At 65.6% G+C, this 225,675-nt stretch carries 222 protein-coding genes and 2 pseudogenes (2 of these 224 only partly in view); 122 read left to right on the top strand and 102 right to left on the bottom strand.

The features are described 5' to 3' along the window. Nucleotides 1-384, top strand: the 3' portion of a protein-coding gene (locus G6N36_RS04975) for an IS481 family transposase (protein WP_163685455.1). 609 nt of this gene lie to the left of the window's left edge; the window shows 384 of its 993 coding nt (coding positions 610-993); its start codon lies off the left edge, out of view; its stop codon occupies nucleotides 382-384. Nucleotides 385-394: 10 nt separating this feature from the next. Here the strand turns inward: G6N36_RS04975 and G6N36_RS04970 are convergent, their stop codons facing one another. After that, a complete protein-coding gene (locus G6N36_RS04970; RefSeq protein WP_163685453.1) occupies nucleotides 395-730 on the bottom strand; it encodes an RNA polymerase-binding protein RbpA in 336 nt (111 codons plus the stop codon). A gap of 138 nt (nucleotides 731-868) precedes the next feature. On the opposite strand from G6N36_RS04970, the gene G6N36_RS04965 reads away from it, so the two are divergent. The 10 genes from G6N36_RS04965 to G6N36_RS04920 all read left to right on the top strand — a co-directional run bounded on the left by G6N36_RS04965 (nucleotide 869) and on the right by G6N36_RS04920 (nucleotide 9,138). After that, nucleotides 869-1,198, top strand: coding sequence for a hypothetical protein (locus G6N36_RS04965; protein WP_163690435.1), 330 nt, complete (start codon nucleotides 869-871; stop codon nucleotides 1,196-1,198). A 54-nt stretch (nucleotides 1,199-1,252) separates the two neighbouring features. Beyond that, nucleotides 1,253-2,515 carry an alpha/beta hydrolase gene (locus G6N36_RS04960; RefSeq protein ID WP_163685450.1) on the top strand — a complete coding sequence of 421 codons (1,263 nt, stop codon included), beginning with the start codon at nucleotides 1,253-1,255 and terminating at the stop codon, nucleotides 2,513-2,515. Nucleotides 2,516-2,594: 79 nt separating this feature from the next. Continuing rightward, a complete protein-coding gene (locus G6N36_RS04955; RefSeq protein ID WP_163685449.1) occupies nucleotides 2,595-3,308 on the top strand; it encodes a hypothetical protein in 714 nt (237 codons plus the stop codon). A 128-nt stretch (nucleotides 3,309-3,436) separates the two neighbouring features. Continuing rightward, nucleotides 3,437-4,249 carry an ABC transporter permease gene (locus G6N36_RS04950; protein WP_372512385.1) on the top strand — a complete coding sequence of 271 codons (813 nt, stop codon included), beginning with the start codon at nucleotides 3,437-3,439 and terminating at the stop codon, nucleotides 4,247-4,249. After that, nucleotides 4,246-4,968: an ABC transporter ATP-binding protein gene (locus G6N36_RS04945; protein ID WP_163685446.1), complete on the top strand. Its 723-nt coding sequence runs from the start codon at nucleotides 4,246-4,248 to the stop codon at nucleotides 4,966-4,968. The genes G6N36_RS04950 and G6N36_RS04945 overlap by 4 nt, the downstream gene beginning before the upstream one ends. Nucleotides 4,969-4,985: 17 nt before the next feature. Then, the gene (locus G6N36_RS04940) at nucleotides 4,986-5,999 is read left to right on the top strand and encodes an ABC transporter substrate-binding protein (RefSeq protein ID WP_163685445.1); all 1,014 of its coding nucleotides are present in this window, start codon (nucleotides 4,986-4,988) and stop codon (nucleotides 5,997-5,999) included. Nucleotides 6,000-6,006: 7 nt separating this feature from the next. After that, nucleotides 6,007-7,170 carry an LLM class flavin-dependent oxidoreductase gene (locus G6N36_RS04935; protein WP_235689973.1) on the top strand — a complete coding sequence of 388 codons (1,164 nt, stop codon included), beginning with the start codon at nucleotides 6,007-6,009 and terminating at the stop codon, nucleotides 7,168-7,170. Nucleotides 7,171-7,227: 57 nt separating this feature from the next. Further along, nucleotides 7,228-7,803 (top strand): hypothetical protein, encoded by a 576-nt coding sequence (locus G6N36_RS04930; RefSeq protein ID WP_163685442.1) that lies wholly within the window; start codon nucleotides 7,228-7,230, stop codon nucleotides 7,801-7,803. 22 nt (nucleotides 7,804-7,825) lie between these two features. Further along, nucleotides 7,826-8,212: an ArsR/SmtB family transcription factor gene (locus G6N36_RS04925; protein ID WP_163685440.1), complete on the top strand. Its 387-nt coding sequence runs from the start codon at nucleotides 7,826-7,828 to the stop codon at nucleotides 8,210-8,212. Beyond that, entirely contained in the window at nucleotides 8,212-9,138 is a 927-nt protein-coding gene (locus G6N36_RS04920) for a cation diffusion facilitator family transporter (protein WP_163685438.1), read from the top strand. The genes G6N36_RS04925 and G6N36_RS04920 overlap by 1 nt, the downstream gene beginning before the upstream one ends. Here G6N36_RS04920 and G6N36_RS04915 read toward each other — a convergent pair. Then, nucleotides 9,128-9,805 (bottom strand): hypothetical protein, encoded by a 678-nt coding sequence (locus G6N36_RS04915; RefSeq protein ID WP_163685437.1) that lies wholly within the window; start codon nucleotides 9,803-9,805, stop codon nucleotides 9,128-9,130. The two genes, G6N36_RS04920 and G6N36_RS04915, sit on opposite strands and share 11 nt — an antisense overlap. Before the next feature lie 75 nt (nucleotides 9,806-9,880). Here G6N36_RS04915 and G6N36_RS04910 point away from each other — a divergent pair, with 75 nt between their 5' ends. The 3 genes from G6N36_RS04910 to G6N36_RS04900 are packed head-to-tail and all read left to right on the top strand — an operon-like array spanning nucleotide 9,881 to nucleotide 15,374. Further along, complete coding sequence (locus tag G6N36_RS04910) at nucleotides 9,881-11,389, top strand: carboxylesterase/lipase family protein (RefSeq protein ID WP_163685435.1); 1,509 nt, start codon at nucleotides 9,881-9,883, stop codon at nucleotides 11,387-11,389. Nucleotides 11,390-11,449: 60 nt separating this feature from the next. Beyond that, a complete protein-coding gene (locus tag G6N36_RS04905; RefSeq protein ID WP_163690428.1) occupies nucleotides 11,450-13,414 on the top strand; it encodes a primary-amine oxidase in 1,965 nt (654 codons plus the stop codon). 4 nt (nucleotides 13,415-13,418) lie between these two features. After that, on the top strand, nucleotides 13,419-15,374 hold the full coding sequence (locus G6N36_RS04900) for a DUF7064 domain-containing protein (RefSeq protein WP_235690234.1): 1,956 nt from the start codon (nucleotides 13,419-13,421) through the stop codon (nucleotides 15,372-15,374). Between the two features lie 85 nt (nucleotides 15,375-15,459). Here the strand turns inward: G6N36_RS04900 and G6N36_RS04895 are convergent, their stop codons facing one another. The 3 genes from G6N36_RS04895 to G6N36_RS04885 form a co-directional block, all read right to left on the bottom strand. Beyond that, entirely contained in the window at nucleotides 15,460-15,786 is a 327-nt protein-coding gene (locus G6N36_RS04895; protein WP_163690425.1) for a YnfA family protein, read from the bottom strand. An 87-nt stretch (nucleotides 15,787-15,873) separates the two neighbouring features. Beyond that, the gene (locus tag G6N36_RS04890) at nucleotides 15,874-16,764 is read right to left on the bottom strand and encodes an SCO6745 family protein (RefSeq protein WP_163685431.1); all 891 of its coding nucleotides are present in this window, start codon (nucleotides 16,762-16,764) and stop codon (nucleotides 15,874-15,876) included. A gap of 15 nt (nucleotides 16,765-16,779) precedes the next feature. Continuing rightward, nucleotides 16,780-17,508, bottom strand: coding sequence for a FadR/GntR family transcriptional regulator (locus G6N36_RS04885; RefSeq protein ID WP_163685428.1), 729 nt, complete (start codon nucleotides 17,506-17,508; stop codon nucleotides 16,780-16,782). A gap of 124 nt (nucleotides 17,509-17,632) precedes the next feature. Between G6N36_RS04885 and G6N36_RS04880 the strand changes: the two genes are divergently transcribed. Beyond that, nucleotides 17,633-18,148 (top strand): gluconokinase, encoded by a 516-nt coding sequence (locus G6N36_RS04880; RefSeq protein WP_163685426.1) that lies wholly within the window; start codon nucleotides 17,633-17,635, stop codon nucleotides 18,146-18,148. Then, nucleotides 18,148-19,608, top strand: a complete 1,461-nt coding sequence (locus G6N36_RS04875) for a GntP family permease (protein WP_163685424.1) — start codon at nucleotides 18,148-18,150, stop codon at nucleotides 19,606-19,608. Before G6N36_RS04880 ends, G6N36_RS04875 begins: the two co-directional genes overlap by 1 nt. 9 nt (nucleotides 19,609-19,617) lie before the next feature. On the opposite strand, the gene G6N36_RS04870 is transcribed toward G6N36_RS04875, so the two are convergent. From G6N36_RS04870 to G6N36_RS04860, 3 genes are all read right to left on the bottom strand, one after another. Beyond that, on the bottom strand, nucleotides 19,618-20,124 hold the full coding sequence (locus tag G6N36_RS04870) for an RDD family protein (RefSeq protein WP_163685422.1): 507 nt from the start codon (nucleotides 20,122-20,124) through the stop codon (nucleotides 19,618-19,620). Between the two features lie 106 nt (nucleotides 20,125-20,230). Beyond that, nucleotides 20,231-21,187, bottom strand: a complete 957-nt coding sequence (locus G6N36_RS04865) for a DoxX family membrane protein (protein WP_163685419.1) — start codon at nucleotides 21,185-21,187, stop codon at nucleotides 20,231-20,233. Nucleotides 21,188-21,223: 36 nt separating this feature from the next. Next, the gene (locus tag G6N36_RS04860; protein ID WP_163685417.1) at nucleotides 21,224-21,733 is read right to left on the bottom strand and encodes a DUF6328 family protein; all 510 of its coding nucleotides are present in this window, start codon (nucleotides 21,731-21,733) and stop codon (nucleotides 21,224-21,226) included. Between the two features lie 110 nt (nucleotides 21,734-21,843). Here G6N36_RS04860 and G6N36_RS04855 point away from each other — a divergent pair, with 110 nt between their 5' ends. From G6N36_RS04855 to G6N36_RS04845, 3 genes are all read left to right on the top strand, one after another. Further along, on the top strand, nucleotides 21,844-23,238 hold the full coding sequence (locus G6N36_RS04855) for a xylulokinase (protein ID WP_163685415.1): 1,395 nt from the start codon (nucleotides 21,844-21,846) through the stop codon (nucleotides 23,236-23,238). Next, the gene (locus G6N36_RS04850) at nucleotides 23,235-23,951 is read left to right on the top strand and encodes an MBL fold metallo-hydrolase (protein ID WP_163685413.1); all 717 of its coding nucleotides are present in this window, start codon (nucleotides 23,235-23,237) and stop codon (nucleotides 23,949-23,951) included. Before G6N36_RS04855 ends, G6N36_RS04850 begins: the two co-directional genes overlap by 4 nt. Before the next feature lie 75 nt (nucleotides 23,952-24,026). Further along, on the top strand, nucleotides 24,027-24,260 hold the full coding sequence (locus tag G6N36_RS04845; RefSeq protein WP_163685411.1) for a DUF6400 family protein: 234 nt from the start codon (nucleotides 24,027-24,029) through the stop codon (nucleotides 24,258-24,260). A 220-nt stretch (nucleotides 24,261-24,480) separates the two neighbouring features. On the opposite strand, the gene G6N36_RS04840 is transcribed toward G6N36_RS04845, so the two are convergent. Next, entirely contained in the window at nucleotides 24,481-25,401 is a 921-nt protein-coding gene (locus G6N36_RS04840) for a LysR family transcriptional regulator (RefSeq protein ID WP_163685409.1), read from the bottom strand. A gap of 83 nt (nucleotides 25,402-25,484) precedes the next feature. Between G6N36_RS04840 and G6N36_RS04835 the strand changes: the two genes are divergently transcribed. Together G6N36_RS04835 and G6N36_RS04830 are read left to right on the top strand one after the other, a co-directional pair. Then, the gene (locus G6N36_RS04835; RefSeq protein WP_163685407.1) at nucleotides 25,485-26,357 is read left to right on the top strand and encodes an EamA family transporter; all 873 of its coding nucleotides are present in this window, start codon (nucleotides 25,485-25,487) and stop codon (nucleotides 26,355-26,357) included. A 13-nt stretch (nucleotides 26,358-26,370) separates the two neighbouring features. Next, nucleotides 26,371-26,718 (top strand): hypothetical protein, encoded by a 348-nt coding sequence (locus tag G6N36_RS04830; protein WP_163685404.1) that lies wholly within the window; start codon nucleotides 26,371-26,373, stop codon nucleotides 26,716-26,718. On the opposite strand, the gene G6N36_RS04825 is transcribed toward G6N36_RS04830, so the two are convergent. The 4 genes from G6N36_RS04825 to G6N36_RS04810 are packed head-to-tail and all read right to left on the bottom strand — an operon-like array spanning nucleotide 26,719 to nucleotide 30,815. After that, nucleotides 26,719-27,564, bottom strand: a complete 846-nt coding sequence (locus G6N36_RS04825) for an ABC transporter permease (RefSeq protein ID WP_163685402.1) — start codon at nucleotides 27,562-27,564, stop codon at nucleotides 26,719-26,721. Further along, nucleotides 27,561-28,436, bottom strand: a complete 876-nt coding sequence (locus G6N36_RS04820) for an ABC transporter permease (protein WP_083123222.1) — start codon at nucleotides 28,434-28,436, stop codon at nucleotides 27,561-27,563. Before G6N36_RS04820 ends, G6N36_RS04825 begins: the two co-directional genes overlap by 4 nt. A gap of 4 nt (nucleotides 28,437-28,440) precedes the next feature. After that, on the bottom strand, nucleotides 28,441-29,628 hold the full coding sequence (locus G6N36_RS04815; protein WP_163685401.1) for a polyamine ABC transporter substrate-binding protein: 1,188 nt from the start codon (nucleotides 29,626-29,628) through the stop codon (nucleotides 28,441-28,443). Nucleotides 29,629-29,684: 56 nt separating this feature from the next. Beyond that, nucleotides 29,685-30,815 carry an ABC transporter ATP-binding protein gene (locus G6N36_RS04810; protein ID WP_163690424.1) on the bottom strand — a complete coding sequence of 377 codons (1,131 nt, stop codon included), beginning with the start codon at nucleotides 30,813-30,815 and terminating at the stop codon, nucleotides 29,685-29,687. Nucleotides 30,816-31,190: 375 nt separating this feature from the next. Here G6N36_RS04810 and G6N36_RS04805 point away from each other — a divergent pair, with 375 nt between their 5' ends. Continuing rightward, entirely contained in the window at nucleotides 31,191-31,640 is a 450-nt protein-coding gene (locus tag G6N36_RS04805) for a type II toxin-antitoxin system Rv0910 family toxin (RefSeq protein WP_163685399.1), read from the top strand. Between the two features lie 3 nt (nucleotides 31,641-31,643). Here G6N36_RS04805 and G6N36_RS04800 read toward each other — a convergent pair whose 3' ends face one another. After that, complete coding sequence (locus G6N36_RS04800) at nucleotides 31,644-33,113, bottom strand: MFS transporter (RefSeq protein WP_163685397.1); 1,470 nt, start codon at nucleotides 33,111-33,113, stop codon at nucleotides 31,644-31,646. Nucleotides 33,114-33,206: 93 nt separating this feature from the next. Here G6N36_RS04800 and G6N36_RS04795 point away from each other — a divergent pair, with 93 nt between their 5' ends. After that, the gene (locus G6N36_RS04795) at nucleotides 33,207-34,604 is read left to right on the top strand and encodes a purine-cytosine permease family protein (protein ID WP_163685394.1); all 1,398 of its coding nucleotides are present in this window, start codon (nucleotides 33,207-33,209) and stop codon (nucleotides 34,602-34,604) included. Here G6N36_RS04795 and G6N36_RS04790 read toward each other — a convergent pair. Beyond that, nucleotides 34,565-35,434 (bottom strand): alpha/beta fold hydrolase, encoded by an 870-nt coding sequence (locus G6N36_RS04790; protein ID WP_179964717.1) that lies wholly within the window; start codon nucleotides 35,432-35,434, stop codon nucleotides 34,565-34,567. The genes G6N36_RS04795 and G6N36_RS04790 overlap by 40 nt on opposite strands. A gap of 68 nt (nucleotides 35,435-35,502) precedes the next feature. On the opposite strand from G6N36_RS04790, the gene G6N36_RS04785 reads away from it, so the two are divergent. After that, nucleotides 35,503-36,240, top strand: coding sequence for a YwaF family protein (locus G6N36_RS04785; protein ID WP_276068019.1), 738 nt, complete (start codon nucleotides 35,503-35,505; stop codon nucleotides 36,238-36,240). On the opposite strand, the gene G6N36_RS04780 is transcribed toward G6N36_RS04785, so the two are convergent. Next, complete coding sequence (locus G6N36_RS04780; RefSeq protein ID WP_163685390.1) at nucleotides 36,204-36,638, bottom strand: MerR family transcriptional regulator; 435 nt, start codon at nucleotides 36,636-36,638, stop codon at nucleotides 36,204-36,206. The genes G6N36_RS04785 and G6N36_RS04780 overlap by 37 nt on opposite strands. A gap of 47 nt (nucleotides 36,639-36,685) precedes the next feature. Between G6N36_RS04780 and G6N36_RS04775 the strand changes: the two genes are divergently transcribed. The 3 genes from G6N36_RS04775 (at nucleotide 36,686) to G6N36_RS04765 (ending at nucleotide 38,752) form a co-directional block, all read left to right on the top strand. After that, nucleotides 36,686-37,300 carry a class I SAM-dependent methyltransferase gene (locus G6N36_RS04775; RefSeq protein ID WP_163685388.1) on the top strand — a complete coding sequence of 205 codons (615 nt, stop codon included), beginning with the start codon at nucleotides 36,686-36,688 and terminating at the stop codon, nucleotides 37,298-37,300. 70 nt (nucleotides 37,301-37,370) lie between these two features. Continuing rightward, on the top strand, nucleotides 37,371-37,898 hold the full coding sequence (locus G6N36_RS04770; RefSeq protein ID WP_163685386.1) for a phosphate-starvation-inducible PsiE family protein: 528 nt from the start codon (nucleotides 37,371-37,373) through the stop codon (nucleotides 37,896-37,898). Nucleotides 37,899-37,930: 32 nt separating this feature from the next. Further along, a complete protein-coding gene (locus tag G6N36_RS04765; RefSeq protein ID WP_163685384.1) occupies nucleotides 37,931-38,752 on the top strand; it encodes an acyl-CoA thioesterase domain-containing protein in 822 nt (273 codons plus the stop codon). 14 nt (nucleotides 38,753-38,766) lie between these two features. On the opposite strand, the gene G6N36_RS04760 is transcribed toward G6N36_RS04765, so the two are convergent. Beyond that, the gene (locus tag G6N36_RS04760) at nucleotides 38,767-39,480 is read right to left on the bottom strand and encodes a hypothetical protein (RefSeq protein WP_163685382.1); all 714 of its coding nucleotides are present in this window, start codon (nucleotides 39,478-39,480) and stop codon (nucleotides 38,767-38,769) included. Between the two features lie 139 nt (nucleotides 39,481-39,619). Here G6N36_RS04760 and G6N36_RS04755 point away from each other — a divergent pair, with 139 nt between their 5' ends. The 5 genes from G6N36_RS04755 to G6N36_RS04735 are packed head-to-tail and all read left to right on the top strand — an operon-like array spanning nucleotide 39,620 to nucleotide 46,135. Beyond that, entirely contained in the window at nucleotides 39,620-40,069 is a 450-nt protein-coding gene (locus tag G6N36_RS04755; protein ID WP_163685380.1) for a helix-turn-helix transcriptional regulator, read from the top strand. Nucleotides 40,070-40,074: 5 nt separating this feature from the next. Then, complete coding sequence (locus tag G6N36_RS04750) at nucleotides 40,075-40,485, top strand: VOC family protein (RefSeq protein WP_179964716.1); 411 nt, start codon at nucleotides 40,075-40,077, stop codon at nucleotides 40,483-40,485. Beyond that, complete coding sequence (locus G6N36_RS04745; protein WP_163685375.1) at nucleotides 40,486-42,840, top strand: ATP-binding cassette domain-containing protein; 2,355 nt, start codon at nucleotides 40,486-40,488, stop codon at nucleotides 42,838-42,840. A 17-nt stretch (nucleotides 42,841-42,857) separates the two neighbouring features. Next, a complete protein-coding gene (locus tag G6N36_RS04740) occupies nucleotides 42,858-44,645 on the top strand; it encodes a flavin-containing monooxygenase (protein WP_163685373.1) in 1,788 nt (595 codons plus the stop codon). Then, complete coding sequence (locus tag G6N36_RS04735) at nucleotides 44,642-46,135, top strand: flavin-containing monooxygenase (RefSeq protein WP_163685370.1); 1,494 nt, start codon at nucleotides 44,642-44,644, stop codon at nucleotides 46,133-46,135. The genes G6N36_RS04740 and G6N36_RS04735 overlap by 4 nt, the downstream gene beginning before the upstream one ends. 5 nt (nucleotides 46,136-46,140) lie before the next feature. On the opposite strand, the gene G6N36_RS04730 is transcribed toward G6N36_RS04735, so the two are convergent. Further along, nucleotides 46,141-46,575, bottom strand: a complete 435-nt coding sequence (locus tag G6N36_RS04730; RefSeq protein WP_179964715.1) for a hypothetical protein — start codon at nucleotides 46,573-46,575, stop codon at nucleotides 46,141-46,143. A gap of 213 nt (nucleotides 46,576-46,788) precedes the next feature. Here G6N36_RS04730 and G6N36_RS04725 point away from each other — a divergent pair, with 213 nt between their 5' ends. Continuing rightward, nucleotides 46,789-48,411, top strand: coding sequence for a cation:proton antiporter domain-containing protein (locus tag G6N36_RS04725; RefSeq protein WP_163685368.1), 1,623 nt, complete (start codon nucleotides 46,789-46,791; stop codon nucleotides 48,409-48,411). Between the two features lie 812 nt (nucleotides 48,412-49,223). Here the strand turns inward: G6N36_RS04725 and G6N36_RS04720 are convergent. The 4 genes from G6N36_RS04720 to G6N36_RS04705 form a co-directional block, all read right to left on the bottom strand. Continuing rightward, nucleotides 49,224-50,642 carry a pyridoxal phosphate-dependent decarboxylase family protein gene (locus G6N36_RS04720; protein WP_235689972.1) on the bottom strand — a complete coding sequence of 473 codons (1,419 nt, stop codon included), beginning with the start codon at nucleotides 50,640-50,642 and terminating at the stop codon, nucleotides 49,224-49,226. 289 nt (nucleotides 50,643-50,931) lie between these two features. Further along, the gene (locus tag G6N36_RS04715) at nucleotides 50,932-51,744 is read right to left on the bottom strand and encodes an ATP-binding protein (protein WP_163685366.1); all 813 of its coding nucleotides are present in this window, start codon (nucleotides 51,742-51,744) and stop codon (nucleotides 50,932-50,934) included. Then, a complete protein-coding gene (istA, locus tag G6N36_RS04710; RefSeq protein ID WP_163685364.1) occupies nucleotides 51,741-53,294 on the bottom strand; it encodes an IS21 family transposase in 1,554 nt (517 codons plus the stop codon). Before istA ends, G6N36_RS04715 begins: the two co-directional genes overlap by 4 nt. 551 nt (nucleotides 53,295-53,845) lie before the next feature. Beyond that, nucleotides 53,846-54,280, bottom strand: coding sequence for a pyridoxamine 5'-phosphate oxidase family protein (locus G6N36_RS04705; RefSeq protein ID WP_179964714.1), 435 nt, complete (start codon nucleotides 54,278-54,280; stop codon nucleotides 53,846-53,848). A 130-nt stretch (nucleotides 54,281-54,410) separates the two neighbouring features. Between G6N36_RS04705 and G6N36_RS29370 the strand changes: the two genes are divergently transcribed. Continuing rightward, entirely contained in the window at nucleotides 54,411-54,569 is a 159-nt protein-coding gene (locus G6N36_RS29370; RefSeq protein WP_170311106.1) for a hypothetical protein, read from the top strand. Between the two features lie 21 nt (nucleotides 54,570-54,590). On the opposite strand, the gene G6N36_RS04700 is transcribed toward G6N36_RS29370, so the two are convergent. Continuing rightward, nucleotides 54,591-55,352, bottom strand: coding sequence for a dienelactone hydrolase family protein (locus tag G6N36_RS04700; protein WP_163685360.1), 762 nt, complete (start codon nucleotides 55,350-55,352; stop codon nucleotides 54,591-54,593). A gap of 165 nt (nucleotides 55,353-55,517) precedes the next feature. Then, nucleotides 55,518-55,601, bottom strand: a pseudogene (locus tag G6N36_RS29745) (3-oxoacyl-ACP reductase); the annotation flags it as partial. 171 nt (nucleotides 55,602-55,772) lie between these two features. Here G6N36_RS29745 and G6N36_RS04690 point away from each other — a divergent pair. Beyond that, a complete protein-coding gene (locus G6N36_RS04690) occupies nucleotides 55,773-57,488 on the top strand; it encodes a GMC family oxidoreductase (RefSeq protein WP_163685358.1) in 1,716 nt (571 codons plus the stop codon). 118 nt (nucleotides 57,489-57,606) lie between these two features. Beyond that, complete coding sequence (locus tag G6N36_RS04685) at nucleotides 57,607-58,416, top strand: LLM class F420-dependent oxidoreductase (RefSeq protein WP_163685357.1); 810 nt, start codon at nucleotides 57,607-57,609, stop codon at nucleotides 58,414-58,416. A gap of 9 nt (nucleotides 58,417-58,425) precedes the next feature. On the opposite strand, the gene G6N36_RS04680 is transcribed toward G6N36_RS04685, so the two are convergent. From G6N36_RS04680 to G6N36_RS04665, 4 genes are all read right to left on the bottom strand, one after another. After that, nucleotides 58,426-59,118 (bottom strand): helix-turn-helix transcriptional regulator, encoded by a 693-nt coding sequence (locus G6N36_RS04680; RefSeq protein ID WP_163685355.1) that lies wholly within the window; start codon nucleotides 59,116-59,118, stop codon nucleotides 58,426-58,428. A 21-nt stretch (nucleotides 59,119-59,139) separates the two neighbouring features. After that, a complete protein-coding gene (locus tag G6N36_RS04675) occupies nucleotides 59,140-59,544 on the bottom strand; it encodes a nuclear transport factor 2 family protein (RefSeq protein ID WP_163685353.1) in 405 nt (134 codons plus the stop codon). 94 nt (nucleotides 59,545-59,638) lie between these two features. Beyond that, nucleotides 59,639-60,100 carry an SRPBCC family protein gene (locus G6N36_RS04670; protein ID WP_163685351.1) on the bottom strand — a complete coding sequence of 154 codons (462 nt, stop codon included), beginning with the start codon at nucleotides 60,098-60,100 and terminating at the stop codon, nucleotides 59,639-59,641. A 51-nt stretch (nucleotides 60,101-60,151) separates the two neighbouring features. After that, complete coding sequence (locus G6N36_RS04665; RefSeq protein WP_308205907.1) at nucleotides 60,152-61,228, bottom strand: GGDEF domain-containing protein; 1,077 nt, start codon at nucleotides 61,226-61,228, stop codon at nucleotides 60,152-60,154. A 498-nt stretch (nucleotides 61,229-61,726) separates the two neighbouring features. On the opposite strand from G6N36_RS04665, the gene G6N36_RS04660 reads away from it, so the two are divergent. Further along, nucleotides 61,727-62,638 carry an MBL fold metallo-hydrolase gene (locus G6N36_RS04660; protein ID WP_163685347.1) on the top strand — a complete coding sequence of 304 codons (912 nt, stop codon included), beginning with the start codon at nucleotides 61,727-61,729 and terminating at the stop codon, nucleotides 62,636-62,638. Here the strand turns inward: G6N36_RS04660 and G6N36_RS04655 are convergent. After that, complete coding sequence (locus G6N36_RS04655; RefSeq protein ID WP_163685345.1) at nucleotides 62,632-63,186, bottom strand: hypothetical protein; 555 nt, start codon at nucleotides 63,184-63,186, stop codon at nucleotides 62,632-62,634. The genes G6N36_RS04660 and G6N36_RS04655 overlap by 7 nt on opposite strands. A gap of 32 nt (nucleotides 63,187-63,218) precedes the next feature. Then, complete coding sequence (locus G6N36_RS04650) at nucleotides 63,219-64,061, bottom strand: alpha/beta fold hydrolase (protein ID WP_163685343.1); 843 nt, start codon at nucleotides 64,059-64,061, stop codon at nucleotides 63,219-63,221. Nucleotides 64,062-64,179: 118 nt separating this feature from the next. On the opposite strand from G6N36_RS04650, the gene G6N36_RS04645 reads away from it, so the two are divergent. Together G6N36_RS04645 and G6N36_RS04640 are read left to right on the top strand one after the other, a co-directional pair. Further along, nucleotides 64,180-64,512, top strand: a complete 333-nt coding sequence (locus G6N36_RS04645) for a hypothetical protein (RefSeq protein ID WP_163685342.1) — start codon at nucleotides 64,180-64,182, stop codon at nucleotides 64,510-64,512. A gap of 60 nt (nucleotides 64,513-64,572) precedes the next feature. Then, a complete protein-coding gene (locus tag G6N36_RS04640; RefSeq protein WP_372512228.1) occupies nucleotides 64,573-65,223 on the top strand; it encodes an FKBP-type peptidyl-prolyl cis-trans isomerase in 651 nt (216 codons plus the stop codon). A gap of 7 nt (nucleotides 65,224-65,230) precedes the next feature. Here G6N36_RS04640 and G6N36_RS04635 read toward each other — a convergent pair whose 3' ends face one another. After that, on the bottom strand, nucleotides 65,231-65,713 hold the full coding sequence (locus tag G6N36_RS04635) for a DinB family protein (protein ID WP_163685339.1): 483 nt from the start codon (nucleotides 65,711-65,713) through the stop codon (nucleotides 65,231-65,233). A gap of 48 nt (nucleotides 65,714-65,761) precedes the next feature. On the opposite strand from G6N36_RS04635, the gene G6N36_RS04630 reads away from it, so the two are divergent. From G6N36_RS04630 to G6N36_RS04615, 4 genes are all read left to right on the top strand, one after another. Beyond that, nucleotides 65,762-67,720 carry a serine/threonine-protein kinase gene (locus G6N36_RS04630; protein WP_163685336.1) on the top strand — a complete coding sequence of 653 codons (1,959 nt, stop codon included), beginning with the start codon at nucleotides 65,762-65,764 and terminating at the stop codon, nucleotides 67,718-67,720. A 215-nt stretch (nucleotides 67,721-67,935) separates the two neighbouring features. Further along, nucleotides 67,936-68,217, top strand: a complete 282-nt coding sequence (locus tag G6N36_RS04625) for a DUF732 domain-containing protein (RefSeq protein WP_163685334.1) — start codon at nucleotides 67,936-67,938, stop codon at nucleotides 68,215-68,217. A gap of 590 nt (nucleotides 68,218-68,807) precedes the next feature. Then, on the top strand, nucleotides 68,808-69,209 hold the full coding sequence (locus G6N36_RS04620; protein ID WP_163685332.1) for a hypothetical protein: 402 nt from the start codon (nucleotides 68,808-68,810) through the stop codon (nucleotides 69,207-69,209). 38 nt (nucleotides 69,210-69,247) lie between these two features. Further along, nucleotides 69,248-69,940 carry an MOSC domain-containing protein gene (locus G6N36_RS04615; protein ID WP_163685330.1) on the top strand — a complete coding sequence of 231 codons (693 nt, stop codon included), beginning with the start codon at nucleotides 69,248-69,250 and terminating at the stop codon, nucleotides 69,938-69,940. A 14-nt stretch (nucleotides 69,941-69,954) separates the two neighbouring features. On the opposite strand, the gene G6N36_RS04610 is transcribed toward G6N36_RS04615, so the two are convergent. Continuing rightward, nucleotides 69,955-70,344 (bottom strand): DUF4267 domain-containing protein, encoded by a 390-nt coding sequence (locus tag G6N36_RS04610; RefSeq protein ID WP_163685328.1) that lies wholly within the window; start codon nucleotides 70,342-70,344, stop codon nucleotides 69,955-69,957. 34 nt (nucleotides 70,345-70,378) lie between these two features. Here G6N36_RS04610 and G6N36_RS04605 point away from each other — a divergent pair, with 34 nt between their 5' ends. Further along, the gene (locus tag G6N36_RS04605) at nucleotides 70,379-70,990 is read left to right on the top strand and encodes a DJ-1/PfpI family protein (protein WP_163685326.1); all 612 of its coding nucleotides are present in this window, start codon (nucleotides 70,379-70,381) and stop codon (nucleotides 70,988-70,990) included. Here G6N36_RS04605 and G6N36_RS04600 read toward each other — a convergent pair. After that, nucleotides 70,975-72,159, bottom strand: coding sequence for an acyl-CoA dehydrogenase family protein (locus G6N36_RS04600; RefSeq protein WP_163685324.1), 1,185 nt, complete (start codon nucleotides 72,157-72,159; stop codon nucleotides 70,975-70,977). The two genes, G6N36_RS04605 and G6N36_RS04600, sit on opposite strands and share 16 nt — an antisense overlap. A 76-nt stretch (nucleotides 72,160-72,235) precedes the next feature. Between G6N36_RS04600 and G6N36_RS04595 the strand changes: the two genes are divergently transcribed. Then, nucleotides 72,236-73,786, top strand: coding sequence for a class I adenylate-forming enzyme family protein (locus tag G6N36_RS04595; protein WP_163685322.1), 1,551 nt, complete (start codon nucleotides 72,236-72,238; stop codon nucleotides 73,784-73,786). On the opposite strand, the gene proS is transcribed toward G6N36_RS04595, so the two are convergent. Together proS and ripD are read right to left on the bottom strand one after the other, a co-directional pair. Then, nucleotides 73,780-75,186, bottom strand: coding sequence for a proline--tRNA ligase (gene proS / locus G6N36_RS04590; RefSeq protein WP_163685320.1), 1,407 nt, complete (start codon nucleotides 75,184-75,186; stop codon nucleotides 73,780-73,782). The genes G6N36_RS04595 and proS overlap by 7 nt on opposite strands. A gap of 53 nt (nucleotides 75,187-75,239) precedes the next feature. Next, a complete protein-coding gene (ripD, locus tag G6N36_RS04585) occupies nucleotides 75,240-75,779 on the bottom strand; it encodes an NlpC/P60 family peptidoglycan-binding protein RipD (protein ID WP_163690414.1) in 540 nt (179 codons plus the stop codon). Between the two features lie 439 nt (nucleotides 75,780-76,218). Between ripD and lhgO the strand changes: the two genes are divergently transcribed. Genes lhgO through G6N36_RS04565 form a run of 3 tightly spaced genes read left to right on the top strand, consistent with a single transcriptional unit; the run spans nucleotide 76,219 to nucleotide 79,116 of the window. Then, complete coding sequence (lhgO, locus tag G6N36_RS04575; protein ID WP_163685318.1) at nucleotides 76,219-77,439, top strand: L-2-hydroxyglutarate dehydrogenase; 1,221 nt, start codon at nucleotides 76,219-76,221, stop codon at nucleotides 77,437-77,439. Between the two features lie 43 nt (nucleotides 77,440-77,482). After that, the gene (locus G6N36_RS04570) at nucleotides 77,483-78,271 is read left to right on the top strand and encodes an SDR family oxidoreductase (RefSeq protein WP_163685316.1); all 789 of its coding nucleotides are present in this window, start codon (nucleotides 77,483-77,485) and stop codon (nucleotides 78,269-78,271) included. Further along, nucleotides 78,271-79,116, top strand: a complete 846-nt coding sequence (locus G6N36_RS04565) for a fumarylacetoacetate hydrolase family protein (RefSeq protein WP_163685314.1) — start codon at nucleotides 78,271-78,273, stop codon at nucleotides 79,114-79,116. The genes G6N36_RS04570 and G6N36_RS04565 overlap by 1 nt, the downstream gene beginning before the upstream one ends. A 3-nt stretch (nucleotides 79,117-79,119) precedes the next feature. Here the strand turns inward: G6N36_RS04565 and G6N36_RS04560 are convergent, their stop codons facing one another. Continuing rightward, nucleotides 79,120-79,800, bottom strand: coding sequence for a class I SAM-dependent methyltransferase (locus G6N36_RS04560; RefSeq protein ID WP_163685312.1), 681 nt, complete (start codon nucleotides 79,798-79,800; stop codon nucleotides 79,120-79,122). Between the two features lie 74 nt (nucleotides 79,801-79,874). On the opposite strand from G6N36_RS04560, the gene G6N36_RS04555 reads away from it, so the two are divergent. From G6N36_RS04555 to G6N36_RS04545, 3 genes are read left to right on the top strand one after another with little or no spacing between them, the layout of a single operon-like run. Further along, nucleotides 79,875-80,726: a helix-turn-helix transcriptional regulator gene (locus G6N36_RS04555; RefSeq protein ID WP_163685310.1), complete on the top strand. Its 852-nt coding sequence runs from the start codon at nucleotides 79,875-79,877 to the stop codon at nucleotides 80,724-80,726. Nucleotides 80,727-80,770: 44 nt separating this feature from the next. Further along, complete coding sequence (gene aceA, locus G6N36_RS04550; RefSeq protein ID WP_163685308.1) at nucleotides 80,771-83,059, top strand: isocitrate lyase ICL2; 2,289 nt, start codon at nucleotides 80,771-80,773, stop codon at nucleotides 83,057-83,059. Nucleotides 83,060-83,079: 20 nt separating this feature from the next. After that, nucleotides 83,080-84,039: a haloalkane dehalogenase gene (locus tag G6N36_RS04545; protein ID WP_163685306.1), complete on the top strand. Its 960-nt coding sequence runs from the start codon at nucleotides 83,080-83,082 to the stop codon at nucleotides 84,037-84,039. Here the strand turns inward: G6N36_RS04545 and G6N36_RS04540 are convergent. From G6N36_RS04540 to G6N36_RS04530, 3 genes are read right to left on the bottom strand one after another with little or no spacing between them, the layout of a single operon-like run. Then, nucleotides 84,036-85,388, bottom strand: coding sequence for a sensor histidine kinase (locus G6N36_RS04540; RefSeq protein WP_163685305.1), 1,353 nt, complete (start codon nucleotides 85,386-85,388; stop codon nucleotides 84,036-84,038). The two genes, G6N36_RS04545 and G6N36_RS04540, sit on opposite strands and share 4 nt — an antisense overlap. Beyond that, a complete protein-coding gene (locus tag G6N36_RS04535) occupies nucleotides 85,385-86,086 on the bottom strand; it encodes an Rv0518 family GDSL lipase (RefSeq protein WP_163685303.1) in 702 nt (233 codons plus the stop codon). Before G6N36_RS04535 ends, G6N36_RS04540 begins: the two co-directional genes overlap by 4 nt. A gap of 51 nt (nucleotides 86,087-86,137) precedes the next feature. Beyond that, nucleotides 86,138-87,361: an acyltransferase family protein gene (locus G6N36_RS04530; protein ID WP_163685301.1), complete on the bottom strand. Its 1,224-nt coding sequence runs from the start codon at nucleotides 87,359-87,361 to the stop codon at nucleotides 86,138-86,140. 268 nt (nucleotides 87,362-87,629) lie between these two features. Between G6N36_RS04530 and G6N36_RS04525 the strand changes: the two genes are divergently transcribed. From G6N36_RS04525 to G6N36_RS04510, 4 genes are read left to right on the top strand one after another with little or no spacing between them, the layout of a single operon-like run. Continuing rightward, on the top strand, nucleotides 87,630-88,094 hold the full coding sequence (locus tag G6N36_RS04525) for a Fur family transcriptional regulator (protein WP_276067177.1): 465 nt from the start codon (nucleotides 87,630-87,632) through the stop codon (nucleotides 88,092-88,094). Nucleotides 88,095-88,127: 33 nt separating this feature from the next. After that, nucleotides 88,128-90,350, top strand: a complete 2,223-nt coding sequence (katG, locus tag G6N36_RS04520; RefSeq protein ID WP_163685299.1) for a catalase/peroxidase HPI — start codon at nucleotides 88,128-88,130, stop codon at nucleotides 90,348-90,350. A gap of 8 nt (nucleotides 90,351-90,358) precedes the next feature. Beyond that, the gene (locus G6N36_RS04515) at nucleotides 90,359-91,132 is read left to right on the top strand and encodes a glutamine amidotransferase (protein WP_163685297.1); all 774 of its coding nucleotides are present in this window, start codon (nucleotides 90,359-90,361) and stop codon (nucleotides 91,130-91,132) included. Between the two features lie 28 nt (nucleotides 91,133-91,160). After that, nucleotides 91,161-91,838 carry an alpha/beta hydrolase gene (locus G6N36_RS04510; protein WP_163685295.1) on the top strand — a complete coding sequence of 226 codons (678 nt, stop codon included), beginning with the start codon at nucleotides 91,161-91,163 and terminating at the stop codon, nucleotides 91,836-91,838. Here G6N36_RS04510 and G6N36_RS04505 read toward each other — a convergent pair. Then, complete coding sequence (locus G6N36_RS04505) at nucleotides 91,780-93,105, bottom strand: glycosyltransferase (protein ID WP_235689970.1); 1,326 nt, start codon at nucleotides 93,103-93,105, stop codon at nucleotides 91,780-91,782. The genes G6N36_RS04510 and G6N36_RS04505 overlap by 59 nt on opposite strands. Before the next feature lie 141 nt (nucleotides 93,106-93,246). Here G6N36_RS04505 and G6N36_RS04500 point away from each other — a divergent pair, with 141 nt between their 5' ends. After that, nucleotides 93,247-93,894: an MBL fold metallo-hydrolase gene (locus G6N36_RS04500; RefSeq protein WP_163685293.1), complete on the top strand. Its 648-nt coding sequence runs from the start codon at nucleotides 93,247-93,249 to the stop codon at nucleotides 93,892-93,894. Here the strand turns inward: G6N36_RS04500 and G6N36_RS04495 are convergent. From G6N36_RS04495 to G6N36_RS04485, 3 genes are read right to left on the bottom strand one after another with little or no spacing between them, the layout of a single operon-like run. Next, a complete protein-coding gene (locus tag G6N36_RS04495) occupies nucleotides 93,891-94,613 on the bottom strand; it encodes a DUF899 domain-containing protein (RefSeq protein ID WP_163685291.1) in 723 nt (240 codons plus the stop codon). The genes G6N36_RS04500 and G6N36_RS04495 overlap by 4 nt on opposite strands. Before the next feature lie 16 nt (nucleotides 94,614-94,629). Continuing rightward, a complete protein-coding gene (locus G6N36_RS04490) occupies nucleotides 94,630-95,349 on the bottom strand; it encodes a DUF899 family protein (protein ID WP_197746601.1) in 720 nt (239 codons plus the stop codon). Next, nucleotides 95,346-96,122 carry an ArsR/SmtB family transcription factor gene (locus tag G6N36_RS04485; protein ID WP_163690406.1) on the bottom strand — a complete coding sequence of 259 codons (777 nt, stop codon included), beginning with the start codon at nucleotides 96,120-96,122 and terminating at the stop codon, nucleotides 95,346-95,348. Before G6N36_RS04485 ends, G6N36_RS04490 begins: the two co-directional genes overlap by 4 nt. 111 nt (nucleotides 96,123-96,233) lie before the next feature. Between G6N36_RS04485 and G6N36_RS04480 the strand changes: the two genes are divergently transcribed. Then, the gene (locus G6N36_RS04480) at nucleotides 96,234-97,514 is read left to right on the top strand and encodes an HNH endonuclease signature motif containing protein (protein WP_163685289.1); all 1,281 of its coding nucleotides are present in this window, start codon (nucleotides 96,234-96,236) and stop codon (nucleotides 97,512-97,514) included. Here G6N36_RS04480 and G6N36_RS04475 read toward each other — a convergent pair. Then, nucleotides 97,511-109,054, bottom strand: a complete 11,544-nt coding sequence (locus G6N36_RS04475; protein ID WP_268951183.1) for an ATP-binding protein — start codon at nucleotides 109,052-109,054, stop codon at nucleotides 97,511-97,513. The genes G6N36_RS04480 and G6N36_RS04475 overlap by 4 nt on opposite strands. Before the next feature lie 98 nt (nucleotides 109,055-109,152). On the opposite strand from G6N36_RS04475, the gene G6N36_RS04470 reads away from it, so the two are divergent. The 3 genes from G6N36_RS04470 (at nucleotide 109,153) to yaaA (ending at nucleotide 111,979) form a co-directional block, all read left to right on the top strand. Then, complete coding sequence (locus G6N36_RS04470) at nucleotides 109,153-110,286, top strand: alkaline phosphatase family protein (protein WP_179964712.1); 1,134 nt, start codon at nucleotides 109,153-109,155, stop codon at nucleotides 110,284-110,286. 293 nt (nucleotides 110,287-110,579) lie between these two features. Beyond that, complete coding sequence (locus tag G6N36_RS04465) at nucleotides 110,580-111,206, top strand: NlpC/P60 family protein (RefSeq protein ID WP_163685283.1); 627 nt, start codon at nucleotides 110,580-110,582, stop codon at nucleotides 111,204-111,206. A 26-nt stretch (nucleotides 111,207-111,232) separates the two neighbouring features. Then, nucleotides 111,233-111,979, top strand: coding sequence for a peroxide stress protein YaaA (gene yaaA, locus G6N36_RS04460; RefSeq protein WP_163685280.1), 747 nt, complete (start codon nucleotides 111,233-111,235; stop codon nucleotides 111,977-111,979). Nucleotides 111,980-112,018: 39 nt separating this feature from the next. Here yaaA and G6N36_RS04455 read toward each other — a convergent pair whose 3' ends face one another. Further along, a complete protein-coding gene (locus G6N36_RS04455; protein ID WP_163685279.1) occupies nucleotides 112,019-112,528 on the bottom strand; it encodes a hypothetical protein in 510 nt (169 codons plus the stop codon). Nucleotides 112,529-112,625: 97 nt separating this feature from the next. Here G6N36_RS04455 and G6N36_RS04450 point away from each other — a divergent pair, with 97 nt between their 5' ends. Then, nucleotides 112,626-113,486, top strand: coding sequence for an oxygenase MpaB family protein (locus G6N36_RS04450; RefSeq protein ID WP_163685277.1), 861 nt, complete (start codon nucleotides 112,626-112,628; stop codon nucleotides 113,484-113,486). A gap of 1 nt (nucleotide 113,487) precedes the next feature. Here G6N36_RS04450 and G6N36_RS04445 read toward each other — a convergent pair whose 3' ends face one another. Beyond that, complete coding sequence (locus tag G6N36_RS04445) at nucleotides 113,488-115,119, bottom strand: fatty acid--CoA ligase (protein WP_163685275.1); 1,632 nt, start codon at nucleotides 115,117-115,119, stop codon at nucleotides 113,488-113,490. A 98-nt stretch (nucleotides 115,120-115,217) separates the two neighbouring features. Between G6N36_RS04445 and G6N36_RS04440 the strand changes: the two genes are divergently transcribed. The 4 genes from G6N36_RS04440 (at nucleotide 115,218) to G6N36_RS04425 (ending at nucleotide 117,764) form a co-directional block, all read left to right on the top strand. Beyond that, entirely contained in the window at nucleotides 115,218-115,583 is a 366-nt protein-coding gene (locus tag G6N36_RS04440; RefSeq protein ID WP_163685273.1) for a hypothetical protein, read from the top strand. A gap of 66 nt (nucleotides 115,584-115,649) precedes the next feature. Next, nucleotides 115,650-115,901, top strand: coding sequence for a hypothetical protein (locus G6N36_RS04435; protein ID WP_179964711.1), 252 nt, complete (start codon nucleotides 115,650-115,652; stop codon nucleotides 115,899-115,901). Between the two features lie 62 nt (nucleotides 115,902-115,963). Further along, nucleotides 115,964-116,812, top strand: coding sequence for a hypothetical protein (locus G6N36_RS04430; RefSeq protein WP_163685271.1), 849 nt, complete (start codon nucleotides 115,964-115,966; stop codon nucleotides 116,810-116,812). Between the two features lie 37 nt (nucleotides 116,813-116,849). Beyond that, on the top strand, nucleotides 116,850-117,764 hold the full coding sequence (locus tag G6N36_RS04425; RefSeq protein WP_163685269.1) for an alpha/beta fold hydrolase: 915 nt from the start codon (nucleotides 116,850-116,852) through the stop codon (nucleotides 117,762-117,764). A gap of 41 nt (nucleotides 117,765-117,805) precedes the next feature. Here G6N36_RS04425 and G6N36_RS04420 read toward each other — a convergent pair whose 3' ends face one another. Next, nucleotides 117,806-118,030, bottom strand: a complete 225-nt coding sequence (locus tag G6N36_RS04420) for a hypothetical protein (protein ID WP_163685268.1) — start codon at nucleotides 118,028-118,030, stop codon at nucleotides 117,806-117,808. A gap of 50 nt (nucleotides 118,031-118,080) precedes the next feature. Further along, nucleotides 118,081-119,340, bottom strand: a complete 1,260-nt coding sequence (locus tag G6N36_RS04415) for a competence/damage-inducible protein A (protein ID WP_163685267.1) — start codon at nucleotides 119,338-119,340, stop codon at nucleotides 118,081-118,083. Between the two features lie 58 nt (nucleotides 119,341-119,398). Between G6N36_RS04415 and G6N36_RS04410 the strand changes: the two genes are divergently transcribed. After that, nucleotides 119,399-119,785, top strand: a complete 387-nt coding sequence (locus G6N36_RS04410) for a PaaI family thioesterase (protein WP_163685266.1) — start codon at nucleotides 119,399-119,401, stop codon at nucleotides 119,783-119,785. Between the two features lie 7 nt (nucleotides 119,786-119,792). On the opposite strand, the gene G6N36_RS04405 is transcribed toward G6N36_RS04410, so the two are convergent. Next, nucleotides 119,793-121,136 carry a pyridoxal phosphate-dependent decarboxylase family protein gene (locus tag G6N36_RS04405; RefSeq protein ID WP_163685265.1) on the bottom strand — a complete coding sequence of 448 codons (1,344 nt, stop codon included), beginning with the start codon at nucleotides 121,134-121,136 and terminating at the stop codon, nucleotides 119,793-119,795. A gap of 39 nt (nucleotides 121,137-121,175) precedes the next feature. After that, nucleotides 121,176-121,925, bottom strand: coding sequence for a glucose 1-dehydrogenase (locus tag G6N36_RS04400; RefSeq protein ID WP_163685264.1), 750 nt, complete (start codon nucleotides 121,923-121,925; stop codon nucleotides 121,176-121,178). Between the two features lie 78 nt (nucleotides 121,926-122,003). Here G6N36_RS04400 and G6N36_RS04395 point away from each other — a divergent pair, with 78 nt between their 5' ends. From G6N36_RS04395 to G6N36_RS04365, 7 genes are all read left to right on the top strand, one after another. Then, complete coding sequence (locus tag G6N36_RS04395; RefSeq protein WP_163685263.1) at nucleotides 122,004-123,080, top strand: NAD(P)H-dependent amine dehydrogenase family protein; 1,077 nt, start codon at nucleotides 122,004-122,006, stop codon at nucleotides 123,078-123,080. Nucleotides 123,081-123,091: 11 nt separating this feature from the next. Then, a complete protein-coding gene (locus G6N36_RS04390; protein ID WP_163685262.1) occupies nucleotides 123,092-123,859 on the top strand; it encodes an HAD family hydrolase in 768 nt (255 codons plus the stop codon). Between the two features lie 11 nt (nucleotides 123,860-123,870). After that, nucleotides 123,871-124,227 (top strand): VOC family protein, encoded by a 357-nt coding sequence (locus G6N36_RS04385; protein WP_235689969.1) that lies wholly within the window; start codon nucleotides 123,871-123,873, stop codon nucleotides 124,225-124,227. Between the two features lie 103 nt (nucleotides 124,228-124,330). Next, nucleotides 124,331-125,464, top strand: a complete 1,134-nt coding sequence (locus G6N36_RS04380; protein WP_163685260.1) for a nitronate monooxygenase — start codon at nucleotides 124,331-124,333, stop codon at nucleotides 125,462-125,464. Next, nucleotides 125,461-125,910: a hypothetical protein gene (locus G6N36_RS04375; RefSeq protein ID WP_235689968.1), complete on the top strand. Its 450-nt coding sequence runs from the start codon at nucleotides 125,461-125,463 to the stop codon at nucleotides 125,908-125,910. The genes G6N36_RS04380 and G6N36_RS04375 overlap by 4 nt, the downstream gene beginning before the upstream one ends. Nucleotides 125,911-125,992: 82 nt before the next feature. Continuing rightward, entirely contained in the window at nucleotides 125,993-126,586 is a 594-nt protein-coding gene (locus tag G6N36_RS04370; RefSeq protein WP_163685258.1) for a TetR/AcrR family transcriptional regulator, read from the top strand. After that, nucleotides 126,579-128,852: a molybdopterin-dependent oxidoreductase gene (locus G6N36_RS04365; RefSeq protein ID WP_163685256.1), complete on the top strand. Its 2,274-nt coding sequence runs from the start codon at nucleotides 126,579-126,581 to the stop codon at nucleotides 128,850-128,852. The genes G6N36_RS04370 and G6N36_RS04365 overlap by 8 nt, the downstream gene beginning before the upstream one ends. 8 nt (nucleotides 128,853-128,860) lie before the next feature. On the opposite strand, the gene G6N36_RS04360 is transcribed toward G6N36_RS04365, so the two are convergent. Next, entirely contained in the window at nucleotides 128,861-129,484 is a 624-nt protein-coding gene (locus G6N36_RS04360; RefSeq protein ID WP_163685254.1) for a hypothetical protein, read from the bottom strand. A 231-nt stretch (nucleotides 129,485-129,715) separates the two neighbouring features. Here G6N36_RS04360 and G6N36_RS04355 point away from each other — a divergent pair, with 231 nt between their 5' ends. Continuing rightward, nucleotides 129,716-130,960, top strand: a complete 1,245-nt coding sequence (locus tag G6N36_RS04355; RefSeq protein WP_163690400.1) for a cytochrome P450 — start codon at nucleotides 129,716-129,718, stop codon at nucleotides 130,958-130,960. Here G6N36_RS04355 and G6N36_RS04350 read toward each other — a convergent pair. Further along, on the bottom strand, nucleotides 130,953-131,252 hold the full coding sequence (locus tag G6N36_RS04350) for a hypothetical protein (protein WP_163685252.1): 300 nt from the start codon (nucleotides 131,250-131,252) through the stop codon (nucleotides 130,953-130,955). The two genes, G6N36_RS04355 and G6N36_RS04350, sit on opposite strands and share 8 nt — an antisense overlap. A gap of 111 nt (nucleotides 131,253-131,363) precedes the next feature. On the opposite strand from G6N36_RS04350, the gene G6N36_RS04345 reads away from it, so the two are divergent. From G6N36_RS04345 to G6N36_RS04325, 5 genes are all read left to right on the top strand, one after another. Beyond that, nucleotides 131,364-132,152, top strand: coding sequence for a helix-turn-helix domain-containing protein (locus tag G6N36_RS04345; protein ID WP_163685250.1), 789 nt, complete (start codon nucleotides 131,364-131,366; stop codon nucleotides 132,150-132,152). Between the two features lie 31 nt (nucleotides 132,153-132,183). Next, complete coding sequence (locus G6N36_RS04340; RefSeq protein ID WP_163685248.1) at nucleotides 132,184-132,606, top strand: lipoprotein LpqH; 423 nt, start codon at nucleotides 132,184-132,186, stop codon at nucleotides 132,604-132,606. Nucleotides 132,607-132,608: 2 nt separating this feature from the next. Continuing rightward, the gene (locus G6N36_RS04335) at nucleotides 132,609-132,983 is read left to right on the top strand and encodes a nuclear transport factor 2 family protein (protein WP_163685247.1); all 375 of its coding nucleotides are present in this window, start codon (nucleotides 132,609-132,611) and stop codon (nucleotides 132,981-132,983) included. Between the two features lie 65 nt (nucleotides 132,984-133,048). After that, nucleotides 133,049-133,771 (top strand): FadR/GntR family transcriptional regulator, encoded by a 723-nt coding sequence (locus G6N36_RS04330; protein WP_163685245.1) that lies wholly within the window; start codon nucleotides 133,049-133,051, stop codon nucleotides 133,769-133,771. Beyond that, entirely contained in the window at nucleotides 133,768-134,442 is a 675-nt protein-coding gene (locus G6N36_RS04325) for a sterol desaturase family protein (protein WP_163685243.1), read from the top strand. Before G6N36_RS04330 ends, G6N36_RS04325 begins: the two co-directional genes overlap by 4 nt. 8 nt (nucleotides 134,443-134,450) lie before the next feature. Here the strand turns inward: G6N36_RS04325 and G6N36_RS04320 are convergent, their stop codons facing one another. The 3 genes from G6N36_RS04320 to G6N36_RS04310 form a co-directional block, all read right to left on the bottom strand. Beyond that, nucleotides 134,451-135,188 carry a L,D-transpeptidase gene (locus G6N36_RS04320; RefSeq protein WP_308205906.1) on the bottom strand — a complete coding sequence of 246 codons (738 nt, stop codon included), beginning with the start codon at nucleotides 135,186-135,188 and terminating at the stop codon, nucleotides 134,451-134,453. Between the two features lie 123 nt (nucleotides 135,189-135,311). Continuing rightward, entirely contained in the window at nucleotides 135,312-135,929 is a 618-nt protein-coding gene (locus G6N36_RS04315; protein WP_163685241.1) for a Pr6Pr family membrane protein, read from the bottom strand. Then, nucleotides 135,926-137,338, bottom strand: coding sequence for a DUF7159 family protein (locus tag G6N36_RS04310; RefSeq protein WP_179964709.1), 1,413 nt, complete (start codon nucleotides 137,336-137,338; stop codon nucleotides 135,926-135,928). The genes G6N36_RS04315 and G6N36_RS04310 overlap by 4 nt, the downstream gene beginning before the upstream one ends. A 203-nt stretch (nucleotides 137,339-137,541) precedes the next feature. Between G6N36_RS04310 and G6N36_RS04305 the strand changes: the two genes are divergently transcribed. Next, entirely contained in the window at nucleotides 137,542-139,008 is a 1,467-nt protein-coding gene (locus G6N36_RS04305) for a peptide MFS transporter (RefSeq protein ID WP_163685239.1), read from the top strand. 10 nt (nucleotides 139,009-139,018) lie between these two features. Here G6N36_RS04305 and G6N36_RS04300 read toward each other — a convergent pair whose 3' ends face one another. Continuing rightward, on the bottom strand, nucleotides 139,019-139,960 hold the full coding sequence (locus G6N36_RS04300) for a threonine ammonia-lyase (RefSeq protein WP_163690395.1): 942 nt from the start codon (nucleotides 139,958-139,960) through the stop codon (nucleotides 139,019-139,021). 77 nt (nucleotides 139,961-140,037) lie between these two features. Here G6N36_RS04300 and G6N36_RS04295 point away from each other — a divergent pair, with 77 nt between their 5' ends. Genes G6N36_RS04295 through G6N36_RS04280 form a run of 4 tightly spaced genes read left to right on the top strand, consistent with a single transcriptional unit; the run spans nucleotide 140,038 to nucleotide 142,495 of the window. Continuing rightward, nucleotides 140,038-140,487 (top strand): acyl-CoA thioesterase, encoded by a 450-nt coding sequence (locus G6N36_RS04295; RefSeq protein ID WP_163685237.1) that lies wholly within the window; start codon nucleotides 140,038-140,040, stop codon nucleotides 140,485-140,487. 25 nt (nucleotides 140,488-140,512) lie between these two features. Beyond that, nucleotides 140,513-141,550 (top strand): agmatinase, encoded by a 1,038-nt coding sequence (speB, locus tag G6N36_RS04290; protein WP_372512227.1) that lies wholly within the window; start codon nucleotides 140,513-140,515, stop codon nucleotides 141,548-141,550. 35 nt (nucleotides 141,551-141,585) lie between these two features. Then, complete coding sequence (locus G6N36_RS04285; protein WP_163685235.1) at nucleotides 141,586-141,963, top strand: thiol-disulfide oxidoreductase DCC family protein; 378 nt, start codon at nucleotides 141,586-141,588, stop codon at nucleotides 141,961-141,963. Between the two features lie 7 nt (nucleotides 141,964-141,970). Next, a complete protein-coding gene (locus G6N36_RS04280) occupies nucleotides 141,971-142,495 on the top strand; it encodes a GNAT family N-acetyltransferase (RefSeq protein WP_163685233.1) in 525 nt (174 codons plus the stop codon). On the opposite strand, the gene G6N36_RS04275 is transcribed toward G6N36_RS04280, so the two are convergent. Then, the gene (locus G6N36_RS04275; RefSeq protein WP_163685231.1) at nucleotides 142,485-143,027 is read right to left on the bottom strand and encodes a lipoprotein LppJ family protein; all 543 of its coding nucleotides are present in this window, start codon (nucleotides 143,025-143,027) and stop codon (nucleotides 142,485-142,487) included. The two genes, G6N36_RS04280 and G6N36_RS04275, sit on opposite strands and share 11 nt — an antisense overlap. Further along, on the bottom strand, nucleotides 143,024-143,671 hold the full coding sequence (locus G6N36_RS04270) for a TetR/AcrR family transcriptional regulator (protein ID WP_163685229.1): 648 nt from the start codon (nucleotides 143,669-143,671) through the stop codon (nucleotides 143,024-143,026). The genes G6N36_RS04275 and G6N36_RS04270 overlap by 4 nt, the downstream gene beginning before the upstream one ends. Nucleotides 143,672-143,729: 58 nt before the next feature. On the opposite strand from G6N36_RS04270, the gene G6N36_RS04265 reads away from it, so the two are divergent. Then, nucleotides 143,730-144,575 carry an alpha/beta fold hydrolase gene (locus tag G6N36_RS04265; protein WP_163685227.1) on the top strand — a complete coding sequence of 282 codons (846 nt, stop codon included), beginning with the start codon at nucleotides 143,730-143,732 and terminating at the stop codon, nucleotides 144,573-144,575. On the opposite strand, the gene G6N36_RS04260 is transcribed toward G6N36_RS04265, so the two are convergent. Then, nucleotides 144,572-145,456 (bottom strand): cyclopropane mycolic acid synthase family methyltransferase, encoded by an 885-nt coding sequence (locus G6N36_RS04260; RefSeq protein ID WP_163685226.1) that lies wholly within the window; start codon nucleotides 145,454-145,456, stop codon nucleotides 144,572-144,574. The genes G6N36_RS04265 and G6N36_RS04260 overlap by 4 nt on opposite strands. Nucleotides 145,457-145,844: 388 nt before the next feature. Beyond that, nucleotides 145,845-146,144, bottom strand: a complete 300-nt coding sequence (locus G6N36_RS04255) for a putative quinol monooxygenase (protein WP_235689967.1) — start codon at nucleotides 146,142-146,144, stop codon at nucleotides 145,845-145,847. A 102-nt stretch (nucleotides 146,145-146,246) separates the two neighbouring features. Between G6N36_RS04255 and G6N36_RS04250 the strand changes: the two genes are divergently transcribed. After that, nucleotides 146,247-146,552: a hypothetical protein gene (locus G6N36_RS04250; protein ID WP_163685224.1), complete on the top strand. Its 306-nt coding sequence runs from the start codon at nucleotides 146,247-146,249 to the stop codon at nucleotides 146,550-146,552. On the opposite strand, the gene G6N36_RS04245 is transcribed toward G6N36_RS04250, so the two are convergent. The 3 genes from G6N36_RS04245 to G6N36_RS04235 all read right to left on the bottom strand — a co-directional run bounded on the left by G6N36_RS04245 (nucleotide 146,494) and on the right by G6N36_RS04235 (nucleotide 148,889). Then, nucleotides 146,494-147,393, bottom strand: a complete 900-nt coding sequence (locus tag G6N36_RS04245; protein ID WP_163685223.1) for a cytochrome c biogenesis CcdA family protein — start codon at nucleotides 147,391-147,393, stop codon at nucleotides 146,494-146,496. The genes G6N36_RS04250 and G6N36_RS04245 overlap by 59 nt on opposite strands. 12 nt (nucleotides 147,394-147,405) lie before the next feature. Beyond that, a complete protein-coding gene (locus G6N36_RS04240) occupies nucleotides 147,406-147,909 on the bottom strand; it encodes a disulfide bond-forming protein DsbE (RefSeq protein WP_163685222.1) in 504 nt (167 codons plus the stop codon). A 98-nt stretch (nucleotides 147,910-148,007) separates the two neighbouring features. Next, nucleotides 148,008-148,889 (bottom strand): TIGR03854 family LLM class F420-dependent oxidoreductase, encoded by an 882-nt coding sequence (locus G6N36_RS04235; protein ID WP_163690393.1) that lies wholly within the window; start codon nucleotides 148,887-148,889, stop codon nucleotides 148,008-148,010. 107 nt (nucleotides 148,890-148,996) lie between these two features. Here G6N36_RS04235 and G6N36_RS04230 point away from each other — a divergent pair, with 107 nt between their 5' ends. Next, nucleotides 148,997-149,461 (top strand): SRPBCC family protein, encoded by a 465-nt coding sequence (locus G6N36_RS04230; RefSeq protein ID WP_163685221.1) that lies wholly within the window; start codon nucleotides 148,997-148,999, stop codon nucleotides 149,459-149,461. Nucleotides 149,462-149,471: 10 nt separating this feature from the next. Here the strand turns inward: G6N36_RS04230 and G6N36_RS04225 are convergent, their stop codons facing one another. After that, nucleotides 149,472-150,434 (bottom strand): alpha/beta hydrolase, encoded by a 963-nt coding sequence (locus G6N36_RS04225; protein WP_163685219.1) that lies wholly within the window; start codon nucleotides 150,432-150,434, stop codon nucleotides 149,472-149,474. Between the two features lie 225 nt (nucleotides 150,435-150,659). On the opposite strand from G6N36_RS04225, the gene G6N36_RS04220 reads away from it, so the two are divergent. Both G6N36_RS04220 and G6N36_RS04215 read left to right on the top strand, forming a co-directional pair. Next, the gene (locus tag G6N36_RS04220; protein WP_163685217.1) at nucleotides 150,660-151,163 is read left to right on the top strand and encodes a Cif family virulence factor; all 504 of its coding nucleotides are present in this window, start codon (nucleotides 150,660-150,662) and stop codon (nucleotides 151,161-151,163) included. Nucleotides 151,164-151,179: 16 nt separating this feature from the next. Beyond that, nucleotides 151,180-151,683 carry a nuclear transport factor 2-like protein gene (locus G6N36_RS04215; RefSeq protein WP_163685215.1) on the top strand — a complete coding sequence of 168 codons (504 nt, stop codon included), beginning with the start codon at nucleotides 151,180-151,182 and terminating at the stop codon, nucleotides 151,681-151,683. Here the strand turns inward: G6N36_RS04215 and G6N36_RS04210 are convergent. After that, nucleotides 151,680-153,605 carry a flavin-containing monooxygenase gene (locus G6N36_RS04210; protein ID WP_163685213.1) on the bottom strand — a complete coding sequence of 642 codons (1,926 nt, stop codon included), beginning with the start codon at nucleotides 153,603-153,605 and terminating at the stop codon, nucleotides 151,680-151,682. The two genes, G6N36_RS04215 and G6N36_RS04210, sit on opposite strands and share 4 nt — an antisense overlap. A gap of 148 nt (nucleotides 153,606-153,753) precedes the next feature. Here G6N36_RS04210 and G6N36_RS04205 point away from each other — a divergent pair, with 148 nt between their 5' ends. Then, nucleotides 153,754-154,989 (top strand): cytochrome P450, encoded by a 1,236-nt coding sequence (locus tag G6N36_RS04205; RefSeq protein ID WP_163690391.1) that lies wholly within the window; start codon nucleotides 153,754-153,756, stop codon nucleotides 154,987-154,989. Here G6N36_RS04205 and G6N36_RS04200 read toward each other — a convergent pair. Beyond that, nucleotides 154,952-156,277 (bottom strand): NAD(P)/FAD-dependent oxidoreductase, encoded by a 1,326-nt coding sequence (locus G6N36_RS04200; protein ID WP_163685211.1) that lies wholly within the window; start codon nucleotides 156,275-156,277, stop codon nucleotides 154,952-154,954. The two genes, G6N36_RS04205 and G6N36_RS04200, sit on opposite strands and share 38 nt — an antisense overlap. Nucleotides 156,278-156,333: 56 nt before the next feature. Between G6N36_RS04200 and G6N36_RS04195 the strand changes: the two genes are divergently transcribed. Beyond that, nucleotides 156,334-156,987 carry a TetR/AcrR family transcriptional regulator gene (locus G6N36_RS04195; protein ID WP_163685209.1) on the top strand — a complete coding sequence of 218 codons (654 nt, stop codon included), beginning with the start codon at nucleotides 156,334-156,336 and terminating at the stop codon, nucleotides 156,985-156,987. Here G6N36_RS04195 and G6N36_RS04190 read toward each other — a convergent pair. The 7 genes from G6N36_RS04190 to G6N36_RS04160 all read right to left on the bottom strand — a co-directional run bounded on the left by G6N36_RS04190 (nucleotide 156,984) and on the right by G6N36_RS04160 (nucleotide 161,897). Then, entirely contained in the window at nucleotides 156,984-157,682 is a 699-nt protein-coding gene (locus G6N36_RS04190) for an HAD family hydrolase (RefSeq protein ID WP_163685208.1), read from the bottom strand. The two genes, G6N36_RS04195 and G6N36_RS04190, sit on opposite strands and share 4 nt — an antisense overlap. Continuing rightward, the gene (locus tag G6N36_RS04185) at nucleotides 157,679-158,116 is read right to left on the bottom strand and encodes a hypothetical protein (protein WP_163685206.1); all 438 of its coding nucleotides are present in this window, start codon (nucleotides 158,114-158,116) and stop codon (nucleotides 157,679-157,681) included. Before G6N36_RS04185 ends, G6N36_RS04190 begins: the two co-directional genes overlap by 4 nt. Nucleotides 158,117-158,235: 119 nt before the next feature. Next, a complete protein-coding gene (locus G6N36_RS04180) occupies nucleotides 158,236-158,637 on the bottom strand; it encodes a cupredoxin domain-containing protein (RefSeq protein WP_163685205.1) in 402 nt (133 codons plus the stop codon). An 11-nt stretch (nucleotides 158,638-158,648) separates the two neighbouring features. Further along, nucleotides 158,649-159,041: a hypothetical protein gene (locus tag G6N36_RS04175; RefSeq protein ID WP_163685203.1), complete on the bottom strand. Its 393-nt coding sequence runs from the start codon at nucleotides 159,039-159,041 to the stop codon at nucleotides 158,649-158,651. Between the two features lie 14 nt (nucleotides 159,042-159,055). Continuing rightward, complete coding sequence (locus G6N36_RS04170; protein ID WP_163685201.1) at nucleotides 159,056-159,745, bottom strand: YoaK family protein; 690 nt, start codon at nucleotides 159,743-159,745, stop codon at nucleotides 159,056-159,058. A 32-nt stretch (nucleotides 159,746-159,777) separates the two neighbouring features. Then, nucleotides 159,778-160,884, bottom strand: a complete 1,107-nt coding sequence (locus G6N36_RS04165; RefSeq protein WP_163685199.1) for a glycosyltransferase — start codon at nucleotides 160,882-160,884, stop codon at nucleotides 159,778-159,780. 101 nt (nucleotides 160,885-160,985) lie between these two features. Beyond that, nucleotides 160,986-161,897, bottom strand: coding sequence for a dienelactone hydrolase family protein (locus tag G6N36_RS04160; protein WP_163685197.1), 912 nt, complete (start codon nucleotides 161,895-161,897; stop codon nucleotides 160,986-160,988). 18 nt (nucleotides 161,898-161,915) lie between these two features. On the opposite strand from G6N36_RS04160, the gene G6N36_RS04155 reads away from it, so the two are divergent. From G6N36_RS04155 to G6N36_RS04145, 3 genes are all read left to right on the top strand, one after another. Then, the gene (locus tag G6N36_RS04155) at nucleotides 161,916-162,839 is read left to right on the top strand and encodes an SDR family oxidoreductase (RefSeq protein WP_163685195.1); all 924 of its coding nucleotides are present in this window, start codon (nucleotides 161,916-161,918) and stop codon (nucleotides 162,837-162,839) included. Nucleotides 162,840-162,927: 88 nt separating this feature from the next. Beyond that, complete coding sequence (locus G6N36_RS04150) at nucleotides 162,928-164,718, top strand: N-acyl-D-amino-acid deacylase family protein (RefSeq protein ID WP_179964708.1); 1,791 nt, start codon at nucleotides 162,928-162,930, stop codon at nucleotides 164,716-164,718. Next, entirely contained in the window at nucleotides 164,708-165,151 is a 444-nt protein-coding gene (locus G6N36_RS04145) for a nuclear transport factor 2 family protein (RefSeq protein WP_163685191.1), read from the top strand. The genes G6N36_RS04150 and G6N36_RS04145 overlap by 11 nt, the downstream gene beginning before the upstream one ends. A gap of 4 nt (nucleotides 165,152-165,155) precedes the next feature. Here G6N36_RS04145 and G6N36_RS04140 read toward each other — a convergent pair whose 3' ends face one another. Genes G6N36_RS04140 through G6N36_RS04120 form a run of 5 tightly spaced genes read right to left on the bottom strand, consistent with a single transcriptional unit; the run spans nucleotide 165,156 to nucleotide 170,396 of the window. Then, nucleotides 165,156-166,253, bottom strand: coding sequence for an amidohydrolase family protein (locus G6N36_RS04140; RefSeq protein WP_163690389.1), 1,098 nt, complete (start codon nucleotides 166,251-166,253; stop codon nucleotides 165,156-165,158). A 15-nt stretch (nucleotides 166,254-166,268) separates the two neighbouring features. After that, a complete protein-coding gene (locus tag G6N36_RS04135) occupies nucleotides 166,269-167,630 on the bottom strand; it encodes a type I glutamate--ammonia ligase (protein WP_163685189.1) in 1,362 nt (453 codons plus the stop codon). Between the two features lie 28 nt (nucleotides 167,631-167,658). Further along, complete coding sequence (locus G6N36_RS04130; protein WP_163685187.1) at nucleotides 167,659-168,141, bottom strand: carboxymuconolactone decarboxylase family protein; 483 nt, start codon at nucleotides 168,139-168,141, stop codon at nucleotides 167,659-167,661. Between the two features lie 54 nt (nucleotides 168,142-168,195). Further along, the gene (locus tag G6N36_RS04125; RefSeq protein WP_163685185.1) at nucleotides 168,196-169,680 is read right to left on the bottom strand and encodes a sugar transferase; all 1,485 of its coding nucleotides are present in this window, start codon (nucleotides 169,678-169,680) and stop codon (nucleotides 168,196-168,198) included. Continuing rightward, nucleotides 169,677-170,396, bottom strand: coding sequence for a GAF domain-containing protein (locus G6N36_RS04120; RefSeq protein ID WP_235689966.1), 720 nt, complete (start codon nucleotides 170,394-170,396; stop codon nucleotides 169,677-169,679). Before G6N36_RS04120 ends, G6N36_RS04125 begins: the two co-directional genes overlap by 4 nt. 157 nt (nucleotides 170,397-170,553) lie before the next feature. Between G6N36_RS04120 and G6N36_RS04115 the strand changes: the two genes are divergently transcribed. From G6N36_RS04115 to G6N36_RS04100, 4 genes are all read left to right on the top strand, one after another. After that, nucleotides 170,554-170,886 (top strand): STAS domain-containing protein, encoded by a 333-nt coding sequence (locus tag G6N36_RS04115; protein ID WP_163685183.1) that lies wholly within the window; start codon nucleotides 170,554-170,556, stop codon nucleotides 170,884-170,886. Further along, nucleotides 170,883-171,284: an ATP-binding protein gene (locus G6N36_RS04110; RefSeq protein ID WP_163685181.1), complete on the top strand. Its 402-nt coding sequence runs from the start codon at nucleotides 170,883-170,885 to the stop codon at nucleotides 171,282-171,284. The genes G6N36_RS04115 and G6N36_RS04110 overlap by 4 nt, the downstream gene beginning before the upstream one ends. Before the next feature lie 148 nt (nucleotides 171,285-171,432). Further along, nucleotides 171,433-173,328, top strand: coding sequence for a SpoIIE family protein phosphatase (locus G6N36_RS04105; protein WP_163685179.1), 1,896 nt, complete (start codon nucleotides 171,433-171,435; stop codon nucleotides 173,326-173,328). Beyond that, a complete protein-coding gene (locus G6N36_RS04100; protein WP_163685177.1) occupies nucleotides 173,267-175,261 on the top strand; it encodes a CHASE3 domain-containing protein in 1,995 nt (664 codons plus the stop codon). Before G6N36_RS04105 ends, G6N36_RS04100 begins: the two co-directional genes overlap by 62 nt. A 15-nt stretch (nucleotides 175,262-175,276) precedes the next feature. Here G6N36_RS04100 and G6N36_RS04095 read toward each other — a convergent pair whose 3' ends face one another. Next, nucleotides 175,277-177,346, bottom strand: coding sequence for an MDR family MFS transporter (locus tag G6N36_RS04095; RefSeq protein ID WP_163685176.1), 2,070 nt, complete (start codon nucleotides 177,344-177,346; stop codon nucleotides 175,277-175,279). 110 nt (nucleotides 177,347-177,456) lie between these two features. Continuing rightward, complete coding sequence (bfr, locus tag G6N36_RS04090; protein WP_163690385.1) at nucleotides 177,457-177,942, bottom strand: bacterioferritin; 486 nt, start codon at nucleotides 177,940-177,942, stop codon at nucleotides 177,457-177,459. 239 nt (nucleotides 177,943-178,181) lie between these two features. Between bfr and G6N36_RS04085 the strand changes: the two genes are divergently transcribed. After that, nucleotides 178,182-178,814, top strand: coding sequence for a fatty-acid--CoA ligase (locus tag G6N36_RS04085; RefSeq protein ID WP_163685174.1), 633 nt, complete (start codon nucleotides 178,182-178,184; stop codon nucleotides 178,812-178,814). Between the two features lie 7 nt (nucleotides 178,815-178,821). Then, a complete protein-coding gene (locus G6N36_RS04080; RefSeq protein ID WP_163685172.1) occupies nucleotides 178,822-179,037 on the top strand; it encodes a (2Fe-2S)-binding protein in 216 nt (71 codons plus the stop codon). A gap of 4 nt (nucleotides 179,038-179,041) precedes the next feature. Here the strand turns inward: G6N36_RS04080 and G6N36_RS04075 are convergent, their stop codons facing one another. The 7 genes from G6N36_RS04075 to G6N36_RS04045 form a co-directional block, all read right to left on the bottom strand. Continuing rightward, complete coding sequence (locus tag G6N36_RS04075) at nucleotides 179,042-180,448, bottom strand: HNH endonuclease signature motif containing protein (RefSeq protein ID WP_163685169.1); 1,407 nt, start codon at nucleotides 180,446-180,448, stop codon at nucleotides 179,042-179,044. 96 nt (nucleotides 180,449-180,544) lie between these two features. Continuing rightward, nucleotides 180,545-181,300 (bottom strand): enoyl-CoA hydratase/isomerase family protein, encoded by a 756-nt coding sequence (locus tag G6N36_RS04070; protein WP_163685167.1) that lies wholly within the window; start codon nucleotides 181,298-181,300, stop codon nucleotides 180,545-180,547. A 17-nt stretch (nucleotides 181,301-181,317) separates the two neighbouring features. Continuing rightward, complete coding sequence (locus tag G6N36_RS04065; RefSeq protein ID WP_163685165.1) at nucleotides 181,318-181,761, bottom strand: TIGR03618 family F420-dependent PPOX class oxidoreductase; 444 nt, start codon at nucleotides 181,759-181,761, stop codon at nucleotides 181,318-181,320. Nucleotides 181,762-181,767: 6 nt separating this feature from the next. Then, nucleotides 181,768-182,484 (bottom strand): EthD domain-containing protein, encoded by a 717-nt coding sequence (locus G6N36_RS04060; protein WP_163685163.1) that lies wholly within the window; start codon nucleotides 182,482-182,484, stop codon nucleotides 181,768-181,770. A 26-nt stretch (nucleotides 182,485-182,510) separates the two neighbouring features. Beyond that, on the bottom strand, nucleotides 182,511-182,882 hold the full coding sequence (locus G6N36_RS04055) for a thiocyanate hydrolase (RefSeq protein WP_163685161.1): 372 nt from the start codon (nucleotides 182,880-182,882) through the stop codon (nucleotides 182,511-182,513). Continuing rightward, the gene (gene scnC / locus G6N36_RS04050; RefSeq protein ID WP_163690383.1) at nucleotides 182,879-183,544 is read right to left on the bottom strand and encodes a thiocyanate hydrolase subunit gamma; all 666 of its coding nucleotides are present in this window, start codon (nucleotides 183,542-183,544) and stop codon (nucleotides 182,879-182,881) included. The genes G6N36_RS04055 and scnC overlap by 4 nt, the downstream gene beginning before the upstream one ends. Before the next feature lie 77 nt (nucleotides 183,545-183,621). Continuing rightward, a complete protein-coding gene (locus G6N36_RS04045; RefSeq protein ID WP_163685158.1) occupies nucleotides 183,622-184,458 on the bottom strand; it encodes an SH3-like domain-containing protein in 837 nt (278 codons plus the stop codon). Between the two features lie 380 nt (nucleotides 184,459-184,838). Here G6N36_RS04045 and G6N36_RS04040 point away from each other — a divergent pair, with 380 nt between their 5' ends. Continuing rightward, nucleotides 184,839-186,830 carry an FUSC family protein gene (locus tag G6N36_RS04040; protein ID WP_163685156.1) on the top strand — a complete coding sequence of 664 codons (1,992 nt, stop codon included), beginning with the start codon at nucleotides 184,839-184,841 and terminating at the stop codon, nucleotides 186,828-186,830. Here G6N36_RS04040 and G6N36_RS04035 read toward each other — a convergent pair. Together G6N36_RS04035 and G6N36_RS04030 are read right to left on the bottom strand one after the other, a co-directional pair. Then, nucleotides 186,802-187,428 (bottom strand): PaaI family thioesterase, encoded by a 627-nt coding sequence (locus tag G6N36_RS04035; protein ID WP_163685155.1) that lies wholly within the window; start codon nucleotides 187,426-187,428, stop codon nucleotides 186,802-186,804. The genes G6N36_RS04040 and G6N36_RS04035 overlap by 29 nt on opposite strands. Nucleotides 187,429-187,487: 59 nt before the next feature. Further along, nucleotides 187,488-188,042, bottom strand: coding sequence for a TetR/AcrR family transcriptional regulator (locus G6N36_RS04030; protein ID WP_163685153.1), 555 nt, complete (start codon nucleotides 188,040-188,042; stop codon nucleotides 187,488-187,490). Nucleotides 188,043-188,118: 76 nt separating this feature from the next. Here G6N36_RS04030 and G6N36_RS04025 point away from each other — a divergent pair, with 76 nt between their 5' ends. Continuing rightward, the gene (locus tag G6N36_RS04025; protein ID WP_163685151.1) at nucleotides 188,119-188,937 is read left to right on the top strand and encodes an alpha/beta fold hydrolase; all 819 of its coding nucleotides are present in this window, start codon (nucleotides 188,119-188,121) and stop codon (nucleotides 188,935-188,937) included. On the opposite strand, the gene G6N36_RS04020 is transcribed toward G6N36_RS04025, so the two are convergent. Further along, complete coding sequence (locus G6N36_RS04020; protein ID WP_197746600.1) at nucleotides 188,921-189,619, bottom strand: DUF5701 family protein; 699 nt, start codon at nucleotides 189,617-189,619, stop codon at nucleotides 188,921-188,923. The genes G6N36_RS04025 and G6N36_RS04020 overlap by 17 nt on opposite strands. On the opposite strand from G6N36_RS04020, the gene G6N36_RS04015 reads away from it, so the two are divergent. The 4 genes and pseudogenes from G6N36_RS04015 to G6N36_RS04000 all read left to right on the top strand — a co-directional run bounded on the left by G6N36_RS04015 (nucleotide 189,618) and on the right by G6N36_RS04000 (nucleotide 194,005). Next, nucleotides 189,618-190,289 carry a GntR family transcriptional regulator gene (locus G6N36_RS04015; protein WP_163685148.1) on the top strand — a complete coding sequence of 224 codons (672 nt, stop codon included), beginning with the start codon at nucleotides 189,618-189,620 and terminating at the stop codon, nucleotides 190,287-190,289. The genes G6N36_RS04020 and G6N36_RS04015 overlap by 2 nt on opposite strands. Nucleotides 190,290-190,346: 57 nt before the next feature. Then, nucleotides 190,347-191,753, top strand: coding sequence for an allophanate hydrolase (locus G6N36_RS04010; protein ID WP_163685146.1), 1,407 nt, complete (start codon nucleotides 190,347-190,349; stop codon nucleotides 191,751-191,753). Further along, nucleotides 191,750-192,442 carry a cysteine hydrolase family protein gene (locus tag G6N36_RS04005; protein WP_163685144.1) on the top strand — a complete coding sequence of 231 codons (693 nt, stop codon included), beginning with the start codon at nucleotides 191,750-191,752 and terminating at the stop codon, nucleotides 192,440-192,442. The genes G6N36_RS04010 and G6N36_RS04005 overlap by 4 nt, the downstream gene beginning before the upstream one ends. Nucleotides 192,443-192,453: 11 nt before the next feature. Then, nucleotides 192,454-194,005 (top strand): annotated as a pseudogene (locus tag G6N36_RS04000) (regulator). 46 nt (nucleotides 194,006-194,051) lie between these two features. Here G6N36_RS04000 and G6N36_RS03995 read toward each other — a convergent pair. Continuing rightward, nucleotides 194,052-194,693, bottom strand: coding sequence for a hypothetical protein (locus tag G6N36_RS03995; RefSeq protein WP_163685142.1), 642 nt, complete (start codon nucleotides 194,691-194,693; stop codon nucleotides 194,052-194,054). A gap of 238 nt (nucleotides 194,694-194,931) precedes the next feature. Here G6N36_RS03995 and G6N36_RS03990 point away from each other — a divergent pair, with 238 nt between their 5' ends. From G6N36_RS03990 to G6N36_RS03975, 4 genes are read left to right on the top strand one after another with little or no spacing between them, the layout of a single operon-like run. Continuing rightward, nucleotides 194,932-195,519 (top strand): TetR/AcrR family transcriptional regulator, encoded by a 588-nt coding sequence (locus G6N36_RS03990; RefSeq protein ID WP_163685141.1) that lies wholly within the window; start codon nucleotides 194,932-194,934, stop codon nucleotides 195,517-195,519. A gap of 17 nt (nucleotides 195,520-195,536) precedes the next feature. Beyond that, on the top strand, nucleotides 195,537-196,547 hold the full coding sequence (locus tag G6N36_RS03985; RefSeq protein ID WP_372512226.1) for an ABC-2 transporter permease: 1,011 nt from the start codon (nucleotides 195,537-195,539) through the stop codon (nucleotides 196,545-196,547). 59 nt (nucleotides 196,548-196,606) lie between these two features. Further along, entirely contained in the window at nucleotides 196,607-197,086 is a 480-nt protein-coding gene (locus G6N36_RS03980) for a nucleoside deaminase (protein ID WP_163685139.1), read from the top strand. Next, entirely contained in the window at nucleotides 197,083-198,402 is a 1,320-nt protein-coding gene (locus tag G6N36_RS03975) for an alpha-amylase family protein (RefSeq protein WP_163685137.1), read from the top strand. The genes G6N36_RS03980 and G6N36_RS03975 overlap by 4 nt, the downstream gene beginning before the upstream one ends. On the opposite strand, the gene G6N36_RS03970 is transcribed toward G6N36_RS03975, so the two are convergent. Next, entirely contained in the window at nucleotides 198,377-198,826 is a 450-nt protein-coding gene (locus G6N36_RS03970) for a DUF1810 domain-containing protein (protein ID WP_235689965.1), read from the bottom strand. The genes G6N36_RS03975 and G6N36_RS03970 overlap by 26 nt on opposite strands. 53 nt (nucleotides 198,827-198,879) lie before the next feature. On the opposite strand from G6N36_RS03970, the gene G6N36_RS03965 reads away from it, so the two are divergent. From G6N36_RS03965 to G6N36_RS03920, 10 genes are all read left to right on the top strand, one after another. Next, nucleotides 198,880-201,045 carry an adenylate/guanylate cyclase domain-containing protein gene (locus tag G6N36_RS03965; protein WP_163685134.1) on the top strand — a complete coding sequence of 722 codons (2,166 nt, stop codon included), beginning with the start codon at nucleotides 198,880-198,882 and terminating at the stop codon, nucleotides 201,043-201,045. Beyond that, entirely contained in the window at nucleotides 201,042-202,442 is a 1,401-nt protein-coding gene (locus G6N36_RS03960; protein ID WP_163685132.1) for a mechanosensitive ion channel family protein, read from the top strand. The genes G6N36_RS03965 and G6N36_RS03960 overlap by 4 nt, the downstream gene beginning before the upstream one ends. Nucleotides 202,443-202,450: 8 nt before the next feature. Further along, nucleotides 202,451-203,683: an alpha-hydroxy acid oxidase gene (locus G6N36_RS03955; protein WP_163685130.1), complete on the top strand. Its 1,233-nt coding sequence runs from the start codon at nucleotides 202,451-202,453 to the stop codon at nucleotides 203,681-203,683. 214 nt (nucleotides 203,684-203,897) lie between these two features. Beyond that, nucleotides 203,898-204,893 (top strand): esterase family protein, encoded by a 996-nt coding sequence (locus tag G6N36_RS03950; RefSeq protein ID WP_163685128.1) that lies wholly within the window; start codon nucleotides 203,898-203,900, stop codon nucleotides 204,891-204,893. A gap of 211 nt (nucleotides 204,894-205,104) precedes the next feature. After that, the gene (lon, locus tag G6N36_RS03945) at nucleotides 205,105-207,429 is read left to right on the top strand and encodes an endopeptidase La (RefSeq protein WP_163685125.1); all 2,325 of its coding nucleotides are present in this window, start codon (nucleotides 205,105-205,107) and stop codon (nucleotides 207,427-207,429) included. Between the two features lie 64 nt (nucleotides 207,430-207,493). Further along, nucleotides 207,494-207,826: a TfoX/Sxy family protein gene (locus G6N36_RS03940; RefSeq protein ID WP_163685123.1), complete on the top strand. Its 333-nt coding sequence runs from the start codon at nucleotides 207,494-207,496 to the stop codon at nucleotides 207,824-207,826. A gap of 35 nt (nucleotides 207,827-207,861) precedes the next feature. Beyond that, nucleotides 207,862-208,584 carry a DUF72 domain-containing protein gene (locus G6N36_RS03935; RefSeq protein WP_163685121.1) on the top strand — a complete coding sequence of 241 codons (723 nt, stop codon included), beginning with the start codon at nucleotides 207,862-207,864 and terminating at the stop codon, nucleotides 208,582-208,584. Between the two features lie 35 nt (nucleotides 208,585-208,619). Beyond that, entirely contained in the window at nucleotides 208,620-209,825 is a 1,206-nt protein-coding gene (locus tag G6N36_RS03930) for an NAD(P)/FAD-dependent oxidoreductase (RefSeq protein ID WP_163685119.1), read from the top strand. Continuing rightward, nucleotides 209,826-210,428, top strand: a complete 603-nt coding sequence (locus G6N36_RS03925) for a hypothetical protein (RefSeq protein WP_163685117.1) — start codon at nucleotides 209,826-209,828, stop codon at nucleotides 210,426-210,428. It begins immediately after the preceding gene. A gap of 2 nt (nucleotides 210,429-210,430) precedes the next feature. Continuing rightward, nucleotides 210,431-211,228 carry an SDR family NAD(P)-dependent oxidoreductase gene (locus G6N36_RS03920; RefSeq protein WP_163685115.1) on the top strand — a complete coding sequence of 266 codons (798 nt, stop codon included), beginning with the start codon at nucleotides 210,431-210,433 and terminating at the stop codon, nucleotides 211,226-211,228. A gap of 1 nt (nucleotide 211,229) precedes the next feature. Here the strand turns inward: G6N36_RS03920 and G6N36_RS03915 are convergent, their stop codons facing one another. Genes G6N36_RS03915 through G6N36_RS03900 form a run of 4 tightly spaced genes read right to left on the bottom strand, consistent with a single transcriptional unit; the run spans nucleotide 211,230 to nucleotide 218,402 of the window. Beyond that, entirely contained in the window at nucleotides 211,230-212,693 is a 1,464-nt protein-coding gene (locus G6N36_RS03915; protein ID WP_163685113.1) for an acetyl-CoA acetyltransferase, read from the bottom strand. Next, nucleotides 212,693-215,035, bottom strand: coding sequence for a CaiB/BaiF CoA-transferase family protein (locus G6N36_RS03910; protein WP_163685110.1), 2,343 nt, complete (start codon nucleotides 215,033-215,035; stop codon nucleotides 212,693-212,695). The genes G6N36_RS03915 and G6N36_RS03910 overlap by 1 nt, the downstream gene beginning before the upstream one ends. Continuing rightward, nucleotides 215,032-215,907: a TIGR03619 family F420-dependent LLM class oxidoreductase gene (locus tag G6N36_RS03905; RefSeq protein ID WP_163685108.1), complete on the bottom strand. Its 876-nt coding sequence runs from the start codon at nucleotides 215,905-215,907 to the stop codon at nucleotides 215,032-215,034. The genes G6N36_RS03910 and G6N36_RS03905 overlap by 4 nt, the downstream gene beginning before the upstream one ends. Nucleotides 215,908-215,936: 29 nt before the next feature. Further along, complete coding sequence (locus G6N36_RS03900; protein WP_163685106.1) at nucleotides 215,937-218,402, bottom strand: phosphoketolase family protein; 2,466 nt, start codon at nucleotides 218,400-218,402, stop codon at nucleotides 215,937-215,939. A gap of 220 nt (nucleotides 218,403-218,622) precedes the next feature. Between G6N36_RS03900 and G6N36_RS03895 the strand changes: the two genes are divergently transcribed. After that, nucleotides 218,623-219,390 (top strand): CPBP family intramembrane glutamic endopeptidase, encoded by a 768-nt coding sequence (locus tag G6N36_RS03895; protein ID WP_163690378.1) that lies wholly within the window; start codon nucleotides 218,623-218,625, stop codon nucleotides 219,388-219,390. 15 nt (nucleotides 219,391-219,405) lie between these two features. On the opposite strand, the gene G6N36_RS03890 is transcribed toward G6N36_RS03895, so the two are convergent. Continuing rightward, nucleotides 219,406-220,017 carry a CGNR zinc finger domain-containing protein gene (locus tag G6N36_RS03890; RefSeq protein WP_163685103.1) on the bottom strand — a complete coding sequence of 204 codons (612 nt, stop codon included), beginning with the start codon at nucleotides 220,015-220,017 and terminating at the stop codon, nucleotides 219,406-219,408. Between the two features lie 100 nt (nucleotides 220,018-220,117). Here G6N36_RS03890 and G6N36_RS03885 point away from each other — a divergent pair, with 100 nt between their 5' ends. Next, on the top strand, nucleotides 220,118-220,609 hold the full coding sequence (locus G6N36_RS03885) for a hypothetical protein (protein ID WP_163685101.1): 492 nt from the start codon (nucleotides 220,118-220,120) through the stop codon (nucleotides 220,607-220,609). Here G6N36_RS03885 and G6N36_RS03880 read toward each other — a convergent pair. The 5 genes from G6N36_RS03880 to G6N36_RS03855 form a co-directional block, all read right to left on the bottom strand. Then, complete coding sequence (locus tag G6N36_RS03880; protein ID WP_163685100.1) at nucleotides 220,606-221,625, bottom strand: zinc-binding alcohol dehydrogenase family protein; 1,020 nt, start codon at nucleotides 221,623-221,625, stop codon at nucleotides 220,606-220,608. The genes G6N36_RS03885 and G6N36_RS03880 overlap by 4 nt on opposite strands. Nucleotides 221,626-221,640: 15 nt before the next feature. Then, complete coding sequence (locus tag G6N36_RS03875) at nucleotides 221,641-221,946, bottom strand: GlsB/YeaQ/YmgE family stress response membrane protein (protein WP_163690377.1); 306 nt, start codon at nucleotides 221,944-221,946, stop codon at nucleotides 221,641-221,643. A 626-nt stretch (nucleotides 221,947-222,572) separates the two neighbouring features. Further along, nucleotides 222,573-223,616: an alanine and proline-rich secreted protein Apa gene (locus tag G6N36_RS03865; RefSeq protein ID WP_163685096.1), complete on the bottom strand. Its 1,044-nt coding sequence runs from the start codon at nucleotides 223,614-223,616 to the stop codon at nucleotides 222,573-222,575. Nucleotides 223,617-223,834: 218 nt separating this feature from the next. Next, nucleotides 223,835-224,893, bottom strand: coding sequence for a sulfate/molybdate ABC transporter ATP-binding protein (locus tag G6N36_RS03860; protein WP_163685094.1), 1,059 nt, complete (start codon nucleotides 224,891-224,893; stop codon nucleotides 223,835-223,837). Next, nucleotides 224,890-225,675, bottom strand: the 3' portion of a protein-coding gene (locus G6N36_RS03855) for an ABC transporter permease (protein WP_179964896.1). 24 nt of this gene lie beyond the right edge of the window; the window shows 786 of its 810 coding nt (coding positions 25-810); the start codon falls outside the window, past its right edge — the gene reads right to left on this strand; its stop codon occupies nucleotides 224,890-224,892. The genes G6N36_RS03860 and G6N36_RS03855 overlap by 4 nt, the downstream gene beginning before the upstream one ends.

Genomic DNA, 225,675 nt, shown 5'->3' with positions numbered 1-225,675 from the left:
GACGACGAAACCGCTCAGACCGCGATCGGGGTGCTGCGCCGGGCGGTGGGATGGTTTGGTACCCGCGGCGTCCATGTCGAGCAGGTGCTGTCGGACAACGGAGCCTGCTACAAGTCCTACGCATGGCGCGACGCCTGCGCGGACCTGCACATCGCGCACAAACGCACCCGCGCCTACCGTCCCCAGACCAACGGCAAAATAGAGCGCTTCCACCGCACCATGGCCGCCGAATGGGCCTTCGCCCGGCACTACCCCAACGAACGCACCCGCCGCTCAGCCCTATCGGCCTGGCTACATACCTACAATCACCACCGGCAACACTCGGCAATCGGCAAGGTCCCACCCATCACCCGGTTGACCAACCTGCCTGGGCAGTACAGCTAGCCGGCCCGAATCAGCCCCGGCGACGAGCCTTGATGATGTCGAGGCGCTCCTTGAGCAGTTCCTCGAGTTCGTCGACCGAGCGGCGTTCCAGGAGCATGTCCCAGTGGGTACGCGGCGGCTTGACCTTCTTGGGCTCTGGCGCGTCGCCCTCGACGAGGGTGCCCTCCATACCGTTGCGGCACAGCCAGGTGTGGGGGATTTCGGCGTCGTCGGCGAACGGGACGTCGAACTCCTCGCCGTTGTCGGTGCGGTAGCGAGCCACCTGACGCGGTGCAAGATCGTGGTTACGGTCGGTCTCGTAGCTCACGGCACCGAGACGACTACCCCTCAAGACGCGATCAGCCATGGTCAACACTCCTCAGTTAATGCAAGTTGTCCGGAGAATCAACGCAGCGGCACGACACGCAGTTCCCGACTCGGCCTTTGATGATACCGGGATTCCTGCGTCGGCCGGTTTACAGTCGGCTCCGTGGTTCCCGGGACATTGAAAAACCGCCGACGTTCTCAACCATGTCGCTGGTGCGGGCGCGAAGTCGCCGATGCCGGGCTGGGCCGACGCAGGCAGTACTGCAGGCAGTCGTGTCGTCAGCGGGCCTACGAACAGCGCTCCGTCGTCAGGGGCACCTCACTCGCGCCCGATGCGGTGGTGCTGACCGCCGACGAGGCCGCGGAGCTCGCCGACCGCGTGTACCAGGTTAGATGCGCCGCCGAAGACATATCGACCGCCGTTGCAGAGGGTGCGGACGGCACCGAGTTGCGGCAACTGTGCGACGCGCTGATGCGTGCGGCCAAGGCGGCCGACGGCTGGCGTTAGTTTCGAACCTTCTCGGCGGCCTGCTCGTCGTTACGATGACCTGCAAACCTCCCGATGGGACCCGCCGTGACCTTGTCAACACCTGAGTCTTCATCGTCTCTGCCCACCTCGACCGGCGTGTGGAGGTTCGGCCAATTCGTGCTGGACACCCAGCGCTATGAACTGCGATGCGGCGGACAGTTGATCCGCGTCGAACCCCAGGTGTTCGATGTGTTGACCCAATTGGTGAGCAACGCGCACCGATTCGTGTCGAAAGAAGAACTGTTCGATGCGGTGTGGGGCGGTCGCTTCGTCACCGAAGCCGCGTTGACGAGCCGCATCAAGGCCGTCCGCCGCGCACTGGGTGACGACGGTGAGTCGCAGCGTTTCATCCGAACCGTGCGCGGCCGCGGCTATCAGTTCGTCGGCACGCTCACCACCGACGAACCGCCGGCACCCGCGCCGCAGGAGATCGCGGTACCCGATGAACCACCGCCGCCCCGACAGCACATCGCGTTCTGCAAGGCCGCCGACGGCATACGGCTGGCCTATGCGGTGGCGGGGGAGGGCCCGCCGCTCGTGCGGGCAGCGAACTGGATGACCCACCTCGGGTACGACATCGAAAGCCCGGTATGGAAGCACTGGGTGCGCGATCTGTCGAACAACCGCCAATTCATTCGCTACGACGAGCGTGGATGCGGGTTATCCGATTGGGATGCAACAGATTTCACATTCGATGACTGGGTCACCGACTTGGAGTCGGTCGTGGAGGCGCTTGGCCTGACGCGCTTTCCGCTTCTGGGCGTCTCACAGGGCGGTGCAGTTGCGGTGGCCTACGCGGCCCGTCATCCCGAGAAAGTCAGCCGCCTGGTGCTGTGCAGCGCTTACGCGCAGGGCCGTGCAGTTCGCGCGTCCGGCGAGGACGAAAAACGGGCCGCGGCACTCGATCTCGAACTCGCCCGAGTCGGTTGGGGTCGTGACGATCCGGCGTTCCGGCAGGTCTTTGCCGCTCAGTTCATTCCCGACGGCACCCGCGCCGACTGGGCTGCCTTCGATCAATTGCAGCGGCGCACCACGTCGCCCGAGAACGCGGTGCGGTTCCTCGAGGAGTTCGCGCGCATCGATGTGCGCGACCTCGCGCGCGAGGTCTCCTGCCCGACGCTGATCATGCACTCGCGTGACGATCACCGGGTTCCGTTGCGCTTCGGTGAGGAACTGGCGTCGCTGATTCCGGATTCCCGCCTCGTCGCGCTGTCGAGCAACAACCACCTGCTGACCGCAACCGAGCCGGCGTGGCAGGTGTTCCGGGCCGAGATCGACGAGTTTCTGGCCGGATGAATCAGCTGCCGGACAGATCTCCACCCAATCTCCATGCATTCTTCATGTAACGCCGGTCGCGGAGATCCATGCTGGTCACATGAAGAAAATCACTCGCACACTGCTCGTGGGTATCAGCGCACTCGTCGCGCTCGGCACCCTCTCCGCCTGCTCGGGCGGATCATCCAATCAAGCGACCTCCTCATCGGAGACGCCGACCACGGCCACTACCACCGCCGCGCCGACCGCTTTCCCGGCCTCGGGACGCTACATCGCGGATATGACCGCGCCCGACGGCAAGACGATGACTATCGGCATTTCCGTCGACGGAGACCAGGTTGCGGCCTACGCCTGCAACGGAACCGACGACGAAGCGTGGTTCTTCGGCAACCAGGCCGACGGCAAGATCGACATCAAGTCGAGGTTCCGCGACACCCTCAACGCGAAGTTCGACGGTGCCAACGTCGAAGGCGACCTGAACATGAACGGCGTGGCGTATCAATTCACGGCTGCCCCGGTGTCCGGTGAAGCGGGCATGTACACCGCCGAGCTGGACGGCATCCGGGCCTCCTGGGTCGTCCGCGAGGACGGATCGGCGATCGGCGTGCAGTTCGGCACCAGCAGCGTCGGTGACATCACGCAAGCGGAGATTCAGCAGCTCAACGACGCGCAGTTCCGCGCCGAGGTGCGCAATAAGCGACAACTGCAGCAGGCCCAACAGATCACCCGGCTGTCCAACGGCAAGATGAGCTCGAAGATCAACGGCCAAGACGTGACGCCGACCCTGGTCAACGGAAGTTTCCGGCTCGGCTGACATCTCAAAGTCGTTGTCAGTCAACGGCCCTGCCAGTGTGCCAATCACATCGGCAGGGCCGATGTCTTTGCATCAGCCAGAATCAAAACCTACTGGCCCCAAGGTGGCGTGCGTAGCGTCGACGTACCGTGACCAGTCCTGCCAAGCTCGCGGCGCCGATAGCGCCCGACCCCGCCGCGAATGCCCGGTGGCAGCTGCGCAAATGGGGCTTGATCCGGCTGGCCTCCCCGATCGTGATCATCGCGTTGTGGCAGCTGGGCAGCGCGCTGGGGCTCATACCCCAGGACGTGCTGCCCGCACCTTCGTTGATCGCCGAGGCCGGCATCGAGGTGCTGCAGAACGGACAGCTGACCGATGCACTGCGGGTTTCCGGTATCCGAGTAGTCGAAGGACTCCTGCTCGGCGGAATTCTGGGCGTTGCGTTGGGAACCGCCGTCGGACTGTCCCGCTGGTTCGAGGCGACGGTCGACCCACCGATGCAGATGGTCCGGGCATTGCCACACCTCGGCCTGATTCCGCTGTTTATTCTCTGGTTCGGTATCGGCGAGCTTCCCAAGGTGTTGCTGGTGGCGCTCGGGGTGAGTTTTCCGCTGTATCTGAACACCTTCTCGGCGATCCGCCAGGTGGATCCTAAGCTTTTCGAAACGGCTCAGGTACTCGGCTTCTCGTTCTGGCAACGGTTCCGCACCATCATCGTGCCCAGCGCCGCACCCCAGGTGCTGGTCGGCTTGCGGCAGTCGCTGGCCATCGCATGGTTGACGCTGATCGTGGCTGAACAGATCAACGCCGACAAGGGAATCGGCTTTCTGATCAACAACGCTCGCGACTTTCTGAGGATCGACATCATCATCTTCGGACTGATCGTCTACGCACTGCTGGGCATCGGCACCGACGCCATCGTCCGGGCACTGGAACGACGAGCATTGAGGTACCGCACATGACAATGACGGCATCACGAACAACCCACATCGCAGGCGAACTGCGCGACGTGAACAAGTGGTACGGCGATCACCATGTCCTGACCGATATTTCGGTGCGCGTCGACAGCGGCGAGATCGTCGCGCTGATCGGACGGAGCGGCTCCGGCAAGTCGACGGTGCTTCGCGTCCTGGCCGGCCTGTCGACCGATCACACCGGTCATCGCGCTGTGGTCGGAGCGCCTGCACTGGCCTTCCAGGAACCCCGCCTGTTTCCGTGGCGCGACGTGCGCACCAACGTGGCGTACGGTCTCACCCGCAGCCGGCTGCCGCGGGCGCAGGTACTGGCCAGCGCCGATCGGGCGCTGGCCGACGTCGGGCTGAGCGACTGGGCCGACGCGTGGCCCCTGACACTGTCCGGCGGTCAGGCGCAACGCGTTTCGCTGGCGCGGGCACTGGTGGCCGAACCCGAACTGCTGCTGCTCGACGAGCCCTTCGGCGCGCTCGACGCGTTGACCCGGTTGAGCATGCGGGCGCTACTGCTCGATTTGTGGCGCGAGCACCGGTTCGGTGTGCTTCTCGTGACGCACGACGTGGACGAGGCCGTCGCGCTCGCCGATCGGGTGGTGGTCCTCGAGGACGGCGAAGTCATCCACACCCTCGAGATCGACGATCCACGGCAATCGACGAATTCCGAGCACTACCGTGCAGAGCTGCTCGATCAGCTCGGTGTGCGCGGCTGATACGAAAAGGGATCTCTATGCGAAAACTCGCTGTTGTCACTGCACTACTCGCGGTGCTCCTCGCGGGATGTGTCTCTCGCCAGGACAGCTCCGGCCCCTCCGAAGCGCCTGAAACGGTTGCGCTTTCGGAACTGTCGGACCTGACGCTCAACGTCGGCGATCAGAAGGGCGGCACCGAATCACTGCTGCGTGCCGCAGGGGCGCTGGACAATTTGCCGTACAAGATCGCGTTCTCCACATTCACGTCTGGCCCACCTCAGATCGAGGCGGCCACAGCGGGCAAGATCGACTTCGCGATCACCGGTAACACGCCGCCGATCTTCGGTGCGGCGTCGAACGCGAAGGTGAAGGTCGTATCCGCCTACGACGGCAGCGGCAGGGGAGACAAGCTACTCGTCCACGCCGATTCGCCGATCCGCGCGGTATCCGACCTGCGCGGCAGGAAGATCGCCGTGGGCAAGGGCAGCTCGGCTCACGGCAACGTGTTGGCTCAGCTGCAGCGTGCCGGTCTTTCGCCGTCCGACGTCGAGCTCGTGTTTCTGCAGCCCGCCGACGCTCTTGGCGCGTTCAGGCAACAGCAGGTCGATGCGTGGGCGATCTGGGACCCCTACACCGCGCAGGCCGAGGCCGACATCCCAGTACGCAGCATCGCCGAAGCCGCCGGCGTCACGAACGGCGCCGGTTTCGGGATCGCATCCGATGCCGCACTTGCCGATCCGAAACGCAACACCGCGCTGAGCGACTTGCTCGTGCGGTACGCCAAGGCAACGCGATGGGCGCAGGACAACCCTGATGAATGGGCGGCGAGTTATGCGGCCGCGGTCGGCCTGGATCCGGCGGTCGCGGCCGCTGCACAGGGCCGAAGCCTGCGACTACCCACCGATCTCTCTGACCAGCTCGTCGCGTCCGAACAAGAACTGGCCGATCTGTTCGCTGAATCCAACCAGATCTCCGACAAACCGGAATTCAAGAACTGGGTGGATACCCGATACAGCGAATCGCTTGCGCCGCTTTACCTCGACCGAAATTAGGAGCAATATGACCGCCCAGCCCACAGGCACAGCGCAAGCCGAATCGCCATCTCCGACGGCCCCAGCCGAATCGCCATCTCCGACGGCGAAGTTCTTCTGGTTCCTGCCCACCAACGGCGACAGCAGATCCATCGTCGGCGCATCGCACGCGTCGTCACACCACACCGTGCCCGCCAACTACCGGGCACCATCACGCAGGTATCTCGCGGAGGTGGCCCGCGCCGCGGATCGCCTCGGGTTCGAAGGTGTGCTGACCCCGACCGGAACCTGGTGCGAGGACGCGTGGTTGACGGCGTCGGCCCTGCTCGCCGAAACCGAACGGCTGAAGTTCCTGGTCGCATTCCGGCCCGGGCTGGTTCCCCCGACGCTGGCAGCGCAGCAGGCCGCGACCCTTCAAAGGTTTTCCGAGGGACGGGTGCTGCTCAACATCGTCAGCGGCGGCGACGACGTCGAGCAGCGCCGCTTCGGCGACTGGCTGGGCCACGACGAACGCTATGCCCGCACGGGGGAGTTCCTGCACATTGTCAACACGTTGTGGCGTCAGGACTCACTCGATTTCGAGGGCAGGCACTACACAATCAAGGACGCGCGGGTATCGGCAGCACCGGATCCGTTGCCGCAGATTTACTTTGGCGGCTCGTCGGCCGCCGCACTGCCGATCGCCGCCGAGTACGTCGACGTGTACCTGACGTGGGGTGAGCCGCCACAGGCTGCGGCGGCCAAGATCGAGCAGGTGCGCAAGCTCGCCGAGGCGCGAGGACGCAAGGTGCGCTTCGGCATCCGCTTGCACACCATCAGCCGCGACACCGCTGCGGCGGCGTGGGGGGTTGCTGACGAGCTGCTCGCCGAACTGAGTCCTGAACAGATCGCCAAACAGACTGAGCTGCACGCCAAGTCGGAGTCCGAAGGTCAACGCCGGATGACCGCTCTGCATGGTGGCCGGGTGGACAATCTGGAGATCTACCCCAACCTGTGGGCCGGTGTCGGCCTGGTTCGCGGCGGGGCGGGCACGGCGCTGGTCGGCAGCCATGAAGAGGTCGCGAACCTGATTTACGAGTACCACTCGGTCGGGTTCGATGAGTTCATCCTGTCCGGCTATCCGCATCTCGAGGAGGCCTACTGGTTCGCCGAGGGCGTGCTTCCGCTGTTGAAACACAAGGGCGTCGCATAAGGGTCGACTGCGAGCCGAGCTTTTGCCTCCGCGCCGGTAGTTAGGTAAACCTGACTCGTGGACGAATGGTTCGAGCGCAGCCCATTCGTCGGCTTCGCGCCGTGGATTGTCTATTGGGTCGTCGCCGATGGTCCGAGCACGTGGATGTTCGGGGCGATCTGCGCGGTGATCTCGGCGCTGTTCCTGGGCATCTCCGCGGGCCGGGGAGGCGCGCGCATGCTCGATGTGGTGACGGTGGTGTTCTTCGTCGGGGTCACCGTCGCCGGCATGGCCGTCGGCGCCGAGGACCGCGACTGGATGGACACCTACGCGACCACGTTGTCCGGCGGAGTTCTTGCGGTGATGGCCGTCGTATCACTGGCGTTCGTACCCTTCACCCAGCAGTACGCACCGCCGTCAGCGCCGCGACACGACTGGGAGAAAGCGGCGTTCCGCAGGACCAACCAGGTGCTGACGCTGATGTGGGCTCTCGTGTTCGCGCTCATCGCGGTGCTGGGATACGTCGCCGTCGCGGCGCCGGTCACGGTCAGCTGGACCAAGGCCGTCATCCCGGCGGTTGTGATCGTCGGCGCCATCGGCATGACCCAGATCTATCCAGACCGGGCGCGGGCCAAAGCCGAACCCCGCGACTGAGCTTCCGCGCTATTATCTGCATATGAATGCAGATAAGCAGGTCTGCGGACGGCGGCTTGCCGATGACCAGGCCGACCTCGTCGTCGAGGTATTCCGGATGCTGGCCGATGCCACCCGTGTTCAGCTGCTATGGGCATTGGCCGATCGTGAGATGTCGGTCAACGACCTCGCGTCGCGGGTCGCCAAACCGGCGCCGTCGGTGTCTCAGCACCTCGCCAAACTCCGGATGGCGCATTTGGTGCGCACGCGCCGCGAGGGCACCCAGGTGTTCTACCGGCTCGAAAACGATCACGTCCGACAACTCGTCACCGATGCGGTGCACAACGCCGAGCACGCGACGGGCGGGGTCCCCGCACATCACCTGGACGAAAGCGAAGTGCGCGTCCTGCACGAGAAAGGTGTTGGGTAGTGGGGGTCGGACATTCCCACGACCACACAGATCGCGTCGACGATGCGCTGCGAGACAGCGCCGCGGGCATCCGCGCGGTCAAGATCAGTCTGGTGATCCTCGGCACGACCGCGGCGGCGCAGCTGATCGTCGTCGCGGTATCGGGTTCAGTCGCCCTGTTCGCCGACACCGTGCACAACTTCGCCGATGCGCTGACCGCCGTGCCGTTGTGGATCGCGTTCGCGATGAGCCGACGTCCGGCCACGCGCCGATTCACGTACGGATTCGGGCGCGTGGAGGATCTGGCGCGCCTGTTCGTGGTGACGGCCATCGCCGCGTCCGCGCTCGTTGCCGCCGTCCAAGCCGTTCGTCGGCTCGTGGACCCGGTGCCACTGAACCATCTGAGCTGGGTGGTCGCCGCGGGCATCATCGGATTCATCGGCAACGAGGTCGTGGCGGTGTACCGCATCAGGGTGGGCCGCCGGATCGGATCGGCGGCGCTGCGTGCGGACGGAATGCACGCCCGCGCAGACGGTTTGACCTCACTGGCCGTGGTGGCGGGCGCGGTGGGCGTGTGGCTGGGCTTTCCCCTCGCGGACCCGATCGTCGGTTTGGTCATCGCAGGCGCGATCGGGGTCGTGCTGGTGATCGCGGCCCGGGACGTTTTCGGCCGGTTGTTGGACCGCATCGATCCTGGATATCTGGACACCGCGCGCACGGTGTTGTCGCGGCAGCCGGGCGTGCGGGAAGTCCGGCGCGTCAGGATGCGGTGGGTCGGGCATCGGCTGGAAGCAGACACCGAGCTCGACGTCGACCCGTCACTGAGCCTGGCCGACGCGCACGCAGTTGCCCACGCCGCAGAACATGAACTGGCACATGCCATTCCGAAGATCGGCTCGGTGGTCGTACACGCCTATCCGGCTCACGAGCCGATCGTCAACAGCTGAACCTCTCGCCGATCTGCGGCGGAGCAGTGGCCGGCTGCAGGCAACCGAACGGTTCGATACCCGCGTCGCTGAACCTGACCGCCGTGTCGTGCGCGCGGTTGGCGCAGTACAGACCGACGGTGTCGACGCGGCACTGGTAGTCGCCGAAGCCCAGCGCCCGGCCGTAGGGCAGTTCGGGCCCGGTTCCCGCAGTGAACCTGCCGGGGTCGCCGCGCACAGATCCGACCTCGACACTCTGGCCGTCGAAGTCGACCCAGCCGCCCTTCCACTCGCCGTACGCGTCCTCCGGCTTCGGCGGCGGGTTGACGAGGTCGACCAAACACGCCAGGGCACCATCGGCGTATTTGGAGTCGGTCATGCAGTTGGTCTTGCCCGACGGTGTGACGAACGCGACGTCCGCGCCGAGATCGGTGGTCGCCCCGTCACGTACCGCAGTGTGGTACTCCGCGGCGTCGGCCGTCTCACCCGCCTCGATCCAGGCGATGACGTCGGCCACCGGCGCGCCGGGGTCCGGCGGTTTGACGGGTGCCGTGGTCGTCGTGGTGGTAGTCGACGATGGCCTGCTGGTGTTGGGCGGTATCGGGGTGATTCGTTCGGCCCCGCCATCTGTCGAGGATGAACACCCCGCCACCAGTATCAAGATCGCGATCAGCCCAGTGAGTCGCATACCGGCCAGGCTAGCGGGCCGACTCGCCGACACCGTCCAGGCGCGGCGGCGGACAGCATTCGCTAACGTCGGGTGATGCACGAACACACGGTCCGCGCAACCATCGCCTCCGGCATCGTTGAGGGCTTCACGCGCGACGGCGTGAACCGCTGGCGTGCGATCCCGTACGCCAGCCCGCCGGTCGGTCGGTTGCGCCTGCGCGCGCCGCAACCCGTCCAGGCCTGGCCGGGCGTGCGGTACTGCCACGGAGTCGGCTACTGCGCACCCCAGCAGCGCATGTACACCCTTCTCGCGCCGGGCAAATACCAGCCGATGAGCGAGGACTGCCTGACGCTCAACGTGGTGGCGCCGAAGAGGCTGCCGGAAGACCCGTTGCCCGTCATGGTGTTCATCCACGGCGGCGGTTATTTCATGGGCAGCTCGGCGACGCCGATCTACGACGGTGCGGCGTTGGCACGCCAGGGTTGCATCTACGTATCGGTCAACTACCGGCTGGGACCCCTGGGATGTCTTGACCTGTCGTCGTTGTCCAACGGCAGCCACACCTTCGACGACAACCTCTACCTGCGAGACCTGGTGATGGCCTTGAGCTGGGTGCGCGAAAACATCGCGGTCTTCGGCGGCGACCCGGAGAAGGTGACGATCTTCGGCGAGAGTGCCGGTGCCCACGCAGTGGCCACGCTGCTGGCCGTCCCCGCCGCTAAAGGCCTTTTCGCCCAAGCGATTTCCGAAAGCCCGGCCGCCGGAATGGTGCGCACGCCGGATATCGCAGCGGACTACGCGGCAAAATTCGCCGAGCTGGTCGACCCGAACGAGCCCGACGGCGCGGCAGCCGTGATGGCGGCCCGGCCGACGGAGCTCGTGACCGCGTTCGAACGGCTCATCGTCGCGGGCCAGCGCGAAATGCTCGGCGCCTTCGCGGCAGGCCCCACCAGCGGCTCCGAGTACCTACCGCTGGACCCCGTCGAGGCGATGCGCGAAGGGCATGCCCACAGCGTGCCGCTCATCGTCGGCACCAACGCCGACGAGGCCCGGCTGTTCGGCCGGTTCCTCAAGCTGTTGCCGATGACGGAGCCCATGATCGAGCGACTGCTCTCCGGAACCGAACCCGCTGAACGTGAACGCATTACGTCCGCCTACCCCGGCTACCCGGACTCGGCGGCGTGTATCCAGTTCGGCGGGGATTTCGCGTTCGGGTCGGCGGCGTGGCAGATCGCCGAGGCGCACAGCAGACACGCGCCGACGTACCTGTACCGCTACGACTATGCGCCCCGGACGTTGCGATGGTCGGGCCTTGGCGCCACGCATGCGACAGAGTTGCTCGCGGTGTTCGACGTGTACCGAACGGCTTTCGGGAAGCTGCTCACCGCCGCCGCGGATCGCAAGACGGCATTGCGCGTCAGCGACGACATACAGCAGCGCTGGCGCGCGTTCGCCCAGACCGGGGTACCCGGCACCGGATGGCCTACCTACGCGGAGCCAGAGCGGGCAGTGTGGGTTTTCGACAGCCGGCCGCGCGTCGAATTCGATCCGCATGCCGATCGCCGCCAGGCGTGGGAGGGCTTCACGCTGGCGGGCCGCTGAATCCGTAGCAGTGCCTGAAATCGCTGCGCATCCAACCGGGAATGTGGTTGCGTGAATCCCGTGGCTCACCCCCTGGATCCGCTCAGCGGCGACGAATTCACGGCGGTCGCGTCGATCTTGCAACGCGAACACGGTGTCGGCACCGGAACCGAAGGGTCCGCGACGTCCGGCCCGGGCTGGCGTTACGCGTCCATCGAACTGATCGAACCCAGCAAGGCCGCACTGCGCGAGTTCGACAACGGGGGAGCGGCCCCGCCCCGCCGCGCGCGGGTGACCTGTTTCGAACGAGCGGCCAACGCGACCTACAAGAGCACGGTGTCGCTGACCGACGACCGGGTGGAGTCGTTCGAACACATTCCCGGGGTGCAGGCCAACTTCACTGTCGACGAATTCGCCGAGTGCGATCGGCTGCTGCGCACTCACCCCGACGTCGCGGCCGCACTGAACAAGCGCGGTATCACCGACATCGACCTGGTCTTCTTCGATACCTGGACCTACGGCAATGCGGTCGCGCCCCCGGAGTACCGCGACCGGCGGATCGGCTGGTCGGACACCTGGCTGAGAGATTCGGCAGGCGGCAGCCCCTATGCGAATCTCGTCAGCGGACTGCACTGCGTCATCGACCTCAACGCAATGGAACTATTACGCGTCGAGGACACCGGTGAGGTCGAGAAGCCCGACGTGATGGGCGAATACGTGCCGAGCATGATCCCCGATGCGGTGCGTTCGGCCTCGCGCCGGGAGCCGCTCAAGCCGCTGCACATCGAGCAACCCGAGGGCCCGTCGTTCACCCTTGACGGCAACCTGCTGCAGTGGCAGAACTGGTCGCTTCGCGTCGGCTTCAATCACCGAGAGGGGATGACGCTGCACACCGTCAGATACCGCGACGGCGACCGGGAACGCTCTGTGGCACACCGGATATCGCTTGCCGAGATGATCGTGCCCTACCGCGATTCGTCGGTGGACCACTATCGACGGACCGCCTTCGACATCGGCGAGTGGGGTCTGGGGTTCATGACCACATCGCTCGAGCTGGGCTGCGACTGCCTCGGCGAGATCCGCTATCTGGACGCGGTGCTGCACAACAGCAGGGGCGAGCCGTACACGATCACCAACGCCATCTGCATCCACGAAGAGGACAACGCGGTGCTGTGGAAGCACGTTGACCACACCATCGGCGCCGAGGTGCGCCGGATGCGCAGGCTCACGGTGTCGTCGCATGTGACCGTCGCCAACTACGAATACCTGATCTACTGGAGGCTCTACCAGGACGGCAACATCGAGTGCGAAATCCGAGCCACCGGAATCATGGTCACCACGCCGGTGGCTCCCGGTCAGCAGCACCCCAACGGCACGCTCGTCGACGAGCGCACCTATGCGCCGTACCACCAGCACTTCCTGGTCGCGCGACTCGACATGGACATCGACGGCACCGATAACACCGTCGTCATGACGGAGTCTCACGCCGAACCGATGGGACCGGACAACCCGTACGGACTCTCACTCGTGACGCGCAATATCCCGTTGCGCACCGAGAGCCAGGGCAAGCAGGACGTCAACTACGCGACCCAGCGCGCCTGGAAGATCGTCAACCCCAACGTCGTCAACGGCATCGGCACGCACCCCTCGTACAAGCTCGTACCCGGCGGGGCGATCCCGCCGATGTTCGACCCCGACTCCCCGGTGATCGAACGTGCCAGTGTCATCGGCCATACTCTGTGGGTGACCCCGAACCATCCCGACGAACGTTGGCCTGCTGGCGAATTCGTCAATCAGTCGTCGACGGACACCGGCCTGGCCAAATGGACGCTGGCCAACCGTTCGATCGACAACACCGACGTCGTGATGTGGTACGTGTTCGGTATCCACCACATCACCCGGCCTGAGGATTGGCCGGTGATGCCCGTCGACATCGTGTCGTTCTGGCTCAAGCCGTTCGGCTTCTTCGATCGCAATCCATCCCTTGATGTCGTGGGAACACCGCCCGACATGTGCCACACCTCGTCGACCAGTGCGCACCACTGACGTCATGGAGCGGCCGTCCGATCTGACGGCCGCGTGGCTGAGCGACGCGCTCGCCACCCCGGTCACGGATTTCACGTTCGAGCGCATCGGCACCGGGCAGATGAGCGAGTGCTATCGCGTCGAGTTGACCCGCGCGTCCGGGAACGACGGGCCGTCGTCGGTCGTGTTGAAGGTGGCGGCAACCGACCCCGCGAGCAGGCAGACCGGCCTGGCACTCGGGCTCTACGAGCGCGAGGTGCGCTTCTACACCGACATCGCGCCCAACCTCGGCGGCGGGCCGGTGGCGACCTGCTATTCCGCCGGCTTCGATCCTGAGACCGGTACCTTCCACCTGTTGCTCGGTGATGCCGCGCCCGCCGTCGTCGGCGACGAACTGCGCGGCGCGACAACCGAACAGGCGATGCTCGCACTAGCCGAGCTGGCCCGGCTGCACGCACCGGCGTTCGGCGACGCATCGATGGCGCAGGCCGACTGGCTCAATCGCGATGCGCCGATGAACCAGGGTTTGATCGCTACGCTGTATGCCGGCTTCCTCGACCGGTACGGCGATCGGATCGCGCCCGAGCATCGTGAGGTGTGCGAGCGGCTCGTCGGCAGCTTCGACGCATATCTGGCGGCTGAGAGCGCCCCCGACCGGCTGATGGGCCTGGTGCACGGCGACTACCGGTTGGACAACATGCTCTTCGGTCAGCCGGAGGCAGACCGGCCGTTGACGGTCGTGGACTGGCAGACGGTCACCTGGGGCCCGGCCATGACGGACGTCGCCTACTTCCTCGGGTGCGCGCTGCCAAGCGATCTCCGCCGCGAACACTATGACGCGCTCCTGCGGGCGTACCACGACGCTCTGGGTGCCGACACCCGAGTCAGTCTCGACAAGGTACGTGACGGCGTGCGGCGGCAGAGTTTCTTCGGCGTGATGATGGCGATAGTGAGCTCGATGCTCGTCGCGCAGACCGAACGTGGCGACGAGATGTTCATGACGATGTTGTCGCGGCACGGCGACCACGTCCTCGACACCGGGGCGCTGGACATGTTGCCAGACCCCTCCGAAGCCCCTGCGGCGCAACCGCTAACGCCTGATCCCGCAGATGAGCATGCCCACGCCGCGGGCGACGAGCCGCTGTGGAGCGAGAGCTGGTACTTCGACTTCGCCGACCCGCGGCAGGGCATCGGCGGCTGGGTGCGGCTGGGGCTGATGCCCAACGAGAACACCACCTGGGTGAACGCGCTGCTGTGCGGTCCGGACATGCCGACCATCGCGCTGCTGGATTTCGAGAACACCGGAGCCATCGACCTGGTCCTGGAGGCGGCCGAACCGCTGCAGACCTACACGGTGACGGTGCGGGGTAGGGCGCAGGCGTACGACGACCCGTCCGCGCTCCTACATGGTCAGCCGGGCAGGCCCGTCGAGGCCGCGATGGAGTTGACCTGGACGACCGTCGGCGTGCCGTACCAATACCGGATCACCCCGCGATACGAGATCCCGTGCGCGGTGTCGGGCACGGTGACCGTCGACGGCCGCGAGTACGCGCTAAACGCCGTGCCGGGCCAACGCGATCACTCCTGGGGAGTGCGCGACTGGTGGTCCATGGACTGGGTCTGGAGCGCACTGCATTTCGACGACGGCACCCACGCCCACGGTGTCGATCTCCGGATACCGGGCGCCCCGCCCATCGGTATCGGCTACACCCAACGGCGGGGCGAGCCGCTGGTCGAACTGCAGGGCGTCCGTGCGGAGGCGACGTTCGCGGGCAACGATCTGCCGGCCACGACCACGATCACGTACACGCCGGGTGACCTCGTCGCGACCATCGACATCCGTGGACACGCTCCGGTCCTACTGACGTCACCCGACGGGCGGATCAGCCACTTCCCGCGTGCGTGGGCGACGGTCACCACCGCCGACGGGCGCACCGGAGTCGGCTGGGTCGAATGGAACCGCAACCAGTCGCCCCGCTGAAACGGCCGCGAGCGGCCGTGTCTGTACGCCGACACGCCGTGCACTGCGGGCATTTTGGGGTCGCTCGCGGCCGATGAGTAGCCGCTCAGCGCGGGCCGTACATGACGATCCCGACCCCGACCAGCGACACGACGGCACCTGTCACATCCCAACGGTCGGGCCGGAAGCCGTCGGCGAGCATGCCCCATGCCAGCGACCCCGCGATGAACACGCCGCCGTATGCGGCAAGCACCCTGCCGAAATGTGGGTCGGACTGAAACGCTGCGACGAACCCGTACGCACCCAACGCGATGACGCCGGCTCCGATCCAGGTGAGCCCGCGGTGCTCCCTGACGCCGTGCCACACCAGCCACGCACCGCCGATCTCCAGCACCGCGGCGAGGACGAACAGCGCAACCGATTTCAGCACCATCACGTCTATCAGCGTGTCGCGAGCGACCGCAAAATGTACGCACGACACGGCGTGTCGACGTGCAAACACGGTCACTCACGCGGATTGTCAGCCGCTCAAGTGGGCGCTGCCGTCGCTGAGGTCGTCACGGTTCAGCCCCATCGGCGTGGCCGCGGGCACATCGCCGGCGGCGACCACTTTCCGGGTGATGGGCGTCAGGCCGCGGAAGAGTGTCTCGACCTCGTCGTCGGATAGCGCGTCGAGTGCCGTGAGCGCCAGTGCGTCGGTGGTGTCCTCGATGCGCTGTTTGAGTTCGCGACCCCGTGGGCTCAGCTCGTCGTGCTCGTCGAGCAGCCCGCGCCGCAACAATCTGTAGCGATGCTGGGCCCATTGATCGTCGTCGTAGTCGCGGCTACGCATGATCATTTCCTTCGGTACCCGGCCGGCCACCGCGTGCAGGACGTTGCATTCGCGGCCGGATACGCCGAGGGACGTCAACACGGCCACGTGCCCGTCACCGCGCTGTTCGCGCAGCAGCGTCACGGCATGCCATAACTTGGCCAGCGGTTCGTCGGGCCAGTCGAGTGCCAGGTTGGCTGCGAACAGCGGGCGGCCGTCAAGGGGAGCGGTGCGCGCAGCCTTGGCGGCGAGGTCGGCGACCGTGGCCAGATCGTCGTCGGTGCCGACGCCGTAACGGCGCAGCGCGTCGACCGCCGATTGTTCGCGCGCCCGCAGGGCGTCGGCCGGCGGGGCGATGTCCCACGCCGCGGGCAACGCCTTCGCCACGCGTTGCGGGGCGAAGTTGTAGAAGGTCGCCGTCACCATCTCGGCAGGCACCACACCGAACGGCGCCGAGCGGGCGGCGAAGTATCCCATCCAGAAACCTCGATATCCGAGCCCATCCAGAGCGTTGCGAGCCTCCGGGGCGAAGTACGTCACGGCGTGTACCGGTTCGAGTCGGTCGAAGAAGCGCCGCGCGAGTGTGGGGTCCCTGTCCATGACCACAGTTAACCATTAGGCCTCGGGCGCGCCCTCGGGCGAAAACTCTTCGGTCACAGCGGATGCCGCCTCGTCGATGATGGCCCGCATGGCGCGTTCGGCAGCGGCCTCGTCGCGGAGTCTGATCGCACGCGCGACCTCGTCGTGCAGCGCGATCGCGGCGGGGTTCGGGATGTCGGGCATCATGCCGTGGTGGGTCCGGCCGGTGAGCACCTCAGCGACCACCCCGTTCAGCGCGCGGAACATCTCGTTGCCGCTGGCCTCGAGCATCGTCTGGTGGAAGATCTTGTCGGCCAACAGGTATGCGTCGAGGTCGCCGGACCGTCCATGGACAACCATGTCCGAAACTGCGGCCGCCATGATGCGGCACTGATGAGGGTCGGCTCGCCGCGCGGCGAGCGCCGCCGCGGCGGGTTCGAAGCCTCGGCGCAGCTCCGAGAGTGACAGCAGTTGTGCGGCCTTGTCGCCAGACTCGAGCCGCCACCGAATCACAATGGGATCGAAGACGTTCCATTTGCTCGCGGGCTGAATCGTGATGCCCACCCGGCGGCGGGACTCCACCATGCCCATGGACTCGAGTACCCGAACCGCTTCGCGCACGACGCTGCGGGAGACACCGTGCTGCGCGCTCACCCCGTCGAGGGTGATGACCTGACCGGCCGGATATTCACCAGACACGATCGCGGTGCCCAGCGCGGAGAGCAAACCCCCGTGCAGAGCGCCGACGATTGGTTGAGACACCACCTATACATCCTGTCATAGACTTTGCTGAGGTTATTAAAAACATATGATTGCGAAGGATGCTTGAAATAATATGATCATTGAGGCAAGCTGTGTGACGTCAAGCACAATGGGGTAGGTGGAGAAGATGGCGTCACCAATCGTCGCAATGGGCGTCTCAGGTTCGGGCAAATCGACTGTTGGAGCGGCGCTGGCGCAGCGCCTTCGGGTGCCGTTCGCCGATGCCGACGATTTCCATCCGCCGGCCAACATCGAAAAGATGACAGCGGGCGAGCCCCTGAATGACGATGACCGGTATCCCTGGCTGGAGGCCATCGGACAGTGGCTGGCCGAGCGCTGCGACTCAGGCGGTGTGATGAGCTGTTCGGCCCTCAAGCGAAAATACCGCGACCAGCTCCGCCGCCACTGCCCAAACGTCGAGTTTCTCCATTTGAGTGGCACACCCGAGGTCATCGCCAAACGCCAGTCCAGCCGCCCCGGCCACTTCATGCCTGCTTCGCTGTTGGCCTCGCAGTTCGACACACTCGAGCCTCTCGGCGATGACGAACGCGGCCTAGCCATCGATGTCGACCAGAACATCGACGCCATCATCGACACATACGTCTCTCAAACCGCAACGCGCACAACCGAACAGGAGTTCTAGTGGAAGCAATCGAACCGGCATACGGCACCGCCACGCTCTTAGTCATTGCAGCGGTGGCAGTCGCCGTGCTGCTGTTCCTGATCATGAAGGTGAAGCTGCACGCGTTCGTGTCGCTCGTGTTGGTGAGTGTGCTGACCGCACTGGCTGCAGGCATCCCCGTCGGCGATGTGCCCGACGCGCTGTCGTTCGGCTTCTCCAACACCCTTGGCTCGGTGGCCCTTCTGGTCGGCTTCGGCGTCATGATCGGCCGGCTACTCGAGATCACCGGCGGCGCACAGGTTCTGGCCGACACCCTGATCGGTAGGTTCGGTGAGAAGCGTGCACCGTTGGCACTTGGCATCGCCGCGCTGATCTTCGGCTTTCCGATATTCTTCGATGCCGGCCTCGTGGTCTTCCTGCCGATCATCATGACGGTCGCGCGGCGCTTCGGCGGTTCGCTCCTGCTGTACGCATTCCCGGCCGCCGGCGCCTTCGCCGCCATGCACGCGATAGTTCCACCGCACCCGGGTCCAGTCGCGGCCGCGGAGGCACTCGAGGCCAACATCGGGCTGACGCTGCTCGTCGGCGCGCCCGTCGCCGTCGTCTCCTGGTACATCGGCGCCTACCTCGTCTCCCAATTCATCGGGCGCCGTGTACATGTCGACGTTCCCGAGGCTCTGTTCGGTCCGATGAACGGTGGTCGCGAGGTGGTCACCACCGATAGTGACGCCGACCCTGACAACGACGGCGTTGCTGCGGGTCCAGGTCAGACGGTTACGCAGGCGCCCGCCCGGAAGGCGCCGGCGTTCGCGACAGTGCTCGGCATATTGCTGCTGCCGTTCTTCTTGATCTCGTTCAACACCGTGCTCAAGACACTGACCACCGCAGGGGTGATAGAAGAAGGTGCGACCTGGGCCGAGTACCTCATGCTGCTCGGGAACACCTCTGTCGCATTGCTGATCACGGTGCTCGTGGCCACCCTCGTGCTGGGACTGCGCGACCGGTCGATGGCCGGGGTCAGCGACATCTTCGACAACGCCCTCGGCCCGATCTGTACCGTCATCCTGATCACCGGCGCCGGCGGCATGTTCGGTGGCGTGCTGCGGCTGAGCGGCATCGGAGATGCGCTGAGCGGCTCACTCTCGAATCTCGGAATGTCCCTGATACTTCAGGCTTTCATCATCGCCACATTGCTTCGCGTCGCCCAGGGCTCGGCGACTGTCGCGATAACGACAACGGCCGGCCTCCTTGGCGCCGCCGCAGCCGAGGCGAGCTTGAGCAGCTTTCATCTCACGCTGTTGGTGGTTGCCATCGCTGCAGGAGCCACCGTTCTCTCGCACGTCAACGATTCGGGTTTCTGGCTGGTGAGCCGCTTCTTCGGGATGGACGTGAAGACGACGCTGAAAACGTGGACAGTGATGGAGACGACGCTTGGCGTCACCGCCTTTGCGATTGCTCTGGTGCTGTGGGTCGTCACCTGACCCGAGGCGTCAACCCTTGAGGACCTGAGTTCCGCCGGCGAGCTCGTCGTGCTTGCCCTGCTTTGTCGGACTGCCGTTGATGGTCACCGCGATGATGATGATCGCGACGACTCCCAGCAGACCGCCGACGAAAGGAATGATCGGCAGCAGCGTCCACGAGTTGCGGATCGCCGACTGCGCGGGCGTCGGCTTGGGTGCGCCGGCCGGACCGTGGACGCTGAGGCCGAGCAGCTTCTTGCCGGGTGTCGCTCCGATGGACACCTCGAACGCGACGAAGTACACGAAGGTGAGCGCACCGGTGAACAGCCCGGTCGCCCAGATATTCGACAACGTGTCCGTGAGGAAGATCAGGGCATAGCTGACGATGGCGACCAGGATGCCGTCGATGACTCGGGCCAGCCAACGCCAGAGCAATCCGCCGGGCTGCTGACCCCCGGGCGGGTAGCCGCCTTGCTGACCGTATTGGCCCGGCTGACCGTATTGGCCCGGCTGAGGGTTGTAGTCAGGGGTTGTCATCTCGCACTCCTCGCGTCCGCTGCGCGGAAGGCGAATCCAACCGCGGGGATGGTGGAGTCAATGTACAACCGAATGTGGCCGAACGTGCCTGTTCAGCGCACGATGATCATGAATTCAGGCGCTTGCGTTCCTGCTTGATCTGCTTACGCGCCTGCTTGACCTGTCTGCGGCCCTGATTGCGGGCCGTGTCGGCGAAATCGGTTGCGCGATCACGTGCGGTCTCAGCCAACTCCGGCGCACGGTCGCGGGCGACCTCTGCCAACTCCAGCCCGCGATCACGCGCGACATCGGCGATTTCGGCGCTGCGCCTGCGCGCCAGCTCCGCAAACTCGGGTCCTCGCTCGCGGGCAACGTCGGCGATCTCGGCACCGCGCTTGCGCGCCAGCTCCGCAAACTCAGGCGCCCGCTCGCGAGCGACGTCGGCGATCTCGGCACCGCGCTTGCGCGCCAGCTCCGCGAACTCAGGCGCCCGCTCGCGAGCGACGTGGGCGAACTCGCGGCCGCGTTCGGCACCGACCTGCAGTCCGTGACCGACCTTCTCGGCGAGCGGGCTGTCGGCGAGCGCCCCACCGGTCGCCGCACCGACCGGCAACGCGGCGCTGACGGCGTCAGAGACTTTGTGGGCGGCGCGACGGCCGCGCCATCCCAGTGAGGGTTTGCCCTCGGTGTCGACGGCGGCGATGATCAACCCGCCGATGAGACTGATGTCGGTGAGGAAGGCCCGACGCTCATCGGCCTTGCGCTGGGGATCCGTCTCATTCCAGAAGGTGTGTCCGCCAAGGCTTCCCGGCACCACGCTGAGCGCAAGCGCGGCCGATGCCAGCCGGGGCAACTTGCCGCTGGCGAGCAGGAGGCCACCGCCGATCTGAACCGCGGCGTTGACCCGGGCGACGGTCTCCGCGTTGGACGGGACATTGGTACCGACGGGGTCGGGCAGTTTGCTCAGCCCCTCGAGCGTGGGACGGGCCGCATCGGCGGCGGGCTTGGGGCTGCGCAGGGCATCGACGCCACGGGCGATGAACGCCGCCGACAGCATGGGACGGGCAACACGTCGGATCAACATGGCCACCGTGTTCCCCGGGCCGGGGCGTCACAAACGTCAATAGGTGGGGTCGCGCTGGTCCCTGTCCCGCAGGGGCAGCGCGTACCAGAACGCGATCAGGGCCACCAGGGTGCAACCGCCGGCGATCCAGGCGCCGGTTCTGCCGACCACGCTGTCGAAGATCACCACAGCGACGCCGGATAGCGCCATGCCCAGCAGCATGATGCCGACTTCGGCGTAACGATGGGAGACCGCGACCAGCGTCTCGAGTCGGTGTCGCCGGAACAGCACGCGATGCATGCTGACGGGCGCGACCAGCAGCACCGTCGCAGCGAGCGAACAACCGACCGTCACCAAATAGACGATGCGCATCACGACATCCAGGTCGGCGAAGCGCGGCTGAAACGGCAGGATGAGCAGGAACCCGGTGAGCAGCTGAACACCGGTCTGGGCAACTCGCAACTCCTGCAGCAGACTCGTCCAGTTACGGTCCAGCCGTTCGGCTTCCGTCTCGTCGCGGTCGCGATCCCGACGGCCCTCGTCGCTGTCCGGATGTTCGCTTGTCACCGGTGCAGTGTCCCACCGCAACCCGGCGCCTACGACCGATTGGGAGTACGCACGGTGTGACAACTGCCGGTCGATGCGCACTGCGTACTCATCGGCGTAGCGTCGGCTGCGTGGCTCTCGTTGCGGGCGTTGACTCATCCACCCAGTCCTGCAAAGTCGTCATTTGCGACGCGGACACCGGCGCGGTCGTCCGCTCGGCGAGCTCGCCGCATCCGGACGGCACCGAGATCGATCCGCAGCAATGGTGGTCGGCGCTGCAGGCGGCCGTCACCGCCGCCGGCGGGCTCGATGACGTGGCTGCGGTTTCGGTCGGCGCGCAGCAGCACGGCATGGTGTGTCTCGACGGCGCGGGTGATGTTGTACGAGATGCATTGCTGTGGAACGACACCCGGTCCAGTGCAGCCGCTGACGAGCTTGTGGCCGAGCTCGGCGCCCAGGAGTGGGCAGAGCGCATCGGCGTGGTGCCCGTCGCCGCGATCACGGCGGCGAAATTGCGCTGGCTCGCCGATCACGAACCCGCGCATGCCGATGCGACGGCCGCGGTGTGCTTGCCGCACGACTGGCTGACCTGGCGGCTGAGCGGTTCGACCGACATCGCCGATCTGCGCACCGATCGAAGCGACGCGAGCGGCACCGGGTACTTCTCATCGGCGTCCGGCAGCTATCGATTCGACCTGCTCGAAATGGCGATGCGGGGCCGACGACCCCATGTCCCCGCGGTGCTCGGCCCCGCCCAGGAGGCGGGCCGGACGTCGACCGGCGCAGTGCTCGGCCCCGGTGCCGGCGACAACGCGGGGGCGGCCCTCGGACTGGGCGCCGAACCCGGTGATTGCGTCGTCTCACTGGGCACGTCGGGCGTCGTGAGCGCGGTGGGTGACGTGGCGCCGCACGATCCCGACGGGATCGTGGCGGGCTTCGCCGATGCAACCGGCCGCCAGTTGCCGCTTGTCTGCACGCTCAACGGCGCCCCGGTACTTGCCGCAGTAGCCACAATGCTCGGCGTTGACTTCGACGAGTTGGATCGGCTGGCGATGTCGGCGGAACCCGGTGCCGGCGGGTTGACGCTGGTGCCGTATTTCGAAGGTGAACGCTCGCCCAACTTGCCTTCGGCCGCGGGTGCGATGCACGGTATGACCACCCGAAACCTCTACGCCGCCAATATTGCTCGCGCCGCCGTGGAAGGTCTGCTCAGCTCGATGGCCTACTGCATCGACAGGATCACCGAACACGGCGTCGACGTCAATCGCATCATCCTGGTAGGCGGGGGAGCGCGGTCGGGGGCGGTGCGTCATATCGCGTCCGCACTGTTGGGGGCACCTGTACATGTGCCGACACCCGCGGAGTACGTCGCGCTGGGCGCGGCTCGCCAGGCAGCATGGACACTTTCTCAAGCTGACTCGCCACCGGCATGGTCGTTCGGGATCACGACAACATACACGGCAGCCCCGACGCCGCACGTGCTCGATCAGTACCGCGCGGCGCAACCGTTGACGCTTGGGCAGTGAACTATACGTGGGAACAGTTGGCGGACAGCGTTGTTCGATGTCGCCTACCGTTCCTCGACGTCACGGTCGGGGTGATCTGGGGACGACTGGGCGCCGCGCTGATCGACACCGGATCCACCCTGACCGAAGCACGGGCGATCCGCGCCGATGTCGAGCAGATGACGGGCCGCGAGGTGAGTCACGTCGTGTTGACTCATCACCATTTCGACCATGTCCTGGGCTCGTCGGCGTTCGACGGTGCCGCCGTGTACTGCGCGCCCGCGGCCGCGGCGACCATGACCGGTCACTCCGAGCGCCTGCGCTCAGAGGCCCTGCTGTACGGCGCGAAACCGCGCGACGTCGACGAGGCCGTTGCCGCGTTGCGGCGGCCCCAGCACGAGGTGGAATCGGACGTCATCGATCTCGGCGAACGCGTGATTTCCATCAGCCACCTGGGTCGCGGCCACACCGACCACGACCTGGTCGCGGTCGTCGAGGGTGCTGATCGCCGCGTTGTCTTCTGCGGCGATCTCGTCGAAGAGTCCGCCGACCCGTCGATCGACGACGGCTCCGATGCCACGGCATGGCCGGGCACTCTTGATCGACTGCTCGAAGCCGGTGGCCAGCACGCCCTCTACGTACCCGGTCATGGCGCGGTCGTGGATGCCGATTTCGTGCATCGGCAACAGCGGTGGCTCGCGAATCGTGTGACGAAGTCGGACCCGAGACTGTGATGTGGGTCATTGCTTGACCAGCTCTAATTAGGTGACCCTAACCATTCGTTTTGCTTACGAATGGCTGGAGGTGCCATGAGGGCCGACCTCGAATTCGCTTATGACCTGACGCTCGACGAGGCGCGACGCCGCAGTGCAGTCCTCGAGGCGATCGGTGACGGGTGGGATCCGATGACTGTGATGGCCGAGGAACAGCGGGCTGAAGAAATGTTGTACTCCGATCTCGACGACGAGCAGCAACGGATTTACGACGATCTCGTTCGCGCTGGTGTCCTGCCTGATCGGAAAGCGGTCAATGCTGCCGATTGATCCCACCGCCGACCGGTCACGACGCGCCTGGCTGCCCTGCCCGTGTTGTGACCACCCCGCCACATGCGTGGATTGCCATGACCGCAAGAACTGCGCTATCCATTGGCAGTACCTGCTGAGCAACAAGGGCACGGAGGTCCACCTGCAATGCTCTGACTGCGGCTACCTGTGGTCGACCGACACGCGGAATCGAGCGCGGCGACGTCGCGCGGCCTGACCGCTAGGCACCCGCTTCGGGGCGAGGCCATCGCGGCCGAGGCAGCACTTGTCCCGGCGGTGGCCGCATCCGGTCCAGTACGGCTCGCAACGGTGGCCAATCGGCTCGGCCACGGCGTGTCACCGCGTACGCGGTCAGCACCGCTTCGGGTGTCGCCAGCGGTAGCACCTTCACACCTCGGCTGGTCGGACGGCCCATCGGCAACAGACCGACCCCGAATCCCGCCTCGATCAGGTCTTCGACAAGGTCCAGGCTGTCGATCTCGTGCGCGATGCGCGGCGCGAAACCGGCGAGCGACGCCAGGGTGCGAACGGCTGTCTCGTCAGCTGTGTTGCGGGAGTTGACAATCCACGTCTGGTCGGCGTACGCCGCAATATCCGCGGGTCCGTCGGGATACGTCGATGGGACGGCCAGCCCCCACGTGATCGACCAGAGCGCCTCGGTCTGCAGCACCTGGTTCGGCGAAGCGGGAGCCAAGTTGTAGTCGTATGTGAGCGCCAGATCGAGATCGTCGTCGGTCAGCAACGCGAAGGCTTCGATGGGTTCGTACTCGCTGATCACCAAACTCACGTCCGGATACTGTGCGGCGAGGTCGGCGACGATCGGCAGCAGCGACACCCGGATGCCGGTGGCAAATCCTCCCACGCGCACCGTGCCCGACGGTTCGGCGTCGGGATCGAGGTCGAGTCGGGCGCTGTCGATCGCCGCGAGGATCGTGACCGCGTGGTCGGCCAGTCGCAGCCCCGCTGGGGTCAGCCGCACCCGACGGCCGTCGGGCTCGATCAGCTGTGCCCCCGTTTCCCTGGCGAGCGCGGCGATCTGCTGCGACACCGTCGATGTCGTGAGGTGGTACGCGTCGGCTACCGCCCGCATCGAGCCCAGACGCGAGAGCGACAGAAGGAGTTGGAGCCGCCGGGTGTCCATCGCACAATTGTTCATGAATCGTGAACGGTATGTCCGGAAAAATCACGTGGACGTGAACGGTGTGTGTCCCGTTCAATGCATGGGTGACCACGAACCAGGCGCGCACCGGGGCCTTCATGGCGCTGGGTTCGATGCTCTGCGTCCAGTTGGGTCTCGCGATCGCGGTGACGCTGATCGACGACATCGGAGTCGAAGGCGCGGCGTGGCTGCGGCTGGCATGGGCCGGAATTCTGCTGTTGCTCATTGTGCGGCCAAAGCGTTCGGCGTTCACAAGGTCGAGCTTTCTGATGTGCGTCGTGCTCGGTGTGGTCACGGCGGCCATCACGCTGCTGTTCATGGCGGCCCTGGACAGGATTCCGCTGGGCACGGCCAGCGCCATCGAGTTCCTCGGCCCGCTGTGCGTCGCGGTGATTCATGGCAAAGGCAGGCACCGCTACGTGTGGCCGGGCCTCGCCGCCGTCGGTGTGGTGTTGCTGACCCAGCCATGGGCAGGCGTCATCGACCCCGTCGGCGTCCTGTTCGCACTCAGCGCGGCGGTGTGCTGGGCCACCTACATCCTGCTGACCCAGCGCGTCGGCGATCAGGTCGCGGGCATCAACGGACTGGCCGTGTCGATGCCCGTCGCCGGCCTGGTGGCCACCGCGACGGTCGGACCCGCGGTGTTCGAGCGGATGACGCCCGAAATCCTCCTGATCGGCATCGCCCTCGCGATCCTGCTGCCGGTCGTGCCGTTCGCGTTGGAACTGTTGGCCCTGCGCCGATTGACGACGGCCGCGTTCGGCACCCTGATGGCACTCGAGCCCGCGTTCGCGATGATCGTCGGCCTCATCGTGCTGCACCAGATACCCGGTATCGCAGGGGTAGCCGGGATCACCGTCGTGGTGGCGGCCGGGATCGGCGCCGCCCGCACTGGGGCGCGCACAACGTCGCCCGTACCCGCCGAGGTGAACTCCTAGCTACGCTCGTCGTATGGCAAGCGGATTTTACGGTTCACCGATCGTCGGCGTCATGAACAAGATGTTCGTCGCGCTCATCGATGCGCCGCTAATCGGCCCGGTGGTGCGGCGCGGAATGATCAACATCCGCTATGTCGGACGACGCTCCGGCAAGACCATCGAAACCCCGATCGGCTATCGACGCACTGACGACGGGGTCGTCATCAACGTGATGTCACCGGACAACAAGACGTGGTGGCGCAACTTCCTCGGCGACGGTGGCCCCATCACCCTGGTGAAGTTCGACGGAAATGACCGCACCGGTCACGCCGTCGCCAGCCGCGATGCCAAGGGCCGCGTGTCGGTGGCCGTCAAGCTCTAGTCAGCCCTCGAACCTCTTGCGCCGCAGCAGTGTTCCTGCTGCCAGCAGAATGAGGCTGATCACCAGGATCGCGGTGGCGAGCACGTTGATCTGAGGCGGCACCGCAGCCTTGACCGCCGCATTCACATACAACGGATACGTCACCGTGGATCCGCTGACGAAATACGTGATGATGAAGTCGTCCAGCGACAGCGCGAACGACAACATCGCCGCCGCAACGATGCCCGGAATGATGAGCGGCAACGTCACTTTGAAGAACGTGCGCAAGGGGCTGGCGCCGAGGTCCATCGACGCGTCCTCCAGGGTCCAATCAAAGCCACGGACCCGCGCTCGCACGGTCATCGCGATGAAGCTGACCTCGAAGGCGATGTGTGCAATCAGGATCGTCGCGTATCCCGCGGCCCAGCCGAAGTCAAGGAACAGCGTCAGCAGCGCGGCACCCATCACGACTTCCGGAGCGGTCAGCGGAAGGATCAGGAAGGTGTCGACGGCCCTTTGCCCGCGCCACCGTTGCCGAACCAGTGCGATCGCCACCAGGGTTCCAAGCACCAACGCGACCGCGGTCGAGATGGCCGCGACCTCGAGACTCAGGATCAGCGCTTCGGTCAGCGGCGGATACTTGAACGGGTCCGCCCAGTTGTCCAGCGTGAATCCCTGCCAGGTGTAGTTGAACTTGCCTGCGGGTTTGTTGAACGAGAACAGGATGATCACGAAGATCGGCAGGAAAAGGTAGAGCAGCACCAATCCGGCGACCACCCGGAGCAGGACGTCGCCCCACCGCGGATTGCCCTTGACCGTCTTCGCCGGTCTCGGGCTGGTGGCCGACTCCATCGCGGCGAGCGTCATACGAGATCCTCCGTGCCCATCGCCCGCGTGTACATCAGCACTCCACCCAGAATGATGAGCATCAACACCAGGCTCAGCGCCGCCGCGGCAGGGTAGTCCTTGACGACCAGGAACTGCTTCTGGATGACGTTGCCGATCATCGTGGTCTGCGTACTCCCCAGGTAGTCGGCGTTGATGAAGTCGCCGACCGACGGGATGAAGACCAACATGCTTCCCGCCAGCACGCCCGGCATCGACAGCGGCAGAATGACTTTCGTGAAACTACGGACGTTCGACGAGTAAAGATCCTTGGATGCCTCGATCAGCCGCGGATCGATCTTCTCGAGGCTGACGTAGAGCGGCAGGATCATGAAGATGATCCAGTTGTAGGTGAGTCCGCCGATCACCGCCCAGCTGGTGGACAGCAGCCGGCCCTCCTCCGGCAGCAGTCCGATGGTGCCGAGCGTCTGGACCAGCCAGCCCTCGTCAGCCAGGATCGTCTTCCATGCGATGGTGCGGATCAGGAACGTCACGAAGAACGGCAGGATCACCAGACCGAGGATCAGGTTCTTGAACCGCCCCGCCTTGAACGCGATGACGTAGGCCAGCGGAAAGGCCAGCACCAGACACAGCAGGGTAGCCGCCAAGGCATAACCGAACGACCGCAGAATCTGGTCGCGGTACAGGCTGAACGCTTCGAAGTAGTTGTTGAAGTCCCACGCGAATTCGAGCGTGGGCATGTACACCGAACCGCCCGACGACGACAACGACGTCTGCGCCAGCGTGAAAAACGGCACCACGAAGAAAATTCCGAGGTACACGAGCGCCGGCAGGACCATCAAATACGGAGCGATCTTGCTCCGCTGCCGACCGCTGGTGGCTACACCCGCCATCCGGTCAGCCGCCGGTGACTGCTGCGTACAACGTGTTGTACTCGAGGGTCTGCTCGTCCGTCAGCGCGGCCCAGCCCTTCGACTTCTCCAGGGTCTCCTTCGACGGGTTGATCAGCGGGTTGCTCGCCGCGGCGGGATCGACCTTCTCGAGTTCCTCGGTCATATCCGACAAGACGGGGACGTACTGCACGAAGGACACCAGCTTGGCGTAGTTCGCGCGGTCGTAGATGTAGTTGATCCACGCCTCGGCAGCGCTTTGGTTCTTCGTGGTGTAGGGGATCACCATGGTGTCGACGAACGTCGTCGCACCCGACTCCGGAACCACGAATTGCAGATCGGGGTTGTCGGCCTGCAGCTGGACCACGTCACCCGAATAGGCCTGTGCGACAGCGATGTTGCCCGCCGCGAGGTCATCGGCGTAATCGTTGCCCGTGAAGCGGCGGATCTGTCCCTTGTCCTTCTGCTCACGGACGAGGTCAACGGCCTTCTGCACCGCCTCGGTGCTGGGGTCCTCGGGGGAATTGCCTTGCGAGAGCATCAGCATGCCGAGGCCGTCCTGGGCGTCCGAGAACAAGCTGACACGGCCCTTGAACGCCGGGTCCCACAGATCGTCGATCTTTGAGATGTCCCGACCGGTCGCCGCACGGTTGTAGGCGAGACCGACGAGGCCGGACATGTAGGGCGCGCTGAACTTTCGCTCCGGGTCGACGCTCGCCTCGAGCAGATCCGGACGCAGGTTCTTCTTGTTGGACCACCCGGCATCGCTGATGTCATTCAGCCAACCGAGCTGGTGCAGGCGCACCGCCATGAACGTGGTCGGCACCGCGAGGTCAGCACCGATGTCCTGCTTGCGCGACAACGGTTCCTTGTTCTTGGCGAACCACTGCTCGTTGTCGTTGAAGTCTTCCTTGTAGTCCACCGTGATGCCGGACGCGGTCTGGAAGGCGGCGACGAAACCGTCGGCCATGTACAGCGGCCAGTTCGAAACCCGCAACGTGCCGCTGGCCGGGCCACCGTTCTGTGCTGAAGTCTCGCCCGATCCGCCGCCGTCCGAGCTACAGGCGGCGAGGAAGGACGGACCGAGAGCCAGCGCGGCGGCGGCCGCGGCACCGCCGCCGATGAACCGCCGACGGGAGGTCCTGTTGGCGGCGAGCCGAGCGGCCAGTTCGAGGTCGATGTTCGTGGATGGCATGGCGACTGTGCCTTTCGTCGATGGGAAAGAGGGGACGGGCGAACGAAAACGGGCGATCAGGAGTCGTCGAGCATCTCTTCGAGATCTTCGGCCGTGGGGATGTCCGCCGCAGGCAGCACCAGCGAGGCGTCCGGTGCCCATGCCACGTGGACCTCGTCGCCGGGCCGCAGCATCGGCAGGTCTTGTTCGGGACCGACGTGAGCGATGATCGTCGAATCGTCGGGCGCCACCATCATCAGCCGCACCACCGGACCCTGGAATGTCAGATCCTTGACCGTCGCGGCCACGGTCGCGACATCTCCGGTCGGCGTGTCGACCGATACCCGGACTCGTTCCGGCCGCACCATCAGCGTCGCGTGGCCGCCTGGTTCGATCGCCGTGTCACCGGGGCGGGCCTTCAGCGTCGTCCCGAGCACTTCGACTTCGACGAAGTCGCGGTTGGTGCGGCCGGTCTGGCGGCCCGCCCACAAGTTCGCCTGTCCGATGAAGCTGGCGACGAACACCGTGGAGGGGCGGTCGTAGATCTCGGTCGGCGTGCCGATCTGGTCGACGTTGCCCGCGTTCATGACCGCGATGCGGTCACTCATCGTCAGCGCCTCTTCCTGGTCGTGGGTGACGTAGATGAACGTGATCCCGACCTCGCGCTGGATGCGCTTGAGCTCGAACTGCATGGCGTGCCGCAGCTTGAGGTCGAGCGCGCCCAGCGGTTCGTCGAGAAGCAGTGCGCTCGGGTAGTTGACCAGCGCACGGGCCAGCGCGACACGCTGCTGCTGGCCGCCCGACAGCTGGGCGGGCCTGCGCTCGGCGAAATCGGTCAAGCGGACGACCTCGAGCAATTCGTCGACACGCTTGCGCACTGCGCCTTTTCCTTGGGCCTTTTCAATCTTGCGGCTGCGCGGTCCGTACGCCACGTTGTCCCACACGGACATGTGCGGGAAGAGCGCGTAGTGCTGAAAAACCGTGTTGACGTTGCGTTTGTGCGGTGGCACCCGCGAGACGTCGACCCCCTCGAGCCGAATGGCTCCCTCGGTGGGGCTCTCGAATCCCGCGATCATCCGCAGCGTCGTCGTCTTTCCGCAGCCCGAGGGGCCGAGCAGCGAGAAGAACTCACCCGAGGCGATGGAGAAGTCCGCCTCGGCGACCGCTACGTAGTCCGAGAAGCGCTTGGTGACATGGTCGATCTCGATGACCGGACCGCCCTTGGTGCGGTCGGCCCCGTGTTGTCCCGTCGATTGATCTACGGCGGTGGTGTGTGAGCCGGTCAGAGCGGATCCTCCTCAAAACCCCCAAAGCTGTGGATAAACAATCGCCGATCATGCTGACCTTCGCAAGCGATTCCGCAACGAATTTACATTCCGACAATGGAATCCTTCGTCAACTGGGCCCGGAACCGAATGAATCCGCTGAAGCGCGCGTGCGGGCGCGCGGCCGGGCGGTCTGAGCCGCCGGCTGTGGAGGTCGCGAGGATGCGCCCATGATCAGTTTCGCAGTCGGTGGCCGCGGGGTCGGGGAAATCTGATGACTCGTTTACCCCGGTGGCTTGCCCGGGTAGTGGTGAGGGCATGGCAACGGTGGATGTCTCGGTGTCGTCCGATCTCAGCCCGGAGAAGGCGTGGGAGCTCGCGTCGGATCTGAGCAGGTTCGACGAGTGGCTGACCATTTTCGGCGGCTGGAAGAGCGAGGTGCCGACGCAAGTCGAGGTCGGCACAACGGTGTCGTCGACGATCAAGGTCAAAGGGTTCCGCAATGTCATCCACTGGCGTGTCACCCGGTACGACGAGCCGAAGGCCATCGAGCTGGTCGGCAGAGGAAAGCCCGCCGTGTGCATCGCCCTGCGCCTGTGCGTGAAGGAGGTACCCGGCCCCTCCGACGATGTCGTCCCCGGCTCCGTGTTCCAAGTGATCGCCGACCTCACCGGCGGTCTGCTCAACACCAGGGTGGGCAATCTGGTCGCGAAGGTCCTCGAGTCCGACGTTCGCCGATCGGTGACGAACCTGGCGGCACTGCGGTAGTTCTCAGCCCCACTCGTGGTTCATGGCGCGGGTTTCGTAGCGCGCCTCGAGCGATTCCGGCGGCGATGTTCCCGGACGCGACAGCGCGATGAGCACCATGGCCAGAGCGGCCGTCACGGCGCCGCCGATGAAGATGACGAAGAAACTGCTCTCCATCGGCACACCCGTACCGGCCACCAGCCGGCTGAGCAGCACGGCGACCAGGGCCGCGGCCGTCGAACTCCCGATCGTGCGGGCGATCGCGTTCATGCTCGTGGCGACGCCGGTCTCGCTGGCGTCGACCTCGCTGACAACCAATGCGGGCAGGGCGCCGTAGCCGAGACTGATGTACGCGTTGGCCAAGACGCCCGCGACGATGACCTGCCACGCCTGCGAATGCGCGAATGCGATGAACAGGAACCCGGCGATGCCCGCGACGGCTGCGACGAGGAGTACGGGGCGAGCGCCGAAGCGGTCGATGAACCTGCCACTGAACAAGGCGATGAGGAAGCCCGTGACCGCCCCGGGCAGCAGGAAGACCACGCTGGCCTCCAGGACCGTGGCACCGAATCCGTACCCCGCTGCCTCCCTGGGTATTTGGACGAACTGTGTCAGACCGAGGAAGGCGAAGTACAGGCCCATCCCGACGAAAATGGTGGCGAGGTTCGTCAGCAGAATCGGGCGCCGCATCAACATGTCGGTCGAGACCAGCGGTTGTTCGGCACGTCGTTCCCACTTCCACCAGCCGACGAGCACGATCACACCGCCCGCGGCACAGCCGAGCGTCGCCGGCGAAGTCCAGCCCCACGACTGGCCCTGGGTGACCGACAGCAGGATCGCCGACAGTCCGGTCGCGAGTCCCACCGCGCCGAGCCAGTCGATCGTCCCGGTGACGCTGCGTGGCCGCCAGGGGACCACGATCACCGCGATCACGACGACGATGGCGGTGAACGCGGTGGTCAGCCAGAACACTCGGTGATAGTCGGCGTTGTCGTTCATCAATAGTCCCACCACCACGAGACCGGTGCCGCCACCGAAGCCCAGCGTGCCCGACAGCACCGCCATCGCCGACATCAGGCGGTCGGGGGGCAATTCCTCACGCAGGATCGCGATGCTGACCGGGTAAAGGGCGAAGGAAGCGGCCTGGAGGACGCGACCGACGATGAGCAGCGGCAGCGAGGTCGTCGTGGCCGCGAGCAGTGAGCCGAGGAACACGACAGCGAGGACGATCAGCATGACGAGCTTCTTGCTGTGCAGGTCGGCGAGTCGGCCGATCAACGGCGTCGCGGCGATCGCGGCCAGCAGGTTGGCGGTGACCGCCCAGCTGACGCCGACATCGGACGCGTGAAGCTGGTCGGCGATGATTCCGAGCACCGGCACAACGGCGGTCTGTAGGACGGCGACGGTCAGGACCACGATGCTGAGCCCGGCGACCAGCAGTCGGTGCGGCTCGTCGCGGGCGCTGGTCGACCGTGTCGATTCGGTCTCCACCACCCACCGCTCCGATCGTTAGTACATCTTCGTTCTACCGATTATCTGCCCACGCCGATTCGCGCGAACAGTCGCCCGGCGTGATCGAATGACGCCATGCCGCAGCAGGACGCTTGGAGCCCCTTGACGGAGTCGACGTTCAGCGGTCGGCGTCCCGCGCACGCCGGTGACCTGTCGGTTGAGACACACGGCATTGCGCCGATCGCGCAAGATCAGCGGTACGGAACACCTGCCCGGCTCTTCACGGTGTGGTTCGCACCGCAGGTGAACATGGCCGGGGTGTTCACTGGCACGCTCGCGATCGTCCTCGGCTTGGGGTTCTGGCTCGGCCTTGCGGCGATGGTGATCGGGACGGTGCTGGGCTCGCTCATCGTCGGCTACTTGTCGACCTGGGGGCCTCGCACAGGTGCCGGCCAGCTGCCGAACTCGCGGATGGCCTTCGGCGGAACGGTGGTGGTTCCCGCTGTCCTGCAATGGTTGTCGTCGATCGCTTGGGACGCACTCGTCGCTTTGTTCGGGGGCGAGGCCTTGGCCGTGCTGCTCGGCATCCCGTTCTGGATGGCGGTGCTGATTGTGCTGGGAGTGCAGGGCGCCGTCGGATTCATCGGCTATGAACTGATCCACCGACTGCAGGCGGTGCTGACCGTGGTGCTGTTCGTCACTTTCGTCGTGTTTGCAGTGAAACTTGTTGGTGGGCATCAGATCGTCACACCTGCAGCCCTTTCCGGGGCGGACCTCGTCGGCGCATTCGTACTCGAGGTGACGATCGCGTTCAGCCTCGCAGTGTCGTGGGGGAGCTATGCCGCCGACTTCAGCCGCTACCTGCCGGTGAGTTCCTCGCGTGTGCGCGTATTCGGGTTCACGTTCGCCGGGATGGTGTTGGCGTACATCTTCGTTCAAGGTATTGGGATCGCGGCCGGCGACCTGCTCAGCGAGCACACCGCCGAAGGCGTGCACTCGGTGATGGGCGGCGGATTGCTCGGCGTGCTGGCGCTGTTGATTATCGCGCTGGCCTCGATCGGCTCCGGGGTGATGAACGACTACAGCGGGTCGCTGGCGCTGCAGACCATCGGGGTCAGGGTGCGCCGGCCGGTTTCGGCGCTGATCGTCGCCGCCCTGGCGTTCGCCCTGGTGCTATGGCTGCACGCCGCTGAGACCGCGACGCGCTTCCAGGATGTGCTGTTGATCGTCAGCTACTGGATTCCCGCGTTCGTCGCCGTCGTCGTGATCGACTGGGCGCTGCGTATCCGCGGCAGGGCCAGCATCAACCCCGCAGAGGAACCGACCGACCGTCCAAACGCCGTCGCCGCGTTGATCGTGTTTGTCCTCGCATACGCCGCGGCGATCCCGTTCATGCACACGTCGCTGTTCCAGGGGCCGATCGCGCATGCATGGCATGGTGCGGATATCGCGTATTTCGTGAATCTGTTGGTCGCCGCTGTCCTTTACGGCGGCTACCGCTTGGTGCGCAGGCGCGGCGCGTCTGTCGGCTGAGCGGTGGTGTCGATGAAGTCATCGATCAGATCCACCACTTCGCCCGGCCGTTCGACGTGAGGGAAGTGACCGACGCCGGCGAGTACCTCCAGCCGGCTTCCCGCGCGTGCTTCGTGCAGCGCGTAGCCATGCTCGACGGGAATGATGCGGTCCTGGTCGCCCCAGATCACCATCATCGGCATCTCAGCGGTCACGTGTAGCCGGTTCAGCGCGCTCACCGCTTGACCGCGGTGGTCGACGACCGAGCGCAGAGTCCGCAGGAAGGCCTGTCGCGTCTCGCCATCTGCCAGCGAGGAATAGGCGCTCCACATCTCGGCGCCACGAGGTGATTGAATCCCGGCGGTGGACAACCACGAGCGCAGTTTGTTGCCTGCGGTGAGCACCGGGCGCGGCGCGATGACCGGCAGGATCAACTCGGCTCCGGGGGCGGAGAGCATGCGAAGCGTCCAGCCGACATCGGGTCCCAGGCCGCCGCTGCTGATGAGTATCAGCCGCTCGCAGAAGTCGGGATGCTGGTAGACGAACTGCATGGCGACGCCGCCGCCCAACGACTGGCCGATGATCGTCGCCCGCGACACGTCCAACTCATCGAGCAGGTCCCGCAACCACACCGCGAACGCGCCCAGCGAGTAGTCGCCGCGCGGCTTCGCGGATTGCCCATGACCGAGCAGGTCGGGCGCGACGACCCGGTACTTGCGCGACAGCTGGGGGATCACCGCCCGCCACGTCCCGGAACTGCCGGCCATTCCGTGAATCAGGACCAAGGTTTGGGGGCCGGTGCCTACGTCCTGGTAGGCCACCCGGTCCCCGTGCAGCTCGAGATATTTCATCTCACTCACCTGAAACGGCCCCCTCGTGGTTTCCAGTCACTATCTACCCGAAAGCGGGGCAGGTGAAGCTGCGTCAGAATTGTGAGATCAACGCACTCGGCGAGTTCTCGGTGTACGGCCCGTCACATTGGGCTGCGCTGGCGGTCTTCGTCGCGGGGGCGGTCGCCGTCGTGTGGCTCGGCCGCAGGCAGACCGAGCGCCAGGCGCGGGTCTTCGGACGGATCGTCGGTGCGCTCACCGCGGCTATCTATGTCGCCGCGTTCGTCAACGCGTTGTCCCCACCCGACCTGCGGTGGTCGGTGCCCCTGCATCTCACCGATCTGGCGACGATGGTGACCGCCTACGCCATGTGGTCACAGCGGCAATGGGCTTACACACTGACCTACTACTGGGGCCTGGTACTCAGCGTGCAGGCATTGATCTCGCCGGTGCTGACCGGTCCCGACTTCCCGCACTACCAATTCCTGGGGTTCTGGGCGATTCATCTGCTGGTCGTCTGGGCGGCGATCTATCTCACCTGGGGCCGGGGTATGCGGCCCGGGTGGCGCAGCTATCGGTTCGTGGTGGTGGTGACGTTGACGTGGGTGGCGGTCACGATGACGTTCAACAGCATCGCGGGCAGCAACTACGGCTTTCTCAACGCGAAACCCGCCACCGCGTCATTGCTCGATGTGATGGGGCCGTGGCCGTGGTACGTCCTGGTCGGAGCGGTCCTGGTGGCTGGCGTGTGGGCGGCCATGACGTGGCCGTGGGAACGCAGGCGCGGACGTCAGGCCGGGTCGTCGGCGTGTTCGTCGGCCAGCTGAGCCACGGTCAGACCGTCGACGAGCCGGTCCAGCGCACCGGTCATGGTGGGACATTCGTGTGCGGGATGCTCGGTCGGGCACTGCAGCGCATGCGTGAGGAACTGTTGCGCGCCCCGCGCCTGCCTGACGACTTCGTCCAACGCGCAGATCTGTTCTCGGACGATTTCACGCCACTGCGGCCCGGGCGCATCGAGCACAGCAGCCGCGGTATCGAGCGAGACTCCGAGCTCCTGGAAGATTTTTATGAACGCCAGACGGCGGAGGTCGTCGGGCCCGTACATCCGCTTGCCGGCCCGTCGGTGCGCAGGACACGCGAGCCCGCGCTCGTCGTAGTAGCGCAGAGCGGACGTCGACAGCCCCAGCCGGGCCGCCGCCTCACCGATCGGTACGAGGTCCATCGCTTCTCATTTGACTTCAAGCCGACTTGAACCTGCAAGCTCGTGGGATGACCAGTCCAGAATCACTTCCGGTCAACCATCACGCCGATCACCACGGCTTTTCTGGTGTGAGCGGGGCGGTTGTCGGGCTGCTGCTGCTGTGGATGGGACGGGCCAACGCGCGACTGGCCGTCGAGGTCACCGGGGTGTCGGCCGGGGACCGCGTCATCGACATCGGGTGCGGGCCCGGTGGTGCAGTCCGGGAAGCGGCTCGACGCGGGGCAAGGGTGACCGGCATCGATCCCGCTCCGGTGATGTTGCGGTTGGCCCGTACCTTCACCCGGGACGCGACTATCGAGTGGGCCGAGGGCACCGCAGAAAGCGTGCCGCTGCCGGACGGTTCAGCGACGGTCCTGTGGTCGTTGGCGACCGTCCATCACTGGCAAAACGTCGGCATGGGACTCGGTGAGGCACGACGGCTGCTGGCGCCGAACGGCCGGCTGCTCGCCGTCGAGCGCCGAGTGAAGCCCGATGCGAAAGGTCTGGCGAGCCACGGGTGGACACAACAGCAAGCGGAATCATTTGCCGCCCAGTGCCGCACATCGGGGTTCACCGACGTGGCGGTCGCCCAACACGGGCATGGACGTCGCAGCGTTTGGACCGTGATCGCCGTCCGGCCATGAGAGATTGGTCAAGTCCACCTCGGGGTAGTAACTGACGGTCAGGTAAAACCGGGGCCTTTCGGAGGTGCGCATGGCCACAGCGACGAAGGGCGATGGCGACGAGGAAGAACGTCAGCAGTTCGCCGATCGCGCGCTCGGGTTTCTCGAAGACATCGTCTACTGGGCGATCGCCGTCGTCCTCGTCATCGGGTCGATTGCACTGCTCGTCGCCCAGTTCAACACGATGCTGGGCTTGCGGAGCGCACCGGCCAAGATCGTGATGCTGGAGGTGCTCGATGGCCTGCTGCTGATCTTCATCTTCGTCGAGCTGTTGTACGCGGTCCGCTCATGCCTTCGGTCGCGCGAGATCGTCGCGGAGCCATTCCTCATCGTCGGAATCCTGGCCTGTATCAAGGAGATTGTGGTGCTGTCGGTGGAAGCCGCCACGCTGCTCAAGGACGGGCCGCAGTTCTCGCGCGCGATCGTCGAGGTCGCCGTTCTTGGCGTGGCCGTACTGGTGCTGGCCGTGGCGGCCTATGTGTTGCGCGAGCGACGACGCAGCGATACCGACCCCGCCGAAGACGACGCACGCGACGAAGAAGACGCCGCTTCCGGCTGAGGGCCTTCGCCCGCCTGTGCGAAGATGCGCGAATGGCAACGGAATCCGCACATTTCACGCGAACCGAGGACGGCGGGTTCATCCCGACCCGCTTTGCGCTCAGCCATTGGGGCGACGACCATCTCAACGGACCCGCCGTCGTCGGGTTGACAGCGCAGGTGCTCGAAGCCCAGTGCGGATCGCCGGACTTCATGCCCACGCGCCTCACCGTCGACCTGTTCCGGGCGGCCCGCTCGGCGCCGACGAAGGTTGACGTCCGGGTCGTGCGCGACGGCCGCCGGGTGCGCAGTGCGGAATGCGATGTGCTTCAGGACGGGAGGGCGGTCGCACGCGCGACGCTGGTGCAGTACCGGCGCTCGTCCGCGCCACCGGGGGTGTTGTGGACGGCGCCGATACCGCACCCGTCACCTCCGCCTCCCGATGATCAGGTGGTGCCGTTCGTCGGCAGCGACGCTGCAGGTTGGACCCGCAGCCCGGGGGAGCACCAGAACGACTCGCGCAAGCGCTTCTACAACGACGGCATCAATGTGGTTGCCGGGGAGAACGTCTCGCCGTTTGTTCGAGCGTCGATGGTCGCCGAGGCCACCAGCCTCGTCACCAACCTGGGCACGGAGGGGATCGGATACATCAACGGCGACCTGACAGTCGCGTTATCCCGACTGCCGGTTGATGATTGGATCTGCATTCAGGGAGACTCGCATTGGGCTCGTGACGGAATCGCGGTCGGAACGGCAACCCTGTTCGACCACGAGGGTGCACTCGGCTCGGCAATGACGACAGCCGTGGCCAACCCGGCAGCACAGATCGATTTCGCCAGCAGGCCATTTCCCAGGACGGGCCTCAACTACGAGTAGCAGCTGCGAGTGCCTTACCAGCGGCTTGTGCTGCCGCGCTTACCGACTTCCGCTGAGGTGGGCGGTGTTACGGGTTTGGGCGCCACGCTGATCGGTGTGCGGGTGACGCCGATTTCCGGTTTCGGCGCTTGCGACCCCGAGCCGGCACCCGAGGACGGGTATTGGGGCCCGTACACCGGCGCGTCCGGTGCCGGTGGCGGCGGGGGAGGCGGTGGTGGTGGTGGGGCGGGCTGACTGGTCAATTCGGGTGCACCGCTGGTGGACGTCGGTTGCACGCTGCTGGGCGCCGGCTCCGTCGACGGAGTGTTCGTCGGCGCTTCCGGTCCGGGGCTGCGCAGGAGCAGGGGGATGAGTGCCAACACCACCAGCACGGCGATAACGGCCAGCAGCACGATCAGGCCGCGTTTGGTGCGATACCACGGCATGGGGGCGGCCTTGAAGGTCAGCGAGTCTGCAGGGGAGCCGGGGCGGCGGTCGAGGAACGGCTTGGCATAGGAGAAGGCGCTGGCGGCCTCTTGGGTGTCGGCGTAGTCCGTGAGGTCCGTGAGGTCATCGGCGTACTCGGGTTCGGCCTCGACGTAGTCGTCATAGTCGGAATATTCGTGCTCGACCACCGGGATCGGCTCGGTGACCGGGTCGTGATGACCGTAGCCTGCGAACCCGTTGTCGGGGTCGGGCGACGAATCGTCGTCGATATCCCTTCCCCACAGGGCGATGCGCTCGGCCATGCTGCGACTTTACCGTTCTCAGCTGCGGATAGCCGAAATCGGGATGGGCAGGATGAAAACCCCTTCACAACAACGACATTCAATCGAGCACGCCGAACGGTCCGCGTGGAGGCGTCGGGTGCCACGTAACATAGCGTGCATGAGTAGCGGGCCGGTCGACGAACAGCGCCTGCGCGACCTCAGACTGCTGCGCACAGTCCGCGACCGCATGGACCGCGAATACGCCCAGCCCCTGGACGTCGAGGCGCTCGCCCGTGGGGTGAACATGTCGGCCGGGCACCTGTCGCGCCAGTTCAAGAGCGCATACGGCGAATCGCCATACTCCTACCTGATGACCAGGCGCATCGAGCGGGCGATGGCCCTGCTACGACGCGGCGACATGTCCGTGACCGAGGTCTGCTTCGCCGTCGGCTGCTCGTCGCTTGGCACCTTCAGCACCCGGTTCACCGAATTGGTCGGTGTACCGCCCAGTACCTACCGCGTACAGACGGCCGGTGCGTCCGCAGGCCTACCTCACTGCGTAGAGAAGCAAGTCACCAGACCGATCAGGAATCGAGAAGCGCCTGCGATATCGCTGCACATAACGTGAGCGCCATGGACATCACCATCAACTCCAGCATGCTCCCGCACGACGACCCGGATGCCTCCTTGGCGTTCTACCGCGACACCCTCGGCTTCGAAGTCCGTCTCGACGTCGGACAGGGAAAGATGCGCTGGATCACGGTCGGCCCTCCCAACCAGCCCGCCACCAACGTCGTCCTCTATCCGCCGACCGCCACGCCGGGCCTTACCGAGGATGAACGCCGCCTCATCGCCGAAATGATGGCGAAGGGCACCTACGCCCAAATCAACCTGGCAACCAAAGACCTCGACGCGACCTTCGAGCGTGTCCAGGCCGGCGACGCCGAGATCGTTCAGGAGCCGACAGAGCAGCCCTACGGTGTGCGTGACTGCGCGTTGCGTGATCCCGCAGGCAACATGGTCCGTATCCAGGAGCTGAGCTGAGTGGGTCACGCCGCCGACAGCCACGACCTGATCCGCGTGCACGGCGCACGTGAGAACAACCTGAAGAATGTTCACGTCGAACTTCCCAAGCGCAGGCTCACCGTGTTCACCGGTGTTTCGGGTTCGGGGAAGAGCTCCCTGGTCTTCGACACCATCGCCGCGGAGTCGCAGCGGCTGATCAACGAGACCTACAGCGCCTTCGTCCAAGGCTTCATGCCGACGCTGGCACGGCCCGAGGTCGACGTGCTCGAGGGTCTGACGACGGCGATCATCGTCGATCAGCAGCGGATGGGCGCCGATCCGCGCTCCACCGTCGGCACCGCCACCGATACGGGCGCGATGTTGCGCATTCTGTTCAGCCGTCTGGGTAAGCCGCACATCGGTTCGCCCCAAGCCTTTTCGTTCAACGTCGCCTCGATCAGCGGCGCCGGCGCCGTCACCATGGACAAGGGTGGCCGGACCGTCAAGGAGCGCCGCGAATTCAGCATCATCGGCGGTATGTGCCCACGCTGCGAGGGACGCGGTTCGATCAACGACATCGACCTGACCGCGCTGTACGACGACACCAAGTCGCTCAACGAGGGCGCACTCACCATCCCTGGTTTCTCCATGGAGGGCTGGTACGGTCGAATCTTCAACGGCTGCGGCTTCTTTGACCCCAACAAGCCGATCAACAAGTTCACCAAGAAGGAACTGGACGCCCTGCTGCACAAGGACGCGACCAAGCTCAAGATCGACGGCGTCAACCTCACATACCTCGGGTTGATTCCGCAGATCAAGAAATCCTTCCTGGCCAAGGATGTCGAGGCGATGCAGCCGCATATTCGCTCCTTCGTGGAACGGGCAGTGACGTTCACGCCGTGTCCGGACTGCGGCGGCACCCGATTATCCGACACCGCGCGGTCGTCGAAGATCAAGGGCCGCAGCATCGCCGACGTCTACGAGATGCAGATCAGCGATCTGGCCGAATGGATCGGCGGCATCACCGACAAGTCGGTGGCCCCGCTGGTGAAGTCGCTGCAGCACACCGTCGACTCCTTCGTCGAGATCGGGCTGGGGTATCTGTCGCTCGGTCGGCCGGCAGGGACCTTGTCCGGCGGTGAAGCCCAGCGCGTCAAGATGATTCGCCATCTCGGGTCGGCGTTGACCGACGTCACCTACGTCTTCGACGAACCGACGGTGGGGCTGCATCCACACGACATCGCGCGCATGAACGAGCTCTTGCTGCAGTTGCGCGACAAGGGCAACACCGTCCTGGTGGTGGAGCACAAACCCGAGGTGATCGCAATTGCCGATCACCTCGTCGACCTGGGTCCCGGCGCGGGTGGCGACGGCGGCCAGGTCGTCTACGAGGGCACGATCGACGGATTGCGCAAGAGCAAGACCGTGACCGGACGCCATCTCGACGACCGCGCATCGCTCAAGAAATCGGTGCGCGCGTCGTCCCGCGCAATGGAGGTTCGCGGCGCGTCGACCCACAATCTGCAGAAGGTGGATGTCGACATCCCGCTCGGCGTGCTGTGTGTGGTCACCGGCGTCGCCGGCTCCGGCAAGAGCTCTCTGATCGGTGGCTCGATCGCGGGCCGTGACGGCGTTGTGGTGATCGACCAGGCGCCGATCCGCGGGTCGCGACGGAGCAATCCCGCGACCTACACCGGCTTGCTGGACCCGATCCGCAAGGCGTTCGCGAAAGTCAACGACGTCAAACCGGCGCTGTTCAGCGCCAACTCCGAGGGCGCATGCCCGACCTGTAACGGCGCCGGGGTGATCTTCACGGAGTTGGGTGTCATGGCCACCGTCGAGTCGCCGTGCGAGGAGTGCGAGGGCAAGCGGTTTCAAGCGTCGGTGCTGGAGTACACGTTCGGCGGTCGCAATATCGCCGAGGTGCTGGCGATGGCGGTGGCCGACGCGCTCGCGTTCTTCGGTGACGGCGATGCCGCCAACCCGGCCGCGCACAAGATCCTGGACCGCCTCACCGACGTCGGTCTGGGCTACCTCTCACTCGGCCAGCCCCTGACCACGCTGTCCGGTGGTGAGCGGCAGCGGCTCAAGCTCGCCTCGCAGATGGGGGACAAGGGCGACATCTACGTCCTCGACGAACCGACCTCGGGCCTGCATCTCGCCGACGTCGAACAGCTGCTGGGGCTGCTGGACCGCCTGGTCGATGCCGGTAGGTCCGTGCTCGTGATCGAGCATCACCAGGCGGTCATGGCACACGCCGATTGGATCATCGATCTCGGTCCCGGGGCCGGTCACGACGGTGGCAGGGTGGTCTTCGAGGGAACGCCGGCTGACCTCGTCGCCGAGCGGTCCACGCTGACCGGCAAACATCTCGCGGATTACGTCGACGCCTGACCGAGATTCGCGGCAAGATGCCGGGCGTGGAGTTCGACGTAGATGCGCTGCGGCAGAAATATGCCCAGGAGCGGGACCGCCGACTGCGCCCCGACGGCATCGAGCAGTACGTCGAGATCTCAGGCGTGTTCGCCGACTTCGCGACTGATCCCTGGAGCGATCGGGACTTCACCCGCGACCCGCTGGCCGATGAGGTCGATGTCGCGATCATCGGCGCCGGGTTCGGCGGGCTGCTCACCGGGGCTCGCCTGCGCGAACTCGGTGTACGCAGCATCCGGTTGATCGACAAGGCCGCCGACGTCGGAGGTACGTGGTACTGGAACCGGTACCCCGGTATCGCCTGCGACGTCGAGTCGTACGTGTACATGCCGCTGCTCGAGGAGCTGGGCTACGTTCCGACCGAAAAGTATGCGAAGGGCCCTGAGATCTTCGCGCATTGCCAGAGCATCGCCGAACACTATGACCTGTACCGCGACATCTGCCTGCAGACCGAGGTGCAGCAGATCCGCTGGGACGCCGAACGGCAGCGTTGGATCATCACGACCAATCACGGCGACAGCATGCGCGCCCGCTTCGTCGCGATGGCCAACGGATATCTTCAGAAGCCGAAATTGCCTGGCATCGAAGGAATTTCTGATTTCGCCGGGCACACGTTCCACACCAGCCGATGGGACTACGACTACACCGAACCCGACCTGGCCAATCTGGCGGACAAGAAGGTCGGGATCATCGGGACCGGCGCGACCGCCATCCAGTGTGTGCCGCACCTCGCCAGGGCCGTCAAGGAATTGCTCGTCTTCCAGCGCACCCCGTCGACCGTCGACGTGCGTGGTAATCGCCCAACCGATCCGGACTGGTCGGGGTCCTTGCAAGACGGATGGCAGCGCCGTCGCATCGAGAACTTCCAGTTGCTCACCGCGGGCGGTGAAGCCGACGAGGATCTCGTCGACGACGCATGGACGAGCATCGTCAAGAAGCTGTTCGTCATGCGGCAGACCCGTGTCGAGGGAATATCCGACGAAGACCGCTTGCGCGCAGTTGAATTGGCCGACTTCGCCAAGATGGAAGAGATCCGGGCCCGCGTCGATTCGATCGTGACGGATCCCGCGACAGCAGAGGCGCTCAAACCCTGGTACGGCTACTTCTGCAAACGGCCCTGCTTCCACGACGACTACCTTCAGTCGTTCAACCGGGACAACGTGACGCTCGTCGACACAAAAGGTAAGGGCGTCGAGCGCATCACCAGCCACGGTGTGGTCGTCGACGGCAAGGAACACAGCGTCGACTGTCTGATCTTCGCAACGGGTTTCGAGGTAGGCACGGACTACTCGCGGCGGACCGGCTTCGAGATCGTCGGCCGGGACGGGGTCACGATCACCGACAAATGGCAAGACGGTGTGCAGACACTGCACGGCCTCGCGGTCAACGGATTCCCGAACTGCTTCATCCTGTCGATCGCTCAATCCGGGTTCACGGTGAACTTCCCGTATCTGCTCGATGTGCAAGCGCGCCACACCGCAGAGGTCATCGCGTGGGCGTTGAGCAATGGCGCAGCGGAATTGGAGGCGACAGTCGACGCCGAATCGGCGTGGGTCGACACCGTGGTCGCACGTTCGGGGGCGAGCGCCGACCGCGCGAAATCCTGCACACCTGGCTACTACAACCGGGAAGGACAGGCGAACGCGAAGACGCGGCAAGGCAGCTTCTTCTACGGCACGCCAACCGAATACGCCGACATCCTCGAAGCGTCGCGCGCGAACGGCGCACCGGAAGGGTTCGAGATCCGCACAGGCATCCATCGATGAGGAGGCGTTACCTCATCGGTCGTCTTCGAGCGTTGACCCGCCGCGGCAGCTCTCCCCGGGTGGCGATCATCGGAGCCGGCTTCGGCGGGATCGCCGCGGCGGTTGCGTTACGACGCAAGGGTATCGACGACATCGTGATCATCGAACGGTCCGACGGCGTCGGTGGCACCTGGCGGCAGAACACCTACCCGGGCGCGGCGTGCGACATCCAGAGCCACCTGTACTCGTTCTCGTTCGCGCCGAACCGCCACTGGACCCGCACCTACGCCTACCAGCCCGAGATCCTCTCGTACCTGGAGTCGGTGGCCGATCGCTTCGACCTGCGCCGGCACCTGATGCTGGGGGCCGGCGTGCGCAAGCTGGTCTGGAGTGAGCAGCACAAGCACTGGGATATCGAGATCGCAGACGGCCGGAGCCTCGTCGCGGACGCCGTCGTCAGCGCGGTGGGATTGTTCGGCGCCGCACGCTATCCCGATATGGAGGGCATCGCGGAGTTCACCGGCGAGCTGATGCACACCTCGCAATGGGACGCGGGTGTCGACCTGACCGGAAAACGGGTCGCGGTCGTCGGCACCGGGGCCAGTGGCGTGCAGGTCATCCCGGAACTCGCCGCCATCGCGGGGCAGCTGACGGTCTTCCAGCGCACGCCACCGTGGATGGTGCCGAAGGAGGATCGACCCTACGGCCCCGACGAGCTCGCGCGCTTCCGTCGGCTCCCGTGGGCCGCTCTGCGTGAGCGGTGGCGGTTGTGGAAGCTGCAGCACGACAACACGGCGTTGACGCCCGAGCATCCACGAATGGCCGTGGTTCAGGAGTTGTCGGAGAACTTTCTGCGCCGCCACGTCGAAGACGATGCGATGCGTGACGCTCTGACCCCGCGGTATCCATTTCGGTGCAAACGTGTCCTGCTCGGCGAGAAGTATTATCTGGCACTGCAACACCCGCATGTCGACCTCGTGACAGATCCGATCCGGCGGGTCACTGAGTCAGCTGTCGTCACCGAGAGCGGCCGCGTCGTCAAGGTCGACGCCATCGTCTTTGCGACGGGCTTCGAGACGAGCAGTTATCTCGCGGGACTCGAGATCGTCGGGCTCGGCGGCGAAAGCCTGCATGACCGTTGGGGTCTGGATCCTCAGGCGTATCTCGGCGTCGCCGTGAGCGGTTTTCCCAATTTCTTCATGTTGTACGGACCGAACACCAACCAGGGCGCGAACTCGATCATCTACGTCCTGGAAGCCGGCGCGCGCTTGGTGGCCAGCGCGGTCTGCCGGTTGGCCGGGCACGGCGGCTATCTCGACGTGCGGCCAGACGTCGAAAGGCGATACAACGATCAGATTTCGGCCGACCTGGACCGGACAATCTGGACGCAGTGCGACAGCTACTACCGATCGCCCACCGGACGGATCGTCACACAGTGGCCGCACTCGGAATTGGACTACGCGAAGGCGACGTGGCGCATACGGTCACGAGATTGGCTGCACCACACCTGAGCGGATCAGGGTTTCTTGGGCGTCGGGCGGCCCTTCGACGACGTCTTGGCGGCCGGGGCTGACCCACGATTGGCCAGTCGTCCCAGAGTGGCCACACCGGGCAGTGACGACACGGCGCCATAGACCTCGTTGCCCGTCGCGACGAGTGCTTCCAGTTGCGGCAGCACCGCGTCCATCGTCCGGATCATCGGGTCGGCCAGCGCAAGGTAGCGCTCGGCACGGTCGATCGCCTGGTTGAGTCGCTCCGTCGCTATCGCGAGGTTTTCGATCAGATCGGGCAACTGAGCGGCGAGCTGTATCGAGGCGGGCGGGATGCGCAACGCGGCGCCTGCGGCGGACTGCGCCGTCTCCGCGGCCTCCCTCGCGGCAGCCTGCGCATTGTCCGCCGCCGCCTGCGCGGCCGCCAAGATGTCTTTCGGGCCCGGAACTTTGCTCGCCATCTGTCAACTGTGCCGCACGGCAATAGGACTGTCTGCGCTTTGGACAGATCGTCCGGTTTATGTCACTGTGACGTATTCAGCTGCGGCGCAGTGTCATTAGGGGAGAGACAGGGCAGCGATCCCGGCCTCCACACTGCTCGTGGCGATTGGAGCAGAAGAATCCGGTGTTTGCCGGGATACTTGTACAACTTCGCCGATAGCAAGGGGCCACGCGTGACAGTAGTCGCCATCTATCTCGTCATCACGTTCGGTCTCGGCGGGCTGGCGATGGCGCTGCGTCTGCCGCCCCTGGTCGGGTTCCTCGGGGCGGGGTTCGCTATCAACGCCCTCAATGTGGCGGACGTGCCGCAGCTGGATGTGCTGGCGGATTTGGGCGTCACGCTGCTGCTTTTCGCGATCGGCCTCAAGCTCGACGTTCGCATTCTGCTGCGCCGCGAGGTGTGGTTGACCACATCGGTGCACATGCTGGTCAGCGTTGTGTTCGGGGGTGTCGCCATGTGGCTGGGCGCCGTGGCCGGGGTCGCGATGCTGTCCGGGCAGAGCGTGCAGACGATCGCCCTGTTGGCCTTCGCGTTGTCCTTCTCCAGCACGGTGTTCGTGGTCAAGGTCCTCGAGGAGCGCGGTGAGTCGCACGCACTCTACGGCCGCGTCGCCATCGGCATCCTGGTCATGCAGGACATCGTCGCTGTCGTGTTCCTGACCGCCACCAGCGGTCACCTGCCCAGCCCCTGGGCGCTGACGTTGGTGCTGCTGTGGCCACTCACGCGAGTCGCGCGCAGGATCTGGACCCGGCTGGGCCACGGCGAAATGCAATCGCTGTTCGGGATCGTGATGGCGTTGGTGCCCGGGTATGCGCTGTTCTCCGCGGTGGGGCTGAAGGGCGACCTCGGCGCCCTGATCATCGGCGTGCTGCTGGCCTCGCACGCGGCGTCCTCCGAGCTGTCGCGTTCGCTGTTCCACATCAAGGAGCTGTTACTGGTCGGGTTCTTCGTCTCGATCGGCCTGACCGGTCTGCCGGATCTGCCGACCATCGGTGTCGCACTGCTGATGGTGCTGCTTCTGCCGTTCAAGGCCGGCTGGTACGTGCTGCTGTTATCGCGGATGAGGTTGCGGTACCGCACCGCACTGCTCGCCGGACTCGGGCTGATGAACTACTCGGAATTCGGGTTGATCGTCGTATCGGTCGGTGTTTCCGCAGGACTGCTGGCGGAGGCCTGGCTCGTGGAGATGTCGATTGCGGTGGCGATGAGCTTCGTACTCGCGGCACTGGTCAATGGTCGCGGACACCTCATGGTGGAGAAGATCGCCGCGCGGCTACCTGATCAGGACGAAAACACCCTTGTGCCCGAGGATCGACCCGCCGACGCCGGTGATGCAGAGGTCGTGGTGATCGGTATGGGCCGGGTCGGGTTTGCCGCCTACCAGCGCATGACCGAGCACTACGGGTTGCGGGTGATCGGAGTCGACTACGACGGGCCTCGAGTCCAGCGACTGGCCGCGGACGGCCATAACGTCATCGAAGGCGATGCGACCGACCTGGACTTCTGGCACGAATTACGGCATTCGGAGTCGGTGCGCATCGCCGTGCTGGCCATGCCGCGCCACGGGGCCAACGTCACCGCGCTGGCGTGTCTGCGCGAGTCCGGTTTCGACGGCAGGGTCGCCGCGGTCGCCCGGTACGACGACGAAGTCCAGTGGGCCAAAGAGCACGGCGTCGACATCGCCTTCAATGTCTATGCCGGCGCGGGTTTGGAGTTGGCCGACCAAGTGTCCAACGACGAGGCACCCCGCAGTCCTGCTCAACCAGCTGACGATGAGCCCCGAGGCGGACTGTAGATGGCTACTCAATAGCCCGGCGGCCCAAGGCATTTCATCACAGTGACGTATTCGACGGGTGCACAGTGGCGGTTATGTCCGTCCGTCGGCGGGGTCCGCTGGGGAGGGGCAGGGCCGACACGGCGTGCGAGATCGACCGGATGAGCCGGCGGCTTCGATCACGATGCCCTGAAGGTTGTTGTCACCCTTGAACTTCCACCGATGCGACAGCGCCCGGTGGCGATTTGCGTTGCGCGGCCCGGAGGTTCAGCTTTCATGCGTGAGTAAGCCGGGCCAAGGGCCACCATTACGTCACGGTGACGTAATGGTGGTGCGCAAGGAAGGGGCGGGGCCGACCGCGGAACCGGCGACTGACACCTGATGCGATGCTGGATGGCCGGATGGCCGCAGCGATTGTCAGATCCGGAGCGGCTCAACAAAGAGACCAGGGTGATAGCGCCACCAACAAAGGGCGGGAGGATCAGACGCCCGCAGATGCGTAGGTGGAACGCTTCCGCTCCTCTCACCTCCCTGCTCGACAAAGTGCCGATAAGCCACATTATGTCAAGTTGTAGGTTGATTGGTTATTCGCACCCGATATGCGCCTCAAACGGGCTCATCGTCGAGCTGGCCCAGTCCCCTGACCCGCGAAAGCATCATCACCTGGATGCGCCAAACCGGCCACCGCCACACTGCTCACCCTCATCGGAACCCGCGAACTGCAACTCATTCACGACGCCTTCGACGACGTACTGCCGCCATCGAAGGCCGTCGAGCACGTCACGTCCTCGAGGAATACCACGCCGAAGTCGACGCCGATCACCTTGCTTGTCTTACTCCTGCTGAGCGTTACGCGCCGCCGCCAGCGATCGGCGCAGCGCTTCAGCGAGGCGGTCGACGTCGTCGTCTGCAGTCGTCCAGTTGGAGAAGGACACGCGTACCGCCGCTCGACCGTGCCATTCGGTTCCCGCGACCCACGCCTCTCCGCTGCATCGCACGAGTTCTGCTACATGCCAGGTGCGCTCGTCGCTGTCGTCGGCACGGATCAGGACCTGGTTGAGCACCACGTCGTTGCATACGGAAAAGCCGTCCGTGGCTTGCATCATCTCGGCCAGGCGGCGGGCATGCTCGCAGCAGCGCTCGATCAGTTGTCGCAACCCCTGCCTACCTAGCGATGCGAACGCTGCGTAGACGGGTATCGCGCGTGCACGCCGGGACATCTCGGGCACGAGGACGCCGGGTTCGCGCTCGGCACTCGTGGGCAGATAGCTGGTGTTGGCGCCTAGTGCCGAGCGGGCAGCTTGGGGATCGGCGACAATGGCTAGGCCGCAGTCGTAGGGGACGTTGAGCCACTTGTGTGCGTCGGTCGACCAGGAATCGGCCAGCTCGACACCTCGAACGAGTGTCGACAGTCGCGGCGATGCGCAAGCCCACAGTCCGAATGCGCCGTCGACGTGAACCCAGCCGCCGTGCTCGTGGGTCGCCGCGACGATCTCTGACATTGGGTCGCACGCTCCGGAGTTCACGTTGCCGACCTGCGCGCACACGATGGCGGGGTCGGAGTCAGCGGCGAGCGCGTCGGCGAGCGCGTCCGCTCTCATGGCTCCTTGTGCGTCGACTGCTACACGCTCGACGCGGCGCGCTCCCAAACCGATCATCTGCAACGCCTGCAGTACGGAGGGATGGACCTCGTCGCCCACGAGTACGCGAACACGGGGCGCCTCGGCGAGCCCATCGGCCTCGACGTCCCAGCCTCGCCGCGCTAAGAGAACGTGCCGCGCGGAAAGCAACCCGACGACGTTTCCCGCCGTGGCTCCGGTGACGAACCCGACGGCCGCGCGTGTGGGCAGCCCGAGAGCTTCGAGAACCCAGCGCTCGGTGACGGCATCGATCGCAGCGCCGGCTGGCGACGACATCCGGCTGTACGCGGTCTGGTCCCAGGTCGATACCAGCCAGTCGGCAGCCAGCGCCGCGGGTAGCGTTCCCCCGACGACGAGTCCAAAGTAGCGGGGGCCGGCGCACGCAATCGTTGCGGGGCCGAGAGTGGCGGCTAACTGCTCGACTACCGACACCGCATTCGTGCCTTGGTCGGGCAGCGGCCCGCTCAGGGCATCGATGACCTCGTCGTAGCTGGTAATCGCATCGACCGGCCGGTGCGGGAGACCCGCCAGGTATTCGGTCGCCAGTTCCATCGCCCTTGGCAGAGCCGCGTACACGTGGTCGGTTCGAACCGGGGCAGAATGCTGATCCATTGAAACTATCCTTGTTCTCGAGTCAACCGTTGGTGTAGCGCAGTGCACCCCTAGGGAGGGATGTGCGCTCCAACGCCGACCAAGCAGAGACCATGCCGGCCGAGACCGGTGCTACGTGGAAGCTACACGGCCGGTACTCACGCGTGCACTCGCCGACCCTGCTTAGGCGGCTAACTTGCTTGGATGTCGCCTGCCAGGGTGATGGGACCTCTGGTTTGCCATGAGCATGGGACCGGGTTGTTCCGGTTGTAGGCCGTGTGTTGATAGTGGCCGAAGGTGTGGTTGCCGGTCAATCCGACGAAGTCGGAGGGGCCGGCTTTCGCGTCCCTGGTTTCTGGCGTTGCCGGTAGGACTCGCCTTCGACGACGAGTTCGTAGGCTGCTGATTGCAGTCGGTCCATCGCCGATTGGGCCAGCAGTGGGTCGGCCATCATGGTCAGGATCTCGGGTGGTTCGCGGTTGCTGGTGATGACGGTTGATGCGGCGCGGTGGCGTTCGACGATGATCTCGTAGAAGTCGGTGGTCTCGGTGGCCTCCAGGCGGTGCAGTGCGAGGTCGTCGATGATCAGTAGTTCGACGCGGTGCAGTTTGCGCATCTCGTCTTCGTAGCTGCCGTCCAGGCGTGCCCCGCGTAGGCGTTTGAACAGTTTGTCGGCGCGTTCGGTGTGCACGCTGTGGTGTTTGCGTACCGCGATGTGGCCTAAGGCGTTGGCCAGGAACGTCTTTCCGACTCCGACCGGTCCCATGACGAGGACGTTGTAGGCATCGGCGAGGAATCGCAGTGAGGTCAGCTCGGCCCACAACTGTTGATCGAACGCCACGGCAGCCGAGTCGTCCCAGGCGTGCAACTGCATCGCCGGGTCCAGGTGGGCGGCCTTGGCGCGACGCGCCGCGGATTCGCGGTCACGGCGGGTGACCTCATCGGCGAACAACAATTCCAGGAAGTCGTGGTGGGGCAGCCGGTTGGTGCGGGCCAGCGCCAACCGCTCGGGCAGCGTGTCGAGCAGCTGGCCGAGTTTGAGGCGGCGCATCAGGGCTTTGAGTTCGGCGGAGACTTCGATCGGTTTGACCGCCGGCGCGGCATCGGGACGTTGGGTGCTCATGAGGGCCTGCGCACCGCGAAATCCGAGCCGTCGCGGACGAACCGCGACGCCGCGCCGGGCGGTTTGGGTATCAGGGGTAGTTGTTCACCGCCGCCGCGGGTGCAGATCCGCTCGATGAGCCCGACGTCGATCACCTCGGCGTCCAGGGCGCGGCGGCACGCGTCGTCTACGTGCGCGGCGCCGTGGCGGCGCACCAGCCCCAGCAGCCGGTAGACCTGACGCATCTTGGTCCACGGCAGCGGATGCTCCAACACCGCGGCGGCGTAGACGCCGACATGGGTTCCGTGGGCGGCAGCTTTGCGCTGCAGGGCGTTTAGATCCCGCATGGCATAGACCGACACCTCGGCGGGAAGGTCGGCCGGATCAGTGTGTCGGCGGCCTGGGGCCACGGCCGGATGCACCTTGATCAGCTCACCACGCCAGTACAGCTTGACCGAGTGCGCATCGGCACGGGCGTCGATGCGCTTGCCGACCAGCTCCCCGGGCACGCTGTAGAGGGCCTTGGCGATCTGCACGTGGCGGTCGGGAGCCACCTTCGGATGCGTCCAGACCGGAACGTCGAACACCGTCTCAGGCACGGGCTTGAGCGCGGGCAACTCATCGGCGGAAAACACCTGCACCGGGCGCAGCCGGGTGGTGCCGTGAATACGCATCCCCGCGATGTCCGAACACCACAGCTGGGCGCGGTTGCGGCAATCATCGAGATCCCGGAAGTGCTCTCCGGCAAAGAAATTCGACCGCACATAGGACACCATGCGTTCCACCCGCGGCTTATCCTTCGGGCTGCGGACCCGCGCCGGATCGATCGCGAACCCACGCGACTGGGCGTACTCACGGAAGGAGTCGTTGAGCCGGGGCTCGGTCGCGTGCGCGGTGGTGACGATGGCTTTCATGTTGTCGGGGATCACCACGGCGAACACTCCGCCGAAGAACGCCCACGCCGCTTCGAACCCGGCGATCACATCAGCCAAATTCTGGCGGTAGGTGGGCCAGACGAACATGTGCCGCGAGTACACCGCGGTGAAGATCAACCCGTGCACCACCCGACGGCGGCCATCGCTGATGTCGGTGAGCATGCCGAGCCGCCCGAAGTCGACCTGCACCTCCGCGCCCGGTTCGCAGTCGGCCACCGGCACCGTGGCCTGGCGCCGACCGAAATCCAATTCCGTTGTGGCATAACGGTGCAACGTCCGATACGACACCACCACACCCCGGCGCCCCAACAAGGTGTGGATCTTGGTCAACGTGAGCCCGTCTTTGAGCCACGTCTTGATCTGGTCATGCTCGGCGGCGATGGTTTCCCATGCCAGGCTCTTGCCGGCCGGCCGGTGCGGGCGCACCCCGGCAATCACCGCCGCGATCAACTCATCAGTGAGCTGACCGTCTCCGCCGTCGCGGTCGAGCCCGCAGGCCCGTGCACGGTCGACGTACCTGCGAACGGTTTTGCGGTCAGTCCCCGAGAGCCGGGCCACCTCCCGCAACCCCAACCCCTGCAGCCACAGCCGCAGCATCTCCACAATCTCGATCACCGATACCTCCCGGTAGCTCATTGGGCCAATACAGCGGCCCAACAACCGGAAGAACCCACGCCACGCCGGGGTGGTCCCATAACTGGCAAACCAGCCAGCCAGGTGGTCCCATCAATGACAAACAGGTGGTCCCATGCTCATGGCAAAACCAGCCCTAAAGTGGTCCCATTCACCTGGCAGCTGACACTTGGACCCGGGCGGCAATCCGCCCGGCCTCTTGCCGACCTCCGCGCCTTCTCGTCATTTCAGCTGCGTTGCAAAACCCTTCCACCCATTGCCTTTAGCGGCGTTCGGTGCTTGGCCGGCCAGGAATACGGCCGAATCGAATATGGCGGGTCACCAGTAAACTACGACGTTTTCATCTGATGAATCAGGGACGCAGGGGGTGCCTCGTTCATGTGTTCGCCCCCAAGGGCGATTTGCCTCTGCGACGGTGGGTGCCAGGCGTTATCTTCGTCCAGCGCAACACGACCGGTATGAGGGGCCGTAAAAGGACAACCGACAACCTCTGTGAACATTCACGACATCATTTAGACCGGACAACCCATCACCACAAACGAGCCAAACCGCAATTAGGACTCTTTGGAGTAGTCGACGCTGAGCCAGCGCTCGGGTCGCATCCGGAACAAAAGCGACTCAGCGTCAGGATTTTCCCTGGCGAACGACTCTGTGAACGCGTTGCCCCCCTCCTCGCCGAGATAGCGAACGGCGATCGCTCTCATGGTCGCGTCGTCGGCTGTCTCGATCGAGGTCACTGACCCTTCGGCAGTGACGTAGCGGTATGGATAGGTCTCATCTTGAGCAGTGATGGAGAAGCGGCCGGCAGCGGTGATGAGTCGAGCTTTGAGCGACCCCGCCAAGCTGGAGACGAGAACCTCGCCGCCGGGCTCGAAGGCATACCAGATCGGTACAGACAGCGGTGCGCGATCAGGGCGTTCGACGGCAACGACACCAACGTGCAGATCGGCCAGGTAAGTCTCGCGTTCCGTGCTGGTCATTTTCGACATGATCTGACCAACCCCGTGTCCCCCGGCACGATTCCCGAACTCAGGCGCGAGACTGCCCACGTTCATAGATCGAGGACGATGCGGAGTGTCGCATCAACGCGGCACCATGGCGCGGGCGGACAATAGCCGTATGTCCACCGCTCTGTGGATTCTTGTTGCGGTGCTTGCCGTCGGCATCATCGTCGGCGGCTTGTTGCGGATACGTGCCTGGTTGCGGCGGCCGGCCCCGCCCGAGATCATCGACGCGGCGCGCCGTCGGAACGAGCAGGACGATCGCTCCCCTGATTGACAGGTTCAATCAGGACCCGACTCAACTGCCGTCGGGTTGGCGTATCGCGTCATCGAACAGATCCAGCACCGCCCGCCACGCCCGTCGCTCATGGGCGGCGTGATGCCCTACTCCTGGGACCGTGGCCACCGGGTGGTCCGGGGTGCCCTCATCGGCCGACGACATCGGATCGGCCCAGAAGGCGTGTTGAGCGCCACCATAAACGTGGACGTACCAGTCCCTTCCGGCCTCCTGCAACGCGGATGCGAATGACGTCAGCTGCTCGGGGGTGCACAGCGGATCCTCGGAACCCGTGCACAACAGAAACGTCGCGCCGACGTCGGTCCAGTCGTCGGCGCAGGCGGCCGGCAAGGCCGGGTGGACGACGGCGACCGCGACGAACGGCGTGCCCGTTCTGGCGAGTTCGAGAACGATGCGCCCGCCGGCGCCGTATCCGAGCGCCGCGAGACGCGTCGTGTCGACGCCAGGAACGGCGAGGAGGGCGTCGAGCCCCGCACGACCTATCGCGTGCATGCGGGCGGGGTCGGCCAGCAGCGGCATGACCCGGTCCAACATCGCCTGCGGTTGACCGAAATACGTTCTGCCGGCGTGGTAGTCCAACGCGAGCGCGACGTATCCCCGCTCGGCGAGGATGTCGGCGCGGCGACGTTGATAGTGCTCGAGACCGACTCCGTCGTGACCGATCAGCACAGCCGGCCACGGCCCCTCGCCATCGGGGTGAGCCAGGTGGGCGATCATCGTCAGTCCGTCGACGTCGTACTCGACCTCTTGGACCACGATCATGCACTCACCGTAACGCGCGACCAGCGACGCCGTCGTCGGTTTCGCGCTCGGCGAATCGCGCCCTCAACGCCTACCGACGACCGTAGCAAAACTCCTGAATAGCACAGTGGTGCAGCGACTTTGGAGAACGTCAAAGTTAATACTCCGGGAGTTCGTATCGACTGTTCACGCGGTCGTGGCGATCCCACCGTCGACGGGAACGACGGTGCCCGTGAGGTTGGCACCTGCCCGACTGGAGAGGAAGACGGCGACCCGCGTTGCGAGTTGGCTGATTACCACTTGCGCCCTTTCTGCTCTCGGGTTGAGGGAGATCACTTCTCCCTTCCAAGTGGGCTCTTCGCGTCTGTATTCCAACAGCTCTGTCGACTTAGTCGTCCCCCGTGTGCGATCGTCGAATGCCGTATCGACTCATGGAGGAAGGTGAATCCCGTCGTCAGCCCAGCCGAATTCGATTTCATCATCGTGGGAGCAGGCAGTGCGGGCTGCCTGCTGGCGAACCGGCTCAGCGCCGATCCCGACCACCGGGTGCTCTTGATCGAGGCCGGCGGTACGGACGACTGGTTCTGGATCAAGGTGCCCGTGGGCTACCTGTACACGATCGCCAACCCCCGCACCGACTGGTGCTTCACGACGGAGGCCGACCCGGGGTTGGCCGGGCGCAGCATTCACTACGCGCGCGGCCGCGTGATCGGCGGCAGCTCGTCGATCAACGCGATGATCCACATGCGCGGCCAAGCCTCTGATTACGACCTGTGGGCGCGGGCGACCGGTGACGACCGTTGGCGCTGGGGTGGCTCGAACGGTGCTGGCGAGACGCTGGCGATCTACCGGGAGCTGGAGGACTACTTCGGCGGCTCCGACGAGTGGCACGGCGCCGGTGGTGAGATTCGCGTCGAGCGGCCCCGGGTGCGCTGGAAGATCCTGGACGCCTGGCAGGCGGCCGCTGCCGAGTTGGGCATCTCCCCGATCGACGAGTTCAACCGCGGTGACAACTCCGGAAGCGCGTATTTTCACGTCAACCAAAAGCGCGGCCGTCGCTGGTCGATGGCCGACGCGTTCCTGCATCCCGTCGCGCATCGACCGAATCTCACCATCTACACCCACACCCAGGCCTTGAAGCTGCTGACGGACGGTCGAGTCCTCGACCATCAACGTCGCGGTGCCTGGACCACAGCTCAGCGCCGCGCGACCGGCGTGCGGCTGCTCAAAGACGGCCACATCATCGACGTTCAGGCGCGCCGAGAGGTGATCTTGAGCGCCGGAGCTATCGGGTCGCCACAGCTTATGCAGGCATCTGGTCTGGGCCCGGCCGGGCTGCTTACCCAGCATCAAATACCTGTGGCTGTCGACCTGCCGGGTGTGGGCGAAAACCTCCAGGACCATCTCCAGCTTCGGACGATCTACCGGGTCCGGGGCGCCCGCACCGTCAACACGCTGTACCGCAATTGGATCACCCGTGCCGGTATGGGACTTCAGTACTTGGCGCTGCGCTCAGGGCCCATGACGATGCCGCCTTCCACGCTGGGAGCTTTCGCCAAAAGCGAACCCGCGCTTGCCAGTCCCGATCTGGAGTGGCATGTGCAGCCCCTGTCGTTGGCCAAGTTCGGCGAACCTCTGCACCCGTTCGGAGCGATCACTCCCTCAGTCTGCAATCTGCGCCCCAGCTCGCGTGGCCATGTCCGCATAGCCAGTGCAGATCCGCTGACCTACCCCAAGATCTCGTGCAACTACCTGTCCACCGACGCCGATCGTCAAGCTGCCGTATGCGGCCTCCGGATGACCCGACAGATCATGGCGGCGCCGTCCCTTGCCCGCTATCGCCCAGAAGAATTGCTTCCCGGCCCGCAACTGGTGAGCGACGAGGACCTGCAGGCGGCGGCCGGTGAACTCGGCACGACCATCTTCCATCCGGTGGGTACCTGCGCGATGGGATCCTTTGACGCACGGGGCCTTCCGCGGTCGTCCGAGGCAGTGCTAGACACCGACTGCCGCGTGTACGGCGTCGCCGGCCTTCGAGTGGCTGACGCTTCGGCGATGCCCACGATCACGTCCGGCAACACCAACGCGCCGGTCATGTTGATCGCCGAGCGCGCAGCGCGGGCCATCCTGGCTGAGTCGGTCGCAATGTCACTCTGACAGCGTCGTTGCGCACATATATCCATGACGGCGCCCTCAGAGTGACACTGCGTCAGGAATAAACCCCGGACTCGATGACTTGGCTCAAGAGTCGCCCACTCCCGACTCAGGAGCATCCATGACCCGTCCCGTTCGCGTCGCCGTGCAGATCCAGCCCGGCGGCGCGCCCGACTACCGCACATGGCGCGACGCCGTCCTGGCGGCCGACGACCTCGGTGTCGACGTGATCTTCGGCTACGACCACTTCCACCGCCCGGCGATGAAGGCCCTCGTCGACGGGAAGCCCGTCCTGTTCGACGAGCAGCCCGACGTCTCCAACTTCGAGGGCTGGACCGCGCTCGCGTCGTGGGGCGAGATCACCTCACACGCCGAGATCGGACTCCTCGTCACCGGCGTCGGCTACCGCAACGCGGACCTGCTCGCCGACATGGCCCGAACCGTCGACCACATCGGCGGAGGCCGACTCATCCTGGGCCTCGGCGCGGGTTGGTACGAAAAGGACTACACCACCTACGGTTACGAGTTCGGGACCTTCGGCTCCCGTTTCGATCTGTTCGACGAGAGCCTGATTCGCATCGAGAACCGGCTCGCTGCACTGATTCCGCCACCTACGCGTAAGGTCCCCATCCTCATCGGCGGCACCGGGCCCAAACGCTCGCTGCCCGCCGTGGCCCGGCACGCCGATATCTGGCACGCGTTCCAGGAGCTGGACGCGTTCCGCAGGCTCAGCGACCGCGTCGACGAACTCGCAGCGGCATTCGGGCGCAACGGCGCCGATATCGAGCGCTCGACGCTGTGGGAGAACGCTGACAGCGCCGATGCCTTCCGCGAGGCAGGAGTCACTTTGTTCCAGACCGAACTCACGGCCGACAACGGTTACGACATCGCGTCTCTCAAGCAGATACTCGCGTGGCGGGACAACGGATAACCACGACCATCACCCGAGCCGTCGCGTCCGCCACCGCGACAGGTCCGCGTCCAGCACCGCTGGATCGCGTTCGGGAAACACCTCTGCGGTGATCTCCAGGTGCCGGATGCGGTCGAGGTGAAATCCGCGGATGCCTTCACGCAGCCGACACCATCCCACGAACATCCACGAATCACCTCCGCGCAGCAGACCCATCGCCTCCACGTCACGGGTGGTATGGGTCTGGCCGTCCTCGGAGGTGTAGTCCAGCCGTATGACCCTGCGCGCGGCGATCGCCTCGGGAATCAGCGAGATCGCCGCCTCGGACGGCGGCTGGGCGTCGATGACGAACATCGACGCCAAGGCCTCATCCACTGGCACGAGCTGATCCTCGCGGCTGATCGCGAGAACCTTGGCCCGCGCCCGACGCGCCGCCGCGCCATACGGCGAGTTCTCCAGCAAGCCAAGCCCAGCCAGCACCGCCAGCGACTCCGGCACCGTGAGATTCAGCGGCGGCAGCGAATGTTCCCGCAAAATCGAATACCCGCCCGACACCCCGTAGTCGGCATAGATCGGGACCCCCGCGAGTTGGAGCGACTGGATGTCGCGCTCAATCGTGCGCTTCGAAACCTCGAACTCCTCCGAGAGCCGGGCGGCCGACAATGGCCGACGTGATCCCCGAAGCAGATCGACCAGCGCGTACAACCGCTCGGCTCTCCGCATGAATATGAGTCTCCCCCGCTCTCAGGTGAGGTGCGCGCGAGTCCCTCCCACCGACCACACTTCGCGGATCAGCCCATCCTCGGTGAAGTCGAAGACATCGACCCCGCCCGCAGCGACCTCCCCTTCTCGCACGTTCCACAGCATCCGTCCGTGCGCGCCGTCCACGGCCCGCGCGACCTCCGTGAACACCACATCCGGATGTAGCTCGCGATACGTGTCCAGGAATCGAGCGAAACTCTCCGCACCCAGCACGTCGTCGCCCGGGTTCGACCCGTCGGTGTCGGAGTTCAAGAAGTGAATGCGGAAATCCTCGCTGCAGATCCGGCGGGCGATCTCGCTGTCCGTGTTCCACATCTCTAACCACACCGCTAGTGCTGCATCCGCTGCGGCCCAGTTGGTATGCACCATGTCCGCGTTCTCATTCATGGGATCAGCCTCGGACACAGTCGCGACAACGGTATGTCGGTGTTTGTGCGCCATGTCGTGGGCGTGACGCAGCGCGGAGAGTTCTATTACGCCATCAGGACGACATCTCAGCGAGTCGAGCGAGCGTATCCGTCAGCTGGTCCTCGGTGACCAGCGGGAACTTCACCTTCTTCAGAAGCTCCTTGTCGGTGACCTTCGACCAGTCGTAGGTATGGCGAACCAGCGTCTCCCCGGGCCCCTGCGGCTCCAATTCCCACAGCCACTCCCACCCGGGAGGCTCGGTTCCGGCGGGCGCCGTCTTCCATGCCAGCAGCTTGTCTTTCACGTAGCCGGACACGTGATTGTCGGTCTTGTACTCGCCGCCCATGTGGTCGCCCTGCATGTTCATCGTGAACACCTCGCCGACTTTCTGTATCCGATCGGCGTGGTCCACACTGCGCACAAACCCCGAACCATCGAGCGCCGGGTGCCGCTCAGGATTGGAAAGGACGTCGAAAATAGCCTCGACGGGTGCCGCGATGGTTCTTTCGACGGTGACCTTCTGGTTGTTGCTCATACCTCCACACTGCCCAAAACTGCCCGATCCCACACGTCGCGTAGGGCGGGCTCAACTTCCCGCTGCGGGCAGCAGCGTCGGATAGTGACACACCCGATTGCCACCCGCGCGCTTGGCCTCGTACATCGCCGTGTCAGACGTGCGGATCAGATCGTTGATGAGTTGGAGGTTGGCGCTGGCCGAGTCCGTGTCGAGCGGGGCGGCCGCCGTACCGATACTTGCTGTCACCGGAAAAGGAATTCTGGCGATGGCCTGCCTTAACCCCTCGGCCAGTTTGGCGGGGTTCGGAGCGGTATCGATGTCGGCGACCACGAACTCTTCGCCACCCACCCTGCCGATCACCGCAGTGGCGCGGCAGTTCTCGCGAAGCGCCGCGCCAACGCTGACCAGCGCCTGATCCCCCGCGGCGTGGCCTCGAGTGTCGTTCAGTTGCTTGAAGTTATCCAGGTCGATCATCGCCATCACTACGTAAATCCCCGCAGGACTCTGATGAAGCATCATGAGTTCGTAGACCGAGTTGTGGAACGAACGCCGATTCAGGAGCCCGGTGAGCGGATCACGATCCGAGCCCCGCAGATCGGAGCGAAACGTGTGCACCAACGACAGGATTCCAAACGGCACGCCGATATTGAGCGACGCGACCGTGACCAGTGTGGCAATCGTCAGCGCGACGTCACCGGTGGTGGTGATGAGTCGGAAGGCCATGATCGTCGAGCACACCGCGGCCACGGCAAGGTTTGCGACGACGAGGCCAATCGTGTGGAAGTAGGCGGCAAAACCGCCGATGACGGCGAAGGTCGCGCACGCACCCAGCGCAGGGTACGGATTGGAAAACGTAAAGCAGGTGGCCGCAATGGCCACCGTAGCCATCGTCGAAAAGATCACGGACTGCCGCCGCGTAGGCCAACGAAGCAGCCAGAGGAGTCCACCGGCGATAGCGACCGCTGCCGCTGCGACAGCGAGCGCGGCCCGCGCGGGATTGTCCGGCCCGAACGGACTCCACAGCATGACGATGGGCAGCGCGGCTGTGGTCACGGTGAAGCCGAACGTCGCGCGGCGCCACAGCACCTGCAGCCCACGCTCATTCAGATAGGCACTGAGCCAGTCGTATTGATCAGGCTGCTTCAACCAACGCTTAGACCGCGAGGCCATCCCCCACCCCCAGACCTGAATCGACCTTCCGACAAAAGCTTGCTGCCCGAGCGGCGATCGGCATCGCGGCTAAGAGCACGGTGGAGAGTGGAGGGTGGTCGGACTGGATGACGCCAGCGTATCGTCCCGCAATCCTCCGGTGCACGGCCATCCCCCAGACAGCCTGGCAAGCGCACCCGCTCGACTCCCCCCAGCAACGCATATGCGAGCTTCTGGGTTTCTGTGGACCCCGTAATGCGGGCGGCTGCCAGGCGGATACACGAAGCCGGCGATAGTTCGCAGCTACCACATCTTTGGTTTGCCAGCAGTTGCCGGCGTTGGTTGCGGCAATGCGGCAGCGCCTCCCAGACCGCCCGGCCGGCCGAGTTGACTCGGACGCAGCGGAAAAGCCCAAGCGGGGTGGATGAATTCCGACGCCCGAGGGCGTTCCCGGGGAATGACAGGTCATTTCGCAGGTCAGCCCAAGGAGAACTCATGAGCGTGGACAGCATTTCACTCGGCAGCACCGGCCTCGACGAACTCGTTCCGTCGCGGTACGCCGTACAGGTCGGCGACATCGAGGTGTTGGTGATCAGCGATGGCGTGCTACCCATCACGGCCAGGACAATGGCGACGAACGCCGACCCGACCGAGTACGGGAACTGGCTCGACGGCCAGTTCCTGCCCCAGGATGTGCTCGACTGGCCGCTGAACGTGGTCGTCGTGCGCAGCGGCGGCCGGACCATCCTCGTCGACGCGGGCCTTGGCGTGGAGTTCCCCGACTTCCCTCGGGCCGGGAAGACGGTCCACCGACTGCAGGCCGCAGGCATCGATCCGTCGGCCGTGACCGACGTGGTGCTCACCCACCTTCACATGGACCACGTGGGCGGGCTCCTCACCGTAGGACTGAAAGAGCGGCTGCGCTCCGATCTGCGGGTTCACGTGGCGACCCGTGAGGCCGAGTTCTGGGAGGCGCCCGATTTCTCCCGCACCGACATGCCGGCGCCGGTGCCGGGTGCGCTCCGACAGATCGCCTCGCGATTCCTGACCGAATACCGAGGCCAGATCAAGACGTTCGAGACGGAGTACGAGATCGCGCCGGGCGTGCTCGTCGCCCGCAATGGAGGCCACACCCCCGGCCATAGCATCGTGCGCCTCGCGTCCGGTGGCGATGCGCTGACATTTGCCGGCGACTCCGTGTTCGCGCCCGGATTTGACAATCCCGAGTGGCACAACGGATTCGAACACGATCCTGTGGAGTCCGCCCGTGTCCGGATCGAGCTGTTGCGGGAGCTGGCCGCGAAGGGAGAGGCGATGGTGGCCACCCACCTGCCGTTCCCATCGGTCTGCCATGTGGCGACCCACGGCGACGTCTTCCGCTGCGTACCCGCCAGCTGGGACTATTGACCACCCGCCGCATCCTCCCGAGCGGATTCACGGCGCGCCAGAACCACATGCCGAGCCATCGCCATAGCGGCCAAGCCTGCAGCGGCCGCGGATAGGACATGCCAGGCGCCGTGAAACTGCCACGGGCTGTCGGGCCGGCACAGCGGCGAGCCGGAACGACCTGCGACGTAGGCGATTAGAGCGATCGCGAGGATGGCAGCCGCCGCCAACCACACTCGCCACTCACGTCGAACCGTGAACGCCAAACCGGCAACATACACCATCGCCATCGCGATGATCGGCCAGTCGTGCGCAGTGCCCGCCCATGGCGGCTGAGGGCCGTGATAGATGACGCTGCCAGCACCCACGGCCACGAGCACCACTCCGGCGGCCGCTGCCAGTGCTCCCCTGGCTCGCACCGCCGATGCCAGCACTGCCAGACCCACGACAACGTAGGCCAGGCTGGTGACCGCGAGAACCGGCTGGGCCCACGTGGCGTGCACGACGCGCTCGCAGTCCGACTGCCCGATACCCGCCGCAGCCGCCCACATCTGCACGACGATAGTCATTGCGCGGGAGGAACAACCTCGATCATCAGGCGCTAGAAGAGCACCGGCGTCCTCGGTGGGGCGTCGTCGAGAAATGCACTGATCATCGGGACCAACAGCTCAGCCTCACCCGACACGCCGATGTGCGACATCGCCGGCAGGACCACCAGGCGCGCGTCGGGGACCTTCTGCAACACGCCTGTTGCCGCGGCCTCTTCGTCGCCTCCACCGCGCAGCCTGAACATCGCCAGCGCGTGCTCGAGCATCACACCATCCGCGTCGCCGACGATGACCATCGTCTTCGCCGAGATCGCGCGCATCTCCTCGTCGGTGACCTGCTGGTCGTCGATGTTCAGGACCTTCATCTTCGCGAGGTAGGTCTCGTACGCCTTGGCATCCGGCGTGTGTGCCTTGAACGCCGCCTCGACGGGTGTGCCCGCGAAGTCGTCAGCAGTCAGTCCCGCAATGGATTCGAACACCGCCGGATACCAACCCTCCTTGCGGAAGGTCGCCGACATCGACACTAACTTGTTCACGATCGAGGGGTGACGGATCGCCAGCTGCAGCGCCACCCCACCGCCCTGTGAATACCCCATCACATCCGCGCGCTGGACTCCCAAGGCGCCCAACAACTCTGCGGCGTCATCGGCGAATTGCCCGTATGACATCTCACGTGGCGTATCCGGTGTCCGGCCGTGTCCCTGTTGGTCGAACACGATCACCGTGCGATCGCGCGCGAACGCCTCAACCCAGGCGGGCATCGAGTCGGCCCCCATGAACGCACCGGGGATCAATAACAGGGGCGGCTTGGAGCCGCCAAGCTCGCCGTATACCTCGTGATACAGGTCCAGCCCGTTGATCGGTAGATGTCCACCGCGCGACGGCTTCGTTCCCATCGTTCGACCTTCCGTCCCGTGTCGATCTCCTGAATGCAGACCGCCGTCTTTGGACAAACTCATCGTTGGCCACAATTGCCGTGGATACTTCTCAGAAGTTCAAGATCAAGGAGCCGTGATGCGCAAGCCATTCCACTGCGGGGCCGTCGCCGTGCTGTCGACTGCGGCAGTCGTGCTGGCGGCTTATGCGCCTTCGGCGGGCGCGGACCCCTACACCCCGGCTCAGACCCAGGACAGCGCGGAGTTCGCGATCGCCGACGGTTATATCGCCGTGCAAGCGGTCTGCACTCCCGACCTCTCCCCTGTCTTCGAATCCGTCACCTGGGATTCGCCCGGATTCACTCCGGAGGGCGGCTCCGGAATGATGCATGACGCCAACCCGGACCTCGGCGGTCACTTCGCAGCTACCTGGAGCGGCGAAAACTGGGCCGTCGAGTACCAGTTCTGCTGAAACACGCAGCAAAATGCCCAATCGACCGTCACCGGGCGTCACATCTGTACCGTGACGACCGTGAAGTCCACTCGTCTGTCTCCCACCCTCGCGTTCGCAGGCATCGCCGCCGCGCTCGTGACCACCCTCGCGGCGTGCGGCTCGAACTCCGAACCCGAAGCTTCATCTGCGACCTCGTCTACCGCTGACCCCGCGGACCTGTATTCGGTCGAGTCCAACATGCCCGCCCAACCGGCACCGTCGGCTGCAGCCACCACGTGCCCGACCGTGGCCCCCACCGGCGGCACGCCCGAATGGACGCTGGACGGTGCCACCGGCAATGTCGCAGTCACCGGTTCCACGGACACGTCGGCTCCAGAGGTGAAGGTGGGCACGCCGTTCAGCGTGACCGAGACCCAGGTGCAGACGTTGCAGGCCGGTGACGGGCCAGTCGTCTCACCCACGGCGACGGTTTCGGTCTGCTACATGGGCGTCAACGGGCGTGACGGGTCGATATTCGACAGCAGCTACCAGCGCGGCGCCCCCGAACAATTCCCGCTCACCGGCGTCGTCCCGGGCTTCCAGAAGGCCATCGCGGGACAGAAAGTCGGATCCACGGTGGCGGTCGCGATGACGTCGGCCGACGGCTACGCCGATGGTCAGCCCTCCGCGGGAATCCTGCCGGGAGACACGCTCGTCTTCGCTATCAAGATCCTCGACGCCGCGGGTTAGCCGCGAGTCAGCGCCCGGTCGCGCCGTCTATCTGCTCGCGCAGGATGTCGGCGTGACCGGCGTGCCTGCCCGTCTCCTCGATCATGTGCACCAGGATCCATCGCATCGTGGGCGCCGACTGCGGTCGTGCCGAGCGCGGCGCCGGCTTCTCGAGGTCCTCGCACGCTTCGATGACCTCGTTCGCGCGGGACACCGCGTCCCGGTACGAGTTCAGCACGCTCTCGACGGTGTCCTCGGGCGTCGGCCGGAACGTCGTACTCCAGTCACTGACGTCCTCGCCGAGGAAGTAGAACCGCTCGACATAGCTCACGTGTTTCACCAGGCCCAACACGCTTGTCCCCGATGGGACCCCGGCTGTCCGCACCTGTGGCTCCGGCGCTCCCTCCAGGTTTGAAACCATCGCGCGGCGCAGGTAGTTGAGGAACTCCACCAAGGTCGCCTTCTCCCCTGCTGCGGGCCGCGGAGGGCGGTGGTCGGACTTGTCGGACATCGGCTTGCCCTCCTATGCGCCACGATCCGGGCGAGTGGCCGTTATCGTATGCCGGTGGAAGGCACGCCATTCGGTCGTTACCGGCTGATCGAGTTGCTGGGTCGCGGCGGGATGGGCGAGGTCTGGCGCGCGTACGACAGCCAGATCGATCGCGTAGTAGCTCTCAAGATGCTGCTCCCCAATCTGAGCGACGACCCCGAGTTCGAACAGCGATTCCGCCGCGAGGTTCGTGCCGCCGCGCGGTTGGACGACCGGCACGTCGTGCCGATCTACGACTTCGGTGAAATCGACGGGCGGCTGTTCGTGACGATGCGGCTGATTCCCGGCACCGACCTGCACAGCCTGCTCGATGACGGGCCGCTCGAACCGCCACGTGCGGTGGCCATCATCGAGCAGATCGCCGCGGCGCTTCATGCCGCACACCAGACGGGCCTCGTTCACCGCGACGTGAAACCGTCGAACATCCTGATCGATGAGAACGACTTCGCGTATCTCATCGATTTCGGGATCGCCCGCACCGCCGAGGACGGGGTGACGCAGACCGGTGCCGCCATCGGCACGTGGGCCTATATGGCACCGGAGCGTTTCAGCGCCGACCAGATCAACCCCAGCTCCGACATCTATGCGCTGGCCTGTGTGCTGTACGAGTGCCTCACCGGCCAACAACCGTTCCCCGGCAACACCTTTGAGAAGGTCGCCAGCGGTCACATCTTCGCCCCACCGCCCAGACCGTCCGAGGTCAGCCGAACCATCCCGACCGCGTTGGACGCCGTCATCGCCACCGGCCTGGCCAAGCAACCCTCGGAGCGCTACGCCAGCGCTGTTGACATGGCCTCTGCTGCAAGGGAAGTCATCACCCGGCCGAAGCCGACGCATGTGCCCGCGTCTACTGCATCTCCCACTTTGAGCCATAGCGCACCCTCGAGCGCACCGATGCCGGCCCAGCAGTCCTGGGCGCAACCACCACCCCACAGTGCACCGGTGTATCCGTACCCGCCCGTCAGCACACCCAACATGCACGTGCCGGCATCGGCGCCGCCGACGCGTCCGGGTCGGAACCGCGGGCTTCTGGTCGGTGCGCTGGTGTTCATCACCACCCTGATCGTCGTAGCGGGTGTCATCGCCATCGTGGAATTCACTCAGGGTGACAAGCCTGACGCCGACCCGCCGTCGGCATCACCCGGCGGCGGTGAATTCTCCGGCATCTACACCGCCGACTACGGACCGGGAACCGATCTTGAAGGCAAGCCCGTGCCGAATGCGCCTGCCACCACCAGCAATTGGGGCGTCCGCTCACAGTGTGGCGCCAGCGGTTGCGTTGCGACCGCCGCCAACGTCAGCGGCGCCGGAATGGCGCTGCTGTCGAACCTGACCTTCGATCAGCTGGGCGGAACGTGGGTCGCTGTCGGCCTGGCCTCAGCGCAGTGCACCGGTGAGCAGCCCGAAGAACTCTGGGTGGTGTTCACGCTGCAACCGAATCCCGACGGTACGCTGTCCGGCGAGACCATCAGGGCCTCCACGAACGGGGCATGCGCGGCCAAACGCGCTGTGAAGTTCACTCGTACCGGCGACCCCGATCCCAACAAGGTTCCCGATCCGGCGGTTCTTCCACCTCGGGTCGTCAGCCCGGCCGAAGCGCTGCACGGCAGCTACCAGCAGACGACGACGTTCACGAACGGCAACGTCGTACGCGGAAAGGTCCTGTCCGCCAACACCTACTGCCTCCGTACCGGCGATCGGTGCATGACCCTGTTCCATGCGGTCGACGGTGTCGTCACACTGATCTTCAAAGACGACAAATGGACGCGCAACGAAGCAGGCGCGACGACATGCCCCGGCGGCGGTACAGCGCAATCGACGATCACCGCCGACTATCCGATGCCTCCACAGTTGGACGACCCGATAGCGCTGCTCACCGGCCGCGGACGCCAGACCATATCGGCAGGCGGCGCATGCGCCGGCGGCGGCGATTTCACCGACACATTCGAGCGAACCGGCGACAACTGATCGCGGCGTTGACCCGCCCGCCGCAGATGCGGCACCGACCACGATTTGTGAATTGTTGAACATCCGACGGTGCGCAGCCTCGGCCGCGGATAAGTAAGCTAGGCTAGAGGTAACGCACACGACAATTTTAGTGTGACGGCGTTCCGGCTGGACCGAGGGCCGAATTGCCAACCGCAAGTCTTTCGAATCTGCGCGCGTCCTGAAAGGTGTTTGAGTTGAAGTACAGGGTCGGGGCCCTTGTGTCGGTAGTTCCTGCGACGGTGGTGTTGGCCGCCCCCGCGACAGCGGACGAAGACGGGTTCGTACGGTCGATGCAGACCACCTATGCGTTCCTCACCGATCAGCAGCTGCGGACCGAGGGCGCAAAGATCTGCAGCACTCTTCGCGCCGGTACACCCGCGTCGGATGCGGTCATCATGGTGCGAAACGATCTCGGCGTGTCGATTTCTGCTGCGGGCGAAATCGTCAGCGCCGCGGTCGTTCAGCTCGACTGCTGAGGCACGCGAACCACAACTCCGGCTGGGCGACTTCGTTGAGCTGGAGTTCTCCTGCGTTGCAGCCCATTACAGCAAGCGTTCCTGACGTTACGCTCCGGGCAGGTAGCTGCTGATCCACGCCGATTATTGACGTCGCCGACTTCCCGAAGAGGGGAATTTCGTGATGACGCATTCGGTTGGCTCGTATTGCACGGGTCAGCGTTCGACTCGATGTCCGACGAACGAAGAGTGTGTCTCGCCGTAATCGATAGCGGCAGGGACCGATTGGAGTGCTCAGAAATGGACTCGAAGCGCGTGAAATTGATGCTGGCGACGGCCGGTGCCGGCGCTGTGTTTGCGGCGGGGGGTATTGACCGTCGCGATCGGTGACGTGAATGCGGCTGTCCCCCAGCCGATTCCGTCTGGCGCCGGGATCACCACCGGTCAAACGGTTACGGAGACGACGGCACCGTCATCACCGGAGACTTCGGTGGCAGTTCCACCGATCACGACGGCGCCCTACACCATTCCCAACGGCGAACCGCAATAGCGTCGTGGAGCGGCCACGGGTATAGCTGCGGAGGTTCGACATACGTGGGAAACTCGATGTCATGACTGGACCGCGACGCTGGGCGTCGGGCGTCGGGGGCTGTGCGCTCGCGATTGCCGGCGCCGCGGCCGGTGTCGGCATGGCACATGCGCAGCCGGCACCTGCCGATCCCGTCGTACCCCAGGTCCCCGGTGTCGTGACCAGCATCGTGACTGCTGACGGGCCGTTGCCGGTATCTCCTCCGCCTCCGCCGGGCGCCCCCACCGTGCCGCCCATCCCGGCAGACATGCGTCAGCAGCCTGGTGGAGTCGGATCACTCGATGACGTCCGCGCCAACTTCAGCGATCCGAACAGCATCGTGACGAACCTTTTCCCCGATCCGGCCGTGCCCTATACGCCGGTTCGTCAGATGCCCATGGGCCCGCCGCCGCCACCGGATCCCGCGTTCGCGCCGCCTGCCTAGGATTCGTCCGCCCCGTGTGAGGCCACTACCCTTGACACGTGGCGAAAGTGGTATCGGTCAACCTGGCTCGTATCCGCGCAAATCCAGATGCGCCGTCGAGGCAGACTGGTATCGACAAGCGCGCGACGGACGAGGCCGTCATGGTACGAGCGCCAGGCCCGATGCGCGGTGGCCTCGGCAGCGGTCTACTCGGTGACACCATCGGCAACCAGAAGCTCCATGGCGGCGACGACCAGGCCGTCTACGCCTACGCACGCGAGGATCTCGACGAATGGCAGACCCGGCTCGACCGCCCGATCAGCGACGGGATGTTCGGCGAGAACCTGACCACATTGGACGTCGAAGTGACACAGGCTCGGATCGGTGAACGGTGGCGTATCGGGACGGGCGGACTGGTGCTCGAGGTGTCTGCACCGCGAACTCCCTGCCGAACCTTCTCCGCGTTCCTGGATATCGACGGTTGGATGAAGACCTTCACCGCGACCGCGAAACCCGGCGCATACCTGCGAGTCATCTCGCCGGGAACGGTGCAAGCCGGCGACACGATCGTGGTCGAAGACCGACCGGACCACGACGTGACGATCGAGTTGGTATTCCGCGCCAAAATGTCCGAGCCCGACCTGCTTCCGCAGCTGTTGGCCGCCGATGCGCTCTCCGCCGAGCTCAAGAATTATGTGCGTCGCCGCCTGACGCCCGCGCAACCGAAGCGCATCGTGGGGCCCGACGGCTAGGTCGTCGGCGTGACCTATTCGGACGCAGCCGGTTTCGGCCGGCGGCGCGTCGCACCCCACAGTCCGACTCCGATGCCGACGACGGCTCCGCCGAGGCCGATGAGCTGCTGTGAGCGAGACAGGTCGTTGTGCACCCGCAACCCGCCCAGCAAGTCGGACGCATCAGCGCCACCCGATGCGAGAAACCAGCCTCGGGTGTCCTTGCCGCGCACCGCGGCCGTCATCATCAACCCTCCGATGAGCGCATCGCGGTAGCCCATCGAGTGCAAGAGAAGTTGTGCCGTCGGGGCCGGCTCGCCGGAATCTCCCCACAGCTTGTTGGCTCCGAGCGGATCGACGAGAAACGAGATGCCCGACGCTAGCCGAATACCGCCGACGACCAAGGCTGCGCGGTCCAAAGACATGGCGTGCAGCCTATGGCAGGACGAGACTGAGCAGATGCGAATTGAGATCGTGGTGTTCGAGGGATTCGACGCCCTGGACGTCGTTGCGCCGTGGGAGATCTTCGCCCGAGCGTCGACCACCGATCCCGCCCTCGAGGTAGCCCTGGTCCGCGTCGACGGTCCGCCCGTGGTGTCCGCCGCGGAAGGCCTGCAACTGCACGTGGCGGACGAGGTGGGTTCCCCGGATGCGCTGTTCGTGCCCGGCGGCAGCTGGGTAGGTGGAACGGGCTCCGGTGTGCCACGCGAGATTCGGCGCGGCACACTGCCGCGCATCATCGCCGATATGTCGGGTTCGGTCCGGTGGGTGGCATCGGTGTGCACGGGCGCACTTCTGCTCGGCGAGGCCGGCATCCTGGTCGGCCGCAACGCCACCACGAACCCCGCAGCGCTGGAAGAACTTTCGAAGTACGGCGCGATCCTCCGGGATAACCGTGTCGTCGACGACGGCACCGTGGTCACAGCAGGCGCGGTGACCTCCGGTATCGACCTCGCGCTGTGGCTCGTACAACGCGAAGTCGGTGCAGCCGTCGCAAACAGGGTCGCGCAGGCCGTCGCCTACCCCACGCCGACCGACGTCTGGCAGCAACCCGGTCAGAGGCCGAACTGATCCTCGATGATGCCGAGCCAGATCTGTGCCGCGTCCATGGCGATCTTCTCGCTGATGAACGCGTGCTGACTGCCGGTGTACATGTCACGAAACGCTCGTTCGAGCCGGCTGCCTTCGCGGATCGAACTCGTGCCCGCGACCAGATGCGCCCACTCCGCGCACTCCCGGGAGACATCGGTCGCGTAGACGGCAGCGACGCGCATGTCGGCGCGCAGTGCAGGTGTCAATGCCTCCCCCGATTCGACGGCGGCCTCCGCGGTGGTGAACGCGTCGATCACCAACAGTCGCGCGGCACGCCACGCCGCGACGTGGTGCGCGAGGCCCTTCTGGAACGTGGGTCGACTGGCCAGCGACGCCATGTCGCTCATCCGGAACTTGGTCGCGGCGAGTTCCTGGACGTCGTCGAGCATGCTCTTCGCGACGCCCAACGCCCACGAGGCGTGACCTGCGGCCGTGACGGGCATGAGCCCCATGCGGGTGGCCGGGGACGAGCCCCGCAGCGCGTCACGCGAAAACAAGGCGAACGTCCGGTACTCGGGGACGAAAAGGTCCTGCACGCTGTAGTCGTAAGACCCGGTGGCCTTGAGCCCCTGCACAAACCAGCCGTCGTTGAAGACGATCTGCTCGCGAGGGATCACCGCCACCCTCATGTCGGGGACCCCTTCACTGATCCAGCGCATTTCGCCGTCGTCCATCGGGAAGAAGCCTGCGGCGACGTATTCCGAATGCCCGGTCCCCGAGCCGAAGCTCCACGCCCCGCTGAGCGTGAAGCCGCCGTCGACCGCCGTTCCCTGCCCGTTCGGGAAGAACTGGCCACCCATCGTCACGTGGTTCAGGTTCTTGGTGAACACCTCAGCGAAGCCTTCGTCGGGCAGGTACGCCGCCGCGGCGAAGGACGACGGGAGGTTCGCGATGCCGACCCACCCGAAGGAGCCGTCCTGCCAGGCCATCTCGATCCAGGTCTCGATCATCTCGGCGAACGACGGTTCCACTCCCCCGGCCTCCACCGGGTTGAACGCTGTCATCAGCCCACTTGCCCACATGTGCTCGACGATCGCCGGTGTCAGTGTCCGTGCCCGTTCGGATTCAGCGGCCTGCTCGGATACGAGCTCGCGCATGCCTCGTGCGAGCCCGACAACTCGGTCGGCCGCGTCGATTGTGGACGTCATGTGGTGACCTTAACCGGACAACCGGCAATTTCGATACCCAACGACGCGTAATTTTTCGGAGCCTTAGACTTCGCCCGTGGAGCTGCCTCCTCTGACCATTCCCGCCCTGCTGGAGTTCAGCGCGAATGAGTTCGGCGACGAGACTTATCTGGTCACGCCGACGGACCGGCTCACCTATCGCGAGGCGCAGCGGCGGTCGGCGCGACTCGCCCGCTGGCTCCTGGCCGAGGGCGTCGGCAAGGGCTCGCGTGTCGGATTGTTCTTCGCCAACGGCGTCGACTGGGTCACCTGGTGGCTGGCCGCGTCCCGGATCGGCGCGGTGGTCGTCCCGCTGAGCACGCTGTACGCACCGGCGGAGATCGCCAAGGTGCTGCGCCTCGCCGATGTCGGGACCTTGATCGCCCCCACGCAGGTGCTCACCATCGACGTCGCCGAGCGCTTCGAAGAGGCAGTGGGTGAGCTGCGCGGCCAGCCCACCAGCCGACTCGCGCTGACCGCGGCGCCGTACCTGCGCCGCATCGTGTTCACCGGGGATGCAGAGCGGCACTGGGCGACGCGTTACGACGAGGCAGAACCCGAAGTGCCACAGGACATTCTGACTGCTGTCGAAGCGGAGATCTCGCCGGCCGATCTGGCCATCATGATCCATACCTCGGGCTCCACGGCGGACCCGAAGGGCGTCCTGCACACCCACGGCACCCTGGTACGACAGACCTCGACATGGCCGGAAGCCATCCGCGCGGTGACCGGTTCCGGCGCTGGCGCAAGGATTCTGTGCGCGATGCCGTTCTTCTGGGTCGGCGGACTCCTGGCCACGACGGGCGCCCTGCACGCTCCCGTCACCCTGCTCGTCATACCCCGACTGGACCCCGAGACGGCGCTGGACCTCGTCGAGCGTGAGCGGGCGACGGGTATCGTCGGATGGCCGGCATTCACCCAGCGGTTACGTGAACATCCAAGCTTCGAACAACGCGACCTCTCCAGTGCGCCGATGCTCCGGGAGGGACCCCTGGATATCGCGATGACGAACGTCCCCGACGGATTTCCCGTGCACCGCACCATGTCTGAAACCGCGGGTGGATTCGCGTTCACCGACATGCGCATCGTGGACGATCACGGTGAACCGATCACCGACGGCAGTGTCGGAGAGCTACTCGTTCGCGGCGTCGGCGTGATGGCCGGTTACAACAAGCGCGAACGGGCCGAGACGTTCGACGAGGACGGTTGGTATCACACCGGCGACCGCGTCTACCGCAAGGAAGGCGATCCGCGGCTGTTCTACGTGGGCCGGACGAGCGAGCTCATCAAGGCGGCGGGCGCGAACGTGTCGCCGCTGGAGGTCGAGGCGGTGGTCGAGCAGTTTCCCGACGTATCGCAATGCATCGTCGTCGGGATCGATGATCCGGTGCGCGGCGAGGAGGTGTGCGCCGTCGTCGTGCCCGCCGGTGCGCAGATCGACGTGCAATCGCTCGCGGCGCGAACGCGGGATCAGTTGTCCGCCTATAAAGTTCCCACGTCCTGGGTGCTTGCCACCAGTTTGCAGATCCCCACGCTCGCGAGCGGAAAGCTCAATCGCAAGGCGCTGCGGGCACTGGTCATTGACGGGACATTGCCCCGCGTTCAGTAAGCCCTGGCGACATAGGCGAGTACGCCTGTGTCGTCGTCGGATTCGGGCAACGACCCGTCGCCGCGCTGCAGACACCTGACCGTCAGCCCACCCGCGGCCAGCTCGGCCTCGCCCGCGTCTCCGACCGATTCCCATGGCACCCTGGCGACGCCCGCCTGAGCTATCTCGCGTGTTTCTTCCAACGTCGCGCAATCCACGATGACCGCGTCACGGCGGGCAGTGGCAGCCGCCAGCATGTCGTCCTTGATACGAGAAGCCAACTTCCGCGCCTCGTCCACGACGCTGCTCAGCGCCACCGTCGACTTCTCTCGGGTATCCCGGCGGAAGAGTAGCGCGACATTGTCGGTGACGTCTCGCGGGCCAAGCTCGACACGGATCGGCACACCCTGCAGGTCCCATTCAGTGGCCCGCCAGCCGAAGCCCTGAGAGTTGTTGTCGTCCAGCTTCGTTCGTATTCCACACGCCTGAAGTTCGTCAGCAAGCGTCGAAGCGGCGCGGGTGACGGCACCGTCGGACTCCTTCACCACGACCACCACGGCCTGAACGGGTGCGAGCGCCGGCGGCAGCACAAGGCCGAAATCGTCGCCGTGACACATGATCAGCCCACCGAGCATGCGCGTCGATGCACCCCACGACGTGGTCCAGCAGTGGTCGTGGGTGCCGTCGGCAGTCGAGTACGTGATGTCGAAGGCCTGACTGAATCGCTGCCCCAGCTCATGCGAGGTGCTCATCTGCAATGCCTTGGCATCCCGCATGATTCCTTCGCAGGTCATCGTGTTCGCGGCGCCGGCGAAACGCTCGCGCGCCGTCTTGCGGCCGACGATCACGGGCATGGCGAGGGTGTTGCGCATGAAGTCTTCGTAGACTTCATGCAGGATCCGACGCGCGTACTGTCGTGCCTCTCGCTCGGTGGCATGGGCGGTGTGCCCTTCCTGCCACAGGAATTCGGTGGTGCGCAGGAAGATTCGTGGCCGCATCTCCCAGCGTACGACGTTGGCCCACTGGTTGAGGAGCAGTGGTAGATCGCGATAGCTGTCGATCCACTTGCCCATGTACTCACCGATGACCGTTTCGCTGGTCGGACGGATGGCCAGCGGCTCGGCCAGTTCCTTACCGCCACCGTGCGTCACGACAGCGAGTTCGGGGCTGAATCCCTCGACATGCTGCGCCTCGCGCTCGAAAAAGCTCATCGGGATCAGCAGGGGGAAGTACGCGTTGTGCGCCCCCGCGGCTTTGATCCGGCCGTCGACCTCGGCGTGCATGCGCTCCCACAGCGCGTAGCCGTTGGGCCGGATGACGATGGTTCCGCGGGCCGGGCCGTTCTCAGCCAGCTTCGCCTTGGTCAGGACATCTTGATACCACCGCGGAAAGTCGTCTTCTTGTGCCGTAAGCACCGCCATCCGCACGACCCTACTGATGGCCTGCGGCCTGCGTCGCGCGGTTTTTTGCGACGCTAGGCGATGATGCGGCTCAGGTAGGGCGTCATGTTGTTGGTACGCACCGGAGACACCGTGACGACGTCGCCGACCTCGAGCATCTGCCCATTGCCGATGAAGAGCGCGACACTGTCCTTGCCCTCGGGCCCGTAGAAGATGAGATCGCCCGGAAGCGCTTGTGCGGGTGTGACCTTCTGGCCGACCTTGTACTGGGCGCCCGACGAGCGTGGCAGCTTCACGCCGACGCCGGCGAAGGCATAGACCATGAGGCCGGACGCGTCGAATCCGACGACGTCCGCCGCCGGGTTCAGTCCCACGACCCTGCCCTCGGGGTCGAGGCCGAGTGCGTTGGCGGTCGGGCCGCTGCCACGGGTCGGTCCGTTGACGTCGCCGCCGCCGAACGAAAAGGGAACGCCCCGTTGGGCAAGTCCACGCGCGATCACCGTCTGGATCGCCTGCTGCTGACTGGCGGGCCGCGGGAACGGCTGAGCGGTCGCCAGACCGGGTGTCGCAACCAACAGCGCCAGGCTGATCGCCAAGGCGTAGATCCTTCTCATCGGACTTTCCACTTTCTCGATACATGACGCGAACAGTGCGGGGTCACCGTCGACCCACAATTCGCTATCCACTTTTTACAGTCAGCAAGTGGTTGCAGCCCAATTGCCGCACGGCACATGGCCAATGAGTTGTCGTACCGTGATCGAAAAGTGACCGCTCAACCGGCGGAGGGCAAAACTACCGCCCAGGCGTCCCTGGCCGGCTCAGCCTCTATTCGGAGTGCCCGCTCGCCGGCGCCCACGCCGGGCTTGACGCGGCCGGAGTTAGCGCAGCAGGATCCGGACCATACCCCGAGGTCTACGATAGGGACAGTTTTCGTGAATCGATGGTGCTGACTTTGCCTCATCCCACCTTGGGTGAACTCGACCTTCCCGGCTCCGGGCTGGGTGCCGACCAGGACGACGTGTTCGCCGACTACGTCCGCGCCGGGAACGCCCGATGACCGACCGGGTAGCCGTCATCGGTGGTGGGATCGTCGGTGTCGCCATCGCGCGCGAGATCCTCACTCGGCGTCCCGACGCGCAGGTGACGCTGTTCGAGAAGGAAGACCGACTGGCCGCCCACCAAACCGGGCGGAACAGCGGCGTGGTCCATGCCGGTCTCTACTACCAACCCGGTTCGAACAAGGCGGTCCTTTGCCGGCGCGGCGTCGGCCTCCTCGAAGAGTTCTGTGCGCAACGCGGAATCCAGAACGTCAAATGCGGCAAGGTCTTGGTTGCGCTCGACGAAACCGAACGCGCACGGCTCGGCGGTATCGAGGAGCGCGCACTCGCCAACGGTGTCCCCGGCGTCCGCACGATCGGACCGGAGGAACTGCGCGAAATCGAACCGCATGTCCGTGGTTTGGCCGCATTGCACTCGCCGTCGACATCGATCGTCGACTTCGCCGAGGTGACTCGGGCGCTCGCCGAAGACGCCGTCCAGGCGGGGGCGAAAGTCCTGCTCGGACAGGAAGTCATCGGCCTCCGCTCCACCGGCACCGAGGTCGTCGTCACCGCGCGCACGGCAGGCGGCACCTACCAGGCCGCGTTCGACCAGGTCGTCGCCTGCGGCGGGTTGCAAAGCGACCGACTCGCCGAACTCGCGGGAGACGGGCCCGATCCGGTGATCATGCCGTTCCGCGGCGAGTACTACGCGCTGAAGCCGGAGCGACGTGGCCTCGTCAACGGACTCGTGTATCCCGTACCCGACCCGCGTTACCCGTTCCTTGGAGTCCACATCACCCCGCGCGTCGACGGCGAGGTCCTCGTCGGCCCCAACGCGGTACTGGCGCTGGCGCGCGAGGGCTACAACTGGCGCACCGCTTCACGGCACGACCTCGCGGAAATCGCTCGTACACCGGCATTCTGGCGTTTCGCACGTCGGCATTGGCGCACCGGAATCCGCGAAATGTACGGCTCGCTGAGCAAGCGGCGGTTCATCGCCGGCGCCCGCGCATACGTCCCCGAGATCCGCGACGACGATGTCGTGCCCGGCCCGGCGGGCATCCGCGCGCAGGCGCTGGAGGCCGACGGAGCGTTGGTCGATGATTTTCGGATCAGCGTCCGCGACCGCATCGTATTGCTGCGTAATGCCCCTTCGCCGGCCGCGACCTCGGCGCTGGCGATCGCGGAACACGTCGTATTCACCATGACCGAGAACAGGACCATGGGTGAATAGGGGTCTTTTCCTCGACCACGTACAGCATTGAAGGAGCGCCCCAATGGATCTCGGCATTTCCGGACGAACCGCCCTGGTGCTGGGCGCCAGCGGCGGCCTCGGCAGCGCTATCGCGGCGCGCCTCGCTGCGGAAGGGGTGAACGTCGCCGCCGCAGGCCGCTCGGCCGATGCGCTGGCCAGAACGGCTGCCCGGGTGGAGGATGCCGGCGCGAAGGCTTTGCCGCTCGCGTGGGACCTCGGCGATCTCGATCGCATGGAGTCCGTCGTGACGGCGGTCGAGAACACGCTCGGGCCGATCGACATCCTGGTCAACAACACGGGCGGACCACCGCCCACGACCGTCACCGGTCAGGAGGCCGTCGTGTGGCGAACGAGTTTCGACCAGATGGTGCTGTCGGTGATCATGCTGACCGATCGCGTCCTGCCCGGGATGCGCGAGCGCCGGTGGGGACGCATCCTCACATCGACGTCGTCGGGTGCTCTGGCTCCCATCCCCAACCTCGGCCTTTCGAACACGCTTCGGGCGAGCTTGCACGCGTGGTCCAAGACGCTGGCCGACGAGGTGGGAGGCGACGGCGTGACGTCCAATGTCATTGTGCCGGGCCGGATCGAGACCGACCGGACCCGATTTCTCGACGAACGCCGGGCCGAACGGGAAGGGCGCACCACAGAAGAAGTGATGCGAGACAGTGCGGCCACGATTGCGGTCGGGCGGTACGGTCGTCCCGAGGAGTACGCCGACGTCGCGGCATTCCTATGCAGCGAAAGAGCCTCGTATGTCACCGGTTCCGTCGTCCGCGTCGACGGCGGACTGATCAGAGGCGTCGCCTGATGCGCATTCGCAGCGTGGCGCTGGGCGACCAACAATTCGCGTGTGTCGCGCTAGGCGACGGCCGCCTCGCCCGCATCGATCGGGTGCTGGCCGGCGGACCGACGGACCTGTTGTCGCTCCTGGCTGGTGAACAGCTGGACGCACTCGCCGCCGCGGTGAACACCGGGGTCCACGACGACCACTGTGTCGATCCGAATGCGCTCCTGCTGGCGCCCTGGACGCGGCCTCGGAAAATACTGGGTATCGGGCTCAACTACGGCGCGCACGCCGGCGATCTTGGAGAGCGGGCGCCGCGCACCTCGCCTGCCTCGTTCATCAAGGGCGACCACACCATCATCGGCCCCGGTGAGCCGATCATCGTCCCGCCGGGGATCGGCAAGGTGACCGCGGAAGCCGAGTTGGGGCTGGTGATCGGACGTACCTGCTACCAGGTCCCCGTCGAGGACGCGATGGCCTATGTAGCGGGCGTCGTGCCGGTGCTCGATCAGACGGCCGAGACGGTGCTGCTGGAGAACCCGCGCTATCTCACGCGGGTCAAGAACTACCCCACGTTCTTCTCCTTCGGCCCGGACCTGATCACGCTCGACGAAGTGCTGGCCCATGCGCCGCTGGCAGATCTGCGCGTCGCGACCATCCACAACGGCGCCGTGCACCGCAAGGACACCGTCTCGGGAATGACGTTCTCCCCCGCGGAACTGCTCAGCTTCCACAGCCAGGTGATGCCGTTCTACCCCGGCGACATCCTGTCCACCGGCACCCCCGGCGCGGTCGCGATCGAGCCCGGCGACGTGGTGCGTTGCGAACTCGGCGACGAGCTCGCATCGCTGACCAACCCCGTGCGGTAAGCGCTAGGCCGCCGGTCGCATCGCACGGTAGTACGTGAGCCGGCCGACACCCCGATGACGTTGCGAGGCAACCGTCGTGCAATCGAAGCCGACACCACGCAGTAGCGACGGAATCGCATCCCCGAGGTTCCCCGCCGCATGTTCACTGCGAAGGAACCTCTTGGCCAGAAACCCGTCGGACGGGGTCATGTCACCGCCGATGTCGACAAGATGGAGGCTGCCTCCGGGGCGCAGCACGCGAAGTATCTCGCTCGCCGCCGTGGTTTTCGCTTCTCGATCCAGGTGGTGCCACATCATCGAGGACAGGACACGGTCGAATTCGTCGGCACCGAACGGTAGCTTCTGAACGTAACCTCGCACGAACCGGATTCGGTTTCCGACGCCGACCTTGCGCTCCGCCCGAGCCAAAGCCCGCGGATCCGGGTCGATACCGACAACGGCGGCCCGCGGATGTGCACGGTGCACTCGAGCAGTGAGGTTGCCGGTACCGCAACCGATTTCGAGGACGGACATCCCATCGGCAACTTCGGCCTGGTCTATGAGGTTGTTGTAGACCTTGGGCATGCCCAGCGCTCGGGTCAGCAGATCGTAGAACGGAAGCAATGCGTCGCGGCCGGCCGCGGGCAGGTAGTCATGGCCGTCTGCCCCATGTGGCCTCACGGAATTAGGATGATTTTCGGTCATGTCTCTATGGTGAATCGTTGAGTACGAGGCAAGTCGGGTGATCCTCGGCAAGAATAGGACTATCTTTGGTTCACATGACAGTGGCATCCCGGCTGGTCGGACTCCGCAGCGGCGTCCCGCTGTACCGGTATCCCACCGATCCCGATACTCCGCCGGTGTCGGTGGTGCGCGCGTCGCGCAAGGCGATGCTCGATCACGGCCGACACATTCACGACTTTCCCGCGCTCTGGTACGTGCAGGCGAAGGGGCTCGTCTACGTGGCGGCGGCAGGTGAGGTCCTCGACCCAACTCAGTTGGATCGGTTCGACGGCGGTATCGGGATGTTCTTCGACCCGGCAGCACTGGGTGCGGACGGCGACGCGGCCTGGCCGGTCTGGCGGGGCCATCCCCTGCTTTTTCCGTTCCTGCACGGTGAATCGGGCGGGTTGCTCAAGCTGACGTTGCCCACGGCACGACGGGCGGCGTGGGACGCCGCGATCACCGCGATCGAAGCAGAACTCGACGCGCGGCTGGAGGGCTACCGGCAGGCCGCCCTTGCGCATCTGCTGTTGCTGCTCATCGATCTCGCCCGGATGGCCGACGATGTGGTGGGAGACCTGCGACACCTCGGCGAACCCGTGCTCGCCGACGTCTTCGCCGTGATCGAACGCCGCCATGGCGAAGCCCTGTCCCTGCGCGACGTGGCGCGCGAGGTGGGCATGACGCCCGGACACCTCACGACCATCGTCCGCCGTAGGACCGGCCGGACCGTGCAGGAATGGATCATCGACCGCCGGATGGCTGAAAGCCGGCGCCTGCTCGCCGACACCGACTTACCCATACAGGAGGTCGCCCGACAGGTCGGCATTGCCGACCCCGGGTACTTCAGCAGGGTGTTTCGCCGCACTCACGGTTCGTCCCCCCGCTCCTGGCGTGGCAGACCGTAGGCGATAACGCCATCGACACACAGGCGTCGGTCGTACTGTGAGGTATGGCCATTATCGAAGCGGATGCAGCGCCCCAGACCCCGTTTGATCGGGATGTCGCAGACACCCAGCGGTACTTCGACAGCCCGCGATTCGACGGGATCATTCGTCTCTACTCAGCCCGCCAGGTAGTCGAGCAGCGCGGCACGATCCCGTCCGATTACACCGTGGCCCGTGAGGCGGCCATGGCATTCCACCCGCGCCTGCGGGAACTGTTCGCCCAGAAGAAGAGCATCACCACTTTCGGGCCCTATTCGCCGGGCCAGGCGGTGGTCATGAAGCGGATGGGCATCGAGGGCATCTATCTCGGTGGCTGGGCTACATCGGCCAAGGGGTCGATCAGCGAAGACCCGGGACCCGACCTGGCCAGCTACCCGCTGAGTCAGGTGCCCGACGAGGCCGCCGGCCTGGTGCGCGCGCTGCTGACCGCGGACCGCAATCAGCAGTACCTACGGCTGCGCATGACCCCCGAACAACGCGAAACCACCCCGGCGTATGACTACCGACCGTTCATCATCGCCGACGCCGACACCGGGCACGGCGGAGATCCCCACGTACGCAACCTCATTCGCCGTTTTGTCGAGTCAGGGGTGCCCGGTTACCACATCGAAGACCAGCGTCCTGGCACGAAGAAGTGCGGCCACCAGGGCGGCAAGGTTCTCGTCCCCTCCGACGAACAGATCAAACGGCTGAACACCGCTCGCTTCCAGCTCGACATCATGCGGGTGCCCGGCATCATCGTGGCCCGCACGGACGCTGAAGCCGCCAACCTGCTCGACAGCCGCGCCGACGAGCGCGATCAGCCGTTCCTGCTCGGCGTCACCAACCTCAAGATCCCGTCGTACAAGGCCTGCTTCCTGGCGATGATGCGGCAGTTCCACGACGCGGGGGTCACGGACCTCAGAGGACATCTGCTCTACGCCCTGCCCGACGGTGAGTACGCGGCCGCCGACGCATGGCTCCAACGCCACGGCATCCAGGCCATGATCACCGACGCCGCCAAGGAGTGGCAGGACAGCGCCGACGATTCGATCGATGCGATATTCGATCGGGTCGAATCGAAGTTCGTCGACGCCTGGCAGATCGACGCCGGCCTGCAGACCTATGGCGAGGCGGTCGGCGATCTCCTCGACTTCCGTGAGCGCGAGGGTGAGCCGGCCGAGACGAGCGCCGCGGACTGGCGCAAGTTCGCCGCCAAGGCACCGCTGTACTCGGCGCGGCAAAAGGCCAAGGAGCTGGGCGCCGACGCCGCATGGGACTGCGAGCGGGCGAAAACCCCCGAAGGTTACTACCAGATCCGTGGCGGCATCCCCTACGCGATCGCCAAATCGCTGGCCGCCGCACCGTTCGCCGACATTCTCTGGATGGAGACGAAGACCGCCGACCTCGCCGACGCCAAGCAGTTCGCGGACGCGATTCACGCCGAGTTCCCCGAGAAGATGCTGGCGTACAACCTGTCTCCCTCGTTCAACTGGGACACCACCGGCATGAGCGACGACGAGATGCGTGCTTTCCCTGAGGAACTCGGCAAGATGGGGTTCGTCTTCAACTTCATCACCTACGGCGGCCACCAGGTCGACGGTGTGGCCTGCGAGGAGTTCGCCACGTCGCTGCGGCAGGAGGGCATGCTCGCACTGGCTCGCCTGCAGCGAAAGATGCGACTGGTCGAATCTCCCTACCGCACACCGCAAACTCTGGTCGGCGGGCCGCGCAGCGATGCCGCGCTGGCCGCGTCGTCGGGACGCACGGCGACCACCAAGTCCATGGGCGAAGGCTCCACCCAGCACCAGCACCTGGTGCAAACCGAGGTGCCGAAGAAGCTGCTCGAGGAGTGGCTGGCGCTGTGGAGCGATCACTATCAGCTCGGCGAGACACTCCGGGTGCAGCTACGACCGCGTCGCGCGGGCTCCGATGTCCTCGACTTGCAGATCCTCGGCGACGGCGAAGATCCGCTCGCCAACGTCGTGGTCGATCCCATCAAGGACCGGCACGGACGCAACATCCTGACGGTGCGCGATCAGAACACCTTCTCGGAGAAGATGCGCAAGAAGCGATTGATGGACGTCATCCATCTCTGGCTGATCCACCGCTTCAAGCCGGAGATCGTCTATTACGTGACGCCGACCGAGGACAACATCTATCAGACCGAGAAGATGAAGTCCCACGGCATCTTCAGCAACGTGTACCAGGAGGTCGGCGAGATCATCGTCGCCGATGTGAACCAGCCGCGCATCGATGAACTCCTCGCGCCCGATCGCGAGGCGCTCAAGCGGCTGATCGCCAAGGAGGACTGAGCGGACCGCACGTCGACCCCATGGACGTTCTCAGAACCCCAGACGAGCGATTCGACAACCTGCCCGACTATCCGTTTCCGCCCAGCTACGCCGTCGTCGAGACCCGCGGCGTACCCCCGGTGCGGATGCACTACGTCGACGCCGGGCCCGCCGACGGGCCCGTTGTCGTCCTCCTGCACGGGCAGCCGACGTGGTCGTTCATGTACCGCAATGTCATTCGGGCCCTTGTGGACTCGGGAATGCGGGTCATCGCGCCGGACAACGTCGGCTACGGTCGCTCCGACAAACTCGCCGACGCGACGGCCTACACGTTTCGCAGGCACATCGACTGGACCCGGAGTCTGATCGACGGGCTCGGCCTGCGCGAGGCGACGCTGGTGGTGCAGGACTGGGGCGGGCCGATCGGGCTGAGCGTGCTGGCCCGTGAACCCGACCGGTTTGCGAGGGTGGTCGCGACGAACACCATCTTGCACACGTGCGACCCAGGGTTGGCAGGCAAGCTCGCATGGGCGCATCACGGTGTCGACGAGGACCGGGTGATGTTGCAGGAGACACTGCTCGACTATGTCGCGTTGTACGCACGTGCGCCGGACATCAATCCGAGCATGTTCCTGAACGCGGTGGCCGGCCCGCTCGCTGCCGACGTGCTCGCGGCGTACGACGCCCCCTTCCCAGACCTCAGCTACAAAGCCGGACTACGGCAGATGACCGCGCTCATCCCGCTGACACGTAACGATCCCGGTGCGGCGATCGGGCGTGACACCATGGCCGCCCTGCGGCGGTGGGAAAGGCCCTTCCTGACCGCGTATTCAGACGGCGATCCACCAACTCGTGGGTGGGACAAGGTGTTTCAAGCGCAGATCCCCGGCGCCCAGTGTCAGCCGCACACGATCATCACCGGCGCCGGGCATTTCATCGCAGAGCAGAAAGGCGCGGAACTGGCCGCCGTCATCGCCGAATTCATCAGTGTCACAACCTAACTCGGCCCCGGTAGCCGCAGCACCAGCCGCGCGCCTCCCATGGGGCTGGCCTCCATCGACGCCGTGCCGCCGTGCAGGTCCGCCTGCTGGGCCACGAGCGCAAGCCCGAGTCCTGAACCGGACCGCGCGGCCGTCGACCCGCGGGAGAACCGCTCGAAGATGGCGGCGCGCTCCTCCTCCGGCACACCGGCGCCGTTGTCATCGACGACGATCTCCACACCCTCACCGGAACTGACCGCACTGAGGCAGATCTCGGTTGCGCCGCCGTGCTTGACAGCGTTCGTGATGGCGTTGTCGATGACCAGCCGCAAGCCGGCGGGCAGGCCCACCATCAGCACCGTGGTCGACGATCCGAGCGAGACGGCCAGATCGGGGTAGTTGCGCATCGCGTCATGCGCCGCACGATCCAGCAGCTCGGTGATGTCGACGGGCACGAAGTCGTCGACGGTGGTCAACTCGCCCTGCGCGAGGCGCTCCAGCGCAGTGAGCGTCGCCTCGATACGGGTCTGGGTGCGCATGACGTCGGCGATGACCTCTTGGCGTTGATCGTCACGCATCTCGAGGGTGGACAACACCTCGAGGTTGGTGCGCATAGCCGTCAGCGGCGTACGCAATTCGTGGGAGGCCACGGCGGCGAAGTCCCGAGCTGATTCGAGTGCCGCCCTGGTGCGCTGCTGCTCGTCGCCGATGCGGGCAAGCATTCCCTCGACGGCCTCGGCGATCTCCACCGCTTCCTGCACACCGCGCACTTTGACTTCATCGGGATTGGACTGCGCGTTGATCGCGCGCGCCTGCTGTGCCAGCAGCCGGAAGGGATTGATCATGATCGACCACATCACCGAGCCGACCAGGACGGTACCGATGATCACGCCGCCGCAGATCAGCAGCACCCGCCGGTGCAGTTCATTGATTCGGCGCTGCGTTTCGGCGATCGGAGCACCCACCGCGATCTTCGCGTCGCCGGCGGTGAACGTGCGGACGCGGTACTCGACGCCGCCGATGGTCGTGTTGGCGTAGCCAACGTCGAAATCAGGCAGCACCACTTCGCGAGGCATCGACACGGTTACGCCGTCGACACGCGCGGTACGCACGACGTTGCCGTCCGGCGCCTGGGGCTGATCGGCACCCTCCTGTTGCGCGGTTTGCAGCAGCGTGCTGATGTCGCCCAGACTGCTCACCGAATCGAGGCGGCGATCCAGCTGGCTGTACTGGTCGTTCGTTACGCCGAACCAGACCCACGCGCCGAGCGTGATCACCAAGGCCACGACCGACAGCGCGGCGACGATGACGATCACCCGCAGCGACAGCACACGCGTCAACAGTTCGAAGACGCGCTCGCCGAGTTTCATAAGCGGACAGGCAGTTGTGCCGCGATGAGCGGAGCGATTTTATCCGCCATGTACTGGTGTCCGGCGTCGGTCGGGTGCACGCCGTCGGAGCCGATCAATCCGGGTTTCCCGACGAACCAGCGTTCAGCTATGGGGTCGACGAACGTCGCGCCGGCGACGCCGGCCTGATACTGAAGTGCGTCGCGAATCCGCACGAGGTTCGCGGGCGGATTGACGGTCGGCCACGGGGGCCCGATAACCAGGAACGTCGCCGACGGCGCGATGCGGCGGGCCAATTGGAAAGTGCCGTACGCCAGGATCGACAGCTGCGCGGGATCAACGTCCAGGTCGTTACGGGAGCCGAAGAACACGATGAGCTCGTCATCGGGCTTGACTGTCCGCGCCGTCAGATCCTCGAACAGACCGCCCCGGTTACCTCGCGTCCCGTATCCAGCACCCCCCTCGGCGCCGACGTCCGCCGAGATCGGCATCCGATACGACGCAAGCTCGTCCCAGGCACGGGCGGTCCACCCGGTCGGGCCGAGGCCGCCGAGGTCGGTACCCGTCGTGTAGGAATCGCCGACGACCGCGATCCGATTCACCGACGAATTCAACGTCATAACATCGTCGGAGCCGTTGTAGCCCATCCTTATTGGGCGCCCAACGCCCGCGCCGACCAGCAGTGCCAGCGCAATCATGACCGTGACGAACCGCCTCACCGGACCAGCCTAGGACTCATTCGACCAAATCGACGCTGACAACGCGCGACCTCATCCCGCACGCGCGGACACCACAGGTGTGCGATCCCCACGCTGACCTTCGATGGTCTGCAGCCTGCCGTGGCCAGAGTCCTGGCGCGCGTCGCGGGGCGGCTTCATCATGCTGCGCATCCACTTGCGAGCGGGCTCCTCGACGAGGTGGTACAGCAGCACCGCGCCCGCGATCGCAACCGCGAACAGTGCCAACAGCACCGCCTTGCCCGCGAGGTCGGGGCCGAGCTGCAGTTCGAACTGCAGAACCATCCAATTCCATGTCGTGTGCACCAACTCGTGAACCATGTAGAGGCTGAATGACATGTGTCCGAGGTAGACCATCGGACGAAGGGACAGCAGGGCCGGCAAGGTGCCCGCACCGATCGACAGGGTCGACACCAGCGGGACGAACAGCACGTCGACCAAGCCGGCCGAGTCATGGATCGTCGGGACGGGATTGGCGTCCAGCCAGTACAGGATGCCGACGATGGCCGCCGCGAGGAGAAGTGACGCGATACCGGCACCCTTGCGGACCCGATCGCTCGGTGCCAGCTTGCGCACGGCCGCGCACACCAGCGCCCCCGCGGTGAACTGCATGATGATCCGCGGCAACCAGCTCCATGGTGTGTAGAACAGGCCGGTAGCCATCAGCAGCATCACCGGGGGCAGCGATGCGGCGACGGCGAGGAAGAACAGGCCCCTCGCCCGCGTCGCGCCGGCGATGCGGAAGATCACCAGGATTAACGCGCCGAACAGGAGGTACGCCAGCCATTCGGCGCTGATCGACCAGGCGGGTCCGTCCCAGCTGGTGCCGTCGAAGTAGGGCGCGAACCACAGCTGCACGAGCAGGAACTGCCGGACGTAATTCATCGCCGTGAGCGATCCGGCGGCCTCTGACGGAACATGTCCGATGTTGAGCGTGAAGATGATCCACAGCGCTGCCAGATGCATCGTCACCAGGTAGACGGGCCACACGCGCGAGAGCCGCAACCAAAGGAAGTGCAGCGTGGACCGCCACAAAAAGGAATCGCCCATCCGGTCGAGATAGTTCCACGTCAGCACGAACCCGCTGAGGATGAAGAACAGATCGACGCCCTGGGCGCCACAGTCGAGCACCGGCGCGAGCGCCGACCTGAATCCCGGGGCGGCCTGCTCGAGCAGCGGGCGGAAGTGAAAGAGCACGACCCACAGCGCTGCGACGATGCGCAATCCGGACAGGGCCTTGATCTCGCCGGTACGCACAACACTCTCTTCGTGAGGGACTCGAACAGTTGCGATGGTCTGCCGGGCGGTACGCCTCCCCGCGACCACGCTTCCGGCAGTTTGGCAGGCTACCAGTGGTAATACCGCCCCGACACACTCAGACACGCTGTGAATCGGCTGTGCAATGACCAAAATTGTTGTCGACCAGGCGCTCTGACGCGTCCGAGGGACACACGATCCGTCGGGTTTCAAAGCCGTCCGAACACGCCGAAGATCAAGTCTTGACTGATTCCAGAAAAGGAGCATGATGGTCGTCGTGGCGCCCACGACGGATTTCTCGGAGCAACTGCGGCTCGCAGACCTCCGCGTCACCCGTCCCCGCCTCGCTGTCCTGGAGGCGGTCTGTGTGCACCCGCACGCCGATACCGAGACGATCTTCTCCGCGGTGCGGGTCAATCTTCCCGACGTGTCCCGTCAAGCGGTGTACGACGTGCTCGCGGCGTTGACCGCCGCGAATTTGATTCGGCGCATCCAGCCATCGGGCTCCGTCTCGCGCTACGAGTCGCGCGTCGGCGACAACCACCACCACGTCGTGTGCCGCTCGTGTGGGGTCATCGCCGACGTCGACTGCGCCGTCGGCGACACCCCCTGCCTGACACCGTCCGATCCGGACGGATCCCTCGACGGTTTCGTCCTGGACGAGGCCGAGGTCATCTACTGGGGCCTGTGCCCAGATTGTTCCGCATCAGAAACGTCGCGATCACATACGTGATCACAGCCCATTTCACCCATCGGAAGGAATGTTGTGTCTGATTCACCTGACGCCAAGCCGCCGTCACCCGAGAAGCCCACGGCGAGCAGCGGAAGCGAGAGTGAAAACCCCGTAATCGATACGCCGAAGCCGAAGGCGCACGCGCCCCGAACCAACCAGGATTGGTGGCCCGACCAGGTCGACGTGTCGAAGCTGCACGCCCGCGGCTCCTTCTCCAACCCCTACGGCGACGATTTCAACTACGCCGAGGAGTTCGCCAAGCTCGACCCCGAGGCGCTGAAGGCCGACGTGCTTTCGGTCATCACCACGTCGCAGGACTGGTGGCCCGCCGACTACGGCAGCTACGCCGGCCTCTTCATCCGCATGAGCTGGCACGCCGCCGGTACCTACCGCATCTACGACGGACGCGGCGGCGGCGGCGAGGGGATGCAGCGCTTCGCGCCGCTGAACAGCTGGCCGGACAACGCCAACCTGGACAAGGCGCGTCGTCTGCTGTGGCCCGTCAAACAGAAGTACGGCAACAAGATCTCGTGGGCCGACCTGCTGGTCTTCGCCGGCAACGTGGCGCTGGAGTCGGCCGGCTTCGAGACCTTCGGTTTCGGCTTCGGCCGGCCCGACGTGTGGGAGCCCGTCGAGATCCTCTTCGGCGAAGAGGACGAATGGCTCGGCACCGACAAGAGGTACTCCGGTGAGCGCGATCTCGCCGAACCTTACGGCGCGACCACGATGGGCTTGATCTACGTCAATCCCGAAGGGCCCGAAGGTAAGCCGGATCCGATCGCCGCTGCGGTCGACATCAAGGAGACCTTCGGCCGGATGGCCATGAACGTCGAGGAGACCGCCGCGTTGATCGTCGGTGGCCACACGCTGGGCAAGACCCACGGCGCCGGCCCGGACGAAGGCATGGGCCCCGAACCCGAGGGCGCTCCGATCGAGCAGCAGGGCCTGGGCTGGAAGTGCCCGTTCGGCTCGGGCAAGGCCGGCGACACGGTCACCAGCGGGCTCGAGGTGGTCTGGACGGACAAGCCCACCCAGTGGAGCAACCGCTACCTGGAGATCCTGTACGGCCACGAGTGGGAGCTGACCAAGAGCCCCGCGGGCGCATGGCAGTTCGAGGCCAAGGACGCCGAGGCGATCATCCCCGATCCGTTCGGTGGGCCAAACCGCAAGCCGACGATGTTGGTCACCGACGTCTCCATGCGGGAGGACCCCGAATTCGGCGCGATCACCCGTCGCTGGCTCGACCACCCCGAGGAACTCAACGAGGCCTTCGCCAAGGCCTGGTACAAGCTGCTGCATCGCGACATGGGTCCGATCAGCCGTTACATCGGCCCGTGGGTCGCCGAGCCGCAGCTGTGGCAGGACCCGGTTCCCGCCGTCGAGGGCGAGCTGATCGACGAGTCGGACATCAAGTCGCTCAAGGCCAAGCTGCTCGACTCGGGACTGACCGTGCAGCAGTTGGTCAAGACGGCATGGTCGTCTGCCGCCAGTTTCCGCAGCACCGACAAGCGCGGTGGTGCCAACGGTGCGCGGATTCGCCTTGAGCCGCAGAAGAACTGGGAGGCCAACGAGCCGTCCGAGTTGGCCAAGGTGCTGCCGGTGCTGGAGAAGATCCAGCAGGAGTTCAACGCCGGTGGCAAGAACGTGTCGCTGGCCGACCTGATCGTGCTGGGCGGCTCGGCGGCGGTCGAGAAGGCGGCCAAGGATGCCGGCTTCGAAATCGACGTCCACTTCGCGCCGGGTCGCACCGACGCGACGCAGGAGGACACCGACGTGGAGTCGTTCGCGGTGCTCGAGCCGCGGTGGGACGGGTTGCGCAACTTCGTGCGCCCGGGCGAGAAGGCTCCGCTGGAGCAGCTGCTGATGGAGAAGGCGATCCTGCTTGGGGTGACGGCTCCCGAACTGACGGCGCTGGTCGGCGGCCTCCGGGCACTCAACGTCAACCACGGCGGCAGCAAGCACGGCGTGTTCACCGACAAGCCGGGTGTGCTGACCAACGACTTCTTCGTCAACCTGCTCGATATGAACACGCAGTGGAAGTCGGGGATGGCCGAGCACGTCTACGAGGGCACCGACCGTGCGTCGGGCCAGCTCAAGTGGACCGCGACCGCCAATGATCTGGTGTTCGGCTCGAATTCGCAGCTGCGGGCGCTCGCCGAGCACTACGCCCAGGACGACAACAAGCAGAAGTTCGTCGAGGACTTCGTCGCCGCGTGGGTGAAGATCATGAACAACGACCGGTTCGATCTGGCCTAATTGGATTCATGCGACACCCCGCGGGCTCTGACGGCTCGCGGGGTGTCGTGCTATCTGCACCATTCCTGCTGTTGTCGATCCGCGGCGAGGATGAGGCGGCCGACGACGAGTACGCCGCGGTGATGCGCTTCGCCGGTCTGGATTCGACGGGTGTGCACCGCATCCGGCTCACTCACCAGGAACTGGGCACCATTGATCTCGCCGACTGGTCGGGCATCATCCTGGGTGGCGGGCCATACAACGTCAGCGACGCGGCCGAGATGAAATCCGCGACGCAGCAGCGTGTCGAGTCCGAGCTGTTCGCGTTGATCGGGCGCATCGTCGATGAGGACTTCCCGTTTCTCGGCTGCTGTTACGGCGTCGGCACGCTGGGTACCGTCATCGGCGCGGGGATCGATCGCACGTATCCGGAACCGGTGGGCGGCATGTCGATCACGGTCACCGACGCTGGTCGAGCCGATCCCCTGTTCGCCGAGCTGCCCGACGTCTTCGACGCCTACGGCGGGCACAAGGAGTGCGCGGCAACGCTGCCGGACGACGCGGCGTGTCTGGCCACCTCGCCGCAATGCCCGGTCCAGGCCTTCCGGGTCGGCGAGAACGTCTATGCCACGCAGTTCCATCCCGAACTCGACCTCGGCGGCATCTACACCCGCGTCGAGGCCTACAAGAATCACGGCTACTTCGCCCCCGAGTCGGCCGAGCAGCTCAAAACCGAAGCGCGGCAATGGAATGTCCGCTATCCGCACACGATTCTGCGGCGGTTCGCCGAGCGCTATGCATAAGTTCGTAGACGTCGGGAACCCTCGACACATGGAGACGGTCGAATACGCACCAGGTCGGTTTGCAGATGTATACGGTGATCCCGCGCAACGCACGGTCCTGATGTGGCATGGTGCGCAGGTCGACGCGCGAGCCACGATGGGCCCGCTCGCCGAAAGGGTTGCCGACCGGGGCGCCGGTGTCGTCGTGCCGGACTGGAATTCCCGAGCCGCAGACCGCGGTCGTGCCGACCTCCTGGGATCGCTGGGGTTCGTCCGTGCGCGGTGGACGACACCGATCGTCCTGGTCGGTTGGTCACTCGGTGGAGCAGCGGCCGCGGGCGCGACGATCCACGCGGCCGAGTTCGAATTCGAACTGGCACAGACGGTTTGCCTTGCGGGCGCGTTCATGGTCGCAGAGTCGGTTTCCGGACAGACGCTGCCGACCGACCTGACGGATTTCGGCACGGGTGCCCCGTTCACGCTGATGCACGGCGTCCACGATCAGATCATTCCGGTCGATGTCAGCCGTGATTTCGCTGCGATACTTCGACGCAACGGATGGCCCGTCGAGCTCACCGAACTGCCGACGGATCACGCTGCGATCGCGGGGGCGGCCTACGACGAGGCCGGCGACCGCTACCTACCCGCAAGCGATGCTCAGGCGCTGGTCATTGCGGAGGCTGTGGCGGAGAAGATCGCGAATATTGCTCGCGCAGAGCGCCTTTGAGGCTGCTCAGTTGCGTCACACCGCTGACCAGCGAGCCAATACTGTCGAGCGCCCGCGATCCCACGATGTCGGAGCCGATGCGTTGGGCCGCAGCGCCATAGTCGGGCCTCGCGAGGACGTGCTCGACGGCCGCCCTGATCCGCGCAGGAGAAGGCGCGTCGGTACCGAGGTTGACGCCGACTCCTGTGTACGCGACACGCGCGGCCACCTCCGCCTTGTCGGACGACTCTCCGGCGACGATCAACGGAATGCCGTAGCGCAACGCATGCTGCACGCCACCGTAGCCGCCGTTGGTGACCATGACGTCTACATGAGGTAGAAGCGCTGCATAGGGCAGCCATTCGGCGACGAAGACGTTCGGTGGCATGTCGGTGCATTCGAACGGTCGCCCCGTGGTCGCCACGACGACGATGTCCATTTCTTTCAGTGCGGAGGCTGTCGCTCCGATCAGCCGGTCGTGGTCGTGGTTGTCGAACGTCCCCTGGGTGACGTGCACGACAGTCCGCGCGGCCAGGACCTCAGGCCACCAATCCGGCGCGTCGAACGCTCCGACTTCGTCGGGTAGCACCGGGCCGACGAAATCGACGGAGCCGGGCAGATCCTGGCGCGGGTACTCGAACGTCGGCACGGTCAGTTGGACCAGTCGGTCAGCCAGTCGCGGCCAGTCGACGAGGCCGACGGGCGACGGCCGTGCTCCAAGCGCTTCGAGTTCACGATTCAACGACTTCTGTACGCCCCGCAGCATGAGTCCCTGCACAACGCGGTGGACGCCGTCGTAATCCATGCCGGGGCGCGGCGCCCAAGCCATTCCGAACGGTGGCGTGTCCGCACTCGACAGAGTGACCGGCCCGACCCCGATCGTGAACACCTCGGGCCTTGGCCGATCTCTGAGTAATAGGGCAAGCACCCCGGTGAAGGTCAGATCAGCCAGTACGACATCCACCGGCTCCTCGGCCAGCACCTGCTCGAGCGCGTCGTATTGGGCAGCCAGCGGTGACACGAATGTCGATTCCAACTCTGCGAGCCCGAGCAGATAGCGGCGCAGAAGACTTGGCATTGGGATGCGTTGCTGTTGGGACGGCGGCCGGACGCGGGCGTCCGGTCCAAGAGGTACCAGACGCAGCCCGGCACCCTCGACGTCATCCCGAAAATCGGGCGCCGAGATGACGATGATGTCGTGGCCGATTCTCTGAAGGTGCGCACCGATGCGCATCATCGGAAGGACATGCCCAGACAGCGAGCTGGCGGCGACGACAATGCGACCCAAGGTGGCACCCTTCAAAGAGCAGTTCGATTCGGCCGCCGAGAGCCGCCGGCTACGTACCCTGTTGCCGCCGGGGGCCGAGTCTAACCTCCGATCTGATCACTCGCTTGACCTCAACCATGGTTGAGCAAGCAGGCTGCAGTCATGGCTACTTTGACGAAGATCAAGGACGATCTCTATCAAACCCGGATGGACTCGCCCTTCCCCGGCTTGACCACTCATGCCTACCTGTGGCGGCGGCCCGCGGGGAATGTGCTGTTCTACAGTCCGGCCGGCGATGCGGATTTCGACGCGATCGACGCACTGGGCGGAGTCAAGGCTCAGTACCTGTCGCATCTCGACGAGGCGGGCCCGAACCTGGCCCGGATCGCCGAACGCTTCGGCCGCCGGTTACACGCTCCCGCTGCCGAACTGGAAGAGGTGAGCGCACACGGCTCGGTCGACGTACCGCTGGAGCCGGTGCGACATGTCGATGCGAACGACGTGGAAGTGCTTCCCACACCGGGTCATTCACCCGGAAGTACCTGTTACCTCGTGACAGGCGCGGGCGGTCACCGCTATCTCTTCACCGGCGACACCATATTTCCCGCCAGTGACGGCACCTGGTCGACCTTTGTAGTGCCCGGTCGAGGCGATGGGGCGGCAATGCGGGACAGCATCAAGCTGCTGAGCACCATCGAGCCCGACATCGTGATCTCGAGCGCCTTCGCCGGCGACACGGCGGTCGAAGCCGTCGACGCGACGCGGTGGTCGGAGATCATCGACCAAGCACTGGCGAGCGTGAAGTCCTAGGAGCAGCATCCGCCGGGGCCGTGGCCCCGCCCGGCGTAAGTGTCGTTCCAGCGCCACCACTCATAGGGCGGACCCTGCGGGTAGCCCTCGGGCGAGTCTTCCCAATTCTCTTGCCGCCCAAGCGCGGTCATGTCGAGCAGATTCCAGGTGCCGACGAACACTTCGTCTCCGCGGCCGGAGATCATGTAGGTGCGGAAGACACGGTCGTTCTCGTCGCGGATGAAGGCGTTGGTGCCGTGCCAGAGGTCGACACCGAAGTCCTTGTCGAAGTCATCGGTCAGCGAGTACCACGGGTGCTGCCACCCCATCTTCGACTTCATCCGCTCCAGGTCGGGTTGCGTGGCACGCGACACGTACACGAACGTTGTGTCGCGTGCGTTCAGATGGGCGAGATTCGGCACGTGGTCTGCCATCAATGAGCAACCCACACAACCGTGTTCGGGCCAGCCCGGGTGCCCGGGGACATCGTCGCCGCCCGTGCCTGGTTCGATGAACGCGCGATAGACGATCAGCTGGCGTCTGCCGTCGAACAGATCGAGAAGGCTCACCTTGCCGTCGGGTCCGTCGAAGACGTACTCCTTGTCAACGGGTGTCCAGGGCATGCGACGCCGCTGAGCGGCCAAGGCATCACGGGCGCGTTGAACTTCCTTTTCCTTGACGAGCATGTCGTTCAGGGCGGCATCCCACTCCCCGGCCGACACAATGGGTGGAGTCTTCATTCGCCTTTCTCCCTTCTCATCTCAGGTCGTCGGAGCGGCCCGCGTGTAGTCGTGACCACTGCGCAATCGGGCGTCCGTCCGAGCGCATCGGTTGGAGATCATCGCCGAGCGGGTATATCGGCCAGTCGCGCGGCGAGTCCTCCCACTCTTCTTGGCGTCCGTAGACGGTGAGGTCCATCAGCGCGAGGCTGTAGTCCATGGATTCGACGCCGCGGTAATTGGTCCAGTACGTCTCGAACACGCGGTCGCCGTCGCGCAGGTAGCAGACCAGATGCATGAGACCTTGTTGCCGTCCGACGAGCAGGGCATCCAGAGATTCGTGCGCGGAGTACCACGGCATCTGCCAGGCCATGAAGTCGCGGTAGCGGCGACTTTCGTCATACGGGCCTTGACAGAACACTGCGTAAGTGATGTCGCGCGAGTGCAGGTACGACAGCTCTTGGACACTGGTGGCACACCATGTGCAGCCTTCGCATTGTTCGGCCGCGGAATGTGCTGTGTGCCACATGAAGTAGTACGCGATCAGCTGCGTACGGCCCTCGAAGGTGTCGAGCAAGGTGACCGGTCCGTTGTTGCCGTGCAACGGGGTCGAGGCATCCAGCTCGACCATCGGTAGTCTTCGTCTGGCCGCCGCGATCGCATCCCCTTCTCGCGTGTGCGCCTTCTCTCGGACCCGCAGCGCGTCGATCCGCGCCTGCCACGTCGCCCGGTCGGCGATCACCGGCATTCCCGTCACGCCAGCTCCAGCGCGCTCTTGAGGTTAGCGAGCTTCCACGGCCACCCGCCGGAAATGAGTTCGCGCACAGCGCTTTCAGGCGGAAAGTCGTCGTGGATGACGGTGAGCTTCACTTGACCGTCGTCGGCCGGCTCGATATCGAAGGAAACCTTGGAGCGCCTCTCCGAGGCCGCCTTTTTCACGACGTCCTCAGCGAGGCCCAGTGTCGTCAACTCGGGCACGAAAGTGTGAAAGGTGAACGCGAGCCTGCGATATGGCTCTGACTCGAGGATCACCTGCTCGGAGTCCTCGATCTCCAGGCCGGTGCAGTCAGACCACACATAAGAGGAGCCCTTCTTGAAATCCGACACCAGCGCGTGGCCCATGTAGCGGTTGGAGAACGCGGGATCGGTGATCGCCTGCCACAACCGCTCCGGGGTTGTCCGGATGTAGGTCGTGTAGACGAAGGCGGGACTGTTGCTCATCGGTTCGGTCTCCAATGCAATCTTCAGGTCGGCGAGCGTCTGTACTCGCGCACGGTCGTACTGGTTGATCCAGCGGTCGGCGATCGCGTTGATCGGTTCGGCGTTGAGGTAGTGCAGCTTTTCCCTGCCCCGCCACATCGTGGTGATCAGGTTGGCTGCCTCGAGCAACGCGAGGTGCTTGCTGACCGACTGTCGCGCCATGGACAGTTCCGCGCATAAGTCGCGCAGACTCTGCCCGTTACGGGCGTTGAGGCTGTCGAGCAGCAGGCGCCGACTGGGGTCGGCCAGCGCCTTGAATACCTCGTCCATCTCTGCCATATCCATTCATGCAGCTGTTTGGCTGCATTTCCACCATAGGCAGCCTTACGGCTGCATGTCAATGGGTCCGGACTTGTCAGACCCTGCTGTTTTGATGAGGTCATGTCCACGACCACCGCACCCGATGCGGGGGTCGTGCGCCCGAAGGACCGGCTTGAGGTGTTGTTCGAAGAGCTGGGTGAGCTGATGGGTCAGCGCAACGCCATCGACGGGCGCATCGTGGACATCGTCGCGGAGATGGAGCACGACAGGCTGTGGGGCATCACCGGGTGCCGCTCGATCTCAGCACTGGTGGCGTGGAAGACCGGTTCGTCGACTGGCAACGCCAACACGATCGCCGCGATCGCGCATCGGCTGCCGCAATTCCCGCTCTGCTTGGCAGGGATGCGCGACGGCCGATTGTCGCTGGATCAGGTCGGGGCCATCGCCAAGAAAGCCGGCGACGGATCCGATGAGCATTACGCGGCATTTGCCGAAGTCGCCACCGTCAGCCAACTCAACACCGCGCTGAAACTCGAACCACCCCTGCCACCCGAGCCCGACCCCTGGCGCGACGTGCAACCCGAACGTGAACCCGAACCGCCACCGCGGCCCTCGATCACCAAAACCCGCAGCGACGACCAGAGCAGCACCTGGAAGATCACCCTGTCCCACCTCGACGCGGCGACGTTCGACGCGGCGCTGCAGTCACATCTGGACGCGGTGATCGCCGAGTGGAAACGCGACCACGAGAACTCCACGTCCGAACAGCGGCCCCCGTTGCCGACCACCGGCGACGCATTCATGCGTTTGGTCGAATCCGGCTGGGACGCCGACGTGGCGCACCGCCCCCACGGCCAGCACACCACCGTCGTCGCGCATCTGGACGTCAAAGATCGCATCGCTGCCCTGCATCTGGGGCCGCTGCTCAGCGATGCTGACCGCCAATACCTGACCTGCGACGCGACGTGTGAAGTGTGGTTCGAACGCGACGGACAACCGATCGGCACCGGGCGCGCCACCCGTACTATCAACCGCCGACTACGCCGCGCCCTGGAACACCGCCACCCCACCTGCGCGGTGCCCGGCTGCGGCGCCACCCGCGGACTACACGCCCACCACATTCAGCACTGGGAAGACGGCGGTCCCACCGAACTGCACAATCTCGTGCTGCTTTGTCCGTATCACCACCGCCTGCACCACCGCGGCGTCATCACTATCACCGGACCCGCACCCAACATCACCGTCACCGACAGTGACGGACGAACACTCAGCTCCGGATCGCTTGCCCGACCACCGAATCGACCCCCGCCCGATGTGCCGCCCTACCGTGGACCCATCGGCGAACGCGCCGATTGGTGGTGGTACACCCCATTCGAACCCAAACCACAAAGCAATAGCTAGGGATTGGTGACGGTTACGCGGCCCTCGCCGTCGAGCTCGTCGAATCTTGATACCGCGGTGTCGAGGTCGTCCTCGTCGAAAACCTCGCAACGGTTGATCATGTCGCCGTCGACAGTGAGGATAACGACATCGCGCCATTCCCCCTTGAACCCGTCAGGAGTGGTCGCCTGAACGAACTGCGTGAAAGCCGCTCCATTTTCACTCAACCGATGCACGGCGACGATACGGTTGCTGATGTGGGATGCGACGTCCCAGGTCGCGCGAATGTACTCCGTCTGGTCACCGGGCGCGAAAGCCATCCCACCCCGACGATGGTCGACATTGATCCATTCGGGCGTCGTCGGCGGCATCTCACGCCGATTGAACACCACGTTGGCGTTGGCGATCGCCGACCATGTGCGCGCGTGCTCGGCCGCGTCGCCCGCGATGTACCGCGAGTCGAGTTCGGCGAAGGCGGCGTCAATGTCATCGCAGTCGAAGACGACGAACGCAGAGATCAATTCATCGTCTGTGATCTCCGCGACAAGAAGGGCCTCCACTGCAACTGGTTGGTCAACCTCGCCGTGGTCGCGAAATGCCACGTGGCCCAACATCAGATGAGATCCCCTGACGGCGATGCACTCGATGTCCTCTTGCCAGGCCGCGCCCGCGTCGAGCACTAGCGCGCTCGCGAACTTCGGCTTGATCGGCCCGTTGTCGCGCAACCCTTTTCGTCGATCGTCATATCGACCTTGATCGCAGTAGGTGGCGAGATAGCCTTCGATGTCGCGACGGTTGAAGGCGTCGACAGCGCGGGCGAGAACGCGCGTCGCGGCGTTCTCGAGTCTGGGTGCGGTGCTGAGTTCATCGAACCTCGCGATCGCGGCGTCGAGGTCGTCGTCATCGAACAGCTCGAAGCGGTTGCCCAGGTCACCCTCGAACGTGAGTAGGTGAATGTCCCGCCACTCGGCTCGGAATCCCTCCGGCGATGTTCCATACGTCGAGGCCGTGATCACCGCGCCGAGATTGCTCAGCCTGTGTACCGCCGCAATGTGGGCTTGAGTGTCCGGTGTGACGGTGAACGCCGCTTGGACATAGTTCGTCAGGTCGCCTGGCTCAAACGCTGTCACACGTCGGTGGTCGATGTTCGCCCAATCCGTGGCCGTCAAAGGCGGCTCATGCCGGTTGAACCTGGCGTAACTGTCGACAACGAGTGCCCACATCTGTGCGTGCGCCGCGCCTTCACCCGCAAGGTAGCGTGCGTCGAGCTCGGCGAAAGCGGCGTCGAGGTCGTCGGTGTCGAAAAACGCCTCGTAGGAGATCAATTCGCCATTCGATACCTCCGCGACGGTCAGGACTTCGATCGCACTTGGCTCGCCGGGTTCGTCCGTATCGCGGAAAGTGCCCCGGATCAGCGAAAGACTCTGTCCCCTGGTCGCGACGGGCTCGATCGCCAGGCGCCAACCGGGCGGCGCGTCGAACAACACGGCGCGCGCAACCTCCGGTTCCACGAGACCTTCGTCCTGAAGGCCCTTTCGTCGGTCCTCGTAGTATGCGTTTGGTTCATGTAGTTCAAGAAGGCCATCCAGGTCACGATCGTTGTACACAGTGGCGAATCGCTGCCACACCCGCGTCGAGGCGTTCTCGAGTCGGGGCGCCGGTGCGCTGAGTTCGTCGAACCGCGCGATCGCTGCGTCCAGGTCGGCTTCGTCGAATAACTCTAGGCGGATCATCAGATCACCTTTGAAAATCAGGAGGTGGACCTCACGCCATTCGGCGTCAAATCCATCCCGCGATTTTCCGCGTGCGGGAACGACGACGACAGCGCCCAGACGATTCAGCCGGTGCGCGGACTCGACGTACGCGTGCGCGTCCGGCGCGATGTCCCACACATTACGGACGTACTTCGCCATTTTCTCGGGTGCCGAGGCGATCACTCGCCTGTGATCAGCGCTCGTGAAGTCCTTTGTTGCCGAGGGAAACTCGTGACGGTTGAAGGCGGTATACGCTTGCATGACGAGAGACCAAATGTGAGGGTGCGCTGCCCCTTCGCCGACAAGATACCTCGCGTCGAGTTCGGCAAAGGCCGCGTTGAAGTCGTCTGGGTCGAACACGATTGTTCTGGTGATCTTGTCTGCATCGTCGGTTTCGAAAACGTGCAGCACCTCGCCGAAGAAGGCATCTGCCGGTTCATCACTCCTTGAATAGCGCGCTTGCGTCAGAATGAGTCGTTCTCCGCGCATAGCCACTACATCTTCGGCGACATCTGTGAAGCCGACATCGGCTGCTATGCGCACATCGCGAATCATGGAATCCCGACCATGACTCATCCCACCGTTTACCGTGCGTCGGCGATCGTCAAGCGTGAAATCCGCTGCGAGGGCGGCTCGCATGCCGTCCCAGTCGCGGGCCGCAAAGCACGCGCGATTTCGCTTGATTACTCGGCTGGCTGCGTTCTCCAAGACTCGTGGACCGGAGAGTTCGTTGAACCTCGTCAGCGCGGTATCGAGATCGGCCTCGTCGAATAGCTCTGTGCGACTGAGCAGATCGCCGTCGACAGTTACCAGGGCGACCTCTCGCCACTCGGCGAAAAAGCCTGTGACCGACTCCCCTTGCGTCGTGCTAGTGACAACGGCCCCAACATCGTTCAGCCTGTGCACCGCTTCGACGTGAATTCTGTTGCGCGGTGAGTCCTGCCAGGAGGACCGAATGTAAGTCGCCAGTTCGCCCGGAGCAAACGCGTTGCCTCCTCGCCGATGGTCGACGGTCACCCAATCTGGCGTCGTCGGTGGAATTTCGTGACGGTTTAGCGCCGCGTATGCATCCTTGATGACCGACCACGTTCGTGAGTGAACCGCGGCTTCGCCAGCGAGGTAACGCGCGTCGAGTTCGGCGATGGCGGCGTCGAATTCGTCGACGTCGAACATGATAAAAGCAACGATCCGGTTATGGGCATCGACCTCCGTGATGACAATGCCGTCCGTGCGGAACGCCTCAGGTCGCTGATCCCTGCCAGCGATCTGCACACGTTGGAGAGCGAGGCGGTCTCCACGGGTAGCCATGACCGTCGACGTCACATTCTTGACGCCCGTTTCAGCGGACGCGCGCATGTTCGCCACGGTGGCATCTCGTCCGACGAAAGAGGCACCCACCACCCGACGGCGATCGTGAAGGCAGATGTCCTCGGCGAAGATCTCCGCCAGACCATCCCAGTCTTGTGCGCCAAATGATTCCTGGAACCGTCTCGTCAATCGACTAGCCGCATTCTCCAATTGCGGCGTCGGCGTAGTGAGTTCGTCAAATCTCGCCAGTGCCGCGTCGAGGTCCGCCTCGTCGTAAAGCTCGCACCGGTTGATCAGATTCCCTTCGACGGTCGTGACGCCGACGACGCGCCACTCGGCGTCAAACCCCTGTTGAGAGGTGTTATGCCATCGGTGGGACATGACCGCGCCAAATTCGTTCAGTCGATGTACCGTCTCGAGATCGATTCGGATTTCAGGGGCATCGTTCAAGGTCACCTGGAGGTACGCCATCATGTCCCCGGGTGCGAACGCGATGGGTCGCCGATGATCGATGCTCACGAAATCCGACGCTGTCGAGGGTAGTTCGCGGCGGTTCACCGCAGCGAAGGCCTCCGCAATCACCGAATAGGCGTGCGCATGCGTGGCTGCTTCGCCGGCGAGGTACCGGTTGTCGAGTTCCTCGTGTGCCGCCGCATCGGCATGCGCATCAAACGGGACGAATGCTGTGATCCGATGGTCGGAATTGACCTCGAACATGTAGAGCAGTTCCGAGTAGAACGGATCGGGCTCCTGCTCCCGGCCCGTGAAGCGGACGTGAACGAGGGCGAGGCGCTCGCCGCGTGTGGCGAGAACCGTCTGCGTTACGTGAGGCACGCCGATGTCGGGCGCCGCACGCATGATTTCAACTACGGAACCGGCGCCCTGCTGATTGGCGTCGAAACTGACGACCGAACGTCGATCGTCGGTGGCGACGCCGTCCCAGAGTGTTTCCCTCATACCGTCCCAGTCGCGCGCCTCGTAACACGACCAGAACCGTTCGGCTACTTGGCTTGCCGGGTTGGCAAGCGAAGCTGACGGAGTTTCGAGCTCGTCGTATCTGGCCAGCGCGGCGTCGAGGTCAGCCTCGTCGAAAACCTCGCACCGACTCAGGAGTCCACCGTCAACCGTGTAGACGTTGGTTACCCGCCACTCGGCATAGAAGCCGTCCGGCGAATTACCATGCGCAACCTGACTGACAACGGCTCCGCCGTCGCTCAGCTTATATACGGACTCGACAAAAGTAGTCAGATTCGGCGTGAGATCCCATGCAGCGCGGAAAAATTCTTTCATGTCGCCCGCACCGATGTTTGCGACTCGGCGCCGGTCGGCATACACGTAGTCCTGCGTGGTCGCGGCAAACTGCTTCAGGTTGAGTGTGGCGCAGCCTTCAGCGATCACCGACCATGTGCGTGCATAGTCAGTCGCCTCACCTCTGATGTACCGGGCGTCGAATTCAGCCAGGGCGGCATCGAAGTCGTCGGCGTCGAAGAGAACGAGGGCCGTGATTCGTTCGTCCGCATCGATTTCGACGATTTGAACCAGATCGATCACGCCGGCCTCGGGTCGTTCTTCGCCACCTGAATAGCGGATGTGCCGCAGCGTCAACCGCTCGCCCCGGATCGCGATGGCCCTAGTCGCGATGTGGTTAAGGCCGATCTCAGCACCGACCCGTAGATCCTCGACCACAGCATCTCGACCCCGTCGCAGGCCGGCATTCACGACGCGACGACGATCGTCGATCGAAACGTTGTCCGCCAGGACCTCTGACATCGCATCCCAGTTTCCTGCTGCGATGAGGGCCTGGGCGCGCGCTTCCACTCGACTCGCGGCGTTCTCCAACTGCCTTGTCGGTAGGGTGATCTCATCGAACCTCGCGAGGGCGGCGCTAACGTCGGCCTCGTCAAACATCTCGCTACGGCTTATGCGGTCACCTTCGACCGTCGACAGCGTGATTTCCCGCCATTCACCTTCGAATCCCTGTTCCGTGGTTCCTTTCGCTACATGGGTGACAACTGCGCCGAAACTCGTCAGCCGATGAACGGCCACGATGTCGACCCTGACATCGGGAGTCTGCGCCCATGTTGCGCGAAGGTACGGGGCGAGGTCGCCGGGCGCGAAGGCGGTGGTGCTCCGGTGATCGACGGTGACCGTATCCGCGGTCCAAGCGGGTAGCTCATGCCGATTTACTGCCCCGTACGCCTCCATGATGACGGACCACGTGTGTGCGTTCTCGGCCCCTTCGCCGGCGAGATAGCGGGCATCCAGTTCGGCAAACGCGGCGTCGAGATCGTCGTCGTCGAACCCCGCCAGGGCGACGATCAAGCCGTCGGCATCGATCTCGAGAAGCCCGAGGAACGACGCTTCGATCAGATTCTTGCCGTCCCCGACACGATCTTGAAAAAGGGCGAGCCGTTGCCCACGAACCGCAAGCACAGACGCGTCAATTCGCGGCGCGTTGAGCTCCGCCATCGCACGCAGGTTTGCGATCTCGACATCCCGACCGCTCCGGGGACCGCCACCAATGACACGGCGGTGGTCATCGCCGGACACGTCCTCCGCATAAAGCTCTGCAAGCGCAGCCCAATCGCGAGCTTCGAACAACGTCCGGAGGCGGTCGGACACTCGTACTGCCTCGTTCTCTAGACGCGGCGTGGGCCGATTCAATTCGTCGAACCTGGCGAGCGCGGCGTCAAGCTCGGCCTCATCGAACATCTCAATACGGTTTATCAGGTCGCGATCGATCGTTACGACGTCGATCAGGCGCCACTCGACGTTGAGTCCGTCTTGTGAGGTTCCCTTCGCCACGTGGGTGACGACCGCTCCTACGCCGGTCAGTCGATGAACGGACTCAACGTACAGATGGCTATCCACCAAATCGTCGAAAGCGACATTCAGATACGCCTTGAGATCACCAGACCCAATCCGCGCAACCTGTCGATGGTCGACGTCGACAGCGTCGGGTGTCATTGCCGGAATTTCGCGCCGATTCACCGCATCAAACGCCCGTGTGATAACCGACCAATTGCCGGCATGCTCCACTGCTTCGCCAGCGCAGTAGCGGGCCTCGAGTTCGGCGATCGCAGAATCGAGATCATCTGCCTCGAAGAGAATTTCGGCCACTATATTGTTATCGGCATCGATTTCGACGACGTCAACCGTTTCGGTCTCGAAGTTGGCCCAGTCGGGCGCGATGAAGCTGTGACGAGCGAGGACGAGCCGCTCTCCGCGGATCGCCACTGGTTCCGTCGTGATATCCGCGACGCCGAGCTCAACCATGGCTTTCAAATTCGTGATCTCGTTGTCGCGACCGTGTCGGATGCCGCTATTCACTACGCGGCGACGATCGGCAGCCGAGAAATCGTCGGCCAGCGACGGTGACATGAGATCCCAGTCCCGCGCCGCATAGTGAGACAGGTAACTCTCCAGAACCTGGTTCGCAGTGTTATTTAGCCGCGGGGCCGATCTACTCAGCTGGTCGAGCCTCGCGACCGCGGCGTCGAGGTCTGCCTCGTCAAAAATTTCGTTTCGGGCTATCAGGTCGCCGTCGAACGTTTGTAGAAGAACCACTCTCCACTCGGCTTCAAAGCCGTCGTGCGTAGCTCCAAAGGACCGACAGGTAACGACGGCGCCGATGTCGCTTAATGCATGGACCGCTTCGATTTGGCAGCGGAACTCCGGCGTCACGTTCCTTGAGGCGCTGAGCACGGCGATCACGTCGCTTGAGTTGAACGGAGTTCCCTTGCGGTGGTCGACGTTCACCCAGTCGGGCGTCGCCGGAGGAATCTCCTGCCGACTGACGGCGATACAGGAACGAACGACGGCCGACCAAGTTTGTGCGCGGGATGCGGCCTCGCCTTCGACATATCGCTTGTCAAGTTCGTCGAACGCGGCATCAATGTCTTCAATGTCGAAAAACATCTGCAAAACGAAACGGCCCTGTTCGTTGATACCGTTCAAGGAAAGGACCGGGTCCTGGGGTGCGCCCACGCTGTCGTCTCCAGCGCCGAACTCGAGACGTGTCAGCGCAAGGCGCTCTCCCCTGATCGCGACAACGATGTAACGCACTAGCTGAAGACTGGTCTCCGCCAAACGTCTCGACTCGCTGGGCCAATCGAGCGATGGAAGATCTGTCTGGTTGAAGCCGACTAACTTCCGACGGCTTTCGACGGAGCCGACTTCCGCGTGTGCCTGCTCGACTTCGCCCCAGGCTTCGCGACCGTACGCCGCCACCAGGGCGTCGAACGCTCGCACGCACGCGTTATCGAGTTCGAATCGTGCGTAGGCAGCGTCCATCTCGGCCTTCGCCGCCTCGAGATCATCGATGTCGAACCAGACCTGCAATGCAATTCGGCCGTCTTCGTCAATGCCGACCAGCTGGAGCATCTCATCGACCGGCGCGCCGGGAGTATCGTCGGCTGTGCCCACGACCGTCCGTGTCAGCGCCAGACGCTCGCCCCGGATGGCGACGATCGGGCGACGTGTGCGCACGGCGCGCATATCGCGAATGAATTTCTCTGCTCCACTCGCCATTCGGCGTGCGGGGAGGATCATCCGTTCAAAGCCGACTATCTTCCGACGGCTTTCGACGGAGCCGACTTCCGCGTGTGCCTGCTCGACCTCGCTCCACGCCTTGCGCACGACGGCGGCCTCGACGCGGCGAAGCGTTCGCACACACTCGTTCTCCGGTTCAACCGTCGCCACCTCGGGCGCCGAGGAGACAGCCGAGGCGTCGGTACCGAGTAGACTCCGAGCCCGTTCAACCAGTGCCGCAGCACCTTTGCGCTCGAACAGTGCTACCGCCTGCTCAGCTGCCGCTCGTGACCCCGCGGTGTCGCCGGCCATGGTAAGCACCATCGCCAGCGTCAGGCAGGCATCGCCGTGATCCACCAGAGCATCGGTGCACTCGGCGATGCTGACGGCCTCTTTCGCCACCTGCCGGGCCTCGTCATGAGCACGGACACGCGCGTGCAACTGGGCACGAACCGTCCGCCAGGTGATCGACGGCCTCAACGCATGACCGGCCAGACGCTCACTCTCCCTGCACAGTTCGTCGGCCTCGGCGTCCCGGTCAAGCGCCAGGCAAGTGCGCGCCAAGAACGCTGCGGTCTCTGCGGTATCGGCGTCCAGACCCATCCTGCGAAATCCGACATACGCCCTCCGCAGATGCGGTTCGGCAGCAGCTGGGTCGTCAGCGACCAACTCGACAATGCCGGCGAATTGATCCACTTCGAGCAACGCGTGCCGCATACCGAGCTCGGTGAGGGTGCGCCTGGCCGACTCGATCAGCTGCCGCCCCGCGGCGGCCCGTCCACGCATCGCATCCAGCACTCCCTGGCACCGTGTCGACGTGGCCTCCACCACCGGCGACCCCGTGGTAATACGCAGCAGTCGAACAACGTCGAGACACCGGCCGCCGGCACGCGGAACCGGATTAGGTCCCCACAGCGCCGCCAACGGCGCACCCGCCAACACCGCATTCACCCGACGATGGTCACGCGCGCGGCGTGCCGCGGTCAGCGCCTGATCCAACGCTGTTTCGCTTTCGGCGATGCGACCCAAGCGGGCCAGGCACGCCGCCCGAACCGTATGTGCATTCGCCTCCCCCGCAGCATCATCCAGCTCGGCCAACCGTTGTGCGGCGTCGCGCACCTCGGATTCGATCTCGTCCAAACGTTCGGGATCCGTGAGCATCGATAGCTGACCACCGAAGCACGTGCCCCATGCCGTCAGACGCACCGAGTCCCCAGCCGCCCTGCGCAATTGGGATACCGCACCAACCGCCGAACTCACGTCACCCGCTGCCAGCAGCGCCTCGCACCGGGCAACCAGCAGTTCGGCTTGCAGGGAGTCGCGGTCGGGCAGGTCGTCGTCGAGCTCCTCCAGCGCATGCAGTGCCCGGTCGTAGAGCTCGGCCGCGCCCTCATACGCCAGACGTTCGATCGCCTGGTCCGCCGCCCGCCGGCAGTACTCGACTGCTTTGGCCGCGTTGCCCGCCCACGCACATTCGAAGTAGTGGTATGCCAGCTCGGCCAGCAGTTCGTCATCCGCACCCGCTTCCGCCTCCAGGGTGGTGGCGATCCGCTGATGCAGCCGCATCCGCCGCACCGACGCCAGCTCGGCCAACAGCGACTGCCGAACGAGCGCGTGGTTGAACCGATACCGACCGCCCGGCTCCTCGATGACAATGCCCGCCTTGCAGGCCTCGTCGAAGGCGTCGATGAGGTCTTCGCCGACCACCTGCTCGACCAGCGCGAGCGGGAACCGAGCCCCCACGACCGCAGCCGCAGCCAACGCCTTATTAGTATCTGCCGGAAGCCGGGAAAGCCTGCGGCTCACAGCTTCTCGAACACCCTGCGGCAATGTGCTCGGATCCCAACGACCGCCGCTCTCATCAACATGCCGCAACGCCTCGATCAAGAAGAACGGGTTGCCTCCCGTGACGGATGCCAATGCCCTCGCCAATTCGACGTCGTCGTACCCCGCTTCGGTGACATAAGTGGTGACGTCCTTCTCGTCGAGGCCGCCCAGCGCGAGGCGAGTGGCGGAGCCGTCACGGTGCAGGTCGGCGAGCATCGCGGCCAGCGGATGCGAGCGGTCGAGGTCCGTGCTGCGGTAGGTGCCGACGATCTGTACCTGCGCGTGCTCCCCGAATCGCAGCAGATGTCGCAAGAGCAGCAGCGTGGGTTTGGCCGCCCAGTGCAGGTCGTCGAGGATCAAGACGATCGGCGCACTTGCCGATGCCATCGCCAGCAGTGCGACGACGGCGTCGAACAGCGCGTAGCGTTCGGTGTCGGGGTCCGAACGGGAAGGCGTCGGCAGATCGGGCACGACGTCGGTCAACCCCGGCACGAGCGGAAGAAGTGCTTCGGCACCGCGAAGCCCGCGCAGCCTGTTGGCACCGAGACTCGGCACCAGCGACCGCAAGGCTTCCGCGAACGGCTGATACGCCGCGCCGAGATCTTCGTCGCAGCGTCCATAGAGGACGACGGCCCCCTGTTCATAAGCCAGCCGGGACCACTCACCGGCCAGCCGGGTCTTGCCGACGCCCGGCTCCCCCGCGATCAGGACGGCGTGCGCACCCGCGGTAAGCGTTGACTCCCAAGCGGCCAGGAGTCCCGCGAGCTCTGGGCCGCGCCCGACGAACGGCCCCGGTCCACCCAGCACCGCCGGCAAAGGAGGCCGTTGGATGGGTAGCGCCTCCGCTGCGCCGTCGAACTCAGACTCCGCGGCCGTCTCCAGCCGGACTTCAAAGACATGCTCGGGGCGCGCGAGGTTGCGCAAGTGCCGCACACCGAGATCGGCAAGCACGACATCGTCGGACAACGTGTCGATCACGAGTTCCGCCGTCGCCCCCGAGCATAGGATCTGCCCGCCCTGCGCCAGCGACCGAAGACGGGCGGCACGGTTGACCGCCCGGCCGAAGTAGTCGCCGTCGCGCAACTCGACCTCGCCGGTATGAAGCGCCACGCGAATGCGCATGGGCTCGGCCAGCACCCAGGGTTCGTGGCGGATCGCCTCCTGCAGTTCGATGGCGGCGGCGGCCGCGCCTGATGGCCGATCGAAGACCGAGAACGTCGCATCGCCCTCGCCTCGCGTCTTGACCAGGCGGCCTCCCCGCGACGTGACGACCTGTTCGACGATCTCGTCGTGCCGCGCGAGCGCCGTCGCCATCGCGTCTGCGTCGGCCTCCCAGGCCGCGGTCGAGCCCTCGATATCGGTGAGCAGAAACGTCACCGCACGGGTTACCACCGACAGTTGTTCCGGCACAGCGATTTCCAGGGCAATGTCCTGCGCGACGATCGCGGCTTCCAGTCGGCGAAGATCAGGTCCCGGGTCGACGCCGAGCTCGTCGGCGAGCATCGAGCGTGCCCGCTGATACGCCCCGAGCGCTTCACCCTGCCTGCCCGCGCGATAAAGGGCGAGCATCAGCTGACTCCAACGCCGCTCGCGCAACGGGGCATCGGCGATCGCGGCCTCCAACTCGCCGACGATTTCGGCGGCCCGCCCCGTCGCGAGCAGCGCATCGGCCCGGTCCTCGACCAATGCGGCGTGCCCCTCGATCCAGCGCGTCTTCTCCGACCCGCCGCGTGGCCCATCGGGCAGCTCCGGCACGCCGCGCCACAGTGCCAACGCCTCGTCGAACCGGGCCACGGCCTGGCCTGCGTCTCCGCCCGCGAACGCGTCGCGCCCCTGCCTGGCGGCCAGCGTGTACCGGGTGGCGTCGATCTCGGTCGTGCTCAGGGTCCACCCGATCCCCTCCGTCAGCACATAACCATCGCCGAGGGCGCGGCGCAGAGAAGAGATGTGGGTCTGCAGCGCCTTGACGGCGGTACGCGGCGGACGAGCACCCCAGAGCAGCTCGGCGAGGGCGTCGGCCGTGACGACGGAACCGCCGTGCAGACCGAGCATGGTGAGGACAGCGCGTGGTTTTGCGCCTGGGACAGCGACCGGCAGGCCATACTGCCGGACCTGCAGAGGCCCTAAAACCCCCAGCTCCACGAGTGAAAGCGTAGTCACGTCGCCCATCGTCAGGGCGCGGATTCAATACACGGTCAAGGATGGGTAAAGGCCGTCCGGCGGTGTGGCAGGCTCGGCGTGTGGACCTGCCACAGCCCAGTCCGGACACGCCACACCTCGCCGACGTCATACCGTCCGTTCTCTCCGCGATGGGTGTCGCGGGATTCGACAGCCGGATAACGTTCGACGCCGAGATCACCGGCGCCTGCGTGCTGTTGGTCGACGGGCTCGGCGCGGAGTTACTCGACGAATACGCCGCCGACGCGCCCGTCATGGCCGGTCTACGCGGCCGCACGCTGCAGGTCGGCTTCCCGGCCACCACCGTCGCCGGACTCGCCGCGCTGGGCACCGGCTGTCGCTCCGGCGAGCACGGCATGGTCGGTTACTCCTTCCGGCTGCCCGACATCGGTGTGGTGAACGCTTTGCGCTGGCGCATACACCCGTGGGGCGCCGACGTGCGAGACGCTGCGCCGCCCGAGCAGGTGCAACCGATGCCGACGACGTTCGAACGGGCCGTCTCGGCGGGGGCGTCGGTCAGCGTCATCTCGGGGGCCGAATTCACCGGGTCCGGGATGACGCGCGCGGCGCTGCGCGGCGGCCGGTACATCGGCGTGCACGCGATGGGCGATCTGTCGGCGCGGGTGTGCGAATCCGTTGGCGCCGGCGGGTTCTGCTACGCCTATCACAGCGAACTCGACATGATGGGCCACCTCTACGGGCCCGGATCGACCGCATGGACCATGCAGCTGCGCCAGATCGACCGGCTGGTGGAATCTATTGTCGAGGCCCTGCCGCCCGGAGGACTTCTCGCAGTCGTGGCCGACCATGGGATGGTCACGGTCGGCACCGACGACGTCGACATCGACAGCGACGACTCGCTCACCGTTGGTGTGACCGAGATCGGGGGCGAGGCTCGGGCGCGACATATATATGTAGCCCCCGGCGCGGCCGACGACGTGTTGGCGACATGGCGGGCGACGCTCGCGAGTCGGGCATGGGTGGTCTCGCGCGACGAGGCTATTGCCGCCGGCTGGTTCGGCGAGCGTGTCAGCGACACGACGCGAAGCCGCATCGGCGAAGTCGTAGCCGCAGCCCGCGGTTCTGTAGGTTTGCTGAGACGAACGGTCGAGCCACTGGAGTCTTCGTTGATCGGCCATCATGGCTCGCTGACGAGCGCCGAGCAGAACGTCCCACTGCTGCTTGCCTACGGGTGAGCGCCGCTGTTCAACGTTGGATTAGCCGGTGTAATTGATTGCATTGCAATGCTTTTCGTAACTTCTTTCCCGTTCAAATAGTATCACTGTCACCAATAGTTGCTCTCTCCAACATAAATCGCTAACGCAACGGTCACGAACAGCAAACAAATTGGCGAATACTCCATTTCCCGGCCGAAGTTGAGTGAAGTGGCACACCGAATTCCGGTACTGTGTCCGCGATCACACCATATTCGGTGAACGTGATCACAGATTTTGGCAGCCTACAAATCGCTCTGTTAACGTCCGGCGTCATGTTTGCTGTTGCAACGCTTTTGACGCTAGTCAATTCCGTGTCCGGCACGCCCTACGTCACCGGTGGGGATTCCCCGGCCGGTACCGACTGCTCAGGACTGGTCTCCTGGGTCACCAACGCGGCGACCGGACGCCCCGTCTACGGGGACCGGTTCCACACCGGGAACATCGAGCAGGCACTGCTTGCGCGTGGCTTCCAGTACGGCACGCAACCCGGCGCGCTCAACGTGGGCTGGAACGGCGGCCACACCGCCGCGACGCTGCCTGACGGCACGCCGGTGTCCTCCGGAGAAGGTGGCGGAGTCAAGGTCGGTGGCGGCGGCGCCTATCAGTCGCAGTTCACCAACCACATGTTCCTGCCGATGCCGCCCGATCAGGTGCCACCGCCTCCCGGCGCCCCGGTCGTGCTGATGAATCAGCAGGCGCCGATGCCCCCGGCACCGCCGATGGCACCGCCACCGCCGCCGCCGCCCGCACCACCGTTGGCCGGCCCGGTTGATCCGATGTTGGCGCCGCCTCCCCCACCCGCACCACCGATGGCACCGCCTCCGCCCGGCGCACCGCTGCCCCCGCCGCCGGGTGCGCCCCTGCCCCCACCCCCCGGTGCCCCGGCGCCACCGGCCTGACCGAAGGGCGCGATAACGTCTGCGGCGTGATCGTGCTGCTGCCGCCGTCGGAGACCAAGCATCCCGGCGGCGACGGGCCACCGCTGCGCCTGGACTTGCTGTCATACCCCGAGCTGACGAGGCTGCGGGCCGAACTCGTCGACGAGCTGGTCGAGCTGGCCGCCGACGAGTCGGCGTGCAGTCGCGCGCTCGGGCTCTCGGCTTCTCAGCACGCCGAGATCGAACGCAACGCCGCACTATGCGATGCGGCGACGCTGCCTGCGATCGACCGCTACACCGGCGTGTTGTACGACGCGCTCGACATCGCATCGCTGACGGGCGTCGCGGCGAGCCGTGCCCGGGCCAGGCTCGCGGTCGGATCGGCACTGTTCGGGCTACTGCACGCCGACGATCACATACCCGCATACCGGCTCTCCGCGACATCGAAGCTGCCCGGACAGCCCGCTCTGTCGACGCGCTGGCGACCTCTGCTCGAGCCGGCGCTCGACAGGGTCGCAGCGCACGAGCTGGTCGTCGACCTGCGGTCAGGCTCGTACGCGTCGCTCGGCAGGTTGCCCGATGCCGTGCGGGTCGATGTCGTCTCGGAGAATTCCGACGGCAAGCGCACGGTGGTCAGCCACTTCAACAAGGCGCACAAGGGACGGCTGGCCCGCGTGCTGGCCTCCACCCGATCCGAGCCTGACACCGCGGCCGCAGTAGCGACGATCGGGCGGCGCGCCGGCATGCGCATCGAACGCGAAGGCAATCACTTGACGGTAGTGGTGCCGGCTTGAGTTCTTGCGAAAGATCTTCGCCTCCAAGGCTTTCGCGTATCAGATCGGAGCGATCAAGTCCGTCGTGTAGAACTCTGCCGGATTCTGCGAGAACCTGTCCGGGCGACTGATGAACACCCAGGCGCCTGTCGCTCCCGGCTCGATCGCGTCCTGGAGGGTCGTCGATGCCGCCCCTCCTGCGTCGGTGTTCAAGGAACCCTGCGCGACGCCAGGGTCCGCACCCCAACAGGGCGTCGCGGAGGGCCGGGGCACCTGGATCAGCCTGACGTCGTAATGCATGTTCGGTATTGCCGTCGCGATCTGCACATCGGCGGTCAGCGTGGATCCGTCCGATCGCAAGGTGCCCAGCGGCCTCCCGTAGCCGGTGGGGCCGTTGTAATCGGTCTCGCTGAAATCGCAACGGCGCAAAATCTGGGAGAACGGCAGCACGGTGCCGCCAGAGCCAGCAGTGACCCCCGCGTCGCCGCTCCCGTCGGCGAGCGCGGCCGCAGGAGGTGTCGCCAAAGCCATCGCTGCCGTCAGCGTCAAAATCCGCGTCGTGTGTCGCATAGTCCCGAGTAAAGCACCGATCAGCGGCGCAATGGGCAATTCCGGCCGGTCGATCGGTCGGCAGGGCAGCACCGTCACCCTCCCGTACGGTTGAGTCATGACGGTGTTGCCGGACGTTGGAGCCGTGCGGAAGCAGCTGGGACGCAGCCTGTTCGGTTTGGTTGCGGGCCCGGACGGGCCGGCGAAGCGTTCCCGCATTCACGACACACCCGGCCCGCGGTGGTTCGACGAGGATCGCCCGATTCGCCGTGTGCACGCCGACGCGTCGATGTTCGTCGGCGGGCTGCGCGCGCTCCTGTTGCAGTCCCTGCATCCGCTTGCGATGGCGGGCGTCGCCCAGCACTCCGACTACCGGGGTGACCCGTGGGGTCGGCTTCAGCGCACCAGCACCTTTCTGGCCGTGACCACCTTCGGTCCTGCCGCCGACGCACAGCGGGCAGTGGACAAGGTGCGCGGCATCCACCGGCGGGTGAGCGGTGTGGCTCCCGATGGCACGCCCTACGCCGCCGGAGACCCGCACCTGCTCGAGTGGGTTCACATCGCGGAGATCGACAGCTTCCTGCTCGCGCACCAGCTTTACGGGGCACACCCGCTCGATCAGAGTGGCCGTGACGGATATGTGGCCGACACCGCACGCGTCGCCACGGCACTCGGTGTCATCGACCCGCCGCGGACCGAGCGGGAACTGGCCGAACGCATCGAAGCCTTCCGCCCGGAGTTGACGAGCACACAGTCGGCCCGAGAGGCCGCCCGCTATTTGTTGTTGACTCCCCCGCTGCCCGTCGTCGCGCGAGCCCCGTACGGTCTGCTCGCGGCGACGTCGGTGGCGATGTTGCCGCCATGGGCACGGCTGCCGCTGCGGCTGCCCTACTTTCCGCCGGTCGAGGCCACGCTCATCCGGCTGTCTGGCCGTGTCGTCGTCGGCGGAATCCGGTGGGCATTGACCGCGACCAGTTGAGTCAGTCCCGGCACTCGACGACGTCGTACACGCCGTCGGCGTAGAGCGAGCGGATGTGCTTCTTGTCGAACTTGCCGACGCTGGTCTTCGGCACCTCGTCGATGAAGGTCCACCGCTCCGGCAGCCAGAAGCGGGCCACCTTGTCGCACAAGTGGTCTCGCAGCTCCTGCGCACTGGATGACGCGTCGTTCTTGATCACAACGGCCGCCAGCGGTCGCTCCTGCCAACGCTCGTCGGGCACCGCCACCACAGCGGCCTCCAGCACCGCGGGATGTTCCATGATGCACAGCTCGAGTTCCACCGACGAGATCCACTCACCGCCCGACTTGATCACGTCCTTGGCGCGGTCGGTGAGCGTGATGAATCCCTGCGGGTCGACTCGACCGACGTCGCCGGTACGCAGCCAGCCGTCGTGAAACTTCGCATTGTCCGCATTCTGGTAATACGATCCCGTGATCCAGGGTCCGCGAACTTCTATCTCTCCCACTGCTTTACCGTCGTTCGGCAGCACCGCGCCCGCGTCGTCGACGATCCGGATTTCGACGCCGCAAGCCACCCGGCCTGCCGAGGCCCGCAGGGTCCAGGCGTCTTCCCCGGTGACCTCGGGCGGCGGTGTCGCGAGCGCAGCGAGCGGGGACGTCTCGGTCATACCCCAGCCCTGTCGAATGACCACGCCGAAGTGCTGTTCGTACTCTTTCATCATTCCCAGTGGCACTGCCGACCCGCCGCAGCACACCGTCTTCAACGAGGAGATGTCCCGCTCGGGATGTGCATGCAGAAACTGCAGCACGTCGTTCCAGATCGTCGGGACCGCCGCGGCGAAGGTGGGCCGATGCAGCTCGATCATGTCGACGAGCGGCTCGGCCTGCAGGTACTTGTCGGGCAATAGAAGGTCGGCCCCGGCCATCACTGCTGCATATGGCTGCCCCCACGCGTTGGCGTGAAACATCGGCACAACCGCCAGCACCCGATCGCCGTCGACCAGGCCGATCGCGTTGGCCGTATTGACGCTCATCGAATGCAGATATGTCGATCTGTGGCTGTAGACAACGCCTTTGGGGTTTCCCGTGGTGCCGCTGGTGTAACACATTGCGGCTGCCGACTTCTCGTCAAGTTCGGGCCAGTCGTAGGTAATGGGCTGGCCTTCGAGCAGGTCGTCGTAGCGGATGACGTTCCTGCCCGACGCCGCCAGGGGTCCGGGGTCTCCCTCGCCAACCGCGACCACGGTATGCACCGTCGTCAGGTTCGGTAGCACCGCGGTGAACAACGGCAGTATCGACATATCCACCAGCACAACGGAATCCTCGGCCTGGTTGGCGATGAACGCGATCTGCTCACCGGCCAGCCGAATGTTGAGGGTGTGCAGCACCGAACCCATGCACGGGATGGCGAAGTACGCCTCGAGATGCTCCTGATTGTTCGGCATGAACGTGGCGACGCGCTGTCCGGTCGAGACACCGAGCTGTCGCAGGCCGTGCGCGAGTTGAGCGGCGCGCGTACCGAGTTCGCCGAAACTGATCTCGCGGTAGCCGTCGGCCGTCCGGGAGATCACTTTGCGACCGGAATACCAGGTGGTCCCATGCCGCAGGATCCCGGTCACGGTCAGCGGAAAGTCTTGCATCGTGCTGTCCATGTCACCCCCAAGGCGCATCGGTGGCAGGCATTCATGATTGCCGATCACCGCAGCAGTTCGGGAGGAAACGCACAACGTGACCGTTAGCATCACCCGACATGGCGCAGTACGGGTATCCGCCGATCGGGCCACCGGAGCCGCCGGTCTCCGGCGGTGATATCGCTGTCTCCGTCGCCGCGCTCATCCTGACGGTGGCACTTGGCGCGGTTGCGTCGTTTTTCGGACTCTTCTCGCTCGCGTTCATCGACTCATGTCCACCAGCGAGCTGCAGCGTGGAGGGAGCCGTCACCGCGGTCCTGCTGGCGCTCGGGGTCGCCGCGGTCATCGGCGTGGTGGGCGTCGTTGTGACGGTGGTGCAACTGTTCCGTCGGAAGCGCAGCTGGCCGTTCGCGGTTGCGACGCTGACGCTCTGCACGATCACGGTGTTCCTCGGAGGTGTCGGCTACGTGCTCGCCGTCGGATGAACCGAGGCGGCCGGCCATTGGTCGAATCGCGCCTCTGACTCGGCGGAGTCACCTACCGTTTCAAGGGTGGAGATAGACCCTGCACCAGAAACTCAAGCCCCCGGCCTGGTACCGGTCGGGGCACTGCGCTCAGGGGACCCAATCACCGACGTCAACGGTGGCGGTCAGCACTACATAGTTCTGGAGTCCAAGAAACTCGGCGAAAGCTGCGTCGTTCTCGAGCTGGAATCCAAGGCTAACGACCAGCTCAGGGTGATCGAGGCGTCGTTCCCTGCCGACTACGTGATGAGCCTGACGCCGCGCCAACCGATTCTGTGATCTGGCGCTAGCCGCCTGCTTCGTTGGAGACTCAGGGGAACCCCGACGAAACGGAGCACCGAATGCTGCGCGACATCCGCGAACTGACCGAATCGCCAGAGGAGTACGCGGCCGAACTGCGGAGGCGCTGGGGCGGATTGTTGAGCTACCGCTACATCGGGCGCAGTCACGCGTCGATGGATCTCGTCACCGAGGACAACACCGTCACACTGCGCCACGACATGCGTAACCCGGCCGGCGGAGTGCTGCTCGCGGTGTACGGCATCTCGGCGCCAGAGAGCGGTCATATGTCGGACCTGGAGGCGGTGCCCAACCCCGTCATCCACTCCTGCCAGATCGTCGACGCCGGCCGCGACGTTCGCCGGATCGAAATCATCTCCGAGGAACTCAAGGTCGGCCGCCAAATGGGGTACAGCCGCGCGAAGATCGTCGACGCGGATCGTCCCGATCGTGTGCTCGCGCTGATCGAAGGTCAGGGCGTGACGATCGGGACGCCACCCGAGGGACTCGAGCGGATGGAGGCCAATCCCCTGGAGGTCGTGGACTCCCCCGATCTGCCTCCGCTATGGAAGGTGTTTGGCGGCTACCGACGGCCCGACGGGAACTGGGGCCTGCCCGAGCTCGCAGCGGAAGTCGCGTCGCCCGACGCGGCGCTGCACATCGGACCCCAGTTCGTCATTCTCGAGACGGCGGCCGCCGACGCCGCGGCCATCCTGGCGGGGACCGACCGCATCCAGGGCGTCTCGACGCATGTGATGTTCCTCGCGCGCGGCAAGGTCGGCCCCTTCCGTGTCGAGACCGAGCCGATGAACGGTGCCGACGGCATGATCGCGGTGCGCGTGCTCATGCGCGACGAAGGGAACGGCCACCGGTTGATCACGTCAGCGTCCTACCAGTTCCGCAGGGTGTAGCGCCAAGGGTGCGGAGGCGGCATGCGACACTTTGGCCATGGTTGTCGCAATCGCCCGTCCCAAGCTCGAAGGCAACATCGCTGTCGGCGATGACCGCCAGATCGGATTCGCCGAATTCGGAGACCCCCAGGGCCGCGCCATTTTCTGGCTGCACGGAACACCCGGCGCCCGGCGCCAGATTCCGATGGAAGCCCGCGTCTACGCCGAACAGCAGCACATTCGGTTGATCGGGGTGGACCGGCCGGGCATCGGCTCCTCCACGCAGCATAGCTACGACACCGTCGTCGCCTTCGCCGACGATCTGCGCACCATCGCCGACACGCTGGGCATCGACAAGTTCGTCGTCGTCGGGCTGTCGGGTGGCGGGCCGTACACGCTCGGCTGCGCGGCGGCGTTGCCCGATCGCATCGTCGCCGCCGGCGTCATCGGCGGGGTCGCCCCGACCATGGGTTCAGACGCCATCACCGGGGGTCTGATGGGCAATCTCGGTACCCGGGTCGCTCCGCTGCTGCAGGTGGCCGGCACCCCTATCGGACTGCTCGCCAGCGCCATCATCCGGCTGATTCGCCCCGTCGCGTCCCCCGCCGCCGACCTGTACGGGCGGGTCTCGCCGGAAGCCGACCGCAGGCTGCTGGCCCGCCCGGAGATCAAAGCGATGTTCCTCGATGACATCCTGAACGGCAGCCGCAAGCAGATGGCGGCGCCGTTCTCAGATGTCGTCGTCTTCGCCAGGGACTGGGGCTTCCGGCTGAGCGACATCAAGGTGCCCGTCCGCTGGTGGCACGGCGACGCCGACCACATCGTGCCGTACGCACACGGGCAGCACGTGGTGTCGCGGCTGACCGACGCCGAGCTTTATCCGATGCCCGGCGAAAGCCACCTCGCCGGACTCGGCCGAGCCGAGGAGATACTGCACACGATGCTCAAGGTGTGGGACGAATACGACTCCTAGCGTGGCGCCCCGCGCGCGCTGCCGGGGTCGCGTTCAGCCGATCAGCGCTTGAGCCAGCCTGCGACGGTGTCCAGGTCTCTGGAGTAGGTCATGAGAAAGTCGTCGTGGTACAGCGCGCCGCCGCTGATGGCGTCAGTGCCCTGCCAGATCACGTGAACGCGTACCGGACTGCGGGTGTAGTAGTCGGTGCGGTCGGCGTCGCGGCAATGCCACCCGGCCTGGACAGCCCGCTCGGAAATCTCTTTGCGCAGTTCAGCTGCAGTCATTGGTAAGTCCTCCTGCCGAGCAGCGTACGTCATCGCGCCGACCCGGCATCTCACGCCAGCGCACGGCGCAACAGATGCATCGCGACGGTCGTCGACCTCTCACGGACATCGGACCGGTTGCCGGGTAGCCGCATCCTGCGCACGTCGGTGGTGCCGTCGGCGAGCTTCACGCAGAAACACACCGTGCCCACCGGCTTGTCCTCGGAGCCGCCACCCGGCCCGGCGATCCCCGTGATCGCGATCGCGGTGTCGGCGGCAAACCGGCGCAACGCCCCCTCGGCCATCGCCTCGGCGACATTTTCCGACACCGCGCCGTGCGCTTCGATGAGTGCCGGGTCCACGCCGAGAAGTTCGGTCTTGGCCTCGTTCGAGTACGACACCACTCCCCCCGCGACGTACGCCGACGAGCCAGGCAGATCCGTCAGCCGGGCCGCCACCAGGCCCGCCGTGCAGGATTCGGCGGTAGCGATCGTCCGTCCGGCCAGCAGCGCCGCAACCTGGTCGTCGACGGTGGCGCCGTCCTCGGAGAAGATCTCGCCGCCATGGCGCTCGTGCAGCAGCCTCATCAGGTCGGCGTACACGGTGGCCGCGTCCGGTTCGTAGCGGGTCACCATCTCGATTTCGCCGCGCCGCAGGCAGGTGGTGATCTCGAGCCGTTCGAACCCGCCGATGTGCGCTTCGGCCTCGCGCAGCGTGTCGGCGAGTCCCGATTCCGGCAGACCGAACATCCGCACCATCTCCTGGTGGTACGTCGTCCGGCCGGCGATCGCCTCCTGCACCGCAGGCGTTTGCAGAGCCGACGGCCACATCGGCTGCAACTCGCGCGGCGGGCCGGGCAGCACGACGACCGTCGGTTTCCCCGGTACGACGACGCCCGGGGCGGTGCCGACCGGATGGATGACGTGGGCACCCTCGGGTACCAGAGCCTGCTTGCGGTTGGCTGCGCGGACCGCCTCCAGATCGACGTTGGGGAAGCGCGCCATCAGGCGCTGCACGATGCCGGCGATCTCGACCTCGAGCTCGTTGTCCAACACCAACTCTCGGCCGCAGAACCGGGCCACCGTCGCTACCGTCATATCGTCGGCGGTCGGGCCCAGACCCCCGCTCGTGACGATGAGGTCCACACCCTCGTCGGCGAGGAACCGCAGTTGCGCCTCGATGTCGGCCGGCCGGTCCCCGCAGATGGTGATGTGCGCGAGTTCGACACCGAGCTCGAGGAGTCGGTCGGCGATCCACGGCCCGTTGCGATCGGTCACCCTCCCGGTGAGGACTTCGGTTCCGGTCACCACGATGCCCGCGCGTGCACTCACGCCGTACGACATTACGCATCGCGGACGTGGGACACGAAGGGCGGTAATGTCGTTCCGCATGACTGCGCCGAGGTCGCTGCGGGAGCTCTTCGATCAGCTCGGCCTCGCCGAGGTCCCGTCGACCGACGACAGCGTGATCATGGAGATGCCCGTCGACGAGCGCACCGTCAACACCGCGGGCGGACTGCAGGGCGGGTTGATCGCCACGATGGCCGACGTGACCGCGGGCCAACTCGCCGCCCGGGCCACGCCGTTCGGGCACGCGATCGCCACGACGGATCTCTTCATTCGCTATCTGCGGCCGATCAAGGTCGGGCCGGCCCGCGCGATCGCGCGCATCCTGCGCACCGGCAAGCGGTCCGTCGTCGTGCAGGTGGACATCTACCGCGCCAACGACGACCAGATCGGTGCCACGGCGACGGTCAACTTCGCCGCGGTCGACTGATCGGCGCTTATTCGGTGCGGGCCAGCACCTGGCGGACGATGTCGAGCGTCGTCGCCGGGTGGAGGAAAGCGAAGCGGCCGACTGTCTCCCCCTCCCATTTGGTGGGCGGAATGAACGCCACCTCGTCCTCGTGCAGTCGCTGCGCCCACGCGTCGTAGTCGGCGGCGTTCCAGCCGAGCCGGCGGAACAGCACCACGCCGAGATCCGGCTCGCGGATCAATTCCAGTTGGGGTGCGGCGTGGATCAGCTCCGCGGTCTGACGTGCGAGCGCCGCGGCGACCTCGATGGCCTGCCGATAGGCCTCCAGGCCGTACACCGCGAGGGAGAACCACAGCGGCAATCCCCGCGCCCGCCGCGTGAGGTGATACGCGTAGTCCGACGGATTCCACTCACCGGTCGAGGTGTGGATGACGTCGAGATACGACGCGTCTTGAGTGTGGGTCGCCCTTGCCAGCTCGGGATCGCGGTACAACAGCGCACAGCAGTCGAACGGCGTGAACAGCCATTTGTGGGGATCCAGGATGAACGAGTCGGCCTGCTCCAGCCCGATGTACTTCGGTCGCAGTGACCGGGCGAAAATGCCGGAACCGCCGTATGCACCGTCGACGTGGAACCACCAACCACGTTCTCGTGCAAGCGCTCCGACGCCGGCAAGGTCGTCGATGATGCCCGCGTTGGTCGTCCCGGACGTGCACACCACAGCGGCGATGTTCTGTGCGTCGGCGGGCACCGCCGCACGGACAGTGTCGGCGGTGAGCCGGTGATCCGGCGTCTCGACCACGAATGCGTCCATCTCGAGCAGCCGCAGGGTGTTGACGATCGACGAGTGCGCATCGGATCCGACCACCACCCGCAGCCGGCCGGTCGCACCACGTTTCTTCGCGGTCTCGCGCGCCACCGCGAGTGCCGACAGGTTGCCCGCCGAGCCACCTGAGACGAAGCATCCGCCCGATGTCGTCGGCATGCCGGCTTCGTGCGCGATCACGCGCAGCACCGAGTTCTCGGCGGCGATCGCGCCCGAGGCCTCCAGCCACGAGATGCCTTGAATCGACGCGCATGACACCAACATGTCGAACGCCAGACTGGCTTTCGTCGGCGCCGCCGGAATGAAGCCGAGGAAGCGCGGACTGTCGGCGGAGATGACGCTCGGGGCGATCACCGAGGTGTAGACGCCAAGTACCTCATCCGGCGGTCGCGGCGTCTCGCGGATCACTCCGTCGAGTCGGTCGTACAGCTCGTCGATCGTCAGCGTGCCCTTGTCGAGTGGGACCGGGCTCATACGCAGCCGGTTCTCGGCGTAGGCCAGCACACTGCGGAGCATGTTCTCGGTTTTCTGGTCGACTTCATGCATGGCTGAAGTCTGGCACCGGTGCGCCCCGGCGGAGCGGGATTAACCCAGCGGCAGCGGCTTGTGCGGAACGTCGGTCACCAGTCCGCCGTCCATGACGAACTCGGCGCCCGTCGCGAACGACGACTCGTCGCTGACCAGGAACACGACGAACGGCGCGACCTCTTCAGATTGGCCGGGCCGCCGCAGCGGCGCGGTGACCATGTCGTCCGGGAAATGCTTGGTCATCGGGGTGCGAATGAAGCCCGGATGAATCGAGTTGACCCGGATGTTCTTGGGGCCCAGTTCGATCGCCGCCGACTTGGCCAGTCCGCGGACCGCCCACTTCGATGCGACGTAGGGGTGCACCATCGGTGCGCCGCGCAGTCCCTCGATGGACGACACGTTGATGATCGAGCCGCCGCCCGCCTTCTTCATCTCGTCGACGACGGCCTGCATGCCCAGGAACGTCCCGGTCAGGTTGACGTCGATGACCTGCTGCCATTTGGCCATGTCGAACTTGCCGATCTGGCCCAGCGCGACGATCGCGGCGTTGTTGACGAGCGCGGTGACCTTGCCGAAAGCCTCGACGGCGACATTGACCGCCGCTTCCCATTGCTCGGCATCGGTGACGTCGAGGTGGACATAGCGCGCGGCGTCACCCAGCTCATCGGCCAGTGCCTTGCCCTCGTCATCGAGGATGTCCCCGATGACCACTTTGCCGCCCTCGGCGACCAGCGCCCTGGCGTGAGCGGCGCCCATACCGCGAGCTCCGCCACTGATCAGTGCCACTTTTCCGTCCACGCGTCCCATGGGGCGTCAGGTTACCGCACCACCTCGAGGAACTAGAACCTGTTCCAATTTCGGAGGGCAGCTTGCATACTGCTCGCCATGGCAATTCGCGTCGCGCTCCTCGGCACCGGCAACTGCGGCAGCCTGGCGCTGCGGCAACTGATCACCGACGCGCGCTTCGACCTGACCGGCGTGTGGGTGTCGACGGACGCCAAGGTGGGCAAGGACGCCGGCGAGCTCGCCGGCCTGGATGTCACCACGGGCGTCACCGCGACCAACGACCTCGAGGCCATCGTCGCCGCCAGGCCCGACTGCGTCGTTTACACCGCGATGGGCGACACCCGTCCCCGCGAGGCGTTGGCCGATGTTCGCACCTTCCTGTCCGCGGGCATCAACGTCGTCGGATCGAGCGTCGGCGCGCTGCAGTACCCGTGGGGACTGCTTCCCGACAAGGCCATCCAGAAGGTGGAAGATGCTGCGCGCGAAGGAGATTCGACTGTCTTCTTCACCGGAGTCGATCCGGGCTTCTGCACCGACCTGCTGCCTTTCGCGCTGGCCGGCACGTGCCAGAGCATCGAACAGATCCGCACGATGGAGATCGCCGACTACGCCACCTACGACGGTGAGACGGTGATGTTCGACGTGATGGGCTTCGGGAACGCGATCGGCGATCTGCCGATCCTGTATCAGCCCGGCGTGCTGTCCATCGCGTGGGGCACCGCCATCCGTCAGCTCGCCACCGGCCTCGGCATCGAGGTCGACGAGATCCGCGATTCCGTCGAACAGGAGCCGGCTCCCGAGGACTTGCACGTCGCCGTCGGCACGATCAAGAAGGGCACCGTCGCGGCGGTCCGCTTCCTGATCGAAGGCATGGTCGGCGGGAAGCCGGTGATCGTCGTCGAGCATGTGACACGACTGGACCCCGATCTGCGTCCGGACTGGGCCCAGCCCGCACATCCGGGTGGCTCGTATCGAGTCGAGATCACCGGTGAGCCTTCGTACTTCTGCGACATCGTGCCGATGAGCCGCAACGGCGGCGCCCCGTACGCGGCCATCCTGGCCGCCGCGGGCCGCATCGTGAACGCGATCCCCGACGTCGTCGCCGCGCCCGCGGGCATCCGGACGACGTTGGATATGCCGCTCGTGACCGGCAAGGGTGTCGTCGCAGCGACGTAGGCTGGGGCGCGATGACCGCGCAGCCCGTGGCCGAGGACCCCACTGCCGAGATCGCCGCAAGTGAGCCGGGGGCGCACGTCGGTGCCTTTTTCGACCTCGACGGCACCCTGGTGGACGGCTTCACCGCAGCGGCGCATGCCAGTGACCGTTTCAAACGCAGGCAGGCAGGCATCGGCGAGATCCTTGGGGTCTTCGAAGCGGCCATGCGTTACCGACTTCGCCGGATGCGGTTCGAACATCTGCTGACCAGGGCGGCGGGCTATCTCCGCGGCGAGAAGCTGGCCGACCTCGACGACATCTGCGAGCGAATCTTCGTCGACAGCCTGGCCGCCCGAGTCTTTCCGGTCATGCGCGAGATCGTCGCGGCGCATCAGGAACGCGGCCATACCGTCGTGCTCACCACCTCGGCAGTGACCATCCATGCCAACCCGGTCGCCCGCTACCTCGAGATCGACCACGTGCTGTGCAACCACTTCGCGCTCGACGGTGACGGCCGCCTGACCGGTCAAATCGAGAAACCCGTCGTTTGGGGGCGGAACAAGGCCAGCGCGGCAACGCGGTTCTGCGACGTCAATCAGGTTGACCTGCAACGCAGTTACTTCTACGCCGACGGCGACGAGGATGCGGTGTTGATGGCGATGGTCGGCAACCCGCGGCCGGTGAACCCGCGCCCGAAACTCGCCACGCTGGCCGCCGAACACGACTGGCCGGTCCTTCGCGTCGTCGGCAACCGCGGGCGACGGCGCCCGTCGCTGCGCAGGTTCGTCGGCTACGACTGACAGGAGCATCGGTGCCCGACAAATTCAATGACATCGCCGCGGTCATCGCGACCAGGGACTACGCCGCCGCCCGCGCCTGGTACATCCGGGTCGTCGGCCGCGAACCCGACCTGGAACCGATCGAAGGCGTCGGCGAGTGGCAGATCGCCGCGACCGCGTGGCTGCAGATCGTCGAGGATCACGACCGGGCGGGCAAGACGGCGGTGCGTCTCGGGGTCGACGACCTGGGGGCGCAGATCTCGGCACTGGAGGACGAGGGCATCGCGACCGGTGAACTCGTGGTGATCGCCGATCTGGTCAAGGTCGTCGACGTCGCCGATCCGGACGGCAACGAGGTTTCCTTCGTCGAGGACCTGACCGGCGAATAGCCCTCATCTGCCGGCAATACCCCCCGAACGGTCACAACCGCCCGACGACGTACTAAACTAGAACACGTTCCAATTCGTGATCCGGGCCCATCGAGGAGCAGTCATGCGCACCCCCATCTGCGACGAACTCAACATCGAGTATCCGATTTTCGCCTTCACCCATTGCCGGGACGTGGTGGTCGCCGTCAGCAAGGCCGGCGGATTCGGCGTGCTCGGCGCGGTCGGCTTCTCCCCTGAGCAGCTCGAGATCGAGCTGAACTGGATCGACGAGAACATCGGCGACCACCCCTACGGCGTCGACATCGTCATTCCCAACAAATACGAGGGCATGGACTCGGCCGACCTCGACCCCGAGGTGCTCAAGAAGACGCTCAACGACCTGGTGCCGCAGGAGCACATCGACTTCGCGAAGAAGGTGCTGGCCGACCACGGCGTTCCCGTCGAGCACAGCGACGACGACGCACTGCAGCTGCTCGGCTGGACCGAGGCCACCGCGACCCCGCAGGTCGAGGTCGCGCTGCAGCACCCGAAGTGCACCCTGATCGCGAACGCGCTCGGCACCCCGCCCGCCGACATGATCAAGCACATCCACGACGAGGGACGTAAGGTCGCCGCGCTGTGCGGCTCGCCGTCGCATGCGCGCAAGCACGCCGATGCCGGCGTCGACATCATCATCGCCCAGGGCGGCGAGGCGGGCGGACACTGCGGTGAGATCGGCTCGATCGTGCTGTGGCCGCAGGTCGTCAAGGAGGTCGCACCCGTTCCGGTGCTCGCCGCGGGAGGCATCGGCAGCGGTCAGCAGATCGCCGCGGCGCTGGCGCTCGGTGCGCAGGGAGCGTGGACCGGTTCGCAGTGGGTGGTGGTCGAGGAATCCGAGCACACCCCGGTGCAGCACGCCGCGTACGTCAAGGCCGAGAGCCGCGACACCGTGCGCAGCCGGTCGTTCACCGGTAAGCCCGCGCGGATGCTGCGCAACGACTGGACCGAGGCGTGGGAGAACCCGGACAACCCGAAGCCGCTGGGAATGCCGTTGCAGTACATGGTGTCCGGGATGGCGGTCGCAGCCACGCACAAGTACCCCAACGAGAGTGTCGACGTCGCGTTCAACCCGATCGGCCAGGTCGTCGGCCAGTTCACCAAGGTGGAGAAGTCCTCGGCCGTGATCGAGCGGTGGGTGCAGGAGTATCTCGAGGCGACCGCCACGCTCAACGAGCTCAATGAGGCTGCGTCTGTTTGATCGCCGCCGCGTGCGCCGGCTTTCTGATCGCCGTCCTGTGGATGGACCTGATCTTCGACAGTCAGGTCCTTCCACATCGCGGCGCTGACGTCCTGCCGGAGCCGGTGCTCGCGTCGATCTGCGGGTACTACCGCCGGGCCACGACGACATCGCGGCCGATGAGTTATCTCATCGCGTTGGTGATGGCGATCCTGCTGGGCGCGCTCGCCGTTCGGTTCCTCACCGGCGACGATCCTTGGTGGCTGATCGCGACCAGTGTCGTGCTGGCCGGCGGTCCGATCGCGTTGGCGATGGCGCGCACCGTTCGCAACGCCGTTCGTCTCGGGGCGCGCGCCGATGATCGCGCCGAACAGTCGCGGTTGGCGCGAGCGGTATGCGGTGACCATCTGGTGTGCCTGGCCTGCATGTCGGGCTTTCTTGCGCTCTGGCTGGCGTTCGCGGGCTGAATCCGCCGGCATCTAGGCGTTGTTTTGGCCCGGCGATTATGTAAGGTGTCATACATAGCCAGCCGGACGGAGGCCCACCCGCATGGTTAGTCCCCGCGAGCGGATGGTCATATCGGCCGCTCTCCTCATTCGCGAGCGCGGCGCCCACCCGACCGCCATCGCCGACGTGCTGGAGCACAGCGGAGCCCCGCGCGGATCGGCCTACCATTACTTCCCCGGCGGCCGCACCCAGCTGCTGTGCGAAGCGATCGACTACACGGGCGAGTACATCGCGGCGAAGATCGCCAAAGCCGAATCCGGCATCGACGCACTCGACAGGCTGTTCGCCGACTATCGAAAGCAGTTGCTGAAAAGTGACTTTCGCGCGGGGTGTCCCGTCGTCGCCGTCAGTGTGGAGTCGGGTGACCCCGAGAAGCCCGACGCCGCCGCGGCGGTGATCGAGCGGGCGGCCGCGGCCTTCAGCCGATGGACGGACCTCATCACCGCCCGGCTGATATCGGATGGCGTCCCCACGAGGCGCGCCGCCGAACTCGCCATGCTGACAACCACATCCGTCGAAGGCGCGATCGTCGTCGCGCGCGCTTCTCGAGACGTCACGGCTCTCGACCTCGTTCATGGCCAGTTACGCGCCCTCGTGCTGGCCGAGACCTCGGAAAGGAAATCCGGAGATGACTAGCGAGAATGTCGCCGCCGTAGCGGCTCCAGAAGGTTGGCATCCGACCGCGTGCATCCTCTGCGAGTGCAACTGCGGGATCGTCGTCCAACTCGATGGCCGCAAGCTGGCGAAGATCCGCGGCGACAAAGACCATCCCGCCTCGCAGGGATACACCTGCAACAAGGCGCTACGGCTGGACCACTACCAGAACAATCGCAGCCGACTGACCTCTCCCATGCGCCGACGTCCCGACGGTAGCTACGAGGAGATCGACTGGGACACAGCGGTCACCGAGATCGCGGCGGGCTTCAAACGCATCGCCGACACCTACGGTGGCGACAAGATCTTCTACTACGGCGGCGGCGGGCAGGGCAACCATCTCGGCGGCGCGTACAGCGGCGCATTCCTCAAGGCGCTCGGCTCGCACTACCGTTCCAATGCGCTCGCCCAGGAGAAGACAGGCGAAGCGTGGGTGGACGCCCACCTCTACGGCGGCCACACGCGAGGAGAGTTCGAGCACGCCGAAGTATCGGTGTTCATCGGTAAGAACCCGTGGATGTCGCAGAGTTTCCCGCGGGCGAGAACGGTGCTCAACGACATCGCCAAAGACCCCGAGCGCGCCATGATCGTCATCGACCCGGTGATCACCGACACCGCGAAGATGGCCGACATCCACCTGCGGGTGCGACCAGGCACCGACGCGTGGGCGTTGGCGGCCCTGGCCGCGGTGGTCGTGCAGGAAGACCTGTGCGATAAGGAGTTTCTCGCCGAGCACGTCACGGGGGTCGACCCCGTGCTGGAAATCCTGCGCACTGTCGACGTCGCCGACTATGCGCTGCGGTGCGGCGTCGACGAGGAATCGATTCGCGCGGCGGCACGTCGGATCGGCGCCGCCAAGAGCGTGTCCGTGTTCGAGGATCTCGGCATCCAGCAGGCACCCAACAGCACACTGTGCTCGTATCTCAACAAGCTGCTCTGGATCCTGACCGGAAATTTCGCGAAACGCGGTGCCCAGCATCTACATTCGTCTTTCGGCCCGTTGTTCCGTCACACTCCCGACGTCGGCCGCACACCGGTCACCGGTGCCCCCATCGTCGGCGGGCTGATCCCCAGCAACGTCATACCGCAGGAGATGCTGGGCGATCACCCGGACCGGTTCCGAGCCATGATCGTCGAGAGCAGCAATCCCGCCCATTCGCTGGCGGATTCCCACGCGTGCCGCGAGGCGTTCAGCGCGCTGGAACTGATGGTGGTGATCGACGTCGCGATGACGGAAACCGCGCGGCTGGCCCACTACGTGCTGCCAGCCGCGTCGCAGTACGAGAAGGCCGAGTCGACCTTCTTCAACCTCGAATTTCCGCACAACACCTTCCATTTGCGCCACCGATTGATGGAGCCACTCGAGGGAACCCTCCCCGAGCCGGAAATCTGGGCCCGCCTGGTGCGGGCGCTCGGCGTGGTCTGCGACGAGGAGCTCGAACCGCTGCGGCGCGCCGCGGCCGAAGGTCGCGAGGCATTCACCGTCGCCTTCCTGCAGGCTGTCGGCGCTAGTCCGATGCTCGGCAAGGTACTCCCCTACGTGCTGTACGAAACGCTGGGACCCACGCTGCCCGAAGGACTTTCGGGAGCCGCGGCACTGTGGGGGCTCGCGCAGAAGGCGGCCATGACCTATCCAGAAGCGGTGCAACGGGCCGGGCACGCCGACGGCAACGCGCTGTTCGACGCGATCTTGTCGAACCGCTCCGGCGTCACGTTCACGGTGCACGAGTACGACGACGACTTCGCGTTGATCACGCACGCCGATAAGAAGATCGCGCTGGCGATGCCGGAGATGCTCGACGAGATCCGCGGTCTGTCCGACGCGCAACCGCACTTCACGACACCCGACTTCCCCATCGTGCTGTCCGCCGGCGAACGTCGCGCCTACACGGCGAATGACATTTTCCGCGACCCGACGTGGCGAAAGCGTGACGCCGACGGCGCGCTGCGGGTCAGCCTCGAGGACGCCGAGGCACTCGGCCTGGTCCACGGTGCGCGGGCCCGCATCATCACCGCGGCGGGCAGCGCGGAAGCGAGCGTCGAGATCAGCGAGGCGATGCTGCCGGGCCACGCGTCACTGCCCAACGGGTTCGGTCTCGACTTCGTGGACGGGGAGGGCCGGGAACACGTTCCTGGCGTGGCGCCGAATGCGTTGACGTCGTCCGACTGGCGTGATGCGTACGCCGGCACACCGTGGCACAAGCATGTGCCCGCCCGGATCGAACCGGTCGCCGTTCTAGGCGGCTGAGGAGTCGACTAGGGCGTCGGGACGGGAACCACCGGCGCGGGGGCCACGGGAGCGGGCGCGGGAACCGCCGGCGGCGGAACCGCAGCAGGCGGCGGTGCATCTGGAGCGGGTGGGGGTGCCGCGGGCAGCTGCTGCGCCGGATTCGCCGAGAGCCCCGGCGGCGGTGTGGCGTTGGCATTCATCGGCCGCTGCGTCAGCAGGAGCAGAGCGTCCTTACCGCTGACCTCCTGCGTCTGTACGGCATGCCAGAGGTCGCGGAGGTACGAACCCCCGGTGTTCGGGGGCGGCGACATGCTGGTGCCCGGCGGTAGGTTCTCGGGGCTGGCCAGGTGCGGCACCTCCGCGGGTGGTGCCACATCGCCCGGGATGGGCGCGGCAGCCGGCGTTTCCGGTGCAGCAGGCGCGGGGGCAGCCGCGGGTACGAGGGGTGCGGGCGCAGCGAGGGGCGCTGCCGGCGGCGCCGCAGGAACAGGACCCGGGAGAACGGGTGCGACGACCGCGGGGGGCGCGGGAGGCGGTACGGGAACGCCGGGATCGGCCTGCGCCGTCGTCGCTCCCGCCAGCAGCGCAGCGAGTGTTCCCACACCCGCGAGGGCCACTGTCGCGGCCTTCACCTCAATGTCGATTCCCACCGGAGCCCCCTTCCGCAAGTTGGACCGAATCCCGTCTAACGAATGCTTCAGTTTGATCGTCAAAATTGTTACACCTGGGTCCCGAGTGAACAACCGGACAAATTAGTAGCGGCTGTGGGAACACGTTCTACTTCGGAGTATCTGTAACCGCCCGCAGCAGTTCCCAACTGTGGTGTAGCAATGGATTGCCGGCCTAGACAACGTCATATGAGCGATGCTGAGGATTTCCTGATGCCAACTCCGAACCTTCCGCCTGGATTCGACTTCACCGACCCCGACATCTACGCGGAGCGGCTGCCCGTCGACGAGCTCGCCCACATGCGGAAGGTGGCCCCGATCTGGTGGCAGAAGCAGGAGCGGGGCAATCTCGCGTTCGGCGACGACGGGTTCTGGGTGGTGACCAAGCACAAGGACGTCAAGGAGGTGTCGCGGCGCAGCGACGTCTTCTCCTCCAACAAGAAGACCGCCCTGCCCCGGTACCGCGACGAGGCCGACCCAGAGTCGTTGGAGGGCGGCAAGGTAGTCCTGCTCAACCAGGACGCGCCGCATCACACCCACCTTCGCAAGATCATCTCGCGGGCGTTCACGCCTCGCGCGATCGAGTCGCTGCGCGACGAGCTGCGCCTGCGCGCCGCCGATATCGTCAAACGGGCGGCGGCCGAGGGTTCCGGCGATTTCGTCGAGCAGGTGTCGGCCGAGTTGCCGCTGCAGGCGATCGCCGGGCTGATGGGCGTCCCCCAGGACGACCGGATGAAGCTCTTCCACTGGTCGAACCAGATGGTCGGCGACCAGGACCCCGAATACACCAGGAACGACCCGACGGCCGCGTCCGTCGAACTGATCATGTACGGCATGCAGATGGCGGCTGATCGCGGTAAGAATCCCGGCGACGATCTCGTCACCAAGCTGGTACAGGCCGATGTCGAGGGCCACAAGCTCACCGACGACGAGTTCGGCTTCTTCGTCATCCTGCTGGCGGTGGCCGGGAACGAGACCACCCGCAACTCGATCACCCAGGGCATGATGGCGTTCACCGAATTCCCCGACCAATGGGAGCTTTTCAAGCGGGAGCGGCCCGCGACGGCTGCGGATGAAATCGTCCGCTGGGCCACACCGGTCACCTCCTTCCAGCGCACCGCGCTGGAGGACACCGAGCTGGGTGGCGTCCAGATCAAGAAGGACGACCGCGTCGTGATGTTCTACCGGTCGGCCAACTTCGACGAGGAAGTGTTCTCCGACCCCTACACCTTCAACATCCTGCGGGATCCCAACCCACATGTCGGCTTCGGCGGCACCGGAGCCCACTACTGCATCGGCGCGAACCTGGCCAGGATGACCATCGACCTGATCTTCAACGCCATCGCCGACGAAATGCCGAACCTGAGGCCGATTTCGGCGCCTGAACGCCTACGGTCCGGCTGGCTCAACGGCATCAAGCACTGGCAGGTGGACTACACCGGCGCCGGTGCTACCTGACCGGATAGTCGACCAGCGAACGCCAGTAGTCCTCGGGGATCTCGACGTTCGACCGCATCGCGATGGCGAGTCCGGTCGCCATCGCGATACCGAGCAGGCCCAGCCACAGGCCTGCCAGCGCGATGACGACCCACGCGATCGCAGTGACCGTCGGCCATGGGGACAGCAGCACCAGCAGTGGGGCGAAGAAGAACCCGGTGCCGATGTACCACGACGAACCGGCTCGATCGGCGATCAGCACGACGTGCAGCCACCGCGGGATCGGGCGGTCGACGGACGGTGCGGTCCGCATGATCGTTCTCCTCTGCTCGACTGTCACCATCGACCCTTCCCGTCCCGGGTAAGTGGCGCAATTACCTGACGGGTAATCGCTACGGGCGCGTCGGTGCGCGACACTGGGCCGATGATGACCGCCGCTGTGCAGACGCCGCCGTTCGGCACGATGATGCGCGATTGGCGGCAGCGGCGGCGGCTGAGCCAGCTGGACCTGGCGATCGAGGCCGACGTGTCCGCGCGCCACGTCAGTTTCATCGAGACTGGCCGCTCGAGTCCGAGTCGGGCGATGGTGCTGCGCCTCGCCGAGGTGCTCGACATTCCGCTTCGCGAACAGAACCAGTTGTTGATGGCTGCCGGACTCGCCCCGGTCTACAGCGAGCGGTCCCTGCACGATCCGGACATGGCAGCCGTTCGCGACGGCGTCGAACGGATGCTCAGCGCATACGACCCCTTCCCCTGCGTCGTCGTTGACCGGGGTTGGCAGATCGTGCATGCGAACGCGGGTGCCGGTCTCCTGCTCGAGGGCGTCGCGCCGAGTCTGCTCGAGCAGCCGAACGCGCTTCGCATCTCGCTGCACCCCGACGGGCTCGCGCCGCGAATCCGCAACCTCGCACAGTGGCGCCACCACGTCATCGAGCGGCTTCGCCGTGAGGCCGCGGTGAGCGGGTCGAGCGACCTGTCAGCGCTGCTGGCCGAAATAGACGCCTTTCCAGGCGGATTCGACGCCACCCGCGATCTCGGCGGTGTCGCGGTACCGCTGGAGCTTTACAGCCAGCAGGGGCAGCTGCTCACGTTCCTGTCCACGGTGACGACATTCGGCACGGCGCTCGACCTGACCGCAGCCGAACTGTCCATCGAGGCGTTTCTGCCCGCCGACGAGGCGACCGCCGCCGCGCTCGCGGTGAAATGCCCATGACGGACCGTCAACCGCAATAGAGTCATCCGACATGGACAATCGACTTGTCGCGACGGTCGCCGTTGCGCTCGCCGCCGCAGCAGCAGGGTGTTCACCGCCGCCGGCCGCACTCGGCGGCACCACCGCGAAGGTGACCATCGACGGCAAGAACGCAGCCGAGGCGCAAGCCGTGGTCTGCACGCAAACCGGGTGGATGTGGAACATAAAGACCCCCGGTGAGCCGACCAAACTGACGGCGTTCCTGAACAGCGAGGGCGGCGACGTCACGGTCCAATCCGTCGATTTCCGCGATCTCGGCGGGTTCACCGGAACGTTCTGGGACGGCCGTGTCGGCAAGGCCGAGGTGACCGGCCAGGGCGGAAAATTCACGATCACCGGCGAGGCCGATGGTTCGTTCAAGGACAATCCGAGCAATGCGGTGACGGCGACGTTCCGTATCGAAGCCAACTGCTGAACGTGGGGCACCCGTTCCGCGCGGCCATCGAAGCCAGAGATCTCGACGCTGCCGTCGCGTTGCTTCGCGAGGACGTGGTCTTTCGTAGCCCTGTCGTGTTCACCCCGTACGAGGGGCGAGAGGCCCTGAGGCAGATCCTCGCCGCGGTCATCGACGTTTTCGAGGACTTCCGTTACATCCGCGAGATCGGTGCCGCCGGTGCGGCCGACCATGCCTTGGTGTTCGAGGCCAGGGTGGGCGACAAACAGGTGCAGGGCTGCGACTTCATCCACGTCGACGCCAACGGCCTGATCGACGAGTTCACGGTCATGGTGCGGCCCCTGCAGGCGATGCTCGCGCTGGCCGAGGCGATGAAAGCGCGACTCGCCGCAGGATAAGTAACTGGTCTGACCAACTGGTCTGACCACTTGACCTCTGGCCACTTGCCTGGCACTGTGGCGGCATGGCCCTGCAACCGGTGAACCGCCGCTCGGTGCCCGAGGATGTGTTCGAACAGATCGTCGCCGAGGTGCTGAGCGGCGAAATGCAGCCCGGCGAGTCGCTGCCCAGTGAGCGCAGGCTCGCCGAGGTGCTCGGGGTATCGCGGCCCGCCGTGCGCGAGGCGCTCAAGCGCCTCACCGCGGCTGGTCTGGTCGAGGTGCGTCAGGGCGACGCCACCACGGTCCGCGATTTCCGTCGCCACGCCGGCCTCGACCTGCTGCCCCGTCTGCTCATCCGCGCCGGCGAACTCGATGTGTCCGTCGTGCGCAGCATCCTCGAGACCCGCTTACACAACGGGCCCAAAGTCGCCGAACTCGCCGCCCAGCGGCGTACCCCCGAACTCGCCGGAATCCTCGACGAGGCCCTGCTTGCCCTGGCCGCCGAGACCGACCCCGTCGAGCGGCAGCGGTGCGCACTGACGTTCTGGGACCATATAGTCGACGGTGCGGACTCGATCGCACTCCGGTTGATGTACAACACGCTTCGCGCCACCTACGAGCCCGCGCTACCTGCCCTTGCCGCGGTCATGGCCGACGAGGTGGGGCGCCCGCAGGCCTACCGCGAGTTGGCCGATGCGATCGCCGCCGGCGACTCTGCGCGGGCCAGACAAGCCGCACACGATCTGCTCGAACCCGCGACGACCGCGCTTCTGTCCGCCCTCGATGACCTCAAGGACCAATCATGACCACCGCCGCCGCACGTACCGCACGCAAGAAGATGACCCTGCGCGACGCCGCCCGACAATTCCTGAAGTACCCCTCCCCCTGGATGATCGGCGCTGTCCTCGTCGTCGCGGTGGTCGCGCGGGTCATCGTCGGCGACTGGCAGCTCACCGACGCCGTCGTACCCCTGGCGATCATGGCGGTGTTCCCGTTCTTCGAGTGGATGATCCACGTGTTCATCCTGCACTGGCGCCCGAAAAGGGTGGGCCGGCTCACGATCGACCCGCTGCTGTCCAGGGAGCACCGCGCCCACCACGTGGATCCGCGCAGCCTGCCCCTGATCTTCATCCCCTGGAAATCGCTTGCGACATGGGTACTTCCGCTCGCAATCGGAACCGCACTGCTGGCGTTCCCCCGGCTCGGGCTGGGCCTTACCTTCCTGATGTGCATCGCAGTCGCCGGGCTGGTCTACGAGTGGACCCATTACCTGATCCATACCGACTACAAGCCCAAAACCGCTGTCTATCGGTCGATTTGGCGCAATCATCGCAACCACCACTACAAGAACGAGCACTATTGGTTCACGGTCACCAGTTCGGGCACCGCAGACCGCGTGCTGCAGACGTACCCCGACCCGGCCGCGGTGGAGAACTCACCGACGGCGAAGAAACTGCACGCCGAGGTACCGGCCTAGCGGAACGCTTACGCCTCGACGATGATCGGATCGCCGATCCGAACCGTGTTGTAGTACCAGTCCGCGTTGTCCGGGCTGAGGTTGATGCAGCCGTGGCTGACATTCGCATAGCCCTGGGAACCAGTCGACCACGGCGCGCCATGCACGTAGACACCGCCCCACGTGACACGCACCGCGTCGTAGACGGTGAGCTTGTAGCCCTCCGGATCGTCCAGCGGGATGCCGATCGTCCGCGAATCCATGATCACGACCGATTGCTTCTCGAGTGCGGTGAAGTTTCCGGTCGGTGTCGCAAACCCGTACTTGCCCATCGACGCCGGCATTTCGCGCATCACCTCACCATCCACGCTGACGGTAAAGGTGTGATTGCTGATGCTGGCGACTCCGACCGTGGCCGACCCGGTCTGAAAATTCGCCTTCGTGCCATCGAAGGACAGCGCAATCGTGCTGTGCGCCGGCCAGAACTCCGTCGGATTCCATTGCATGACATGGTCATTGAGCCAGCTGAACTCACCCGCAGGCGTGTCCGTCGACGTGATCTCGAGGCTCCGCTCCGCCGCCGCGCGATCCGCGATGCGCCCCGCGAAGGTCACGGTGACCGGATGCGCGACACCGACTGTCATGCCGGACGGCGAGATGCTGACCACGTCAGCCGGAGTGGTGACACCGGCGGACACGGTCGCAACGGAGCCCGACAGGGCGGCAACCATGGCCGCGATCACGGCCACGAATCGAAGCTTCAGCACACTGTCATCCTAGTTCGTCCGGGAGAGTCAGCGAGGTAGCCGCAAGTCCCACGGGCCGCCGCATGTCGTCACCAATATTGTTTTCCATGTCGACAGATCATCGAATCCGCCGCTCAGAACGTTTCAAACGGCATCGATTCGCGCGGGTGTAGCGAGCCGGTTCACTGCTAGCAACGCATAGCCGACGGCGAGCACACCGCCACCCAACACACTGACGTTGAGCAGCACCGTAGCCACGCCGACGCTGGCGGGATCCAGGAAATAGTAGGGCGCGCGGCGGCCGGCCTCGTTGAGAATCACGACAGCCACCACGACATAGAGCGCGGGATATGCCAGCCAGGCCATCGGATGCCACCAATGCACCCGTCCCTGCCCACGCCCGACGAGCAACCAGTCGCTGACCGCCAGGACCGGCACGACGACGTGCAGCAGGAAGTTCGCGACCGTGTAGCCCATGCTGCGTTCCGTCAACAGCAGATTCCACACGACCCCGGCGATCAAGACATAGAGCACCACTGCTCCGCGGAGCCCCACCCGGGCGTCGGCGCGTGGCGAGGCCAGAGTCCACAGGTAGTACGCCGCGGCAAGGATGTTGACCTGATAGGTGAAGGTGATCAGCCGCCACGTCACGCCGGAACGCGAGGAAAGCTCGACGGCCACCAGCGCGATGAGCACCGCGGCCACGATCGAGACTCGCAGCACCAGACGCAGAACCGCGGGACCGGTGACAGCAGCCGTCACTGAGGCGGCAGCAGCGGCGCCTCCGGTGGCGGCGCAGGGGCGTCGGGCGGCACCGCAGCGGCTTCGGGCGGCGGCGCGGGCGGAGCGCCCGGCGCCGGAGGTGCCCCCGCGGCGGCGGGCACGGGTGCCTGTGGTGCGGGGGCCTCGTCGTTGCCGCCGATGTTCGACAGCCGGTCCCTGAGCCGGGTCAGCAGGCCTGGGCGCTGCTGCACCGGCGTGGGCTGCGCGGGGATCAGACCCGGTGCGGGCGGCACGGCTGCGGGCGGCAGCGCTTCGATCGGGGTGACGGGCGGGGGCAACGCGGGAGCCTCCGGAACGGTGGCGTCGATTGGGGCGGCCGACGGCATGCCGTCGGCCGGCAGCGTCTCCGGAATATCGGCGGGGGCGGCCCCGGGCGGTGCAACCTCGACGGGTGGCGCTTCCGGCGGAGGAACGGGCGCCGGTGCGATCGGAATCGGGACGGCCGCAGTCGGCGCGGCGGGGAGGGCGGCGCGGGCGGCGGCCGACGCGACGTCCGGGGACGTGTTGGCCGCGGGCCGAGGCTCTGGCGCGGCGATGTCCCGCTCCGGCGTCACCTCGAGGCTGACGGCCACGGACACCGAGACGACGAAGGTCACTGCACCCGCCACGAGCATGGCCAGCGGGCCGGTCGTCCCGTGCTGCCTGCGGCGCTCGCTGGGCGCCCGCTCACCGATACGGGCGATCTCCAGGACCTCCGAGTTGTGCGCTGACGCGAGCGCGGCGCCCCTGGCCAATGCGAGCTCGGATTCGGCCGGAACGTACACCGGCACCCCCAGGATGTCCTCGAGCCGCGGCACGACGCCGTGGAGTTCACTCCCGGAACCGACGACGACCAACGCCTCGGGACGCCAGTCCGCCCGCGCGAAGACGGCACTCAACCACCGGAGCAACGCCTCTTCGGTGTCGATCGCATGGTTGACGGCAGTCTGCACGGCGCCCTCGCCCGAATGAACGATCAGCGTGATCACCGTTTCGGGCTCGATCACACACACCGCGGTCACTTCGTATCCGATGACCTCGGCTATTCCCCATGCCAGGGCTTCCGTCGCCTCGGGCAGCCGGATGGGCACGACGTTGTCAAAACCGCGGTCGTTCAACGACTTCAACAGCAATGAGGCCTCAGCGTCGGCGCCCTCACTCCACGTCACTCCAATGGAGTGCAATCGCTGACCACGGGTTGCCGCGATCGCCTCGGTCCGCAGCACGGCGGCGGCGGCCTTCTCCGAGGTGTCGAACGGCGTCGCATGCCGGCCGGAAACGATTTCGAAGGCTTCGCGGTCGACCGTCGAACCGTCGGCGTCCTGCCCTTCGACGAGCACGAGACCGACGGCGGACGGTGTCACCGATAAGCCGAGTACGGCGTCCATACCACCCTTCCGGACGTCCATCTGTTCGGGGTGACCTTACCCGCGGCCGCGTGAGCTGGCTCACCGGGCGGGGGTCCCGGCGGCCGCGCGAAGGTCTTCGTACGTTCTCTGCGGTGTGCTGTGCCGACGAAAGGCACTGCACGTTCACGACTGTGCCTTTGCCCGCGCGCCGGGCTGTTTGGATCGGTGGGCCCGATTGGGTCACGAGTGGCAGGGTGACGGCCATGGCAGCGACAGGACATCTGGCGGGCACGCCTGCCGGGCGCACGGTGTTCGGCCATCCGATCGGTTTGACGAACCTGTTCGGGGTCGAGCTCTGGGAGCGGTTCTCGTACTACGGGATGCTGACGATCCTCGGGTATTACCTCTACTACTCGCTCACCGACGGTGGCCTTGGCATGCCCAAAGCCACCGCTACCGGGATCGTGGGCGCCTACGGCGGGCTGGTATACCTGGCGACTGTCCTGGGCGGCTGGATCGCCGACCGGGTACTCGGCATGGAGCGAACCGTCTTTTATGGCGGTCTGGTGGTGATGTGCGGTCACATCGCGCTCGCTTTCTTACCGGGGCTCTCCGGTGTCGCTGTGGGGCTCGTCTTGGTGGCGCTCGGTTCGGGCGCCTTGAAGGCCAATGCGTCGTCGCTGCTCGGCACGCTGTACGAGAAAGACGATCCGCGCTGCGACGGCGGCTTCACGCTGTTCTATCTGGGCATCAACCTGGGTGGCTTCATCGGACCGCTCGTGACGGGCCTGCTGCAGACACGGATTGGGTTCCATTGGGGATTCGGCGCCGCTGCCGTGGGGATGGCGCTGGGACTCACGCAATACGTCGTGTTCCGACGCAACCTCGGCGACCACGGCCGCATCGTTCCGAACCCGTTACCCCGCACCGCGATTGGCTGGTACGCGGGCGTCGCGGTCATCACGGTCGCGGTGACCGCCGCGGCGTTCGTGACAGGTTTGGTCAAGCTCTCCAATCTGTCCCAGGTCACAACCGGGGTGCTCGTTGCCGCTGCGGTCACCTACTTCGTCGTGATGCTGACGAGTTCGAAGGTGGCACCCATCGAGCGGACCAGGCTGCGGGCGTTCATTCCGCTGTTCATCGCCAATGCGGTGTTCTGGTCGTTGTTTCAGCAGATCTTCACCGTGCTCGCGATCTACTCCGACGAACGGATGAACTGGTCGATCTTCGGCTGGACCGCGCCGTCGAGCTGGATCGGATCGATCGAGCCGGTGTGGATCATCCTGCTCTCACCACTGTTCGCGATCATGTGGACCCGGCTCGGCGAGCGCGCCCCGACCACCCCACGGAAGTTCGCCTATGGCGTCATCGGCATGGGCGTGGCGTTCCTGTTGTTCCTGCCCATGTCGGGTACGACGGGTAAGGCCGTTCCCGCACTGTGGGTGCTCGGCATCATGGCGGTGTTCGCGATCTCCGAACTGCTATTGTCGCCGATCGGCCTTTCGGTCACGACAAAGCTTGCCCCAGAAGCATTTCGGGCCCAGATGATGGCGCTGTACTTTTTCTCGGTCGGTGTCGGCACATCGATGTCGGGTGTGCTGTCGGGCTTCTACGATCCAGCACGGGAGTTCGCATACTTCGGCATTCTCGGCGCCGTCGCCGTATGCGTCGGTATCGGCGTATTCGCGTTGTCCCCCTGGATAAGCCGACTGATGGAAGGCGTGCACTGACGCCCGAAAGTCATCGTGCGAGGATGTCGCTCAGCGCACGTGGGTCGACATTCCCACCGGACAGCACCATCACGGTGCGACCGGGTGGCGTCTGACGCCGGCGGTAGGCCGCCAATGCGACCGCGCCACTTGGTTCACTGACCAGATGCGTCCTGGTCGCGAGTTCACTTACGGCACTTTCGATCTCGCCCTCGGAAACGGTGATGATGCCGTCAAGCACCCGCTGCAGATGCGCGAACGTCAACTCCGAGGGTTGCGACCGAAGGCCGTCGGCGATCGTGCGGTTGCGGTCTTCGATCGGCCAGTCCACACGCTGCCCCTTGGCGAGCGCCTCGGCGGTGTCGGCGGCAAGCTCGGGTTCCACGCCGAAGACACGGGCCTGTGGGCACAGCGCCTTGATGGCCGTGCCGATCCCGGAGGCCAGGCCGCCGCCGCTCACCGGGACGAGGACGTTCTCGACGGCGGGCAGATCCTCGGCGATCTCCAGGCCGATCGTGCCCTGTCCCGCGATGATGTCGGGGTGGTCGAACGGCGGAACCAACACCCCGCCCGTCTGCTCGAGCACCTCGGCGGCCACGCGCTCGCGCTGACCCGCTTCGCAGAGCACCACTTCGGCTCCGTGACCGCGAGTGGCGTCGACCTTCACCGCAGGCGTCTCCTTCGGCATGACGATGGTTGCCGGAATTCCGTAGACGGCGGCGGCATATGCCACCGCCTGGGCGTGGTTTCCGCTGGAATACGCGACGACGCCGCGGGTACGCACCGACTCGTCGAGGTTGCCGATCGCACTGAACGCGCCGCGCACCTTGAAGGCGCCGATGGGCTGCAGGTTCTCTGGTTTGATCCACAGCGGACGGTCGGCGTCGGCCCACAGCGTCGGGAGCAACGGCGTGCGTACCACGAACGCGTGAATCCGTGTCGCCGCCGCCTTGATGTCGTCGATGGTCACCATGTCCACGGGTTCAGTCTTCCCGAACGTCGTGCGGGAAGACTGAACCCCGGGCCGAGCCTGCTCGCTAGGGTGAAGCGGTGACCTCGTTTTCGTTGCCGATCACGCCGCGTTACGCCGAGGTCGATCAGCAGGGTGTCGTTTTCAACGGTCACTACCTCACCTGGTTCGATGAGGCGTGCACCGGGTTCCTCGACCATCTCGGCGTCACCTATCCGGGGCTGATCGCGAGCGGGTACGACATCCAGGTGGTGCACAGCGAGATCGACTTCAAGGGCCCGGTCAGGTGGCGTGACACCGTCCGCGTCGAGGTCAACTGCGAGAGAATCGGATCCACCAGCTTCACCCTCGCTTTCAACGTGTTGCGCGGCAAGGACGGCGAACCCGCCGCCGAACACCGGTCCGCGGTACGCGGTCACAACGTCTACGTCGTCGTCTCGACCGAAGACTGGGCCAAACGCCCCATCCCGGCGCTACTGCGCGAAGCGCTCACTTCGGTTGAGCGGCAACCCCATAACGTGTCCGACTGAGCCGGCACATCTGTACGGTCGACGAATGAGCCACGATCACGGACATCAGCGCGACCTTCCGCCGGGGATGATCGAACAGCTCGAGCTCGCCTATGCGGGCGTGGCATCGTTCGGGCACCGACCCTTCCTCACCGAGGTCGAACAGCTGGAGTCGTGGCGACCTGACGTCGCGATCGTCGGGGCGCCGTTCGATGTCGGGACCACGAACCGGCCCGGCGCCCGGTTCGGTCCGCGCGCGATTCGGGCCACTGCCTACGAACCCGGCACCTACCACCTCGATCTCGGCCTCGAGATCTTCGACTGGCTCGAGGTCGTCGACTTCGGCGACGCGTACTGCCCACACGGGCAGACCGAGGTCTCGCACAACAACATCCGGGAGCGCGTGCACGCCATCGCGTCGCGCGGCATCGTGCCCGTCATCCTGGGCGGCGACCACTCGATCACCTGGCCCGCCGCGACCGCGGTCGCCGACGTCCACGGCTACGGCAACGTGGGCATCGTGCACTTCGATGCGCACGCCGACACCGCCGACGAGATCGAAGGCAACCTCGCCAGCCACGGCACGCCCATGCGACGGCTCATCGAATCCGGTGCCGTTCCCGGCAGCCATTTCGTTCAGGTCGGCCTGCGCGGCTACTGGCCGCCACAGGACACCTTCGAGTGGATGCAAGAACAGCGCATGACGTGGCACACCATGCAGGAGATCTGGGATCGCGGCTTCAAGGAGGTCATGCGCGACGCCGTGAACGAGGCGCTGGCCAAGGCCGAGAAGCTCTATGTCTCCGTCGACATCGACGTGCTCGACCCCGCGCATGCACCCGGCACCGGGACCCCGGAGCCGGGTGGCATCACCACGGCGGACCTGCTGAGGTTGGTTCGGCAACTCTGTCGCGAACACGACGTCGTCGGCGTCGACGTCGTGGAGGTGGCTCCGGCCTACGACCACGCGGAGCTGACCGTGAACGCCGCGCACCGCGTGGTATTCGAGGCGCTGGGCGGCATGGCCGCCCGCCGCCGGGATGCCGCACCTGACGCCGCGCCCCCGGGACCACCGGCCCGGTAGCCTCCGGCGAGGACGCCGACGAGGATAATGAGGGCATGTCCGGAACACTGTTCTTCGATGGCAACTGTGGCATGTGCACCCGATCGCGGAACTTCCTGCTGAAACTGAACCGCACCGGCGACCTGCACACCGAACCACTGCAGACACCCGGCACCGCGGAGCGGCTCGGCATCGCCGACTCGAACCTGATGGATTCGGTGCGCTGGCTGGACGCCGAGGGAAACGTGTACTCGGGGGCGGAGGCGGCCAACGCCGCGGTATCGGTCGCCCTCGGCACCCGGATCCCGCTGATGATCTACCGCATCCCCGGCATTCGGTCACTCGAGGAAGCGGTCTACCGCTGGGTCGCCGACCATCGGTACCGCTTCCCCGGCACCACCCCATACTGCGAATCGAACCCGGTCGCCTGCTGAACGGCCGATGAGCCGCACCGATGTAGCGATCCGGCCCGCAGTCACCGACGACCTCGACGCGATCGCAGAGATCTACGCCCATCACGTCCTGACTTCCGTGGCGACCTTCGAGCTGACTCCCCCGAACGCAGACGAGTGGCGCGGGCGCTTCGACGACATCGCCGAGCGCGAATTGCCTTTTGTCACAGCGAGCTTGGACGGCAAGGTGGCGGGGTACGGTTACTGCTCACCGTGGAAGACGCGGCCGGCCTATCGCCACACCGTGGAGGACTCCGTGTACCTCGCGCCGAGCGCGGTGGGGCTGGGCATCGGCGGCATGCTGCTCGATAGCCTGCTCACCGAATGTGACCGCCTCCGAGTACGGCAGATCATCGCCGTCATCGTGGACACGGCCGGCGCCGCAGCCTCCCTTGCGCTGCACCGCAATCGGGGATTCATCGACGCCGGACGGCTCACGTCGGTCGGGTACAAGCACGGCCTGTGGCTCGACACGATGTTGCTGCAACGCAGCATGGCCGAAGTCACAGACTGACTTCCGTCCATGCCGGATTGTCGTGTCGATGGTCCGCCGTGTTGCGGCATTCGCCGTACAACCGCACGGTGGCAAAGCCCACGTCGTCGACGTTGCGCTGCAGCACAGCCGTGACGCCGTCGCTGGTGAGCTTCCGGCCGAAGTGCTCGGCGGCGGCGGGTGCGTTCGCCCAGCCGTCGGCGATCATCGCTGAGGCGACCTCATCCAGGCGGCGTCTCCAATCAACCTGCGGGAGTCTGAAACTCATGTGAAGGACCGCCTGATAGGGCGGCTCGTCTTCGCTGACGCAGGAGATGAAGGCGTAGCCGGCGGCGGCGTCCTTCAGGTGCGCGGTCGCGACGATCTGCCGGGCCGGTCCGACGACCTGGTGCACGGCCTGCTCATCGGTCAAGGGCACGATGTCGCGCTGAAGCGCGTCAGCTTCGAGTCGATCGACGACGATGAACGCAGCCCCCAGGACCAACGACAGCACGAGCGCCGCCAAGAGCAGCCCCCTGGACCGCGGTGTGGAGATCCAGCCTGCCCCGTTCATGACGGCAGCGCACCGCGCCCGGCGATCCCGCTGATCAAGCGCGCGCATACGGCATCCATCTCACTGCGCGCCTGTTCGCGATTTCCGGCGCGGGACACGAACAGCGCTGCTTCGTCGAGCGCGCCGAGTAGCACATGCGCCGTCGGCCGCAACGGCTGTTCGGGGACCGCGCCCTCGGCGATCGCGTGGGCAAGCATGCCCTCGATGATCCCGAGCCCGTATTTGACGCCAACAGCGCGCCAGCGGTCCCACCCCAGCACCGCGGGGGCATCGATCAGCACGATCTGCTGAACATCGGGCGCCGCGCAGCCATCGAGGAACAACCGCGCCCCGACCTGCATCGCCTGCAGCGGATCGAGAGGCTGCAACTCGGCGATCTGCCGCGCGATGTCCTCGACCAGTTGCTGCTCGACCTGCTCATAGACCGCGGCGAACAGGCCGATCTTGTCGTCGAACTGGTGGTACAGCGCACCTCGCGTCACCCCGGCCGCTGCGACGATGGCCTGAGTCGAGACATCGTTGAAGCCCTTGTCGGCGAACAGCTTTCGGCCGGCATCGATCAGCAGCGCGCGCGTGGCGGCGGTGCGCTCGGCCTGGGTGCGCCGGGTGGTCGATGCCCCTGCGGCCCGATCGTTGACTTTCATACAGCCTGCACGTAACTTTCATACCAAGTGTTTGTAAGTTATGGGAAGGATAGCGAACATGCCGCAGGCCGTACTGGATCAAGCGACCATCGAGTACCGCGTGTTGGGTCCGGAGGACTCGCCGCACCCGCCCGTCGTGTTCGTGCACGGAATCCTCGTAGACAGCCGGTTGTGGGACCGCGTGGCCGACGGGCTGGCAAAGCGTGGCTTCCGGTGCTACCTGCCGAACTGGCCGCTGGGCTCGCACACGATTCCGGTCAACGAGGGCGCCGAATTGTCCCCGCATTCGGTCGCGACCATGATCGGCGACTTCATCGTCGAGCTGGGTCTTTCCGACGTCACCCTGGTCGGCAACGACACCGGTGGCGGATTGTGCCAGCTGGTCATCGATGCGTACCCCGACCTTGTCGGCCGACTGGTCCTGACCAACTGCGACGCGTTCGACAAGTTCCCACCGTTCCCGTTCACGCTCGTGTTCGCGCTGCTGCGCGGACCGCGGTCGATCAAGGTGCTGTTCGAGCAGATGCGGATCAAGGCGCTGCGGCACTCGCCGCTCGGCTTCGGCCTGCTTGTCAATCCGGACGCCCGACTGACGGCGTCGTGGCTGGAGCCCGGCCGCACCGACGTCCGGATCCGGCGGGACCTGGCACGCCTGTTGCGCGCAGTCGCCAAGACCGACCTGACCGATGTGTCGACTCGCCTGCCCCGCTTCACCAAGCCGGTCACCATCGTCTGGGGTCAGCGCGACCGCGCATTCACCCCGGCGCTGGGCCGCAGGCTGGCAGCCCTGTTCACCGACTCGACGCTGATCGAGGTGCCCGACGCGAGAACGTTCGTTTCGCTGGACAGGCCGGCAGCGGTTGTCGACGCCGTCGCGAAGATCGGTGCGGGCAGGCTCGCCTAGCTCTTGGCGAGGGTGAACTGGCAGATGTCGGTATAGCCCTCGCGGAAGAGGTCGGCGCAACCGGTCAGGTACTTCATGTACCGGTCGTAGACCTCTTGAGACTGAATCGCGAGCGCTTCGTCCTTGCGCGCCGACAGCTTGTCCGCCCAGATGTCCAGCGTGCGGGCATAGTGCATCCGCAGCCGCTGGGCGCGCTTGAGTTGGAAGCCTGCCTCCGCGGCGTGCTGCTCGACCTGAGACGGCTTCGGCAGATCACCACCGGGGAAGATCTCGTCCATGATGAACTTCGAGAATCGGACGATTCTCATGGTCAGCTTCAGGCCCTTGTCCAAGAACTCCTGGTCTTCGGGCTTGATGATCGTGTGCAGCAGCATCACCCCGTCGTCCGGGAGCACCGCGTAGGCCTTCTTGAAGAAATCGTCGTAGCGATCGCGGCCGAAATGCTCGAAGGCGCCGATCGAGACGATGCGGTCGACTGGTTCGTCGAACTGCTCCCAGCCCTGGAGCAGCACCCGCTTGGTACGCGTGCTGGGCGAGTCGGCGAACACCTTCTCGACGTGGGCCTTCTGGTTTTGACTCAAGGTGAGGCCGATGACGTTCACGTCGTACTTCTCCAGAGCGCGGTTCAGCGTGGCGCCCCAGCCGCAGCCGATGTCGAGAAGCGTCATTCCGGGCTTCAGGTCCAGTTTGCCGAGCGACAGATCGATCTTGGCGATCTGCGCCTCCTCCAGCGTCATGTCATCGCGCTCGAAGTACGCGCAGCTGTAGGTCTGCGTCGGGTCGAGGAAGAGCCGGAAGAATTCGTCGGACAGGTCGTAGTGCGCCTGCACGTCCTCGAAATGCGGTTTGAGACCGCTCGCGTCGCTGGTCGTTTCTGGCAAGGTATATAGCCTCTGACGTTTGATTCTGGAAATTTGCGAAGCCCCCGCATCGGTGCGGTGACCTCCCCCGTCATGTGCGCAGTTTACGCACAGTACATGAGACAACCCCTAACAGCCTCATCGGTGAATCGGCCTGCCGCGGGTCGCCACGTATCTGACGTCAGCGAATATTCTCGCATCGTGGTCCTAAGTCATTGACGGGGCGGGACGCCCACTCGTGTGCAACCGTGCCTATACCCACGTCCACGGCCTTTCAAGCGTCGGCGGTGCCGGTCCGACGGTCGGGTGGCGTCGCCCCTGCCGCGCTGTCCGAACCGGCCCTCAGCAACGCAGCACTCAGACCTGCGCCCAGCGCAACGTCAGCGATTTGTCACAACCACGAGCCGCGTCAACTGAGATTGCGGGCCGCGCCGACGTCGTACTCGACCACCGACGCGGCGAGGATGGCCGCCCCCTGTTCGCCGCCGACACCGCTGCCACGGAACGCCTCGACCGCCGCCTGCGACTCCCAGCGCTCGAGGATGTTGATCCGCCCAGCGTCGACAAGGTCGGCCGATAACGCGAAGTCCAGACAGCCCGCGGTGGCGCGGGCCTGACGGACGACGTCCACGCACCCCGCCAGGTAGTCGTCGCGCCGTGGGGGGTCGACGACGAGATGACCGGCGACGATGACCTCCTGCAAGACCACAATGACCTCCTGTGTGCACCGCGGTGACTGCGATGGAGACTGCGACGACCGACAGAACTCATCGACTTCCCGGAACCGGCGTGCGGTAGTAAGCATGAAGGCATGAACCTGCGAGACGTTTCAGAACTGCGCGATGCCGCCCACGCCGATGCCTCACGCGTGTACGGACAGCCGCACGAGACCGCGGACGGTACGACGGTCATATCGGTGAGCAGGGCGCGCGGCGGCGCCCTTGGGGTGTTTGTCGTCAAAGACGGCCAGGCCGCATGGGTTCCCGCCGCCGACACCACCCGCATCGCGTTGCTGGGCATCTGTGTCGGACTGGTCTCGGCCGCATGCGCAGGCATAGCTATGGTTCGTCGCCCGCCATGGCCCGACTTGCACGGCGATATCTCGTCGCGGTTGTAGTCCTCGCGCGCACGGCCACGAGCACAACTGCGAGCGCGGCCACCAGCGCCACCCACGGCCAGGCTCCGTGCTGATGCGTCCAGCCGGCTATCGCACCTTGTATCCGGCCGGCGGCGGCGATCACTGGATCAGTCGGGTCACCGTCGGCGGCGAACAGACGCACCTCGTAAACGCCGTAATAGCTCACGTAAAGACCGACCACGACAAGCAGCGCGCCACTGATCCGGTTGAGGTGAGGAATTATTCGGCGCATTCGGTCGGCGACGGCTGAACTCGCCACCGCGGCGGCAATGGCCAACGCGCCGACCACCAACGTGAATCCGGCGGCGTAGGCGACGTAGACGAGCGCCCCGCCGACTCGGGAGTCACCCTTGAACGCCATCCCGGTGACCGCGAGGAAAGGGCCGATCGTGCAGGACAACGACGCGACGGCGTAGCCGAGGCCGTAGCCGAACATCGAGCCAAGGCGCGCAGTCGGCGCCGAACGCGTGTGCACCGTCGGAATCAGCGCCGCGAAGTCGCGGCCGAGCAACAACCAGACACCAAGGGCGACGAGGACCACGCCGATGACCACCGTGACGTACGGCAGGTAACGCTGCACCCTGGATGCCGCGGCGATCGTCAGCAGTCCGAACGTGCCGAACACCGCTACGAAGCCGAGCGCCATGGCGCCGGTCGCCGCGACGGCACGGCCTAGCGCAGCGAGCGCGCCGCCCCGTTCGCCGTTGGCGTCGCCCCGCACCACCAGTGCCAGATAGGCGGGCAGCATCGCAAAGCCGCACGGATTGAGCGCGGCGACCAACCCGGCGGCGAACGCCAGACCGATCAGATCGTGGTCCACGCCGATGACCGGCTAGACGAGCGCCGCTACCCGATCGGACAGTTCCTGCAGAGACATCGCCGAGGTCGGATTGTTCACGAACGACGACGAGCCGTCCGCGCGGTAGAAGACGTAGGCGGGCTGCCAGGGCACGTTGTAGCGCGCCCAGATGGAACCGTCGGCGTCGTTGAGGTTCGTGAAACCGAGGTTGTATTTCGACACGAACCCCTCCATGTCCGACACGTCCGAGCGGGCTGCGATCCCGACGAAGGTCACGTCGGGGTTGGCTGCCGCGACCTGGCTGATGCTCGGCGCCTCGGCGTTGCAGAACGGGCACCACGGTGTCCAGAACCACAACACCGCGGGCTTGCCGATCAGGCTCGTGCCCGAGAACGGTGCGCCGGACAGGGTCGTACCGGTGAACTGAAGGCGGTCGTCGGCCAGGGCAGTGGGTGGGCTGACGAGGCCGAACGTCAGCAAGGCGGCCAGCCCGGCGATCAGCACCGACCGACCGGTCCGCAAGAACCGAAGCCTCATTTCGATCTCCTCCCGGGCAAGGTGGCGCAGATGCGGCCTGAGCACACACTCCTACCCACGCTACGGCCGCCGAGATGGTTCACCGCCGAATCGCGTCATCAGTTCTGCCGGGGTAATAATTCGGTCACGAACCGGTCGATGAATTCCGGTGGTCTGGCCCGGCCCGCGGGCCGGATGACGAACTTGCTCAGCCCCGCTTCGAGGTATGCGTCGAGTTGACGGTGCAGGCCCGACCAGCTGTCGGCGACGAATTCCGACGGGTCCACGTCCGGTCTGCGACGGCGAATTGCGGCGGCGACCTCGTCCGGCAGGGCGCCCTCGGACACCGCGAGGTTGATGCCGTAGTGGTCGGCGTCGATTTCGCGGCCCGCCTGCTCGGCCGCCCTTCGGATCTGTTCGCGTCCGGCACGGGCCTCGGCCGGAGTCAGAAAGCTGCCGAGCCATCCGTCGGCCAGCTGTCCGATGCGCCGAAAGCCCGCGGGCGCCGAGCCGCCGAGCCAGATGTCCAGCGCCTTGACCGGTCGAGGGGCGACAGCGACCGAGCTCACGGAGTAGTAGTCGCCGGTGAACGAGACATCGTCTTGTTCCAGAACGGATCTCAGCAGTCGCAACGACTCGTCGAAGACCGCGGCCCGTGCGCCGTCGGGGACGACGAAGATCTCACGTTCCCCCGGGATGGCGGGCCGCAGGCCGAATACCGGGAGCACCCGCCCGGGCGCCAGTGCCGCCAACGACGCCAGCTGTTTTGCCACCAGCACCGGATGCCGGCCCGGCAGCACCGCAACCGAGGTGCCGACCTTCAGGTTGACGGTCCGTGACACTGCGTGCGCCATGCCGATGAACGGGTCCACGGCCTTGCTGTAGACGAGTTCGGAGAACCACAGCGAATCCACCCCCGCCGACTCGAGGTGGTCGACGACGGCGGGCAGTTCGTCCGGGCCGGTTTCAGCGCCCAATCCGACACCGAAACGAATCTTCAAACGCACCTCCCGACTCTGCGCAAATGCTACGGAACGCTCGGTCTGGCCCCTTGCTACCGTGCAACGTGCGTGAAGGCAAAGGCAGTTTTCCGACGGCAGGAGTAGCGATGGACGGATCGGTGACGGTGTCGATGGCGGCTCCCGCGGACAAGATCTGGAATCTGATCGCCGACGTACGCAACACCGGTCGCTTCTCACCGGAGGTGATGGAAGCGGAGTGGGTCGGCTCAGCGACGGGTCCTGCGCTGGGTGCCCGTTTCCGCGGGCACGTCAAGCGCAACGAGATCGGACCCGTCTACTGGACGACGTGCGAGGTCACCGCCTGCGAGCCGGGACGCGAGTTCGGCTTCGCTGTCCTGCTCAACGGCAAGGCGGTGAACAACTGGCACTACCGTCTCACTCCAACCGACGGCGGTACCGACGTCACCGAATCCTTCCGACTCGACGACTCGCTCACCATGAAGCTCTTCTCGATCTTCGGCGGGCAGCTGCGACGCCGCCGCAACATCCGTGACATGCGCAAGACGTTGGAGCGGATCAAGGCTGTCGTCGAGGCACCGGACGCCCCCTGACCGCGGCCTGCTATAGACCGCGCAGACGGCGCACGCGATCACTGATCGCCCGCCGCGACACAGCCGCCTCGTGCGCCAGGGCCTCGAACGCATGGGGGCAGCCCGGGTACACGTGCAACTCCGTCGGAACGCCCGCGTCACCCAGCCGCCGGGCATATTCGATGTCCTCGTTGCGAAACACGTCGAGATCACCGACGTCGATGTACGTGTCGGGCAAACCGGCGAGGTCCTCGGCGCGCGCCGGTGCCGCGTACGGCGAGACGCGGTCTCCGCCGGCGTGCTCGCCGAGCAGCGCGCCCCATCCGGTGAGGTTGTCGTCGTAGGTCCACGTCAGGAATGGCAGCAGATCCGGATTAGGCGTCATGGGCCGATCATCGAGCATCGGATAGATCAGGATTTGTTGTGCGACAGCGGGTCCGCCACGGTCCCGCGCCAGCAGGCACACCCCAGCCGCAAGCCCGCCACCGGCGCTGTCGCCCATCACAGCCAGGCGTGCGGGGTCGACGCCGAGCTCTGCCGAATGTTCGGCCAGCCACACCAGCGCGTGGTAGCAGTCCTCGACCGGCGTCGGGTCTGGATGCTCGGGTGCCACGCGATAGTCGACCACGAGCATCGGCACGCCCGAGGCCGCGACATACTCCCGCACCGCCAGGTCGTAGAGGACGCCGACTTGCTCGAGTCCGAAGATCATGCCCCCACCGTGCAGATAGAGCGCGGCGCTGCCGGGGCCGGGACCACCTGACTGGTGATACCAGGTGAGATCCACGGTTGCGCCGTCCGCAGCGGTCATCGTGTGACTTTCGGTGTCGATGCCTGCGGTCGGTGCCCGTCTGGAGCCGACCAGATCGAACATCCGGTGGCCGCTGATGCGCCGCGCATCGACGTCGCCGACGGCGGCGGGCTCTGACTCGCCGACTTCTGCGAACAACGGCGCCATCTCCGCGAGTACCTGCGCGTCGATACCGAGTGTCATGGCAGCGACAGTAACGCGGATGAAGGTGACGACGACGGGAACCGAGGCAACTCTGGATCCGATCGCCGATGCAAATGCTGTTGCACTGTGCAGCAGCCGCTTTCGTACGGTCGACGTTGCCTGGCCTACCGAACGACTACTGAAGGGCTGAAAAGCCTCCCGGGTCCAGCTTCCTTTGGTAGAACAGGTTCTAGTTTCATTTCGCGAGCCGAGGGAGTCACCGCGATGAGCAAATGGTCACGTGAAGAACTCGAAGAGGCCTGGCGCCGCTACCAGGAATCCGTCGTCGACGTCGGAAAGACTTGGGACTGGTCCAGTTACGCCGACCATTTCACCGAGGATGCGCGCTACGTCGAGCATGCACTGGGGAACATGGAAGGCCGCGAGAACATCCGCGAGTGGATCGTCTCGACGATGAACACCTTCCCCGGCAGCGAGATGCCGACATATCCGGTCGAGTGGTATTCGATCGACGTCGACAAGGGCTGGGTCATCTTCAAGAACATCAACACGATGCGGGATCCCGGCGACGGCAGCGTCCACGGCGCAGGAGTCATCACCGTGCTGGAGTACGCCGGTGATGACAAGTGGAGCTACGAAGAAGACGCGTACAACCCGATGAACTTCATGCTGATGATCCATCAATACATCCAGCGCAGCCACGAACTCGGGACCATTTCCGACGACGCCAAGGCATTCGCCAAGAACATGAACTGGGAACTGACCTGACGTTTAGGAGAGACATATGAGTCGGTGGTCACGCGAGGAGATCGAGGAAACCTTCCAGCGTCACCAGGATCTGGTGGTCGAGATCGGCGAGTCGTGGGAGTGGGCGCGCTACGGCGAACTGTTCACCGAGGATGCGACCTACGTCGAACATCTCTACGGCAAGATGGCGGGACGTGACAAGATCAGCGAGTGGATCGCGTCGACGATGGACACCTTCCCCGGTAGCGAGATGCCGTTCTACCCGGTCACGTGGTACTCGATCGACGTGGAAAAGGGTTGGGTCTTCAGCGAAATCATGAACCGGATGAAGGATCCCGGGGACGGTACCGTCTATGAGGCTCCGTGCATCACGATCTTGCGGTACGGCGGCAACGGAATGTGGCACAACGAAGAGGACGCCTACAACCCGACGAACTTCCTCCCGATGGTCCAGGGCTACATCCAGCGCAGCCACGAACTCGGCACCATCTCCGACGACGCCAAGGCATTCGCCAAGAACATGAATTGGCAACTGGCCTAACGGATCACGAAGTCCTTCGGATTCGGCTCTCGCGTCCAGGTCCAGTAGTCGACGAGGCGCCACGGGCTCAGTGTGTGGATTTCGCCGAAGCTGTTCTTGAAGAACGAATGCTTGATGGTCGGCTGTGACCACACCATCTTGGCCATCTCGGCCTGGCTGCGCTCATGCCAGTCCGTCGTCTTCTCAACCGTCGGCTCGATCGTGGCGTGTCCGCCTTTGATGAGCAACTCCAGACACTCGCTGATGTAACGCATTTGGCACTCGGAGTGGAAGATCAGGCTGCCACCGCTTGCCAGCCAGGTGCCGGGACCGTTCATGCAGAAGAAGTTCGGAAAGTCCGGGATCGTGATACCCAGATACGCCACCGGCCGCTCCCCCCAACGCTCGCTGAGGATCTCACCGTCCCGACCGCGAATCGTCATGGGCCACAACATCTTGGTGTGCTCGAAGCCGGTGGCGTAAACGATGACGTCGGCCGGATATCGGGTGCCGTCGTCGGTGACGACCGCGTCGGCTTCGATATGGTCGATACCCGTGCGCACCAACTCGACGTTGTCTCGGGTCAGCGTTTTCAGCCAGCTGCCGTTGTCCTGCAGGGTGCGCTTACCGGTCGCCGGATAATCGGGCACGACCTTGGCCACCAGATCGGCGTCGTCGCCGACCTGACTGGTGATCCACTCGGTGAACATGAGCCGCGTGATCTCGTTGATCTCGCTGACGGCTTTCTCCTGGTCGGGGTAGTCCGGGTCGACGCGCGCCGCGTCCAATCCCTTGTCGCACCCCGGCCAGAAGATCAGGAAGCGGTACCACCGGCCGTAGAACGGAAGGTGGCGAAGCGCCCACTGGACACCGGGCCCCACCTTCTCGTGGTAGTTCGGATTCGGGAACATCCATTGCGCGGTGCGCTGAAACACGGTGAGACGGTGGACGTCCGGAGCGATGGTCGGGGCAATCTGGAATCCACTGGCGCCCGCGCCGATCATCGCGACGTTCTTGCCGCGCAGATCGACCGAGTGGTCCCATTCGCTGGAATGAAACGCCGGTCCGGCGAAATCCTGTTGGCCGTCAATCGACGGTGTGTGCGGCCGATCGAGCTGTCCGACCGCGCTGATCACCGCGCGGGCGGTGAGCTCCTTCGTCCCACCGTCCCGGTCGCGAGCGCGGACCGTCCACGTCGCGTCGGCGTCGTTCCACGAAGCCTCCGTCACCTCGGTTTCCCAGAGGACGTGCGGCTCGATGTCGTACTTCTCCATCACACCCTGGAAGTACGACTGCAGCTCCGGCTGCTCGGCGAAGAAGTGTGTCCAGTGATCGGTCGGCTCGAAGCTATAGCAATAGAAATGATTACCGACGTCGACCCGCGCGCCGGGGTAGGTGTTCGCGTACCACGTCCCCCCGACACCGGCGTTCTTCTCGACGATCGTGAACGGTATCCCGGCTTCCTTGAGCCGGATCCCCGCCAGCAGTCCGGATTCACCGCAGCCGATCACCACGACGGGAAACTCTTCGCGGGCGGATTCGGCCACCTCGCCCGTGGCCCTGGCGTCGCGGCCGTCGAGCTCCATTTCCTCGAGCACCATCGGTACGTACTCGGCGGGCACCGGCTCGCACACCAGCCACTGCATCATCTCGTGGAGCAACTCGGCGCCGACGGGTTCGGGCTCCGGGCAGCCCCGGTCGCGGTAGTCCGCGATGACCTCGAGGGCGATCTTGCGGACCGCGGCCTTGTCCTCTTCGGACATGTAGCCCTGAACTTCGTTGAGGAACAGGCCCGCCGGCTTCAAATCACCGCGGATCAGCGACGGGTCGCCGGACATGTGCACCAGCGACAACATCAGGGTCGGGATGCTGACGTCCAGCAACGCTTCGGCTATTTCGTCGTCCGTCGCCGTAAAGGGTTGTCCGGCATGTGGGTTACGCACGGAACCTTTGTACCGCGAGGAGTCGTGAAAACCCCCATTTCGGGGGCAAATTGGGGGGATTCGCGTCTGCTCGCGCTCGAAGCGGCTTACGCTCCGAACTGTGGGTATCGCGACGAAAACGAACGGATCAGCTCCCCCGGACGTGCCGATGTCGGACATCGACCTCGGCGATTGGAAGTTCTGGGTCCTCGACGACGATATGCGCGACGGGGCGTTCGCCACGCTGCGACGCGAGGCGCCGGTCTCCTTTCATATGCCGCTGGAAACCCCCGGCGTGGAAGCCGGGCCGGGGCATTGGGCGGTGACCCGGTTCGACGATGTCCACTTCGCCAGTCGTCACCCGCAGATCTTCAGTTCCAGTCCCGGTATCACCATCAACGACGCCAACCCCGAGGTGTCGGAGTTCTTCGGCTCGATGATCGCCATGGACGACCCGAAGCACCTGCGATTGCGCAACATCGTCAGCAGGGCGTTCACCCCTCGGGTCGTCGCTCGCACCGAGACGTCGGTCCGGGAGCGGGCACGCCGCCTGGTCGAGAAGATGATCGCCGAGCATCCCGACGGGACGGGCGAGGTGGTGACCGAATTGGCAGGCCCGCTGCCGCTGCAGGTCATCTGCGACATGATGGGCCTCCCCGAGGACGACCACGATCAGATCTTCCACTGGACGAACGTAATTCTCGGATTCGGCGACAAGGACATCGCCACGGACTACGAGGAGTTCGTCAAGGTCGCCATGGACATCGGCGCGTATGCGACCGCGCACGCCGAGGATCGCAGGGCCAACCCGCACGAGGACCTGACGACCGCACTGGTGCAGGCCGAGGTCGAAGGTGAGCGGTTGACTTCGGCCGAAATCGCGTCGTTCTTCATTCTGCTGGTGGTCGCGGGCAATGAGACCACCCGCAACGCGATCAGCCACGGCGTCCTCGCGTTGACCCGGTATCCCGAGGAACGCGCACGGTGGTGGGCGGACTACGAGGCGCTGGCGCCGACGGCCGTCGAGGAGATCGTGCGGTGGGCGTCGCCCGTCATCTACATGCGGCGCACGTTGACCGAGGACTGCGAGCTGAGCGGCACCAAGATGGCGGCGGGCGACAAGGTGTCCCTCTGGTACTGCTCGGCCAATCGCGACGAGAACAAGTTCGCCGATCCGTGGACGTTCGACGTGGGCCGCAACCCCAACCCGCATGCCGGGTTCGGTGGCGGCGGTGCGCACTTCTGCCTGGGCGCCAACCTCGCGCGCCGCGAGATCAGCGTCGTCTTCGAGGAACTGCACCGCCAGATTCCCGACATCGCCGCGACAGAAGAACCTCGGCGACTGTTGTCGCCGTTCATCCACGGAATCAAGCGGCTGCCGGTGTCCTGGACGCCACCGAGATGAGCTCCTGACGACTGGGCCCTTCGGGTGGAGTCGGCCGCCATCCGCGTGAGTAGATCTCGCGAGCACGTCGCTCGACCGGCAGTAGGGTGTCGGGCAAGCCGTCCATGGTGATGTATGGCGCGACGGCCTCGGTGAGACGCGGGTCGGCCTCAGCTGCGGCAACGATCAGATCTGACGGCAACCGGCGTCCGAGATCGATGTCACCACCCGACCACCGACGAATCCGGTCACTGTCGACGACCTGGTGGTCGGCGAACCACGGCTTGATGTTGGCGGTGCACCAGGCATCAAATTCCGTTGTCACGCTTACGATGTCGTCGTTGTTGCCAGTCAGCAGCCTTAACAGGTGACTGGCCTGCATGAAGGCCAACGCGATGCCGCGGCCGGCCAACGGCGTCGTGGTGCACACGGAATCTCCGACAGAGATCAGCCCGGGAAGGGCTGGGCGACCGGAATCGTCGAGCTGACCGCGGTAGTGGTTGTACAACCGACCGCCGGCCAGGACCGGCATGATCGGCAGCGAGCGGTCGGAATCGACCCAGTCGGCCAGTCCCGGGATCGCGCCCACCGCAGCCTCGAACACCCCGTCATGCCGGAGGCGGTGCAGACGACGATCCGCGCCATCGTGGATGATCGTGACCGTGAACGTGTCGTTGTCGTGCAGGAACGTCACCGCTGCGTAACCGGGAAAGTTGAGAGACAAACCGATCACTGAATTCATCGGGCCAGGACGCGCACCCGGTCGCAACCGATATTGCCGACTGACGTAGGCGGCCCCGCAATCTGCGCCCTCACCGCGGCTGCGCGCCGCGCCGGCGATGCGGCCCGCACGACCCGAGGCGTCGATGATCAGATCGGCGTCCAGCGCATCGGCCCCGACCCTGATTCCGACGGCGCGTCCTCGCTGAACAACCACCTCGGTCACATGTCCCTCAACAAGGCGTATCCGGGGGTCGCTGGTGGCACGGCGCCATAGCTCGCGCTCGAACACACTTCGGCGGCAGTGCAGCGCGGCGGCTCGGCTGTTCTGACCCGACGTCCTCACCACCGAGGCGCCTGCCGAGAGCAAACCGGCCAGCACGTCAGGCATTTCGGCATTCAATGCGTCGACCACCTGCCCGCGAAAGCTGTGGGCATGCTGAAACTGCATCACTCCCCTACGCCGCCACTCCGCGTGGTCCGGTGGCCCCGGGTCGCGGTCGACCACGACGACCTCGCGTCCACGGCGAGCCAGCGCGATCGCGGTGAACAGCCCGGTGGGGCCTGCGCCGACGATGATGGCCTCCATACGTGCTCCAATTGAGGTAACATTCAATGTAATGAATAGACAAAGGCTTACCTAGAATGTCCCCGGGTGTCAAGCGTGGCTATCGATCGGACTTGCGCGCGGCGCAGGCGCTCGAAACGCGCCGGGTCATCGTCGCCACGGCTTCTGGGCTCTTCGCGGCGCGGGGCTACGGGGCGACGACCGTCGACGCCGTCGCGGAAGCCGCGGGAGTCAGCCGCAAGACGGTGTTCACTGCAGTCGGCGGCAAGCTCGACCTTCTCAAGACCGCGCTGGACTGGGCGGTGACCGGCGACGACCGACAGCTGGCGCTGGCGGATCGCCGCGACCTCCGCGAACTCCTCGAGCAGGCAGATCCGGGGAAGCTGATCACCGGCTGGGTCGACGTTTTGGTCGATATCGACATCCGCGTCGGCCCCCTGATGCGCGCGCTCGAGATCGCCGCGAACGGGGACACCGAAGCGCAGGACTTGCTCGACGAGTCGCAGCGGCGGCGGCTAGCAGGTGCACGCACGATCGTGCGACGGCTGGCCGCCCTCGGCGCGCTCAAACCCGGACTCAACCAGAACCAGGGTGCCGACATCGCCTGGCTGGCCTCGGACCCGCTGCTGCATGACCGGCTGGTCCGCACGCGAGGGTGGTCGCGGGGCCGATTCGAGCAATGGCTCGCCGAATTTCTGTTGGAGCAGTTGATCGGCAAGTCAGTCGACTAGCGGGCTCCCACCAGGTTGGCGAGTGCCGCGATTGGCGTGTCGTCGAGGTGCTGGCACAGATCGATGGCGTCCTCGAACACCTGATGGGCCCCGGCCTCCTCGAGTTCGCACTTCGACACTCCGCCGCTGAGCAGCGCAATGGCGAGCACACCGGCGCGTTTGCAGGCCTCGACGTCCCACACCGCATCACCGACGAACACGGCGTGCGCGGCCTTTACCCCGGCACGCTCGAGTGCGACGTTGATGATGTCGGGCTTCGGCTTGGCGGTGTCCACATCGGCCGACGATGTCATCGCCGACACCAGGTGATCGCACTCCAACACGTCGCGCAGGATGGCGAGCTCGTCATCGGGCGCCGACGTGGCCAGCACAACCTGCACCCCTAGCTGATGAACGGCTTCGAGAAGCCCCCGCGCACCCGGCAGCGGCCGCAACAGCGAGGCGCTCTCCTTGTAATACCGGGAATGCAGGTCCTTTGCGCGCTCCTGGACATCGTTGTCGGCGTCGCCGGTGAGCGTGGAGACGAGGGTGGTGCCGTCCATGCCGATCAAGCGGTGAATCCGCCACGCGTCCACCGGAATTCCGACGTCGGCGAAGGCGCGGGACCACGCCTCGACGTGGTGGTAGTTCGAGTCGACCAGGGTGCCGTCGATGTCGAACAGCACCGCTGCCGCGGGTTTCTTGCTCGGTGTCACGAACGCAGATGCTCCTCCGTCGCGGGACGCTGCTGCGACGTCGTGGGCATGTCGGCACGCACTTCGTCTGCCTTGCCGGGGGCGGTGTCGGCAGTGCTGCCCTTCGGATCCAGCTGGTCAGCCCGCTCACGGTGCGCATCGAGTTCCTCGCGGGTGGTATCGACCGCCTCACGGTGGCTACGCGCGTTGTTCTGCAGGCGCGCGGCCTCGGCGGCCTTCGCCTCCGCCTCTGCCTGCGCGGCTTTCGCTTTCGCCTCGGTCTCGGCGGCCACGGCTTCGCGCTTCTCGAGATGCTCTGTGCGCTGACCGATTTCGCCCCGCAGCCGTTCGGCTTCGGCACGCCGGCGTGAGTTGCGAACGGTCCACGCGACAAACGCGATGACAACTATCGCCGCGACAGCGACAACGATCCAGATTATGGCGTTGCTATCCATGTCGGCTCCTTCGAATTGCCCCGGGTCACGACGATTAACGAACCCGCTAATTCTGCGGATGCCCGTCCGTCGATACGTCTAAACCGCAGCCGGACGAAGGAACCGGATGCCGGCCCGGCTTACTGGACGATCAAGGTGCCCTTCATGGAAGGGTGATACACGCAGTAGAACGCGTACTCTCCCGGCTCGGTCGGCGCGGTGAGTGTGCCCTGCTCTCCGGCGTCGACGTGCACGTCGAACTTGCCTTCGGACTCAGACGTCACGGAGTGCTCGGCCGAGTCGTCGTTCGTGAGCGTGATCGTCGCGCCCGGTGCGACGGTGATCGGATCACCGAAGCTCATGTTCGCCATCGTGATCGTCGGGCCCGACGCCTCGGTGGTGCTGCCGGTGGATTCTGGGCTCGCGGTCGCCGTCGCGGTGCCGCTATCGCCCTCTGAGGTGGTGTAGCTGGATTCGCTGCCGCACGCGGCGATCGCGGCTGCCAGGCAGATGGCTACGCATGCCAGCAATACTTTCTTCATCGTGTCTCCGTTTAAACCGTCGCGGTGAGAGGCCCGACCGGCGTGCACACCGGCTGCGGCGGATTCCCGGTGTTCGCGCATCCCCGGCCTGTCGAGACGTAGGTGGCGCCAGGCTCGTGCGGCGCGTAGTAGACCTGCGCGGGCAGCACTCCGTTGCTCGACTGGCATATGGGCGGGTTGGGGCTGCCCTGCATCTGCAGACAGGCCACCGAGAGGTAAACGTTCGATCGCTCGCACGCGCCCGGCGAGATCGTCGCGGTGACCATGCTCGTGCCCGACACGTCCACGACCTGCGGCGGTGACAAATTGTAGGTGCAGGTGGGCGGGGGTTCGGCGACGGCGACGGCAGTGGAGGCAAGCGGCAGCGTCGCTGCGGCGAGAAGGAACGTCAGCGACCGGATCATCCCTGGATCGTAGATCAACGCAGGTAGTGCTCATCGACGATGAACAAACAGAGTGTGATGGCCAGGAATCCGGCAGGCAGCCAGATCGCATGCACTCCCCACGCGACGCTGGCGAACGAACCCGCGAGGGCCCCGAGCCCGAAGACGGTGATCAGCGCACCATAGACCCCGAAGGCGCGCCGTGACTCCGCGTGTTTCTCGACGAACGCGTCATACCCGGACTCCATGAGTCGCATCAGGTTGCCCGTGGTCGCGACCGGCAGATAGGCCAGGTCACCGATGTTGCGGAACAGACCGATCTGCATGGCCGCCAGGAACGAGATCGGCACGGTCACGTAGCTGTGGGGTACCGAGGCGGGGACGAAACCGATGATGCCCAGCGAGACGGCCTGCACGGCCATGGTCCAGCGCAGAGCGTGCGGGACGAGGCGCTCGACGCGGCCGGATTTGATGTGCGATGCCAGCGCCATGCCGACGATGAACGCGAGCAGCGGCCAGACGTGGGCGAGCGCCGCGGACCACTTGCCTTCCGATGTGTTGATCGCGCCGAAGATGACGTTCGCAGTCTGCACGTTGGCGAACACACCACCACGCGCAATGTAGGTGTACGCGTCGAGGTATCCGTTGGCCACCGTGAGCAGCAAGGCGAACCACAGGGTGCGGGTTCGCTCGATGTCCTGTGGGCCGGTCGGCACGCCACCCATGCCGACAACCTAATCTGTGTCGCCGGGGCGACCTAACCCGCACCCAGCGCGTTCAGCATTCCGGTGGCAGCTCGCGACCAGGTGAACTGTTCTGCTCGGCGTCGTGCATCGTTGCGCCGCAACCGCTCTGGACGGCTGATGATTGTCGTCACCGCCTGCGCGATGGCATCCGGGTCGTTGTCTGCTGCGGCACCACTTTCGGCGGTCAGAAGTTCCGCGAGCGCCGACGTCCGCGAAACCACCGCCGGCGTACCGCAGGCCAACGCCTCCAAGGCGGCAAGGCCGAACGTTTCGTGCGGACCCGGCGCGATCGCGACGTCGGCGGTCGCCAGGATGGTGGCCACCGTGTCGCGGCACCCGATGTAACCGGTGAAGTCAACGGGCAGGCGGGCGGCCTGGCGTTCGAGCCTGGCGCGCATCGGGCCTTCACCGACGACCACGAGGCGGGCGTCCACACCCGAGTCACGCAGGGAGGCAACGGTATCGATGCTGCGGTGCGCATGCTTCTCCACCGATAGACGGCCGCAGTGCACCAACAACGTCTGCTCCGGGCTGGCCCACTGCTGGCGGACCGAGCTGGATCGTCGGCTGGGATGGAATTGGTCGAGGTCCACGCCGAGTGGCACCGTGACCACGTTCGTGGCGTCGATCCTGTCGAACTCCTCACGCGCGAACGCCGTGGTGCACACGACCGCGTCGTAGTTCTCGGCGGTGCGGCGGTTGGCGGCGTCGGCGATCGAGCGGGCAGCACGCGCCGGAAGCACCTGCCCGACAAGGCGATCGAGTCGCTCATGAGAGATCATCACCGTCGCGACATCGAGCTGCCTGCCCCAGTCACCGAGCGAGCGCAGGGTGAGCCGATCGGATACTTCGAGTGCGTCCGGCGCCAGTTGCGCCAGCAGTTCGGTGACGGGTCCGGGCAGCACGGCACGATATCCACCGGTGAACGGGATGAGCCGAGCCGGCAGCGAGATTCGAACGACTCCCGACGGCAACTCGTGCCATTCGAAGGTTCGGCCCGGCACCACCAGGAAGACGTCGTGTCCGCGTGCACAGTACTCCGCACCGAGACGATCCACTGCCGTGCGCAGACCTCCCGAACGCGGGCCGTAGAAATTCGCGACCTGTGCTACCCGCATGAGCTGAATTTGACCCGGACGCATGTGCGGTCAACAACGCGACATCAACCGGTGGGATAACACACCGTGAACACCGTGAGTGACCGTGTCGGTAGGGCGACTCAGGCGACGTGCGCGGTGAACCAGTCCTGCACCCGACGCCAGGCATCCTCGGCCGCGGTGGCGTTGTACCGGTCGCCGGTGTCGTTGAAGAACGCATGGTTGGCGTCGGGTTCGGTGACCAGTTCGAATTCCAGGCCAGCCTTCTCCAGGGCCGCCCGCGCGACCGGCTCGGTGGCGTTGACACGCTGGTCCTGGGCGGCGTAGATACCCAGTACTGCAACATCTTTGGAGCCGGCAAAATCCGGGTTGTCGGGCGTCGGACCATAGAACGGCACGGCGGCGGCCAGCCGCGGCTCACCAGAGGCCAGCAATCGCCAGACGAAACCGCCACCCATGCAGAAGCCGACCGCGGCGACCTTCTTGCCCGGCACCCGGCGCTGGAGTTCGTCGATTCCCGACTTCAGATCCGCCAGGGCCGCTTCGGGCGGCAGCTTGCCCAGGGCCGCCGTGGCTTCGGCGGGATCGGCGAACGTGCCCGTGCCTCCCTGCGCGGACAGCAGGTCGATCGCCAGTGCGGAGTAGCCGATGCCGGCGAATCGCCCGGCCACCGAGCGGATGTAGTCGTTGAGTCCCTTGTTCTCGTGGATGACGAGGACTCCCCCGCGCGGTTCGGCGGCGGGCGCCCAGGCCGCCTGCAGTTCCCCACCGGGTCCGGCCCAGGTGATCGGCGTAGACGGGACGGTGTTCTCCGATCCTGGCGGCGATGCGCTGACGGTGGCCGGCTCGCTCGACGTCGCGGGCGCGTTCGATGTCGGCTGCTTGTTCTCGCCGCACGCCGTGATCAACGCGGTCGCCGCCGCAGTGCCGACGCCGAGCAGTGCCAGCCGGCGCAAGGCTTCGCGTCTGGACAGCAACCCGTCGACGTGATCGGTGGCGATTTCTTCTGCGATATACCGCTGTAACGGGGTCACTTTCGCAAGTATGCACCTATGGACTGGACTCCGGATGCAGATGCACTGCGCGGCCGGGTGGCCGTGGTGGCCGGAGCCACGCGCGGGGCCGGACGCGGTATCGCGGCGGCGCTCGGTGAAGCCGGGGCGACGGTGATCTGCACCGGCCGCAGCAGCGTGTCCGGCAATGCCCGATCCGACTACGACCGCCCGGAAACCATCGAGGAAACGGCCGAACTCGTCTCCAGCCTGGGCGGCACCGGAATCGCATTGCAGGTCGACCATCTCGACGTCGACGCGGTGACCCGTCTCGCGGACCGTATGCGCAGCGACCACGGCGCGATCGACATCCTCGTCAACGACATCTGGGGCGCGGAGATCCTCAAAGGCGGCCCACCGCTGTGGAACCGGCCGATCTGGGAGCACGACCTCGCCGACGGTCTGCGGATCCTGCGGCTCGGTATCGACACCCACCTCATCACGTCGCACTGCCTGCTGCCGCTGCTGGTGTGCCGTCCCGGCGGGCTGCTCGTCGAAGTGACCGACGGGACAAAGAGTTTCAACGACGACAACTACCGGTTGTCGGTGTTCTACGACCTGGCCAAGGTCGCCGTCAACCGGCTCGCCTACAGCCAGGGCCACGAGCTGGCGGGCTTCGGTGCCACCGCGGTAGCCGTCACGCCCGGCTGGCTGCGGTCGGAGATGATGCTCGACAACTGGGGCGTCACCGAGGAGAACTGGCATATCGCACTGGACCCGCTGCGCTCCGATGGGCCGGTCGCTCCCCCGTCCTTCGCCGCGTCGGAGACACCCAGATACGTCGGACGCGGGGTGGCCGCGATCGCCGCCGACACGCGCCGGTCACGCTTCAACCAGCAGTCCGTCACGTCGGCCGACCTCGCGCGTGAATACGGTTTCACCGACCTGGACGGCCGTCAGCCCGACGGCTGGGCGTCTGGATAACCGCAGCTCAGAACGCAAAGTAGACAAAATTCGAAATCTGTTCACGGATTTCGTTGACACCTGCCGGTCGGCGCTGTTCTATGACTTGGTGAGTTTTGACACGATCATCAAAAACGGCCGCTGGTTCGACGGCACCGGCGCGCCATCGGCCGTGCGCAACATCGGCATCCGCCATGGCCACGTCGCCGCGATCAGCGCCGCGGACCTCGACGAGACGAGTTGCCGCCGGGTCATCGATGCCACTGGCCAGTGGGTGTTGCCCGGCATGCTCGACATCCACACTCACTATGACGTGGAGGTTCTGGTCGGCCCCGCATTGAGCGAGTCGTTGCGACACGGCGTGACCACGGTGATGCTCGGATCCTGCTCACTGTCCACCGTGCACGTCGACGGCGTGGACGCCGGCGACATCTTCGGCCGCGTCGAGGCGATCCCGCGCGAGCACGTGATCCGAGCCGTCGACACCCACAAGACCTGGACGAACTGCGAGGAATACATCGCGGCGCTGGAAGCACGCCCCCTCGGACCCAACGTGGCCGCGTTCATCGGTCACTCCGATATGCGCGCCGCGACCATGGGGCTGGACCGCGCCACCCAGAAGCGGCAACGGCCGACCAGAAGCGAACAAGCCCAGATGGAGCGCTGGCTCGACGAGGCGTTACGCGCCGGTTTCGTCGGAATGTCCTCTCAGCAACTGCTTTTCGACAAGCTCGACGGCGAGGTCTGCCGGTCCCGCACACTGCCGTCAACGTACGCCAAGCCGCGGGAGCTGCGTCGCCTCAAGTCGAAGCTGCGCCGGACCGGCCGCGTGCTGCAGTCCGGACCGGACATCGAGAACCCGCTGAACCTGGGTTCGCAGGTGTTCCAGTCGCTGGGCATCTTCCGCAATCCGCTCAAGACCAGCCTGCTGTCGGCGGCCGACGTGAAGTCGAACCCCTACGCGATCAAGCTGCTCGGCCCACTGGCACGGTTGGTCAACCGCCTCGGCGGCAACTTCCGCTGGCAGCACCTGCCGGTGCCTTTCGAGGTGTACGCCGACGGTATCGATCTGGTCGTCTTCGAAGAGTTCGGTGCGGGCGCGGCGGCGCTGCACCTTCGCGACGAGGTCGAACGCAACGAGCTGCTGCGCGACGAGGCGTACCGCCGAGAATTCCGCAAGCAGTACGAGAGCAAGTTCGGGATGCGGGTGTGGCAGCGCGACTTCTTCGACGCCGAGATCGTCGCGTGCCCCGACGAGTCGGTGGTCGGTAAGTCGTTCGGCCAGGTGGGCCTCGATCGCGGCGGCCTGCACCCCGTCGACGCGTTCCTCGACCTCGTGCTCGAGCACGGGACGGCGTTGCGCTGGCGTACGACGATCTCCAATCACCGGCCCGAGGTGCTCAAGAAGCTGGCGCGGGATCCCGGCATCCAGATGGGTTTCTCCGATGCGGGTGCGCATCTGCGGAATATGGCCTTCTACAACATGAACCTGCGCCTCCTGCGTCATGTCCACGAAGCGCAGAAGGCCGGTAGGCCGTTCATGACGGTCGAGCAGGCGGTGCACCGCCTGACGGGCGAACTCGCCGACTGGTACCGCATCGACGCCGGCCATCTGCGTGTGGGCGACCGCGCCGACATCGTCGTGATCGACCCCGAGCGGTTGGACGAATCGCTTCAGACCTACGCCGAGTCACCGGTCGAGCAGTACGGTGGCCTGTCCCGGATGGTCAACCGCAACGACGACACCGTGCGCGCGGTCTTCGTCACCGGCCGCGCCGTATTCCTCGACGGCGAGCCGACGGACGTCGTAGGCGCGCAGCGCACCGGGAGATTTCTACGGGCCGCGCACAAGGCGCCGGCTCAGACGATCCACGAATCGGAGTTGACAAGTGTCAGTTGAGGATACGGTGCTGGGCATGTGGAAGGCCCTGTCGGCGCGCGACTGGGAGCTCTTGCCGACCTTCCTGTCTGACGACTGCATCTATTGCGATATGCCACTGGGGCCGGCGCTTTCCACTCGGGGACCCGAGGACATCGTCGCGAAGCTCAAGGTCGGACTCGAACCGTTGGCATCGTATGAGAATCATGACGGCGTTCTGGTCAGCAACGGCGACGACGTCCTGTACGAGCACTCCGAAACCTGGAAGTGGGTCAGCGGCGAGACCGCTCTGCTGAGGTTTGTCACAGTGCACAAGGTCCACGACGGCAAAATCACGGTCTGGAAGGACTACTGGGATATGGGCGGGCTGACCAACACCGCGCCCGCGACCTGGCTCGAGGATGTGACGGCGGCATATGCCGTGCCGATGTTCGATGCGACCGGTCTGATCTGACGAGTCAGCCTAGCGCGTAGACGCGCTCGGCATTACCTCGGGCAATCAGGTCCACGACGCGCACAGCGTCGGACTCACTCCATTCGCCGGCGTCGACGAAACCCTGGAACACATCGCGGATTCCATTGCGCCACAAACGCGCTCCGAGGTAGTGCAACTCCGCGGGACCGAATCCGTCGGACGAATAGAGAATTTTGCGAAACGGCGCCATCTCCACCAACCTGCCGATGAACGCCGACGACCGCGCGCCGAGAAAGTTGATGGCCAGCCCACCGTCGAGATTGACGTTGTTGAACGCCTGCGCCAGATAGCCCGCCTCGCGTTCGTAGGGGTAGCAATGCAACAGCACGATCGGCACATCACCGCTGCATCGCAGGAAATCCAGGAGATAGAGCGGATTCGTCGTGCGCAGGTCGCAGTCCCGATCACCGAAGCCGACGTGAAATTGAATAGGTTTCCCCAGTCGCAGCGCCTGATACAAGCCGAACCGCAGCAGAACGCGGTCGGTCAGGCGCGCCTCTCCACTGTCGCGCCATCGCTGGGCCGCCGTTGCGACCTCGGCGGCGGGAGGCTCCGAGAGGTCACCGGCGAACCCGCCGCGGTACGCCAGAATCGACTTGGTCGCCACCGCGGTCGCCGCCCGCTCATCCAGGATCTCGGCAAATACCGACGCATAGTCGCCTGGTGCCCGAACCGCCTGTTCGGCCACCGATTCCAGCCGGACAATCTCATGCACCCGGCCCACCGACAGGTCGTCGAGCTCCGCCAGATCGGCGACCCCGGTGGCGAATCCGGTGTCCACCAGCCAGTCGGACACCCTGGCCGATGACAGGAACAGCCGGGCGAGATCGGCTTCGGAGCGTTCGAGACGGGCCCGCCAGTACGAATCGGCGTCGACGTGGCGCGGCAGCCCGAGCAGCGGTGCGCAATGGGCACGAACCGCGAACCCGAGTTGGGTGTCGAACGCGGAATCGAAGTCGGCCAACGGTTCGATGTTGGCCTCGTTGAGACTGTCCTCGAACCGGCGGCGGTCCACCGGCGCCAACCGGCAGCCATGCACGTGGTGGTCGATCAGCGACACGCCGTCGATGTGCTCGGCCATTCTGGTCACACGCGCTCACACACTCCAGGCCAGGCGGAACTTCTCCGCCAGTTCTTCGGGCGTCAGGTCGCCGTAGTTCTGCTGCTCGTAGCGTCGCACCGCGACCACGGCGTCCACCGGCTCGTCACCGAGAATCCCTCGCAGCAAGCCGGATTGGTCGAGAACGTCGATCGCCTCCGCCTGATCGCGCGCCAGCAGTCGGATTCCGGCCTTGTCGCGTTCGGCGTCGGTCAACGAGTCGGGGTCGACGGTGACCTCGGGCGGCGCCGTGAGCTTTCGCTCGATGCCGTCGAACGCGAGACCGAGCATCGCGGCGGTGGCCAGGTAAGGGTTGGCCGACGGGTCGATGATCTTGACCTCCACATTGGCCCCCTGCGGGTTGCTCGGCCCGCCGATGAGGTAACGGACTGCCGCCTCGCGGTTCTCGGTTCCCCAGCAGACGTGCGCACCCGACCAGTGGCCGGGCTGCATACGCAATCCGGACAGCACCGAGCCGCACAGGATGCCCTGCGCTTCGGGCAGACCGGCCAGCAATCCGGCGACCGCGCTCTCCCCCTCCGGCGTCATCCCGGCAGCGCCCGAACCGCCGGAGAACAGCGGCACATCGCCCCGCTTCATCGAGAAGTGTTGGTGGGAGCCAGATCCGACGCTTCCCGCGAAGGGTACCGGCGAGAGACTGACCCGGAGCCCGTACTTCCGGGCGACCCGGCCGATGATGATGCGCGTCAGCACCAGCGCGTCGGCCGCGGCGACCGGCGGCTGTGGTGACAAGGAGATCTCGAACTGATTCCTGCCGTACTCGGGGTGGAACTGTTCGATCGTGACACCGGAGTTCGTCGCGGCGTCGGTGACGTCGCGGACGAAACCCTCGAACTCGAGCACACCGGCAAGCCCGTATTGCGCCCACAGGTGCGACGGAAGCTCGCTGCCGTCGGGTCCGACGAGGACGAACTCCATCTCGTGTCCGACCACCGTGTCGATGCCGGCCTCGGCGATTCGGTCGGAAACCCGGCTCAGGGTGCCACGGCTGCAATAGGGATCCGGTGAACCGTCCTGGTTGAAGAAACCGCCGGGCGCCCAACACAACCCGTCGCCGAGGATGCGCAACGCGCCGAGGTCGATCCGGATGCGCTGATCGCCCACCACCCCGATGGCGTCGCCGAACACGATTCCGGTCTGGTCGATGGCGAAAACGTGAAAGACGGGGCTGGCACCGAGTCCGGGATCGGCGAACGCCCCCATCCGGCGCAGCGGAACGGTCTTGGCGTGTGTGAGGCCCGCCGGGTTCACGACGGTGCCGATCAACGTGGCGACACCGTCGGTCTCGAGTTGGGCGATGGCGGCTGCGGCGAGAGGTTTTGCGGCGCGCGACGTCATTACGCCATTGTGCGCGGTGTCGCCTCGGCTACAGCGTGATCTTGCAGGTTTGGCCGATGTCCAGCGTGCGCAGCATTCGGCCCATGCCGAGCCACATCGCACACGACAGCGCTAGGTCGGTGAGCAGCTCGTCGGAGAAGTGCTCGCTTGCGCGCGCCCAGAAATCCTCGTCGTCACGCAATCCGGTGTGGTCGCCGGCGAAGCGCTCGGCGAACTCGGCGGCGATCCGCTCCTGCGAGCTGTAGCCGGGCCACGTCCGCCACTCGGCGGCATGGTCGTAGAGGTCCTCGTCGACCCCAGCGGCGATGCCTTCGGAGTCGCGGGTGTTCTGGCACACCACGCATTCGTTGTCGAGCGCGATGACCATCCGCGCCAACTCGCGAACGCGCATCGGGAGGCGGTTCTTGTTGTAGACCGCGTTGGTGAATCCGGCCATCGCGACACCGATATCGGGTGACTTCACCACCCAGGCTGCGGCGTCGTCGTCGGCGAAAGGTCCAATTCGGCTCATGACGGCATCGTACGCCGGAACCGTCCCGAATTGGAACACGTTCTAGTTTTCCGCCTATTCCGCACCACGCAAGACCGCCGCCACCGTCAACAGGAGAATCTTGAAGTCAAGCGCGAGCGACCAGTTCTCGATGTAGTAGTTGTCCCATTCGACCCGGTCCGCGATCGAGGTTTGCCCGCGCAGCCCGTGCACCTGTGCCCAGCCGGTGATGCCGGCCTTGACGCGGTGGCGTTCGCCGTAACGGTGAATCTGTATTTCGAAGAACTCGACGAATTGCGGTCGTTCTGGACGCGGACCGACGAGGCTCATCTCCCCCTTGAGGACATTGATCAATTGCGGCAGCTCATCCAGCGACGTCGACCGCATGATCTTGCCGATACCGGTTCGTCTGTCCACACCTTCGACACCGCCAGGGGCCGAACTCGACTTCAGTTCGAACTCTGCGTCTGAAGCTGTTTCCGGCCGCATGGTGCGGAACTTGAGGCATTGGAAAATCCGTCCGTCGCGTCCGATCCGGTCCTGCTTGAAGAAGATCGGTCCCGGTGAGCTGAGCCGAACCAACAGGGCCAGCGTGATGAGCAAGGGGGAGATTGCGAGCAGCCCCAGGGCAGCCGCGACGCGATCGATCATGTGCTTGGCGTCGAACTGCCAGCCGTGCGGGTCGGCGCTCGGCAGGGACATCAGCGGAAGGCCCCCGAGATGGTCGACCGTGGCGCGCTCGGCGACCGCGTCGAACATGCGGGGCACCACCCACACCCGCGCTTTGTAACGGTGAGCAACCCGAACGACGCGGGTCAGAGACTCGTCGCGGACCTGCGAGAAGGCGATCAGAACGGCCTCTGCCCCGGTCTGCTCTATCGCTGGGCCAATCGACTCGGGGGTGCCGAGAAACGGGACATCCGGATTCGCATCGAATCTCGCTGCCGAACCTTCGGCATCGAGAAGGCCGACCGGCGTCAGGCCGTACTCGGGGAAAGACCGCAGACGTTCAACGATTCGGCTCGCGACTTCCCCGCTGCCGATGATGAGGGCGGGCGCCATGAAATGGTTGTTCTTCCTCAGACGCTTCCGAATGAGCGAGTGGAAAAAGTGCGGTATCGGCATCAGGACGGCGGCGCAGACCCACATCTTGGAGACCAAGGCCCCGGCACCAGTACCCGTCTGGGTGAGCGTCATGATGCCGAGCACGAAAACAGCGGCAAGTGCGACGTTGGTCTGGATCGGCCCGAACTCGTCGATGAAGTGCCGGCCGAGCTTATGTCGGTACAGCTTCTGCACCGCGAACAGGAATACGACAAAGGGCACGAACAAGGTGACCATCCACGATGCCGGCGGAAGTTGCTCCGACATCGACGACCACCACAAACCGATACCGACCGCCGCCGACGCAGACACGATGTCGATGACGACGGCGACCACCGTGCCGATTCGACCGATACGAACCAAACCGGCGAGTGCCTTGTTCGTCTCGCGCACACCGAGGCGCTGCCGATCGGTGTGTTCGTCGGGCGCCGCCAGGATTGTTGGCGATTTCGTCATATCGGTCGGTGGAATATTTTTGCGCCCGCAAGGTCGGCCATGTCCTGCAGGACGAGGATCTGACCGCCCGACCAGTTGAGCGGCCGGGTATCCCAACTGAAGAGCGAACCGATCGCGTCGTCGTCGTCACTGAAAATCGGAACACCCGCGTACGCCCCGACTTCACCGCTGAGCACGAGCGGATGGTTTGCCAACAGGGGGTGCACGGTGGCGTCGTCGACAATGAACGGGATGCCGCTGACCACGGTGAACTTGCCGATCGACAGTTTGGCGGGGCGCACCCTTTCGCCGTCACCGTGAACGGCGTTGCGCCCGATGATCAGTTCCCTGCTGTCGTCGAGCAGCGACACCGCAGCGAAAGGCGTTGCCAGCGCTTCTGCCGTCAACAACGCGACGGTATCGAGGGCGCCGCTCTCAGGCGTGTCCAGCAGGCCCGTGCTGTGCAGAGCGGCGAGGCGCGCCGGGTCGCTCAACGAGGGCTGAATGATGGGTTCCAGCGCGTCGGGGTTGCCCGAAAGCTGTTGAATCAACAAATGCGATGCAGCGTCGTCCACGCCGACGCCGACAACAGTCGCTATCAACCCTTCTTTGAGTTCTCGCTTTTCAGCATCAGACAGCCCCGTCGCAGCTTGCCACCCGTTTGACGGCGTTGCGTCCCCCACAAGACTCAGCGTAAATCGCCGGGACCCTTCTGGGGCGAAGAGCGCAATCTCCACACCGCGATGCCACGAATCTGACGTCACGCCGGTGTGTTTTCGCGCTTTGATCCCAATACCGAGCGCGCATGGCAAGCTACACGAGGGCTTTGTCTAGCCGTCGGTTCTGGTTCCCAGGGGTGGCACCACGGCGGCGACGACGAAGGAGGAGGACGAGATGAGCGACTTTTCCACTCGGACAACGGAGTCCGGTGTCGTCGTGGTTCGGCCGACCGGAAGGCTGAACATGGTGGCCGCACCCGCGCTACGAAAACAGCTGAACGACATCGTTGATGGTGGCGTCAGTCGAATCGTCGTCGATCTCAGCGCCACGGAATTCATTGATTCGTCCGGTTTGGGCGCGTTGATCGCGGCCCTGAAGATTGCGCGGAACGCGGGTGGCGACCTGCGTATCGCGGCCCCCACCCAGCAGGTGTGCACCGTGCTGGAGCTGAGCAACCTCGACCGGGTCTTGCGATCCTATGCGTCGGCGGACAGCGCTTTCGAATGAGCGAGCACGCGATTGACGTCATGACCGGTCCCGACACGCTGGCGGTGATCCAGGAAACACTCGAGTCGGCATGGGCGGAAGAAGAAGTTTCCGAGCACACCAAGATGTGCATCGAACTCGCGGTCAGTGAGATCGGTACGAACATCATCGCGTACTCAGGTGACGGGCGGCCGGTGCGCTTGCGCATGGTGGTGGACGTGCGGCCGGAAAGCGTGGCCGTCAGCTTCACCGACGATGGCCATCCTGCCGAGGTAGACCTGGCCCGGATAACCATGGCCGACGAGGCCGCCGAAAGCGGCCGCGGACTGGCACTCGCACATCGCGTACTCGACGAGCTGTCCTACTGGCGCGACCAGAAGGGCAATCACTGGACGCTGACTCGGCGTCGTTCCGAATGAGTATGCGCGGCTTCCAGTGACGGGCACGGCTGAATTGGCTGACCAGGTCACGTCGAGCCCGCGCTTATCGCACGCTGGTCATGGCTCGGACACACCGCGTTTCCGCATTGCCAGGTGGCAGATTCCCGACGCCGTATTCATCATCGTCATGCTGCTCGCTTTGGCCGTGGCGACGGCGATCACCCTGAAGCTCCAACCGTCGGGCCTGTTGACGCCGCCATGGTCGCCGGCCTCGGGCATAGCTCTGGGCCTGGGCATCTGTTTTCGGCGACGGTACACCTGGATGCTTGCGTTGGCAGTTGCGGCCGTATCGTTGCCGATCTTAGTGTGGTTGGGACGGCCTACACCCCTCGCTGCCGCGTTGATAGCGGCCCTAGCCGTCGAGATGATTGTCGGTACGCTACTCCTTCGCGGTCGCCAGGACCGCCGACCGAAACTGTTCACTCCGAGCGATCTGGCCAGGTTTCTGGCGATCGCGCTGGTGTCGGCGACGCTCTACGGCGTACTGGCCTCCGCCGCCTTTTATCTGCTCGGGTATCCGGCCGGGGCCGTGGAAACGCTCCAGACCGGTGTGCTCAAGCATGTTGCGGGAATGGCGCTTCTCACTCCGCTGCTCATGGCGCCGACTTACCGGATACAACGGGCAGGCTACGCCGAAACAGTGGGACACGTCATCTGGACGCTGGGAACCGCCACCGGTGTGTTCATATTCGACGACACGCTACTGCCGTTGGCGTTTCTGACCTTTCCGTCCTTGGTGGCCGCGGCGCTTCGACTGTCGACCCTGCAGCTGTCCCTCGTCCTCATCGGAGTTGCGAGTATTGCATCGCACGGCAGCGTGAACGGCTTGGGCCCATTCGCATTCGATCAGCTGGGTGGGCCGACGGGAGTTGCCTTACTACAGGCCTATCAGTTATCGATAGTCGCGGTCTTGCTCACGCTGTCCCTTCTGGTGGGATCCGAGCGGGAGATGTCATCGCGGCTCCACGAGAGCGAGGAGTTGTTCCGCAAGAGCTTCAACTCGTCGGTCGCCGGCAAGCTGATGGGCGTCCGTACGGACGATCAATGGATTGTCGAGCGAGCCAATCCTTCGGCACGGGCTCTGTTGCCCGGGCTACAGGGTGGAATCAGGAGCCTTGACACATTGATGGGTCGCGATGCCGTTGACAAGCTTTCGCAAGCCACCGATTCCCTCGTCGACGACAGCGCCCGCATTACCGTGCAGCTCGACGACGGCCGCAGCCTCGATGTGAGTATCGCCGTGATCGGCGAGACGCCTAAAGGGACCCAGTTCGTCGTGCACTTCCACGACGTCACCGAATCGGAGCGGTTACGTCAGCTCGAACTGGAGGAAATGAACCGGGCCGCCGAAGTTCAACGAGCGCTGCTACCTGGCAAACTCCCCGAGACCCCGGGCTGGACGTTCGGCACGTCAACCAGCCCGGCCAAACAGATCGGTGGCGATTTCTACGACGTGCGCGTGCATCAACCGTCCATCGTGCTCAGCCTCGGCGATGTCATGGGTAAGGGCATGGACGCGGGAATGCTCGCCGCCGCGACCCGCACCGCGCTACGGTCCAACGATCCAGGTATGACTCCGTCGGCGGTCGTCACACGTGCGGCTGGCATTCTCGAAGGAGATCTGCGTCGCATCAGCGCATTCGTCACGCTTGCCTACGTTCAGGTCGACATCGACTCCGGTGACTTCCGGTTCGCTGACGCCGGTCACGGCTTGCACTATGTCCTCCGGACCAAATCCGGCCGGGTCGAAAGGCTGTCGTCCGACGACATGCCCGTCGGATTGGGCGACCAGTGGCGGGAACTCTCCGGCCGCCTTGCCCCGGGGGACATGATCCTGCTCGTCAGTGACGGAGTGCTCGACCTGTGGGGAGGTTCGCTGGACGGACTCGAGAACGCAATCACGCAGTGCGCCAACGGGACTGGGACGGGCCCACAGGAGGTCGTCGACTACCTGTGCGCGAATGCCGGCGAGTTACTCGACGGCGACGACGTCACCGCAGTGGCATTACGCCGTGCAGGGTGAGCCGCGCGCGGTGAGCGCCTCCACCTCCGCTGATGCCGACGCTGCGAACTCGCGTCGGCGGGGCAGGTACTCGCGCCTGACCGTACAGGGGTGGTTGATGGTCGTGTTGTGCGTGATGGGTGTGGTCGTCCTCTGCGGTTCGGCGTCCATCGCGGTGCTGCAATACCGCACCGACGCTGCTGTTCGCCAGCTGGTGGACATGACATCGCCCGCGCGTGCCACGGCCTTTCAGATGCAAGCGGGACTGCGTGACCAGGAGACCGGTGTGCGCGGCTACGTCATCACCGGAGACCGCCGATTTCTCGAGCCGTACGTCGAGGGTCAGCAGGCCGAGCAGGCCGCCGCCGCTCGGGTGCGCGAACGCTTGACGGGTAACGACGACCTGCTTGCCGATCTGGACGCGATCGAAACGGCGGCCGAGCAATGGCGCACCAGCTACGCCGAACCGTTGATCGCACGCGTGTCACCCGGTGAGCCCTACCCGCTCAGCACCACGGAGGCCGACCGCGGCAAGGCCCAGTTCGATAATCTGCGCGCCCTGTTCGACAAACAAAATGAAAACCTCATTTCGGCGAGAGACGACGCCCGCGCCCAGTTGCAGCAGTTTGAGTCATGGCTGAACCAGGTGCTGATCATTGTGTTGGTCGCGCTGGTGGGCACCGCGCTGGCGCTGACCCTTCTGGTGCGCGGTGCGGTCACCCGGCCAGTGGCCGGCGTCGCGGCGGCATGCCGGCGGATCGCCAAGGGTGATTTCGCCGCGACGATCCCAGTCGAGGGTCCCAGCGATATCCGGGGGATCGCACAGGATGTAGACGATATGCGGCGGCGCATCGTCGACGAGCTCCAGACCTCGCAGGCAGCGCGAGCCGAGCTCTACGAGAGCGAGGAGTTGTTCCGCAAGAGCTTCAACTCCTCGGTGGCCGGGAAACTGCTGGTATTCCGTGCGTCCACCCAGTGGATTGTCGAGCGCGCCAACCCCTCGGCACGTGACCTACTGCCCGGGCTGCGGGACGGAACCACGAACCTTGACCTGCTGATGGGTTCGGATGCCATGGCCGCGCTTTCGGCCGCCGCCGGTTCTCTCGCTGACGACGACAACGCACGGCTGACCTTGCAGCTGGCCGACGGGCGCAGTCTGCAGGTGAGCGTCGCCGTCATCGGCGAGAAGCCCGAAGGGACCGAGTTCGTCCTGCACTTCCACGACGTCACCGAATCGGAGCGGTTACGTCAGCTGGAGCTGGCGGAGATGAACCGGGCCGTCGAGGTGCAACGTGCACTGGTACCGGGCGCCTTGCCCGCAACGCCGGGTTGGACCTTCGGCACGTTCACCAGCCCGGCCCGACAGGTCGGTGGCGACTTCTACGACGTGCGCGTGCATCAACCCTCCATCGTGCTGAGCCTCGGCGACGTCATGGGCAAGGGCATGGACGCGGGGATGCTCGCCGCGGCGACCCGCACGGCGCTGCGCTCCAACAATCCCGCGGCGACCCCATCGACTGTGGTCAACGGTGCAGCGGGCATCCTCGAGGACGATCTGCGCCGGATCAGCGCGTTCGTCACATTGTCCTATGTCCGGGTCGACATGGACTCTGGCGAATTCTTGTTCGCCGACGCAGGTCACGGGTTGCACTTTGTCATCCGCACCCAGTCCGGCCGGATCGAACGCCTGGCGTCCGACGACATGCCCATGGGATTGGACGACCACTGGCAGGAACTCTCCGACCGCCTTGCCCCGGGGGACACCATCCTGCTCGTCAGTGACGGAGTGCTCGACCTGTGGGGAGGTTCGATAGAGGGACTCGAGGACGCGATCTCGCAGTGCGCCGATGGAAACGGGACGGGCCCGCAGGCGGTCGTCGACTATCTGTGTGCGAATGCGGACGAGATGCTCGATGGTGACGACGTCACCGCGGTAGCGCTGCGACGCAGCTGATCAGCGGAGGATGCACTACCGAGCTTGCGCGTCCGGGGCCCCGACCAGTTCGCCGCGGTCCTCCGTCCAGTTCCGCTGCACGAGCATGCGATGCACGATTCGTTCGAGCGCGGCCTCGACCTGATCGCCGTCGGGCCGTCCTTCGAACGAGGATGACATGGCCAATTTGTCGACGATGCGCCTTACGATGAGGCTGGATATCGCGTCGACCTGCTTCATTCCGGCCTGGGTGAGCCAGAGCTTGCCTCCGCCTCCCAGTACCAGTCCGTCGCGGATCAGCCCGTCGAAGGTGGGCTCGATGACCTCGTGGGGCACCCGCAGGCGCTCGGCGATGTCGGTCAGCGTGGCCGTACCGAACACCTGGTTCTGCCGATAGATCTGTAGCAACGCCCACATCTGGGTGACGTCGAGGTTGCACTCGGGGAGTTGGGCGAGACTGCGTAGCCGAATCTCGGGTGAGTCGCGGAAGATCCGTCCGATGGCCACTTCGAGGATCTTCTCGGGCGACTCGGTGCTCGGCATCCCGAAGCCCTCACCGAGGTCGCCCGCCGACACGGTTTCGATTTCGCGTAGCCGCACCTCTTTGAGGAAGAGCGACACCACGAAGCCGACAACTGCGACGGGTACCCCGCAGAGGAACACGGTGCCCAGCGAGTCCGCATACGCATCGACGATCGGTGCGGCCATCTCCGGCGATAGCACGTGCAATGCCTGCGGGGAATCCGCGGCCTCGGCGGGCGCCCCGCTGGCCACCAGCGCAGCCGGGATGAGGCCGGCAAGGAAGTTGGCGAACAGCGAACCGAAGATCGCTGCGCCGAAAGAGCTTCCGATCGTCCGGAAGAACGTGACGCCGGACGTCGCCACGCCGAGGTCGGCGAAGCTGGAGGTGTTCTGGACGACGAGAATCAGTACCTGCATACACAGGCCGATTCCTGCCCCCAGGATGAACAGCGACACCGACTGCTGCCACAGCGGCGTGGCGGCCCCCATCTGTGACAGCATCACGAACCCCACCGCCATGGTGGCGGTGCCGACGACGGGGAACACCTTGTACCTGCCGGTGCGGCCGATGATCTGCCCGCTTCCGATGGACGTGATGAGCATCCCCGCCACCATCGGCAGGGTGCGCAAACCAGATTCGGTAGCCGAGACGCCGTTGACGAATTGCATGAAGGTGGGCAGGAATGTCAGTGCACCAAGCATCGCGAATCCGACGATGAAGCCGAGAATGCAGCACACCGTGAACACCGGGCTGGCGAACAGTCGGATCGGCAGAATCGGCTCTGCGACATGGGATTCCACCCACACAAAGACTGCCAGTGCCAGAGCGGAACCGACGAAGAGGCCGATGATCATCGGAGACGACCAGGCGTAGGTGCTGCCGCCCCAGCTGGTGGCCAGCGTCAGTCCGGACGCGGCCACACCGATGAACAGGATGCCCGCATAGTCGATGACCGCCCTGCCGGCCTTGGCCAACGACGGGATGGCCAGGGTTCCGACCACGATCACGAGAACCGCGATCGGAACATTGATCCAGAACGCCCATCGCCAAGTGAGGTGATCGGTGAAGAATCCGCCGAGTAGCGGCCCGATGACGGTGGTGACTCCGAACACGGCGCCGAGGGCGCCCTGGTAGCGACCTCGCTCGCGCAACGGGATGACTTCGCCGATGACGGCCATCGCCGTGACCATCATCGCGCCACCACCAATGCCCTGCAGTGCACGCGACGCGACGAGCATCGTCATCGAGCCCGCGAGCCCACACAGGACCGATCCGGCGAGGAAGAACAGGACCGCCACCTGGAAGACGGCCTTGCGGCCGAACAGATCACCGAGTTTTCCGACGACCGCGGTGACGATCGTGGAGGCCAATAGGTAACTGGTCACCACCCAGGACTGGTGGCCCGCTCCCCCGAGGTCAGCGACGACGGTCGGCAGCGCGGTGGCGACGATGGTCTGATCCAGGGCCGCCATCAACATGCCGAGCAGCACCGCAACAAAGATGATGTTGCGGCGCCCAGGGCTGATCAGCGCGCTGGGAGATTCGCAATCCGCGACTGCTGTATCGGTTCGCGTGCTCGTCATACCTACCTTCCTGTGGCGTCGTACCCATCAGACCTATCGTTAGATAGGCTATGAAAGTTACGACACCGCGGGAAGATCAGGCTCCGCGATGGCGACGGTTTGACCGTGGACTAGGCGCTGGTTGGCGGCCGCGACACGCACTGGGCCGAGTACAGCTCGACGCCGAGCTTGTCCATCAGCTGGAGTTGGGTTTCGAGGTAGTCGATGTGCTCCTCTTCGTTGGCGAGGATGCCCTCCAAGAGGTTCGCCGAGGTCGCATCCTCCTTCTCGCGGCACATGATGATGCCGGGCCTCAGCCGCCCTACCACCTCGTATTCGATCGCCAGGTCGGCCTCGAATTGTTCACGCAATGTCTGCCCAATTCGCAGCGAGAACAGCCGCTGATAGTTCGGCAGGCCGTCGAGAAGCAGAATTCGGTCAGTGATCGACTCGGCGTGCTGCATTTCTTCGAACGACTCTTTGCGCGTATATTCAGCAAGCTCGGTGAATCCCCAATTCGCCTGCATCTTCGAATGCAAGAAATACTGGTTAATGGCGGTCAATTCGCTCGTCAGTTGCTCATTGAGCAATTTCAGAACGTCGGGATCCCCTTGCATCTCGCTCCTAGGCAACTTGAGGGCTGACAGTTGTCGCTGTGGGTGGTGCCATACCCAATCTAGTGCAGGAAATGAGTACTGGCGCATCCTTTACGTTGCGCGGGCGTGTTTTCAGGGTGATCGCGAACGATCGTGACACCGGCGGGGCGCAGATCAGGTACCTACTCTGGACTGCCTAGGCTAAGTAAGGTTAGACTGCGCTAACGCTTGCAAGCCTGGCCTATGGATAGGGAATGGGAATGGGTGATTTCGATCTGCACTCTCTTATTCTCGCCTGCGATTTCCGCGTCGATGACGTCGATCGCATGTGGACATGGTTGAAGAAGCATTCAGACGGACTCGCCGCTATCGGAGCCCACCATGTCGTTCTCTACACATCGATATGGGAACAGAACCGAGTATTGGTGACCATTGGTATTCGGCACGTCCGTTCGATGCGGAAAGTACTGCGGTCACCCGAGATTTTCGAGTGGTTCAACATTTCGGGTGCCGACGACATTCCACCGATTTTCGGTGGCGAGGTCGTCGAAAAGATCGATCTGTACCCGCCGTCAGCCGACGAACATGTCGGCCGGGTCGTCGTCGGCGTCATGTCCTCGGTCGAAGACGTCTCTGCACTGATGGTCAAGGTGCACGACGGACTCGACCGCTTCAAACGCGGCGGAGTACGCAAGATCTGGGTTTATCGCGCGCTCGACGACGGACAGGAAGTGATGATCCTGCAGGAAATCGAGGACGAGACCGCGGCTCGGCAATGGGTAGATCATCCGGATGCGGCCGCGGAATGGATGTCGAATGCGGGCCTCGGGCCCTACCCCACCCAGTTCGTGGGCAGATTCGCCCACCTCATGAGCATCGACGAGCAGAGCTGAGCCGCCGATGTTCGTATGCCTGTGCATGGGAGTGACGAGCCACGACGTCGACCAGCTCGTCGCCAACGGCGCCTGCACGTCCAAGCAGATCACCGAAGCCTGCGGCGCCGGAGGCGACTGCGGCCGATGCCGCCGTACATTGCGCGCCATCATCGCGACCCATCACGATGTCGCCGGCTGCCCGTCGAAGAACGGCTGCGCGAAAAGAACGCTGAGCCGGTAGGACCTTAGGGTCCGCGTTCGTTGTTGCCGTCGTCCTTGTCTGGTGGTCGGAGGAGTAGTTCGGGGCGGTGGTGGTAGTTGATGCGGGTTTGGCCCGTGTCCAGTGCGGGTGGTGGGTGCCACTCGGCGTCGCCGTGGTCGTTGATGGTGGTGGTCCACCCGTTGTCCTTGTCGACGAGGCGGTTGTCCGGTCCACACGCCAGGGTCATCTCGTTGACGTTGGAGTTGCCGCCGTCGGCCCAATCCTGCAGGGCGTGATGCACCTGCGCTCCGTAGGCCGGCACCGCGCAGCACGGTTTGGTGCAGCCCCCGTCGCGCGCGATCAGCATGATCCGCTGCGCCGGCGACGCGGTCCGTTTGGCGCGGAACAGGTCCAGGGCTTGCCCGGTGGCGTTGTCGAACACCGCCAGCCAGTGGTGGGCGTGGGCGGCCAGGCGGATCACATCCTTGATCGGTAGGAGGCTGCCACCGCCGGTGGTACCCACGCCCGCGCGGGATTCGAGGTCGTGCAGGGTGGTGCGGATGATGATCGAGGTCGGCAACCCGTTGTGCTGACCCAACTCGCCCGACTCCAACGCGTTGCGCCCGATCGCGATCAGGGCGTCGTGTTGGCGTTGGGCCAGGGTGCGGTGATCGGTGTCGATCTGTTCCTGTGAGGGGGTGCCGCTGACGCAGGGGTGGTCGTCGTCGGGGTTGCACATGCCGGGGGCGGCCCATTTGGCGAAGATGGGTTCGAGCACCGCCCACGCTTCCGGCGTCAGATCGCCCTTGATGGCGACCATGCCGTCACGGCCCTGCGGACCACAGATAAAGCCGCGCTTCCGCTGGCGTTCGGTGTCGTCGGGTTCCGGACCATCCTGATCCAAGAGGAACAGCATGGTGGTGGCGGCCCTGCCCAGTTCGTAGGGGCCGACACCGACCGCGATGCGCACCAAGTCTTCTTCGATCTGTTCGCGGGTCGCAGCATCAACCCAGCCGGGAATCCGACCCATGGCGTCGCGGATCTTCTCCACATGCTCGCCGGTGATCTGCCCCGCGGCCTGCGCGGCGGCTGCGGCGGCCAGCACCGGCGCCAACGGTTCGCCGGTCAACGCCCGCCGCGGCCCGAGTACCTCGGCTTCGGCCAGGCGGCGGTTGGCCTCGGTCGCCGAGATCCGCCACCGGATGCGCAGTACGTCTTTCCAGTTCTTGGCACCCAACTCCTTGGGTGTGGTCTCGACCTGCAGCCGGGCCAGCGCGCGATGCCACTGCGCGGGCAGCTGGCACGACAGCGTCTCCAACTCGTCGAGCACGTCGAGCAGTTCGCGGTGGGTGAGCATGTCCAGGTCGCAGCCGGCCAGCGATTCGTGGGCGGACCGCAGTGCGGCCATCGCCACCTGAACCGGAGTCGCCAACATGATTCGAACATACATTCGACCACCGACAGCAGAATCCGGAATGTGACAACAGAAACTAAAGTGACAGAGGAGATTTCAGCCGCGAACGACCGCGGCGGTTTCGGCCGACGCCTACTGACCCTTGCCGGTGAAATCCGCCAGCGCGGCGGCATTGGCAGCCGCGCCCATCAGGACCGCGAAGTGCCCGTTCTCTCTTTCCGTCGCCGCGGCGATGCCCTCGCGGGTCGGCGCGATGATCGTCTGCTTGACGGCCATGAGACTCGAAATCGGCCGGGAGGCAAGGATTTCGGCATGACGGCGAGCCTCGGGTAACAGATCGTCGGGCTCGCAGACCTTCCAGACCAACCCCATCGCCTGCGCCTCCTCGGCACCGACCCATTCCGAGGACAGCAACAGCCATGCGGCGTTCTGCCGGCCCATCAACCGTGGCAACAGGTACGACGACGCCGCCTCCGGCGCCACGCCGAGGCTGGTGAAGGGGGTCTTCAGGCGTGCGGCCGAGGACATGAACGCCAGATCCGCATAACCGAGGATCGTCGCGCCGATGCCCACCCCCACTCCGTTCACCGCAATGATCAACGGTTTGGGGAAGTCTGCGAGCGCCTCGATCATCGTCGAGAAGTGGCTGCCCTTCTCGTTGAACTCGGGATCGGTGATGCGCCTCTGCATTTCGTTGAGGTCGTTGCCGGCGCTGAATGCCCGCCCGGCACCCGTCAGCAACACCACGGCGACTTCCGGATCGGCGGCGGCCTCGTTCAGCGCGGTCGCGGTGGCGAAGTACAGCTCCTCGTTGAACGCGTTGAGGACGTCGGGCCGATTGAGCGTCAGCGTCCGCACCCGCTGGTCGTCGGCAATCTCGAGAATCACGCGAGTGAGCGTATGCGCTAACCGTTGCTGTACACCCGGGTGGGTGCGATTAGGACGACGGTCCTGCGCTGCTCGGCCATCACGCGGTCGTATTCGTCCCAATCATCGTGTGTTCCACCGGCGGCGGTGAACACCTCGCGCAACAGCAGCCGAAGCTGTTCGGTATCGGCGAGCCAGCCTTGCGGATCGTCGGGTCCCACCAACTCGGCGGTGCCCTCCACCGTGGCCCACTGCCATCCCTTACGGAACGTGACCGCCAGTTGTGGACGTGCGCGCAGGTTCGCCAGTTTGACTTTGCCGTAGGTGACGAAGCCCAGGGCCGGCTGCCCCGTCGCGGGATGGGTGAGCACACCGACGTTGACCAGTGACGCCTGGACCGTGGCGTCGGCGCGCACGCTCGAGACCACAGCGAGGCCGCTGTCGTCGGCCGCAAGGGCGAAGGCTTCCTCCAGTGTGGGCATCTGACCTCACCCGATCCGGTTGTCGGTGACGAACGGCGTTCGGTAAACGTAGCGGCTCGTCGGCACGGTGTCGACGTTGCGGTTCGCGCCGAATGCCGAGGTGCTGGCCACCATTCGGTCCATCCGGCGGCTCAGTTCGGCGTCGTCGGGAGCGCCGAAGAACGCGTGCAGATCGCTTATCGCCGCTTCGGGAAAGAGCTCTTCGACGATCGCGTCGATCGGCGGGGCGTCCGGAGTCAAGGCGCGCACCACCGCGTTCTGGGTGTAACCGAACGTGGACTGCGTTTCGATGGCCACCGGGGTGTGGTCGATGTGCCAGCGCCGCAGCCAGGTCGCCTCGTCCAAGTCCTCAGGCCTGCGCAGCAGCGCGATGTTCGCGAAGCCGTCCGTTCGCGCGCCGGCTGCGGTGGCGGGCGGCGGCAACGGCACCGATTCCGTGACCAGATAAGCGGCGACCTCGTCCGCCTCGGACGCCAGCCGGGACAACGCCGCAGTCACCGGCTCGGCGTACGACTGATGCGCCCATAGGGTGACGAACCCGACGACCGGCGGCTCCAGCGTCGTCAACGTCATGATCGAGTTGCGCACGACGCCGTCCCGCACATTGACCGTCAGTCCAGGCAATCCGAGCTCGAGCAGGTCCGCAACGACGTCGGTCCGCATCCTCGTGCACCATGCGTCATCCGCATCCGCGCGCCGAAGCGCGATGATCACCTTCTCCACCGGTCGAACCTACCGCGAGGACGTGGTCAGGCTTCCAGCCTCGCCCGGATGCTCGCCAGCCGCTGTTTGAGTTCGGCCTCGTCGATGACGCCTCGGCTCACCAGAGAGTGCGCCAGCGACATCAGCTGGTTCTCGGGATACGGCAGATTGGAGTACAGCGTCGCCGATAGCGCGTCCTCCTCGTCACGGCGCTGCTTGAAATCAGGGATGTTCTCGTCACACGAGGCGCGGTCCAAAGCGTCGCACATGCCGTCCAGACTCGACTTCCACGGTGGCACAGGATTTTCGACGCCCCACTTGGCGGCCATCCGGTACCAGACCTGATCGCGCTCGACGATCTCCTCCAGCGGTGCGATCCGGGATGACCCGATCGACGCGGGACCGTCGGCGGCGTTCATCCGGCGTTGCCCGGATGAATCGCGGGGCGGGTGTCGACGATCATGTTGGTCGTGACCCCCGCCTTCGGCAGGGCTACGCCGATCAGGCAGTCGCGGGTGATGATCTCGACGAGCTGATCCTCGGTCCAGCCCTCGGTGCCCTCGGGCTGCAAGGGCATCACCATGAATCGGTGCTTCTGGTTGGAATCCTGGACATGGACCGTGATGTCGTCCGGCAGGTACAGCCCGAACTCCGCCAGCACCTGCCTGGGCCAGCGGACCAGACGCCGACGATAGTTGGGGGTACGGTACCACTCCGGTGAGTTGCCGAGTATCGGTCTCGGATAGCACGAGCACAGCGCGCAGACGATGACGTTGTGCACCGTAGGGGTGTCCGCGAGGATCTGGAATGCGGTGAAGTCGCTCGGCGTGCCCCAGCCGGTGGGATGCAGCCAATCGACGCCGACCTCCTTGCTCGCCGTCATCGGTTCGGCAAGAGCGAGTTCCTTGAACGCCGGATCGAGCCACGCCTTGGCCACCAGGCGCGCGGCGGGAGTCGGCCCGATCTGCTCGGCGAACTCGGTCATCAAGCGGTGCTCCACGGCCGTGAAGATGCCCTTCTCGATGCACAGTTCGCGAAGTGCGATCTCCAGAACCTCGAAGTCGGTGATCTCGTCGACCATCGGCGCGACGGTCCGGTCGTGGTCGTGGTCGTGGTCGTGACCGTGGTCAGACAAATCGAAATCCCTTCTGTCAGAGTCTATTTGGCGGCGTCGAGCCAGTGTTCGGGTATCTCGGTCGATATGACGTCGTGGTCGGTTCCGGTGTAGCCGTACCAGAGGTCGGCCATGTTGAACCTGACGACGTAGAACCACTCCGGCTTTGCGGGGCGATCCCAGGTTTCGTCCTCGGCTGCCGGGCTCTCGTAGGCGACGGCCTCGATTTCGCCGGTCGCACCGCGCACGTATTCAGGGGTGCGCGTGTAGAAGATCACCGGGAGTTCGCGGACCACGACCGGGTCACCGACCTTGAACCTGGGCGTCCCGGCCTGACCGGAATAGCACTGCGGATCGCCCTTCCCGTTCGCCTCTTCGGCGTGCTCGTTGCGCTTGACGTGCGACCCGTCGCCCTCGGACTTCGGTTTGGCCTCCAGCGTCTTGCCCTCGAGCCCACCGGCGTAGCGCTGTTGGACCTCGGCCATCCGCTCGCTCAACTCGGTCAGCCCGATGTGGTGCTTCTCCACCAGAACGCGAGCGACAGCGAGCAACCAGCGGCCGTAGTACGGCAGGCCGAGATACTCCGCGCGCCCGACGTCGACGTTGCCGATGCGCCGTCGCTCCTCCGACAGCCAGATCCCGCGCCAGCCCAGCACCTCGCAGATGACGTACGTCATGTGTTCCCAGAGCTCGTACTGCTTGTTCTCGTATTTCATCGGCGCGTCCGGCTCGCCGCCGACGTCGTGGACGGGCTTGAGGTACGCGGTGATACGGCCGTGGTCAAGCATGTCCGGCGTCGGCGCATCGGGAAGTTCGGGGTATGCCGATTTGAGTCGGGACGTCAGTTCGAGTTGAGCCGCCCGCTCTGCTGCAGTACTCATCAAGTGCCCCTTCGTCGGCCGGACATGCCGGCACTCATTGCTGATCGGCGAATCTGAACGGTGGGCGGAATGCGGTGCGCCGAGCAAAATCCAGCAACGCCGTCGAACACGACAGCATCGTTGGGCATCGGCACCTCCGGCTGCTCTATAACCCAGGGCCGACTCTATCGGGCAAATTGAACTTATACAGCCAAATCGACCACGGACTCGGCTGTTGACGAATACGTAAATCCCTGTGGGTTCTTGCCATGTGCCGCAAGCTGTTTGGCGCCGGGCTCACCGAGCCTTATCACCCATCCCGAAAACGCCGCGCCGGCTTTGTCGCGCGACTCGCACCGAGTTCGGCCGTCGAGCGGCTTCGGTGACGTCAGAATGGGTGGATGACCACTGCCAGCCGGGTCTTCGAGGTGTTGAAGCCGCCCACGCCGGACCTCGGCGCGGTGGTTCGCAGCCTGCTCGGTGTCCTGGCGATGGCGATCCTCGCGCTGGCCATCGGCGGCGGTGCCGCCGCGGTGTGGACTGCCGCCGCCGGGGTGGTCTGTGGCGCGATCGCGCTGCAGGACAGCCCCGGCGGACGTGTGCAACTCGTCGTCATCGTGGCCTTGCAGATGGCCGGCGCCGTCCTCGTCGGTGCGTTGACGTCCGCCTACACCATCGTGTTCATCGTCGTCGTCGCGGTGTGGTGCCTGGCGGCCGGCATGCAGTGGGCGCTCGGGGGCCATGCTGGGCTCGTCGCCGCTGCGGGCACTGCGCTGTTGGTGATCGCACCTCCGAATGCGCCGTCGGTGACGTCGGTCGCCCTGTCCACGATCCTGACGATCGCGGCGGGCTGTGTGCAGGCGGCGCTCATCGCCGTCTGGCCTCCCCAGCGTTGGCGCACGCAGAGCGATGCGCTGGCGCTGGCGTACCGGTCCCTGGCCACCGAGGCGCGACGCATCAGCGCCGATCAAGACGAACCACCGGAGGAGGCGGCCCAGCTGACCGGGCTTCGCGACGCGTTCGCCGACACCCAGGCGACGAGGCGGCCCGAGGCTTACCACGGCGGCCATCGCCTACCCGAGCGGTTGATGGCAACACTGCTGGCGCTGCGTGGTGCCGGCACCGATGAACGCGAACGTGTCTCGCACATGCTGAACGACGCCGCGGTGGCGCTCGACGCGATCGCCGAGAACAAGCACAACGCACGACGCGAAGCCGAGCACGCCCTGGTCCGCGTCGACACCGTCGTGTCGGCCATGAAGGGGCCCGAAGCGGTAGCCGCGCAGCGGTTCTCGAAACAACTACAGCAAGCGGCCGAGTTCCGGTTTCCCGACCTCCTCCAACCGGTGGTGATCAGCCCGTTGCGGACCGCGCTCACCGAAGTCCGCAAGCACCTGACCTGGGCGTCGCCGATCCTGCGACATGCCGTGCGGCTATCGGCGGCCCTCGCGCTGGCCACCGCCGCCGACCGGTACGCCCCGATCGAGCACGGCCACTGGATCGCGCTCACCGTCCTGTTCGTCCTACGGCCCGAGACGGCGCACACCTACACCCGCTGCGTCGGCCGGGTCGCGGGTATCGCCGGTGGCATCATTCTCGCGTCGGTGATCACCACGATCTGGCAGCCGACAGGTGCGGCCGCCGCGGTGCTGACGGTGGGGTTTCTCGCGGTCACCTTCTGGGTGGTGCGATTCGGCTACCTCGCGGCGAGCGCGGGAGTTGCGACCGCGGTGGTGTTCCTGCTGGACATCGACGCCGCCGCGGCCGGCGCAACGGTGGAAGATCGGCTGTTCTCCGTCGTGATCGGCGGCGGGCTGGCGGTCATGGCGCACGTGGTACTGCCCGATGATGCGCTGACGCGGCTGCAGCAACGCGCCGGCGAATTGCTCAAGACCGAAATCGATTATGCGGCAACGGTGGTCAAGGCATTCGTCCATGAACTCGATCACCCTGCCGACGCCATGTCGGCCGCCTGGCAGCGCGCGTTCCGGGCGCGGGCCGCGTTCGAAGCCGCGTCCGGCGCGGCGCGGATGGATTCGCGGGATCTACGTCGGTGGCTGCGCTCCTATCGCACCGCGCTCAACGCGGTCACCAGCGCGTGCACGTCGCTCGAGCGCAGCCTGCCGATGCAGTCGCCCGACAAGCTGACTCCCGATTTCATCGCCGCGGTCGACGATTACGTCGAGGCGCTGCGGGGCGCGCCGCCGAATCCCGCTCTGCCGTGGACCGTCGACGACGCCGCGCTGACGGCCGCGGATACGCAGGTGCGCCAGCAGGCGGTGCTGCTGCCAGGTGACAACGGGGCGGCGCGGGTACTGGTCTCCGAGATCGGGGCCATCACGCGCAGCCTCGTCGGCATCGTGCCTAGCCGCGAGCCCACTTCGGCTGTATGAAGATGCCTTCGGCCTCCACGGTGATGCCGTCCTCGTCGGCGAGGTGGCCCGCGGCATAGGCCTTGAACCCGTCGGTCCGGGTGATCCTCGCCTCGGCGTGTAGCTCGCCGAGGCGGGTGGGCCGCAGATAGCGCAGCGTGATGGTGCCGGTGAAGCGTGGCGTTTCCTCGTTGGCCGCCACCTCACCGAGCACATGGTCGAGGACAAGCGCGGACACTCCACCGTGCACATGTCCGGGCGGCCCTTCGTACGCCGCCCCCAGGTGAAAGTCGGTGAACACCCCGCCATCGTCGTCGCGCTGGATCTGCAACGGAGGCGCGATCGGATTGCGGATCCCGATCACCGGATTTCCCCATGCCATGCGATCGCCGCCCGTGGTGAAGCGCACGCCGAAGGGACCCTCGCATTGGCGGGACCGCAGCCGCGCCGTCGCCGCGCCGATCTCGGCCGTCACCTCGCCCACGGTGTCGGCGTCGACCTCGGTACGGATCGTCGCGTCGATGAGCTCGCGGACCGCGGCAGCAAGGGGCTCGTATACGGCGCGCATGCGTTCGACCTCCGCCGAGGACACATCGCCGATGTCGGTGTACTGCACCACCCGTGCACTAGAACACGTTCTAGTGAAGGTTGTCGAGTCGCCCCGCGAGGAGTGGCGCTTCACCCGACGAGATCAGCGAGCGCCGCGCGGGCGGCGGCGACACGGCGTCCCCGTTCGAGTTCGATCAACGCGCACTCCGCCGTCGCGGCAACCCACAGTCGCGCCGCCTCCCGAGGTTGGGCGCTGCCGAGCGCCGCGAAATCGGCAGCCACGACGTCGATATTCATCCGGTTGCGTCGCGTCACCTCGTCGGCGATGGGGAGATGGCCGCGCGCCTCCAGCAACAACGCCTTCACGCCACGATCGCGAAGACAGGCGTCGAGGTAGGTGTCCGCGGCGGCAGCCAGGCGGTCCCGACCCGGTTCCAGATCGGCGATGACGGCCGCCACCTCCTCGAAGAGCACGTCGTGAAAGCGGCGGTGCAGTGCGACCAGATAGGACACCCGATCCCGAAAGTGGTGGAAGAACGTGCCTTTCGACACGCCTGCCGCCGCCACGACGGCGTTGACGCTCAGCCCCTCGAGCCCGAGGTCCTCGGCGAGCACCAAACCCGTCTCGATCAGGTTCGCGCGTGTCTGCTGGGCCGCAGCCACCCGCTTGTTGGCCACTTCCACGCTGCCTCCCTTGCCAGGACGTCGACTTCGGCCTAGTGTAATTGACCGACCACCCGGTCAATGAAAGGTCCCACCGATGCCCACTCAGCACACATCACTGGGAACCGTCTCCTACACCGATGAGGGTTCGGGTCCTCCGATCCTGCTGTTACACGCGGCGCTTCACGACCGCAGCGACTTCGACACCGTGCGCGCGGACCTCGGCCGAGGCCGTCGTGTGCTCACCCTCGATTGGCCGGGTCACGGCGAGTCTCCCCTGCCGCCTGCGCCCCTGCGCGCAGTTCAACTCGGCGACCTGCTGGTTGAATTCGCCGACGGTCTCGAGCTGGACAATCTCGTCGTCATCGGCAACTCCGTCGGCGGATACGCCGCATGCCGGCTCGCGCTCGAGCGCGCAGAACGGGTTTCGGGTGTGGTCCTCGTCAACACCGGGGGTTTCACGCCGCACAGCGTCGTCACCCGTGCGCTCTGCGCTGCGATGGGGCGCACAGCCGTCATCAAGGCCGTGTTCGGCGTCTTCGTCCGCGCATACATGCAGCCGAAGACCCCGGCGGACAAGGCGGTCACCCGCCGCGTCGTCGGCCGGGCGAAAACCGCCGATGGCGCGAAAACCGCTGCGGCACTGTGGAGGAGCTTCGTCGAGCCCGGCCACGACCTGCGGGGGCGTGCCGCCAAGATCGCCGCACCGGTACTGATCACGTGGGGCGCCAAGGATCCGAGCGCCCCGATGCGTTGGGGCAGGAAGGTCGCCGAGGCCATTCCCGGATCGACGTTCGAAGCGTTTCCGACGGGACACGTCGTGTTCTCGTCGGAGCCGGCGGCCTGGCTCGGTTCGGTGCTGCCGTTCGTCGACGCCGCGCACGGCGTCCGGTCGGACGTCAGCCGTCGACACTGACCCTGCGGCCCGCCGATCCGAAGCCGAGCCAGGTGTGCCGATTGCCCGCCCAGCACCAGCCGACCTTGGGTGCGTCGCGGTTCGCCTTGCCGTCGCGGCCGGTGCCGTTACTGATCCACAGCGCGGGGGTCCTGGCGTCCACGGCGCCGGAGGGCTTGGTGAGGCGGGACCCGATCGTCATGAAGCAGTGCCCCCGCTTCAGCGCATCCGGCTGCTGCAGCAGCCAGTGCACGCCCTCGGTGAGCGTCAGCGGCGTCCGTCCGGCATCGACGATCCCGGGCAGCGCCTCGTCGGGGCTCCAGTTGGCCATGGCATCACCGCGATCGAGGTCGAACACCAGATACAGCGGCGCGTCGGGCACGTCGGCCGCCGGGATCGGGGTGAAATCGTCGACGTCGGTCATGTCGCTGACCACGAAACCCGGCTTGCCCGCCCGGCGGAGCAGAGGCGTCAGCGCCGACGCAGGCGCGAGGTCGTGATGAACGGCCAGGATCGCTCCAGACCCGAAGACGTGACGGGCCGCCGCCCGGACCCGATCGGCGGGCAGGCCCGCGATCCGGTGAACTCCGCATTCGATCAGTCGTTCGGCCTGCTCAGGGATGCTTGGCAGGGTTGCGGCGAGCGTCGGCACCTGCCCACAACGAAGCGAACCCGGCGAGAAGTTCCTACGATTGACCGCCATGGCTGCGCCACGGGTCGACAACGCGCGCGGCGCGCTGCCCGCCACGCTCGTTGAATTAGCCCAACACCGCCTGCGCGACGCCATCCTCAGCGGGGCCCTGGCACCCGGTGAGAAGGTCGTCGAGGAGCAACTGTGTGCCGACCTCGGAATCAGCAGGGCGCCCCTGCGAGAGGCGTTGCGGTTGCTCGCCCAACAAGGTCTGGTGGAACACTTCCCGCGCCGGGGCTCGCGGGTGGCGGACTGGTCACCCACCGACATCCTTCAGCTGTTCGCGCTGCGTCACGTCCTTGAATGCCACGCCATCGAAACCGCACTGCCGCTCGCGGATCCCGAAGCGGCCCTGCAGCCCGTCCGCGCGGCGTTGGACGCCATGCGCACCGCGACCGACGAGTTGGATCGCGACGACGCGCATCGTGCGTTTCATGCCGCGGTCGTCGGGCTTGCGTGCAATCGGCAACTCGACATCGCACTCGAGCCGGTCTTGCTCAAACTGCAATTGCCGATGGCGATCAACATGCGGGCCGAGGCGCACCACCGCGACGCACGAGACGGTCTCGATCGGCATCGGGCCATCGTCACCGCACTCGCCACCAACGATCAATCGGTCGTCATCACCGCGCTGCGCGAGCACGGGCAATTCGACTATCTCGGCTCGCGACTGCAGCGCTAACACAAACGACACACGCCTGACCCGCGATCGCCACGATTCTGTCGACAATCGACAGTCATGGCTGACGTCGCGCACGGCCCGTCCATCGGACCTTCGGTGGCCGAGATCCTCGCATCGCACGCATCCGGGACCGGTTGCCCGACCAAGACCGCCGCCCGGGTCGCCGACGCCATCGCCGCGCGCGGTGATGACGGCACCTGGTTGTCCACCGTGCCGCGCGAACAGCTGCTCGCCGCTGCCGAGAAGATCGAAAAGCGTCCCGGCGCAAGGACTTTGCCTCTCTACGGGGTGCCCTTCGGGGTCAAGGACAGCATCGATGTCGAGGGAGTCACGACCACGTTGGCGTGCCCCGACTACGCCTACGTCGCGACGACAACGGCACCGGCGGTGCAACACTTGCTCGACGCGGGCGCGCTCTATGTCGGCAAGACCAACCTCGACCAGTTCGCTACCGGACTGAACGGCACCCGTACCCCGTACACGATTCCGCGCAGTGTGTACGGCGGCGATTTGATCTCCGGCGGGTCGAGTTCGGGCTCGGCGCTGGCCGTCGCGTTGGGACAGGTGCCGTTCGCCGTCGCCACCGACACCGCGGGGTCCGGACGTGTCCCGGCCGCGCTCAACGGCGTCGTCGGGTTCAAACCTTCGCGCGGTCTGATCAGCACGGTCGGCCTTGTCCCGGCTTGCAAGTCGCTGGACTGCATCAGCCTGATGGCCGGATCGATCGACGACGTCGACCGCGTTTTCGACGTGGTGGTCGGCCGCGACGACCGCGATGCCTGGTCGCGAGACCGGGGCGTGGGCTACCGCGGTGCGCAAATCCGCGTCGGACTGCCACCACCGGAAGATCTGGAATTCTTCGGCGACGCGGTCATGCGCGATGCACACATGTCGTTCCGGGCGCAGGTGTCTCGCACGTGCACCGCCGTCGATGTTCCGCTGGAGCCGTTCCTGGCGGCCGGCGCTCTGCTGTATCAAGGTCCGTGGGTCGCCGAACGTCTGGTGGAGTTCGGAGATTTCCTTGCTGCGCAACCGGATTCCATCCACCCGGTGGTGCGGTCGATCCTGCAGGGCGGGCGGAAGTACACGGCGGTCGAGACTTTCGCGGCGCTGCAGCAGCTGGCCGATCTCAAAGCTTCGGTAGCGCGGTTGTGGCAGTCGATGGACGTGCTGGTCCTGCCGACGATCGGTACGACGTTCACCGTCGATGAGGTACTCGAGGCGCCCATCGACTGCAACACCATGCTGGGCCACTACACGCATTTCGGGAATCTGCTCGATCTGCTCGGCGTCGCGATTCCGTTGGGGACCACCCCGGACGGCCGTCCCTACAGCGCAATGCTGCTCGGCGCCGCCCAGACCGACGACACGGTTCTCCAACTCGCGGCGAAGCTGCTCGACGAACCGCGTGCACCGTCGTACTCCACATCCATCGATCCCGTCGCCGCCGAGGAGCACGTATGAGCCAGTCCGTAGAGGTCACCGCGGAACCGTCGCCGTTCGCGATCATCGCCGGTAAGACGGCGCTGATCGTCATAGACATGCAGCGGGATTTCCTGTTGCCCGGGGGCTTTGGGGAAAGCCTCGGCAACGATGTCGGCCAGCTGCAAAAGGTCGTACCACCACTGGCGACGTTGATCGCGGCGGCCCGGTCGGCGGGGATCATGGTGATCCACACCCGCGAGGGGCACCGCCCAGATCTGTCGGATTGTCCACCGGCCAAATTGAACCGCGGAGCGCCGTCGAAGCGAATCGGCGACCCGGGCACATACGGGCGCATCCTGATTCGGGGCGAATACGGGCACGACATCGTCGACGAGCTCGCCCCCATCGACGGTGAGCTCGTCATCGACAAGCCGGGTAAGGGCGCGTTCTACGCCACCGACCTGCAAGACGTGCTCGCCACCGCGGGTATCACGCAGTTGCTGATCACCGGGGTCACCACCGAGGTCTGCGTACACACCACCACCCGAGAGGCCAACGACCGCGGCTACGAATGCCTTGTCGTATCCGATTGTGTGGGTTCGTATTTCCTCGAATTTCAACGCGTCGGCCTGGAGATGATCAAGGCCCAGGGCGGCATCTTCGGCTGGCTTGCAGACACCGCCGCGATTGTTCCCGCGTTGCAGACACTGACCGCCACGGCCGCCTGAAGGGATCCGAGATGAGCACCGACGTCACCAACCCCCCTGCCGACCCGTCGGTCGATCCGCCCCAGAGGTCGTCGATCCCGTGGTGGACTCGTGGCGACCTCAACGCATTCTTCGGACTCGGATTCAACATCCTGGTCAATGTCCTGACCCTGACCGCGCTGATGATCGGGGTGATCGCCGTACCGGCGGGCGACGTGCTGGGTACCGTTCTGCCCGCGCTGGGCGTCGCGCTGATCCTGGGAAACCTCTACTACACATTCCTCGCGCGCCGACTTGCCCGACGGGAGAACAGAACCGACGTCACGGCGCTTCCCTACGGGCCCAGCGTGCCGCACATGTTCATCGTGATCTTCGTCGTGATGCTGCCGGTGTACTTGAACACCGACGACCCGCTCCAGGCCTGGCAGGCCGGGTTGGCGTGGGCCTTCCTGATCGGTGTGATCGTCATGATCGGAGCGTTCGTCGGCCCCTACATCCGCAAGCTGACGCCCCGGGCCGCGATGCTCGGCACGCTGGCCGGCATCTCGATCACGTTCATCTCGATGCGGCCCGCCGCGCAGATGTGGGAGGTGGCCTGGATCGGTCTGCCGGTGCTCGCCATCATCCTGATCGGCTTCTTCACCGACGTGAAGTTGCCCGGCAACATCCCAGTGGGACTGGTCGCGCTGTTGGTGGGAACGGCGATCGGATGGGCCGGCGGCTACATGTCAGCACCCGACGTCGGGCAGGCTGTTCAACGGCCTCGCCGACCTCGCGCCGCTCCTCGGAACCGCGATCCCGTTGGGCGTCTACAACTTCACCGAAGCGATGAGCAACGTGGAAAGCGCTGCGGCCGCGGGCGACAACTACAACCTGCGCAGCGTGCTGCTGGCCGACGGTGCCGGCGCGGTCGTCGGGTCGGCGTTCGGCTCACCGTTCCCCCCGGCGGTCTACATCGGACACCCGGGATGGAAGGACGCCGGCGGCCGGGCCGGCTACTCACTGGCCAGCGGCGTCGTGATCGGTGTGCTCTGCTTCGTGGGCCTGTTCGGTGTTCTCGACGCACTTCTGCCGGTCCCTGCGATCGTGCCGATTCTGCTCTACATCGGTCTCCTCATCGGGGCACAGGCGTTTCAGGCGGTACCTCGGCTGCACGCCATTGCCGTGGTCGCTGCGATTCTGCCCAATCTCGCGCAATGGGCACACGGCCTCATCGACAACGCCTTGAACGCGGCTGGTACCTCGGCGGCCGAAGTAGGGATGGACGCGCTCAACGGCGCGGGCGTCGTCTACGAAGGACTCAAGACCCTGGGCGAAGGCGCGGTGCTCGTCGGCCTGATCCTCGGCACCATGGTGACGTTCATCCTCGAGAAGAAGTTCCGCTACGCCGCCATCGCCTCGGCGGTCGGAGCGGCGCTGTCGTTCATCGGGCTCATCCACGCACCCGAGGTGTCATGGGCCGCCAGCCCGGCGGTGGCGCTCGGATACGTGTTGTTCGGCGTCGTCTGCTTGGCATACGCGGTTCTGCCGGGCGCCAAGGAGCCCGTAGAGGTCGACGAATCCGACATCGTTGCGGGCCACTGATCGGACACAGTCGCGGGCCACTGACCCCGCGAAGATGACCTGGCGACTACTCCTCGGGCAGACCGTCGGCGATGATCCCTGCCTGTTTGGTGGCGATGTCCTTGGCGACATCCGGCGGGACAGGGTCGTTCGGCTCGCCCTCGAAGTTCAGCGACACCAGCGCCCTGCCCTGGCTGAACAGGATCGCGGTCACCGACTTGCTTCCGTCCGGTGAGGTGCCGATCGCCATCACACCCTGGTCACCGACCTCGATTGGCTCCGGCGCACCGGTGGTCACTTGGTTCATCGTGGCCGAATTGCTCTGGAAGTTGGAGTCTGCGGCAGCGACGTCGGGGAAGACCAGGATGGTGTCGATGATCTGCTGCTTGCCATCCGGGCTCGCATAGACCTGGGCCGCACCGGGGTTCCCGCCCGGATTCAACTGCACACCGCCGGGAGTCTGTGTGTCGGAGCCCATATCGGCGGGCGGAAGAAGAAGTGAGCCGTAATCACTCGGCTCCGCGGCAGCCGGGCCGGCCTCCTCCGACGTGGTCTCCTCCGAGGTGGTGGCCTCGGCGGAGGTGGTCGTGGACGTCGCCGAGGCCGACGACTCCGCCGATGAGTCGTCCGACTTGCTGCAGCCGGCGGCGACTCCGATGACCAGCGCCGCGACGGCCAAGCTCGTCGCCGGCAAACCTACGATATCCATGGATTTCCTCTCGGAAGCTGACCGGTCAAGACTGACCGGCGGATCTAGGTCTACAGCACCGTCAATATCTTCGCTGTCCCGATCGCGAAATCGGGGTCCAAGCGCCGGTGCACTGGCGGCGGTCGCATTGAACATCCCACCCGGTGGTGAGGTCGTCGTCACGTCGGCGCCCCTGGCGTGTGTTAGCTAACCTAAATTTTCGTAGTCAGTTGTCCATGAAATGGCATAACCTCAATCCGTGACCACCCGCACCCAAAGCGCCGACCCGCGCGCCGAACGCGTCCGAGCCAAGTTGATCGACGCGGCGTTCGCGCTGGCGCATGAACGCCCGGTCGATCGGTTCACCGTCGGCGATCTCGTGGCACGGGCCGGCGTCAGCAGGCAGGTTTTCTACCGGCACTTCGCCGACCGCGACGACGCGGTCGCCACATCGTTCGTCATCGCCTTCGCGGCCGCGACCGCCGATCTGGACGGCGAACCGAGATCCCGGATTCTGCGGATCTTCGGACTCGCCGCCGAACACCGCGCGATGTACCGCAACGTCGTGCCCAGTCCGGTGGCCCAGCGGGTGGTCGCCGCGTTCCACGGCGCACTCCTTCCGGCATGTGAGGAGTTGGCCGCCCGAGCACTACCCGTCGTCAACGCCACCGCGGGTCTCGAACCCGGGGCGGTCAGCCGCTTCCTGGTGGGTGGATTCCAGGAGGTGCTGCGGTCCTGGATGGAAGACCCCAGCGAATCCGGCCAAGCCGCTGATCTCCTCGGCCGGGTGACCGCCGCGCTCGACACCGTCGATGCGCTGCTTTCCCGCCTGGACTTCACGCTCTGAAACAGAAAGGATCCACCGTGGGCAAGCACCACGCTCCCCTCGCCGAGACAATCGATATTCGGCCTTCCCGCAGGGACATTCGCAATATGGCCTTGGTCATGGCGGCGCTTGCGGTGTTCGTCATCGCGATGATCGCCAGCTACTCGGGCGCGTTCGCCAAACCGACGCTGCACCACCTGAGCGTCGCCGTTGCAGCACCACAGCAACTCGTGGACGAGGTCCGTGGGAAGGACGCACTCGGCGTCACGCAGGTGGTCGGCGCGGCCGCGGCACGCGATCAGGTCTTCCAGCGCAAGACGGACGCGGCGTTCGTCATCGACGCGCCCGGCCACCTGGACATCTATGTGGCCGGTGGCGGCGGCCGAAGCGTCGCGGCCGCCGCCGAGAGGGTCGGACGTGGCATCGCCGCCGATGCCGGGCTGACCGCGGATGTCACCGACGTCGCCCCGACCAATGCGGCCGACCCGCAGGGCACTGTCGTGTTCTATGCCGTCATCTTCCTGTCGATCGGCGCGTCGGTGGGCGCCACGATCTTCGGACGAATGATGGGTGACGTGCACAAGCCGTCCACCTTCGCTTGGCGCACATTGAGTCTCGTTGCGTACTCGCTGGTGCTGGCAGGTGGTGTGACCCTGTATGTCGACGTGATCCTCGGCGCGCTCACCGGACACACCTGGCAGGTGTTCGGCGCGCTCTTCGTCTACGCGATGGCGGTCGCGGGAGCGGTGACCGGCGTTGCGGCAGCGTTCGGCACCGTGGCCTCTGCGGCACTCACGGCGTTCCTCGTGATCATCGGCAACGCCGCCGCGGCAGGTCCTGTCGGCAAGCCACTGCTGTCCGGCTTCTACACGACGTTCAACGTGATCGTGCCCCAGGGCTCGGGCGTCGCGCTGCTGCGCAGTGTCGAGTACTTCGGCACCAACGGCGCGGCGAGCTCGCTCGCCACCCTCCTCGCCTGGGGTGCGGCCGGATGCGTGCTGGCCGTTGGCGCCGCCATGATCCGATCCGGCACGTTTCGCAACACCTGAGGCTCCGTGCCCGGTACGCGGGCCTGCTGACTGATTCCCAATCCGTAAGCTTCTTGATTGTGGCCATCGACGACCATGATCTTGAACGCCTGAGCCGTTGTGTCGAACTCGCGCGCGACGCACTCGAAGACGGCGACGAGCCGTTCGGGTCGATCCTCGTCGACGCCGACGGTCGGATCCGCTTCGAGGACCGCAACCGGGTCAAGGACGGCGACCACACCCGCCACCCCGAATTCGCGATTGCGCAGTGGGCCGTCACGAAACTGTCCCCCGCCGACCGGGTCGCCGCGACGGTGTACACCTCCGGCGAGCACTGCCCGATGTGCGCGGCGGCGCACGCGTGGGTCGGCTTGGGCCGCATCGTCTATGCGACATCGTCGGAGCAACTCACCCGATGGCTGACCGAGTGGGGCGCGGCGCCGCCGCCGGTGGCGCCGCTGCCCATCACCGCCGTCGCGCCGCGTGTCGAGGTCGACGGCCCGGCGGCCGAGTACACCGATGAGATGAAGGCACTCTACGAAGCGAAGTTCCGGCCGTGACAGCGTCGTCGCGCGGATCATCCGCGACGGAACCGGCCTGGGTTGAGCACGCGATCTGGTGGCAGGTCTACCCATTGGGCTTCGTCGGCGCGTACCCGGCCGACACACCCCCCGCCGCCGGCGAGCATCGGCTGCGCCGCGTTGTCCAATGGCTGGATCACGTCATCGGCCTCGGCGCCTCGGGGCTGGCGCTCGGTCCGATATTCGCCTCGCTCACCCACGGCTACGACACCACCGACCATTACCGCATCGATCCCCGCCTCGGTGACGACGGCGACTTCGATCACCTGATCGCCGAGGCGCGCAGCCGCGGGCTGCGTGTGCTGCTCGATGGCGTCTTCAACCACGTAGGTACCGAGTTCGCCAATACCTCGTGGTTCCGCAAGCAGCGCAACGGTTCTGGGTTCGACACGTTCGAGGGCCACGGCGACCTGATTGCACTCGATCACGACAACCCAGAAGTCGTCGATTACACCGTCGACGTCATGACGCACTGGCTGGGCCGCGGCGCCGACGGCTGGCGGCTGGATGCCGCCTACGCCGTCCCCGACCGGTTCTGGGCGCAGGTGCTCCCCCGCGTTCGTGCGGTTTTTCCCGAGGCCTGGTTCGTCGGGGAAGTCATTCACGGCGACTACTCGGCGCGGGTGCGTGACGGGGGCTTCGACTCCGTGACGCAGTACGAGCTGTGGAAAGCGATCTGGAGCGGCCTCAACGACGGGAACTTTCACGAGATCGACTGGGCGCTGGTGCGGCACAGCGAATTTCTCGACGTCTTCGTGCCGATGACGTTCGTCGGCAATCACGACGTGACCCGCATCGCCAGCCGTCTGGAGAACGCCAAACACCTGGCACACGCGCTCGTCATCCTGCTGACTACCGGAGGTACGCCGAGCATCTACGCGGGCGACGAGTTCGCCTACCGCGGAATCAAAGAGGAGCGGTTTGGCGGCGACGATGCGGTGCGACCCGAATTCGGTGCTCCGCCAGACGGTGTCAACCAACTCGGTCAGGACGAGTTCCGGCTGCACCAGTACTTGATCGGATTACGCAGACGACACCCATGGCTGCACACCGCGCGCACGTCGCCGCTGCAGCTGACCAACCGGCAGTACGTGTACCAGACGCGTAACGGCGCCGACGCGCTTGTGGTCGCGCTCAATATCGGCGACGAGCCGCTGTCCGTCTCGCTGCCGCAGCTGGGCTTCGACCATGGCATCATTCTCGCCGGGTCGGGGGCACCACCACAGGACGTCGTATCTCGAGTGGAGGTGCAGCCGCACGGCTGGCTGATCATCTCGCCAGCTGCTGGACCGTGAGCTCATCCTCCACACCGCCGTAGAGCCGATCCAGCACGGCGCGAAAGTCGGCTTGCACTTCGGCGGACTCGGCGGCTCGGGCGAACAACGTCATTGACGACCGCACCTTCATGTTGTCGGGCCAGCCGAAGATGTCCTCGGCCGAGGCGCCCTCGACGCCGGCGACGATCCGCGAGCACTCCCGCAACCGAGGCCCGAGCACCTCGTGGTCGAGATAAGCCTTTGCCTCGGCCAGCGAGGTGATGGCGTAACGGATTGCTGTCGGACTGCTTCCCAGACCCTGGATCTGAGGGAACACGAACCAGATCCAGTGGCTGCGTTTACGGCCCGCACGAAGCTCGGTCAGCGCGGTTGCGTATGCACGATGCTGGGCCTCGACGAAGCGCTGCAGATCGAACGGATCGGCCCGGTTGGATGACGACAATTTGCCTACAGCCCCCTCTTTTGCAAGTTTTGCAGGATAGTGTCGTCGGTTCAATGACGACATCGATCGATCCGGAATCGTCCACTCCGACTGAGCCGGTCAAGAAGACCAGAACGCTGCGGCTACCCGTCGCGTCGAGGGTCAGCATTCAGTCCAAGCTCTTGATGATGCTTCTCATCACCAGCGTCCTGTCGGCGGCGGTGGTCGGTGCGATCGGATACCAATCGGGTAGGTCGTCGCTGCGCGAGTCGGTGTTCGACCGCCTCACCGAGATCCGCCAGTCACAGAGCCGCCAGCTGCGCGCGGGCATCAGCGACCTGAAGGACTCCCTCGTCGTCTACTCGCGGGGAGCCACGTCGACGCAGGCCATCCAAGCCTTCACGGCCGGGTTCGATCAACTCAATGCCGCGAACATCAGCCCGGCCCAACAGCAGTCCATCGTCGACTACTACACCAACCAATTCGCACCGACGAAGAAGAAGGCCGGCGAGGAGATCGACATCGGCGCGGTGCTACCCGACACGAACGCGCAGCGCTACCTCCAGGCGTACTACACCGCACCGTTCTCGGACTGGGACAAGGCGATCGCGTTCGACGACGCCGGCGACGGGAGTGCATGGTCGGCGGCGAACGCCCGCTACAACGACTTCTACCGGGAGATCGTCACGCGGTTCGAGTTCGAGGACGCGTTGCTGTTCGACACCCGGGGAAACGTCGTCTACACCGCCTACAAGGGCGTCGATCTGGGCACCAACATCTTCAGCGGCCCCTTCAAGGGAGGCCCGCTGGCCACGGCCTACCAGGCGGCGCTCGATTCGAATGCCGTCGACTACGTCGGCCTGACCGACTTCGGTGAGTACGAACCGGCTGACGAGCCGACCGCGTGGTTCCTGTCGCCGGTCGGCCCTCGGGGCCGGGTAGACGGGGTGCTGGCCCTGCAGTTCCCGATCTCCAAGATCAACCGCCTGATGACGATGGACCGCAAGTGGCAAGAGTTCGGGATGGGCAAGACGGGCGAGACGTTCATCGTCGGCGACGACGACTTGATGCGGTCTGATTCGCGGCTGTTCCTCGAGGACCCCGAAGCGTACAAGAGCGACGTCGTCGAGGCGGGCACGCCACCGGACATCGCCCAGGAGGCGATCGACCGCGGCGGCACCACACTGATCCAGCCGGTGCCCACCGACGCCACCAAACTCGCGCTGCGCGGACAGTCGGGCACGTTGATCGCCGAGGATTATCTGGGGCATGAGACGTTACAGGCGTACGCCCCCGCGGGCATCGAGGGTCTGCGGTGGAACGTGATCGCCAAGATCGACACATCTGAGGCGTTCGCCCCGGTGTCCACGTTCACCCGCACGCTCGTGCTGTCGACGGTCGTGATCATCTTCGTCGTCTGTCTTGCCGCGATGCTGCTCGCGCGATTGTTCGTGCGACCCATCCGCCGGCTCGAAACCGGCGCCCAGAAGATCAGTTCGGGCGACTACCACATCAACCTCCCCGTGTATTCGCGCGACGAGTTCGGTGATCTCACCGTCGCCTTCAACGACATGAGCCGCAATCTGGCCATCAAGGAGGATCTGCTCGCCGAGCAACGCCGGGAGAACGACCGGCTGATGCTGTCGCTCATGCCCGAGCCGGTCGTACAGCGCTACCGGGAGGGCGAGGAAACCATCGCCCAGGACCACCAGGACGTCACGGTGATCTTCGCCGACGTCGTCGGGCTCGACGCCCTGTCGTTTGATCTGAACTCCGACGAGCTCCTCCGGATCGTCAACAAGCTGACACGCCAATTCGACGCCGCGGCAGAGAATCTCGGTGTCGAGCAGGTACGCACTCTGCACAACGGTTACCTTGCCAGTTGCGGGCTCAGTGTGCCCCGACTCGACAATGTCAGGCGCACAGTCGATTTTGCGATCGAAATGCAACGCATCATCGAAAGATTCAACGCCGAGACCGGACACGACCTCAGCCTGCGCGCCGGCATCGACACTGGAACGGTCACCAGCGGCCTGGTGGCGCGGTCCACGCTCGCCTACGACATGTGGGGGTCGGCAGTGAACCTCGCCTATCAGGTGCAGAGCGGCTCGCCACAACCCGGCGTATACGTCACCTCGGCGGTCTATGACACGATGCGCGACAGCCGCAATTTCGAGTCCGCGGGTGTGATCACCGTCGATGGTGAAGAACAACCCGTCTGGCGGCTGGCGTACCAATGAGCAGCATCTTCGATTCGGGATGGTTTTACTGGGCCGTCGCGGTTGCCATCGGCTTTCCCGTCTGCCTGGTGCTCCTGACCGAGTTGCACAATGCGTTGCTGCGGCGCAACAACGCACTCGCCCGCCCGGTGCATCTGGTGCGCAACTATATTCTGCCTCTCGGTGCGCTGCTGATCCTGCTGGTGCAGGCCATCCAGGTCAACGGAGAAGCGACGCCGGTGCGCGTCGTCGCCACTGTCTTCGGTTTCGTCGTCCTGGTCCTGCTGCTGTCCGGCCTCAACGCGACGATGTTCCAGGGCGCTCCAGAGGGCAGTTGGCGTAAGCGAATTCCGTCGATTTTCCTCGACGTGGCCAGATTCGCGGTGATCGCCGTCGGCGTCGGCATCATGCTCGCCTACATCTGGGGCGCCAACGTCGGCGGCCTGTTCACCGCGCTGGGCGTGTCGTCCATCGTGCTCGGCCTCGCGCTGCAGAATTCGGTCGGGCAGATCATCTCGGGTCTGCTGCTGTTGTTCGAGCAGCCGTTTCAATTGGGCGATTGGATCGACGCTCCGACCGCACGCGGGCGGGTCATCGAAGTCAACTGGCGCGCAACGCATATCGACACCGGCAGCGGCATGATGATCATGCCCAACTCAGCCTTGGCCGCGGCGTCGTTCAAGAACCTCAGCCGGCCTGCCGGCACCCACGCCCTGAGCGTCACCACCACCTTCTCGGTCGACGATCCACCCGATGACGTCATCGCCATGCTCAACCGGGTGGCGGCCATGCTGCCGCAGCTGCGACCGGGCGCGGCGCCGTCCAGCGTCCGATCCGGTGCGATGGAATACAGCACAGAAGTGCCGCTGCGCTCACCCGCCGACGACTTCGCCGCCAAATCACAGTACCTGCGCTGGGTTTGGTACGCGTCGCGACGAGCCGGTCTGCATCTCGACGAGGCCCAGGACGACTTCGCGACCACCGAGCGGGTGCAGAGATCGTTGCGGATCATCGCGCCCACCCTGCGGCTGAGCCACGAGGACCAAGAGGACCTGGTGAAACGAGTGCGCCTCACCCGCTACGGCGCCGAGGAGTATCTCCAGTACTCCGGCCAGATACCCAAGCGAATGACGTTCATCGTCAGCGGAAGGGTCCGACTCGCGGTGGCCGACGATGCCGGTGGGATCGTGCCGGTGCGCACGCTCGAATCGGGCGACTTCCTCGGTCAGACGGCCTTGACCCTCGAACCGGTCACCGCTGCCGCGTATGCGCTCGAGGAAGTGACCGTGCTGCGTTTCGAACGCGACGTCATCGAGGATCTGGTGTCGAAAAAGCCGGTGCTGCTGCAGGACTTCGGGCGGGCGATCGAAGAACGGCGCGAGAGCCTGCGGCGGGCACTGGCCGCCGGACAGAACTGAGCTCTGCGATGAAGCGCCGACTGCCCCGCCCACGTGAGCTGGCACCGCTGCTGCAATTCCGTACGCCGGATCTGAACCTGACGCGCCGCCGTCTCGACAGCGCGCTGACGATCGAGGACTTGCGCCGTATCGCCAGACGTCGCACGCCGAAGGCGGCGTTCGACTACACCGACGGGGCCGCCGAGGAGGAGTTGTCACTGGCGCGGGCACGACAAGCCTTCCGGGACATCGAATTTCACCCGACCATCCTGCGCGACGTCGCGAAAATCGACACCGGCGCGACCGTACTCGGCGACCGCGTTGCCCAGCCGTTCGGGATCGCGCCCACCGGATTCACCAGGTTGATGCGGACCGAGGGTGAGATCGCCGGCGCGCGCGCCGCCGCCCGCGCAGGCATCCCGTTCTCGTTGTCCACCCTGGGAACCACCTCCATTGAACAGGTCAAAGCGGCAAACCCACACGGACGCAATTGGTTTCAGTTGTACATGTGGAAAGACCGGGACCGGTCGATGGCACTGGTCGAGCGGGCCGCAGCGGCGGGGTTCGACACGCTGCTCGTGACGGTGGACGTTCCCGTTGCGGGGGCCCGGCTCCGCGACACCCGCAACGGTATGTCGATTCCGCCGGCGCTGACGCTGCGTACGGTCCTGGACGCGGTACCGCACCCTCGCTGGTGGTTCGACCTGCTGACCACCGAACCATTGTCGTTCGCGTCGCTGGACCGATGGCCCGGCACGGTCGCCCAGTACCTGGACACCATGTTCGACCCGACTGTCACGTTCGATGACCTGGCCTGGATCAAGTCAAAGTGGCCGAACAAGTTGGTGGTCAAGGGAATTCAGACGCTTGAGGACGCGAAGTCGGTCGTCGACCTCGGTGCTGACGGGATCCTGCTGTCCAACCACGGCGGCCGTCAATTGGACCGCGCGCCGGTTCCCTTCCATTTGTTGCCACGCGTGGCCGCGGAACTGGGACGCGACACCGAGCTTTTGCTGGACACCGGCATCATGTCCGGCGCTGACGTCGTGGCGGCCATCGCGCTGGGCGCGCGGTTCACCTTGGTCGGCCGCGCCTATCTGTACGGTCTGATGGCCGGCGGCGAGGCGGGTGTCGACCGTGCCATCGAGATCCTGTCAGGGCAGGTCAGCCGCACCATGGCGCTGCTCGGGGTGACCTCCCTCGCCGAATTGGAACCGCGACACGTAACACAGCTGCACCGGCTGAACCCCGGTTTGTCGTAACCGGGCGCTAATTCACTCCAATCACAGAATTCACACAGGCCACAGCACAAATCGGCCATTGCTGAGTCCTCGCCGAGTCGGAATCGTTAGCCAACCGCGATATCGCAACCGAGTGTTGAGCATCCGAACTCGCCCGGCGCACGTGTTTCATTACGCAGGCAGAGCAATGGCAAAGGCTTTGCGCCAGGTGATGAAAGGTGGGTTGGTTGCCGTTATGAAGGTCTTTGAGAGGTTTCGGAGTAAGTGGTTCCGCAGGCTGGCGGTGAGCGCCGTTGCGGCGGCGACTCTGCCCGGGCTGATCGGCTTCGTCGGGGGTTCGGCGACAGCTGGTGCGTTCTCCCGGCCGGGTCTGCCGGTCGAGTATCTGGATGTGTTCTCCCCGTCGATGAACCGCAACATCCGGGTGCAGTTCCAGGGCGGAGGTCCGCACGCGGTGTACCTGCTGGACGGACTGCGGGCGCAGGACGATTTCAACGGCTGGGACATCAACACCCCGGCCTTCGAGTGGTACTACCAGTCGGGTCTGTCGACCGTCATGCCCGTCGGTGGCATGTCGAGCTTCTACACCGACTGGTATCAGCCGTCACGGGGTAACGGCCAGGATTACACCTACAAGTGGGAGACGTTCCTGACGAACGAGCTGCCCGCTTGGCTGGAGGCCAACAAGGGTGTCTCCCAGCTCGGCAACGCGGTGGTCGGCATTTCGATGGCCGGCGCCACGGCGCTGACGTACTCGATCTATCACCCGCAGAAGTTCATCTACGCCGCATCGCTGTCGGGCTTCCTCAATCCGTCCGAGGGCTGGTGGCCGATGTTGATCGGGCTGGCGATGAACGACGCGGGCGGATACAACGCCGAGAGCATGTGGGGTCCGTCCTCGGATCCGGCGTGGAAGCGCAACGACCCGATGGTCAACATCAATCAGCTGGTCGCCAACAACACCAGGGTCTGGATCTACTGCGGCTCCGGTACGCCATCGGATCTGGACACCAGCGGTGGCGGCGGCAACATGATGGCCGCGCAGTTCCTCGAGGGACTGACGCTGCGCACCAACGTCAGCTTCAAGGACAACTACGTCGCGGCTGGCGGCACCAACGGCGTGTTCAACTTCCCGCAACAGGGCACGCACAGCTGGGGCTACTGGGGTCAGCAGCTCGAGATGATGAAGCCCGATATCCAGCGGGTGCTGGGGGCGCAAGCCACCGCCTGAGTTCCACCCACAACAGGGAGCCTGCCGTAACCCCCGAACGGCAGGCTCCCTGCCATTTGTGTGTCGTTTGTGGCCGCAAAATGCGTGCATTCGCGGCAACAAACGACACACAAGTGGGGCCTACGCGCAGAGTGAACGTGGAGACGGCCTGGAGGGGAACAAACCCGTCGCTCCCAGGGTTGAGTCGATCTGACTGAACTTTGGAGGAGAAATGGCTGAAGCCAAATCAGTGCCGGTGCTGTTCCTGAACGAATCGATCGTCCTGCCCGGCATGGTCGTGCCGATCGAGCTGGACGACGCCGCACGCGCCGCCGTCGACGCGGCGCAGGCGACCGAATCCGGTGAGCTGCTCATCGCTCCCCGACTCGAGGATCGCTATGCGTCGCACGGCGTGCTCGCGTCGATCGTGCAGGTCGGCCGTATCGCCGGTGGTAGTGGGACCGCGGCGGTGGTGCGCGGGACCAAGCGCGCCCACATCGGCGCGGGCGCCAACGGCCCCGGCGCCGCGTTGTGGGTCGAGGTGACCGAGGTCGAGGAGGTCGAACCGACTGACGATGTCCGCGCGCTCGCCGCCGAGTACAAGAAGCTGCTGCTGGCGATGCTGCAGCGCCGCGAGGCCTGGCAGATCATCGACTTCGTCAACCAGCTCACCGATCCGTCGGCGTTGGCCGACACGGCCGGCTACGCGTCGTACCTCACACAGGTACAGAAGCGCGAGCTGCTGGAGACCCCCGACGTCGCTGAGCGGCTGAAGCTGCTGATCGAGTGGACCGGCGCTCATCTGGCGGAGGTCGAGGTCACCGACAAGATCGCCGACGACGTGCGCGAGGGCATGGAGAAGACGCAGAAGGAGTTCTTGCTGCGCCAGCAGCTCGCCGCCATCCGCAAGGAGCTGGGGGAAGGTGAGCCCGACGGAAGCGACGACTACCGGGCCCGTGTCGAGGCCGCCGACCTGCCGGACAAGGTGCGCGAAGCCGCCCTGCGCGAGGTCGGCAAGCTGGAACGCTCGAGCGAGCAGAGCCCCGAGGGCGGCTGGATCAGGACCTGGTTGGACACCGTGCTGGACCTGCCGTGGAACGTGACGACCGAGGACTCCACCGACCTGAAGTCGGCTCGCGAGATTCTCGACGCGGACCACCACGGCCTGGAGGACGTGAAGGACCGCATCGTCGAGTACCTGGCGGTGCGCGCCCGGCGCGCCCAGCGCGGAATGGCTGTCGTCGGCGGCCGTGGGTCCGGTGCGGTGATGGTGCTGGCCGGTCCCCCTGGTGTCGGTAAGACATCGCTCGGCGAGAGCGTGGCGCGGGCGTTGGGCCGCAAGTTCGTTCGTGTCGCCCTCGGTGGCGTGCGCGACGAGGCCGAGATCCGTGGTCACCGTCGCACCTACGTCGGTGCACTGCCCGGCCGGATCGTCCGCGCGATCGGCGAGGCGGGATCGATGAACCCCGTCGTGCTGCTCGACGAGATCGACAAGGTCGGCTCCGACTACCGGGGCGATCCGTCTGCCGCCCTGCTCGAGGTGCTGGACCCGGCGCAGAACCACACGTTCCGCGACCACTACCTGGAGCTGGATCTGGACTTGTCGGACGTCGTGTTCCTGGCGACGGCCAACGTGATCGAGAACATCCCGTCGGCGCTGCTGGACCGCATGGAGCTGATCCAGATCGACGGTTACACCGAGGACGACAAGGTCGCCATCGCACGGGACTTTCTGCTGCCCCGGCAGCGCGAGCGTGCGGCGCTGACCGAAGCCGAGGTGACGGTGACCGAGGACGCGCTGCGCAAGATCGCGGCCGACTACACCCGCGAGCCGGGTGTGCGGCAGTTCGAGCGGCTGCTGGCCAAGGCATTGCGCAAGGCGACAACGAAATTGGCTGCAGATCCTGCGCCGTTGGCGATCGACGAACCCGATCTCGTTGACTACCTGGGCCGTCCACGATTCCTGCCGGAGTCGGCGGAACGCACGGCGGTGCCCGGTGTGGCCACCGGGCTGGCGGTCACGGGTCTGGGCGGCGACGTGCTGTACATCGAAGCCGGGGCGACCGATGGCGAGGCCGGGCTGCAGCTGACCGGTCAGCTCGGTGACGTGATGAAGGAGTCCGCGCAGATCGCGCTGTCCTATGTGCGTGCCCACGCCGAGCAGCTGGGCGTCGATCCGAAGTCGCTGGATCGCCGGATCCACGTGCACGTGCCCGCGGGTGCGGTGCCCAAGGACGGTCCGTCGGCCGGCGTGACCATGGTGACGGCCCTGGTGTCGATGGCCACCGGACGGCAGGTCCGCTCCGATGTCGGCATGACCGGTGAGGTGACGCTCAACGGCCGCGTGCTGCCGATCGGCGGCGTCAAGCAGAAGCTGCTGGCTGCGCAACGAGCGGGGCTGTCAACGGTTTTCATCCCCCAGCGCAACGAGGCCGACCTGGACGACGTCCCCGCCGACGTGCTCGAGTCGCTGGAGGTCAAGCCGATGGTCGACGTCGCCGACATCATCGCGCAGGCGCTGGTACCTGCCGAGGAGACGGCTTCGGCGGCGGCCTGACGCCGCATGTAACGCCATGGCGCGAATTCCGCCCGAATCGCGCCATGGCGTTACCGTCGTCTCTATGGCGTACGACGAAGACCTGGCTCACCGCGTCCGCGAGCTTGTCGCAGGCGAGCGTGGTGTCGCCGAGAAGCGGATGTTCGGCGGGCTGGCATTCCTCATCGGCGGCAACATGTCGGTGTGCGTCAGCGGCCACGGCGGGCTCATGGTGCGGGTGCCGCGCGACGACACCGAGAAGCTGCTGGCACGCGAACACGTCGAACCGATGATCATGGCCGGCCGCGAAACCCGCGGCTGGTTGCTGGTATCCGTCGAGGGTGTCAAGACCAAGCGGCAGCTCCAGAGTTGGGTGGGCCGCGGGGTCGACTACGCCAGAAGCCTGCCTCCCAAGTAGGTTTCGGCGTGACTTCGGGGGGTTAGCCGATAGCGGTGATTCGCATCGGCACCTCCGGATGGTCATACGACCACTGGAGCGGCGTGCTGTATCCGCCCAAATTGCCGGTCGCCAAGCGGTTGGCGACGTACGTCGAGGAATTCGACACCGTCGAGCTGAACGCCAGTTTCTACCGGTGGCCGAAGGACGCCACCTTCGAGGGCTGGCGGCAGCGGCTGCCCGATGGTTTCACGATGTCGGTCAAGGCCCAGCGGGGGCTCACCCACTACCGAAGGCTGCGTTCGCCGGAACCGTGGGTGGAGCGTTTCGAGCGCTGCTGGACCGCGCTCGCCGACCGGCGCGAGGCGCTGCTCGTTCAACTGCATCCGGAGCTGGAACGCGACGACGACCGGCTCTCCCACTTCCTTACCGTGATGCCCGACTGGATTCCGGTGGCCATGGAGTTGCGGCACCCCTCCTGGGACGACGACGCCGTTTATGCGCTGCTCGAACAACACGGCGCCGCGTACGTGGTGATGAGCGGCCCCGCCCTGGCGTGTGTCCCCAAGGCGACCAGCTCTCTTGTATACATACGTATGCACGGCCCGCCGCAGGACTCGATCTATGCGGGCTCCTACACCGACGACGAGCTGCGCGAATGGGCCGACAGGATCGCCGGCTGGCACGAGGAGGGACGCCGGGTGGTGGTCTACTTCAACAACGACCTGGGCGGACACGCCATCCGCAATGCGCGAAAGCTCAAAGACCTGTTGGCCTGATCCACCACGCCGTGTCCCGAGTAAGCTCAGGTGGCATGACAACGTCGTCAACATTCGCCATCGTGGGCGGCGGCCTCGCCGGGGCAAAGGCCGCAGAAGCATTGCGTGACAAGGATTTCGACGGGCACATCGTGCTTTTCGCCGCAGAGGAGCACCTGCCGTACGAACGTCCCCCGCTGTCGAAGGAATTTCTCCTTGGCAAGAAGCAGTTCGGCGAATTCACCGCCGCGTCGTCGGCGTGGTACCGCGACCACCACGTCGAGCTGCAACTCGGCACCGAGGTGTCCGCGATCGACCCCGATGGTCACACCGTGTCCCTGCCCGACGGCACCACCGTGGGCTACGACAAGCTTCTGCTGGCCACCGGGTCCACTCCCCGGCGGCCGCCGATTCCGGGCGCCGACGCCGAGGGCGTGCTCTACTTACGCACTATCGACGAGGCCCAGGCACTGAACTCCGTTCTGGCAGAGGGTACTTCGCTGGCGATCGTCGGTGCCGGATGGATCGGCCTCGAAGTCGCCGCAGGTGCCCGCGATCGGGGCGCAGCTGTTACGGTCGTCGAAACCGCAGAGGTGCCGTTGATGGGCGCTCTCGGCCGCGAGGCCGGCGAAGTATTCGCCGCGATGCACCGCGACCACGGCGTGGATCTGCGACTCGGCACCACGGTCGACGAAATCACCACCGCCGGGGGCAAGGCAACGGGGCTCAAGCTGGGCGACGGTTCCACCGTCGCCGCCGATGCCGTTCTGGTCGCGGTCGGCGCGACCGCCAACATCGGGCTCGCTGAGCAGGCGGGCCTGGCCACCGGCAACGGCGGCGTTCTCGTGGATGCGGCTTTGCGCACCAGCAACGCGGACATTTTCGCCGTCGGCGATATCGCTGCCGCCGAGCATCCGGTGTTCGGTACTCGCATCCGCACCGAGCATTGGGCGAACGCGCTCAAACAACCCGCCGTCGCGGCCGCGGGCATGCTCGGAAAGCCCCAGGAGTACGCCGAACTGCCCTATTTCTTCACCGACCAGTACGACCTGGGTATGGAATACGTCGGGCACGCACCCGACTACGATCGGGTGCTGTTCCGCGGTGACGTGGCAGGCCGCGAATTCACGGCGTACTGGCTCGATGACGCGAACCGGGTGCTCGCGGGGATGAACGTCAACATCTGGGAAGGGCTCGATGACATCAAATCGGCGGTCCGGTCGCGGGAGCCGGTCGACCCGGAAAAGCTTGTCGGCGCATAGGTGAACGCACGCACACTCTCGGCGGCGCTGGCGGCCGTGGCGACGCTGGCCGCGGGTTGCTCGACAGGCACCGTCACCGACGCCGACGAATCACCCACGGCGACTCCTGCCGGCACGTCGTCACCGTCGACCCCACCGCCGAGCAACGCGCACTTGGCGAATGCATTCGACTACGTCGCCTACCCGCCCGCCGGGACGAGCTATTACTTCACCTCCCCCAGCGGAAACTGGGCGTGCGCCATCATTCCGCGGGACAAGGTCGGCTGTCAGTCCGCCGCGAACTGGCCGTCCGCCACGGGCATCACCGGCGCACCGGACGCGGTGCCCGGCGCTGACGGCGACACCGCGACACCGAACGCACTTGTCATTCCACGCGACGGCGACGCACAGTTCGTTGCGCTGGAAGAACCGGAATTCGCGCTCGATCCCGGACCCGCGAAAGTCCTGCCGTTCAACAGAATCCTGGCCGCAGCCGGATTCCGCTGCAACGTGCAGGAGTCGGCGGGTGTGTCATGCCTGAGCGAGTTCAGCAAAAAGGGCTTCACGTTCTCCGCCGACGGATTCGTGCCGCAGTACACCGACGTGCCCGTGGAGGCTCCGTAATCATGAGAATCGAAGCGGGAGAGGTCGCTGTGGTGACCGGCGGCACCAGCGGCATCGGTTTGGCATTGGCCACGGTGTTGGCGCGTCGCGGTGTGAACGTGATGATCGCCGATGTCCGCGAGGACGCGATTCCCACCGCGGTCGACCTGCTGTCGCGGCACCCCGGCCGAGTGGTCGGGGTGCACGCCGATGTCGGCGTCGACGCCGATGTCGACGCGTTGGCCGACGAGACCATCGAACGGTTCGGACGAGTGGACCTCGTGTGCAACAACGCGGGTGTGGTCTGCGAAATGGCTCCGATGTGGGAACAGCGACCTGAAACGTGGCGTTGGCTCATCGACGTGAAGCTGATGGGCGTCGTCCACGGAGTGCGGACCTTCGCGCCGCTGTTCATCGCCCAGGGCTCTGGGCACTTCCTCAACACCGCATCCGTTGGCGGCTTGATTGCGCTGCCCAACCTCGGGCCGTACAACGCCACCATGCACGCGGTCGTCGGGTTGACGGAGACACTCGATGCCGAATTGAAGTCGGTATCAAAGCATTTGGGTGCGACCGTATTGTGCCCCGGGTTGGTGGACACTCCGCTGGGGCGGAACTCCGCGGCGCTCGTGCCTCCGGGTGCGGTCGCGACGCCGGTTGACGGCGAGGGCGACGCGATGCGGGACGCCATCAGCCCCACCGACGTCGCCGAAGCGGCGATCGACGCCGTCGGGGCGGGCCGGGTGCACGCGATCGTCGGCCCCGGCGCCGACATCGTGGCCAGGCAGCGCGTCAAAGCGCTGCTGGCCGACCTCGGCTAACTCACACCAGCGTCGCGGTGCCGTCCAGGTTGACCTGGACCTTGGCCCCGGCGATGTCCTCTCGGACCGTCACGTCGACATTCTCCGGGATCACGGCGAGCGCACGCGCATCCTCGGGTGTGCGCACCGCGAGGAAGGCCTTCTCCGGCGATCCATCTCTGTCGAACGGAGTCGTCCACGATTCGACGGTGCCCACCCCCGACCACTCGACGACGGCCTCGCGGGTGGGTTCGCGGTCGACGGCCTCTTGTACGTCTTCCCAACGGAATTCGTGGGTCGGCGGTTCCGTCCCGTACACGCCGAAGCTGTGTTTGGTGAGATAGCCGCCGTTGGCGGTGATCAGGCCGCGCTGGCCGGGGTTGGCGACCAGGCGTTCGGCCATGGTGGCGATCGAATGTGTCACGTAGTTGTTCCACGGGCCGCCCGCGAACGTGAGCCCGCCCGTCACGGTCAGGGGCCGGGACGAGTCATCGCTCGGCAGGCCGAGTTCGTTCGCCGCCACCTGCACCGCGGACGGGAAGCACGAGTAAAGGTCGATCAGCGCCATTTCGTCGATACCGGCACCGGCCAGCTCCAGCGCGCGGTTGCCCGCGATGCGGATAGCCGGTGAGGTGTGCAACTCGGCGCGATTGCTGATCGCGTAGGTGTCGTGGGCGTCGGTACCCGCGTACGGAAAAACCCAACGGTCACGCGGGATCTGCAGGTGGGTGGCTTTCTCGACCGACGTCAGCACCAGCGCCGCACCCTGGTCCACCATGTTGTTCGAGTTCATCAGCTTGGTGTAGGGCCAGCTGACCATCCGGTTGCCCCGACTGGGTTCGGCAATGTCGTCACCCGACAGCGCCTCCCGGCTCCACGCATGCGGATTCGTCGCGGCCACCGCGCTGAACTGTGACCAGAGTTCGCCGATGCGGCGCCGGTGCTCGTCGGAGGATTCACCCGCCGCGATGCGCAGCGCCTGCTCGAACATCGGATAGACATAGGCGGGCCGGTCCAGTTTGATCCGGAGATCCGAGGGGCCGGCGAGTTCGATGCCTTCGTCGGAACCTTCGGCGATCGGCACGGAGTCGTCCTGGCTGGTCCAGTTGAGCTTGTGCCCGGCCTTGCGGACTCGGGAACGGGTTCGCCACGTCTCGGCCCCCGCGATGAGCACAACCTCCGAGCGTCCGGCCTGAATGTCCAGGCACGCCTTGTTGACCAGTGTCTGCGGCACGTTGCCGCCGATGCCGGTGTAGCGCGTCTCGGCACCCTCGGCCCGAATACGCTGTGCCAGTAGCCGGCCCGGATCGCGGTAGCGCCAGGACAGTAGGTTGACCACGCGCACGGCGTCGACGGCCTCCAGCACGCGTGGGTCGGCGGCGGCGCGGGCGGCCGCCTCCATCAGGTCGACGGGTTCGACGTCGGGGTTCTCGTCGTGCTGGTTGACCTGGCCATAGCCGATCAGCACCGGCGTCCGCAGATCCATCATGGGCTCCCTTGTCGAGTGAAAAGTACGCCGTCAGCGATGAGCCGATCGGTGTCCTCGGTGCTCAATCCGAGCACCTCCTGGCAGATCCGGCGGGTCTGCTCCCCCGGCATCGGGGCGGGCCGGAGTTCCGCGGTCGGGATGCCGGTGTACGGCGCGGGTCCCGTTTCGCTGAGCATCGGTGCGTCGAACAAGGGATGCGCCATCTCGACGTAGAGCCGCCGGAACGCCACCTGCGGATCGGTGGGTATGTCGACCGCCCGGTTCATCGGTGCTGCGGGAATGCCTGCGGCTTGCAGGATCTCGGCGACAGCCGCCTTGTCGTGGGCATGCGTCCACTCCGACACCGCAGTGATGAATGTCGCCCGCTCGTCGGGAAGGTCGCGGCCGATGACCGTCGACAGCGCCGCACGGTCGGCCTGCGACCGAACAGAGATGACACACCATTCGTCGTCGCCCTCGCACGGATAGACGCCGTGGATTGCCTCGTCCTCGGTCACCGACAGCCCGGCCGCACGTGCCGCCTCGGCGACGTATGCGGTGGCGAGCTGGTTGACGGCCGCCTCGGCCTGCGGAATGTGCACGTGCGCACCGGTTCCGGAGTGCTCGCGGCGAATCAGGGCGGCCAGCGCCGCGACCGCGGTGAGCCGCGCGGCGACATGGTCGGGGAAGACGGTCGTCGCGTCATAGAAGCTGTCGGGTTCGGCGTCTTGGGAGGTCCACAGCCAGGTGACACCTGTCGCCGCACGCACCAGTGGGCCGTAACCCATCCGATCGCTCCACGGACCGGTCGCCCCGTATGCACTGCTTTCCGCCAGCACGATGCGTGGATTGATGGCTCGGAGCTGTTCGTACGAAAAGCCCAGCGAATCAAGTGTTCCGGGCTTGAAGTTGGCGAAGACGGCGTCCGATTCCGCGACCAGACGGCGAAAGAGCTCGGCCCCTTCGGGATGCCGCAGGTCGAGGCCGAGACTCTGTTCGTTCCGGTGCGTCAACGCCCACGACCGGCTCATCATCATCCCCGGCGCCGTCTGCCGGAGACCGTCGGGATAGGCGGCGCTTTCGACCTTGATCACCTCGGCGCCCAGGTCGGCGAAAAGCCGGCCCAGCTCGCCGCCCGCGACGATCACCCCGAGGTCGAGTATGCGCAGGCCGTCGAACGGGCGGCACACATCGGCGTCGCGGCCCTCGACGGTCAACGGGCCTGCCGACCAATCGGGATCGTCGGCCCCCGTCGTGGGCGCGCGGCGCGCCACCCCGGCGTGATGCCCGTCGACGATGACGGGGCCCGCGGGAACCGTCACCCTCACGTCATCGGCGATCGCGAGGTCGGTCAACGCCCCGACTGCGCGAAAGTGCTCCGATGTCAGGGTTTCTGCCGCGGTGAGGACCGCGGCCACCGGTACTCCCCGCGCGTGTCCACCGGCAACCAGCGTGTCCATCGTCTGCGACGCGAAGAGTTCGGCGATCGCGGCGTTGAGTTCGCGCGAAGCGGCGTAGCGGGCGGCGATGGTGTCGAACTTGGGATCGGCGAACTGCTCGGGTTCACCGAGCCAGCCGCGCATTCCGCGCCATTGCCGCGGCGACAGCAGGCAGATGCGCACGTGGCCGTCCTTGCACGCGAAGATGGGATAGATGTGCTGATTGCGCGGTCGGCCCCGCCACAGTTCACCGGCGGACTTGAGGCCGACGGCAGCCTGGCCCTCCGATCCGAACGGCGGATCGAGCGACTGCAGCACACCCTCGAACCGCGAGAAGTCGATGTAATCGCCTCTGCCGTCACGTAATCGGCGGTAATAGGCGGCCAGCGCTGCCCAGGCAGCCTGCACCGCGGCCGTCCCCGACGCCACGCCCTCGGGCGGCAGCACCGGCCTGCCCGTCGTCGGCCCTGTCCGTGACAGAGCTGTCGACATCGCATACAGCACAGCGTCGGTGGCCTGCCGCGAACTGTATGGACCGGTGGTCCCGAAGTCGGTGACCGACAACGTCACCAGGTGTCCGAACTGTTCGGCCAGCGCGGCGGCCGATGTTCCGAACGCCGCCGCGGTTCCCGTGTCTCCGCTGTCCACGACGATGTCGGCGGTACCGGCCAACGCGACGAGTCGACCGCGACCGTCGGCGCTGTCCGGGTCGAGCACCGCGCTGCGTTTGTTCGCGTTGTTGATCGCGAACGCGATGCTTTCGCCTGCGATGGCGGGCAACGCGCGACGGGCCGTCGTTCCGTCGCGAAGTTCGATCTTCAAGACGTCGGCGCCCAGGTCCGCAAACAGGCGGCCGACCCCGTCGGAATAGCCGCCGCCCAAATCCAACACACGCACTGACGCGAGCAATCCACCGCTCATCGGTCCAGCAACCGTTCGACCCAGTCGAGATGGGAGTCTGTGGTGGTGGCGACGTAGATCAGGTCGACGAAGGCATCGGGATAGCCGTTGTCGGCCAGCATCTTCACGGCCTCGACCACCGGCTCCAGGGCGGTGTCCTCGGCGACGTTGATCCGCACACAGCTGTGGATCGCCGACGGATCACGTCCGGCGGCGCGGGCCGCGTCGTCGATCTTTCTCCGCTGCCAGGCCAGCATGTCGAGGTTCACACCGCCCGGCACTTGAACCACCGCCATCCAGCCGTCAGCACGCGCACCCACGCGCTTGAGTCCGGCCGACCTGAACGCGCCCAGGTAGATCGGGGGTCGCGGCTGTTGTACCGGTTTGAGGTTCACCCACGATGCCGGGATGGACCAGCGTTCCCCTTGGTGGGCAACGGGACTGGCTGTCCACAGTTGCTCCAGCGCGTCCAGCAGCTCGTCGAGTTGCGCACCGCGACGGCGAAACGGTGCACCTGCGGCCTGGTACTCCTCGGGCGACCAGCCGATGCCGAAGCCGGGCATCAGGCGTCCGCCGCTAACCACGTCCAGACTCGTGAGTTGCCGGGCCAGCTGCACCGGCGGGTACCACGGGGCCACGAACACGCTGGCCCCCAGGCGGGCTCGGGTCGTGGCCGTCGCGGCCACCGCCAACGCGATGAACGGATCGATGCCGGTGCGGAACTGCCCGGGGATGGTGTCCTTTCCCGCATATCCGACGGTCGGTTGCACCGCGGCCAGCAGCCGGTCCCCTACCCAGAGGCTGTCGGCGCCGAGTTCCTCGGCCGTCGAGGCGAAGCGGGCCAGCTCGGCGTAGGCCGCCTCCCCGAATTGCGGCACCGCGAATCCCAGCACGACCGACAGGGTAATGCGTGCATTCGCGACTACTCGTTGTCGCCTCCGGTCGACGAGGTCGCGTCCAGGTTCGACTGTCCCGCCAGCCCGCGCGCGTCGGGCCACACCCAGTCGCGCACCTCGGGCAGATCATCGCCGTGCTCACGGGTGTACTCGCGGGCGGTGATGCGCATGTCGACCATGCGCTGACGCAGCGTCGCACACCGCGACTGCAGGGACGGCACCCGGTCGATCACGTCCATCACCAGGTGGAACCGATCGAGGTCGTTGAGCATGACCATGTCGAAGGGGGTGGTGGTCGTCCCCTCTTCCTTGTAGCCGCGCACATGCACGTTGTTGGCGCCGTCACGACGATAGATGAGCCGGTGGACCAGCCACGGATAACCGTGATAGGCGAAGATCACCGGCTTGTCCGGGGTGAAGATCCCGTCGAATGCGCGGTTGGACAGACCATGCGGGTGCTCGGTGTCGTCCTGCAGGCGCATCAGGTCCACGACGTTGACGAAGCGCACCTTCAGGTCCGGCAGGTGTTGTCTGAGAATGTCGACCGCCGCGAGACCCTCGAGCGTCGGCACGTCGCCGGCGGTCGCGATCACGACGTCGGGGTCCGTTCCGAGTTCCTCGGTGCCCGCCCATTCCCAGATGCCCAGCCCTCTGGTGCAGTGCGCGATCGCCTCGTCCATGGTGAGGAAGTTGGGGTGGGGCTGCTTGCCCGCCACCACCACGTTCACATACTGCCGGGAGCGCAGGCAGTGGTCGTAGGTGGACAGCAGGGTGTTCGCATCCGGAGGCAGGTACACCCTGACGATCTCGGCTTTCTTGTTGACCACATGGTCGATGAAGCCGGGGTCCTGATGGCTGAAGCCGTTGTGGTCCTGCCGCCAAACATGGCTCGACAGAAGGTAATTCAAGCTTGCGATGGGCCGGCGCCAGGGTATGTGGTTGGTGACCTTGAGCCACTTCGCGTGCTGGTTGACCATCGAGTCGACGATGTGGATGAAGGCTTCGTAGCAATTGAACAGACCGTGTCGGCCGGTCAGCAGATACCCCTCGAGCCAGCCCTGACACTGGTGTTCGGACAACATCTCGACGACGCGTCCGGCTCGGGCGAGATGCTCGTCCACCTCCGGGCCGACGAAGTCGGCGTTCCACTGTTTGGCGGTCGTATCGAATACCGCCTGCAGACGATTCGACGCGGTCTCGTCGGGGCCGAATATCCGGAAGTTGTCGGGGTTCAGCCGAATCACTTCCGTCAGCCACTCACCGAGCACCTTGGTCGCTTCGGCGATGGTCGCACCAGGGGCCGGCACGTTCACGCCGAACTTCCTGAAGTCGGGAAGTCGCAGATCCTTCAACAACATTCCACCGTTGGCGTGTGGATTGTCGCTCATTCGCAGCGTGCCTGCAGGCGCGAGTTCGGCGATGGCGGAATGGAGTTTGCCGTCCTCGTCGAACAGCTCATCGGGCCGGTACGAGCCCAGCCAGTCGGCGAGCACCTGCAGATGCTCGGGAGTGTCGCGGGCGCTGGCCAACGGAACCTGGTGTGCGCGCCAGGATCCCGTGGTCTTCTTTCCGTCGATGTAGTCAGGTCCTGTCCACCCTTTGGGTGTGCGGAAGACGATCATCGGCCATGCCGGCCGCCGCTCGTCACGCTCCGAAGCCTTGGCCTTGATCTCCGAGATCTCGTTGAGCACCTCGTCGAGCAACGACGCGAACCGCCGGTGAACGTCGGCGATGTCGTCATCCTCGGTCGCCTCGAAGAAATACGGATGGTGTCCGTAGCCGGCCATCAGGCTACGGAGTTCGTCCTGAGATATCCGGTCCAGAACCGTCGGATTCGCGATCTTGTACCCGTTGAGGTGCAGGATCGGCAGCACCACACCGTCTTTGGCGGGGTTGACGAACTTGTTCGAATGCCAACTCGTCGCCAGGGCCCCGGTTTCGGCCTCGCCGTCCCCGACGACAGCCGCGACCAGCAGGTCCGGGTTGTCGAAGGCCGCGCCGTAGGCGTGCGAAAGCGCATACCCGAGTTCGCCGCCCTCGTGGATCGAGCCCGGCGTTTCAGGTGCGACGTGCGACGGGATGCCGCCGGGGAAGGAGAACTGGCGGAACAACCGCCGAATGCCCTCGGTGTCCCGGGTGATATCGGAGTACACCTCTGAGTAGGTGCCGTCGAGGTAGGCGTTGGCGACCAGTCCGGGGCCGCCGTGACCGGGCCCGGTGACGTACAGGGTCGACTGCTCGCGCTCCTTGATGACCCTGTTGAGATGCGCGTACAGGAAGTTCAGACCCGGCGTGGTCCCCCAGTGGCCGAGCAGACGGGGTTTGACGTCGTCGCGGGACAGCGGTGTCTTCAGCAGCGGGTTGGCCAGCAGATAGATCTGGCCTACGGACAGGTAGTTGGCAGCGCGCCACCAACCGTCGATTCGGGCGAGCGTCTCGTCGCTCAGCGAGTGCAGCTCAGCGGAATGCCAATTGTGCGCCAGCGTGGTCATCGCACGGTCCTCCTGTGGCGTCGCGGTCGGTTTCCAATACCCATCAAACGCCTGCAAATCACGGTGTGCCCGACGAGCGAGACTTGTTCACCCACGGGCTACCAACACCCGCACGCAGATGTCTTCCATAGTCAGGGGTCTTGCTGTCTCAGCAGGCACTCAGCGAACACCGGTAGAATCGCCCATCGTGTCCGATCAAGCGCTGTCGATTCCCCGGTCGCTGCGCTCCTGCCCGCCAGACGTAGCCGAGCAGCCGCACCCGCTGATCGAACAATTGTCCGCAATTCATCATTTCCGGATCTACGCGGACATCGCCGTGGTGGTCGTTGTGCTCGCACTGACCAACCTGATAGCGCACTTCACCACCCCGTGGGCCAGCATTGCCACGGTGCCGGCGGCCGCCGTCGGACTGCTGCTACTTGTGCGGTCCCGCGGTCTGGGCTGGACCGAGCTGGGCCTGGGCCGGGAACACTGGAAAACAGGAGCGGGTTATGCCCTGGCCGCGGTCGCGCTGGTCATCTCGGTGATCGCGGTCGGCGCGCTGCTGCCATGGACGCGGCCGATGTTCATGAACAACAACTACGCGACGATCTCCGGCGCGTTGATCGCATCGATGATCATCATTCCTCTCCAGACGGTCATCCCCGAGGAGCTGGCATTTCGCGGCGTACTGCACGGCGCACTGGACCGCGCCTGGGGCTGGCGCGGCGTCGCCGCGGCCGGCTCGCTGCTCTTCGGCCTGTGGCACATCGCGACCTCATTCGGTTTGACCAGCAGCAACGTTGGCTTCACGCGCCTGTTCGGCGGCGGCGTGCTGGGTACGGTCGCGGGCGTGATTCTCGCGGTGGCGGCGACCGCCTTCGCCGGCTTCGTGTTCACCTGGCTGCGTCGGCGCAGTGGAAGCCTGATCGCGCCGATCGCGCTGCACTGGTCGCTCAACGGTTTGGGCGCGCTCGCCGCCGCCCTGGTGTGGCATCTGTCGACCTGACTGACGCCTCGCTGGTCAGCGATCACCTTTTCTGCGCCGTGCCCTGAACTCGCGGTTCTTGAGCTTGTTGCCGCACGCGGACATCTCGCACCAGGTGCCGCCGTGGTTGCGGGATCTGTCGTAGAACGCCCAGCGGCATTCGTCGTTCGCGCAGACCTTCAGGCGTGCCCAACTACCATCGAGTTGTGCGTCGCGGATGATCAACAGCAAACCGACCAGACGTTCGGCGACGGAATCGCCGAGGGCCGTGAGTCGCACCAGTCCGTCGTCACCGAACTCAGCGCGCGCGGCACCACCGGCGGCCACCGCACGAAGCGGCGCAAGCTCCGCTACGGTCGGCGAGGGCCCTGCGCCGTTGCACATCAACAGGGCGCGCAACGACTCACGGACATCGCGCAGCAGCCGCAGATCCGCGTCGTCGAGGGCGGCGTCGGATGCCATCAGCTCGTTGTCGATCAACCATGGCTTGGCATCGTCGAGATCGGCGAGGCGGTCTGGCCCCGAAGGCAGCTCAACGGTGTTGACCAGCGCCTGAACCCGGAGCAGCGGGCCGGGCGCCGGCTTGGACTCCACGTCGGCGAGCCATCGCGTCGGATCGGCAACCACAGTTCCAGAGTAGGCCCGCATGACCGGTATATCAACTTGACCGGTCACGCATGACCGTTGTAACGTGTTAGACGGTCACAACAAACGCGAATGCCGTAATCCGGCAAAGAGGCAGATATCCATGGCTGACAACAAGATTCCAGCCGAAATCCTTTCCAGTTCCTCCGACGTCCGCCCCGCCACGGCGGCCGACGCGCTCCCACGGCCGTCGATGTGGTCACGGTTGACCGCGCGACTGAGGGCCGACCGGTACGACCGGCTACTTGCCGTCGGTGTCCCCGCACCCGAGGGCAGCGCGCTCGCGGCGCACGAGGCGCGTCTGACGTCGACCGCCGAGCGAGAGGCAATCGCACGGTCGCTGCGTGCGATAGTCGCCGATGCCCGCGGCCGCGGTCTCCTGCTCTCGTCCCGGGTGCCACTGCACGTGCCCAACCTCGCTGCGGCCGAGGACGTGATCGACGCGATCACCTTGCGATTGCATTCACTGCGACCGGTGAGCGCGCGGGGAATGGCGCGGCTGCGCCAGATCCTGAGCGACGGGGCGGGGCCGCTCTACCGCTACGGCCGCGGCGATCTGCGGGGCCGGCTCGGCGCTGCCCTCGCCGCGCTCTAAACCACCAATACCGCGGCGCCCGAAATCCGGCCCGCCCCCAGCTCTGCAAGCGCATCGGCGGCCTTGTCCAGGGGGTACTGCGGTGTCGTCACCTCGAGGTGATGACGGCCGGCGAACGCAAGAAATTGGCGGGCGTCGGCGCGAGTGTTCGATGCCACCGACCGCAACTGCCGCTCCTGGAAGAGATGCCGCTGATAGTTCAGCGCAGGAATGTCGGACAGGTGAATACCGGCGACGGCCAGCGTGCCGCCGCGATCGAGCGCCTCGAGAGCCGGCAACACCAGATCCCCCACCGGCGCAAAGAGAATCGCGGAGTCCAGCATCACCGGCGGACGGTCGGCGGCGCCCTGTACGGACGCGGCGCCCAGTGCCGATGCCAATTCCTTCGCCTGCTCGCCGCGGGTCATCACATGCACCTCGGCGCCCTGTGCGAGCGCCACCTGTGCGGTCAGGTGTGCGCTTCCACCGAACCCGTATATGCCAAGCCGGCCGCCTTCAGGCAGTTCGGCGCGCAGCAGTGCGCGATAGCCGATGATGCCCGCGCACAGCAACGGCGCCAGTTCGGCATCCGAATATCCAGCTGGGAGCGGGTGGGCGTAAGCGGCTGGGACAGTGGCGAATTCGGCGTATCCCCCGTCGGCGTCCCATCCCGTGTAGCGAGACTCCGGACATAGGTTTTCGTTACCGCTTTTGCAGAATCTGCATTGGCCACACGTGTGCCGCAGCCACGCGATGCCGACCCGATCACCGACCGCGAACTCGCCGCCATCTGTTTCCGGACCGACTTCGACGACTTCGGCGACGACCTCGTGGCCAGGAATCACCCCGGCGCGATGCACAGGCAGGTCGCCCTCGGTGACGTGAAGATCGGTGCGGCACACGCCACATGCCCGCACGGCGACGAGGAGCTCGCCCGGCGCGGGCCGTGGCACGTCGGCGGTGACTTTCTGCAACGGTCGACTGCTCATCGGGCCCGGCCGCTGAACTCGCCATGCCTTCATCGTTGGGGTGCCCATCACCCCATGGTGACGCTACGTCTTTTTTTGCACCAGACCGACGAGCCACAGCAGGATGATCGACCCGAGGATCGCGGTGAAGAAGGTGAACCACCAACCCCCCTCTGCGGTGTCGAACCAGAAGCTGAGGAGGAAGCCGCCGATCAAGGCGCCGATGACACCGACGATGATGTTCATCAGAATGCCGGATCCGCGGCCCTTCACGATCTTTCCGGCGATCCAGCCCGCGAGCGCGCCGATGATGATGTAGCCGATCCAGCCGACGCTGGTCAGCGTCGTCGACCGTTCTGCGAGCAACTCGGTAGCCGCAATGATGTCCATCAGGATCTCCCGCCTATCGCTGGCCATGGCTCAGCGCAACCGCCGGGCCAACTCGAGATATACCGCACGCCGGTAACAATTCGACGGCCAGTGCGGTCAAGATCAGCAGTCTTCAAATGGGCGTACTCAAGCCGCGGAACGTCAGATTCCAGCGCACAACGACACGAAGGGAATAGGAGCGCAGATCCCCACCGAGAAGTACGGAGTCGGATCGCCGTTCCAGGCCGGCGGTGGTGGTGGCGGAGGAGGAGGCGGGGGCGGCGGCAGTGGCGCGGCGATGCACGTGTTCGTGGGTGGGTCGAAAAGAGTTCCCACTCCGCACTCGATTGCGCTTCCCACCGCCGGCGACACCAACGAGGCACCGGTAAGCGCCGCAAGAGCCACCGCCACCCTGGCCGTGACGCGACAAATCAAGTTCAGCATGGAGGCTCCCTTACCCATCCCCGACCTCAGCTGTACTCCCGATCGTAGGCCGCCCGGCCAAGCACGTCACCAAAATTGACGACCGCGAAGGTCGATGGTCGGTTTCCACCCGCGAGGCGAACGCTCATCGGTGGTTCTGGTCGATCCGAGGACGCAAGCACATCGCGTTGTGCCTGCGTTATAGCCAGTCCAGTCCTGGCGTGTCAGCCGGGCGGCAACATCCCCGGCGCGGCTTCTGGCGCCACTGGCACGGGGACCCCGACGCCCGCGGGCGCAGGCGGCGGCGGTGCGTTGGGATCGGCCGGCGGCGGGGGCGGAGCGTTGGGATCGGCCGGCGGCGGGGGCGGAGCGTTGGGATCGGCCGGCGGCGGCGGCGGAGCGTTCGGATCCGCAGGCGGCGGAGGCACAGCGACCGGCGGGGCGTAGGGCCGGATCGAGTTCGCCAATGTGACAGCCTCGTCCTTCGGGATCGGGTTGGTCTCGGTTCCGAGCCAGACGACGAACCAGCGTTGCGGGGTGCGCTGACCGCGCGGTGTGCCGGGTTCGACCGGCTCGCCGACCACGCCGGCCCAGATCTGCCCGGTGGGCTTGTTGGCGTCGGTGAACTTCACCTCGTAGTAGGAGGCAACGCCGGGCATACCGTTGGCGTCGAGCGGAACCGTTTCCTGGTTCATGCGGGTGCCGGGGAAGGGCATGAAGAACTCGCCCATGTCCGATGCAAGCCGCTGGGCCGCCTTCGTGTTGTCGGTTTCGGCGCCGGCGAACAGCTTCAGATCGAGCCGCCCCAGCAGCACGCTCGTGTCGTTCGGCGGCTCCGCACCCTCAGGGGTGATCTTGGTCAACAACGCTTGGCCGTAAGACAGCTGGGTGGAATCCGACACCTTCCATCCGGCGGGCACCACGAAGCTCAGACCACCGGCGGCGTTCTCGACGCGGCCCGGGTCGACGGGCGGCGGCGGGGCGTTGGGATCCACCGGCGGTGGCGGTGCGTTCGGGTCCGCGGGCGGAGGCGGCGGCGCCGGGGCACCTGGCGGCGGGGGCGCGGGCGCTCCTGGCGGAGGAGGCGGCCCCTGCATGAACGTGTTGCCGGTCGGTGGCGGAGGAGGCGGCGCCGGCGTGGGCTCCGGTTGTGCCTGTGCGATTGACGGCAGCGTGAGCGCCACCGCGGTCGCACCGGTCACCGCCGCAATCATCAGCGACTTTGAGAGGCCCTTGCGGGGTTCGCGTAACGCGTCTCGCTCATCCATGGGGATGAAAATACCGTGTTACCGCCGTGACGCAAGTGCGAGTTGCTCCAAATGTGCTTAATTGTGACATTGCTGTAAGCTTCTAAAGCCCAGCTAGACAGCATTTTATAGATTGCTGCTCTATCTGCGCCCCGCGCCAGGCGCGCGGCGCGCTCCGGCGGTTGGTGACGGCTCTCACAGGCAATCCAGTTGGTAATTCGCATGGGCGAGCCGCGTCGTTACGGGCTGGGGAGAAGGGTGACCTCCTGCGCCTTGATCGAGAAATAGACGCGCTCCCCCGGCGCCAGCCGCAGCTCGGCGGCCGAATCGGCGGTGATGTCGGCGGCCAGCCCAGGTGCGCCGTCCGGCTGTTCCTCGGCGCGGACGCGGATGGCGGGCCCGCGGCTGTCCAGCTCGGCGACGGTCACCGCCACGGTGTTGCGCGGGCTGCCGTGCGGCTTGTCGCGATAAACGGCGACCGCCGCCGGCGAGAACAACGCCACCGCAGACTGCCCGGCGAGGCTGTCGGGTTCGGCGACGCCATGCCAGGCCACCCCCCACGGCGTCGCCAACACCCCCTGTGGGCCCGCGATGCCCGCCACGAGGTTGACGCCGGCGAGGCGCGCCCCGAACTTGCTGCGAGGTGCAGTCAAAACCGCTGCGGCGGAGCCTTTTTCGACGACTCTGCCCTCCTCGAGGACAAGTACCCGGTCGGCGAGGGTGAGGACATCCACCAGGTCGTGGGTGATCAGGACCGCGGATCGGCCGTCGCGCGCGAGAACGCGGCCCAGCAGTTTGCGCATCGCGGCGGCCGCTCCAACGTCCAGGCCGGCCAAGGGTTCGTCGAGCAGCAGCACATCCGGGTCCGCGGCCAGCGCGCGAGCCAACGCGATGCGCTGCGCCTGCCCGCCCGAGAGCTGCCGGGGCATACGATCGGCCAGCTCGGCGGCCTCGACCTCGTCCAACCAGCGCATCGCATCCGCCCGTGAGCTGCGTGGGGAGAAGGCGACGTTGGCGACGACGCTCAGATGCGGGAACAACAGCGCATCCTGCATCAGCAGCCCGATCCGGCGGTCGTGGGTGGCGACATGCGTGCCCGTGGCCGTATCGGTCAGCACCCGATCGCCGACGCGGACGACGCCGTGGTCGGGCCGCACCAGACCCGCGATCACATGAAGTGCCGTCGACTTACCCGCGCCATTCGGACCGAGTACGGCGAGAACCTCGCCGGCGTCCACCACGAGTTCGATATCCACACCGCGGTTCTCGACAATCGCGCGCACACTGACGTCCGTCACGCTGATTCACCACCATGGGCGCCGCGGGTCCCCAACCGCCTGCTGCCGAGCACGATGACCACCACGGCCGCGATCACGACGAGGAGCAAAGACAGCGCGACCGCCGCGTCCGCGTCGCTCTCCCGCTGTAGGTAGATCTCCAGCGGGAGGGTGCGGGTGACGCCCTCTCGCGAACCGGCGAACGTGAGCGTGGCGCCGAATTCGCCCAACGATCGCGCGAAGGCCAGGACCGCGCCGGACACCAGACCCGGGGCCAGCAGCGGCAGGGACACCCGCCACCAGACAGTGGTGGGCCGGGCGCCCAGGGTCGCGGCGACCACCTCGTAGTCCGTCCCCGCGGTGCGAGCCGCGCCTTCCAGCGCGATGACGAGGAACGGCAGCGACACGAATGTCTGCGCCAGCACGACCGCTGTCGTCGTGAAGGCGATCTGGATTCCCGCGGCGTCCAAATACTGCCCGATCAGCCCGAGGCGGCCGTATGCGTACAGCAACGCGATGCCCCCCACCACGGGTGGAAGCACCAACGGGAGCAGGATCAGCGGCCGCGTCATCCGGACCACCCGGGCGTCGCTTCGGGCGAGCACCAGAGCCATCGGCACCCCCAGGATCAGGCACAACACTGTGCTGGCGGTCGCGGTACGCAGACTCAGCTCGAGTGCGGACACCGATGCCGGACTGGTGATCAGCGACCAGAATCGCGGCCAGTCGACCTTCGCAGCCACCGCCACGAGAGGAACGGCGACGAACAGCGCCCCCAGCGCAGCCGGGACGTAGATCCACCG

It is taken from the genome of Mycolicibacterium gadium, assembly GCF_010728925.1.
Taxonomy (GTDB): Bacteria; Actinomycetota; Actinomycetes; order Mycobacteriales; family Mycobacteriaceae; genus Mycobacterium; species Mycobacterium gadium.
Note: the sequence above shows the minus strand (reverse complement) of the source record. Positions and strands in the feature narration are given on the sequence as shown.

Excerpts from the sequence above, each read along its gene's own strand:
- G6N36_RS04970 (WP_163685453.1), bottom strand. The coding sequence starts at position 730 with ATGGCTGATCGCGTCTTGAGGGGTAGTCGTCTCGGTGCCGTGAGCTAC.
- G6N36_RS04960 (WP_163685450.1), top strand. The coding sequence starts at position 1,253 with ATGGGACCCGCCGTGACCTTGTCAACACCTGAGTCTTCATCGTCTCTG.
- G6N36_RS04955 (WP_163685449.1), top strand. The coding sequence starts at position 2,595 with ATGAAGAAAATCACTCGCACACTGCTCGTGGGTATCAGCGCACTCGTC.
- G6N36_RS04945 (WP_163685446.1), top strand. The coding sequence starts at position 4,246 with ATGACAATGACGGCATCACGAACAACCCACATCGCAGGCGAACTGCGC.
- G6N36_RS04940 (WP_163685445.1), top strand. The coding sequence starts at position 4,986 with ATGCGAAAACTCGCTGTTGTCACTGCACTACTCGCGGTGCTCCTCGCG.
- G6N36_RS04935 (WP_235689973.1), top strand. The coding sequence starts at position 6,007 with ATGACCGCCCAGCCCACAGGCACAGCGCAAGCCGAATCGCCATCTCCG.
- G6N36_RS04925 (WP_163685440.1), top strand. The coding sequence starts at position 7,826 with ATGAATGCAGATAAGCAGGTCTGCGGACGGCGGCTTGCCGATGACCAG.
- G6N36_RS04915 (WP_163685437.1), bottom strand. The coding sequence starts at position 9,805 with ATGCGACTCACTGGGCTGATCGCGATCTTGATACTGGTGGCGGGGTGT.
- G6N36_RS04910 (WP_163685435.1), top strand. The coding sequence starts at position 9,881 with ATGCACGAACACACGGTCCGCGCAACCATCGCCTCCGGCATCGTTGAG.
- G6N36_RS04900 (WP_235690234.1), top strand. The coding sequence starts at position 13,419 with ATGGAGCGGCCGTCCGATCTGACGGCCGCGTGGCTGAGCGACGCGCTC.
- G6N36_RS04895 (WP_163690425.1), bottom strand. The coding sequence starts at position 15,786 with ATGGTGCTGAAATCGGTTGCGCTGTTCGTCCTCGCCGCGGTGCTGGAG.
- G6N36_RS04890 (WP_163685431.1), bottom strand. The coding sequence starts at position 16,764 with ATGGACAGGGACCCCACACTCGCGCGGCGCTTCTTCGACCGACTCGAA.
- G6N36_RS04880 (WP_163685426.1), top strand. The coding sequence starts at position 17,633 with ATGGCGTCACCAATCGTCGCAATGGGCGTCTCAGGTTCGGGCAAATCG.
- G6N36_RS04870 (WP_163685422.1), bottom strand. The coding sequence starts at position 20,124 with ATGACAACCCCTGACTACAACCCTCAGCCGGGCCAATACGGTCAGCCG.
- G6N36_RS04865 (WP_163685419.1), bottom strand. The coding sequence starts at position 21,187 with ATGTTGATCCGACGTGTTGCCCGTCCCATGCTGTCGGCGGCGTTCATC.
- G6N36_RS04845 (WP_163685411.1), top strand. The coding sequence starts at position 24,027 with ATGAGGGCCGACCTCGAATTCGCTTATGACCTGACGCTCGACGAGGCG.
- G6N36_RS04840 (WP_163685409.1), bottom strand. The coding sequence starts at position 25,401 with ATGGACACCCGGCGGCTCCAACTCCTTCTGTCGCTCTCGCGTCTGGGC.
- G6N36_RS04830 (WP_163685404.1), top strand. The coding sequence starts at position 26,371 with ATGGCAAGCGGATTTTACGGTTCACCGATCGTCGGCGTCATGAACAAG.
- G6N36_RS04825 (WP_163685402.1), bottom strand. The coding sequence starts at position 27,564 with ATGACGCTCGCCGCGATGGAGTCGGCCACCAGCCCGAGACCGGCGAAG.
- G6N36_RS04820 (WP_083123222.1), bottom strand. The coding sequence starts at position 28,436 with ATGGCGGGTGTAGCCACCAGCGGTCGGCAGCGGAGCAAGATCGCTCCG.
- G6N36_RS04815 (WP_163685401.1), bottom strand. The coding sequence starts at position 29,628 with ATGCCATCCACGAACATCGACCTCGAACTGGCCGCTCGGCTCGCCGCC.
- G6N36_RS04805 (WP_163685399.1), top strand. The coding sequence starts at position 31,191 with ATGGCAACGGTGGATGTCTCGGTGTCGTCCGATCTCAGCCCGGAGAAG.
- G6N36_RS04795 (WP_163685394.1), top strand. The coding sequence starts at position 33,207 with ATGCCGCAGCAGGACGCTTGGAGCCCCTTGACGGAGTCGACGTTCAGC.
- G6N36_RS04790 (WP_179964717.1), bottom strand. The coding sequence starts at position 35,434 with ATGAAATATCTCGAGCTGCACGGGGACCGGGTGGCCTACCAGGACGTA.
- G6N36_RS04780 (WP_163685390.1), bottom strand. The coding sequence starts at position 36,638 with ATGGACCTCGTACCGATCGGTGAGGCGGCGGCCCGGCTGGGGCTGTCG.
- G6N36_RS04775 (WP_163685388.1), top strand. The coding sequence starts at position 36,686 with ATGACCAGTCCAGAATCACTTCCGGTCAACCATCACGCCGATCACCAC.
- G6N36_RS04770 (WP_163685386.1), top strand. The coding sequence starts at position 37,371 with ATGGCCACAGCGACGAAGGGCGATGGCGACGAGGAAGAACGTCAGCAG.
- G6N36_RS04765 (WP_163685384.1), top strand. The coding sequence starts at position 37,931 with ATGGCAACGGAATCCGCACATTTCACGCGAACCGAGGACGGCGGGTTC.
- G6N36_RS04760 (WP_163685382.1), bottom strand. The coding sequence starts at position 39,480 with ATGGCCGAGCGCATCGCCCTGTGGGGAAGGGATATCGACGACGATTCG.
- G6N36_RS04755 (WP_163685380.1), top strand. The coding sequence starts at position 39,620 with ATGAGTAGCGGGCCGGTCGACGAACAGCGCCTGCGCGACCTCAGACTG.
- G6N36_RS04750 (WP_179964716.1), top strand. The coding sequence starts at position 40,075 with ATGGACATCACCATCAACTCCAGCATGCTCCCGCACGACGACCCGGAT.
- G6N36_RS04740 (WP_163685373.1), top strand. The coding sequence starts at position 42,858 with ATGCCGGGCGTGGAGTTCGACGTAGATGCGCTGCGGCAGAAATATGCC.
- G6N36_RS04735 (WP_163685370.1), top strand. The coding sequence starts at position 44,642 with ATGAGGAGGCGTTACCTCATCGGTCGTCTTCGAGCGTTGACCCGCCGC.
- G6N36_RS04730 (WP_179964715.1), bottom strand. The coding sequence starts at position 46,575 with ATGGCGAGCAAAGTTCCGGGCCCGAAAGACATCTTGGCGGCCGCGCAG.
- G6N36_RS04720 (WP_235689972.1), bottom strand. The coding sequence starts at position 50,642 with ATGGATCAGCATTCTGCCCCGGTTCGAACCGACCACGTGTACGCGGCT.
- G6N36_RS04715 (WP_163685366.1), bottom strand. The coding sequence starts at position 51,744 with ATGAGCACCCAACGTCCCGATGCCGCGCCGGCGGTCAAACCGATCGAA.
- istA (WP_163685364.1), bottom strand. The coding sequence starts at position 53,294 with ATGAGCTACCGGGAGGTATCGGTGATCGAGATTGTGGAGATGCTGCGG.
- G6N36_RS04705 (WP_179964714.1), bottom strand. The coding sequence starts at position 54,280 with ATGTCGAAAATGACCAGCACGGAACGCGAGACTTACCTGGCCGATCTG.
- G6N36_RS29370 (WP_170311106.1), top strand. The coding sequence starts at position 54,411 with ATGTCCACCGCTCTGTGGATTCTTGTTGCGGTGCTTGCCGTCGGCATC.
- G6N36_RS04700 (WP_163685360.1), bottom strand. The coding sequence starts at position 55,352 with ATGATCGTGGTCCAAGAGGTCGAGTACGACGTCGACGGACTGACGATG.
- G6N36_RS04685 (WP_163685357.1), top strand. The coding sequence starts at position 57,607 with ATGACCCGTCCCGTTCGCGTCGCCGTGCAGATCCAGCCCGGCGGCGCG.
- G6N36_RS04680 (WP_163685355.1), bottom strand. The coding sequence starts at position 59,118 with ATGCGGAGAGCCGAGCGGTTGTACGCGCTGGTCGATCTGCTTCGGGGA.
- G6N36_RS04675 (WP_163685353.1), bottom strand. The coding sequence starts at position 59,544 with ATGAATGAGAACGCGGACATGGTGCATACCAACTGGGCCGCAGCGGAT.
- G6N36_RS04670 (WP_163685351.1), bottom strand. The coding sequence starts at position 60,100 with ATGAGCAACAACCAGAAGGTCACCGTCGAAAGAACCATCGCGGCACCC.
- G6N36_RS04660 (WP_163685347.1), top strand. The coding sequence starts at position 61,727 with ATGAGCGTGGACAGCATTTCACTCGGCAGCACCGGCCTCGACGAACTC.
- G6N36_RS04655 (WP_163685345.1), bottom strand. The coding sequence starts at position 63,186 with ATGACTATCGTCGTGCAGATGTGGGCGGCTGCGGCGGGTATCGGGCAG.
- G6N36_RS04650 (WP_163685343.1), bottom strand. The coding sequence starts at position 64,061 with ATGGGAACGAAGCCGTCGCGCGGTGGACATCTACCGATCAACGGGCTG.
- G6N36_RS04645 (WP_163685342.1), top strand. The coding sequence starts at position 64,180 with ATGCGCAAGCCATTCCACTGCGGGGCCGTCGCCGTGCTGTCGACTGCG.
- G6N36_RS04635 (WP_163685339.1), bottom strand. The coding sequence starts at position 65,713 with ATGTCCGACAAGTCCGACCACCGCCCTCCGCGGCCCGCAGCAGGGGAG.
- G6N36_RS04630 (WP_163685336.1), top strand. The coding sequence starts at position 65,762 with ATGCCGGTGGAAGGCACGCCATTCGGTCGTTACCGGCTGATCGAGTTG.
- G6N36_RS04620 (WP_163685332.1), top strand. The coding sequence starts at position 68,808 with ATGACTGGACCGCGACGCTGGGCGTCGGGCGTCGGGGGCTGTGCGCTC.
- G6N36_RS04610 (WP_163685328.1), bottom strand. The coding sequence starts at position 70,344 with ATGTCTTTGGACCGCGCAGCCTTGGTCGTCGGCGGTATTCGGCTAGCG.
- G6N36_RS04605 (WP_163685326.1), top strand. The coding sequence starts at position 70,379 with ATGCGAATTGAGATCGTGGTGTTCGAGGGATTCGACGCCCTGGACGTC.
- G6N36_RS04600 (WP_163685324.1), bottom strand. The coding sequence starts at position 72,159 with ATGACGTCCACAATCGACGCGGCCGACCGAGTTGTCGGGCTCGCACGA.
- proS (WP_163685320.1), bottom strand. The coding sequence starts at position 75,186 with ATGGCGGTGCTTACGGCACAAGAAGACGACTTTCCGCGGTGGTATCAA.
- ripD (WP_163690414.1), bottom strand. The coding sequence starts at position 75,779 with ATGAGAAGGATCTACGCCTTGGCGATCAGCCTGGCGCTGTTGGTTGCG.
- lhgO (WP_163685318.1), top strand. The coding sequence starts at position 76,219 with ATGACCGACCGGGTAGCCGTCATCGGTGGTGGGATCGTCGGTGTCGCC.
- G6N36_RS04570 (WP_163685316.1), top strand. The coding sequence starts at position 77,483 with ATGGATCTCGGCATTTCCGGACGAACCGCCCTGGTGCTGGGCGCCAGC.
- G6N36_RS04565 (WP_163685314.1), top strand. The coding sequence starts at position 78,271 with ATGCGCATTCGCAGCGTGGCGCTGGGCGACCAACAATTCGCGTGTGTC.
- G6N36_RS04560 (WP_163685312.1), bottom strand. The coding sequence starts at position 79,800 with ATGACCGAAAATCATCCTAATTCCGTGAGGCCACATGGGGCAGACGGC.
- G6N36_RS04555 (WP_163685310.1), top strand. The coding sequence starts at position 79,875 with ATGACAGTGGCATCCCGGCTGGTCGGACTCCGCAGCGGCGTCCCGCTG.
- aceA (WP_163685308.1), top strand. The coding sequence starts at position 80,771 with ATGGCCATTATCGAAGCGGATGCAGCGCCCCAGACCCCGTTTGATCGG.
- G6N36_RS04545 (WP_163685306.1), top strand. The coding sequence starts at position 83,080 with ATGGACGTTCTCAGAACCCCAGACGAGCGATTCGACAACCTGCCCGAC.
- G6N36_RS04540 (WP_163685305.1), bottom strand. The coding sequence starts at position 85,388 with ATGAAACTCGGCGAGCGCGTCTTCGAACTGTTGACGCGTGTGCTGTCG.
- G6N36_RS04525 (WP_276067177.1), top strand. The coding sequence starts at position 87,630 with ATGGTCGTCGTGGCGCCCACGACGGATTTCTCGGAGCAACTGCGGCTC.
- G6N36_RS04515 (WP_163685297.1), top strand. The coding sequence starts at position 90,359 with ATGCGACACCCCGCGGGCTCTGACGGCTCGCGGGGTGTCGTGCTATCT.
- G6N36_RS04510 (WP_163685295.1), top strand. The coding sequence starts at position 91,161 with ATGGAGACGGTCGAATACGCACCAGGTCGGTTTGCAGATGTATACGGT.
- G6N36_RS04500 (WP_163685293.1), top strand. The coding sequence starts at position 93,247 with ATGGCTACTTTGACGAAGATCAAGGACGATCTCTATCAAACCCGGATG.
- G6N36_RS04495 (WP_163685291.1), bottom strand. The coding sequence starts at position 94,613 with ATGAAGACTCCACCCATTGTGTCGGCCGGGGAGTGGGATGCCGCCCTG.
- G6N36_RS04485 (WP_163690406.1), bottom strand. The coding sequence starts at position 96,122 with ATGGACGAGGTATTCAAGGCGCTGGCCGACCCCAGTCGGCGCCTGCTG.
- G6N36_RS04480 (WP_163685289.1), top strand. The coding sequence starts at position 96,234 with ATGTCCACGACCACCGCACCCGATGCGGGGGTCGTGCGCCCGAAGGAC.
- G6N36_RS04465 (WP_163685283.1), top strand. The coding sequence starts at position 110,580 with ATGTTTGCTGTTGCAACGCTTTTGACGCTAGTCAATTCCGTGTCCGGC.
- G6N36_RS04455 (WP_163685279.1), bottom strand. The coding sequence starts at position 112,528 with ATGCGACACACGACGCGGATTTTGACGCTGACGGCAGCGATGGCTTTG.
- G6N36_RS04450 (WP_163685277.1), top strand. The coding sequence starts at position 112,626 with ATGACGGTGTTGCCGGACGTTGGAGCCGTGCGGAAGCAGCTGGGACGC.
- G6N36_RS04445 (WP_163685275.1), bottom strand. The coding sequence starts at position 115,119 with ATGGACAGCACGATGCAAGACTTTCCGCTGACCGTGACCGGGATCCTG.
- G6N36_RS04440 (WP_163685273.1), top strand. The coding sequence starts at position 115,218 with ATGGCGCAGTACGGGTATCCGCCGATCGGGCCACCGGAGCCGCCGGTC.
- G6N36_RS04430 (WP_163685271.1), top strand. The coding sequence starts at position 115,964 with ATGCTGCGCGACATCCGCGAACTGACCGAATCGCCAGAGGAGTACGCG.
- G6N36_RS04425 (WP_163685269.1), top strand. The coding sequence starts at position 116,850 with ATGGTTGTCGCAATCGCCCGTCCCAAGCTCGAAGGCAACATCGCTGTC.
- G6N36_RS04420 (WP_163685268.1), bottom strand. The coding sequence starts at position 118,030 with ATGACTGCAGCTGAACTGCGCAAAGAGATTTCCGAGCGGGCTGTCCAG.
- G6N36_RS04410 (WP_163685266.1), top strand. The coding sequence starts at position 119,399 with ATGACTGCGCCGAGGTCGCTGCGGGAGCTCTTCGATCAGCTCGGCCTC.
- G6N36_RS04405 (WP_163685265.1), bottom strand. The coding sequence starts at position 121,136 with ATGCATGAAGTCGACCAGAAAACCGAGAACATGCTCCGCAGTGTGCTG.
- G6N36_RS04400 (WP_163685264.1), bottom strand. The coding sequence starts at position 121,925 with ATGGGACGCGTGGACGGAAAAGTGGCACTGATCAGTGGCGGAGCTCGC.
- G6N36_RS04395 (WP_163685263.1), top strand. The coding sequence starts at position 122,004 with ATGGCAATTCGCGTCGCGCTCCTCGGCACCGGCAACTGCGGCAGCCTG.
- G6N36_RS04390 (WP_163685262.1), top strand. The coding sequence starts at position 123,092 with ATGACCGCGCAGCCCGTGGCCGAGGACCCCACTGCCGAGATCGCCGCA.
- G6N36_RS04380 (WP_163685260.1), top strand. The coding sequence starts at position 124,331 with ATGCGCACCCCCATCTGCGACGAACTCAACATCGAGTATCCGATTTTC.
- G6N36_RS04370 (WP_163685258.1), top strand. The coding sequence starts at position 125,993 with ATGGTTAGTCCCCGCGAGCGGATGGTCATATCGGCCGCTCTCCTCATT.
- G6N36_RS04365 (WP_163685256.1), top strand. The coding sequence starts at position 126,579 with ATGACTAGCGAGAATGTCGCCGCCGTAGCGGCTCCAGAAGGTTGGCAT.
- G6N36_RS04355 (WP_163690400.1), top strand. The coding sequence starts at position 129,716 with ATGCCAACTCCGAACCTTCCGCCTGGATTCGACTTCACCGACCCCGAC.
- G6N36_RS04350 (WP_163685252.1), bottom strand. The coding sequence starts at position 131,252 with ATGCGGACCGCACCGTCCGTCGACCGCCCGATCCCGCGGTGGCTGCAC.
- G6N36_RS04345 (WP_163685250.1), top strand. The coding sequence starts at position 131,364 with ATGATGACCGCCGCTGTGCAGACGCCGCCGTTCGGCACGATGATGCGC.
- G6N36_RS04340 (WP_163685248.1), top strand. The coding sequence starts at position 132,184 with ATGGACAATCGACTTGTCGCGACGGTCGCCGTTGCGCTCGCCGCCGCA.
- G6N36_RS04330 (WP_163685245.1), top strand. The coding sequence starts at position 133,049 with ATGGCCCTGCAACCGGTGAACCGCCGCTCGGTGCCCGAGGATGTGTTC.
- G6N36_RS04325 (WP_163685243.1), top strand. The coding sequence starts at position 133,768 with ATGACCACCGCCGCCGCACGTACCGCACGCAAGAAGATGACCCTGCGC.
- G6N36_RS04310 (WP_179964709.1), bottom strand. The coding sequence starts at position 137,338 with ATGGACGTCCGGAAGGGTGGTATGGACGCCGTACTCGGCTTATCGGTG.
- G6N36_RS04305 (WP_163685239.1), top strand. The coding sequence starts at position 137,542 with ATGGCAGCGACAGGACATCTGGCGGGCACGCCTGCCGGGCGCACGGTG.
- G6N36_RS04300 (WP_163690395.1), bottom strand. The coding sequence starts at position 139,960 with ATGGTGACCATCGACGACATCAAGGCGGCGGCGACACGGATTCACGCG.
- speB (WP_372512227.1), top strand. The coding sequence starts at position 140,513 with ATGAGCCACGATCACGGACATCAGCGCGACCTTCCGCCGGGGATGATC.
- G6N36_RS04285 (WP_163685235.1), top strand. The coding sequence starts at position 141,586 with ATGTCCGGAACACTGTTCTTCGATGGCAACTGTGGCATGTGCACCCGA.
- G6N36_RS04280 (WP_163685233.1), top strand. The coding sequence starts at position 141,971 with ATGAGCCGCACCGATGTAGCGATCCGGCCCGCAGTCACCGACGACCTC.
- G6N36_RS04275 (WP_163685231.1), bottom strand. The coding sequence starts at position 143,027 with ATGAACGGGGCAGGCTGGATCTCCACACCGCGGTCCAGGGGGCTGCTC.
- G6N36_RS04270 (WP_163685229.1), bottom strand. The coding sequence starts at position 143,671 with ATGAAAGTCAACGATCGGGCCGCAGGGGCATCGACCACCCGGCGCACC.
- G6N36_RS04265 (WP_163685227.1), top strand. The coding sequence starts at position 143,730 with ATGCCGCAGGCCGTACTGGATCAAGCGACCATCGAGTACCGCGTGTTG.
- G6N36_RS04250 (WP_163685224.1), top strand. The coding sequence starts at position 146,247 with ATGAACCTGCGAGACGTTTCAGAACTGCGCGATGCCGCCCACGCCGAT.
- G6N36_RS04240 (WP_163685222.1), bottom strand. The coding sequence starts at position 147,909 with ATGAGGCTTCGGTTCTTGCGGACCGGTCGGTCGGTGCTGATCGCCGGG.
- G6N36_RS04230 (WP_163685221.1), top strand. The coding sequence starts at position 148,997 with ATGGACGGATCGGTGACGGTGTCGATGGCGGCTCCCGCGGACAAGATC.
- G6N36_RS04225 (WP_163685219.1), bottom strand. The coding sequence starts at position 150,434 with ATGACACTCGGTATCGACGCGCAGGTACTCGCGGAGATGGCGCCGTTG.
- G6N36_RS04220 (WP_163685217.1), top strand. The coding sequence starts at position 150,660 with ATGAGCAAATGGTCACGTGAAGAACTCGAAGAGGCCTGGCGCCGCTAC.
- G6N36_RS04215 (WP_163685215.1), top strand. The coding sequence starts at position 151,180 with ATGAGTCGGTGGTCACGCGAGGAGATCGAGGAAACCTTCCAGCGTCAC.
- G6N36_RS04205 (WP_163690391.1), top strand. The coding sequence starts at position 153,754 with ATGTCGGACATCGACCTCGGCGATTGGAAGTTCTGGGTCCTCGACGAC.
- G6N36_RS04200 (WP_163685211.1), bottom strand. The coding sequence starts at position 156,277 with ATGGAGGCCATCATCGTCGGCGCAGGCCCCACCGGGCTGTTCACCGCG.
- G6N36_RS04195 (WP_163685209.1), top strand. The coding sequence starts at position 156,334 with ATGTCCCCGGGTGTCAAGCGTGGCTATCGATCGGACTTGCGCGCGGCG.
- G6N36_RS04185 (WP_163685206.1), bottom strand. The coding sequence starts at position 158,116 with ATGGATAGCAACGCCATAATCTGGATCGTTGTCGCTGTCGCGGCGATA.
- G6N36_RS04180 (WP_163685205.1), bottom strand. The coding sequence starts at position 158,637 with ATGAAGAAAGTATTGCTGGCATGCGTAGCCATCTGCCTGGCAGCCGCG.
- G6N36_RS04175 (WP_163685203.1), bottom strand. The coding sequence starts at position 159,041 with ATGATCCGGTCGCTGACGTTCCTTCTCGCCGCAGCGACGCTGCCGCTT.
- G6N36_RS04170 (WP_163685201.1), bottom strand. The coding sequence starts at position 159,745 with ATGGGTGGCGTGCCGACCGGCCCACAGGACATCGAGCGAACCCGCACC.
- G6N36_RS04165 (WP_163685199.1), bottom strand. The coding sequence starts at position 160,884 with ATGCGGGTAGCACAGGTCGCGAATTTCTACGGCCCGCGTTCGGGAGGT.
- G6N36_RS04155 (WP_163685195.1), top strand. The coding sequence starts at position 161,916 with ATGGACTGGACTCCGGATGCAGATGCACTGCGCGGCCGGGTGGCCGTG.
- G6N36_RS04140 (WP_163690389.1), bottom strand. The coding sequence starts at position 166,253 with ATGGCCGAGCACATCGACGGCGTGTCGCTGATCGACCACCACGTGCAT.
- G6N36_RS04135 (WP_163685189.1), bottom strand. The coding sequence starts at position 167,630 with ATGACGTCGCGCGCCGCAAAACCTCTCGCCGCAGCCGCCATCGCCCAA.
- G6N36_RS04130 (WP_163685187.1), bottom strand. The coding sequence starts at position 168,141 with ATGAGCCGAATTGGACCTTTCGCCGACGACGACGCCGCAGCCTGGGTG.
- G6N36_RS04125 (WP_163685185.1), bottom strand. The coding sequence starts at position 169,680 with ATGACGAAATCGCCAACAATCCTGGCGGCGCCCGACGAACACACCGAT.
- G6N36_RS04115 (WP_163685183.1), top strand. The coding sequence starts at position 170,554 with ATGAGCGACTTTTCCACTCGGACAACGGAGTCCGGTGTCGTCGTGGTT.
- G6N36_RS04110 (WP_163685181.1), top strand. The coding sequence starts at position 170,883 with ATGAGCGAGCACGCGATTGACGTCATGACCGGTCCCGACACGCTGGCG.
- G6N36_RS04105 (WP_163685179.1), top strand. The coding sequence starts at position 171,433 with ATGCTGCTCGCTTTGGCCGTGGCGACGGCGATCACCCTGAAGCTCCAA.
- G6N36_RS04100 (WP_163685177.1), top strand. The coding sequence starts at position 173,267 with ATGCCGGCGAGTTACTCGACGGCGACGACGTCACCGCAGTGGCATTAC.
- G6N36_RS04095 (WP_163685176.1), bottom strand. The coding sequence starts at position 177,346 with ATGACGAGCACGCGAACCGATACAGCAGTCGCGGATTGCGAATCTCCC.
- bfr (WP_163690385.1), bottom strand. The coding sequence starts at position 177,942 with ATGCAAGGGGATCCCGACGTTCTGAAATTGCTCAATGAGCAACTGACG.
- G6N36_RS04085 (WP_163685174.1), top strand. The coding sequence starts at position 178,182 with ATGGGTGATTTCGATCTGCACTCTCTTATTCTCGCCTGCGATTTCCGC.
- G6N36_RS04080 (WP_163685172.1), top strand. The coding sequence starts at position 178,822 with ATGTTCGTATGCCTGTGCATGGGAGTGACGAGCCACGACGTCGACCAG.
- G6N36_RS04075 (WP_163685169.1), bottom strand. The coding sequence starts at position 180,448 with ATGTATGTTCGAATCATGTTGGCGACTCCGGTTCAGGTGGCGATGGCC.
- G6N36_RS04065 (WP_163685165.1), bottom strand. The coding sequence starts at position 181,761 with ATGCCCACACTGGAGGAAGCCTTCGCCCTTGCGGCCGACGACAGCGGC.
- G6N36_RS04055 (WP_163685161.1), bottom strand. The coding sequence starts at position 182,882 with ATGAACGCCGCCGACGGTCCCGCGTCGATCGGGTCATCCCGGATCGCA.
- scnC (WP_163690383.1), bottom strand. The coding sequence starts at position 183,544 with ATGGTCGACGAGATCACCGACTTCGAGGTTCTGGAGATCGCACTTCGC.
- G6N36_RS04045 (WP_163685158.1), bottom strand. The coding sequence starts at position 184,458 with ATGAGTACTGCAGCAGAGCGGGCGGCTCAACTCGAACTGACGTCCCGA.
- G6N36_RS04040 (WP_163685156.1), top strand. The coding sequence starts at position 184,839 with ATGACCACTGCCAGCCGGGTCTTCGAGGTGTTGAAGCCGCCCACGCCG.
- G6N36_RS04025 (WP_163685151.1), top strand. The coding sequence starts at position 188,119 with ATGCCCACTCAGCACACATCACTGGGAACCGTCTCCTACACCGATGAG.
- G6N36_RS04015 (WP_163685148.1), top strand. The coding sequence starts at position 189,618 with ATGGCTGCGCCACGGGTCGACAACGCGCGCGGCGCGCTGCCCGCCACG.
- G6N36_RS04020 (WP_197746600.1), bottom strand. The coding sequence starts at position 189,619 with ATGGCGGTCAATCGTAGGAACTTCTCGCCGGGTTCGCTTCGTTGTGGG.
- G6N36_RS04010 (WP_163685146.1), top strand. The coding sequence starts at position 190,347 with ATGGCTGACGTCGCGCACGGCCCGTCCATCGGACCTTCGGTGGCCGAG.
- G6N36_RS04005 (WP_163685144.1), top strand. The coding sequence starts at position 191,750 with ATGAGCCAGTCCGTAGAGGTCACCGCGGAACCGTCGCCGTTCGCGATC.
- G6N36_RS03995 (WP_163685142.1), bottom strand. The coding sequence starts at position 194,693 with ATGGATATCGTAGGTTTGCCGGCGACGAGCTTGGCCGTCGCGGCGCTG.
- G6N36_RS03965 (WP_163685134.1), top strand. The coding sequence starts at position 198,880 with ATGACGACATCGATCGATCCGGAATCGTCCACTCCGACTGAGCCGGTC.
- G6N36_RS03960 (WP_163685132.1), top strand. The coding sequence starts at position 201,042 with ATGAGCAGCATCTTCGATTCGGGATGGTTTTACTGGGCCGTCGCGGTT.
- G6N36_RS03955 (WP_163685130.1), top strand. The coding sequence starts at position 202,451 with ATGAAGCGCCGACTGCCCCGCCCACGTGAGCTGGCACCGCTGCTGCAA.
- G6N36_RS03950 (WP_163685128.1), top strand. The coding sequence starts at position 203,898 with ATGAAGGTCTTTGAGAGGTTTCGGAGTAAGTGGTTCCGCAGGCTGGCG.
- lon (WP_163685125.1), top strand. The coding sequence starts at position 205,105 with ATGGCTGAAGCCAAATCAGTGCCGGTGCTGTTCCTGAACGAATCGATC.
- G6N36_RS03940 (WP_163685123.1), top strand. The coding sequence starts at position 207,494 with ATGGCGTACGACGAAGACCTGGCTCACCGCGTCCGCGAGCTTGTCGCA.
- G6N36_RS03930 (WP_163685119.1), top strand. The coding sequence starts at position 208,620 with ATGACAACGTCGTCAACATTCGCCATCGTGGGCGGCGGCCTCGCCGGG.
- G6N36_RS03920 (WP_163685115.1), top strand. The coding sequence starts at position 210,431 with ATGAGAATCGAAGCGGGAGAGGTCGCTGTGGTGACCGGCGGCACCAGC.
- G6N36_RS03915 (WP_163685113.1), bottom strand. The coding sequence starts at position 212,693 with ATGGATCTGCGGACGCCGGTGCTGATCGGCTATGGCCAGGTCAACCAG.
- G6N36_RS03910 (WP_163685110.1), bottom strand. The coding sequence starts at position 215,035 with ATGAGCGGTGGATTGCTCGCGTCAGTGCGTGTGTTGGATTTGGGCGGC.
- G6N36_RS03900 (WP_163685106.1), bottom strand. The coding sequence starts at position 218,402 with ATGACCACGCTGGCGCACAATTGGCATTCCGCTGAGCTGCACTCGCTG.
- G6N36_RS03890 (WP_163685103.1), bottom strand. The coding sequence starts at position 220,017 with ATGCGGGCCTACTCTGGAACTGTGGTTGCCGATCCGACGCGATGGCTC.
- G6N36_RS03885 (WP_163685101.1), top strand. The coding sequence starts at position 220,118 with ATGGCTGACAACAAGATTCCAGCCGAAATCCTTTCCAGTTCCTCCGAC.
- G6N36_RS03880 (WP_163685100.1), bottom strand. The coding sequence starts at position 221,625 with ATGGGCACCCCAACGATGAAGGCATGGCGAGTTCAGCGGCCGGGCCCG.
- G6N36_RS03875 (WP_163690377.1), bottom strand. The coding sequence starts at position 221,946 with ATGGACATCATTGCGGCTACCGAGTTGCTCGCAGAACGGTCGACGACG.
- G6N36_RS03865 (WP_163685096.1), bottom strand. The coding sequence starts at position 223,616 with ATGGATGAGCGAGACGCGTTACGCGAACCCCGCAAGGGCCTCTCAAAG.